This window comes from Acinetobacter genomosp. 15BJ (assembly GCF_000400715.1).
In the GTDB taxonomy this organism is placed as follows: domain Bacteria; phylum Pseudomonadota; class Gammaproteobacteria; order Pseudomonadales; family Moraxellaceae; genus Acinetobacter.
This window is the reverse complement of record NZ_KE007347.1, coordinates 1,952,337-2,145,559: the sequence shown is the minus strand read 5'-3', so window position 1 is coordinate 2,145,559 and position 193,223 is coordinate 1,952,337. Positions and strand designations below refer to the sequence as shown.

Annotated in this window: 160 protein-coding genes, 6 tRNA genes and 3 rRNA genes (1 of these 169 only partly in view); 115 read left to right on the top strand and 54 right to left on the bottom strand. The window is 41.5% G+C overall.

Annotated elements, in window-relative coordinates:
* The 11 genes from F896_RS04315 to hisG all read left to right on the top strand — a co-directional run.
* A 16S ribosomal RNA gene (locus tag F896_RS04315) occupies window positions 1-1,530 on the top strand; the annotation flags it as partial.
* A gap of 59 nt (window positions 1,531-1,589) precedes the next feature.
* Window positions 1,590-1,666 (top strand) — tRNA-Ile (locus F896_RS04320).
* A 55-nt stretch (window positions 1,667-1,721) separates the two neighbouring features.
* Window positions 1,722-1,797 (top strand) — tRNA-Ala (locus F896_RS04325).
* 400 nt (window positions 1,798-2,197) lie between these two features.
* A 23S ribosomal RNA gene (locus F896_RS04330) occupies window positions 2,198-5,089 on the top strand.
* 203 nt (window positions 5,090-5,292) lie between these two features.
* Window positions 5,293-5,407 (top strand): 5S ribosomal RNA (gene rrf, locus F896_RS04335).
* A gap of 141 nt (window positions 5,408-5,548) precedes the next feature.
* Window positions 5,549-5,884: a hypothetical protein gene (locus tag F896_RS04340; RefSeq protein WP_016164661.1), complete on the top strand. Its 336-nt coding sequence runs from the start codon at window positions 5,549-5,551 to the stop codon at window positions 5,882-5,884.
* 256 nt (window positions 5,885-6,140) lie between these two features.
* On the top strand, window positions 6,141-7,589 hold the full coding sequence (locus F896_RS04345; RefSeq protein WP_016164660.1) for an RNA polymerase factor sigma-54: 1,449 nt from the start codon (window positions 6,141-6,143) through the stop codon (window positions 7,587-7,589).
* Window positions 7,590-7,761: 172 nt separating this feature from the next.
* The gene (gene hpf / locus F896_RS04350) at window positions 7,762-8,103 is read left to right on the top strand and encodes a ribosome hibernation-promoting factor, HPF/YfiA family (RefSeq protein ID WP_004655596.1); all 342 of its coding nucleotides are present in this window, start codon (window positions 7,762-7,764) and stop codon (window positions 8,101-8,103) included.
* A 137-nt stretch (window positions 8,104-8,240) separates the two neighbouring features.
* Window positions 8,241-8,492: a BolA family iron metabolism protein IbaG gene (ibaG, locus tag F896_RS04355; RefSeq protein WP_005151378.1), complete on the top strand. Its 252-nt coding sequence runs from the start codon at window positions 8,241-8,243 to the stop codon at window positions 8,490-8,492.
* 6 nt (window positions 8,493-8,498) lie between these two features.
* Entirely contained in the window at window positions 8,499-9,758 is a 1,260-nt protein-coding gene (murA, locus tag F896_RS04360) for a UDP-N-acetylglucosamine 1-carboxyvinyltransferase (RefSeq protein ID WP_004804524.1), read from the top strand.
* Window positions 9,755-10,444 (top strand): ATP phosphoribosyltransferase, encoded by a 690-nt coding sequence (gene hisG / locus F896_RS04365; RefSeq protein WP_005151374.1) that lies wholly within the window; start codon window positions 9,755-9,757, stop codon window positions 10,442-10,444. Before murA ends, hisG begins: the two co-directional genes overlap by 4 nt.
* A 45-nt stretch (window positions 10,445-10,489) precedes the next feature.
* Here the strand turns inward: hisG and F896_RS04370 are convergent, their stop codons facing one another.
* Entirely contained in the window at window positions 10,490-11,362 is an 873-nt protein-coding gene (locus F896_RS04370) for a sigma-70 family RNA polymerase sigma factor (RefSeq protein ID WP_016164659.1), read from the bottom strand.
* 5 nt (window positions 11,363-11,367) lie between these two features.
* Window positions 11,368-11,799: a carboxymuconolactone decarboxylase family protein gene (locus F896_RS04375; protein WP_016164658.1), complete on the bottom strand. Its 432-nt coding sequence runs from the start codon at window positions 11,797-11,799 to the stop codon at window positions 11,368-11,370.
* Between the two features lie 255 nt (window positions 11,800-12,054).
* Between F896_RS04375 and hisD the strand changes: the two genes are divergently transcribed.
* Both hisD and hisC read left to right on the top strand, forming a co-directional pair.
* Window positions 12,055-13,344 (top strand): histidinol dehydrogenase, encoded by a 1,290-nt coding sequence (hisD, locus tag F896_RS04380; protein WP_016164657.1) that lies wholly within the window; start codon window positions 12,055-12,057, stop codon window positions 13,342-13,344.
* 61 nt (window positions 13,345-13,405) lie between these two features.
* Window positions 13,406-14,491: a histidinol-phosphate transaminase gene (hisC, locus tag F896_RS04385; protein WP_016164656.1), complete on the top strand. Its 1,086-nt coding sequence runs from the start codon at window positions 13,406-13,408 to the stop codon at window positions 14,489-14,491.
* Between the two features lie 14 nt (window positions 14,492-14,505).
* Here hisC and F896_RS04390 read toward each other — a convergent pair whose 3' ends face one another.
* A complete protein-coding gene (locus tag F896_RS04390; protein WP_016164655.1) occupies window positions 14,506-15,849 on the bottom strand; it encodes an anthranilate synthase component I family protein in 1,344 nt (447 codons plus the stop codon).
* Window positions 15,850-16,358: 509 nt separating this feature from the next.
* Between F896_RS04390 and F896_RS04395 the strand changes: the two genes are divergently transcribed.
* From F896_RS04395 to F896_RS04420, 6 genes are all read left to right on the top strand, one after another.
* A complete protein-coding gene (locus F896_RS04395) occupies window positions 16,359-17,318 on the top strand; it encodes a putative pilus system protein FilA (RefSeq protein ID WP_016164654.1) in 960 nt (319 codons plus the stop codon).
* Between the two features lie 423 nt (window positions 17,319-17,741).
* Window positions 17,742-18,575, top strand: coding sequence for a putative pilus system C39 family peptidase FilB (locus F896_RS04400; RefSeq protein ID WP_016164653.1), 834 nt, complete (start codon window positions 17,742-17,744; stop codon window positions 18,573-18,575).
* A gap of 45 nt (window positions 18,576-18,620) precedes the next feature.
* On the top strand, window positions 18,621-19,769 hold the full coding sequence (locus F896_RS04405; protein ID WP_016164652.1) for a putative pilus system protein FilC: 1,149 nt from the start codon (window positions 18,621-18,623) through the stop codon (window positions 19,767-19,769).
* Window positions 19,770-19,784: 15 nt separating this feature from the next.
* Complete coding sequence (locus F896_RS04410) at window positions 19,785-21,449, top strand: putative pilus system OmpP1/FadL family transporter FilD (protein ID WP_171069714.1); 1,665 nt, start codon at window positions 19,785-19,787, stop codon at window positions 21,447-21,449.
* The gene (gene filE, locus F896_RS04415) at window positions 21,449-22,711 is read left to right on the top strand and encodes a putative pilus assembly protein FilE (RefSeq protein ID WP_016164650.1); all 1,263 of its coding nucleotides are present in this window, start codon (window positions 21,449-21,451) and stop codon (window positions 22,709-22,711) included. The genes F896_RS04410 and filE overlap by 1 nt, the downstream gene beginning before the upstream one ends.
* Before the next feature lie 19 nt (window positions 22,712-22,730).
* Entirely contained in the window at window positions 22,731-24,749 is a 2,019-nt protein-coding gene (locus F896_RS04420) for a putative pilus system protein FilF (protein ID WP_016164649.1), read from the top strand.
* A gap of 43 nt (window positions 24,750-24,792) precedes the next feature.
* On the opposite strand, the gene F896_RS04425 is transcribed toward F896_RS04420, so the two are convergent.
* A complete protein-coding gene (locus F896_RS04425) occupies window positions 24,793-25,341 on the bottom strand; it encodes an NUDIX hydrolase (RefSeq protein ID WP_016164648.1) in 549 nt (182 codons plus the stop codon).
* A 121-nt stretch (window positions 25,342-25,462) separates the two neighbouring features.
* On the opposite strand from F896_RS04425, the gene F896_RS04430 reads away from it, so the two are divergent.
* The 7 genes from F896_RS04430 to fghA all read left to right on the top strand — a co-directional run bounded on the left by F896_RS04430 (window position 25,463) and on the right by fghA (window position 31,554).
* Entirely contained in the window at window positions 25,463-26,077 is a 615-nt protein-coding gene (locus F896_RS04430) for a CoA pyrophosphatase (RefSeq protein ID WP_171066435.1), read from the top strand.
* A gap of 23 nt (window positions 26,078-26,100) precedes the next feature.
* Window positions 26,101-26,628 (top strand): gamma carbonic anhydrase family protein, encoded by a 528-nt coding sequence (locus tag F896_RS04435; RefSeq protein WP_171069713.1) that lies wholly within the window; start codon window positions 26,101-26,103, stop codon window positions 26,626-26,628.
* Window positions 26,629-26,759: 131 nt separating this feature from the next.
* Entirely contained in the window at window positions 26,760-27,458 is a 699-nt protein-coding gene (gene tsaB, locus F896_RS04440) for a tRNA (adenosine(37)-N6)-threonylcarbamoyltransferase complex dimerization subunit type 1 TsaB (protein WP_016164645.1), read from the top strand.
* A gap of 8 nt (window positions 27,459-27,466) precedes the next feature.
* Window positions 27,467-28,288: an undecaprenyl-diphosphate phosphatase gene (locus tag F896_RS04445; RefSeq protein ID WP_004655558.1), complete on the top strand. Its 822-nt coding sequence runs from the start codon at window positions 27,467-27,469 to the stop codon at window positions 28,286-28,288.
* Window positions 28,288-29,097 (top strand): class I SAM-dependent methyltransferase, encoded by an 810-nt coding sequence (locus F896_RS04450; RefSeq protein ID WP_016164644.1) that lies wholly within the window; start codon window positions 28,288-28,290, stop codon window positions 29,095-29,097. The genes F896_RS04445 and F896_RS04450 overlap by 1 nt, the downstream gene beginning before the upstream one ends.
* Before the next feature lie 203 nt (window positions 29,098-29,300).
* The gene (locus F896_RS04455) at window positions 29,301-30,746 is read left to right on the top strand and encodes a C13 family peptidase (protein ID WP_016164643.1); all 1,446 of its coding nucleotides are present in this window, start codon (window positions 29,301-29,303) and stop codon (window positions 30,744-30,746) included.
* Window positions 30,715-31,554 carry an S-formylglutathione hydrolase gene (gene fghA / locus F896_RS04460; protein ID WP_016164642.1) on the top strand — a complete coding sequence of 280 codons (840 nt, stop codon included), beginning with the start codon at window positions 30,715-30,717 and terminating at the stop codon, window positions 31,552-31,554. The genes F896_RS04455 and fghA overlap by 32 nt, the downstream gene beginning before the upstream one ends.
* 88 nt (window positions 31,555-31,642) lie before the next feature.
* On the opposite strand, the gene F896_RS04465 is transcribed toward fghA, so the two are convergent.
* Together F896_RS04465 and F896_RS04470 are read right to left on the bottom strand one after the other, a co-directional pair.
* A complete protein-coding gene (locus F896_RS04465) occupies window positions 31,643-32,650 on the bottom strand; it encodes an OmpA family protein (RefSeq protein WP_016164641.1) in 1,008 nt (335 codons plus the stop codon).
* Between the two features lie 119 nt (window positions 32,651-32,769).
* Complete coding sequence (locus F896_RS04470) at window positions 32,770-33,045, bottom strand: DUF2218 domain-containing protein (RefSeq protein ID WP_016164640.1); 276 nt, start codon at window positions 33,043-33,045, stop codon at window positions 32,770-32,772.
* A gap of 181 nt (window positions 33,046-33,226) precedes the next feature.
* On the opposite strand from F896_RS04470, the gene rpe reads away from it, so the two are divergent.
* From rpe to F896_RS04550, 17 genes are all read left to right on the top strand, one after another.
* Complete coding sequence (rpe, locus tag F896_RS04475; protein WP_016164639.1) at window positions 33,227-33,913, top strand: ribulose-phosphate 3-epimerase; 687 nt, start codon at window positions 33,227-33,229, stop codon at window positions 33,911-33,913.
* A 369-nt stretch (window positions 33,914-34,282) separates the two neighbouring features.
* On the top strand, window positions 34,283-34,708 hold the full coding sequence (locus F896_RS04480; RefSeq protein ID WP_016164638.1) for a hypothetical protein: 426 nt from the start codon (window positions 34,283-34,285) through the stop codon (window positions 34,706-34,708).
* Between the two features lie 70 nt (window positions 34,709-34,778).
* A complete protein-coding gene (locus F896_RS04485; RefSeq protein WP_016164637.1) occupies window positions 34,779-36,629 on the top strand; it encodes a copper resistance system multicopper oxidase in 1,851 nt (616 codons plus the stop codon).
* Window positions 36,616-37,518, top strand: coding sequence for a copper resistance protein B (locus tag F896_RS04490; protein WP_016164636.1), 903 nt, complete (start codon window positions 36,616-36,618; stop codon window positions 37,516-37,518). The genes F896_RS04485 and F896_RS04490 overlap by 14 nt, the downstream gene beginning before the upstream one ends.
* Before the next feature lie 82 nt (window positions 37,519-37,600).
* Complete coding sequence (locus F896_RS04495; protein WP_016164635.1) at window positions 37,601-38,101, top strand: hypothetical protein; 501 nt, start codon at window positions 37,601-37,603, stop codon at window positions 38,099-38,101.
* Window position 38,102: 1 nt separating this feature from the next.
* Entirely contained in the window at window positions 38,103-38,648 is a 546-nt protein-coding gene (locus tag F896_RS04500) for a hypothetical protein (protein WP_016164634.1), read from the top strand.
* A gap of 168 nt (window positions 38,649-38,816) precedes the next feature.
* Complete coding sequence (locus F896_RS0120020) at window positions 38,817-39,134, top strand: DMT family transporter (RefSeq protein WP_004655532.1); 318 nt, start codon at window positions 38,817-38,819, stop codon at window positions 39,132-39,134.
* A 17-nt stretch (window positions 39,135-39,151) separates the two neighbouring features.
* Window positions 39,152-39,640: a methylated-DNA--[protein]-cysteine S-methyltransferase gene (locus F896_RS04505; protein WP_016164632.1), complete on the top strand. Its 489-nt coding sequence runs from the start codon at window positions 39,152-39,154 to the stop codon at window positions 39,638-39,640.
* Window positions 39,641-39,989: 349 nt separating this feature from the next.
* Entirely contained in the window at window positions 39,990-41,210 is a 1,221-nt protein-coding gene (argJ, locus tag F896_RS04510) for a bifunctional glutamate N-acetyltransferase/amino-acid acetyltransferase ArgJ (RefSeq protein WP_016164631.1), read from the top strand.
* A 143-nt stretch (window positions 41,211-41,353) separates the two neighbouring features.
* Window positions 41,354-42,418 carry a quinolinate synthase NadA gene (nadA, locus tag F896_RS04515; RefSeq protein WP_004655525.1) on the top strand — a complete coding sequence of 355 codons (1,065 nt, stop codon included), beginning with the start codon at window positions 41,354-41,356 and terminating at the stop codon, window positions 42,416-42,418.
* Between the two features lie 143 nt (window positions 42,419-42,561).
* Window positions 42,562-42,638, top strand: a tRNA-Pro gene (locus tag F896_RS04520).
* 68 nt (window positions 42,639-42,706) lie between these two features.
* Window positions 42,707-42,783: transfer RNA gene (locus F896_RS04525), tRNA-Arg, on the top strand.
* Window positions 42,784-42,819: 36 nt separating this feature from the next.
* Window positions 42,820-42,895, top strand: a tRNA-His gene (locus F896_RS04530).
* A gap of 4 nt (window positions 42,896-42,899) precedes the next feature.
* Window positions 42,900-42,976: transfer RNA gene (locus F896_RS04535), tRNA-Pro, on the top strand.
* Window positions 42,977-43,284: 308 nt separating this feature from the next.
* Window positions 43,285-43,752, top strand: coding sequence for a DMT family transporter (locus F896_RS04540; protein ID WP_016164630.1), 468 nt, complete (start codon window positions 43,285-43,287; stop codon window positions 43,750-43,752).
* 86 nt (window positions 43,753-43,838) lie between these two features.
* Window positions 43,839-44,474, top strand: coding sequence for a nuclease-related domain-containing protein (locus tag F896_RS04545; protein ID WP_016164629.1), 636 nt, complete (start codon window positions 43,839-43,841; stop codon window positions 44,472-44,474).
* 180 nt (window positions 44,475-44,654) lie between these two features.
* Entirely contained in the window at window positions 44,655-46,259 is a 1,605-nt protein-coding gene (locus tag F896_RS04550; RefSeq protein WP_016164628.1) for a GMC family oxidoreductase, read from the top strand.
* A gap of 36 nt (window positions 46,260-46,295) precedes the next feature.
* Here F896_RS04550 and F896_RS04555 read toward each other — a convergent pair whose 3' ends face one another.
* The 3 genes from F896_RS04555 to F896_RS04565 form a co-directional block, all read right to left on the bottom strand.
* Window positions 46,296-47,051: an ADPR responsive transcriptional repressor NtrR gene (locus F896_RS04555; RefSeq protein ID WP_016164627.1), complete on the bottom strand. Its 756-nt coding sequence runs from the start codon at window positions 47,049-47,051 to the stop codon at window positions 46,296-46,298.
* A gap of 199 nt (window positions 47,052-47,250) precedes the next feature.
* Window positions 47,251-48,738: a nicotinate phosphoribosyltransferase gene (locus tag F896_RS04560; RefSeq protein WP_016164626.1), complete on the bottom strand. Its 1,488-nt coding sequence runs from the start codon at window positions 48,736-48,738 to the stop codon at window positions 47,251-47,253.
* Window positions 48,739-48,763: 25 nt separating this feature from the next.
* On the bottom strand, window positions 48,764-49,642 hold the full coding sequence (locus tag F896_RS04565) for a phosphoribosyltransferase family protein (protein ID WP_016164625.1): 879 nt from the start codon (window positions 49,640-49,642) through the stop codon (window positions 48,764-48,766).
* 356 nt (window positions 49,643-49,998) lie between these two features.
* Here F896_RS04565 and F896_RS04570 point away from each other — a divergent pair, with 356 nt between their 5' ends.
* Window positions 49,999-51,174: a zinc-binding dehydrogenase gene (locus F896_RS04570; RefSeq protein ID WP_016164624.1), complete on the top strand. Its 1,176-nt coding sequence runs from the start codon at window positions 49,999-50,001 to the stop codon at window positions 51,172-51,174.
* Window positions 51,175-51,245: 71 nt separating this feature from the next.
* Here F896_RS04570 and F896_RS04575 read toward each other — a convergent pair whose 3' ends face one another.
* From F896_RS04575 to betI, 4 genes are all read right to left on the bottom strand, one after another.
* The gene (locus tag F896_RS04575; RefSeq protein WP_016164623.1) at window positions 51,246-52,028 is read right to left on the bottom strand and encodes a TorF family putative porin; all 783 of its coding nucleotides are present in this window, start codon (window positions 52,026-52,028) and stop codon (window positions 51,246-51,248) included.
* Between the two features lie 65 nt (window positions 52,029-52,093).
* On the bottom strand, window positions 52,094-53,788 hold the full coding sequence (gene betA / locus F896_RS04580) for a choline dehydrogenase (RefSeq protein ID WP_032882314.1): 1,695 nt from the start codon (window positions 53,786-53,788) through the stop codon (window positions 52,094-52,096).
* A gap of 91 nt (window positions 53,789-53,879) precedes the next feature.
* Window positions 53,880-55,352 (bottom strand): betaine-aldehyde dehydrogenase, encoded by a 1,473-nt coding sequence (gene betB, locus F896_RS04585; RefSeq protein ID WP_016164621.1) that lies wholly within the window; start codon window positions 55,350-55,352, stop codon window positions 53,880-53,882.
* The gene (gene betI / locus F896_RS04590; RefSeq protein ID WP_004804724.1) at window positions 55,345-55,971 is read right to left on the bottom strand and encodes a transcriptional regulator BetI; all 627 of its coding nucleotides are present in this window, start codon (window positions 55,969-55,971) and stop codon (window positions 55,345-55,347) included. Before betI ends, betB begins: the two co-directional genes overlap by 8 nt.
* 264 nt (window positions 55,972-56,235) lie before the next feature.
* Here betI and F896_RS04595 point away from each other — a divergent pair, with 264 nt between their 5' ends.
* Both F896_RS04595 and F896_RS04600 read left to right on the top strand, forming a co-directional pair.
* Window positions 56,236-57,846 (top strand): BCCT family transporter, encoded by a 1,611-nt coding sequence (locus F896_RS04595; protein WP_016164620.1) that lies wholly within the window; start codon window positions 56,236-56,238, stop codon window positions 57,844-57,846.
* A 117-nt stretch (window positions 57,847-57,963) separates the two neighbouring features.
* Window positions 57,964-60,024, top strand: a complete 2,061-nt coding sequence (locus F896_RS04600) for a choline transporter (protein WP_016164619.1) — start codon at window positions 57,964-57,966, stop codon at window positions 60,022-60,024.
* Between the two features lie 56 nt (window positions 60,025-60,080).
* Here F896_RS04600 and F896_RS04605 read toward each other — a convergent pair whose 3' ends face one another.
* From F896_RS04605 to mqo, 3 genes are all read right to left on the bottom strand, one after another.
* Window positions 60,081-60,536: a hypothetical protein gene (locus F896_RS04605; RefSeq protein ID WP_016164618.1), complete on the bottom strand. Its 456-nt coding sequence runs from the start codon at window positions 60,534-60,536 to the stop codon at window positions 60,081-60,083.
* Window positions 60,537-60,578: 42 nt separating this feature from the next.
* Entirely contained in the window at window positions 60,579-61,820 is a 1,242-nt protein-coding gene (locus tag F896_RS04610; RefSeq protein WP_016164617.1) for an MFS transporter, read from the bottom strand.
* A gap of 79 nt (window positions 61,821-61,899) precedes the next feature.
* Entirely contained in the window at window positions 61,900-63,540 is a 1,641-nt protein-coding gene (gene mqo, locus F896_RS04615; RefSeq protein WP_016164616.1) for a malate dehydrogenase (quinone), read from the bottom strand.
* A 618-nt stretch (window positions 63,541-64,158) separates the two neighbouring features.
* On the opposite strand from mqo, the gene F896_RS04620 reads away from it, so the two are divergent.
* The 6 genes from F896_RS04620 to F896_RS21395 all read left to right on the top strand — a co-directional run bounded on the left by F896_RS04620 (window position 64,159) and on the right by F896_RS21395 (window position 73,556).
* Window positions 64,159-65,172, top strand: coding sequence for a DUF1852 domain-containing protein (locus F896_RS04620; RefSeq protein ID WP_016164615.1), 1,014 nt, complete (start codon window positions 64,159-64,161; stop codon window positions 65,170-65,172).
* Window positions 65,173-65,199: 27 nt separating this feature from the next.
* A complete protein-coding gene (locus F896_RS04625; RefSeq protein ID WP_032812745.1) occupies window positions 65,200-66,228 on the top strand; it encodes a methionine synthase in 1,029 nt (342 codons plus the stop codon).
* 87 nt (window positions 66,229-66,315) lie between these two features.
* Complete coding sequence (locus F896_RS04630) at window positions 66,316-66,807, top strand: flavin reductase (protein ID WP_005205662.1); 492 nt, start codon at window positions 66,316-66,318, stop codon at window positions 66,805-66,807.
* 608 nt (window positions 66,808-67,415) lie between these two features.
* Window positions 67,416-67,973, top strand: coding sequence for a TetR/AcrR family transcriptional regulator (locus F896_RS04635; protein WP_016164614.1), 558 nt, complete (start codon window positions 67,416-67,418; stop codon window positions 67,971-67,973).
* Window positions 67,974-68,299: 326 nt separating this feature from the next.
* On the top strand, window positions 68,300-68,881 hold the full coding sequence (locus F896_RS04640) for a hypothetical protein (protein WP_016164613.1): 582 nt from the start codon (window positions 68,300-68,302) through the stop codon (window positions 68,879-68,881).
* Window positions 68,882-68,900: 19 nt separating this feature from the next.
* Window positions 68,901-73,556, top strand: coding sequence for a calcium-binding protein (locus F896_RS21395; RefSeq protein WP_016164612.1), 4,656 nt, complete (start codon window positions 68,901-68,903; stop codon window positions 73,554-73,556).
* 120 nt (window positions 73,557-73,676) lie between these two features.
* On the opposite strand, the gene F896_RS04650 is transcribed toward F896_RS21395, so the two are convergent.
* The 3 genes from F896_RS04650 to F896_RS04655 all read right to left on the bottom strand — a co-directional run bounded on the left by F896_RS04650 (window position 73,677) and on the right by F896_RS04655 (window position 78,163).
* Window positions 73,677-74,960 carry a ribonucleotide-diphosphate reductase subunit beta gene (locus F896_RS04650; protein WP_016164611.1) on the bottom strand — a complete coding sequence of 428 codons (1,284 nt, stop codon included), beginning with the start codon at window positions 74,958-74,960 and terminating at the stop codon, window positions 73,677-73,679.
* 143 nt (window positions 74,961-75,103) lie between these two features.
* Window positions 75,104-75,235: a hypothetical protein gene (locus F896_RS20525; protein ID WP_004804753.1), complete on the bottom strand. Its 132-nt coding sequence runs from the start codon at window positions 75,233-75,235 to the stop codon at window positions 75,104-75,106.
* A gap of 93 nt (window positions 75,236-75,328) precedes the next feature.
* The gene (locus F896_RS04655) at window positions 75,329-78,163 is read right to left on the bottom strand and encodes a ribonucleoside-diphosphate reductase subunit alpha (RefSeq protein WP_016164610.1); all 2,835 of its coding nucleotides are present in this window, start codon (window positions 78,161-78,163) and stop codon (window positions 75,329-75,331) included.
* 544 nt (window positions 78,164-78,707) lie between these two features.
* Here F896_RS04655 and bfmR point away from each other — a divergent pair.
* Together bfmR and bfmS are read left to right on the top strand one after the other, a co-directional pair.
* The gene (bfmR, locus tag F896_RS04660) at window positions 78,708-79,424 is read left to right on the top strand and encodes a response regulator transcription factor BfmR (RefSeq protein ID WP_004655457.1); all 717 of its coding nucleotides are present in this window, start codon (window positions 78,708-78,710) and stop codon (window positions 79,422-79,424) included.
* 108 nt (window positions 79,425-79,532) lie between these two features.
* Complete coding sequence (bfmS, locus tag F896_RS04665) at window positions 79,533-81,173, top strand: sensor histidine kinase BfmS (RefSeq protein ID WP_016164609.1); 1,641 nt, start codon at window positions 79,533-79,535, stop codon at window positions 81,171-81,173.
* 114 nt (window positions 81,174-81,287) lie between these two features.
* On the opposite strand, the gene F896_RS04670 is transcribed toward bfmS, so the two are convergent.
* Together F896_RS04670 and F896_RS04675 are read right to left on the bottom strand one after the other, a co-directional pair.
* Window positions 81,288-81,644, bottom strand: a complete 357-nt coding sequence (locus F896_RS04670) for a hypothetical protein (RefSeq protein WP_016164608.1) — start codon at window positions 81,642-81,644, stop codon at window positions 81,288-81,290.
* 92 nt (window positions 81,645-81,736) lie between these two features.
* Window positions 81,737-83,155 (bottom strand): GGDEF domain-containing protein, encoded by a 1,419-nt coding sequence (locus F896_RS04675; protein ID WP_016164607.1) that lies wholly within the window; start codon window positions 83,153-83,155, stop codon window positions 81,737-81,739.
* A 696-nt stretch (window positions 83,156-83,851) separates the two neighbouring features.
* Between F896_RS04675 and ndhC the strand changes: the two genes are divergently transcribed.
* The 16 genes from ndhC (at window position 83,852) to F896_RS04755 (ending at window position 102,563) form a co-directional block, all read left to right on the top strand.
* Window positions 83,852-84,403: an NADH-quinone oxidoreductase subunit A gene (gene ndhC / locus F896_RS04680; RefSeq protein WP_004804766.1), complete on the top strand. Its 552-nt coding sequence runs from the start codon at window positions 83,852-83,854 to the stop codon at window positions 84,401-84,403.
* A gap of 6 nt (window positions 84,404-84,409) precedes the next feature.
* Window positions 84,410-85,087 carry a NuoB/complex I 20 kDa subunit family protein gene (locus F896_RS04685; RefSeq protein WP_004655450.1) on the top strand — a complete coding sequence of 226 codons (678 nt, stop codon included), beginning with the start codon at window positions 84,410-84,412 and terminating at the stop codon, window positions 85,085-85,087.
* Between the two features lie 88 nt (window positions 85,088-85,175).
* Window positions 85,176-86,963: an NADH-quinone oxidoreductase subunit C/D gene (gene nuoC / locus F896_RS04690; protein ID WP_004804769.1), complete on the top strand. Its 1,788-nt coding sequence runs from the start codon at window positions 85,176-85,178 to the stop codon at window positions 86,961-86,963.
* A 12-nt stretch (window positions 86,964-86,975) separates the two neighbouring features.
* A complete protein-coding gene (gene nuoE, locus F896_RS04695) occupies window positions 86,976-87,485 on the top strand; it encodes an NADH-quinone oxidoreductase subunit NuoE (protein ID WP_005151248.1) in 510 nt (169 codons plus the stop codon).
* Window positions 87,482-88,807: an NADH-quinone oxidoreductase subunit NuoF gene (gene nuoF / locus F896_RS04700; protein WP_016164606.1), complete on the top strand. Its 1,326-nt coding sequence runs from the start codon at window positions 87,482-87,484 to the stop codon at window positions 88,805-88,807. The genes nuoE and nuoF overlap by 4 nt, the downstream gene beginning before the upstream one ends.
* Window positions 88,808-88,818: 11 nt before the next feature.
* Window positions 88,819-91,503, top strand: coding sequence for an NADH-quinone oxidoreductase subunit NuoG (nuoG, locus tag F896_RS04705; RefSeq protein WP_016164605.1), 2,685 nt, complete (start codon window positions 88,819-88,821; stop codon window positions 91,501-91,503).
* Window positions 91,504-91,506: 3 nt separating this feature from the next.
* A complete protein-coding gene (nuoH, locus tag F896_RS04710) occupies window positions 91,507-92,523 on the top strand; it encodes an NADH-quinone oxidoreductase subunit NuoH (protein ID WP_004804775.1) in 1,017 nt (338 codons plus the stop codon).
* A gap of 18 nt (window positions 92,524-92,541) precedes the next feature.
* Window positions 92,542-93,084: an NADH-quinone oxidoreductase subunit NuoI gene (nuoI, locus tag F896_RS04715; RefSeq protein ID WP_004655439.1), complete on the top strand. Its 543-nt coding sequence runs from the start codon at window positions 92,542-92,544 to the stop codon at window positions 93,082-93,084.
* On the top strand, window positions 93,084-93,602 hold the full coding sequence (gene nuoJ / locus F896_RS04720) for an NADH-quinone oxidoreductase subunit J (RefSeq protein WP_171061079.1): 519 nt from the start codon (window positions 93,084-93,086) through the stop codon (window positions 93,600-93,602). The genes nuoI and nuoJ overlap by 1 nt, the downstream gene beginning before the upstream one ends.
* Window positions 93,602-93,910, top strand: a complete 309-nt coding sequence (nuoK, locus tag F896_RS04725) for an NADH-quinone oxidoreductase subunit NuoK (protein WP_004655436.1) — start codon at window positions 93,602-93,604, stop codon at window positions 93,908-93,910. The genes nuoJ and nuoK overlap by 1 nt, the downstream gene beginning before the upstream one ends.
* A complete protein-coding gene (nuoL, locus tag F896_RS04730; protein ID WP_005312459.1) occupies window positions 93,907-95,802 on the top strand; it encodes an NADH-quinone oxidoreductase subunit L in 1,896 nt (631 codons plus the stop codon). The genes nuoK and nuoL overlap by 4 nt, the downstream gene beginning before the upstream one ends.
* Window position 95,803: 1 nt before the next feature.
* Window positions 95,804-97,402 carry an NADH-quinone oxidoreductase subunit M gene (gene nuoM / locus F896_RS04735; RefSeq protein ID WP_016164604.1) on the top strand — a complete coding sequence of 533 codons (1,599 nt, stop codon included), beginning with the start codon at window positions 95,804-95,806 and terminating at the stop codon, window positions 97,400-97,402.
* A gap of 3 nt (window positions 97,403-97,405) precedes the next feature.
* Complete coding sequence (nuoN, locus tag F896_RS04740) at window positions 97,406-98,902, top strand: NADH-quinone oxidoreductase subunit NuoN (RefSeq protein WP_005191265.1); 1,497 nt, start codon at window positions 97,406-97,408, stop codon at window positions 98,900-98,902.
* A 106-nt stretch (window positions 98,903-99,008) separates the two neighbouring features.
* On the top strand, window positions 99,009-99,644 hold the full coding sequence (upp, locus tag F896_RS04745) for a uracil phosphoribosyltransferase (RefSeq protein WP_017402053.1): 636 nt from the start codon (window positions 99,009-99,011) through the stop codon (window positions 99,642-99,644).
* A gap of 124 nt (window positions 99,645-99,768) precedes the next feature.
* The gene (locus F896_RS04750; protein ID WP_004804787.1) at window positions 99,769-100,059 is read left to right on the top strand and encodes a cold shock domain-containing protein; all 291 of its coding nucleotides are present in this window, start codon (window positions 99,769-99,771) and stop codon (window positions 100,057-100,059) included.
* Between the two features lie 239 nt (window positions 100,060-100,298).
* Entirely contained in the window at window positions 100,299-102,563 is a 2,265-nt protein-coding gene (locus tag F896_RS04755; protein WP_032882438.1) for a TonB-dependent receptor, read from the top strand.
* Window positions 102,564-102,617: 54 nt separating this feature from the next.
* Here the strand turns inward: F896_RS04755 and gigC are convergent, their stop codons facing one another.
* On the bottom strand, window positions 102,618-103,502 hold the full coding sequence (gene gigC / locus F896_RS04760; RefSeq protein WP_016164601.1) for a LysR family transcriptional regulator GigC: 885 nt from the start codon (window positions 103,500-103,502) through the stop codon (window positions 102,618-102,620).
* 84 nt (window positions 103,503-103,586) lie between these two features.
* On the opposite strand from gigC, the gene F896_RS04765 reads away from it, so the two are divergent.
* Window positions 103,587-104,348: a ferredoxin--NADP reductase gene (locus F896_RS04765; protein WP_016164600.1), complete on the top strand. Its 762-nt coding sequence runs from the start codon at window positions 103,587-103,589 to the stop codon at window positions 104,346-104,348.
* 22 nt (window positions 104,349-104,370) lie between these two features.
* On the opposite strand, the gene F896_RS04770 is transcribed toward F896_RS04765, so the two are convergent.
* On the bottom strand, window positions 104,371-104,793 hold the full coding sequence (locus tag F896_RS04770) for a hypothetical protein (RefSeq protein WP_004804795.1): 423 nt from the start codon (window positions 104,791-104,793) through the stop codon (window positions 104,371-104,373).
* A gap of 203 nt (window positions 104,794-104,996) precedes the next feature.
* Here F896_RS04770 and F896_RS04775 point away from each other — a divergent pair, with 203 nt between their 5' ends.
* The 3 genes from F896_RS04775 to F896_RS04785 all read left to right on the top strand — a co-directional run bounded on the left by F896_RS04775 (window position 104,997) and on the right by F896_RS04785 (window position 107,406).
* On the top strand, window positions 104,997-105,197 hold the full coding sequence (locus F896_RS04775; protein WP_004804796.1) for a hypothetical protein: 201 nt from the start codon (window positions 104,997-104,999) through the stop codon (window positions 105,195-105,197).
* Between the two features lie 229 nt (window positions 105,198-105,426).
* Window positions 105,427-107,013 (top strand): mechanosensitive ion channel, encoded by a 1,587-nt coding sequence (locus F896_RS04780; RefSeq protein WP_016164599.1) that lies wholly within the window; start codon window positions 105,427-105,429, stop codon window positions 107,011-107,013.
* 213 nt (window positions 107,014-107,226) lie between these two features.
* Window positions 107,227-107,406 (top strand): hypothetical protein, encoded by a 180-nt coding sequence (locus F896_RS04785; protein ID WP_004804800.1) that lies wholly within the window; start codon window positions 107,227-107,229, stop codon window positions 107,404-107,406.
* A gap of 50 nt (window positions 107,407-107,456) precedes the next feature.
* On the opposite strand, the gene F896_RS04790 is transcribed toward F896_RS04785, so the two are convergent.
* Window positions 107,457-108,653, bottom strand: a complete 1,197-nt coding sequence (locus F896_RS04790) for a BaiN/RdsA family NAD(P)/FAD-dependent oxidoreductase (protein ID WP_016164598.1) — start codon at window positions 108,651-108,653, stop codon at window positions 107,457-107,459.
* Between the two features lie 141 nt (window positions 108,654-108,794).
* On the opposite strand from F896_RS04790, the gene F896_RS04795 reads away from it, so the two are divergent.
* Complete coding sequence (locus F896_RS04795; protein ID WP_016164597.1) at window positions 108,795-109,160, top strand: DUF4870 family protein; 366 nt, start codon at window positions 108,795-108,797, stop codon at window positions 109,158-109,160.
* Between the two features lie 45 nt (window positions 109,161-109,205).
* On the opposite strand, the gene F896_RS04800 is transcribed toward F896_RS04795, so the two are convergent.
* The 4 genes from F896_RS04800 to F896_RS04815 all read right to left on the bottom strand — a co-directional run bounded on the left by F896_RS04800 (window position 109,206) and on the right by F896_RS04815 (window position 113,534).
* Window positions 109,206-110,072: a 1-aminocyclopropane-1-carboxylate deaminase/D-cysteine desulfhydrase gene (locus tag F896_RS04800; RefSeq protein ID WP_016164596.1), complete on the bottom strand. Its 867-nt coding sequence runs from the start codon at window positions 110,070-110,072 to the stop codon at window positions 109,206-109,208.
* A 66-nt stretch (window positions 110,073-110,138) separates the two neighbouring features.
* Window positions 110,139-111,302 carry an HlyD family secretion protein gene (locus F896_RS04805; protein ID WP_016164595.1) on the bottom strand — a complete coding sequence of 388 codons (1,164 nt, stop codon included), beginning with the start codon at window positions 111,300-111,302 and terminating at the stop codon, window positions 110,139-110,141.
* Between the two features lie 23 nt (window positions 111,303-111,325).
* The gene (locus F896_RS04810) at window positions 111,326-112,972 is read right to left on the bottom strand and encodes an MFS transporter (protein WP_016164594.1); all 1,647 of its coding nucleotides are present in this window, start codon (window positions 112,970-112,972) and stop codon (window positions 111,326-111,328) included.
* 13 nt (window positions 112,973-112,985) lie between these two features.
* Window positions 112,986-113,534, bottom strand: coding sequence for a TetR/AcrR family transcriptional regulator (locus F896_RS04815; protein WP_005205624.1), 549 nt, complete (start codon window positions 113,532-113,534; stop codon window positions 112,986-112,988).
* A 185-nt stretch (window positions 113,535-113,719) separates the two neighbouring features.
* On the opposite strand from F896_RS04815, the gene F896_RS04820 reads away from it, so the two are divergent.
* Together F896_RS04820 and F896_RS04825 are read left to right on the top strand one after the other, a co-directional pair.
* Complete coding sequence (locus F896_RS04820) at window positions 113,720-114,397, top strand: DUF1345 domain-containing protein (protein WP_016164592.1); 678 nt, start codon at window positions 113,720-113,722, stop codon at window positions 114,395-114,397.
* Window positions 114,398-114,497: 100 nt separating this feature from the next.
* On the top strand, window positions 114,498-115,256 hold the full coding sequence (locus F896_RS04825; protein WP_016164591.1) for a class I SAM-dependent methyltransferase: 759 nt from the start codon (window positions 114,498-114,500) through the stop codon (window positions 115,254-115,256).
* 54 nt (window positions 115,257-115,310) lie between these two features.
* On the opposite strand, the gene F896_RS04830 is transcribed toward F896_RS04825, so the two are convergent.
* On the bottom strand, window positions 115,311-116,933 hold the full coding sequence (locus F896_RS04830) for an oleate hydratase (protein WP_016164590.1): 1,623 nt from the start codon (window positions 116,931-116,933) through the stop codon (window positions 115,311-115,313).
* Window positions 116,934-117,292: 359 nt separating this feature from the next.
* On the opposite strand from F896_RS04830, the gene F896_RS04835 reads away from it, so the two are divergent.
* Window positions 117,293-117,916, top strand: coding sequence for a LysE family translocator (locus tag F896_RS04835; protein WP_016164589.1), 624 nt, complete (start codon window positions 117,293-117,295; stop codon window positions 117,914-117,916).
* 62 nt (window positions 117,917-117,978) lie between these two features.
* On the opposite strand, the gene F896_RS04840 is transcribed toward F896_RS04835, so the two are convergent.
* On the bottom strand, window positions 117,979-118,950 hold the full coding sequence (locus F896_RS04840) for an MBL fold metallo-hydrolase (protein WP_016164588.1): 972 nt from the start codon (window positions 118,948-118,950) through the stop codon (window positions 117,979-117,981).
* Between the two features lie 425 nt (window positions 118,951-119,375).
* Between F896_RS04840 and F896_RS04845 the strand changes: the two genes are divergently transcribed.
* Window positions 119,376-120,251 carry a hypothetical protein gene (locus F896_RS04845; protein WP_171069669.1) on the top strand — a complete coding sequence of 292 codons (876 nt, stop codon included), beginning with the start codon at window positions 119,376-119,378 and terminating at the stop codon, window positions 120,249-120,251.
* A gap of 48 nt (window positions 120,252-120,299) precedes the next feature.
* On the opposite strand, the gene metG is transcribed toward F896_RS04845, so the two are convergent.
* Entirely contained in the window at window positions 120,300-122,357 is a 2,058-nt protein-coding gene (gene metG / locus F896_RS04850) for a methionine--tRNA ligase (RefSeq protein WP_016164586.1), read from the bottom strand.
* 202 nt (window positions 122,358-122,559) lie between these two features.
* Between metG and F896_RS04855 the strand changes: the two genes are divergently transcribed.
* Window positions 122,560-123,027: a hypothetical protein gene (locus F896_RS04855; RefSeq protein WP_016164585.1), complete on the top strand. Its 468-nt coding sequence runs from the start codon at window positions 122,560-122,562 to the stop codon at window positions 123,025-123,027.
* 27 nt (window positions 123,028-123,054) lie between these two features.
* Here the strand turns inward: F896_RS04855 and F896_RS04860 are convergent, their stop codons facing one another.
* The gene (locus tag F896_RS04860) at window positions 123,055-123,552 is read right to left on the bottom strand and encodes a hypothetical protein (RefSeq protein ID WP_016164584.1); all 498 of its coding nucleotides are present in this window, start codon (window positions 123,550-123,552) and stop codon (window positions 123,055-123,057) included.
* Window positions 123,553-123,661: 109 nt separating this feature from the next.
* Here F896_RS04860 and F896_RS04865 point away from each other — a divergent pair, with 109 nt between their 5' ends.
* The 4 genes from F896_RS04865 (at window position 123,662) to F896_RS04880 (ending at window position 127,247) form a co-directional block, all read left to right on the top strand.
* Window positions 123,662-124,198, top strand: coding sequence for a GNAT family N-acetyltransferase (locus F896_RS04865; protein WP_016164583.1), 537 nt, complete (start codon window positions 123,662-123,664; stop codon window positions 124,196-124,198).
* A gap of 186 nt (window positions 124,199-124,384) precedes the next feature.
* Entirely contained in the window at window positions 124,385-124,834 is a 450-nt protein-coding gene (locus F896_RS04870; RefSeq protein WP_016164582.1) for a hypothetical protein, read from the top strand.
* A gap of 158 nt (window positions 124,835-124,992) precedes the next feature.
* Window positions 124,993-126,222: an iron-sulfur cluster carrier protein ApbC gene (gene apbC / locus F896_RS04875; RefSeq protein ID WP_016164581.1), complete on the top strand. Its 1,230-nt coding sequence runs from the start codon at window positions 124,993-124,995 to the stop codon at window positions 126,220-126,222.
* Between the two features lie 146 nt (window positions 126,223-126,368).
* Window positions 126,369-127,247 carry a 5'-methylthioadenosine/S-adenosylhomocysteine nucleosidase gene (locus F896_RS04880; RefSeq protein ID WP_016164580.1) on the top strand — a complete coding sequence of 293 codons (879 nt, stop codon included), beginning with the start codon at window positions 126,369-126,371 and terminating at the stop codon, window positions 127,245-127,247.
* 24 nt (window positions 127,248-127,271) lie between these two features.
* Here F896_RS04880 and F896_RS04885 read toward each other — a convergent pair whose 3' ends face one another.
* Complete coding sequence (locus F896_RS04885; protein ID WP_032858878.1) at window positions 127,272-127,829, bottom strand: DUF2062 domain-containing protein; 558 nt, start codon at window positions 127,827-127,829, stop codon at window positions 127,272-127,274.
* Window positions 127,830-128,145: 316 nt separating this feature from the next.
* On the opposite strand from F896_RS04885, the gene F896_RS04890 reads away from it, so the two are divergent.
* The 3 genes from F896_RS04890 to F896_RS04900 all read left to right on the top strand — a co-directional run bounded on the left by F896_RS04890 (window position 128,146) and on the right by F896_RS04900 (window position 132,761).
* Window positions 128,146-128,739, top strand: coding sequence for a LysE family translocator (locus tag F896_RS04890; RefSeq protein ID WP_016164579.1), 594 nt, complete (start codon window positions 128,146-128,148; stop codon window positions 128,737-128,739).
* A gap of 106 nt (window positions 128,740-128,845) precedes the next feature.
* A complete protein-coding gene (gene dcd, locus F896_RS04895) occupies window positions 128,846-129,415 on the top strand; it encodes a dCTP deaminase (RefSeq protein ID WP_003653416.1) in 570 nt (189 codons plus the stop codon).
* Between the two features lie 358 nt (window positions 129,416-129,773).
* Entirely contained in the window at window positions 129,774-132,761 is a 2,988-nt protein-coding gene (locus F896_RS04900; protein ID WP_016164578.1) for a two-partner secretion domain-containing protein, read from the top strand.
* A gap of 83 nt (window positions 132,762-132,844) precedes the next feature.
* Here F896_RS04900 and F896_RS04905 read toward each other — a convergent pair.
* A protein-coding gene (locus tag F896_RS04905) for an IS3-like element ISAba21 family transposase (RefSeq protein WP_085940850.1) occupies window positions 132,845-134,010 on the bottom strand; the annotation gives its coding sequence in 2 pieces (ribosomal slippage) (window positions 132,845-133,752 and window positions 133,752-134,010; 1,167 coding nt in all).
* Window positions 134,011-134,129: 119 nt separating this feature from the next.
* Here F896_RS04905 and F896_RS04915 point away from each other — a divergent pair.
* The 7 genes from F896_RS04915 to F896_RS04945 all read left to right on the top strand — a co-directional run bounded on the left by F896_RS04915 (window position 134,130) and on the right by F896_RS04945 (window position 145,816).
* Window positions 134,130-135,833, top strand: a complete 1,704-nt coding sequence (locus F896_RS04915; protein ID WP_016164577.1) for a ShlB/FhaC/HecB family hemolysin secretion/activation protein — start codon at window positions 134,130-134,132, stop codon at window positions 135,831-135,833.
* A 419-nt stretch (window positions 135,834-136,252) separates the two neighbouring features.
* Window positions 136,253-138,301 (top strand): hypothetical protein, encoded by a 2,049-nt coding sequence (locus F896_RS04920; RefSeq protein WP_016164576.1) that lies wholly within the window; start codon window positions 136,253-136,255, stop codon window positions 138,299-138,301.
* Between the two features lie 16 nt (window positions 138,302-138,317).
* Entirely contained in the window at window positions 138,318-139,022 is a 705-nt protein-coding gene (locus tag F896_RS04925) for a hypothetical protein (RefSeq protein ID WP_016164575.1), read from the top strand.
* A gap of 29 nt (window positions 139,023-139,051) precedes the next feature.
* Window positions 139,052-141,703, top strand: a complete 2,652-nt coding sequence (locus F896_RS04930) for a DUF6160 family protein (protein WP_016164574.1) — start codon at window positions 139,052-139,054, stop codon at window positions 141,701-141,703.
* A gap of 19 nt (window positions 141,704-141,722) precedes the next feature.
* Window positions 141,723-143,165: a hypothetical protein gene (locus F896_RS04935; RefSeq protein ID WP_016164573.1), complete on the top strand. Its 1,443-nt coding sequence runs from the start codon at window positions 141,723-141,725 to the stop codon at window positions 143,163-143,165.
* Between the two features lie 63 nt (window positions 143,166-143,228).
* Window positions 143,229-144,713, top strand: a complete 1,485-nt coding sequence (locus F896_RS04940) for a tryptophan 7-halogenase (protein WP_016164572.1) — start codon at window positions 143,229-143,231, stop codon at window positions 144,711-144,713.
* Between the two features lie 83 nt (window positions 144,714-144,796).
* Window positions 144,797-145,816 (top strand): DUF6160 family protein, encoded by a 1,020-nt coding sequence (locus tag F896_RS04945; RefSeq protein ID WP_016164571.1) that lies wholly within the window; start codon window positions 144,797-144,799, stop codon window positions 145,814-145,816.
* A gap of 75 nt (window positions 145,817-145,891) precedes the next feature.
* Here F896_RS04945 and F896_RS04950 read toward each other — a convergent pair whose 3' ends face one another.
* Both F896_RS04950 and F896_RS04955 read right to left on the bottom strand, forming a co-directional pair.
* Window positions 145,892-146,821: a tRNA dihydrouridine synthase gene (locus tag F896_RS04950; RefSeq protein ID WP_016164570.1), complete on the bottom strand. Its 930-nt coding sequence runs from the start codon at window positions 146,819-146,821 to the stop codon at window positions 145,892-145,894.
* A gap of 81 nt (window positions 146,822-146,902) precedes the next feature.
* A complete protein-coding gene (locus F896_RS04955) occupies window positions 146,903-147,712 on the bottom strand; it encodes a cytochrome C assembly family protein (RefSeq protein WP_016164569.1) in 810 nt (269 codons plus the stop codon).
* A 147-nt stretch (window positions 147,713-147,859) separates the two neighbouring features.
* On the opposite strand from F896_RS04955, the gene ffh reads away from it, so the two are divergent.
* Entirely contained in the window at window positions 147,860-149,272 is a 1,413-nt protein-coding gene (gene ffh, locus F896_RS04960; RefSeq protein WP_016164568.1) for a signal recognition particle protein, read from the top strand.
* Between the two features lie 163 nt (window positions 149,273-149,435).
* Window positions 149,436-150,023 (top strand): RBBP9/YdeN family alpha/beta hydrolase, encoded by a 588-nt coding sequence (locus F896_RS04965; protein WP_016164567.1) that lies wholly within the window; start codon window positions 149,436-149,438, stop codon window positions 150,021-150,023.
* On the opposite strand, the gene F896_RS04970 is transcribed toward F896_RS04965, so the two are convergent.
* Together F896_RS04970 and F896_RS04975 are read right to left on the bottom strand one after the other, a co-directional pair.
* Window positions 149,993-150,736: a pantothenate kinase gene (locus F896_RS04970; RefSeq protein WP_016164566.1), complete on the bottom strand. Its 744-nt coding sequence runs from the start codon at window positions 150,734-150,736 to the stop codon at window positions 149,993-149,995. The genes F896_RS04965 and F896_RS04970 overlap by 31 nt on opposite strands.
* A gap of 15 nt (window positions 150,737-150,751) precedes the next feature.
* Window positions 150,752-151,528 (bottom strand): biotin--[acetyl-CoA-carboxylase] ligase, encoded by a 777-nt coding sequence (locus F896_RS04975; protein ID WP_016164565.1) that lies wholly within the window; start codon window positions 151,526-151,528, stop codon window positions 150,752-150,754.
* 6 nt (window positions 151,529-151,534) lie between these two features.
* Here F896_RS04975 and F896_RS04980 point away from each other — a divergent pair, with 6 nt between their 5' ends.
* Window positions 151,535-152,335 (top strand): sulfite exporter TauE/SafE family protein, encoded by an 801-nt coding sequence (locus tag F896_RS04980; protein WP_016164564.1) that lies wholly within the window; start codon window positions 151,535-151,537, stop codon window positions 152,333-152,335.
* Between the two features lie 6 nt (window positions 152,336-152,341).
* Here the strand turns inward: F896_RS04980 and F896_RS04985 are convergent, their stop codons facing one another.
* A complete protein-coding gene (locus F896_RS04985; protein ID WP_016164563.1) occupies window positions 152,342-152,884 on the bottom strand; it encodes a GTP-binding protein in 543 nt (180 codons plus the stop codon).
* Window positions 152,885-152,898: 14 nt separating this feature from the next.
* Window positions 152,899-153,864, bottom strand: coding sequence for a hypothetical protein (locus F896_RS04990; RefSeq protein WP_016164562.1), 966 nt, complete (start codon window positions 153,862-153,864; stop codon window positions 152,899-152,901).
* Window positions 153,865-154,216: 352 nt separating this feature from the next.
* On the opposite strand from F896_RS04990, the gene F896_RS04995 reads away from it, so the two are divergent.
* The 4 genes from F896_RS04995 to ligA all read left to right on the top strand — a co-directional run bounded on the left by F896_RS04995 (window position 154,217) and on the right by ligA (window position 161,477).
* A complete protein-coding gene (locus tag F896_RS04995) occupies window positions 154,217-154,912 on the top strand; it encodes a GntR family transcriptional regulator (protein WP_016164561.1) in 696 nt (231 codons plus the stop codon).
* Between the two features lie 10 nt (window positions 154,913-154,922).
* Complete coding sequence (gene smc / locus F896_RS05000; protein WP_016164560.1) at window positions 154,923-158,372, top strand: chromosome segregation protein SMC; 3,450 nt, start codon at window positions 154,923-154,925, stop codon at window positions 158,370-158,372.
* Window position 158,373: 1 nt separating this feature from the next.
* Entirely contained in the window at window positions 158,374-159,378 is a 1,005-nt protein-coding gene (locus tag F896_RS05005) for a cell division protein ZipA C-terminal FtsZ-binding domain-containing protein (protein WP_016164559.1), read from the top strand.
* A gap of 71 nt (window positions 159,379-159,449) precedes the next feature.
* Window positions 159,450-161,477: an NAD-dependent DNA ligase LigA gene (ligA, locus tag F896_RS05010; protein WP_016164558.1), complete on the top strand. Its 2,028-nt coding sequence runs from the start codon at window positions 159,450-159,452 to the stop codon at window positions 161,475-161,477.
* 53 nt (window positions 161,478-161,530) lie between these two features.
* Here the strand turns inward: ligA and F896_RS05015 are convergent, their stop codons facing one another.
* Window positions 161,531-162,586, bottom strand: a complete 1,056-nt coding sequence (locus F896_RS05015; protein WP_016164557.1) for an SDR family oxidoreductase — start codon at window positions 162,584-162,586, stop codon at window positions 161,531-161,533.
* 353 nt (window positions 162,587-162,939) lie between these two features.
* On the opposite strand from F896_RS05015, the gene ftn reads away from it, so the two are divergent.
* Window positions 162,940-163,404, top strand: a complete 465-nt coding sequence (ftn, locus tag F896_RS05020) for a heteropolymeric bacterioferritin subunit Ftn (protein WP_016164556.1) — start codon at window positions 162,940-162,942, stop codon at window positions 163,402-163,404.
* Window positions 163,405-163,524: 120 nt separating this feature from the next.
* Here ftn and F896_RS05025 read toward each other — a convergent pair whose 3' ends face one another.
* The 7 genes from F896_RS05025 to benA form a co-directional block, all read right to left on the bottom strand.
* Window positions 163,525-164,790 carry an OprD family outer membrane porin gene (locus F896_RS05025; protein ID WP_016164555.1) on the bottom strand — a complete coding sequence of 422 codons (1,266 nt, stop codon included), beginning with the start codon at window positions 164,788-164,790 and terminating at the stop codon, window positions 163,525-163,527.
* 45 nt (window positions 164,791-164,835) lie between these two features.
* Entirely contained in the window at window positions 164,836-166,194 is a 1,359-nt protein-coding gene (locus tag F896_RS05030; protein ID WP_016164554.1) for an aromatic acid/H+ symport family MFS transporter, read from the bottom strand.
* 477 nt (window positions 166,195-166,671) lie between these two features.
* A complete protein-coding gene (benE, locus tag F896_RS05035; protein WP_016164553.1) occupies window positions 166,672-167,865 on the bottom strand; it encodes a benzoate/H(+) symporter BenE in 1,194 nt (397 codons plus the stop codon).
* A 56-nt stretch (window positions 167,866-167,921) separates the two neighbouring features.
* Entirely contained in the window at window positions 167,922-168,707 is a 786-nt protein-coding gene (gene benD, locus F896_RS05040; protein WP_016164552.1) for a benzoate diol dehydrogenase BenD, read from the bottom strand.
* A gap of 20 nt (window positions 168,708-168,727) precedes the next feature.
* A complete protein-coding gene (benC, locus tag F896_RS05045; RefSeq protein WP_016164551.1) occupies window positions 168,728-169,744 on the bottom strand; it encodes a benzoate 1,2-dioxygenase electron transfer component BenC in 1,017 nt (338 codons plus the stop codon).
* Window positions 169,745-169,817: 73 nt separating this feature from the next.
* The gene (gene benB, locus F896_RS05050) at window positions 169,818-170,318 is read right to left on the bottom strand and encodes a benzoate 1,2-dioxygenase small subunit (RefSeq protein ID WP_016164550.1); all 501 of its coding nucleotides are present in this window, start codon (window positions 170,316-170,318) and stop codon (window positions 169,818-169,820) included.
* Complete coding sequence (benA, locus tag F896_RS05055) at window positions 170,315-171,697, bottom strand: benzoate 1,2-dioxygenase large subunit (RefSeq protein ID WP_016164549.1); 1,383 nt, start codon at window positions 171,695-171,697, stop codon at window positions 170,315-170,317. The genes benB and benA overlap by 4 nt, the downstream gene beginning before the upstream one ends.
* A gap of 249 nt (window positions 171,698-171,946) precedes the next feature.
* On the opposite strand from benA, the gene F896_RS05060 reads away from it, so the two are divergent.
* Window positions 171,947-172,906: a LysR family transcriptional regulator gene (locus tag F896_RS05060; protein ID WP_004655319.1), complete on the top strand. Its 960-nt coding sequence runs from the start codon at window positions 171,947-171,949 to the stop codon at window positions 172,904-172,906.
* Between the two features lie 79 nt (window positions 172,907-172,985).
* Here the strand turns inward: F896_RS05060 and F896_RS05065 are convergent, their stop codons facing one another.
* Window positions 172,986-173,561 carry a peroxiredoxin gene (locus F896_RS05065; RefSeq protein ID WP_004804900.1) on the bottom strand — a complete coding sequence of 192 codons (576 nt, stop codon included), beginning with the start codon at window positions 173,559-173,561 and terminating at the stop codon, window positions 172,986-172,988.
* A 132-nt stretch (window positions 173,562-173,693) separates the two neighbouring features.
* Here F896_RS05065 and F896_RS05070 point away from each other — a divergent pair, with 132 nt between their 5' ends.
* The 7 genes from F896_RS05070 (at window position 173,694) to F896_RS05100 (ending at window position 179,925) form a co-directional block, all read left to right on the top strand.
* Complete coding sequence (locus tag F896_RS05070; RefSeq protein ID WP_016164548.1) at window positions 173,694-174,023, top strand: DUF6176 family protein; 330 nt, start codon at window positions 173,694-173,696, stop codon at window positions 174,021-174,023.
* A gap of 42 nt (window positions 174,024-174,065) precedes the next feature.
* On the top strand, window positions 174,066-174,779 hold the full coding sequence (locus tag F896_RS05075) for an alpha/beta fold hydrolase (protein WP_032882432.1): 714 nt from the start codon (window positions 174,066-174,068) through the stop codon (window positions 174,777-174,779).
* Window positions 174,780-175,155: 376 nt separating this feature from the next.
* Complete coding sequence (bioA, locus tag F896_RS05080; RefSeq protein ID WP_016164546.1) at window positions 175,156-176,451, top strand: adenosylmethionine--8-amino-7-oxononanoate transaminase; 1,296 nt, start codon at window positions 175,156-175,158, stop codon at window positions 176,449-176,451.
* A complete protein-coding gene (locus F896_RS05085; RefSeq protein WP_016164545.1) occupies window positions 176,438-177,592 on the top strand; it encodes an 8-amino-7-oxononanoate synthase in 1,155 nt (384 codons plus the stop codon). The genes bioA and F896_RS05085 overlap by 14 nt, the downstream gene beginning before the upstream one ends.
* Complete coding sequence (gene bioC, locus F896_RS05090) at window positions 177,589-178,341, top strand: malonyl-ACP O-methyltransferase BioC (protein ID WP_016164544.1); 753 nt, start codon at window positions 177,589-177,591, stop codon at window positions 178,339-178,341. Before F896_RS05085 ends, bioC begins: the two co-directional genes overlap by 4 nt.
* Window positions 178,338-178,982: a dethiobiotin synthase gene (gene bioD / locus F896_RS05095; RefSeq protein ID WP_016164543.1), complete on the top strand. Its 645-nt coding sequence runs from the start codon at window positions 178,338-178,340 to the stop codon at window positions 178,980-178,982. Before bioC ends, bioD begins: the two co-directional genes overlap by 4 nt.
* A 271-nt stretch (window positions 178,983-179,253) precedes the next feature.
* A complete protein-coding gene (locus F896_RS05100; RefSeq protein ID WP_016164542.1) occupies window positions 179,254-179,925 on the top strand; it encodes a hypothetical protein in 672 nt (223 codons plus the stop codon).
* Window positions 179,926-179,998: 73 nt separating this feature from the next.
* Here the strand turns inward: F896_RS05100 and F896_RS05105 are convergent, their stop codons facing one another.
* The 5 genes from F896_RS05105 to F896_RS05125 all read right to left on the bottom strand — a co-directional run bounded on the left by F896_RS05105 (window position 179,999) and on the right by F896_RS05125 (window position 185,332).
* On the bottom strand, window positions 179,999-180,418 hold the full coding sequence (locus F896_RS05105; RefSeq protein WP_004804909.1) for an ExbD/TolR family protein: 420 nt from the start codon (window positions 180,416-180,418) through the stop codon (window positions 179,999-180,001).
* 14 nt (window positions 180,419-180,432) lie between these two features.
* Complete coding sequence (locus F896_RS05110; RefSeq protein ID WP_004804911.1) at window positions 180,433-180,861, bottom strand: ExbD/TolR family protein; 429 nt, start codon at window positions 180,859-180,861, stop codon at window positions 180,433-180,435.
* A gap of 11 nt (window positions 180,862-180,872) precedes the next feature.
* On the bottom strand, window positions 180,873-181,748 hold the full coding sequence (locus F896_RS05115) for a MotA/TolQ/ExbB proton channel family protein (RefSeq protein WP_016164541.1): 876 nt from the start codon (window positions 181,746-181,748) through the stop codon (window positions 180,873-180,875).
* A gap of 40 nt (window positions 181,749-181,788) precedes the next feature.
* Window positions 181,789-182,493, bottom strand: a complete 705-nt coding sequence (locus F896_RS05120; RefSeq protein ID WP_016164540.1) for a TonB family protein — start codon at window positions 182,491-182,493, stop codon at window positions 181,789-181,791.
* 154 nt (window positions 182,494-182,647) lie between these two features.
* Window positions 182,648-185,332: a TonB-dependent receptor gene (locus tag F896_RS05125; RefSeq protein WP_016164539.1), complete on the bottom strand. Its 2,685-nt coding sequence runs from the start codon at window positions 185,330-185,332 to the stop codon at window positions 182,648-182,650.
* A gap of 659 nt (window positions 185,333-185,991) precedes the next feature.
* Here F896_RS05125 and F896_RS05130 point away from each other — a divergent pair.
* The 5 genes in view from F896_RS05130 to F896_RS05150 are tightly spaced (at most 26 nt apart) and all read left to right on the top strand, a layout consistent with a single transcriptional unit that may run on beyond the window.
* Entirely contained in the window at window positions 185,992-187,776 is a 1,785-nt protein-coding gene (locus F896_RS05130) for an ABC transporter substrate-binding protein (RefSeq protein WP_016164538.1), read from the top strand.
* Window positions 187,777-187,787: 11 nt separating this feature from the next.
* The gene (locus F896_RS05135) at window positions 187,788-189,605 is read left to right on the top strand and encodes an ABC transporter substrate-binding protein (RefSeq protein ID WP_016164537.1); all 1,818 of its coding nucleotides are present in this window, start codon (window positions 187,788-187,790) and stop codon (window positions 189,603-189,605) included.
* 26 nt (window positions 189,606-189,631) lie between these two features.
* Entirely contained in the window at window positions 189,632-191,650 is a 2,019-nt protein-coding gene (locus tag F896_RS05140; RefSeq protein ID WP_016164536.1) for a M3 family metallopeptidase, read from the top strand.
* Between the two features lie 12 nt (window positions 191,651-191,662).
* The gene (locus tag F896_RS05145) at window positions 191,663-192,601 is read left to right on the top strand and encodes an ABC transporter permease (protein ID WP_004655290.1); all 939 of its coding nucleotides are present in this window, start codon (window positions 191,663-191,665) and stop codon (window positions 192,599-192,601) included.
* 10 nt (window positions 192,602-192,611) lie between these two features.
* Window positions 192,612-193,223, top strand: the 5' portion of a protein-coding gene (locus tag F896_RS05150; protein WP_016164535.1) for an ABC transporter permease. Its footprint extends 531 nt past the window's final position; only the first 612 of its 1,143 coding nucleotides appear in the window; its start codon is at window positions 192,612-192,614; its stop codon lies off the right edge, out of view.

Sequence of the window (193,223 nt, the reverse complement as noted above, 5' to 3'; positions counted from 1 at the left end):
GAGTTTGATCATGGCTCAGATTGAACGCTGGCGGCAGGCTTAACACATGCAAGTCGAGCGGAGTTATGGTGCTTGCACTATGACTTAGCGGCGGACGGGTGAGTAATGCTTAGGAATCTGCCATTTAGTGGGGGGCAACATTCCGAAAGGAATGCTAATACCGCATACGTCCTACGGGAGAAAGCAGGGGATCTTCGGACCTTGCGCTAAATGATGAGCCTAAGTCGGATTAGCTAGTTGGTGGGGTAAAGGCCTACCAAGGCGACGATCTGTAGCGGGTCTGAGAGGATGATCCGCCACACTGGGACTGAGACACGGCCCAGACTCCTACGGGAGGCAGCAGTGGGGAATATTGGACAATGGGCGGAAGCCTGATCCAGCCATGCCGCGTGTGTGAAGAAGGCCTTTTGGTTGTAAAGCACTTTAAGCGAGGAGGAGGCTCTCTTAGTTAATACCTAAGATGAGTGGACGTTACTCGCAGAATAAGCACCGGCTAACTCTGTGCCAGCAGCCGCGGTAATACAGAGGGTGCGAGCGTTAATCGGATTTACTGGGCGTAAAGCGTGCGTAGGCGGCTGATTAAGTCGGATGTGAAATCCCTGAGCTTAACTTAGGAATTGCATTCGATACTGGTCAGCTAGAGTATGGGAGAGGATGGTAGAATTCCAGGTGTAGCGGTGAAATGCGTAGAGATCTGGAGGAATACCGATGGCGAAGGCAGCCATCTGGCCTAATACTGACGCTGAGGTACGAAAGCATGGGGAGCAAACAGGATTAGATACCCTGGTAGTCCATGCCGTAAACGATGTCTACTAGCCGTTGGGGCCTTTGAGGCTTTAGTGGCGCAGCTAACGCGATAAGTAGACCGCCTGGGGAGTACGGTCGCAAGACTAAAACTCAAATGAATTGACGGGGGCCCGCACAAGCGGTGGAGCATGTGGTTTAATTCGATGCAACGCGAAGAACCTTACCTGGTCTTGACATAGTAAGAACTTTCCAGAGATGGATTGGTGCCTTCGGGAACTTACATACAGGTGCTGCATGGCTGTCGTCAGCTCGTGTCGTGAGATGTTGGGTTAAGTCCCGCAACGAGCGCAACCCTTTTCCTTATTTGCCAGCGGGTTAAGCCGGGAACTTTAAGGATACTGCCAGTGACAAACTGGAGGAAGGCGGGGACGACGTCAAGTCATCATGGCCCTTACGACCAGGGCTACACACGTGCTACAATGGTCGGTACAAAGGGTTGCTACCTAGCGATAGGATGCTAATCTCAAAAAGCCGATCGTAGTCCGGATTGGAGTCTGCAACTCGACTCCATGAAGTCGGAATCGCTAGTAATCGCGGATCAGAATGCCGCGGTGAATACGTTCCCGGGCCTTGTACACACCGCCCGTCACACCATGGGAGTTTGTTGCACCAGAAGTAGGTAGTCTAACCGTAAGGAGGACGCTTACCACGGTGTGGCCGATGACTGGGGTGAAGTCGTAACAAGGTAGCCGTAGGGGAACCTGCGGCTGGATCACCTCCTTAACGAAAGATTGGTGACCGGTAAGAATCCACAACAAGTTGTTCTTCGAAGATGTATCTGAGGGTCTGTAGCTCAGTTGGTTAGAGCACACGCTTGATAAGCGTGGGGTCACAAGTTCAAGTCTTGTCAGACCCACCAAATCTGATTGCAGTAGCTTAGATTGAAAGATATGTCGTTCATTAAGTGATAAGCTGGGGACTTAGCTTAGTTGGTAGAGCGCCTGCTTTGCACGCAGGAGGTCAGGAGTTCGACTCTCCTAGTCTCCACCATACATTACGAAGTAATGTAGAAAACGAAAGTTAAATTCCAAAGATAGCTTATAGAAATTAATAAATAAGAAGATCGAATGATCTTGGTTTATTAACTTCTGTGATTTATCACAGTTTACTACTCACCGACGAGGTGGTAGTTAATCATTAACAGATTAGAAAATTGAGTCTGAAATAAATTGTTCAAACTCGATTAATTTGACACTAACGGTAATACGTAAGTATTTCAGTTAGATGAAGAATTAATCTGAGAACTAGCAAAAACACTGAATCAAGCGTTTTGGTATATGAATTAGATTGAAGCTGTATAGTGATTAAATTCACAGACAACAGATAGTAGCAATTAAGTTTGCAACGATAACACTCACTTGTATGTGTTAACGACTGTTTGGGGTTGTATAGTCAAGTAATTAAGTGCATGTGGTGGATGCCTTGGCAGTCAGAGGCGATGAAAGACGTAATAGCCTGCGATAAGCTCCGGGGAGGCGGCAAATATCCTTTGATCCGGAGATTTCTGAATGGGGGAACCCACCCGCTATAAGGCGGGTATCATAAGCTGAATACATAGGCTTATGAAGCGAACGAGGGGAAGTGAAACATCTCAGTACCCTTAGGAAAAGAAATCAATTGAGATTCCCTTAGTAGCGGCGAGCGAACGGGGAGCAGCCCATTAAGTTGTGTGTGTTCTAGTGGAACGCTCTGGGAAGTGCGAACGTAGAGGGTGATATTCCCGTACACGAAAGGGCACACACAATGATGACGAGTAGGGCGAGGCACGTGAAACCTTGTCTGAATATGGGGGGACCATCCTCCAAGGCTAAATACTCCTGACTGACCGATAGTGAACCAGTACCGTGAGGGAAAGGCGAAAAGAACCCCTGTGAGGGGAGTGAAATAGATCCTGAAACCGCATGCATACAAGCAGTGGGAGCCGACTTGTTCGGTGACTGCGTACCTTTTGTATAATGGGTCAGCGACTTATATTCAGTAGCAAGGTTAACCGAATAGGGGAGCCGTAGAGAAATCGAGTCTTAATAGGGCGTTTAGTTGCTGGGTATAGACCCGAAACCAGGCGATCTATCCATGAGCAGGTTGAAGGTTGGGTAACACTAACTGGAGGACCGAACCCACTGTCGTTGAAAAGCCAGGGGATGACTTGTGGATAGGGGTGAAAGGCTAATCAAGCCTGGTGATAGCTGGTTCTCCCCGAAAGCTATTTAGGTAGCGCCTCGGACGAATACCATTGGGGGTAGAGCACTGTTTCGGCTAGGGGGTCATCCCGACTTACCAAACCGATGCAAACTCCGAATACCAATGAGTACTATCCGGGAGACAGACTGCGGGTGCTAACGTCCGTAGTCAAGAGGAAAACAATCCAGACCGCCAGCTAAGGCCCCAAAATCATAGTTAAGTGGGAAACGATGTGGGAAGGCATAGACAGCTAGGAGGTTGGCTTAGAAGCAGCCACCCTTTAAAGAAAGCGTAATAGCTCACTAGTCGAGTCGGCCTGCGCGGAAGATGTAACGGGGCTAAAACTATGTGCCGAAGCTGCGGATTTGACTTTAAGTCAAGTGGTAGGGGAGCGTTCTGTAAGCCGATGAAGGTGTATTGAGAAGTATGCTGGAGGTATCAGAAGTGCGAATGCTGACGTGAGTAACGACAAAACGGGTGAAAAACCCGTTCGCTGAAAGACCAAGGGTTCCAGTCCAACGTTAATCGGGGCTGGGTGAGTCGACCCCTAAGGCGAGGCCGAGAGGCGTAGTCGATGGGAAATTGGTTAATATTCCAATACTTCTGTGTAATGCGATGAGAGGACGGAGAAGGTTAAGTCAGCCTGGCGTTGGTTGTCCAGGTGGAAGGTTGTAGGCATGTATCTTAGGCAAATCCGGGGTACTCTATGCTGAGAACTGATAGCAAGCTGTACTTGTACAGTGAAGTGGCTGATACCATGCTTCCAGGAAAAGTCTCTAAGCTTCAGTTACACAGGAATCGTACCCGAAACCGACACAGGTGGTCAGGTCGAGTAGACCAAAGCGCTTGAGAGAACTCTGCTGAAGGAACTAGGCAAAATGGTACCGTAACTTCGGGAGAAGGTACGCTGCTGACGGTGATGGGACTTGCTCCCTGAGCTATTGGCAGCCACAGAAACCAGGCCGCTGCAACTGTTTATTAAAAACATAGCACTCTGCAAACACGAAAGTGGACGTATAGGGTGTGATGCCTGCCCGGTGCTGGAAGGTTAATTGATGGGGTTAGCGTAAGCGAAGCTCTTGATCGAAGCCCCAGTAAACGGCGGCCGTAACTATAACGGTCCTAAGGTAGCGAAATTCCTTGTCGGGTAAGTTCCGACCTGCACGAATGGCATAATGATGGCGGCGCTGTCTCCAGCAGAGGCTCAGTGAAATCGAAATCGCTGTGAAGATGCAGTGTACCCGCGGCTAGACGGAAAGACCCCGTGAACCTTTACTGCAGCTTGACATTGAACTTTGACCTTACTTGTGTAGGATAGGTGGGAGGCTTTGAAGTTAGAACGCTAGTTCTAATGGAGCCGTCCTTGAAATACCACCCTGGTAATGTTGAGGTTCTAACTCTGCCCCGTAATCCGGGGCGAGGACCATGTCTGGTGGGTAGTTTGACTGGGGCGGTCTCCTCCTAAAGAGTAACGGAGGAGTACGAAGGTGCGCTCAGCGTGGTCGGAAATCACGCGTAGAGTATAAAGGCAAAAGCGCGCTTAACTGCGAGACCCACAAGTCGAGCAGGTACGAAAGTAGGTCTTAGTGATCCGGTGGTTCTGTATGGAAGGGCCATCGCTCAACGGATAAAAGGTACTCTGGGGATAACAGGCTGATACCGCCCAAGAGTTCATATCGACGGCGGTGTTTGGCACCTCGATGTCGGCTCATCTCATCCTGGGGCTGAAGCAGGTCCCAAGGGTATGGCTGTTCGCCATTTAAAGAGGTACGCGAGCTGGGTTTAGAACGTCGTGAGACAGTTCGGTCCCTATCTACCGTGGGCGCTGGAAATTTGAGAGGATCTGCTCCTAGTACGAGAGGACCAGAGTGGACGAACCTCTGGTGTACCGGTTGTGACGCCAGTCGCATCGCCGGGTAGCTATGTTCGGAAGGGATAACCGCTGAAAGCATCTAAGCGGGAAGCCTACCTCAAGATAAGATTTCCCTAGGAATTTATTCCTCTAAAGAGCCGTTCGAGACTAGGACGTTGATAGGTTGGGTGTGGAAGCACGGTGACGTGTGAAGCTGACCAATACTAATTGCTCGTGAGGCTTGACTATACAACACCCAAGCAGTTGTATATAAAGCTCAATTCGATTCAAAACCAAACAGTCAGAAGTGAAAACAACTGATTGAACTTGATTTAGTGAATAAACTAGTTACAATACAGACCAATTATCTAATCCGTTAATAACTCTTTGGACCGTAAGTAAGGCATACGACAATACATCGTGATTAAGACCCGAAAGCACCACAACAGTTTGCTGGCGACAATAGCAAGAGTGAACCACCTGATCCCTTCCCGAACTCAGAAGTGAAACCTCTTAGCGCTGATGGTAGTGTGGCACTTGCCATGTGAGAGTAAGTCATCGCCAGCTTTTAAATACTAAACACCCCCAACCTAACGGTTGGGGGTGTTTTTTATTGGACGGAAGAAAAGAAAATCTAAGTCAATATTTAAAGAGTTGTGCTATTTTTATCCTGATTAAATGTAAATAAGAAATGATATTAGGACTGATATGATTCTCTATGAACTTTTATCTGCTATTGGAGTTGTCTATTTAGGTTTTTTAGTATGGAAGTGGTTGGAAAAACCTAAGCAACAATATCAAGCACCTAGCGTTATTCGCGAATGGATATTGGATGATCCTGAAGGGGAGCTGTATGTAGCTTCTATTACATCAGATCAAAAAGTCTGGTCCGGTTGTGGACGTTATGCGCATTCTTCTGGTTCAACGAGTACGACTTGGTCTGGTTTTTTAGTAGGGGATTTAAATGAGCTTGTTTTAAAAACTATAGGGCAAAAAGTATTGGATGAAATGATCGAATGCCTAAAGCAGCAGAATATAAAGTAGTCGACTGTATTGCTGTTATAAAAAAGATGCGACCCGAGTGGATAGATTTTATTTGATTTGAGCTAACATTTATAATGTTATGAGAAGGGCTGAAGTCGGGGTAGATTCAGTATTGCAATAAATATTTAACTTCTTGCTAGTTTTTTGAACAGATAAGTCAGTTGAAAAGGTTTTTCCTTGTATGCGGAAACATTGCTTTATGTTATAAATATTTTTATAGGCATGTTTTTTGCTTATTTTAATAAAAGGAAAGACTATGAAATTATCTGTTGGATTGAAAGTTGCGAACAGCTTATCGTTAACTCCTCAATTGCAGCAGGCAATACGTCTTTTACAGTTATCAAGTTTAGAGCTTGAACAAGAAATTCAAATCCAGTTAGACAGTAATCCATTGCTTGAAAAAATAGAAGATATGGGTACAACGGAAAGTCTTTCTTCTCTAGAAGAAAAAGAGAATGGAGACTTAACCACTGAACTGAATGCGGATCATCTTCCAAATGATTTACCTGTTGATACTGAATGGGATGATATTTACACCCATCAATCGACTGCTTTGGCCTCACCAGAATATGAAGAAAGAGAAGACAATCGTCAGGTACAGCTGAGCCTCAAAGAGCACATTTTAGATCAAGTCAATCTTTTGCATTTTTCGACTGTAGATAAACTGATTGCATATTGCATTGTAGACTCTCTTGATGATAAAGGTTTCCTCGATGCCGAGTTGGATGACATTTTGCTTGCAGTTTCTCGACTTTTACAGGAAATGGAGAGTGAGGAAGAGGTTGAGCAAGATGAAATTATTGTTGTTTTAAAACATATTCAACGTCTTGATCCTATTGGTGTCGGTTCCAGAAATTTAGCAGAATGCTTGAAAATCCAACTTGAAATTTTTAATGATAAAGTTCCCTATCTAGCTGAAGCTAGAAATTTATTGAAATATTATGAGTTACTGATTTCGAATGACCTGAATAAGCTGTTAAAGCAAACGGGGCTATCTAAAGAGCAATTAAAAAGTGCCGTTGATTTGTTGAAGACTTTGAAGCCTTATCCTGGGCTAGAGTTCAACCAACAAGAATCAGAATACCAAGTTCCTGATGTAGTAGTTTCGAAGAAAGATCAACATTGGCAAGTTCAACTAAACCCTGATGTATTGCCTAAGTTACGGATCAATTCTTTTTATTCAGGCATGATTCGTCGAGCTGATCAAAGTGACGATAATGTCTATCTGCGCAATCAAATGCTGGAAGCGAAGAATTTTATCAAGAGTATTGATGAGCGCCATAAGACTTTGTTGAAGGTAGCAACCTGTATTGTTGAGCATCAGAGAGCTTTTTTGGAGCAAGGTCCAGAAGCGATGAAGCCTTTAGTGCTTCGTGATGTGGCAGAAGAAGTTGAATTGCATGAGTCGACCGTATCTCGTGTAACAACCAATAAATATATGCTGACACCACGTGGTTTATTCGAATTGAAATACTTCTTTTCTAGTCATGTTGGAACAACAACTGGTGGTGAGGCTTCATCGACGGCAATTCGTGCCATGATAAAAAAACTCGTTTCAAGTGAGAATCCACGTAAGCCTTTGTCGGATAATGCAATTGCTGAAATGTTGAAGAATGAAGGGATTGAGGTGGCTCGACGCACGGTGGCAAAATATCGTGAATCGTTACATATTGCCTCATCTTCTGAAAGAAAAGTCTTGATCTAAATTTCAAGGTGTGACTATTCTAGGGGTTCATTATTACGGAATAATGAATTTTTTTAATGATCACTAGAGGAATCGCTGAAATGATTTAATGGATATTGAACCACTGATAATGTGCATTAAATTTGCTGAAGCGATTTTCTTGTATCCTGAGAAAAAGGTGAGGGATAGAATTATGCAAATAACGATTCGTGGGCACCATTTAACCATTACACCAGCCATTGAAGAAAATATAAAAGAAAAGTTTAGTCAAATGACCAAACATCTAGATCAGGTCAATAGTATGCAAATCAAGCTGGCTAAAGATCATCAAATTGACAAACGTTCACACAAAGGTAGTGCAAATCATATCGCTGAAGCGATTATACGTTTGCCGGGGGTAGAACTGTTTGCACAGGCGACAGCCGATGATATGTATACTTCAATTCGAAAACTGACAGATAAATTAAAACGCCAGCTAGCAAAACATCGAAAAATTCAATGTTCGTATCAACATGAACTGGCACTTTTGAGTTAATTTTTTATTTTGTATAAGAGGCTTTTTGTGAAGCCTCTTTTTTTATTGATAAAAAAAGAAACTGCTTACTGAATTATGTGAAAAAGTTATAGTAAAATAGCTGGTTTTACACCAATGGTTGTATAAGAGGCCTTGTAATGAATAGTGAGCAGCTCACGCAAATTTTAAAAGAAGCTTTCCCTGAAGCAGAAGTAGCAGTGAGCGGTCAAGCTGGGAAATTTGACCTTCGTATTGTGGATGATCAGTTTGAAGGTAAGCGTACCGTTGCTCGTCAACAAGCCGTTTATGCACCTCTAAATTCTTATATTGCGAGTGGTGCAGTTCACGCTGTTACGATTCGCGCAATGACAAAAGACGAATGGCGCAAAGCAAGCCTTTTCGGAGCTTAAATATTAATGGATAAATTTTTAATTACGGGCGGTGTTAAGCTCGAAGGTGAAGTACGCATTTCTGGTGCTAAAAATGCAGCTTTACCTTTACTTGCAGCAATGATCCTTGCTGACTCTCCGATTAAGCTAACCAATGTACCTAATCTAAAAGATGTAAACACATTGGTTAAGTTGATTGCTGGTCTTGGTGTGACCATGAGCTATGAAGGTGAAACGGTTTGTGCTGATGCATCAACATTAGATAACCAGTTTGCACCATATGAACTTGTACGAACCATGCGTGCATCTATTTTAGTGCTTGGTCCTTTATTAGCGCGCTATGGTAATGCAAAAGTATCATTACCAGGCGGCTGTGCGATTGGCTCACGTCCAGTCGATCAACACTTAAAAGCTTTAGAAGCTTTAGGTGCGCAGATTGAGGTTGAAAATGGTTATGTCCATGCTTCAGTTGATGGTCGTTTGAAAGGTGGTGAAGTTGTCTTTGATATGGTGACCGTTGGTGGTACTGAGAATATCTTGATGGCTGCTGCACTCGCTGAAGGTGTAACCACGATTCGTAATGCTGCTCGTGAACCAGAAATCACCGATCTTGCGCAAATGTTGATTAAGATGGGCGCTAAAATTGAAGGTTTAGATACCGATACTTTAGTCGTTACTGGTGTTGAAAGCTTACATGGTTGTGAATATGCAGTTGTTGCAGACCGTATTGAAACAGGTTCATATTTAGCTGCCGCTGCCATTACTGGTGGACGAGTGAAAACCACTCATACTGATCCTTCATTATTAGAAGCAGTATTGGATAAGTTCGAAGAAATGGGTGCCGAAGTCACTCGTGGTGATGATTGGATTGAGCTGGATATGCAGGGCAAACGCCCTAAAGCTGTGAGCTTTAGAACACTGCCGCATCCAGAATTTCCAACAGACATGCAAGCGCAAATTATGGCGGTCAATGTGATTGGTCGTGGTTTTGCGACGATTTCTGAAACCATTTTCGAAAACCGTTTTATGCATGTACCAGAACTTTCACGTATGGGTGCTAACATCCAAGTTGAAGGACATGATGCGGTCGTAACAGGTGTGGAAACACTTCAGGCTGCACCTGTAATGGCAACTGATTTACGTGCTTCATTCTCACTTGTTTTAGCTGCTTTGGTTGCTGAAGGTGAAACACTGGTTGATCGTATCTACCATATCGATCGTGGCTACGAACATGTGGAAGAAAAATTGCAAAGTTTAGGTGCTCAGATTAAGCGAGTAAAAGGATGAATGACTTAAGAAACGATGATCCAAATTTTGACGTAATGGGCAATTTTGATCATGGTTTAACTTTAGCACTCAGTAAAGGTCGTATCTTAAAGGAAACATTACCGTTGCTTGAAAAGGCGGGTATTAATTTACTTGAAGATCCAGATAAATCACGCAAATTGATTTTTCCAACCACGCACAAAAAAGTTCGTATTTTGATTCTACGTGCTTCTGATGTTCCGACTTATGTTGAGAATGGTGCAGCAGACTTTGGTGTAGCGGGTAAAGATGTATTGATGGAACATGGTGCGCAACATGTTTATGAGTTGCTTGATCTAAAAATTGCCAATTGTAAGTTGATGACGGCGGGTAAAGTCGGCATGGAACGACCAAAAGGCCGTTTAAAAATCGCGACCAAATACGTTAACTTGACTCGTCAATACTATGCAAGCCTTGGTGAGCAGGTTGATGTAATTAAGCTGTACGGATCAATGGAACTTGCACCTTTGGTTGGGTTAGGTGATTACATTGTCGACGTGGTTGATACAGGTAATACTTTACGTGCCAATGGCTTAGAGCCATTAGAAGAAATTTGCAAAGTTTCTTCACGCTTAATCGTCAATAAGGCGAGCTTTAAGCGTAAGCAAGCGGTGTTAAATCCGATTTTGACACAACTTGAACAAGCTATAAAAGCACGTCAAAACTAGGTTTTAGATTGAATTGAATAAAAAGGTCAGCTTCGGTTGGCCTTTTTATTTGAGTTTATCTGGATTACGTAAAGAATAAATACTTTGCAGCTGTTGCTGATCATTGAAAGCAAAAGTAAGTACCATGACACAACAATGGTCTGAGTCATAGAGTTTAAAACCGACACTGCCATTGATATGGCACATTTCCCAAGAGAGCTCTATCCACGCCTGAAAAAGCAAGCGTTCAAAGAAACGTAATATAGGCGGTTGGCCAATGAAAGGCTGTCGAATAGCGGAGACTTTACCACCGCCATCTGCTGCAAATTGGATATCGTCACTAAGTAATTGTGTGAGTTGATTCAGGTCATGTGAATGAATGGCGATCTTGAATGCATTGAGTAAGTTGATTTGCTGCTGAGTCGGATGATTCGCGAGAACATTCGGTTCATCTGCAATACGTTTTCTGCTGCGGGCCACCAATTGTCGACAATTACTTTGTTGTTCCCGAAGAATTTCTGAAATTTCAACATAGTCAAGATTAAAGATGTCATGTAGTAAATATGCCGCACGTTCTTTAACTGAAAGTTTTTCAAGAACTAAAAGGAAAGCGGTGGAGAGGGTATAGTCGGATTCGACCGAGAATGTTTCTGTATGATGATAGGGTTCAGGTAACCATGTTCCCGTATATTCAGTTCTAGATCTGTGGTGAGCACGGAGTAGATCAATGCAATGGCGTGTGCATACAGAGGTCAGCCAAGCTTGAGGGTTGAGAATATCTTGCTTAGGTTGCTGCTGCCATTTTATAAAAATATCCTGTAAAACATCTTCCGCATCACTTGTTGTTCCTAATAGTCGATAAGCAAGACCGAACAGAAATGTTCGGCTTGTCTCAAAAATCGTTAAATCATGTTGGCTAATCATGCCTGATGCTTTCATAGATGTTAATGCTGTGAAATTGCAACTCGATTCCACAAATTAATCATGCCAATCAGTAAAGTTAAAGCTGAAATTTGTGGCTCACTGAAATATTTCAAAAGCGTTATGCGTAACGGTTCATAATCAGTGAGCGGGTGTAAAGTCGTGAGTGCTTCAACCCAAGCAAAGGCGGCTTTTTCCTGATCCGTATAATCATTGCAATGTCGCCATACCACCAAACGGTCCAAACGTGATTGTATTTCACCATCTGCCAAAGCTTCTGTGATATGCATCTTCACACAAAAAGCACAACCATTGATTTGTGAGGCACGTAATAGAACAAGATGATAAAGCGAGCGATCTATCAGAGCTGAATCGAGAATATTTTGATGGACTTGATAGAGGTGATGAATTGACTCGGGCAAATGTTTTTTCGGATGAATATTGAGTGTCGTCATTATAGTGTTCCTGATTAAAATCAACGGGGGTATTCATTTGACGATTCAGCCTTTTGTTTTGTGACAAATGGAATAAAAAAATTTAACTTTTGTTTTTGATAGCTAAATGTTTTGATTAAAAAGATAAAAGTAGAAATTATGGATTGATCGAAGAACCCTCTCTTTCTGATTGATTTTTTTAGCCTATATTGTACCCACAAGTACACTGAAAAAGAGTAAACTTAGCGCTCTCTTATTCGCCTTGTGGGTAAATTGATGCGACGTTTATCGACTCAGGATCAAAATTTTAAACAGACATTTGCTGAACTTTTAGCATTTGAAACGGTTAATGATCCTCAATTAATACAAACTGTAGATCAAATTATTGCTGATGTTCGTCAGCATGGTGATGATCATGTGCTTAAATTAACGCAACAGTTCGATCGACATCCAGCGCATCAATTCTCTGACTTAGAACTGACTCAAACACAACTTAAAACCGCATTTGATGGCTTAAGTGTTGAAATCCGTGAAGCATTAGAACTTGCTGCAAAACGCATTCGTTCTTTCCATCAAGCACAAAAGCAGGAAGGTTGGACGTATATTGATGAGTTAGGCAATACCTTAGGCCAAAAAGTCACACCGCTGGATCGTGTTGGAATATATGTGCCTGGCGGATTAGCCTCTTATCCATCATCGGTACTCATGAATGCTTTGCCTGCACATGTAGCCGGTGTACCTGAAATTATCATGGTCGTTCCTGCGCCAAATGGTGAGTTGAATCCATTGGTATTGGCAGCTGCTTATTTGGCAGGTGTAAGCCGAGTATTTACTATTGGTGGTGCACAGGCTGTTGCTGCATTGGCTTATGGAACACAAACCATTCCTGCGGTAGACAAAATTACGGGGCCAGGCAATCGATTTGTAGCAGCCGCAAAACGTGCTGTCTTTGGTCAGGTTGGTATCGATATGATCGCTGGACCTTCGGAAATTTTGGTCTATGCCGAAGGTGACAATAATGCTGAATGGCTAGCCATGGACGTATTGTCTCAAGCTGAGCATGATACGGTTGCACAAGCGATTTTCATTACTCCAGATGAAGCGTTGCTAAATGCAGTTGAAGCCGCGATTCAAAAGCACTTAACTGAATTACCAAAAGCCGAAATTGCCAAAACTTCGATTCAAAATCGTGGTGCATTGGTGTTGGTAAAAGATCGTGCAGAAGCAATTGAACTGATTAATCAGGTCGCACCAGAGCATTTAGAACTCTGTCTTGATGAGGCTGAATTAATGAGTCAGGAGATTCGTCATGCGGGTGCAATCTTTATGGGACGTTATACCCCAGAAGCGATTGGTGACTATTGTGCCGGTCCAAACCATGTCTTGCCGACATCGGGGACAGCGCGTTTTTCTTCACCACTCGGTGTTTATGATTTCCAGAAACGTTCTAGCTTGATTATGTGCTCTCAAGAGGGTGTCAAGCACTTGGCAAAAGCAGCGGATGTGCTGGCAGTGCAAGAAAATCTTGATGCCCATGCGCGCTCAGCCCGTTATCGTTACCAATAACCGATTCAAAGATTGATAGGGGCTAGTTAGCCCCTTTTTTAGGATACATGAGAGTAGAACAATGACGTTTACAGCAGAACAAATGCGTTTTTGGAGCCCCGAAGTTCGTGAATTAGAGCCTTATGTACCAGGTGAGCAACCTAAAATTCAGAACTTACTCAAATTGAATACCAATGAAAACCCATATCCGCCATCACCAAAAGTGGTAGAAGCAGTCCAAGCTGTTTTAGCAGATCATGCTGATGCATTACGTCTGTATCCTGATCCAGACGCGACGACTTTAAAGCAGGCGATTGCCAAACAACAGCATGTTGATGTGGCTCAAGTCTTTGTCGGTAATGGGTCGGATGAGGTATTGGCACATATCTTCAAAGCTTTTTTTATCCAGAAACAACCGATTCTTTATCCAGATATTACTTATAGTTTTTATCCTGTGTATAGCCAGTTTTTTGCAACTCAAACTAAGCAGATTCCTTTGAATGAAAAATTCGAAATTGATGTATCGGATTACGAGCAGGAAAATGGCGGTATTATTATCACCAATCCAAATGCACCAACCAGTATTGCGCTCGGTTTAGATGACATTGAACAGGTGCTTAAGGCAAATCCAGATCGTGTGGTTGTGATTGATGAAGCCTATGTCGATTTCGGTGCTGAGTCAGCGGTGCAATTGGTCAACCGCTATGAAAATTTAGTGGTTTGCCAAACGACATCTAAGTCACGTTCATTGGCGGGCTTACGCGTTGGTTTTGCCATTGCACAAGCGCATTTGATTGCGGCACTTGAAGCAGTCAAAAATAGTTTTAACTCCTATCCAATCGATCGTTTTGCGATAGCAGCAGCCGTGGCTTCATTCGAAGATCAAGCTTATTTTGAAGCGCAATGTGCCAAAGTGATTGAGAGCCGAGAAAAATTAGTGAGTGATCTCATAGCTTTAGGCTTTGAGCTATTGCCTTCGAAAGCCAATTTTATCTTTGCTACACATCCGCAACATGATGCTGCTCAGCTGGCTCAACAATTGCGTGAACAGGGGATTATTGTGCGTTATTTCAATAAGCCGCGCATTAATCAATTCTTGCGTATCACGATTGGTACAGATGAACAAAACCAGCGTTTAGTCGATACGCTTAAAACGCAAATTTTATAAATCTGTATTGACGCTTATTGTTCAGATGTCTGCCATGTATTGAGTAAATCAAGCATGGCAGAAATTTTATCAAAGCATTCTTGATATTCTGCTTCTGCATTAGAAGCAATGGTGATGCCACCACCCGCCCACATTGATAATTGATCCTGATATTTTTGAATACTGCGAATCAAGATATTCCAACAACCTGTACCGTCGAAATTAAAATAACCTAAGCTGCCACAATAAGCACCGCGCGGCGCACCTTCTAATTCTTCAATGATTTGCATGGCACGAATCTTCGGCGCACCTGTGATTGAACCACCTGGTAGGGCAGACAATAACATTTGCATTGGATTGATTTCTGCTTTTAAGGTTGCCATAATCTCGCTGACCATATGATGGACTTGATTAAAACTTTCAATTTCAAATAATTTGGTTGTTTCAACAGAGCCTGTTTCAGCATAGACACTCAAGTCATTGCGGAGCAAATCGACAATCATGACATTCTCAGCCTGATCTTTTTCAGAGTGGCTGAGTTTATCTTTTGAGATCTGATCTTGTTGTGGATCGTCAAAACGTGGCATGGTACCTTTGATTGGACGTGTTTTAATTTCTCGGTTGTCCTTGAATTCAATAAACAGTTCAGGAGAGCAACTGAGCAATTCAAAATCATTGATTTTGAGATAACCAGCATAGGGTGCTTGGGTGAGTTCCCATAAATCATGGGCACTGCTTAATAATGAGCCTTGTACATTTGCTGTAAATTCTTGAGTCAGATTAATTTGATAACAATCGCCAGCTTTGATGTATTCCTGTACTTGATCGAATGCAGTAAAGTATTGTTGTTTAGACCAGCGTGGCTGACATTTTTCATTTAATGCTATTGTTTCAAGTATGTTAGATGTATTGACCAACGTTGAAATTTGTTGATAAATGCTTTCAGCATGGTCCTCATCACTATAAAACTGCCAAACACCGTTCTCATGTTTTAAAAAACTAGAATATTGGCCCAAGAAAAAACTTGGCTGTGGGTGTGAATCAATTGTTGTAAATTGATCTGCACTATAGTCATAACTAAAGAAGCCAATGTAACCCCCTTTAAAATTATTAGCACTATTAGAGGTTGTTGAATGGCGAAATTTAGAAAATTCTATCAGCGAAAGTGCTTCAGATTTTAATTGATATTGATTGAATTGTATTTGTTGAAATTGTTGAAGTTTAGATTGCTGAAAAATTAAAAACTCTTTGGGTAAAAATGCAATAACAGGTGCACCTTGGTCATGCAAATAAACCAACCCAGTTAAATCAAACAGTCGGGACAGAAGCTCAAATGCAGATGTGGGTTGCGTGTTAAGCTTTTGCTGAAAATAAGACATAAAACGGAAAAACTTGTATCTACATTTGAAGAGAGAAATTGTACTACATCCAAAAATATCAAACTGGTGTTTATCCTACTGTTTGATGAAAAAATGGATGCTTTTGAGCGAAGATTGCTTAGATCAAATAAATGATGTATTTATCAAATTAGAATAGATAAAGCACTTTTGTTAACACTTTTTATCTGATTTTTGATGATGATAAATGGTAAATAGTTTTAACTTTGGATTTGATGTTCAAAAAATATGATAAAAATCATGAATAATTACATGTTGTTGTCACAATTTTTTTAAAAAAATGATGTTGATTGTTTTATATGCCGTTTGTCGGTTTGTGGATAAAAAGCAGTTAACAGGAGTTGAACATAAAATAACAAACAGGTAATTTAGTAATTGCTAAGCGAACTACTCAAGGATTGGAAGTTCAAGTTGTCATTTAAGAATAAAACGACCGTGGACAGTTTAGAGTAGTGTAAGTCAAAAAATAAATGCTCTTGGGAGAGTGCTCAATGAAAATGTTTACTAAACTAGCTTTAGTTTCTTCAATGGCGATTAGCGCAAATGCAATGGCTATGCAGTCAATGGATGATGCTGCACTAAGCGCTGCAACAGGTCAAGATGGGATTAATATTGGTCTTGGTATTAGCTCTGTTACGATCGATAAATTATTAATTCATGATAATGACGGTTATGCTAACAACGGTGGCGCAGCAGGTACAATTGGTTCTGGTGGTACAGGTGTTGCTGGTGCAATTGTTGTAAACAACGTTTCAGTTACACCAAATATGGCTGCATTGTTGCCTTCTCATAACTTGGCTGATTTGAAAATTGATACGGATGCTGGTACTACAGCAACGGGCGGTGCGTTCCTTAATGTTGCAGCTAAAGTATCTGGTTTGAATATTAGTCTTGGTAAAATCGAAGTTGCTGCTTCTGGAACTCAAGGTACAACAAATATCCAACGTGGCACTACTGGTGCAGCAAATGAAATCTTATCTGGCTTAACATTAAAAACAGGTACGATGGATGCGAATATTCAATTAGGTGCTGCTCCTCAAGGTGCAATGATCATGTTGAATACTACAATGACTGGTGGTTTGGAAATTACCAATCTAGGTATTAAAGATAAATCAACAATTGGTCAACAAACTTCAACAGCTGTTGCAAGTACATTGGCGGGTGAAATTCGTCTAGATAGCATTAAAGTTGCTGATAATGGCAGTAATGACATGACTGTTAAGGCAAATGTAAGTGTAGTTGGTGAAAGTGTTGCAGGTGCTAATGACGGGTTCTTAAGAATTGTGAGTCAATCTCCAGCAAACGGTACAGATATTTACATTAAAGGTGTTCATTTAGGTAGTGCGACTGCAGGTTCAATCGGTGACGTAGAAATCCAAGGTTTAAAAACTACCTATGGTTCTGGCCCTACAGCAGCTTCTGGTGCAGTAATTACGATTTCTGGTCACTAATCAGTTATCAAACAAAAAAAAGCGCATTTTGCGCTTTTTTTGTTTTTAAGTAGAGTTTTCATAATGTAAATAATAATACTGAAGGGAGTAATAACATGAGTTGTTGATTGTTTTAAATTATGGTGCTGATGTGTTGTTATTTTATGCCTATCGTTTATAGACTTTAAGTGAATTATTCGGTTTTATTTTTAAAAATAAAAAGTTAAAATTATAAATAATTGTTATAAAAATGTTTGCTTAAAGGCAATATTTGTCAAATTGTAGGTGTAATAATAAAAAAAATAACATTCTGTCAAAAAAAACCAAAAAAAAGATGTATTTTTTTATAAAAGAAGGTATCTTCATCTTGCAGGGATGTAGTGTCATAGACACTAAAAATAAGATGAATAAGGCAAGTGCTGCCATTGTTAGAAAAAGAGACTTATGTTAGAGATCGCTTTAGGCTCGGCATTGATGTATTACTTTACAACGCAAGCCTTTGAAATAGAAAAAAAACCAGAAGGATCTGTATATTATACAGAAACCTTGGATTCTCGTTATCCTTCCTTTACTCGCAACCACCGTGAAGCAGTAGTTATTAAACCTGCTACAGAGGATCAGTTTCGGGGGATCGTTCGTCAGGCTTATGATTATAGTTGTGGTTCAGCTGCCTTAACAACTTTATTAAATGGTTATGGGGGATTACGTTTAACTGAACAGCAAACAATGAGCGGTCTACTCCAGTATGGTGAGTACCAGCGTATTATTGAGCGTCGTAGTTTCTCTTTATTAGATATGAAACGTTTTGTTTCCGCTTTAGGGATTAATAGTGGAGGCTATCGTGGGGAATTTTCAGATCTTATCTCGTTAAAGCAACCAGCGATTGTTCCTATTACTTATGCTGGCTTTAAGCATTTTGTTGTATATAAAGCATATAAAGATGGGCGAGTTTACGTCGCAGATCCTGCGTTAGGCAATATTAGCTTTGATGAATCTCGTTTTAAAGAAATCTGGGATAACAATACATTATTTATTGTTGATATTCCTCAACAATATCAAAAGAGCTTATTAGCGTTGCAAGATGCGGATATGCGTCATGTTGAGGATGCAACTGTAAATCGGTACGCCCTTGCTGAAATCCAATTTCCAACGCAAAAATTTGAGCATCTTGCGGACAAAGCTTCGACAATGCGTCGAGTATTGGATGCAGATCCTAATTCAGAAACGTATAACCAACCGATAACGACTTATATGCGCTTATATTACAAGCGGAAGTAAATTTAGAAAAATCAGTAAAATTAATGTAATAGGATGCAAAGTAAAATGAATCGTACATGGATGAATATGAGTGTGTTAGCCTTGAGTTTAAGCGCAATCACATCAACACTTTACGCAGCAGAACAACCATCACCTGTTGAGCCTGTAGCATCTGGAACAGATCAGGCATCAGTAGCTGAAGTCCCAGTGAATACAGTTGCTGAAAGTCCAGCAAATCCTGTTGTAGATACCAGTGCGGTCACTGAGGGGAATCAGGCAGACCAAGCTGCGAGTGCTTTACAAAAAAAAGAAACTGATGCAACACAGGAAACTAATTTACAAGAAGTATTCACATCAAATGAGCGCCAGTATTCATTAATTAAGAAAGGTATTTTTTCATCTTATTATGATTTGGACTATACATATTATCGTGATAGTCGCCTTGATTTGGCTCTGAATGATAGTAATAGCTCATTATCTAGATTACGTGTAGAAGAAGATGCTAACCATACTTTAACCAATACGTTTACGGTTCAGTATGGTTTATTAGACAATGTAACGTTATCTGCTTCGTTACCTTTTGTGGCGAAAAAAGAATTATTGAAAGACCAAACAGCTGCAGGTTTAGGTGATATTAATTTTGGTGCGCGTTGGGAACCTTTTCCGTTAAAACAGGGCCGTTTGCCTTTGGTTCTATTTGGTAGCTTATCAACTAAAACAGGTGACAGCCCATATGAAGTAGGGGTAGATGAGCTATCAACAGGTAAAGGTTATTATTCAGTTGGTGCTGGAGCAAGTACACGTAAATATATTGACCCTGTCGTATTGTTTGCATCAGTTTCAACTAGTTATGGTCTAAAGGAGTCTGGACTCAATCAATTGCGCGGAAGCCGTGTTTTAGAAAGTTTTGATCCAGGTCTCAGCGGTGGATTCTCTTTTGGTTTTGCCTATTCATTTAACTATGACGTGTCATTGACCATGTCATATCAGCAAAGCTTTAATACCGGGGCTAAATTCTATTTCGAGAATGATGAAAGCTATAAATCTGCTGACCAGAGTAGTGCTATGTTGTCATTTGCTTTAGGGGTGCGGGTATCACCTGAAACAATTGTCAATGGTACTGTCGGGATCGGTTTAACGGAAGATGCGCCAGATGTATCACTAGGCTTATCTTTCCCGCTTGATATCATAGGTTTTGGTAAAAAAGCTCGTTAAGGAGATGTAATAATGGTGAAACACCTTAAATTATGTCCATTAACGATAGCGATTTTTTTTGCTGGGCTATCGAGTGCTACCCATGCACAACTCGGACAAGACCTATCTGTAGATTTACGTTCTTTATCACTAGGGAATGCAGTCACCGCAGATCCCCCTGGAATTAGTGCAGTTCACTTCAACCCTGCAGCACTTGCTAAACTGGATGGTTTGCAGACTGATGTGCAAGGGATTCTAGCTAACTTTGCTATTAAACGAGATTATGCTGCGCCAGCTGGCTACAATGTTTTTGGCTATTCGGATGATCCGATTGTTTGTAATGATGGGCCTGAAGTAGACTCGAATATTTGTACTGACTTTAAAGGAACGGTAAGTGGTGATGTTGAATATGCCAGTATTTATGTACCTGTTTTAAAGAAAATTGTAGATTTAGGACCGAACTCCCCATTAGTTGCACCGACGGCTGGTATTTCTTATAAACCACCTGGTTCAAAAGTAACTTACGCAACTGCAATTTATGCACCACTTGTAGCTGGTTTCGGTGCAGAAGATGGTAATCCAAGTAACTATATGGGGCAGCAAGTTGCTCTAGAGCGAATTACCTATTTGTCGCCTTCATTTGGTTATCAGGTCAATGATAATTTATATCTTGGCGCTTCAATCGGGATGTCCTATCAAGCCATTGCCATGAAAACGGATTTACGTTTCCCAAACGAGCTGATTGGGGTATTACGTATGGTCGATGAAGTCGTTTGTGGGCCGTTTAAGCAAAATGGCGACATTATTACAGACCTCTTACTGTTTGGTATCTGTAATGCTCAACAAGGGATGGATCCTTTTAGTAAGGTCGGATCTCTGGATGTTTCACTGGAACAGTCCTTAAGTCCAAGTTATAACTTGGGTTTATTGTGGGAACCTACGGATGATTTTAGCTTCGGGATGGTGTACCAAAGCGAAGCGAAGATGCGGTTAAAAGGTAAATATTTAATTAATGTTGCGGAAGCGCCACAACAATTAATTGCCGGGTTGAACTCATCTGCGACAGGTCAGATTCTTGCTGCAATTTTAGGATTCCCAAGTTATGCACCCCCAATAGAATCTGGGTTGTTAGCAATGGATTTTAAATATCCACAGCATTTTAAAGCTGGGATTAAATATAAAATATTCCCTGATTTACAAATGAACTTTGATTTAGGTTGGACGGATTTCTCTGCTTGGGACAAGTTTAAATTTGAATTTGATCGCCAAATTTCTTTGTTAAAAGTTGCTAAGCTTTTATCTAACGATGTAACCGACCGATCATTATCTTTACCATTAAAGTTTCAGTCTTCTTGGCGTTGGGGGATTGGCTTTGAGTATTCCGCAACAGATCGCTTGAAATTACGTATGGGCTATGAGCCTCGTACTAGTTCAATTCCTGATGATAAACGAAATACCATGGTGCCGATTAACAATGCACAATTGTTCGGTTTAGGGATCGGTTATCGTTTTGATCAGGACACAGATTTAGATTTATCACTTGGCTTTTTACGTAGCCGTGATGATATTCCTGCAAATACCAGTAGTCTTTCAAACCAAACAGGGGTGAATAACCTGTTATTAAACCCTTATGCTGGTTTGAACGTCAAAACAAATACAAAAGTAACTTTACTCGGGATTAACTACAGAACAAGATGGTAATGCAAAAGAAAAGGACTCAGCAATCGGCACTTGCTATTTCATTATTACTTTTAATGGTATCAAGTGTTTCGACTGTTTATGCGGATGGTTTCTATACGATTATTGGTCCAGATGGTCGTCCAATGGTTGTGCCTATGAAAATTGGAAAAAAAGAAGCAGAGCCTCGTAAGCAGCAACAGGAACCTCCTCATGCTGAAAAAGCATCACAACCAACTATTACTAAGAACAATCCAGTCGAGAGTGTAATTGTACCGCTTGAACAGAAAAGGGCGGTAGAATCCCCTAAATCATTTGAAACCAAGCAAAGCCAACAAAATACAGCGAAAAAGATTTTAATTGAGTCAAAAGTCCCAGAGCCTAAAGTTATTGAACGAGCAGTCGATTCATCTAAAACGACGAAGATAGTCAATAATGAATCTGGAAAAGAATCTTCAGTACCAACTAAAAAATTAACAGAGACACAAGTATCTTCCAACTCTTTGACGATAGAGAAGCCAACAGTCGAAAAAATACCAACGGTTGTAGAAAAAACACCATTAACTAAAAGTGTTTCTAATTCTTCAAATGGAACGACCTCAATAGTTGGATTTAATAAGGTTGATGGTGTTGATTATGTCAATAATGAATATTTAGAAAATCAAGAATTTAATTTGGATGGAAAAAAACGCTTTTATACGATACCTGACGGCACTGGGCGTACTGAAACGATAGAACGAAAAAAAGGAGTAAGCCGGTCAGTTCTTGATAAACTTTTAAATCGATCACAGCAGTCAGCAGCTCCAATTGCGTTATCTGGCACTTATATCCGTTTATCGAGTGATGATCTAAAATCAGCTTTTGAAAATGATCGTTGTTTTTTAGAGAGTTATAAGAAATCAATCAAAACGCTGACACCTAAAAAAGATATAGGATTGTGGCCGAGAAAGCCGCTTAAGGAAAAATTTGAATATGAGCTAGTGAAACTAGACTCTTCTATTCAGTATATGCAAATTGATTCATATTCTTCCAATAATGAAAAACCTGTTTATTACTGGCCTTTAGTTGTATTTTTGGATGAAAAAGGGTGTATTGAAGAGGGTGTAAGTGGATTTAAAAATAGTAAAACTGCTGCGACAGTGTTACAACATTCGGGTATCCAAGGTGTGATAAAAGTACCAGTAGGTGCTCATTACATGATGATGACGCCATTAGCATCGGCGGTCGATGTTTCTGAACAAGAACTTTCTAATCAAGGACAGATAAAAATTTCTGTTTTACAGTAATCATGGATAGGATTAACCAATGATGAACAAAAAAAAATTATTGCCATTTGCGCTTTCAACGTTGGCTATTTTTTTACATGGTTGTGGTGGTGAAAGTGCCAAAATCAATGAAGACCCTAATAAAGGTGTAACAGGGGTAACTTCAAATAGCAGTTGTGATATTACTTCGACGGATTGTTTACAGTTTGTTCTAGATTACCCAGTAGCGGGTTTAAATTTTGATTGTAGCAGTGATAAGGTCAATCACTTTGCTACAAAACTAGACGGCAATATCGTTACAGGTGCGTGTAAGCTCGGTGATACGGTAACTTTTTATCTTCAAGGTGCTGAAAGCCCAAGAAAAATTAGTTTAGGTACAGTTCAATTAGATAAAATTACAAAAACAAAAGTAGCAGCAGTACCTGCGCGAATCAGAATTCTTGATTTAGCAACAGGTTTAACGGGACAGACACCTGCTAGCTTAAGTATCAGTGATGACACGATCAGAGTTGCCATGGCTTTGGCTAAAATTTTTCAGAGTCAGAGTGTTGCAAATGATATGAATGTCATTGGTGATGTACAACCAATTGAGTTCACCACGGAAAAGAAAAATACGCTTGCTGCTATCAGTCGTGATATTGGGAGCACTGAATTAAGCAGTGGCGCATATGTTGAAATTTTAAAGCCATGGTTAGATGTAAGCAAAATTAATGATGAGCAGGCTTTTGCCGTTGTCACACAATTACTCAATTTAAGTAATGTGGGGATATTGTATGCAGAGTTACCTCTTTTTAAAGCCGGTAGCAATGGTACAGTTGTGGAAGTTCCTAATGAAGGAAGTGGTATATTTCCTGATGGTCTTTTTGGATGTAATAGAGAGGTTTATAAGGACTGTCTCAATATCGGTGGGGACAACGGGGCTAGTTTACGGCACTCGATGGGGCGGTTTGAATTATTAACAGACCGTCAAGGCTATACGATTGGTTATGGTCAGCAGTGGCGAGGAAGCCCGATTATTACCAATGGTGTTGTATCTCCGCCTATCGTATTGCTTGGAACAACGAAACCAGAAAAGCTGCAAATTAAAGCACAAAAAGAATGGTTTAACTTGGTTAATCAAGAGATTAACTCGAATCAGCCACTACGTTTTACATTAAACAATAATACAACTGAAGATGTGTTAATGACACAAGGTAAGTTAATTAATGGAACCAATATCGCCAGTACTGAAGCTGTCTATAGACAGTTGATGAAACTTAAATCGACGGACCCATTTAACAATGCAAAAGATTTGGGTTTATGGCAGCAAAGTGTCGCTGGCATTAACTATAAAGGGGTAACCGATGTATTTAAGGTCAACCCAGCTAGTTATTTACCAAAAGATGTCTTTACTACAGAAGCGAATGTTAGATCGGGGCAGCGTTATGCATTCCCATTATACGCAACTCTGACTTTTAAATTTCAAGAGACCACCCTTCCATCAGTTGATTTAGGGATTGTAATTGATGAACACGGTGATATTCGCACTGATATTAAAAAGGATGCAACCGCAACAGATATGTCAGGGAGCTGCGCCAAAGCAGAACCACAAGCAGATGGTACATTTATTGATGAGTATGGTGTAACACAATATCGAGTGGGTACGACAGGTGGGGCACTTTATTCAGCGAATGATAAATCAATTACTGTGCGTATGATTTTAGCAAATCCAAAATTTGGTGCTATTGAAGGTGTATTACTAGGGTTAAACTTTACCTCCTTAAATGGTCAAAATAATATTAGTGGTGCGAAAATCAATGTGCATAACTTATTAAATGGCCAAGCCACAGGAATTAACTTAACCAACTTCTCAAATAATACGGTTTCTTGGTTGAATAATTCTGCTTTATATCTGACCGCTTATATCAATGCTTATGATAAAGAAGGAACAGATAAGAGCAAGTTTGTTGAACCAACGGCTCAAGAGCGTGCTTTTGCAAAAGGTTATCAAGGAACTGCGAGTATTCGTATCGCAGATCAAAATCGTCCTGCATGTAATGCCATTAAAATAAAGTCTTAAGTGAATGCTTGAAAAAAAGACCGCAATTGCGGTCTTTTATATTTTAACCCGTATGGTCGAGTCGGGTTCCCAGTGTTTCCAGATGGGGAGGGAACTGTCCGGTTTTACGATCATTAAAATAATGTCGGAGTGTTTGTTCTACACTTGGAAAAGCCAGTTCAGTCCAAGGAATTTCATGTTCTTCAAATAGACGACATTCAATACTTTCTTCACCAGCACCAAATAAGCCTTGTTTTAATTGTGCTTTGAATAAAACATAAATTTGCCCGATACGTGGGATATTGTACATACAATACAGTTGTTCGATTTCTACTTCGGCCTCAGCTTCTTCACGGGTTTCTCTTGCAGCACCTTGCTCCATGGTCTCAAATAATTCCATATAACCAGCAGGTAAGGTCCACAGACCATAGCGAGGCTCAATTGCGCGGCGACATAACAGCACTTTGTCATCCCAAAGGGCCAATGCACCGCAAATCACTTTGGGATTTTCGTAGTGAATATTGCCACAATGAGTGCAGACAAGTCGTGTTTTATGATCACCGAGTGGAATTTTTGCTTCAGTTTGATGTCCACACGCAACGCAAAAGCTCATAATTATCATCAGCCGTAGAGATAGCTCAGCATAACTGAATTTTGATGACTTCGCATCATGATCTATGATTGCAGTTAAAATTTCAGCTATGATGCTGGATAAGGAAAAAGAGAAAAAAGAGATGAGTCATATGGAAGAACCATCGTTAATACAGCTTTTACAACAACGGTTGCGTTTTTCCAAGCGAATCCAGCAGGCGGATGCTGCTGTTTTGATTGCCATTACCCAAGAACCGCAACCGAAAGTTCTACTGACACGCCGTTCAATGCAACTGTCTCAACATGCAGGGGAAGTATCTTTCCCTGGTGGCAAACGTGATCCGAGTGATACCAGTAATATCGTGGTAGCTTTACGTGAGGCTCAGGAAGAAACAGCTTTAAATCCATTTGATGTGAAGCTGCTGGGTGATTTACCGATTCAGCGTGCGCGGAGTGGTCTGTCTGTCAAACCCATTGTGGGATTAATACCCGCTCAAGTCGATTTAATAGCTCAACCTACAGAAATTGATCGAATTTTCTTTGCACCATTACAAGAATTGATGGATGCCCCCCCTTTGCCTTATGAAGTCCGTCTAGCACGACAGTCGCTTTATTTTCCAAGTATGCAGGTGGAAAGTGAAATTGTGTGGGGACTTACGGCTCGCATGTTAATTTCTTTATTTCAATATGGATTGGGTTATCAAAAGAATTGGCCATTCTTGGTGAATCCGCCTCATTTTGGTTTATCTAAATTCTAATTTTTTAAGAGTTATTTATCATGATGTATACCTATCAAGGATTGAGTCCAAAAGCTTTACATGAACCTTGGGATGGTTGGGTTGCACCCACGGCGACCGTGATTGGTCAGGCTGAATTAGGACGTCAGGTCAGCATTTGGTTTGGTGCCGTGGTTCGTGCTGATAATTGCGTGATTCGGATTGGTAACTTCTCTAATATTCAGGAAAATGCAGTACTGCATACCGATGCAGGCATTGAGCTGAATGTAGGCGAATATGTCACGATTGGGCATAAGGTGATGCTGCATGGTTGTACGATTGGCGATAATTCCTTAATCGGTATGAATGCAGTGATTTTGAATAATGCTGTGATTGGCAAGAATTGTATTATTGGAGCCAATGCACTGATTCCTGAAGGGAAAGTGATTCCAGACAATTCAGTGGTGATGGGATCACCGGGTAAAGTGGTGAAAACGCTGGATGAGCAGGGGGTTGCCCGATTGCGTTTAAGTGCATTGCATTATGCAGAACATTATAAAAATTTCTTAGATTTAGAACCGTTCCAGTTCTAATTATTTCAGTTTAAGAAGCCAAGTTTATGCTTGGCTTTTTTATGGTGATAAAAACACAATAACTCGCCTATCGCGTTTGAGTGGAGTATGATACTCGACGTTTTTTATCTCTTTTTCTCTAAGGTTTTTGCATGAAGTTGCTTGCATTGGAAACTGCAAATGAGCAGTGTTCTGTTTCATTAATTGATGATACTCAAGAACTCTATTTTCAATTGGATGAGCGAACCAAGGCACAAACTCAAACCATTTTACCTTTAACTGAACAAGCCTTGTTGCAAACCAATACGCAATTGGCCGACTTAACTGCAATTGCATTTAGTCGTGGTCCAGGTTCATTCAGTGGTGTGCGTATCAATGCGGCTGTAGCACAGGCACTCGCGTGGTCGCAAGATTTACCTGTGATTCCTGTTTCAAGTTTACAAGCTTTGGCGCAGGCGGCTTATCGTCTCAATGGCTTAGAGCAGGTGACGGCCGTTCTCGATGCGCGTATGCAAGAAGTCTATATTGCCAATTTTAGTCTAGATGAGCAGGGCATGATGCAGGCCATTGATGATGAGAAATTGTTAAGTTATGAGCAGGCCACGGCGTATTGTCAATTTACAGCGATTGGTTCAGGTTCAGAATTAATTAAGCCAACTGACTTAGACTCAGAAGCGGCTTCCATTCAGCACACGTCAAATGTCAACATCAAGGCAACGGCACAGGACATTGCAACGATTGCACGCATGTATGCGGCACAACAAAAATGGGTTGATGCTGAATATGCGCTGCCTGTGTATTTACGTGATGATGCTTGGAAAAAAATTCCCGAACAAGGTAAAGCGAACTAAGGTTAATTATGGATCTTTTATTGCTATTTAAAGCAGCAATTATGGGATTGGTGGAAGGGATTACTGAATTTCTACCAATTTCAAGTACAGGGCATTTGATTTTAACTGGTCAACTGTTGGATTTCTGGACGGTTGAAAAACGAGATATGTTCGCGGTGGCTGTACAGATTGGTGCAATTGCAGCCGTGATCTATGAATATTGGGGTAAATTGTGGGGTGCACTGATTGGTGCATTAACAGGGCAAGAGCAAGGTCGTCGTTTAAGCCTGAATCTGATTATTGCCTCGATTCCAATTGTGATTATTGGTTTGACCTTCGGCGATGTGGTCAAAGCCTATTTATTTAATGCGATTACCGTTGCAATTGCCTTGATTGTCGGTGGTTTTATTATTTTATGGGCGGAACGTCGTCCACATCAGATTGTCACTCAAGAAGTGGATGATCTGAGTTTTAAACAAGCGACTTTAATTGGTTTGATTCAGTGTCTGGCTTTGATTCCCGGAACGTCTCGTTCAGGCTCGACCATTATTGGCTCATTATTCTTAGGCGTATCACGTAAAGCTGCGGCAGAGTTTTCCTTCTTTTTAGGGATCCCAGTGCTGATGGGCGCAGGCTTATTGGATATGTACAAGATGCGTCATGAGTTGCATAGCAATGATATGGCTGTATTAGGCGTAGGAATCATTGTTGCCTTTGTTTCTGCTTTGGTGGTGATTCGCGCTTTGATTCGTTATGTGTCTAAACATGATTTCACCGCATTTGCGTATTATCGCATTATCTTTGGTTTGTTTATTCTTGCAACATGGTGGACAGGTTGGGTGCATTGGTAATGCAAATGCTATGTTGGTATCCAGCGGAATATGCACAGCCGTTTCAACAACTGCAAACCCGTTTGGCTGAACTGAATGTGCAGCTCAACGGGCAAGTAGTTGAAAAGATCAATGCACGGTTTTTACGTTTGAATCCTGACATGGCATTGGTTTTGGATGAGGATGGGCTCAGTCTCGCTGCCAATGGCATGAAAATGCAGCCCGATTGGCGTGCTGAAATTCCTCGCCTAAAAAGAGCCAGCCTAAAATCTGAAATGATTGCCAGAGCCTGCCAGTTGGGTGAAAAGCCAACCTTAATTGATGCCACCGCAGGTTTAGGGCATGACAGTTTATTGATGGCCCATCTGGGGGCGAATGTTCGTTTAGTTGAGCGCCATCCGATTCTGTTTATGCTATTGGAATATAGCAAAGCCAAAGCTGAGCAAGATCCATTTTTGCAAAGCTCTATGCAGCGGATTCAGTTGATTTATGCAGATTCTAATACCTATTTACAGCAATTGGCTCAGCAAGGCGAGCAGGTGGATGTGGTGTATTTAGATCCAATGTTCCCACAGCGCGATCAGAATCAACAGGCAGTCAAAAAACAGGCACAAGTCAAAAAACAAATGCAATTGCTGCATATGTTGTTACCTGAAGATGGCGAGATGGATTTAGGTGATCAGCTGCTACATTTGGCTCAACAGATTGCTAAACGTGTTATTGTGAAGCGTCCACGTCATGCAGTTTATCTGGCAGATCAAGCCCCTGATCATCAATGGTTAGGTGATGCCTGCCGTTTTGATGCATATTTTCCAAAAGGTCAAATTTGAATCAGAATTGAATGATTGTTTGGCTTGCGTCAATGCTCGGTAAAGATTTGTGATATAGTGCAAAAGCATGATTGCTAAAAAATTCTTGTCGAGCTTACACTACAGTCGCGCATCGCGTTTTTTAGGAAAAGTACTGTCCATTCAATGATTAGAATGGCATATTTTCAGTTTAGGCTTGAAAAGAGAAACTCCCGAAGAATTTTATGATAGACCTTAAACCCTCTATTAATATCTGGCATGATTTTAAAAGTAACCAAATTGCTGGAATGTGGTTGTTCCTCGGGTCTCGTCGTTCCTTACAGATCGTTCATCCCTCGATTACCCAACTGATTATTTGGGGAATTCTAGGAGGATGTACCAACTCTTTGTATAGCTGGTTAGTCGCAGGCCAAGTTGGAGAGTTTAACTCCCAAGGTCTGATTGGTTATGCACTTTGGCCTTTCATCGCTCTCATTGTCGGTATTTTTCTTTCGCAACGCATGAACCAGCCACGTCTGATGTTGGTGCCTGCCTTGTTATGGTTGGTGCTGGATACCAATATTCTACTGTTGCAATGCATCATTCAGTATTTGGGCTCAAACGGCTATCTCAATTTCATTCCTGACAGTATTTATAACGGCTTCCTGCCACCACTATTTGTTGGGTTGTTTGTTTGGCAAAGTTTGGCTGTGATTTGGGTTTTTTCACGCGCCTTAAACTGGCCGTGGTGGGAACGAGCCTTAGTTTTTGTGGCAACCATTGCGACCATGGTGGTTTGGCAACTTTCAGTGAAAGATCAGCCGATTTGGAAAGTCGAAGAAACCCCACCAAGTTTTGCAGAAGATGCTTTTTATGCACAAAGCCATTTACTGGATAAAGCGCTGGATCAAATTCAATATGGTGATATCGCCAAAAGCCATTGGTATTTTATGGGTGTGGCGGGTGATAGCTATGTGGATGTGTTTAAATCTGAGATCGAACGAATAAGAGAACAGTTTGATACGCGTTTTGGAACTTTCGGCCGTTCCATTATGCTGATTAATAATCCTGCAACACGCTTAGACGTCCCAATTGCCTCTAAAACCAGTATGGAATTGGCTTTACGTCGTATTGGTCAACAAATGAATCGGGATAGTGATGTCTTGTTTCTGTATATGACCTCGCATGGTGAGCGTAATCATTTTGAAATTGAAAATGCACCTTTGGATTTAGATCAGGTTGATCCAAAATGGTTAAGAGAAACCTTGGATAAATCTGGGATTCGTTGGCGTGTGATCGTGATTTCAGCGTGTTATTCAGGTAGTTTTATTCCTGCATTACAGTCACCCGATACTTTAATTATTACCGCATCTGCCGCAGATAAAACCTCATTTGGCTGTAATAACGAAGCAGATTATACTTATTTTGGTCGAGCGTTCTTTGATTTGGCGATGCGCGAACAATATTCAATGAAAACTGCATTTGAGCAAGCCAAGCAAACCGTGACTAAATGGGAAGTAGCACAGGGTGTAGAGCCTTCTGAGCCACAGTGGGCGATCGGGCGAAATATGGAACTGATGCTGCCACAGCTTGAGCCCTATTTATTTCCAACTCAGAATATCGCTTCAACAGATATAACCAAAACACAGGATGATGAACATGCAGCTACTGCAAAAAAACCGCTGTTTTGAGGGTGAGCAACGGATTTATCAGCTGGAATCTCAACATTTAAGGGGAAGTACTAAGGTGGGCGTTTATATGCCTCCTGCTGCTTTAGCGGGGAAGCCTTGTTCAGCTTTGTTTTATCTTGCAGGACTGACTTGTAGCGAAGAAACCTTTGCCATCAAAGCACATGCGCAACGAATGGCTGCTCGATTAAGTCTGATTTTGATTACGCCCGATACTTCTCCACGTGGAGATGATGTCGCTCAAGGTGATCATTGGGATATTGGTCAGGGGGCTGGCTTTTATCTCAATGCAACGCAACAGCCTTGGGCAGAACATTATCAAATGGAGTCCTATCTGGTTGATGAACTATATGCGCATGTCTTGCAAGAATTACCCGTGATCGAAAACCAAATGGGTATTTTGGGGCACTCGATGGGTGGACATGGTGCTTTGACCTTGGCTTTTAAATACCCAGAGCAATTTAAATCGGTTTCGGCTTTTGCACCGATTTGTGCGCCGAGTATTTGTCCTTGGGGTGAAAAGGCATTCACTCAATATTTGGGGTCTGATCAACAACAATGGCTCGCGCATGACGCCACGGCTTTGGTTCAGCAAAAGGGCAGTGTATTTGATGAAATTCTAATTGATCAAGGTTTAGATGATCAGTTCTATGCGCAATTGAACCCTGAAAAGTTTAAGCAAGCTTGTCTGGATGCAGGGCAACACCTGACTTTACGCCAACACAAGGGCTATGATCACGGCTATTACTTCATTCAAAGTTTTATCGATGATCATTTACAGTTTCATGCGATTCAATTAGAAAAAAATTAATAACCGAAAGATTCTTCTTAGGGGCTGTTGTTTGAGCCTATAACATAAGGCGTAGCTGAAATGCCAACAGCCCCTAATTTTTAGAGCATTATAATTTTACTAATTCGACTCTTCTGTTTTTTGCTTTACCTTCGTCACTCTCGTTACTGGAAACTGGTTTGGTATCGCCAAAGCCTTGCGCTTTTAAACGGGATGGATCTATGCCTGCATCGGTCAATGTTTTGACGACAGTTTGAGCTCTTGCCTGAGAGAGTTTCAAATTATGCGCTGGCTCACCCGAGTTATCAGTATAGCCATTAATTTCAAGTTTTAGAGCATCATCACTTTTTAATAAGTTCAGTATTTGGGTAATTTGTTCATGAGAATCTGCTAACAGAGTTGCTTTATCTGTTTCAAAGTTAATGCGTATATCAACTTTATTATTTTGATCCAAAGCTGTTTTTAACTGATTTGCAGACAGGGCTTTGGCAGTTATTTCTACTGGTCGAGTTTCTAAGACCAATAAACCCGCTGAGCGCCCACTTTGAGTGATTTGAAACCAGATATCTCGATGATTCTGATGAATCACATAGCTTTGTGTCGGATTGTTATAAATATCTCCTAATCCATCGACATAAGCGACGCCATATTTTTCTGAAAGTTGGGTGCTGAGTTCTGTCGGGATTTTACTGTCTGTAATTTTTTTCCCACCTAAGCTGATAATCACCGCATCCAAATTACGCTGTAAATCCAAGAAAGAGGCTTCTTGGTTATTCTCTTCCGCATCGATTCGTCCATTAAAAAGCTGACCTTCAACTTTCTCTAATCGATCTCCGACCCAAAACTCCATTTGAGCGAACTTTTCAGTGGATTGATGAGCAAAATGATAGCCTTTAGGACGTTGAATAAATGGAAAATCTCCAAGTTCAATATTTGAAATCGGAATTTGATCGATACTGAAGCTATCTGTTTTTGTTTGTGCTTCTGCTGATTGATGTTCTGTTGTCGGCGCACTTGTTTCAGCAGCCTCATGCTTTTCTTGTTTTTTGCTACAGCCGATGGTTGTTAGGCTAATGATTGCCGTCATTAACATGACGGATGAAAGTTTCTTATTCATATGCTTTCCCTAGTTAAGGCATACATGATATCCAAAACAAAATACTATTTTTAATTTTAAGCGGACAGATCGAATTGAAATACGGATCTACCCGCTGATTTAACACTTTTTCTAGTTTTTTAACTATGCTGCCATTCAGCTACAAATTCCTGTTGCGCCATACGGTTTAAATGATCCAGTACCACCTGTTCTAGGCGCGCTACATCTTCCTGTTGGTTTTCAATCAGTACAGCCAAATATTGTTCCTGTGGTGTGAGGGTCACAGTGGCAGTCGGCATAAAAATTTTTGAATGAGTTTCGGTTTCCAAGACTTCAAACTTATGTTTCCAATGGTTGAGCAAACGCTTACTGATTCGTTTCCCTTCAGTGGTTGTGATTTGAGTCGTACTGTTCATGTTCTCGATATCCTGTTATTTCACTCCATACCATAGCAAAGCTAAGAAAAGATAAAAATAGTGCAGATGCAACGTGGTGTTGCAAGTTTGCAATGCCCTAATAATGACTTTGTAACAGACTTAAGTCCGCTAAATTTGCTATAATGCATGCATCATTTTCTTAGAGTTTGCCAGGTCATCCATGTCCAAGCCTTATTTAATTGCACCTTCGATTTTATCTGCTGATTTTGCACGTTTAGGTGAGGACGTAGAAAAAGTTTTAGCTGCAGGTGCAGACGTTGTACATTTTGATGTGATGGATAACCACTATGTACCGAACCTGACCTTTGGCGCTGGTATCTGTAAGGCACTGAAAAATTATGGCATCAAAGCGCCGATTGATGTGCATCTGATGGTTTCACCTGTTGATCGTATGATCGGTGATTTCTTGGAAGCCGGTGCAGACATTATTACCTTCCATCCAGAAGCAACGGATCATATTGACCGTTCGTTACAGTTGATTAAGGCTGGTGGCGCCAAAGCAGGCCTAGTGTTTAATCCAGCAACGCCGTTGCACTATCTTGATTATGTATTGGATAAAGTCGATCAAATTTTATTGATGAGCGTCAACCCAGGTTTTGGTGGGCAAAAATTCATTCCAATGACGTTGGAAAAATTACGCCAAGCTCGTCAAATTATTGATGCCAGTGGCCGTGATATTCGTTTGGAAGTCGATGGTGGTGTAGGGCCGGCCAATATTCGTGAAATTGCAGAAGCGGGTGCAGATATGTTTGTTGCAGGCTCAGCGATTTTTGGTCAGCCGGACTATAAAATCGTGATTGATCAAATGCGTGCAGAGTTGGCACAAGTTGGTGCAAAAGAAGTTTAGTATTTTCATTCTATTATTCACATAAGCTTGTGGATAACTTTGTTTATAACTCGGTGGATAACCGTGTTGATAAGCAGGTGGATAAGATGTTGTTAAAATAAACAAAATGATTTCAGTTGTTTATATTCACAACAAAATGACGAAAAAAGGACAGTTTTTTGTCCTTTTTTTGTGCATTAACTTATTCATTTTGCTTTATTTTTGCTCACGCTTGTTGATGTGCCGTTTAGCTTGATAAAACAGCAGTTTGCAGCGAGGTTTTAGTAGAATTATCGAAATTCAAACATAAAGATGATTGTGCATAACTGCAAAAGAAATTATCCTAGGCACATTAAGTTATTTTTTTGATGATTGGAATAAGGAACATAAGTGCAACTTCTTAAGCGATACAAACGCCTGTGGTTTGTATTCCTGATGATATTTTTCATCGGGGGAAGTGGCGTGGCTGTTGCTGCTGTTCAAGCGATTCAATCCGATCAAAATACTTCAACTACAATTGCAGCTATGGCATGTCACGATCAGCAAATGATGGATCAACATCATCATATGCCAAGTTCGAAAAGTGACTCACTGAGTTCAGCACAGTGCCATGATGGGAAAATGCATAGCGATCAACATTGTCTGGACTGCAATAGTATCTCACATTGTCAAAGCATTAATCTGGGCTTAGATCAACATAGTCCAAGTTTAGCATCTTCGCCATTTTTAGAGCTCAGTACCCGTACCAATACGGATTATCAGGCTCGTCACCTTGCTGGTTATTGGCAAGAGATTTTACGCCCTCCTAAAGCCTGATCTGTCTTTACTCGGCTCTTTCTATCCATGAAAAGAGCAATTTGAAAAGTTAACAGATTAGGAAATTATCATGTCTTCAAAACTATATGCTGGTGTTGTTGCTAGCTTAAGCCTATTGTTTGCGCCTTATACTTTGGCTGCAATTAAAGAATACCATCTGAACATTAATGAAGGGATGGTGAATGTCACTGGCAAGCCCGTCAAACGTATTACCGTAAACGGTAAATTTATCGCCCCGCTCTTAGAGTTTGAAGAGGGCGATGAAGCGGTCATTCATGTGCATAACCAACTCAAAGATCAAGATACCTCTTTACATTGGCATGGCTTGCTTTTACCCGGGCTAATGGATGGTGTACCTGGTTTTAATGGTTTCAAAGGGATCAAGCCGAATGGCAGTTTTGAATACCGTTTCAAAGTACGTCAAAACGGCACCTATTGGTATCATGCACATAGTAAAGGGCAGGAACAAGATGGTTTGTATGGCGCTTTGGTGATTTATCCAAAAGGCAAGCAACCTGTTGCTGCACATGAAAAAGCTGAACGTGATTATGTGGTGATGTTGTCGGATTTCCATGAAACGGAAAGTGACAAGATCATGGCGAATTTGAAAAAGTCTGCTGAATACTACCAAAACCATCGTGAAACACTGGGCGATGTCTGGAAGCAAGTTAAAACGCAGGGTTTAAAAGCCACATGGCAAGATCGTTCCGCATGGAATCAGATGCGTATGGCCAAAACCGACATGGGCGATGTAGATGGCTATACCTTCTTGGTCAATGGTCAAACACCACAGCAAAACTGGAGCGGTGCTTTTAACGCGGGTGAAAAATTACGTTTACGTTTTATCAATGCTTCAGCAATGTCTTTCTTTGATGTACGTATTCCCAATTTAAAAATGACCGTGGTCAGTGCCGATGGCCAGCCCGTGAAACCTGTTCCTGTGGATGAATTCCGTATTGGAACAGCCGAAACTTATGATGTATTGGTTGAACCAAAACAGGCCCATTATCAAATTGAAGCAGAGTCGATTGACCGTACTGGCTTTGCCATTGGCTCCTTGCACAATAGCATGACTCCCAATATGCAAAAGGTTCAGATCCCTAAAGCGCGTCCACGTGCCTTATTAACCATGGAAGATATGGGCATGGATCATGGTGCACATGGTCAGATGGATATGGGCAAAATGGATACTGGATCAGACCAGCAGATGAATATGGCGAATATGGATCATAGCCAGCACCAGATGCCGCAAGACAAGGCAAAGACGGCAACAACCTCAGAGCCAGCTATGGATCATAGTGCACATGCTCAAATGAATATGAGCAATATGGACCATAGCCAGCATCAATCAACTGCCACTACGAACACCTCAAACACGGATACCGTGCAGGGTTGGGCTAATGCGGCAACGCCAGCAGGTCATAAAGCTTTAAGTTATGCAGATTTGCAATCATTAAAGCCACAGCCTGAGAGCTATAGTCGCCCAGCAGAACGTGAAGTGGTGATTCGTTTGGGGGGAACTATGGAGCGTTATATCTGGACCATTGATGGCAAGAAATTTAGCGATCCTGACTTTAAGCCTTTAACCGTGCGCTATGGCGAGCGTATCCGACTCAAATTTGTCAATGACAGTATGATGGCGCATCCGATGCATTTACATGGCATGTTTATGCAGCTGGAAAATGGTCAGGCACCTCAAGATATGCCAAATAAACATACTCTGGTTGTACCACCAGGTAAGACTGTTACGGCTTTATTGACTGCGGATGAAATCGGTGAATGGGCGATCCATTGTCATCTGTTGTATCACATGAGTGCGGGCATGATGAGTAAGTTAATTGTCGCCAATGTGGATGACAGCAAAGCAGCACCAACAACACCAGTTCAATCATCTGAAGGAGCGAGCCATGCACATCACTAAGCAATCTTCTAAGATGAAACGTTATACACAATTATTGGCGATTGGTGGCATTGTCTCTTCTTTCAGCGCATTGACCTATGCACATGAAGGACATGATCACTCGATGCAAATGGATATGTCGGCACGGCAGAACACGACAATGAATGCATCCATGCCGATGGACCATTCACAGCATCAAAGCCCAAGCATTTCCCCGCAGATGCAAAATAAAGATGAACATGCGGGCCATTATAAGGAGCATGGTGGGCAAATCTATCAGGCGACACAGTTAGATACGCAATGGATGTTGGATGAAGATGGGCAGGGCACGCTCAAGTCCAAGTTAAAAACTTGGGTGGGAACCGATGAAAATAAATTATTCATCATTGCTGATTATGCCAAGGCTGAGTCAGAAAAGTCGGAGCAAAGTCTGGCTGCGTTATACAGTCGGAATATTGCAGATTTTTGGGATATACAAGCTGGGGTAAATTATCGCTATAACCCTGATCGTGAGGTGGATAAGGAACAATTTGAGGGTGTCGTCGGTTTTCACGGCATGGCGCAGTATTTCTTCGAAACCGATGCACATCTGTATGTCGGACAAGACCAACAATGGCGCTTTGTGTTGGAAACAGAACGAGATTTGTTACTGACTCAAAAGTTGATTCTACAGCCATATCTGGAAATGGAATGGGTACTGCGAGATGAATCCAAGTATGCCGCTAAAACAGGCCTTGCCGATGCAGAAGTGGGGATCAAAACTCGCTATGAAATCGTCAAGAATCGAGTGATGCCTTTTATCGATGTCGGTTATGGCTATAGCAACGGGCGTAAAGAAACCAATTGGCAAACCGCCAGTGACTCCAAAACGGGTTGGGTCTATGGTGCAGGTCTGTCGCTAAAGTTCTGATATTTTACTTAAAATGTCATTTTTTCGAGATACTGTTGGTTTATACTGACAGTATCTTTTTTGAGTCATTCATGGTGCATAAATGGCTTTAGAACAACAAGACAATCCAATAATAGATAAACTAAACGCTGACAGCAATCTGAGAGCAAAATCTCAGCGTGTGACAGCTTCTCAACTTGAGCTGATTCCTGCTGATGGCAGTATGCATGTGAGTTTTTATTATATTCCCCATATGAGTAGCCCTGTAGAAGCACAGCGGGTGAGGAAAGCATTACTGCCTTTTTCAGATCAACTCATTGAACACTGTATTGATTTAGAAGCACGCCATTTAGCCCTCTATCATCAGGACCCGATTGCTGAGGTGACTGCCGCATTACAGCGCTTGAATCTCGGTGCGGAATTACAGCAAACCATGCCGCATTATGAACCGATGGAACTGGCTACTTCAAAACAACATGTGGCTCAGAATAAATATCAGCAGCAAGATGAGCATGTCTTAAGTCTGATTCAGCAATTTTTTACAGCTGCTTTAGCGCGATTTAAGCAATGGGTAAAAGCCTTAAGAAATAAACAGGATCAATAACATGCCGAGATGGATGTATGGCTTGCTGGTGATTGCACTCGGCTGGATGCTGTGGACAAAATGGATTAAGCCTACACCTGATATCAGTCAGATTACGACTCAGCAAGGTGTGCAGGTTGTGGCACTGGAAAATTATGAGGGTTCATTTCGCGTGCTTTCAAGAGAAGACTATCACTTGGGGCGTGAAGCTGAGTTTTCTCCTATGGATATTGCGGTAGGTTGGGGTGAAATGGCCAATCCTCAGGTTTACAAACAGATTGATATTTCCCAAAGTAACCGTTGGTATCGTTGGTCTGTCGATCACGAGCCACCCATTCCACTGCGGCAGATTGCAACACATAGTGCCAATATGCATCTGGTTCCCGCCAATGCCACAATTGCAGCACAAATGAAAAAAATTAAACAAGATGATTTGGTGTATTTAAAGGGTTCTCTGATTGAGATTCAGAGCCAAGATGGCTGGCGCTGGAAGAGTTCTTTATCTCGAGAGGATACAGGTAATGGCGCATGTGAGCTGATGCGGGTCGATCAGATTATCTGGCAGTAATGTATTTTAATAGAAGACTAAATTTTTCAATGTTTTAGTGATTTTAGATACAGAACAAATCACATGATTTGTATGTTTTACAGTACACTGCTGCACCTAGGAGGACGACCTCCCTCGAAAGAATCACGTTGGGACGACCCGACACTCGATAAAGTTGAGCGTAATAAAATGGCATGGGCAATTCTAATTTTGGCAGGTATTTTTGAAGTTATTTGGGCATATTCCATGAAGATGTCTGAAGGATTTACCAAGTTAACGCCAAGTATCGTGACCATTGTTTTCATGATTTTAAGTGTGGTATTACTTTCCATGTCGATGCGGACACTTCCACTTGGAACGGCCTATACCATCTGGACGGGAATTGGAGCAATTGGATCATTTGTTGTTGGCATTTTGATCTTGAATGAACCCATGACGGCTATGCGTATGATCGCAGCGGTATTAATCGTTTCAGGTCTTGTATTAATGAAGTTATCATCAAATTAATGGTTGAGGAGAGTGTGATGCAACTGGTGTATATGTACATGGATTCTCCTGTGGGTGCATTAAAACTGGTTGCTCATGATCAGGCACTTGTCGCCGTGATGTGGGGCAATGAAGATCATAAACGGGTGCGACTTTCTGAATTGGTTGAAGATCGCCAGCATCCGATGCTGCATCGCGTCAAACAACAATTAGAACAGTATTTTGCTGGGCAACGTCAGCAGTTTGATTTACCTTTGGATTTTCAAGGCACTGCATTTCAGCAACAAGTCTGGCAGGCTTTATTGAGTATTCCTTATGGGGAAACACGCAGTTATAAAGACATTGCCGTTCAGTTGGGTAATGAAAAAGCTGTGCGTGCGGTTGGGGCAGCCAATGGTAAGAATCCGATTTCGATTATTGCACCGTGTCATCGGGTGATTGGGTCGAGTGGAGCTTTGGTGGGTTTTGCAGGTGGTCTGGATAAGAAGCAGATTTTACTGAGTTTAGAGCAAAGCCAAATTCCATAATCTGTAGTGTTAATACTCGATTTTCATTTCTTTTTGGAATAAGCTACTTAACAGATATGAATCGACATATTTTATGACTTGAACCGTAACTCAGTTATTAGCGAGGCGGTGTCTTGCTTAGTGTAATTCAATATTAGGAATAACCTTCGGTTCGAGCTACTTTGGTTTCGCCCAAAGTAACCAAAGGCATTGTCATCTACAAAACCTGTTCACTTGTTGCATTTGTTTTATCTATCGCAGAAACGGGATATTACAAATACCACGCAGGTTGTAGATGACCTTTCCGAGTCTCATATATAGGGTATGTATTCATTTTCTTTTTCATAACAAATTGAATGGAAGTTTAAAAATGGCTGTTGGTGACGTAACAATGCCACTTATGCATGTGGTGCAGGGTGTAAAAATTGGCTCAACTGAGGCGTATGTACGTTATCCAAATCGACGAGATTTAGTCATTTTTGAATTTGCCGAAGGCTCAACGGTTGCAGGGGTATTTACCCAAAGCGCTTTTGCGGCTGCGCCTGTTCAATTAAGTAAAAAGCATTTAACAGAAAATACCCCACGTTACCTGATTATCAATACGGGTAATGCCAATGCTGCAACAGGAACAGTTGGTTATAAAAATGCAGAGGCGACTTGTGCAAAGTTGGCTGAGTTAACTGGTGTTCAATCCAATCAGGTTTTACCGTTTTCAACTGGTGTGATTGGTGAGCAACTTCCAATTGAACGTTTAGTACAAGGCATTCAACCTGCATTAAATGATTTAAATGCGGATCGTTGGGCGGACGCTGCATCGGGCATTATGACCACAGACACTACACCAAAAGGTGCATCTGAGCAGTTTGAGCTAGATGGTGTGAGCTATACCATGACGGGAATTAGCAAAGGCGCAGGCATGATTCGTCCGAATATGGCGACTATGTTGAGCTTCGTTGCAACCGATGCCCCGATTAGTGCTGAATTGGTGCAGCGGTTATTGCAAACTACGGTTGAGCATTCTTTTAACCGCATTACCATTGATGGTGATACCTCGACCAATGACTCTTGTATCTTTGTGGCGACAGGTTTAGCTGGTGGTGCTGAAATCCAGAGTCAAGACGATGCACGTTATCAACAAGTGCTCGATGTGCTTGCACGTATCATGAATCGTTTGGCGCAATTGATTGTGCGTGATGGTGAGGGTGCGACCAAGTTCATTACGGTTCAGGTGGAAGGCGGAGCCAATACCCAAGAATGTTGTGATGTTGCTTATAGTGTTGCTGAGTCACCGCTAATTAAAACGGCTTTATTTGCCTCAGATCCAAACTGGGGTCGTATTGTGATGGCGATTGGTAAGGCGGGTGTACCAAACCTAGATAGCAGTAAAGTTCAAGTCTGGCTGGGTGATGTCCAGATTTGCCTAGATGGTGGGGCAAACCCAGACTATACCGAAGAAGCGGGCGCAGCCGTCATGGCTGAGAAAGAAATTAGCATTCGTATAGACCTTGGTCGTGGCACAGCAAAAGATACGGTCTATACCTGTGACTTTTCTTACGACTATGTCAAAATTAATGCCGATTATCGCTCATAAATTTGCGTTATAATAAAGCCTCCACAGTGGGGCTTTTTTTATAAGCTAGTTTGTGGATGAGGTGATTTTTCCCAAATGATCACGCCATTACCCACGTTAAAAGTTTGCAGTGATGCAAGCACGCAGGATAGAGAAGACGTTTTATGAATGATGCGAATTTAATTGCGAACGAAGCCAAAAATATTGTGCAGGCGCATTTAGATCGTTTGGGCGAGCCAAAGGACAATAGCCTTAGCCCAGAAGTGAAACAAGAAAAGTTTGCCCAAATTGCAGCTGAGTTGAAAAAGCGCAATGCAGTCCTTGTGGCTCACTATTACTGTGATCCTGAAGTGCAAGAGCTTGCCGAACTGACAGGTGGCTGTGTTTCTGATTCATTGGAAATGGCGCGTTTTGGTCGTGATCATCCTGCAACAACGCTTGTGGTGGCAGGCGTGAAGTTTATGGGCGAAACCTCAAAAATCTTATCCCCTGAAAAAACAGTTTTGATGCCAACATTGGAAGCAACCTGTTCACTTGATTTGGGCTGTCCTGTAGATGAGTTCACTGCATTCTGTGATCAACATCCAGATCATACCGTAGTGGTCTATGCCAATACTTCTGCAGCAGTCAAAGCACGTGCCGATTGGGTGGTGACTTCTAGCTGTGCTGTAGAGATTATTGAACACTTAGATAGTTTGGGTGAAAAAATTATTTGGGCACCAGATCAGCATTTAGGTCGCTATATTCAAAAGAAAACAGGCGCGGAAATGTTGTTGTGGGATGGCGCATGTATCGTACATGAAGAATTCCGCGCGCGTGGGATTGCGCAAATGAAAGCACTTTACCCAGATGCTGCGGTATTGGTTCACCCTGAGTCACCTGAATCGGTGGTGGATATTGCAGACGCGGTGGGCAGCACCTCGCAACTGATTAAAGCAGCACAGACCTTACCGCATAAACAAATGATCGTGGCAACAGATCGCGGCATTTTCTATAAAATGCAGCAAGCAGCGCCTGATAAAGAATTATTTGAAGCACCAACTGCAGGTGAGGGGGCAACTTGTCGTTCATGTGCACATTGTCCGTGGATGGCAATGAACGAACTGGATGGTATTTTGCATGTATTACAGCATGCCGATCAAGAAATACACGTTGATCCAGCCTTAGCTGAACGGGCGAAATTACCCTTAGATCGAATGTTGAACTTTAGTGCTTCTTTGAAACGCTAAAACGTCTGAAAATGCTTGTTAAATATACATTTGATAAGGATTTATTAGTTTTTTGGAAAATAGGTGTTGACGTTCTAAGGCGTCGCGCCTAGAATGCACACCGTACCGCACGATGTGCGATACAATAAAAGCTGAAAAGAAATCGGAGCATAGCACAGCCTGGTAGTGCACCTGGTTTGGGACCAGGGGGTCGTAGGTTCGAATCCTACTGCTCCGACCATTTAAAATATGTTGAAAAACATAGTTTTAAATATCGGCGAAGTATCGTGATAGTATTATCATCGTTATGCGCCTGTAGCTCAGTTGGATAGAGCATCCGCCTTCTAAGCGGATGGTCACAGGTTCGAATCCTGTCAGGCGCGCCATTTGGCAGCTTGGTATATAGAATCAAAGTTTTGATGGTGGATGTAGCTCAGTTGGTAGAGCCCCGGATTGTGATTCCGGTTGTCGCGGGTTCGAATCCCGTCATTCACCCCAATTTCGGAGCATAGCACAGCCTGGTAGTGCACCTGGTTTGGGACCAGGGGGTCGTAGGTTCGAATCCTACTGCTCCGACCATCATCTTAAAAGATGAGATAAGAAACCGCTAAGTTAGCGGTTTTTTTACGTCTGGTTTTTTTAAATTTAATAACTTAAATTGAGTCCGTAGCTATAATCTGTTCCGTATCAGATAATGATTAAATAAATTGTTAAATAGAAGAAAATAAAGGAATAAATAATTTTAAATTGTGTGTTTGCTGACTTTCCACGGTCAAAGTAAAGCGAAATATATATTGTCCTAATCTGTTAAAAGTAAATGACTAAGATGCTGAGTTAAGCTGGGTATTTACGATATGATTAAATCAAAATAAAAAGAGAAAATGACCATGCATAATATTAGCTATATCATGATTAGCATATTGGGAGGTGTGATCGTTCCATTACAGCTCGCAATGGTAAATGCTTTTCGAAATACAAGTGGTGCTTCTCAAATTCAATCAACTTTTGTGCTTTATATTGGTGGAGCAATTGCATCACTGATGATTGCATTAATCGTTGATGGTACGATTAAACCTCCATTATACCAACAAGCTTCATGGTGGATGTGGTTTCCAGGTTTTCTTGGCTCTCTTTATATTCTTTGTATGTTTCTTGCAGCTCCTCAAATAGGAGCAACAAATACATTGTTATGGGTTTTCTTGGGACAAATGCTCTTTGCAACGGTTATTGATAGCACAGGATTTCTAGGAATGCAGGTTAGAAAAATAGATGGATTAAAATTGTTAGGTCTGTTTTTTATTTTTATGGGTGGTTTGATTTTAATTTATAATGAATATAGAAATATAAATAATTAAGTGTGCATTGATAAAATATATTTTAAAATTTTTAGATCTTGTTTTTGTTTTTAATAAATTTAATTTAAAATTACTGGGGAATGAATATGCTTTTATACTTTATATTTTTCATTATTATTCTTGCTATTCTCACTTATTTGAAATCACCATATTTTAAAGGAAAAATGGGTGAGCTGATGGTTTCAGTTCACGTAGATAAGGGGTTAGGGGAAGAGTATATGTTATTAAACAACGTGACGATCCCTGATGGTGCGCAAGGTACAACTCAAATTGACCATATTTTAATAAGTCCTTATGGGGTTTTTATTGTAGAAACCAAAAATTATACAGGATGGATTTTTGGGAGTGCTCGTCAAAAGCAATGGACGCAAAAAATTTACAAGAAAAGCTATAAATTTCAAAACCCTTTACATCAAAACTATAAACATAGCAAAGTACTAGAGATGGTGCTAAATGACGTGTTAGATCCACAATATTTACATTCGGTTATTGTTTTTACACCTCGTAGTGAATTTAAAACAGAAATGCCTGAAAATGTGTTTCGAGGTAAGGCTTGGCTGAAATATGTGAAAAGTTTCAATGAAGAGGTGATCAGCCCCATGAAACAGAAAAGAATTCGCTATCGTATTGAGAAAGAAGTATTGGAACCATCGTGGAAAACAGATCGTCAACATGTTGAGTATCTGAAACAGAAAAAATTAGAGAAAGAATCCATCCAGTAGTTTTGCAACAGATTCTCTTTTTACAACAACGAGGCTGCTGGATTTGGCTATTGCGCTTTGATGATGATCCAGTTAAGTTGCTTATATTGATATGAATTGGTTAGACAACTACAACAGTATTTAAATGCCGTGTTCGGCATAATGCTTCCACTTTTTAAAAAGAAAAAACAGAGTATAGCGATGACAGAAACAGCTTTTGATTTTGTAATTATAGGTGGTGGTTCAGCAGGATCGGTACTGGCTGGACGATTATCGGAAAATCCAAATATTTCGGTATGTTTATTAGAAGCTGGTGGTGATGGCAACAGTTGGTTGGTGAATACACCTTCAGCAGCAGTGATTAGTATCCCGACTAAAATTAATAACTGGGCTTTAGAAACCATTCCACAAAAAGGGTTGAATGGCCGAAAAGGCTATCAACCGCGAGGTAAGTGTTTAGGCGGTAGTTCTGCCATCAATGCCATGGTTTATGTTCGAGGACATCGTAGTGACTATGATCATTGGGCTGCTTTGGGTAATGCAGGATGGTCTTATGAAGATGTTTTGCCATATTTTATAAAATCAGAGCACAACGAACGCATTCGTAATGAATATCATGGACAACATGGTCCACTTAATGTCAGTGAACTACGTTCGGATAACCCTTATCAAAAAAGCTTTGTTGAAGCTGCGAAGCAGGTGAATTATCCGCTGAATGATGACTTCAATGGTGCAGAACAAGAAGGACTTGGGGTTTATCAAGTTACGCAAAAAAATGGCGAACGTTGGAGTGCTGCACGCGGTTATTTGTTCCCTTATTTAGGTACTCGTCCGAATCTACAGGTGATTACGCAAGCCAGTGTTTCACGAATTGTGATTGAAAATGGTCGTGCTGTCGGGGTTGAATATAAACATAAAGGCCAAACCACGATTGTCCAAGCCAATAAAGAAGTGCTCTTATCAGCAGGTGCGTTCCAATCGCCACAAGTGTTGATGTTGTCTGGTATTGGTCCTCGTCAAGAGCTTGAAAAGCACGGCATTCCCGTTGTTAAAGATTTAGCGGGTGTTGGTGAAAACCTGCATGACCATCCTGACTTTATTTTTGCTTATAAAACAAAGCAAATGGAGGGAACCTTCGGGGTCTCGGTTGGTGGTAGCATCGATTTAGTGAAACAAATTGGACGCTATCGTAAAGAGCGTCGTGGTTTGATCACCACCAATTTTGCTGAGTGTGGTGGTTTCTTAAAAACTCGTCCTGAGTTGGATAAGCCAAACTTACAGCTGCATTTTGTGATTGCCGTGGTCGATAACCATGCTCGAACCATGCATATGGGACATGGAATTTCATGCCATGTGTGTTTGTTGAATCCGCGTGCGCGTGGTTCGGTCAAACTCAGTGGTAAACATGTGGATGATCCATTGCTGATTGACTTTAAATTCCTTGAGGATGAGCAAGATCTTCAAGATATGATCGATGGTTATAAAGTCACGCAAAAGTTAATGAATGCTCCTGCTTTAAGTGAAAAAATTAAAGAGGACATGTTTACCGCCAATGTTCAGTCTGATGATGAAATTCGTGAAATTTTACGCCAACGTGTTGATACGGTCTATCACCCAGTCGGCAGTTGTAAAATGGGTGTAGATGAAATGGCCGTGGTTGATCCTGAACTGAAAGTGTATGGTGTCGAAGGTTTGCGCGTGGTTGATGCCTCAATTATGCCAACTGTAGTGAATGGCAATACCAATGCACCGACCATTATGATTGCTGAAAAAGCAGTGGACTTGATTCGCCAAGCTTGGAAGTAAACTTAAACTATTAGTAATTAGAGCTAAGGTTATACCTTAGCTCTTTTCATTTTCAGCAGAGTTGCGTGGCGTTTCCAGCATGCGCGGAAAGGTGAAGTTATAACTTTCCAATGCATAGCGAAACAATTGGGCTGGGCGCTTGCCGACAATTTTTTGCTGTCCTGTTTCTTCAACTGCACCTGCTTCCTGCATACGCCGTCTAAATGATTTTTTTTCTAATGTATGACCTAAAATAATTTCATAAATGGTTTGTAATTCGGTCAGGGTAAAAAGCTCAGGCATGAGACTGGCTGGTAGAGCGGTGTAACGGGTTTTATTACCAAGCCGATCATAAGCGAGTTGGAGTAGCTGTTGATGATCAAAAGCTAAATCCAGCTGTAGTGCCTGATCGATTGCAAGCCATTGACTATACTCGGTGGTGTGACTTGCTTGAATTTCAAATTTGTCAAAATCAATTAAGGCAAAATATAAAGCGGTAATGGACCAGCCACGTGGATCACGATGTTGATTACCAATGGTTTCGACTTGTTCTAGGTAAGGGGAGTGAATCCCTGTTTTTTCAAGCAGTTTACGGTGGGCTGTTGCCATTAAATCTGGATCGGTTTTTAAATCGACAAAGCCACCCGGTAGCGCCCATTTGCCTTTTTCGGGAAAGTTGGAGCGTTGAATTATTAAGACTTGTAATTGACCTTTTGCTACAGAAAAAATTGCCATATCGACCGTAAACAGAGGCGTGTCATAGTCTGTTTTTTGATAGTGAGCAAGGTATTCCTGTTCGGTGGTATAGGTCATTTGGCGTTGTCTCATGGATGAGTGAATCAAGTATAAAGGTTTTTTATAGATTTGAATGAGCTGATGGTACATCCTGAGCGAAGTTCAAAATAGCATTCTGAACTTCGTGCAAGATCGTTAAATGGGCGGCATCCATGCCGACTGTCATGATGTAGCGTAGATAAACTTCAAATGTGAAATGAGTGATATTGATATCGTTTTAGACTAATCTCGCCCGGATTTGATCAAGCGAGCATTCTCTTAACAATTGACCATTTTCAAATACTGTTTGCAGTGCACCCATCTTCTCCTGTTCAAAGCTTTGTTGATCAAATAACTCAAAACCATTCTCAGTCTGTTCAACCCGTAATAAGCCCTTGGCTGATTTTTTAACACCTGAGTCGGTCACTGGGTCTTTAAACAGTTCACGACCGACGCCGTTGACCTGACCCCAAGTGGCTTTTACGGCAAAACCAAAGCTATCACGAGTCAAATAATTATAGGTATAGCTGCCAATTCCAAAAACCAGATTATTTGAAGCAAAGCCTTTGGCTTCCAAACCTTTTAAGATATTTTGGGCACGTTCTAGGGTAATCGAGTCACCATAGATTAAGCCAACACGCTCGTTCAGTACTTTATAACCTTGTGCTGTTTCAGTACCGCCAAAAATTTCCCATAAACACTGCACTGCACCTTTATAAGCGGGACTATCTAGCTCTGCATCAGGATCACCACAGATAATTTTCACGGGATCACCTGAATCTGGACGAAACACCACTTTGGCGAGTCCGAGGGCATTCGGTTGGCGTTTTAAAATCTCTGCTTTTAATTCCACGCTAAATTCAGTAATCACACGCCAGAAGTCCCAAGTATCTGAAACGATACTGACTACACCAGCAGGATAAAGCTCACAGATCAAACGTCTAAAGGTCTCGATTTCACTTTCTTCACTGCCCATACACATCACACTATGTTCTGTTGCAGGTACTGAAACGCCCACCACACCTGTTGCATTGTAATATTCTTCAGCATAGTCAATTGAAGCAACTGAATCGGTTCCGATAAAACTGGTCAAGTGGCCCACGCCTGATTGGGCTGCATCATAGATCCCACTCATCCCTCGGCTACTAAAATCATGGCCTTGAACAGCAACAAAGTCTAAAGGTGCACCTGTTTTTTCTGCATATTGGGTCAACAAGCGTTTGTATTCATAGGCAATGCTGGCGGTGGTACAGCTTTTCCAGAGCTCAGCACTGAGTACGGTTTCAATATAGTTGGTTAACCAAAAGAAATTCGGATCAGTATTGATAATGGTCAATACAGGCACTTTGATATTGACTCGACTACCTTCTGGCAAGGCTTTAATTTTTAATGGTAAATAGCCAAGATCGTGCAAGGCTTCGATGTGCTCGACCGGCACCGCACCTTCACCTAAAGCGTTGTCCATACGGCGTTTATAGGCTGCCACCACTTTGGCTTTAGGTTGATTGAAGAAGCCCTCATTCCAAGTTTCAATCAGAAAGTGTTTGATAAAGCCTTGCAGACCAAAAAACACAATCTTGTCATCAAAGTTAGGCAGCATTTTGGCTAAACGTGATGAACGTGGGGTAAAGTTGGCATAGACGTATTCAGTTCCCACTGGATACTGACGACGGTGGTCTGCTTTATAGAAATCAATTGCATTGAGTGGGTTAATTTTAATACTCATTTTTATCGGCCTCTTGCTTTAAATCTTAATTTTGAAAATTGATGATGTTAAGTTTGTTTGCTTCTGCTTGTGGCAGGCTATTGCTGGTAAAGACCTGATCGACCAAGCCATCAAATACCGAAAGACCTTTGCTAAAGATGCCATGCGTGACATATAAAATAATGTTTTGGCAGTTTAGGCTGCGTAGTTGTTTGGCAATACCAATAAAGGTTGCACCACCATCGCAAATGTCATCGGTAATCACGGCTGTTTTTCCTGTCAAATCAGGGCTATCCACCGCCGTTGTTCTAATTTTTCCAGTGCTTGGATCACGTTTCTTTTCACAGTGAATCACTTCAATGGCTTGTTGGCGTTGCGGATCGATACCGTTTGCAATCGCTTGGGTGCGTTGTGTTGCGCCTGCATCAGGGCAGATCAATACCGTATTGTCAGCGCTTAAAATCTGCATCAATGCTGGGCTTTGCTGGATAATCTCAATCGGTTCGATATTGATCACCGTTTGGAAGCTAGTATTTTTGCGTAACAGCTCAAGGGTCACTGGGCTATGACAATCCCACACCACAATTTTCTGACGCTGTCCTGCAAATTTTTCGCTATTGCTATTCAATAGCTTGGTCATTAAATCCAGTGAGAAGGCCTGACCTTGTGCACAGATACGGTCTTGACGTGCATAGGGAAAATAAGGGATTTCCACTAAAAGGCGAGTACCTTGTTGCAGCAACACATTTTCCAGTAATAGATAATCCATCACATCTGTGCTGTTCTGTAGTGAGGCTTTGATCTGAGTGTCAGCTTGTAATTGGTTCAATAACTCAGGCTGTAGTTGAATATGACGTTCACCACCTGAAAACTGCAAAAACTCGATGGGAACATTCGCTTGAGCTGTCTTAAGTTGAATCGTCATTTTTAGCTTCTCTTTTATAGTGGCTTAAAGCCAGTAAATATATAGTGTCATAAAGACACTATTAAATGCAAGGTTTAAATTTGATCGTTTTAATAAAAATAGGGCGGTAGTCCAGAAAAAAATATTCATCTATTTGAAGTTAAAAGAGAATAATTTTTAAACTTTTTTTGAATCAATCGAGCGATTTTAAAATACATCATTTGCTGACTTTATTGCTGCGATATATTGATATTTAGGTCATAGTTTTTGACAATTATCCTTGTCAGGATTGATTCATGTATTGTTTGCTTGGTACAGCAACGGGTCAAAGTGCTGAAGGTGAACAATGGGAATAAAACAAAAAAGGAAAGCATCCTATGAAATCTCTGATTTGTCATAACGCTGAATTAAAACTGGAAGACAGCCTTCAATTGGTTCCTGCAAAGGGGCAAGTCTTACTTGAAGTGGTGCGTTGCGGTATCTGTGGTTCTGATTTACACATGCAACATCACTGCGATCATATGCATGATTTGGCAGCGCGAGTCGGCTTTAATGGGGTGGCAAAGTCCTCGGATAAACTGGTGTTTGGTCATGAGTTCTGCGGCAAAGTCTTGGATTATGGTCCAAAAACACGCCGTAAATTGAAAGCCGATACTTTGGTTTGTGCCATGCCTTTGTTAAATGTTGATCCGCAAGGTTATGTGCCGACGGGGCTGTCGCCAAGTGCTTCTGGCGGTTATGCAGAACAGGTCTTGGTACAATCGAGTTTAATGTTTGAAGTACCTAATGGCTTAGATGCGGATCGTGCCGCGCTGACTGAACCAATGGCGGTTGCCTTACATGCGGTACGTCGTAGCCGAATCAAGAAAAACGAGCCAGCGATCGTGATTGGTTGTGGTCCAGTCGGTTTGGGCGTGATTATTATGCTCAAGGCAGCAGGTGTTAAAACCGTGATTGCCAGTGATTTTTCACCGAACCGTCGTCGTTTGGCCGAGCAATGTGGTGCGGATGTCTTGATTGATCCTAAACAACAGTCTCCATTCGGTAGTTGGAAAGAGCTTGGCTTATTGGGCAATGTCTCTGAAGCAGTGAATATGGGCATGGGAATTTTTGACAAGGTTCAGACTTACTCATTACCGTGGGTGAACGCCATGCGCGTAGGGGATAAACTCGGGATATTGCCGAAACGTCCGGTGATTTTTGAGTGCGTGGGGGTAGCAGGAATCATGCAGCAGATCTTAGAGGGTGCACCGCTATTCTCACGTATCGTAGGGGTGGGGGTTTGTATGCAAAGCGATAAAATAGAGCCAGCATTAGCCATCAATAAGGAATTAGAAATCCAGTATGTGCTGGGCTATACCCCACTTGAGTTCCGTGACACGCTGCATATGATTGCAGAAGGTAAAGTGGATTGTTCACCGTTGATCACGGGTGTGGTCGGTTTGGAAGGGGTGGGCAATGCCTTTGAGGCGCTGCGTGATCCAGAGCAACATGCCAAGATTCTGATTGATCCAAAACGTGCAGGCTCAACGATTGAACTGATCAAGCCTTAATATCCAAGATTCCAAAAAGCCGCTTGCAATGAAGCGGCTTTTTTATGTCAGATCATGCGATTGAGCTTGGATTAGAAGCTTTTGGTCAGTGACAAGGTCACAGTTGAATCAATTGGATTGGAGACTTTGGCGTTGGGATTGCCATTGCTATATTGCTGATAAAAACCGTCTTTATCCCATGCTTTGCTATAGGTCAAACTGCTGGAAAGATTGTATGGCAGTTCTTTGTTGACGGCAAAACTGGCATCTTGGAAGCTAGCAGCAGAAAAGTTTTTAATGCGTTGGTTGCCATAATGCGCATCGACCGACCAACCTTGCGTAATCGGTTGATGCCAATTGACATCCAGATAACCCGAACCACGTGAATGCTTATTGTTGCCGACGCCCAAGGTATTTGAATTATTGCCGAAATAATCTTGGGTATAGGTAATCGCATATTTAACGCTGAGCGGCCCATAGCTGATTTCAGGAATAATTTCCCCATAATCAAAACGGGTATTGCCTGTATCCGCAGTGGTTTTTGCCCCAGGATAATAGTAATAGGCGACTTTAGTGCCAACGGTTAAATCACCAAAACTGCGGCTATAGCCGGTATACACATCCCATTCTACCGAGGCATCCTGAATAAAATGATCACTCACCGTCGATGCCCAAGTGCCTGCATAAAAACCACTGGCATGGTTGTAATCCAGTCCACCTTGTAAGGCAGGTTTGCCCCAAGTTTGTTGAAAACCGCGAGAAACGTATTGGCTGGCCGCAGTGATATTGGCTGAGTAGGGCGAGGTGCTTTCAGTGGCGTGCGTGCTTTGAAAATAAAAAGCCAAAGGTGCAATTAAGAATAAAGTTTTTTTCATCATTTCTCCCTGAATGAAGTGAAACCCGAAGCTGAGCTTCGGGTATCCCCTAAGGAATATCTTCCTTATAGTATTGGACGTAACGGTGCTTGACGTACAGGTGCTGTACCCGCTTTGTAATAAGCTGCTTCAGAACGAGGGAGTTTTTTGCCACGGATTTGATCGGCAATTTTTTCTGCGATCATAATGGTGGTGGCATTTAAGTTACCAGTAATGATCAACGGCATAATTGAGGCATCGACCACACGTAAGCCTTGTACGCCGTGAACGCGACCTTGACCATCTACAACCGCCATGTCATCTTCGCCCATCTTACAGCTGCATGATGGATGGAACGCCGTTTCTGCATGGCTACGTACGAACTCATCCAGTTCTGCATCGGTCTGGATATGTTTCCCTGGACTGATTTCTTCGCCACGATACGGATCAAGCGCAGGCTGAGCCATGATTTCACGGGTGATACGGATCGCATCACGGAATTCACGCCAGTCTTGTTCTGTAGACATATAGTTGAACAGAATACTTGGATGCTCAAACGGATCTTTTGATTTGAGCTGGATGCGACCACGTGACGGTGAGCGCATTGAACCGACATGGGCTTGGAAGCCATGTTCTTTCACTGCATTACTACCATTGTAGTTAATCGCAACAGGTAAGAAGTGATATTGGATATTCGGCCAGTCAAACTCTTCCGAGCTACGGATAAAGCCACCTGCTTCGAACTGGTTGCTCGCGCCAACGCCAGTGCCATTGAATAACCATTCAGCACCGATTGCAGGTTGGTTATACCATTGCAGTGCAGGGTAGAGCGACACAGGTTGCTTACATTGATATTGCAAGTACATTTCCAAGTGGTCTTGCAGGTTCTCACCCACACCCGGTAAGTCATGCACAACATCAATATCCATTGATTTTAGGAACGTGCTTTCACCCACGCCTGAGCGTTGCAAGATTTGTGGTGAGGCAATCGCACCTGCGCAAAGCAATACTTCACGTTTGGCTTGTGCCTGTTTCATATTGGCTTGGTCTGCGCCAATGATATATTCCACACCCACCGCCTGTTTTTGATTGAACAGGATTTTATTGGTGGTGGCATGCGTGACGATGGTCAAATTCGGACGACCTTTGGCCAGATCTAAATAACCACGGGCGGTACTTGAACGACGGCCTTTCGGCGTCACGGTACGATCCATTGGACCGAAACCTTCTTGTTGATAACCGTTTAGGTCATCGGTACGTGGATAACCCGCTTGTACGCCTGCTTCAACCATCGCGTGGAACAAAACATTGTTGCCATTTTTAGGGGTTGCGACTGATACAGGACCTTGGTCACCATGGTAGTCATTGCCACCGATATCACGAGTTTCAGCTTTTTTATAGTAGGGTAAGCAATCGGCATAGGTCCAGTCTTCCAGGCCTTTCATGGTTGCCCACTGCTCCAAATCCATGGCATTACCACGGATATAGCACATGCCATTAATCAATGAAGAACCACCGAGACCCTTACCACGACCACATTCCATACGGCGATTGTTCATGTGGGGTTCAGGATCGGTTTCATAGGCCCAGTTATAGCGACGACCTTGTAAAGGAAAAGCCAAAGCGGCTGGCATTTGAGTACGGAAATCTAAACGGTAGTCTGGACCACCGGCTTCCAAGAGTAAAACAGTCACATCTTTGTCTTCAGTCAGACGTGTTGCGAGCACATTTCCGGCAGATCCTGCGCCAATGATAATGTAGTCATATGCTTGAGTATTCATCGTTATCCCTTTTTCTATTCTTGAGGATGCCGATGCAATCATGGGATTGCTCGGCATTGAGGATTAATTTTGAGGGTGAAAGCTGAGGGCATTAGAAAATGCTGTGATACTCACCCAACTCAACTTGAACGGATTTGATACGGGTGTAATGACCCAAGGTGGTTAAGCCATTTTCACGGCCCACACCTGATTGCTTGTAGCCACCCACTGGCATTTCCGCAGGTGATTCGCCCCAGGTATTGATCCAGCAGATACCTGCTTCAAGTTGATGAATCATGCGATGCGCTTTGGTGATGTCTTGGGTCACCACACCTGCGGCTAAGCCAAAAGTGGTGTCATTGGCACGACGGATCACTTCTTCCTCAGTTTCATAGCTGAGAATGCTCATCACTGGGCCAAAGATTTCTTCTTGCACAATTGCCATATCATCTTGGCAGTTGCTGAATACAGTCGGTAGTACATAAGTACCTTTGGCTAAGTCACCTTCAGTGGCACGGCCACCACCGATCAAGAGTTTTGCACCTTGCTGTTTGCCTGACTCAATGAAAGACAACACTTTTTCCATATGCGGGAAACTGGTGAGAGGTCCGAAATTGGTTTGCTCAGCCATCGGATCACCGATACGAATCCGTTTTACCCGTTCCACAACGGCTGCTTCAAAGTCAGCAAGCAAGGCTTTTGGTACAAACACACGGGTACCATTGGTGCAGACTTGACCTGAGCTAAAGAAGTTTGCCATCACTGCAATATCCGCAGCGCGGTCGAGGTTGGCATCATCACAAATAATCAGGGGTGATTTACCGCCAAGCTCCATGGTGACTTCTTTCAAAGTCGAACCCGCAGCGCTGGCCATGACTTTCTTGCCTGTTTCGACACCACCCGTGAACGAGATTTTTTCAATCACAGGATGTTCAGTTAACCATTGACCGATATCACGACCCGCACCTTGAACCACGTTAAATACGCCGTCTGGTACGCCCGCTTCGGTATAGATTTCAGCCAGTTTAAATGCAGTCAGTGGGGTGGTTTCGCTTGGTTTGAAAATCATGGCATTACCCGCTGCTAGGGCAGGTGCAGATTTCCACATTGCGATTTGAATTGGATAGTTCCAAGCACCGATACCAGCCACCACACCAAGTGGTTCACGACGGGTATAAAAGAAGCTTGATTCACGCAGTGGTACTTGCTCACCTTGAATCGCGGTTGCAAGACCTGCGTAATATTCGAGTACATCTGCGCCTGTCACGATATCCACGGTCGAAGTTTCGCTATAGGCTTTACCGGTATCGAGTGTTTCGAGCTGGGCAAGTTCATCATTACGTTCACGTAAGATATCAACTGCACGACGTAAGATGCGTGAACGCTCCATCGCGGTCATGGCTGCCCAGATTTTTTGGCCTTGTTGTGCGCTTTGAACAGCCGCTTCAATGTCTTGTTGTGAGGCTTGTTGAAGTGTTGCGATCACTTCACCGTTGGCAGGGTTAATGCTGTTAAATGTTTTGCCACTGGTCGCTGCGACATAACGTCCGTGGATATATAACTGGTGAACTTGTGCATCACTCATTCTGTTTCTCCTGCAAAGGCTTGTTTGCAAATTGAATTTGCGTTTTTACATAATCGTAAGCAATGGAACGTGCCAGTTGGCTGTCAAACTCATCGTGACTACTTAAACTGCCGCGTAACCATAATCCGTCAATCAAAGCTGCTAATCCGCGAGCAGCGATGCTTGCCTGTTGTTTATCATCGACCAACATAAGAAAATAATGTTTCAAGTTGGAATACAGGCGTTGATCATTAATTCGTTGTAAACGTCCAAGTTCGGGAAGGTGCATACTGGCAGACCAGAAGTCTAACCAGACCCGCATGGCTTGTTTGTTGACCTGACTGATATCGAAGTTGGAATCAATAATGGCCTTAATCTGGCTTTCTGGATGCGTATCTGCTTCGGCTTTGTATTGGTCAGTCTTTTGACGCAAAACGTTGAGCATTTCTTGCATACAGGTATTGATTAATCCCTGTTTGTCACCGAAATAGTGACTCACAATGCCAGTCGATAGTTCGGCCTTTTTTGCAATCTGTGCAATGGTGGTATTGGATAACCCCACTTCAGAAATTACATAAAATGCGGCGCTAATAATCTCTTCACGTCGCACATGCTCTGGTTTTACTCTACGCTTTGTCATGCTTATCCATTTAAAGCCCTGCCAAGGTGCTTTTTATTCAACATTTCTCGATGTAGAGCATCATAACATTTTTTTATCATACTTTTTATTGATTGAACGTTCAATCAATAAAAAGTATAATCTGTAAAAATCAATGAATTTTTGATTGGCAAGAAGAGAAGTAGCGTAATAAATCAAAGATTCTTATGGATAAGGCGATAAGCAGAATTGAACACTTATCACATTATTTTTTAAGAAAAAACACCAATTGCAAGGAGCAAGAACATGGTGTCAGAAAGTAATGAAGGGTCCCCATCTGAACCTATACGTTTAAATTTGTTTGTTTTTTGGAGCTCCGCAATCAGTATCGGCATTTTTGGCCTATTGTTTGTGTTGTTTCCACAGCGCAGTCAGTTCTGGTTAACCTATATACAAGGGCAGGCCAATCAATTGTTTGGTTGGTACTACATGCTGGTGATTGTGGTTTGTTTAGGTTTTGTTGCTTGGCTGGCTTTTTCACGGGTTGGGCAGATTCCTTTAGGCAAAGATGACGATAAACCTGAGTTTGGCTATCTGGCTTGGGTGTCGATGCTGTTTTCAGCAGGAATCGGGATTGCGCTGCTGTATTACGGTGTAGCTGAACCCGTTGACCATTTTATTCGACCGCCAGAGGGTCAGGGTGGAACTATTCAAGCCGCACGTGATGCCATGATGTATAGCTTTTTACATTGGGGCATTCATGGTTGGGTATTGTATGCCTTATTGGGTGTGACACTCGGTTATTTTGCTTTTCGTCAGAACTTGCCATTGGCATTACGTTCCGCGCTGTATCCAATCTTTGGTGAACGTATTCATGGTTTGATCGGTGATTTTGTTGATGGCTTCGGGATTTTAGCCACGGTCATTTCTTTGGTGACCAACCTCGGGATCGGTGCTTTGGTATTGGTTTCGGGCGTGCATTATCTCTTGCCCGAGATTCCAAATAATCAAACCACACTGATTACGGTGGTGTTGCTGATGATGTCAGTCGCAACCATTACTACCGTGGTCGGGATTGAAAAGGGCTTGGCGTGGTTATCTCGTATCAATTTGCGTTTGCTCTACGCGCTCTTGCTGTTTGTATTCCTCACAGGGCCAACCAACCATTTGCTCAATGGATTAGTACAGAACGTGGGTGATTATCTCGATCATTTTCTGGCGAAAAGCTTTGATATGTACCTCTACAATGCCAAAGCAGGTGAGTGGTTAGGTTCATGGACAGTGTTCTATTGGGCATGGTGGATTGCATGGGCACCATTCGTCGGCATGTTTATTGCGCGTATTTCCAAAGGTCGCACCATTCGTGAAGTTGTGCTCGGTGTCTGTCTGATTCCATTGGGGTTTACGCTGGCTTGGATCTCGATTTTTGGCAATACCGCAATCTATTTTATTTTGGAACAAAAGCAAAAAATCTTAGGTGATTTGGTATTAACCGATCCTGCTTTGTCCTTATTTAAGCTTCTCGAATTTCTACCGTTCAATCCTTATGTTGCTGGGATTGTTGTTGTGATTTGTTTCGTATTGTTTTTGACCCCTGTGGGTTCTGGTACACTCATGATCGCAAATCTGTCCTCGAAAGGGGGTAGCAATGAAAGTGACTCACCGATTTGGTTGCGAATTTTCTGGTCTGTGGTGATAACCATTGTCAGTATCGGGCTGCTGTTGGCAGGGAGTTTTCACTCTATGCAAAGCGCTGTAGTGCTGTGTGGTTTGCCATTCTCCGTTATTATTTTGCTGTATATGTTTGGCTTAGCCAAAGCACTGAAACAGGATCAATTGAGTCCTACACCACCGCAAGTGATAACGCAGGTTACTCAGTCATCACATCACACAACTGAAAAATCAGAAACACAGTAATTCGGGTAAGTAACTTTTGTTTTTCATTTTTTATTCAGACATGTCTTTTCATTGATTCAACGGTGGAAAGACGTCGATGAATATTTTCTTTTTGTTCTCTAACTCCCTGAGGATTGTATGGCAACAGATAATCCAAGTGCGGTTGATGATTCTACATTAGCGAATAAAGACCATTTAAATCGTGTGGTCTTCTATGTTTCAGCTCTACTTATTTTAACATTTGCACTGGTTACGATTTTTTTTAATGACTTTTCCAACCACTTACTCAATGTGGTGCTGGCATGGGTCAGTGATAAATTTAGCTGGTATTATTTGCTGGCAGCAACGCTGTATCTGATCTTCGTGATCTTTATTGCTTGCTCACGTTATGGTGATATCAAATTAGGTCCTAAGCATTCCAAGCCTGAGTTCAGTTTACTGAGCTGGTCGGCCATGCTGTTTGCTGCGGGGATCGGGACGGACTTGATGTTCTTCTCGGTTGCAGAACCTTTATCGCATTATATGAATCCACCTGTGGGTGAGGGGCAGACTTATGAAGCTGCCCGTCAGGGCATGGTCTGGACGCTATTTCACTATGGCTTAACTGGTTGGGGCATGTATGCCTTGGTCGGGATGGCATTGGGCTATTTTAGTTATCGTTATAACTTACCTCTGACCATTCGTTCAGCACTCTATCCGATCTTTGGTAATAAAATTGATGGGCCGATTGGGCATACCGTTGATACAGCCGCCGTCATTGGGACGATTTTTGGTATTGCCACCACCTGTGGTATCGCAGTGGTGCAGATCAATTATGGTCTGCATGTGCTGTTTGGCGTACCTGAGAACCTGTGGATTCAGATCGCCCTGATTGGTCTTGCTGTGATTGTGACTATTATTTCGGTGACGGCTGGGGTCAATAAGGGTATTAAGGTGCTGTCGGAAATCAACATTTATGCCGCGATTGGCTTGATGTTGTTCGTGCTGTTCCTCGGTAATACCGAATTCCTGCTCAATGCCTTGGTACAAAACTTTGGTGACTATATCAGTCGTTTCCCGAGTTTGGCCTTGGAAAGCTTTGCTTTTGACCGACCAAAAGACTGGATGAACAGTTGGACCTTGTTCTTCTGGGCATGGTGGGTGGCATGGTCACCATTTGTGGGGCTGTTCTTGGCACGTATTTCGCGTGGTCGTACCATTCGTGAATTCGTCTGCGGCACCTTGATCATTCCTTTATTGTTCACGATTACGTGGTTGTCTATTTTCGGGAATAGCGCCTTATATAACGTGATTTTTGAAGGCAATACTGCACTGGCACAAACCGTATTGACTGATCCTGCACATGGTTTTTATGACCTGTTGGCGCAATATCCGGGTTTTGCCTTTATTGCGGGTATCGCAACCATTACGGGTCTATTGTTCTATGTGACGTCTGCCGATTCGGGCGCGTTGGTACTGGGTAACTTTACCACCAAGTTCTCCAATGTCGATAACGATGCACCGCGTTGGCTGAGAATTTTCTGGGCAACTGCAATTGGCCTGCTCACCGTGGCGATGTTGATGGCAAACGGGATTACCGCACTGCAAAGTGCCACCGTGATCATGGGTTTACCGTTTAGCTTTGTCATGCTGTTGGTGATGGCTGGGCTGTATAAATCCTTACGTTTAGAGGATTATCGTAAAGCCAGCCGGAGTCTGAATGCTGCACCTGTGGTCGGAAACGTGGATATCTTGAATTGGAAACAGCGTTTGTCCCGTGTGATGCATCATCCGGGTAGCAGCGAAACGCAACGCATGCTCGATAGCGTGTGTAAACCTGCGGTACAAACTGTGGCGGATGAGTTGGTGAAGCGTGGCATGAATGTCGAAGTGACGCAGGGCGAAGTCGAAGAAAGCGAAAGCCTGTATCATCTTGATCTCACCATTTACATCGAAGAAGAACATAACTTCGTGTATCAGATCTGGCCGGTACGCTATATTGCGCCGACCTTTAGTGAGCGCGGTAAACGTGGTAAGCAGTTCTACTACCGTCTGGAAACCTTCTTGTATGAGGGTTCACAGGACAATGATCTAGTTGGATACACCAAAGAACAGGTGATTAATGACATCTTGGATAAGTACGAACGTCATATGACTTTCTTGCATATCAATCGCATTAGTCCCGGAAATCGTCCTTTGTATCCAGACTCTCAAGATTAGTCTATTGAACAATAAAAAAAACCTCACTTTATGTGAGGTTTTTTTTATGGGCTAACTTATAAAGCGCCGTATTTTTGCCAAGTTTCACCTGTTTCATAAGTGGCATAGTGGCTTTTCAGTTCGTGCAAGGATTGGGTTTGGTAGATCGCAAAGATGATCATAATCAAAAACAGGCCGATCAGTTTAATGGCACGTTTATTTTTATATTCGCCTGAATAGAGATAGAAAATACAATAAAAAGCGATCATTAAATAAGTACAGAACAAGGAGTGGAATAGCAGGTAGATCAGCAAGGCCACCGTAATGACCAAAGCGATACGATTTTTTAATATATTGGGGCGTAGGCTGAGAAGATTAAGTATCAAAAGACCGAATGAGGTCCAGAATAGATAGGCATCACCACCAATCACGACGATATAGGTCGATTGCAGCCACAACAGCACCAGCCATACAAAAACGGAAAAAATAATAAATTTAGAGAGGCCTGAAGACGCGGGCAAAGTATGTTTCATATCACATTGGATTTTAAAATAGCTGTTTGTTTAATAAGGGAATTAAAAACGAAAATTAAATAAATCTTTGGTCTTGATCTTTGTTAAAACAACGCAGAGCAAAGACAGTGAACCACCAATCAACATCGCAGGAATCACGCTGAAAAAGCGCGTCATCACACTGGACTGCAACGCCCCCAGTTCATTACTCGAGGTGACAAAAATGCCATTGATGGCTGCCACACGCCCAAGCATGTCCTTGGGTGGAATAAGTTGCAGAATTGTTTGACGAATGACAATGTTGATGCTGTCACATGCTCCCATAATAATGAGAACTGCGACAGAAAAATAGAGTTGTCTGGTAACAGCAAATAACAAAGTACAGAGGCCAAAGCCTGTCACTGCTATCAGCATCATCTGCCACGGTCTAGATTTTGGTGGATAGCGAATCAAAATGATCATCATTACCAAGCCGCCAAAAGCAGGTGCAGCGCGTAATAGACCAAAACCATCTGCACCGATCTGTAAAACATCTTGGGCGAAAATTGGCAATAGCGCGATGATGCCACCAAAAAAAACTGAGCTCAGATCGAGAAACATGGCCCAAAAAATAATTTTGGTTTTAAAAATAAAATGCAGTGCTTCTTTTAGACTTTGAGTCACCGACGCCGTTTGGATTTGCGGGAAATCTCGTTTTTGCAAACACCAGAGGGCAATACTGCCACCTAGAAAAAGTGTCACAATGACGCTAAAAGTAATATCTAGATCGAGATGAGCAAGCAGGAAGCCACCAATGACGGGGGCAACAATGCCACTGGCTTGCCAGCACATGCTGGTCCATGTTGCTGCATTGGTATACAAATGCTCAGGTACGACAAAAGGACGTAAAGAATTAAAACAGGGACTGTATATGCCGCGAATACAGCCAAATAAAAAGAGAATACTCAAGGAGAAGATTAATAATAAATTTGCACTGATGGTTTGGGTGTGGAAAAGATCAAAACTTATCCACAAAGCAATCGATAAGGGGATGGCAAAGCTAAAGCTGATCTGCAAAATACGTTGACGATTAAAACGGTCAGCAATATAACCGCCCCATAAAGAGAGGATGAGAAAGGGTAAAAAATCCATGATCCCGACCAAGCCGAGGATAAGTGGATTCTTGGTAATTTGATACAGATAAAACGCGATCAGTACTTCTTGAATCAGCACCGCAAAGGTCAGGCAGCATTGATTGACGGTCAATAACGTGAAGTCACGACTGGAAAATGCAGCAAAAGCAGAATGAGGTACAGCAGAAGACATAAGGCGTAGATTTAAAACATACAAATAAAGAAAAAGGGAAGAGCTGAAACTCCTCCCTTTTTGACGTGCTTAGCGTTGCTTATTGAGCAACAGCTTCAGCTTTAACAACTTTCTTAGCAGGAACTAAGTTTGCTGGAGTCGTATAGTTCAAGCCCAAAGTTGAACTTGAGTACTGACGGATTTGATCTAACAACGCTGGATCGGTTGAAAGGTCTTTGCCATAAGAACGTACGATCTCATGCAACTTAGCATTCCATTCACCTTTGGTTTGCTCAGGGAATGCTTTTTCAAGCAAGTTGAGCATGATGTAAGGTGATGTAGATGCACCCGGAGAAGCGCCTAACAATGCAGTTACAGACTTATCTTTAGAGGTAAAGATTTCTGTACCGAATTGCAATTTAGCAGGTTTGCCCGGCTCTTTTTTGATGATCTGAACACGTTGACCACCTTGTTGTAAATGCCAGTCTTTTGGATCAGCTTCAGGGTAGTATTTTTTCAACTCATTGAAACGATCTGCATCAGACATCAACACTTGGCTTACGAGGTACTGAACAAGATCAGCATTTTGTAGACCAATTGCTGCCATCGGCAATACGTTGTTTTTGTTGGTCGATGCAAGCAAATCAAGCTGTGAACCATTTTTTAGGAACTTGTTTGAATAGGTTGCGAATGGGCCAAACAACACATATTTTTTACCGTCGATATAACGGGTATCGATATGTGGAACAGACATTGGAGGCGCACCAAGATCAGCACGACCATACACTTTAGCAGTGTGTTTTGCTGTTACTGCTGGGTTGTCCGTTACAAGGAACTCACCACCAACAGGGAAGCCAGCATATTGTTGCGCTTCTGGTAAGCCAGTCATTTGCAATAATTTAATTGCAGCACCGCCTGCACCAATAAACACAAAACGTGTTTTCACATGATCAACTTTGCCAGATTTCAAATCTTTGAAAGCCACAGACCAAGTGTTGTCATCGTTTTTGCTGATACCCGTCACTTCAGTTGAAGTGCTGAGTTTGAAGTTTGGACTCTTTTCAAGATTGCCAATCAACTGCTTGGTGATTGCACCGTAGTTCACGTCAGAACCAACGTCCATACGGGTTGCAGCCACTTTTTGTTGAGGATCACGACCGTCCATCACCAATGGTGCCCATTGTTGAATTTCAGCTTTGTCTTCACTCAATTTCATGCCAGCGAATAATGGGTTTTGAACCATGGCAGCATAACGCTTTTCCATGAAATTCACGTTATCGCCCCATACGAAAGCAATGTGTGGTACTGGGTTAATGAAGGTATTTGGTGTTCCGAGTACACCTTGCTTCACTTGGTATGCCCAGAACTGTTTGGCAATTTCAAACTGACCCGCCACGTTTACAGCTTTAGAAATGTCCATTTTACCGTCTTTTTCTTCGGTATAGTTCATTTCCATAAAGCCAGAGTGGCCTGTACCCGCGTTGTTAAAACCGTTTGAACTTTCTTGTGCCACAGCATCAAGACGTTCATACATGCGGATATTCCAGTCGGGTTGTAATTCGTTGAGGTAAGTACCTAAAGTGGCACTCATGATCCCGCCACCGATGAGTACGACATCGACAGTTGGTTCGTTACTGGTGGTTTTAATTGCCTTAGACGCAACTGGTCTAAAAAGAAAGGCAATTGCAATAATAATTAATACTACGAGTAGTACTAATAAATATTTCCAAAATTTTTTCATTCAATTTACCTTAAAAATTAAATGACGCTCTATATGACAAGCGATATAGAGAGAAAGAATTTAAATGATGATACAGGCGCAATAAAGGCACATCAGTACGGCAAGGGATCGCCTTAACACTGATGTTGAAGAAGTTAGTTCATGAATTTTACTTTAATTTAGACGGTATTTTAGTTGAACTAATGTTTCAAAATGTACAAATCAAGCCAACTTTGATGATTTATTGTGTGAAAGTTGTAGAAAGTTCTAGTAAATCTTAGACTTATGGTTTAGAGAGATCAGTCACATTTTGACCAAATAGGATGATTTAAATAATAAAAAAATGCACAGTTAAGCATCATTGAATGATGTATCGATGAGAGAACAATACGGCCTTGTATGATTTATATGCAGCCTATGCTTTATCCAGATCAGCCTTAAACTTCTTGAGCTGAACCGATCTGAAAATACATCTTGAACTGATGATGTTGAGTTATTTTCATCTCAGCAAATTTCTAAACATGAATTTCATTCATTTTGGACTTAGATTAAATCATTTTTATTCATCTCTTGATTACGGTATAAATCACTCTATACAGAAATTCAGATTTATCTCAGAAATTAGGGTGGCGGATTAAAATGAGTAGCGCATTTAATTTTACGATCAAGAGTATTCGTTTTGATGAGAACTATTACCCATCAGAAAATACCCGTATTACAACCAACTTTGCCAATTTGGCTCGTGGTCAAAGCCGCCAAGAGAATCTGCGTAATACCCTAAAAATGATCGACAATCGTTTCAATACCTTGGCGCATTGGGATAATCCAGAAGGAGATCGTTATGCGGTCGAGCTTGAGATTATTTCTGTTGAGATGAAGGTTGAAGCGGGCGCTGATAGCAATGCATTGCCTTTGATTGAAATTTTAAAAACCAATATTGTCGATCAAAAAACCAATGAACGGATTGAAGGTATTGTTGGCAATAACTTCTCTTCTTATGTGCGTGATTATGATTTCAGTGTGCTATTGCTTGAGCATAATAAAAATCAGTCTGGATTTAGCACACCAGAGAACTTCGGCGACTTACATGGCAACTTGTTTAAGAGCTTTATTGAGTCAGAGACTTACAAGGCAAACTTTAAAAAACCACCTGTGATCTGCCTCAGTGTTTCCAGCAGCAAGGTCTATCAACGTACTGAAAACCAACATCCAGTATTGGGTACGGAATATCTGCAAGATGAATATTCATTAACGGATGAGTATTTCCAGAAAATGGGCTTAAAAGTGCGTTATTTCATGCCGCCAAATAGTGTTGCGCCGTTGGCCTTCTATTTCTCTGGGGATTTGTTGGCGGATTACAGCAATCTGGAATTGATCAGCACCATCAGCACCATGGAAAGCTTCCAGAAGATTTACCGTCCTGAAATTTACAATGCCAATTCAGTGGCAGGCAAATCCTATCAACCAAGTTTGAGCAACCAAGATTATTCACTAACTCGCATTGTATATGACCGAGAAGAACGTAGTCGTTTAGCGATTGAACAAGGGAAATTTGTTGAAGAACAATTTATCAAACCTTATCAAAACATTCTGGAACAGTGGTCTGCCAGTTATGCAGCACAAAGCAACTCGCAAAAAAGTTACGCGCACTAATTTATTGAAAATATAAGGTTATTGATGATGAAAAGATTATTACCAACGTCGACTGCGGGTAGCTTACCGAAACCGTCTTGGCTGGCAGAGCCTGAAAAGCTTTGGTCACCTTGGAAATTGCAAGAGCAGGGTCTGATTGAAGGTAAACAGGATGCTTTACGTTTGTCTTTGCATGAACAGCAAGTGGCGGGCATTGATATTGTCAGTGATGGCGAGCAAACCCGTCAGCATTTTGTGACGACATTTATTGAGCATCTTACGGGTGTTGATTTTGAGAAACGTGAGACGGTGCGTATCCGTAATCGTTATGATGCCAGTGTTCCGACTGTAGTCGGTGCGGTATCGCGTCAAAAGCCTGTTTTTGTTGAAGATGCCAAGTTTTTACGTCAGCAAACCAATCAACCGATTAAATGGGCGTTGCCAGGTCCAATGACCATGATTGATACGCTGTATGATGCACATTATAAAAGTCGTGAAAAGCTGGCATGGGAATTCGCCAAAATCCTGAATGAAGAAGCCAAAGAATTAGAAGCGGCGGGCGTAGATATTATTCAATTCGATGAACCTGCTTTTAATGTGTTCTTTGATGAAGTAAATGACTGGGGTGTGGCGACTTTAGAACGTGCGCTTGAAGGTTTGAAGTGTGAAACTGCGGTGCACATTTGTTATGGTTATGGCATTAAAGCCAATACCGACTGGAAAAAGACCCTTGGTTCAGAATGGCGCCAATATGAAGAGGCTTTTCCAAAGCTACAACAGTCAAAACTTGATATCATCTCACTGGAATGTCACAACTCGCGTGTGCCGATGGATCTGATTGAATTGATTCGCGGTAAAAAGGTGATGGTTGGTGCGATTGACGTGGCGAGCAACACGGTTGAAACGCCAGAAGAAGTTGCCGATACCTTACGTAAAGCACTTCAGTTTGTGGACGCTGATAAGCTGTATCCATCTACCAACTGTGGTATGGCACCTTTGGCGCGTGATGTTGCACGTGGCAAGCTGAATGCATTAAGTGCAGGTGCAGAAATTATTCGTCAAGAACTGCAAGGCTAAAATGCACTGATGTTGTGAGGTAGAAAGGGCGAGTATGTGCGCCCTTGATACCACCGCAAAGCTCGGGTTTAATTGAGGTATAAAGTGATGGTTGAAGCAACAGATTTTAGAGATGCAATGTCTTTACTCACCAGTGCGGTCAGTGTGATTACCACCACTGGCATGTCTGGTCGTTATGGCTTTACTGCATCTGCTGTATGTAGCGTCACCGATACGCCTCCGACTTTATTGGTGTGTATGAATCGGGCATCGAGTTCGCATGTGCATTTCGTTGACAATAAAATCTTAAGCGTGAATGTGTTAAGCGCAGATCATCAACATATTTCTAAAGCCTTTTCGTCTAAATTGAGTCCAGAAGAACGTTTTAAACACGGTGCTTGGTCAGAGTTGGAAACAGGTGCGCCTGTTTTGGATGATGCCTTGGTGAATTTCGATTGTGAGATTGATCAAATTCAGGAAGTTGGAACGCATACGATTTTTATTTGTCGTATTGTGGCAGTTCAACAAAGTGGGCATGATCAAAGTTTGGTATATTTTAATCGTGCCTATCACCAAGTTGGGCAAACTGAAGTCGCTTAAAGCAGGATGCTTTAAGCCAATCGGCTCATTATTAAAATACGTTTACATCATAATTTAAAAATAATAAACAATATAATCTATTGAAAAATAATAATAAAACTGCTTTGGCCCAAAGTGTAACATTGACACCCTTAAACTCACCGCTTATTCTTTAAGCGCTGGCCTACATCGCCAGTCGGTTTTGACAGACCGTTTCCTAAGTGCATTGAAAAACCTTGTTTTTTTGATGTAGACTCGTTCGTCCCCCTTTTGTAGCGGTAGGGCGAAAGGGGGACGCCTTCGGGCGTGCTGATTCTTAGGTTCAGTCTGTCAACCCTCTTTCTCCCTGCCACCATAATCTTTATGTCTTGGCAGTATTCCGAATTTTGTAGGAGTTGGCCATGCATCATCTTTTTATTCTTCTTCATTAGTCTTTGACGCCGTTTGATTGCCTTTAGGCTTTTCAAGCGCCGCTTTGCCGCGACTAAAAAATCATATCAACAATAAAACTTGAGATGCGCTCAGGCCATCTTATCGGGTCTTTGCATGCCTTTTTTGCTTATTGCAGCATAAATGGCCGCTTGATCTGGTTGAGCAACAACAAAAAATTATTGAATCATGGAAATGATATGCCACCTTTTGCTTTGACTTATCGTGCTTTAAGAGTCTTGGATACCTCACAAGCACTGTTTAACCAAGATGGCTTTCATCATGTTGGGGTCGACCTAATTATTGATGAGTCTAAAATTGCCAAAGGCACGTTTTATAAATACTTTCACTCCAAAGAGCATTTGGTTGAAATGACGTTGAGCTTACAGAGAGCGGCACTGAAGAAAGAAGTCCGTTCAATTCTGTATGCCAATAAAAACTTATCGGGGCGTGAAAGGCTGAAACGAATTTTCTTTCTACATGCCGATTTAGAAGGAATGTACCATTTATTATTTAGAGCAGTTTTTGAAATTAAAGCACGTTATCCAAAGGCGTATGAGATGGTGGTGGAGTACCGAAACTGGTTGATTCGTGAAATTTATATGTTGTTGGCAAGGACGGATATCCATGCCGCCAAAGCGGATGCACAGATGTTTTTGTTTGTGGTGGACGGGGCAATGGTGCAGTTGTTGAGTGGGGATAAGGTGGATAAAGGGAAGTTGTTGGAAGGGTGGTTGGTGGGGGTGAAAGCTATCTAAGGGGATAATATTCAATATAATAAAGCACTAATTTTATTAAAAAATTCATAAAAGGTACTATTTTTATGACTTGTTTAATCTTAGTATATCATTCTTCAAAAATTAAAATAGTGAATAATACAAGTGCATAAGGTGGATGATAGTGTTTTTAAGCGAAAAGACATAATTAGTATTTTTAGATTGGGGTATTTAAAGAAAAATATTTGAGTTTTTAACTTGGATTAGCTTTACTCTTAATCTAGATCTTAAATAATAATTATTTAACCCATGCAATTTTAATAGTGATTGTATGGTTTAGCTAATAAATGTGTGAAAGAGTAAAATTTATGACTTTTGAAAGAACAAGAATCACCAATGAAAAATTGGAACAACTGGTAATACAAGTTGAACCATTAATACAGGATTTGGACCTAGACTTTCCTATTCGGATTGATGAAAGCTTGCTAGTAGATGAAGAGCGAAATATTTATTATTTATCATTTTTTGGGGGCGGTGGTGGGGCTTCTCAAGAAAAAAAAATTATTCTTGAGAAAGAAGGCCCTTATTATTTTGATGGCTATGAAAATAATCCTGTAACACATTATCATTGGCCAACTGTGGAAGCAATTATTACTACAAAGTTTATAATTTATTTAACCCATTTTGGGTTTACTCTGGCAGAAAATTCGAAAAAAAAAGCAGATAATGAATTTTATATCTCATCTCTCAGTATTCAGTATTCACATACTTCCGACATCATAAGAATTAATGATGAAAGTGAAATTCAGGAGGAAGTCAGACAATTAATTGCTGAGGCATTAGTAACTTATGAGGAGACAAGAAAAATAAAGGACTGGGCTATAACAACACAGGTTTATTACAACCTGAAGATTGATATGCTCAAAGGCTTACGAAAAAATAACGATTAATTTAGGGGGAAATAAAGAGATGGTAAGATCAGCAGAAACCCAAAATATTATTAATCAACTTGCTGCGATAAAGCAGGTGAATGGACAAGTCACCATTCAGGATTTACGTCAAGCCTTTACGGATCTAGTCCCCACTGTATCAACGGATTTACAACATAAAAATACACTGTTCTATGCAGGTCAAAATCCAACAGACCATCTCTATATCGTAGCAAAAGAAATCTCAAAAAATGCCAGTAATCCTTTAACCATCTTGGGCAGTACCAAGTTTTCAGAGTTAATGTATTCAAGGGAGATCGATAGCTATTTAATGGAAATTGCTGGAAAAAATAATATCTCTGACTATAGAAGCATTATGAACAATGAGACTATAATTGATGGAGTCAAAAGCCCTGCATTATGGGATAAGGCCTCAGAAGCCTTGGCTCAGGCTGCTTCAGGGGATGTTCGTACCCTGACACCATTTGGTACTGATGATAAAGTGTTTGCCCGTGTGGAACTGCCAGCACTTCTCGAGAACCCACATGTAAAAACCATTGATGGTATTCCGCGTGAAACACTGAAAGCCATGTACGATGCTGATATTGCCAATGGGCTCACGCATGTGCAAGCAATTGATAATGCACGTGCAGCCGTACAGGCAAAATCACTGATTTATTCTTCGCTCATTGATGAAATCATCAATGCAAATGGCAAGGTGACTGGTTATGATGTCAGCCGCTTTCTGGATGGACCGAATAATCTTTTTGACCATACAAAGATTGCGTCCGTTACAGCCAATGCAGATACATCCGTCATTCATTCGACATTACTTGGTGATACACCAAGTACAAGTTTATTAAATCCATCACAAATGGATTTTTTAAATCGTGGAATTTCTCAACTGGAACGAGCGGAGTCGATTACTCAACAATTGGCTCAAAATCTGCCTCCTCTGGAAAGCTCTCACTTTTTAAATTTAGCAAAAGGCGTTGGTTATGCAGGCACTGCAATTGGGATACTTGTACTCAGTTCACAAGTAAATGCTGCTGAAACACAACAACAAAAACAACAAATTATTGATGATTGGGTTGCACATACCACTGCTGATGCAATTGCAGGTTCAATTGGCAGCGCTTTACTGGTTGGAGGTGTTGCTGCTATAGGGACTGTCTCTGCACCGATAACCATTGGACTTGCTATTGTTGGTGGAATTGCTGGATCAATTATAGGGGGAGATACGGTTTATAACTATATTAAAGAAGGTGTAAATAATGTATTCCATAACATTAAAACTTGGCTGTTTGGTGAACAGGTCATTCATAGTAATGGTCTAAGTAATTTTGATGAAAGTGCACACTTATTTAACCTTGCACAAAAAACTTTTCGAGCAGACCCACTGACATTAGATTTAGATCATGATGGGCTTGAAACTCGAGCACCATCTAGTACCAATCCTGTCATGTTTGACCATACGGCCAATGGTATAAAAACCAATACGGGCTGGGTACTCCCTGATGATGGTTTTTTAGTATTAGATCGAAATGGCAATGGAAAAATTGACAATGGAACTGAACTATTTGGAGATTCAACCCCATTATCAACAGGCGGTACGGCTAAAAATGGTTTTGAGGCACTTGCTGATCAGGACACCAATCGAGATGGCACTGTTGACTCAGCAGATGCACATTGGAACCAACTCAAAGTATGGCGTGATCTAAATCAGGATGGAATATCACAAGCAAACGAACTGTTTGGTTTGGGGGAACTGGGTATTACAGGCTTTAATGTTAAAAAAGTAGCCAATAATCAAATACTCGAAAATGGCAATGAAATTGCAGATTTAGGAACATATTATAAAAATGGTGTGCAAGAAACACTAGGTGAAGTCAGTCATATGGCAGATATTAATCTGGTCAATGATACCTTTCACCGAACTTTTAGTGATTCAATTGCAGTGAGCCAAGATGTTGCAATGCTACCGAATATCATTGGCTCGGGTAAATTACGAGATTTACATGAAGCGATGATGCAATCGAGTGTACTAAAAAATCTTGTTGCACAACTTGTTCAAACTACAGATTATTTAGAACAGCGTACTTTAGTAGCTCAAGTTATAAAAGAATGGGTTGCAACAGACGCAAGTTATCAAACAATAGAACAACGTGCTAATCAATTGAATAGCTCTATTTTTTGGAAGCAGTTAGGCTTAGAAAAAGAATATTCACATGTAGAAAATTATGATGGACAAGGTCAGGCCATCTATGATCAAGTGTGGAAAAATACGGTATTTGAATGGGAATATAAGCTCAAAGTTTTAGAAGTTTTTAATGGACGTTATTATTTTAAATTACCAGAGGAATCAAGTACTAACTTATCGGCAGTCGATGGCGTAGAAAAAATAACATATATAGAAAATCAGCAAGAATATACACGTTATGAGCTTAGTATAGCTAACAATATTAGTCCGCTATTGAGTCAGGCATATACACAGATTATAGATGGGATACAGCAAAGTTTATTACTACAAACTCGTTTTAAACCACTTATTGATATGATTGATTTTTCCTTGGGTGATGAAAATAGTTTAGAACATAACTATCAATTGCTTAATCAATATTTTGAGCAAAATATTCAACAAAATTTTGAATCAGGTATCACTGAATTATACGATTTCAACCTTGCTACTCAAAACGTACTTACAGCGTATAACTGGCAAGGCTGGAATATTATTAACATGGCTATAAAGCAACAAGGTTTAGATGTTCCAACAAAAATATGGTTAAAAGAGCTTGGTATTTACACTGATGTCGAGCAATTCAATGAAGCATCTAGCTACAAAGATTTTGTTATTGGTGTTTTCGACAGAGATGATGATTTTATCTATTTCTCAGATACTAAAGGCATTATTTTTGCTGGTGAAGGAAATGATAGAATTTTTACTGGAAATCAAGCTGCTCAGCTCTATGGAGAGGCAGGTGATGATGAGTTGAGTGGTGGTGCTGGCAATGATTTACTTGATGGAGGGATAGGAAATGATGTTCTACGTGGTGGATTAGGTATAAATACTTATGTATTCAATCACGGGTATGGGCAAGATACAATTTATTTAGAAGCATTGACTGAAGATGAACTCAAGACTGAGGCTCATATTCAATTAGGTGTACTTTCGAGTGAAATTGAGCTCGATAGTTTATGGGGAACAGATTTAATTATAAAAATTAAGCATTCGGCGGATCAGCTGCAAATAAATGATGTATTTCAAATAAATTCTTCTTTTAAATCCATTAGTTTTCAGGACGGAACTGTATGGGATATTGAGGATATTAAGAAGCAACGAATGATTGGCAACGAACAAGATAATCATCTAATCGGTTATGAAGATCGAAACAATGTTATATACGGACATGCTGGTAATGATAGCCTTACAGGTCAGTCAGGCGATGATCAGCTTTATGGTGGTGATGGAGATGATTTTCTAATTGGTAACGATGGGAATGATTTGCTTGATGGTGGATCAGGTAATGATATTCTTGATGGTGGAACTGGGAAGAATACTTACATTTTTAATCGTGGATATGGTCGGGATGAGATTTATTCAATTTACATGGATGAAACGACACTGTTAACCGAAACACATATCAAATTAGATGTATTAGCAAGTGATATTGATTTTTCAACCTACTGGGGGAGTGGTTTGCTTCTAAAAATAAGGAACACTGATGATCAACTTGATATTCAAGGAGCCTTTAATAAATATAGTGCTTTTAGAACTATAACATTTGTAGATCAAGTAGTTTGGACTTTAGATGATATAAAAAATCAGTTATTAATAGGAGATGAACAAGATAATTCAATTATAGGCTTTGAAAATAGAGACAATGTTTTATATGGGTTTGCTGGTAATGATTTCCTTATGGGGAAAAATGGAAATGATCAACTGTATGGTGGAGATGGAGATGACTCACTATATGGGGAGGAGGGGAACGATCAGCTTTATGGAGGGAGTGGTAATAACACCCTTATAGGAGGGGGGGGTAATGATACTTTTATCATTGAAAGTTCAACAGATACGATTACTGAAAATGCTAACGAGGGTATAGACACAGTACAGAGTTCTATTACTTTTACTTTGGGGAGTAATATAGAAAACCTCACACTTACAGGAACATCGACAATTAATGGTACTGGTAATTCACTTGCCAATATTTTAGTAGGTAATAGTGCTAATAATACGTTGAATGGTGGTGCTGGAAATGACTCTCTAATGGGAGGAGCTGGAAATGACAAATTACTTGGCGGTAATGGTCATGACGTACTGAATGGAGGTGCTGGAAGTGATCAATACACAGGTGGAGCAGGCGCCGATACTGTAATTTATCAATTATTAGTTATCACTGATGCTTTAGGTGGTAATGGCAGTGATAGTTGGTCAGATTTTACTATTGGTAATACTGCAACAAATGCAAATGCGGACAAAATTGATATTGGTGATTTGCTAGTTGATTATACTGGTAATTATACTTCTGCTAATTTAGATTCATTCCTAAAGACTGTCGTTAATGGTTCAAATACACAGTTATATATTGATCGAGATGGTAGTGGTTCAACCTTTAGCAGTTCATTGTTATTGACTTTAAATAATACGAATACAAGTTTGGTTGATCTAATCAATAATCAACAAATAGTGATCTAAAATTCTTCATGGTTAAAATCCAATTAAACTGGATGAATTTGCAAAAATAGAAATTTACAAGCTCTGATTTTCATAAAAAAACCGCCATCTCGGCGGTTTTTTATTAGCTGTTAATTCAACTTACCAGCTTAACGCACCACCAGTTTGGTAATCTGTTACACGCGTTTCAAAGAAGTTCTTCTCTTTACGCAAGTCCATCATCTCCGACATCCACGCAAACGGGTTAGTTACACCAGCAAACTGCTCAGGTAAACCAAGTTGCGCTAAACGACGGTTACAGATGAACTTCAAGTATTCTTCCATCATGCTTGCATTCATACCCAATACACCACGTGGCATGGTGTCACGCGCATATTCGATTTCAAGCATCGTACCTTCAAGAATCATTTGAATCACTTCTTCTTGGAACTCAGCCGTCCACAAGTGTGGGTTCTCGATCTTGATCTGGTTGATCATGTCGATACCGAAGTTCAAGTGCATAGACTCATCACGCAAGATGTACTGGAACTGCTCAGCAACACCGTTCATCTTGTTACGACGACCCATACTCAAGATTTGAGTAAAACCACAGTAGAAGAAGATCCCTTCAAGTACGCAGTAGAACGCGATCAAGTTACGCAATAAACGTTGGTCGTTTTCAGGCGTACCTGTATTGAAAGTAGGATCACTTAAAGATTGAGTGTACTTCAAGCCCCACGATGCTTTACGTGCAACACTTGGAATCTCGCGGTACATGTTGAAGACTTCGCCTTCGTCCATACCCAAAGATTCGATACAGTATTGGTAAGCATGCGTGTGAATCGCTTCTTCAAATGCTTGACGCAAGATGTACTGACGGCATTCAGGGTTGGTAATGTGACGGTAGATCGCCAATACCAAGTTGTTTGCAACCAATGAGTCCGCAGTCGAGAAGAAACCCAAAGAACGCATGATGATGGTACGCTCATCTTCAGTTAAGCCATTTTCAGACTTCCAAAGCGCGATATCATGGTTCATGTTCACTTCTTGCGGCATCCAGTGGTTTGCACACCCGTCAAGATACTTCTGCCAAGCCCACTCGTATTTAAAAGGAACAAGCTGGTTTAAGTCTGCGCGACAGTTGATCATCGCTTTATCATCAACCTGTACACGCTGTGCACCCATCTCAAGCTCTTCCAAGCCTGGTGCAGCATCTAAGTGCTCTAAGGCAGCAGATGCTCGTGCCAACGAATCGGTGGGATCTGTTGATCGCACGGTACTGGTTCTAGCGGGTTGTGCAGCTGCCACGCGCGGCGATGATTGCTCTGAATCAGATACCACTTGCGTATTAACCGTTTTTTGCGTGTCGATGGGCGCAGACTTGTGTTCAGGTGCAGTCGGTTTTTGCGAATCATCTTCAAAATCGTCCCAACTAAGGATAGACATATTCATTCTCTCTTCGTTGCTTTATATCTTTTATTTAGACATCTCAAGCAAGGAGATGTCCTACTATACGCTCAATTTGTGTAAGCAAAATTAAGTTTTATTGACTGAAATTTTAAAAAGTGACTAATGGACACTGACAATCCCTAAAACTTATTTTGCTTACGCTGTTGTTTACGTATTTTAAAAAATGCGTAAACCATTGGAATATAAAACACTAGAAAGGCACAGATCAGGACTATCACACCAAATTGATAATTATGACTGAGATGGAACATGATCTATGCCTCAATAGAAACCTCTCTTGCGGAGCTTTAGTCGCTCATCACCTCTCCTAAAAGGAGAGGGAATTTATGCAGAGAGGAATAAAATTACTGACAAGCTTCGCAGTCTGGGTTGTCAATTGAACACGCCAATGGCACAGGCGCTGCTGTTGAGAAACCATCATCTTCAGTTTGAACTTCAGCTTTTTCTGCTACAACCGCTGCTGCCGCAACCACAGGCGCTTCAACCGATGCAGGTTTAACTGCATTCAGTGCACCCGTATTAATGGTTGATTTCTCAGCCGATGTTGCACCTAAAGCTCGGAGGTAATATGTGGTTTTAAGACCACGTAACCATGCCATCTTATACGTGATGTCAAGTTTCTTACCGTTCGCGCCAGCGATGTAAAGGTTCAATGACTGGGCTTGGTCGATCCATTTTTGACGACGTGACGCAGCATCTACGATCCAGCGAGTATCTACTTCAAACGCAGTCGCGAAGATTGCTTTTAATTCTTCAGGAATACGTGCAATCTTTTGAACTGAACCTTCGAAGTGTTTTAGATCATTGACCATTACGGTATCCCAAAGACCACGTTCTTTTAATGCACGAACAAGGTAAGGGTTGATCACGGTGAACTCACCAGAAAGGTTCGATTTCACATACAAGTTCTGGAAAGTTGGCTCAATGGATTGAGACACGCCACAAATGTTAGAGATAGTTGCAGTTGGTGCAATCGCCATCACATTTGAGTTACGCATACCGTCTTTTTGAACTTTAGTACGTAGGGTATCCCAGTCTAAACGTTGAGTACGATCCACTTCGAACATACGCTCTGGACGAGATTTCGCAACGATTTCTAAAGAGTCGATTGGCAGAATCCCTTGATCCCACAATGAACCTTTGAATGTTGAGTAAGCACCACGTTCAAGCGCAAGGTTGCTTGATGTTTCGATTGCGTAGTAGCTGATCACTTCCATCGATTCGTCAGCGAAATCAACTGCTTCATCTGAGCCATAAGCAAGATTCATTTCATACAATGCATCTTGGAAGCCCATGATACCCATACCCACAGGGCGGTGTTTCAAGTTCGACGTTTTCGCTTGTGGTACAGCATAGTAGTTAATGTCGATTACGTTATCGAGCATACGCACTGCAGTTTTCACTGTACGCGCAAGCTTTTCACGATCTAGTACGCCACCTTGAACGTGTTGTACAAGGTTGATCGAACCTAAGTTACAGACCGCGATTTCATCTTGGTTTGTGTTTAAAGTGATTTCTGTACACAAGTTAGATGAGTGAACCACGCCCACATGTTGTTGTGGTGAACGTAAGTTACAAACGTCTTTGAATGTGATCCATGGGTGACCAGTTTCGAACAACATCGAAAGCATTTTGCGCCATAAATCTTTCGCACGTACTTTCTTGTGTAGCATGTTTTCTTGTTTTGCTACAGCTTCGTAGTGTGCATAACGCTCAGCAAATTCAGCACCTGTTAAATCATGCAAGTCTGGTGTTTCAGACGGTGTGAACAATGTCCATTCAGCATCTTCAAATACACGTTGCATGAACAAGTCAGGAACCCAGTTCGCTGTGTTCATGTCGTGGGTACGACGACGGTCATCACCTGTGTTTTTACGTAGCTCTAGGAATTCTTCAACATCCAAGTGCCAAGTTTCGAGGTATGCACACACTGCACCTTTACGCTTACCACCTTGGTTCACTGCAACGGCTGTATCGTTCGCAACTTTAAGGAACGGTACAACACCTTGAGATTTACCGTTAGTGCCTTTGATATAAGAGTTCAATGCACGTACAGGTGTCCAGTCATTACCTAAACCACCCGCCCATTTTGACAGCATTGCGTTGTCACGCATTGCACCATAAATGTCATACAGGTCATCACCGATGGTGGTTAAGTAACAGCTTGATAATTGCGGACGCAATGTACCTGAGTTAAATAGCGTCGGTGTAGAAGCCATGTAGTCGAAGCTAGACAATAAGTCATAGAACTCGATTGCACGGTCTTCTCTATTTTCTTCATTGAGCGAAAGACCCATTGATACACGCATAAAGAATAATTGTGGTAATTCAAAACGCACGCCATTTGAATGGATGAAGTAACGGTCAAATAAAGTTTGTAGACCTAAATAAGTGAATTGGTTTGAGCGTTCTGGTTTGATCGCAGCAGCCAATTTTGCAAGGTCAAATTCAAGCAAGTCTTTAGAAAGAAGATCAAGCTCAATACCTTTCTTCAAGAAGGTTTCTAAAGCATCACCTTCTAGGGTGTCTGTCGGTAGACCGAGGAACTCTAAACCTGTGCTGACCAATTCGCTACTGAGTAAACGCGCAGTCACATAAGTATAGTTTGGCTCTTGTTCGATACGGGTACGCGTTGCCATCATCATGGTGGTCGCGATATCGCTTTCTTTTACGCCGTTATATAAATTCTTAACCGTTTCATCAAGAATGGCTTGAACATCAATCCCTTCTAGGCCTTCACTTGCAGTTTGGATGGTTGCGGTAAGCGCGTCCAAATCCAATGGTTGGAGCTGACCATTAGCATCTGTAATTTGCAGGGTAGGGTGATGGTTCGCACCAGTTTGCTGACGAGCACTTGCGCGTTGGTCACGATAAATGACGTAGGCACGTGCAACTTTTTGCTCGCCTGTACGCATCAATGCCAATTCAACTTGGTCTTGAATTTCTTCAATATGGATCGTACCGCCAGAAGGCAAACGACGATTAAATGTGTTCATTACCATTTCAGTCAGTTGAGTGATACGGTCATGGATACGACTTGAGTCAGTACCTTGTTGACCTTCAACAGCTAAAAATGCTTTCCCAATCGCAACAGAAATTTTCTCGGCATTAAATGTCGCAATCTCACCGGTGCGCTTAATGACCTGAAGTTGGCCAGGAGTAGAAGTGATGATGCTCATGTCAGCATAGCTCCATTATCATCTATTTTTATGTTCATGGACCGTTTGAATCGAGCAAAAAGTATGCCACGATGTTTGAGGGATAAACACAATACTTAGTGGTTAAAGTTTATTTTCAACACAAGATACGGGATTTTTTGCAGTAGATCAATCCTTGACTTTTTACTAATTTTTTTTTCATGTGTTAACTGCTGAAATCACAGTCACATAGCATATCAAAGCCGTTAAAAAAGGCTTATAGATAACTCTGTGGATAACTCAAAAAACAGACACTTAAATTGTTTTGGGTGAATAAAGAAACAAATTGTTTAACATTGGCACAAAATCTATACTAAATATTCATCCTGTCGGAAAAAGCATAGAGAGCTGAAAAATATATTAAAATTCATAATTTTAATAAAAATATAACAAAAGGGGTTAGGCGTGTATCAGTTTGGTGAACGCCTACTTGTTTACAATGTAAACGTGTGTATATTGCAAAACATAAACCAATGTATCTGTCAGATTTCATAGATAGATTCACTCAGATTTTAGGGGCAAACAAATGAGCCAAGAAGAAAAGTTACCGAAGATTTTGATCGTAGAAGATGACGAACGCTTAGCACGTTTAACACAAGAGTATTTGATTCGTAACGGTTTAGAAGTTGGAGTCGAAACTGATGGTAATCGTGCAATTCGTCGCATTATCAGCGAGCAACCAGATCTTGTTGTACTCGATGTGATGTTACCGGGTGCAGACGGTCTAACCGTTTGTCGTGAAGTACGTCCGCATTACCATCAACCAATTTTGATGTTAACTGCACGTACTGAAGATATGGATCAGGTTCTTGGCTTGGAAATGGGTGCAGACGATTATGTTGCTAAGCCTGTTCAACCACGTGTGTTATTAGCACGTATCCGTGCTTTATTACGTCGTACTGATAAGACAGTTGAAGACGAAGTTGCACAACGTATCGAATTTGATGACCTTGTGATTGATAACGGTGGTCGTTCAGTGACTTTAAATGGTGAGTTGGTTGACTTCACCAGCGCTGAATATGACCTGTTATGGTTATTGGCGTCGAATGCGGGTCGTATCCTGTCTCGTGAAGATATCTTTGAGCGTCTTCGTGGTATTGAATACGATGGTCAGGATCGTTCGATCGATGTGCGTATTTCACGTATCCGTCCAAAAATCGGTGATGACCCAGAAAATCCAAAACGTATTAAAACAGTACGTAGTAAGGGTTATTTATTCGTTAAAGAAACCAACGGAATCTAAATTCTCTAAAGCCTCCTGATCACAGGGGGCTTTTCCCTTGATAGAGGGGGGCCTTAGGTAGTATGACTGTTCAGGGGAGATATTAACTAGATTGGAATTATTTACCCTATGGTAAGTCGAGTACTGAAAAACAGCATATTCTTGCGTATCTATGCTGGTTTGGTGGTTTTGGTTGTTGTGGTTGCCGCATTTTGTTATTTGCTGGTGCAGATCATTAACTATCAACGCGCGCAAGAATATCGTGAATCTCTTACTGATGGTATTTCCTATGTCATTAGTGAAGGGGTGTCTCGTCAGCCAGAAAAGCAACAAAAGTTAGATTGGATTTCAGATGCATCTGATTTGCTGGAATTACCGATCTACTATGTAGATGCAGAACGGGTAGAACTATCGCGTACCGAGAAAAAGCGTATTGCTGAGCAAAAGTCAGTGGTGCGTTACGATGCCAATAATGGCGTTGGCTATATCATTATCGGTCTAAAAGACGATCCTAAGCATTACCTCTATATTAAAGTCGACAAAATTGGCGAACGCCAAATGAGAGCGCTACCGATTTTTGTACTGGATTATTTGATTTTTTATCCGGGGCAGGAGCGTGAGTATTTAGAGAAAATTAAAAAGCATTTTTATTATCCAATTGGAATTGCAGATATTAAAGATATAAATCTGGATTCAGAGCAGATTGGTCGGTTGCGCCAAGATCAAAGCGTGTTGCTGTATAAAGACAGTGCAACTGTACGTGGCACCACCATTTCGATTGTTTCTCCAATGCCAAACCATCCTGCACAAGTGCTGATTTTAGGGCCTGTTCCAATGTTTAATTGGATGCCGTTCCAGCTTTCAGCAGGGATCACCTTATTCAGCTTGTTCTTATTAAGTTTGGGTGTTTATGGCCTGATTTTACCGCTTGAGCGTAAAATTCGTCAGGTACGTTATGCCTTGAATAAGATGAAGTCGGGTGATTTGTCATTACGTGTACCAATTGAAGGTACTGACGAAATGGCAAATTTGGCATCAAGTTATAACAATATGTCAGATCATATTCAGCGTTTGATTGAAGCGCAGCGTGAATTGATGCGTGCGGTATCGCATGAACTCAGGACACCTGTGGCGCGGATTCGTTTTGGTATGGAGATGCTGGCTGAAGAAGATGATTATAATTATCGTATTCAGCAAGTGGACATGATTGATAAGGATATTGAAGCACTCAATACCTTGATTGATGAGATCATGACCTATGCTAAATTGGAGCAGGGCACGCCATCTTTAGATTTCGAAGACATTGTACTGGTTGAGGTGCTTGACCAAGTGGCAATGGAAACGGAAGCTTTGAAGACGCAAAAAGAAATTGAACTGATTGCACCGCCTTTGGCATTAAAAGTCGATGCAGAACGTCGTTATCTACATCGAGTGGTGCAAAATCTGGTCGGTAATGCGGTACGTTATTGTGATAATAAAGTACGCATCAGTGGTGGTATCCGTGCCGATGGTAATGCCTATGTCTGCGTCGAAGATGATGGGCCGGGGATTCCTGAACAAGAGCGCAGTCGTATTTTTGAGGCCTTCGCCCGTTTAGATGACAGTCGTACCCGTGCTTCAGGTGGTTATGGTCTAGGTTTGTCAATTGTCAGCCGTATTGCCTACTGGTTTGGTGGTACGATCCAAGTCGATCAAAGTCCAAACTTGGGTGGTGCGCGTTTTACTATGACGTGGCCTGCCAAGCGTTATAAGCAAGTGATTAAAAAATAAGTAGTGAAAAAGGAATGATCTATGTCATTCCTTTTTTTATTCATATAAATAAAAAAGCCAAAGCAAGATACTTTGGCTAAGTCAGGTCTTTCGGCGACCTTGAATTATTACCATTTATTCATGGATAGATGGATCGGGTTCAATCAACGGTTTTCCTGAACGAAGGTTTTGCAATGCATCTGCATTGAAGTCAATCAGTAGCGCATTGTTCTTAATATCGATTTTATAACCTTTGATCAGGGTTTGATCTCCATTTAAGGTTTCGACTTTATAGCCATCTGCAATATTGAGAATACTTTCTAAATTGGTTGTTGTGGCGGCAAAATCCTCTCTAAATACTTCGTAAATGTCTCTTAAATCAAAAATCGCATTATCAGCATCTGGATGTTTTCGAACATAACTTTCTATATGGCGCATCAGAAGTTGTGAAAAAAAGAAATAATCCGAAGCGTGAGTGTATTCTAGATGCATATTTTTCTCCTTTTGTTCTCATTCTAGAATACTCATCTATTCGCGCTGCTGTGTATAAAGATAATTAAAGTATTTAGCTGAATTGCAACATATTATGTCGAAATGACAACTTGGTTTCGGCCCTGTCGTTTGGCTTGGTAGAGCGCATCATCAGCCTGCTTAAATAATTGCTCAATGGCGTGTTGATTTTCAGGCGTGCAGATACAAATTCCAATGCTGATTTGAATGAAGAAACTTTGCTGTTGTCCATGTTCAATTGGTGTTTGACTGATCTGTAGGCGGATTTTTTCGGCGCAGAGATAAGCCGCATCAGCATCGGTGTCGGTCATAAAGATAGCGAACTCTTCACCACCTAAACGACCGAGCAGGTCTTGAGGGCTGAGTAGGCGCTGAATGGTTTGCACGCAGCTTTGCAAGGCACGATCACCCATCTGGTGCCCATAGCTGTCATTCACTTGTTTAAAGTGATCAATGTCGAGCATGAGAAAAGCAGTACTTTGACCAGCCTGTGTTGCTTGCTGCTGGAACAGTTGCACCGATTGCAGAAATTGGCGGCGGGTTAGGCTAGAGGTGAGTTCATCATGGGCAATGGTATGTTGTAATTCTTGGATTAGCTTGGATCTCACCATATTGATGCTGGACACGGTGAGTGGGGCAATAGTCATCATAATCAGCCCAAGGCGGATTGAGATGGCATTATTTAAAAATTGCTGGGGGTAAAGTAGTAAGTAGTTCTGCGAAACGTGATAGATCACAAAGGCGCAGCTGATCGAAGTAATAATTGCCACTGAAAAATGGCGATAACTCAACGCACACCAGATCAGTGCTGCAATTGGATAAAGTAGGGAGCCTGGACCTGCATCATAGTAGCCAATTGCAATCGAAAAAATAACCGCAAATAGCGGTAAGCTTTCTTGTACCGTTTGCGTCTTAAACTCTTTGAGTTGTTGTTTAAATTCACTCCAAAGAGGAGCACTAATGATTGCAGGGAGCAGTAATAATGCGTTTTGAATTTCCGCAGTAAACCAATAACCAAAATCAATCCAAAATGAACCTAAAGCAAATTTGGTGTTAAATAAAGGTAGGGTGATGGCTGCAAATAATGAGCTAGCCAAACCACCGATACAGCAAAAACTAAATAAAAATAGATAAAAATAACCATGATGCATTGAACGGATGAATGCATTAAATTTGATATATAGGGCCAATGTCGTGATGACATACAACAGGTTGGCTGAGGTTAGACAAATATTAAGTAAAAAAGGCGTATCTTGTGAGGTATCGGCAAGGAGATAGCCGACAATTGCTCCAATAAAACTGATTGGATGCCGAGTTTGCGGAAAACGAATCAGTAAACCGAGCAGAACCGAGTTAGCAGGCCAAAAAGAGGCAAGAAAGGTGAGGTGTCTGGTTGCAATACCGAGTAGGCAGCACAATAGAATTATCCCACTAAAAAGTAGAAATAATTGTAAAAGTGAGCGTGGTTTTAATGCTGCATAGGCTTGGGGCATGCTGACGCGGTTCTATGGGGAGACAAGGTCGCGCTATTATATAGGGTCTGTTGAGATTTCACAGGTGCTTGCGACAGAGGACGTTTTTTCGGCGGTACAAGGCAGGTTTTGCGAAACCTAGTTATTCTAAGTGAGTAAGACCTAACACCGTAACGGCAAAAAATGTCCCTGTCCTTACGCTGCAATCAAAGCAATGCTTTGCTCTTGCTCAGGTTATGGCTAAAACCTCCATAAACTGCGTTATGAAACTTGACAAGGGGATCACCATTGCCTGCATTTCATGCCTTATTTCTGTCGTTTAGCCGATAACGCAATGCATGGCTGAAATGTCAACAGACCCTAACTTTTGTTTAAATTTTCATCATAAATTTGTATCAATGCAATGATTTAGTTCGTGCTGCAATATATTGGGGCGAACCACTCAAAATTTAGTTTTTTTCTCGACGTAGAAAAAGAAAAAAATGATCAATATAGTCTTCTTGATTAGATAATTCGATTTTTAGGGGTGAATTAACCATGATCTTGGATATATCGGTAAATTTAAGGACAAAATCATCCGAAAGACTAAAGCGCTTCAACTAGCATGAGAAATTAGAAATCAGGTACAATTGGCGGGATTAATTTTGTGTTTGGTGTATTTGAAGGCCAATACATACATTCTTTGTTAAAAATAGGCCTGCCAGGAGTTATCCCCGCATGAGTGCCATTACTCCATACGAATGGGCAATAATTGCCTTCGTGATCGGCGTTACATTTCTTTGCGTTTTTATGCTCACTGTTCCCTTACTCCTAGGGGGTAAAGCATGGGGACGTGCAAAGCAAGAGCAGTTTGAATCAGGTGTAGTTGGTGCGGGCGGTGCTCGTATCCGCTTGTCAGCCAAGTTCTATTTAGTTGCAATTTTCTTTGTGGTTTTCGATCTAGAAGCCCTCTATCTCTACGCTTGGGCAACTTCAGTTCGTGAAGTCGGTTGGGTTGGTTTTGCAACTGCTGCTGTCTTTATTTTGGTTTTATTAATCGGTTTGATTTATGAGCTTTCTACAGGCGCACTTAACTGGGCACCTTCAGATCGTCGCAAAGCAGCTGGGATTAAAACCAAAATAGGTTCGCCAAATATGAACATTGCTGACATTACGCGATTCAATAATATTGAAGAGTTAGTTGTCGATCCTACTGGTCATATTCCAGCACAGTCTTCAGGTCGTGTTAAATCTAAAACACCGACTACATCATTACTTAAAAAGGAGTAAGTCGGGATGAAATATACTTTAACCCGTGCGAATCCAGATGCCGATCAATATCCATTACAAGATCGTCAAATCGTAACTGATCCACTTGAGGAAGAAGTTAATAAAAGCGTGATGATGACGCGTCTTGAAGATGTGTTGCATACAGCGGTGAACTGGGGGCGTAAAAACTCTTTGTGGCCTTTTAACTTCGGTACTTCATGCTGCTACGTTGAATATGCAACGACTTTAACGGGTGTACATGACTTGTCCCGTTTTGGTGCTGAGGTTATTCGTGCTTCACCACGTCAAGCAGATTTGATGATTGTTGCAGGGACCTGCTTTGTCAAAATGGCACCTGTAATTCAACGTTTGTATGAACAAATGCTTGAGCCTAAATGGGTCATCTCAATGGGTGCCTGTGCGAACTCTGGCGGTATGTATGACATCTACTCTGTGGTTCAAGGTGTCGATAAAATTATTCCTGTTGATGTGTACATCCCAGGTTGCCCGCCTCGTCCAGAAGCATTGATTCAAGCATTGATGTTACTTCAAGACCAAATTCAACTAGAGCGCCGTCCACTTTCAGCGGTTATTGGTGATGATCTTCAGCCTGTGTATAAGCCAAAGATGATGCCAGAACGTGACCGTAAAAATGCTGAACGTATTGCGGTGAAAAACTTACGCTCTATGGATGATATTAAATAATTTTCTCGATGAGTTTTTGACATGTCCCGTGATGGGTATGGTCATCGGAAAAATTGCCAGAATTTGTATTAAATAGGAAGCCAAGCCAATGGCTGAAACTGACATTGCTATGCCAGAATCAACACCAGTTGATTCCCGCCCTGCATTTGCAATCGTAGAAGAGCTCAAAACCAAATTTGGTGAGAACTTCTATGTGCAGACGACTTTTGAAGAGTTTCCAACAGTCTGGGTTGAGCGCGCACGCGTGCAAGAAGTCCTTATGTTCCTCCGTAAAGTGGAACGTCCTTATGTGATGTTGTTTGACTTGTCAGCGGTAGATGAGCGTTTACGTGTTCACCGTGATGGTTTACCGGCATCTGACTTTACTGTGTTCTATCACTTGTTATCGCTTGAGCGTAATAGTGATATTCGTATTAAAGTTGCGTTGAATGAAAATGATCTAAGCATTCCAACTGCAACCAACATTTGGCCAAATGCCAACTGGTACGAGCGTGAAGCTTACGATATGTTTGGTATCGATTTCGCAGGGCATCCAATGCTCCGTCGTATCTTGTTGCCAACCTATTGGGAAGGTCACCCATTACGTAAAGAATATTCAGCGCGTGCGACAGAATATACGCCGTATATGCAAGACCAAGCAAAGCAAGATTTCGAACAAGAACACTTACGCTTTGTACCAGAAGACTGGGGTCTAAAGCGCGGTAATGACGACGAAGACTTCATGTTCCTGAACTTGGGTCCTAACCATCCATCTGCGCACGGTGCTTTCCGTGTGGTGTTACAGTTGGATGGTGAAGAAGTGAAAGACTGTGTACCTGATATCGGTTATCACCACCGTGGTGTGGAAAAGATGGCTGAACGTCAAACATGGCATTCATTCATTCCTTATACCGATCGTGTTGACTACTTAGGTGGTTGTGCGCAAAACATGCCATACGTGATGGCAGTTGAGCAGCTTGCTGGTATTAAAGTACCTGAGCGTGCACAAGTCATTCGTGTGATGCTGAACGAATTATTCCGTATCAATAACCACTTATTGTTCTGTGGTACAGCGATTCAGGATGCGGGCGGTATGACCCCTGTATTCTATATGTTCGCAGACCGTCAAAAAGTCTATGACATCGTTGAAGCGATTACGGGTTACCGTATGCACCCAGCATGGTTCCGTATCGGCGGTACGGCACATGACCTTCCAAATAACTGGCAAAAGCTGGTGAAAGAATTATTGGAATGGATGCCGAAACGTTTGAACGAGTACTACACTGCGGCGCTTAAAAACTCAGTATTTATTGGTCGTACCCGCAATGTTGCGCAATACGATGCTAAATCTGCGTTGGCTTGGGGTGTAACAGGTACTGGTTTACGTGCGACGGGGATTGACTTTGACGTTCGTAAATATCGTCCATACAGTGGTTATGAAAACTTCGACTTTGATATTCCAGTGGAATATGAAGGCGATGCATATGCACGTGTCTTGGTTCACTTCCGTGAAATTACTGAGTCGTTGAAAATTATTCAACAGTGCTTGGACAACATGCCGTCTGGTCCATATAAAGCGGATCATCCATTGGCTGTTCCACCACCGAAAGATAAGACATTACAAGATATTGAAACCTTGATTACGCACTTCTTGAGCGTATCTTGGGGTCCAGTAATGCCTGCTGGTGAGTCATCATTTATGACGGAAGTCGTGAAAGGTGCGAGTACTTATTATTTGACTTCAGACAAGTCAACCATGAGTTACCGTACCCGTATTCGTACACCGACATTCACTCACTTACAGCAAATGCCTTCAGTGATTAACGGCAGTTTGGTTTCTGACTTGATCATTTATTTGGCGACCATTGACGTGGTTATGGCTGACGTGGATCGCTAGGGGTAAACGATTATGATGATTTTGACTGATAAAAAACCTCGTGTGAATGTTGAAGGGATTTTGACTGCTGAAGAAATCCATGAAATTGAACATCACATTGGTCACTATCCGTACCCACGTGCAGCATCGCTTGATGCGTTGAAGTGTGTACAAGGCCGTAATGGCTGGGTAGATGATGCGCAAATGAATGCAATTGCACAATTGCTGACGATTAGTGTGGCTGATTTAGAAGGCGTAGCGACGTTCTATAACCGAATCTATCGCCAACCTGTTGGTCGTCACGTGATTTTATTATGTGACTCAATTGCGTGCTTCTTGATGGGTTCAGAAACTTTAGCTGAAGCATTTCAGCGTGAGTTGGGTATCCAGTACGGACAAACCACAGCAGATGGTCGTTTTACCTTGCTCCCAATTTGCTGCTTAGGCAACTGTGATAAAGGTCCAACTTTAATGATTGATGAAGATACCCACGGTTTAGTGGAAGTGTCATCAGTCAAACAGTTATTGGAGAAGTATGTATGAATACTGAACCAAAACCAATTTATGGCGACGGTAACCCAGAAACGCATCCATTAACTTGGCGTTTGAGCAAGCAAGAGCACGTCCGTGTTGCTGACGATTACGAAGCACTTGAAGGTTATGCTGGCTTTAAAAAAGCACTTGGTATGCCGCCAAAAGATGTGCTTGAAGTGATTAAAGCTGCGACGGTTAAAGGTCGTGGTGGTGCGGGTTTCCCAGCAGGGATCAAATGGTCATTGATGGCACCCAATGATGGTGGTCCACGCTATTTGATCTGTAATGCCGATGAAATGGAACCAGGAACCTTTAAAGACCGTTTGTTGATGGAAAAACTTCCACATCAATTGATCGAAGGGATGCTGATTGCAGGTTATACCCTTGAAGCGACTCATGGTTATATCTTCATCCGTGGCGAATATATCGAAGCGGCTCAATACTTAAATGAAGCATTAGAGCAAGTTCGTGCCAAAGGTTACTTGGGTGACAATATCCTTGGAACAGGTTGGAACTTTGAGTTATACGTGCATACCGGTGCAGGTCGTTATATTTGTGGTGAAGAAACTGCATTAATTAACTCGCTTGAAGGTCGTCGTGCCAATCCGCGTACTAAGCCACCATTCCCGCAAGTTGCAGGGGCATGGGGCCGTCCAACGATTGTCAACAACGTTGAGACCTATAACAACTTGCCAGCGATTATGCTGCGTGGTCCTGAGTGGTACATCAATCTTTCTGCTGGTAAGTCGAAAGATCCGGGTACCAAAATCTATGGTGCATCAGGCAAAGTTAAATTCCCTGGTCTTTGGGAACTTCCATTCGGTACAACAGCGCGTGAAGTGATTGAAGAACATGCCGGTGGTATGCGTGATGGTCTCACTTTGAAAGCATGGTTACCGGGTGGCGCTTCGACTGACTTTTTAGCAGCCGAGCACATTGATCTTCCAATGGATTCTGAAACAATCATGAAAGCGGGTTCACGTTTAGGAACTTGTTTGTTGATGGTTGTGGATGAAACTCAATGTATGGTTTCTGCAACACGTAATTTAGAAGAATTCTTTGCACGTGAATCATGTGGTTTCTGTACACCATGCCGTGATGGTTTACCTTGGGCAGTTAAAGCGCTTAAAGCACTCGAAGCAGGCGAAGGTAAGAAAGAAGATATCGATCACTTACAAGAACTTACTCGTAAATTGTGGATTGGTAAAACTTTCTGTGCTCACGCACCAGGTGCGATGGAGCCGCTTATGGGCGCACTTAAATATTTCCGTGGCGAGTTTGAAGCAAAGGTTAAAACCCATGCTCCTGCTCTAGACGTAGAACAAGCTTAAGGAATTCGACTATGGCTACAATTCATGTCGATGGAAAATCGTATGAAGTCAACGGCACTGAAAACTTGCTACAAGCATGTTTAAGCCTTGGCATCGACATCCCGTATTTTTGTTGGCACCCATCCTTAGGTTCTGTTGGTTCTTGTCGTCAATGTGCGGTAACTCAGTATGCAAATCCTGAGGACACACGTGGACGCTTGGTGATGTCATGTATGACACCTGCTGCCGACAATACCTATATTTCGATTGAAGACAAAGAAGCAACGGATTTCCGTGCGTCGATTGTTGAATTCTTAATGACTAACCACCCACACGACTGTCCAGTCTGTGAAGAAGGTGGTCACTGTCATTTACAAGATATGACAGTCATGACGCAACATGACCGTCGTCGCTATCGCTTTACGAAACGTACGCATCACAACCAAGAGTTGGGTTCGTTTATTGCACATGAGATGAACCGTTGTATCGCGTGCTATCGTTGTGTGCGTTACTACAAAGATTATGCGGGTGGTACGGACTTTGGTGTATATGCCAATGCTTCACGTGTTTATTTCGGGCGTCCAGAATCAGGAACTTTAGAGTCTGAATTCTCTGGTAACTTGACTGAAGTCTGCCCAACAGGTGTATTCACGGACAAGACACATTCAGCACGCTATAACCGTAAGTGGGACATGCAGTATGCGCCAAGCGTATGTCATGGCTGTTCTTCAGGTTGTAACATTTCTCCGGGTGAACGCTATGGCGAAATCCGTCGTGTTGAAAACCGTTTCAATGGTTCAGTCAACCAATACTTCCTTTGTGACAAAGGTCGTTTCGGTACGGGTTATGTGAATCGTGAAGATCGTCCACGTCAACCGCAGTTCCGTAATGGTGAAACTGTTGTGACCGTGAGTGTTGATCAGGCACTTGATCAAGTGATTACTCAACTTCAAGGCAAGAAAGTGTTAGGTATTGGTTCACCACGCGCAAGCTTGGAATCAAACTACGCACTGCGTGAATTGGTTGGACAAGACAATTACTCAACAGGTATGTCTCAAAAAGATCAAAACTTGGTTGAGTTAGCTGCATCAATCATGCAAACACAGGGTATCTATAACCCGAACATGCGTGAAATTGAAAGCTATGATGCGGTGTTGATCTTAGGTGAAGACTTAACTCAAACTGCACCACGTATGGCATTGTCTGTTCGCCAAGCTGCGAAAAATAAAGCTAAAGAAATGGCTGCTGCGACACGTACACCAGACTGGTTAGCTGAACCTGTACAACGTATCGGTCAAGATGCAAAATCACCAATTTATATCCTTGCTGCAACACAAACGCGTTTAGCGGATGTTGCAACAGGTGAAGTGGTTGCATCTCCAAATGATATCGCACGTTTAGGTTTCGCGGTTGCTGCTGCTGTTAAAGGCGAAGTATTGACGGGTCTGGCTGATGATGCCAAAGCATTTGCACAAACCATTGCAGATACTTTGAAGGCGGCGAAAAAGCCATTGATTATCTCTGGTACGAGCTTACAAGACCCTGCAATCATGGAAGCTGCAGCTCAAGTTGCACAAAACTTAGGTGAGCATGCGGGCTTGTCATTGACTGTTCCTGAAGTGAACTCAATGGGCTTGGCTCTATTTGGTGGCTTAAGCTTAGAACAAGCATTTGCACAAGATTATGATGCAGTGGTTGTGATTGAAAATGACTTAACTCGTCGTTTACCTGTTGCTCAAGTGAAGGCTGCATTTGACAAGGCTGAGACTGTGGTCGTACTCGATCATAGCGAAACTGAAACCTTGAAACTTGCGGATATCGTACTTTCAGCAGCAAGTTTCGCTGAAGGTGATGGTACTGTGGTGAGCCAAGAAGGCCGTGCACAACGTTTCTATCAAGTGTATGACCCAAGCTATTACAAACCTGAATATGCGATCAAAGAATCTTGGCGCTGGTTACATGCCATTGAGACGGGTCTCAAAGGCAAAGCAGTGGACTGGACATTGCTGGATGATGTGATTGATGACATCGTGAAGAATGTTCCTGTGCTTGCTGCAATTGAAGACGTTGCGCCAGATGCTGGCTATCGTATCCACGGTTTGAAAATTGCACGTGAACCACGTCGTTACTCAGGTCGTACCGCAATGCGTGCGCCGTTATCGATTCACGAGCCAAAACAGCCGACTGATCCTGATTCAGCATTAACATTCTCGATGGAAGGTTATGTCGGGAATCAGACTGCATCTTCATTGGTACCTTTCGCATGGTCTGCGGGTTGGAACTCACCACAAGCTTGGAACAAATACCAAGATGAAGTGGGTGGTCACTTAAAAGGTGGTGATTCAGGTGTACGTTTATTCGATCGTTTAGCTAAACGTCCTGCACGTAGCTATGTTGCACCAACTGCTGTTGTTGTGAATCCTGAAAGCTTCCGCCTTGTGCCAATGCACCATATTTTTGGTTCTGGCGAATTCACCATTAAAACACCTGCGATGGAATCTCGTATTCCTGAAGCAATGTTTGCTGTGGGTGAGCAAGATGCGACACGTTTAAATGTTCAAGATGGTCAACGTATTACTGTGAAAGCGGGTGAAACAAGCATTAGCTTGCCAGTACAAGTGATCGAATATTTACCAACAGGTTATATTGGTTACCCAATTGGTTTAGCACCAACTGTTTCATTGGCAGAGCATGTTTCTGTGGCGGTAGGAGTGTAATTCATGAATCAAGAAATTATACGTCAAACGCCACTTTGGGCTGAGAACTGGCCAATCGCTTATTCTGTGATTCAGGCGATTGTGATCTTGCTGGTGGTGGTTTTGGTTGCTGCTTTGATGTCATTTATTGAGCGTCGTCTCTTGGCATTATGGCAAGACCGTTACGGTCCAAACCGTGTTGGTCCGGGTGGTATGTTCCAGATCGTTGCCGACATGCTCAAGATCATGTTCAAAGAAGACTGGACACCAAAGTTTGCTGATAAGCTGACTTTCCGTTTAGCACCAGCAGTTGCGATGGCAACTGCGGTACTTTCATTTATGGTGATTCCGGTAAGTCCTACACTGGGCGTTGCGGATATGAGTATCGGCCTATTGTTCTTTATGGCAATGGCGGGTATTGCAGTTTATGCAGTGTTATTTGGTGGTTGGGCGTCTAACAACAAATACTCATTACTCGGTGGTCTTCGTTCTGCTGCTCAAACCATTTCTTATGAAGTGTTCTTGGGTATCTCGTTGATGGGTGTGGTTGCGATTGCAGGTTCATTCAACCTTCGTGAGATTGTTGAAGCACAACGTGATATGTGGTTCATCATTCCTCAGTTCTTAGGTTTCTTGATCTTTGTGGTTGCGGGTGTTGCGGTCACGCACCGTCACCCATTTGACCAACCAGAAGCTGAACAAGAATTGGCTGAAGGTTACCATGTCGAATATGGTGGTATGAAGTGGGGGATGTTCTTCGTTGCGGAATACGTCAACGTTGTTTTGATCTCTGCTTTGATCGTGACTTTATTCTTCGGCGGATGGCTTGCACCATTTAACTTAGAAATTCCATTTGTTCCACCATTATTCTGGTTCGTGATTAAAACAGCATTTTTTGTAATGATGTTTGTCTTGGCTCGTGGTTCGTTAATGCGTCCACGTTATGACCAAGTGATGAACTTTGGTTGGAAAGTTTGTTTGCCATTGGCGTTGGTCAACTTGTTAGTGACTGGTGCTGTGATTCTGATGAATCAGGCCTAGGACAGCAGGGAGTACAAAATGTATAAAATTCTAGCTGGCTTTGGATCGATTGTACGTTCGTTATGGATGGTGTTCAGCCATGTAACACGTAAACGTGACACGATCTTATATCCAGAAGTACCAGGTGAACAAATTGCGCCTCCACGCTATCGCGGTCGTATCGTATTAACGCGTGATCCAGATGGTGAAGAGCGTTGTGTGGCATGTAACCTTTGTGCGGTTGCATGTCCAGTGGGCTGTATTTCATTGCAAAAAGCGGAAAAAGAAGATGGACGTTGGTATCCAGAATTTTTCCGTATTAACTTCTCACGCTGCATTTTCTGCGGTATGTGTGAAGAAGCATGTCCAACCACAGCGATTCAGATGACACCAGATTTCGAACTGGGTGAATATGTACGTCAAGACTTGGTGTATGAGAAAGAAAACTTACTCATTTCTGGACCGGGTAAATATCCTGACTACAACTTCTATCGTGTCACCGGTATGGCTGTGAGCGGTAAAGAAAAAGGTCAAGCACAAAAAGAAAGTGCACCAGTAGATGTACGGAGCTTATTACCATGATGTGGCCATTTTATTTGATGGCACTTGTGGCCATTGTTTCGACAGTACGTGTTGTGACCAACACCAATCCTGTGCATGCATTACTTAGCTTGATCGTTTCTCTTCTTGCTGTTGCTGGAATTTTCATGATCGTGGGGGCGCCGTTTGCGGCTGCCCTTGAGATCATCGTTTATGCAGGTGCGATCATGGTCTTGTTCGTCTTCGTTGTCATGATGTTGAACCTTGGACAAGATACCATTGAACAAGAAAGCAAATGGTTGACTTCAGATGCTTGGGCTTTTCCTGCACTGATGAGCTTTTTATTGGGCTTAATCTTGGTGTGGATGCTCGGTGGTGAATACACCACGATTTCTGCGCCAATGGGTACAGAAGTTGTTGGACCTAAAGCAGTCGGTCAAGCACTATTTACTCACTATCTATTATTGGTAGAAGTTGCCGCGATGTTATTGCTTGCAGCACTTGTTGCAGCATTCCACTTAGGCAAACGTGAACCAGGTGCAGAAGAGGATAAAGAATAATGGGACACATCCCTTTAGAACATGGTTTGATCGTTGCAACCATCCTTTTTGCACTGGGTTTTTACGGTGTAATGGTGCGACGCAACCTTTTATTTATGCTAATGAGCCTTGAGGTAATGATGAATGCTGCTGCGTTGGCATTCGTTTTGGCAGGTAGTGTTTGGGCTCAACCAGATGGACAGATTATGTTCATTTTGATCCTGACGCTTGCTGCAGCAGAGGCATGTATTGGTCTTGCGATCGTCCTTCAGTTTTATCATCGCTTCCATCACTTGGATGTGGATGCTGCTAGTGAGATGCGCGGATGAGTACATTATATTTAACCGTTTTATTTCCGCTCATTGGTTTTATCCTTTTAGCGGCAGGGCGTGACAAACTTTCTGAAAATGTAGCTGCCATTATTGGCGTCGGTTCAGTGGGTTTATCTGCGTTATTTGCTTTAATTGCCGGTCTTGCATTTACCAGCAGTGGTCAAACCGTTTTTGTTCAACACTTATGGACTTGGTTCAGTGTTGGCGGTTTTGAGCCAGGCATTAGCCTACATTTAGACGGCTTGTCTTTATTGATGACAGGTATGGTCACAGGTGTTGGCTTCCTGATTCATATCTTCGCATCATGGTATATGCGTGGTGAAGAAGGTTATGCGCGTTTCTTCTCTTATTTCAACCTATTCGTTGCCAGCATGTTGTTGTTGGTATTGGGCGATAACTTGGCGTTATTGTTCTTAGGTTGGGAAGGCGTAGGTCTGTGCTCTTACTTATTGATTGGTTTCTACTACTCAAACCCTGCAAATGGTTGGGCAGCAATCAAGGCATTCACCGTAACACGTGTGGGTGACGTATTCTTACTCATCGCGTTGTTCTTGCTCTATCAACAATTTGGTACGTTGAATATTCAGTACATTGTTGAAAATGCAGCGACTGTCATGACGCAAAGCTCATCATTGTCGATCTGGACAGCATTGATGTTGTTCTTGGGTGCGGCGGGTAAATCAGCACAAATTCCATTACAAACTTGGTTAGCTGATGCGATGGCTGGTCCTACACCAGTATCTGCATTGATCCACGCTGCAACAATGGTTACAGCGGGTGTGTACTTATGCTGCCGTATGTTCTCTGTGATGGAAATGGCACCAGAAGTCATGCAGTTCATCTCGATTACAGGTGCTGTGACTTTGCTGGTTGCTGGCTTTGCCGCATTGGTGCAAACCGATATCAAGCGTATCTTGGCTTACTCAACCATGAGTCAGTTGGGTTATATGTTTATGGCGGTGGGTGCTGAAGCATACCAAGCTGGTTTATTCCACATGTTGGCTCACGCATTCTTCAAAGCGTTATTGTTCCTTTCTTCAGGTGCCGTAATTCTTGCATGTCATCACGAACAAAACATTTTCAAAATGGGTGGGTTACGTCACAAGATTCCATTCGTATTCTGGTGTTTCGTAATTGGTGGTGGCGCATTGGCAGCACTTCCAATCGTGACTGTTGGCTTCTTCTCTAAAGATGCGATCTTGGGTGCAGTCTATGCACAGTCTACAATTGCAAATCTTCCGCTTTACAATACTTTGTACTGGGTTGGTGTTGCGGGTGCATTCTTAACGTCTATCTATACTTTCCGTTTAATCTGGGTGGTATTCTTCGGCGAAGAGAAAACCCATGCACATGCAATTCATGGCGTAACTTACTGGGGTCCACTTGCGATTCTTGCTGCGTTATCAACAGGTATCGGCTACTTCCTACAAGCACCAGTTGCAAAATTATTGACTGCTGCAAGTATTCCAAGTTTTGTTGTTCCTGAGAGCTTGGAAGCTGCAGTTTCTCATGCTGAACATTTAGCAAGTGGTGTTGCCCTCGCTGGTTTAGCTGTGGGTATCTTCTTGTTTGCTTTTGCATACGGTGCAGTAAAAGCTTTTGCTCAAACATCTTTGGGTTCAGGTTTAGCGCACATTTGCCGTACAGCATTTGGTTTCGATGCTTTGTATGACATCGTATTTGTAAAACCTTATTTATTGATTGCGAAAATTTTAGGTCGTGATCCAGTTGACGGTTTATGGTTAGTGCTCCCTGCAATTGTGAAGGGTGGTAATAGCTTTACAAGTTCGCGTCAAACAGGTTCATTACGTGAATACGCTTCAAGCATGTCACTCGGTGTAGTGGTGTTATTGATGATCTTGATCGTGATTCAGGTTGTGGGGAAATAAAATGGAAAACAATTTAATTTTACCCGCACTGATTTTAGTTCCTTTCATTGCTGGTTTTATTTGTTGGTTAGTCGATAAATACGACCAACATTTGCCGCGCTGGATTGCCCTGATTGGTATGCTGATTACCTTCGGTTTGGGCATTGCACTGTGGCAAAGTGGTACATTTAGCTACGAGTTGGGCGGTAAAGTCCCGACTTGGGCGGCTGAATTCCATCTTCCTTGGATTCAGACTTTAGGCATTAGCATTCACTTAGCGGTGGATGGTTTATCTTTACTCATGGTGTTGTTGACTGCTTTACTGGGTGTACTCGCAGTTGGCTGTTCATGGGGTGAGATTCAAAAGAACGTTGGTTTCTTCCATTTAAACTTACTTTGGAGTTTAGGTGGGGTCATCGGTGTATTCTTGGCGATTGACTTATTCTTGTTCTTCTTCTTCTGGGAGATGATGCTCGTACCAATCTACTTCTTGATTGCGTTATGGGGACACTCTGGGTCGAATGGTCGTTCGCGTGTTTATGCTGCAACCAAATTCTTCTTATATACTCAAATCGCTGGTTTGATCATGTTGATCGGTATCTTAGGCCTTGTGGTCTATGGATACATGATGACAGGTATGATCGGTTTCGATTACAACTATCTATTGGCTGTTGCGAACCACTTACCACCTGAAGTTGCTTATGCATTCATGCTGTGTTTCTTCATTGGTTTTGCAGTGAAGTTACCAGTATTCCCATTACACGGTTGGTTACCTGATGCGCATGCACAAGCACCAACAGCGGGTTCTGTGGATTTAGCGGGTATCTTGATTAAAACAGCTGCGTACGGTCTGCTTCGTTTCGTAATTCCATTCTTCCCAGCTGCATCAGCACAATTTGCTGATATCGCCATTATTTTGGGTCTGATTGGTATTTTCTACGGTGCATTCTTAGCGTACCAACAAACAGATATGAAACGCTTACTTGCGTACACGTCTATTTCGCACATGGGTTTCATCTTACTTGCAATTTATGCAGGTAATATCCTGACTTTCCAAGGCCTCATGATCATGATGTTGGCACATGGCTTGTCATCTGCTGCATTGTTCATAATGTCGGGTCAAGTGTACGAGCGTTTACATACACGTGATTTACGCTTGATGGGTGGTCTTCGTGGCCAACTGCAATACTTGCCATTCTTCTTGATGTTCTTTGTTGCAGCATTGGTTGGTGTACCAGGTCTAGGTAACTTTATTGGTGAATTCCTGATCTTGATGGGTTCATTCAAAGCTTATCCAGCGTTCACGATTATTGCAGCAGTAAGCTTGGTATTTGCAGGTCTTTATGGTCTGATTCTGATTCACAAAGCATTGTTTGGTGAACCAAATCCAGAGCAAAAGCAGCACTATACCAGCCCACTTAAAGATCTATCAGCTCGTGAAGTGAGCATTTTGATGATCTGTGCGATCGGTTTGCTTTGGTTAGGTATGTACCCGCAAACATTCTTGGATATGTCTCATTCAAGCATGCAATGGTTAGTAAATAGTTATATGCCAGTACAAGACGTTGTCGAGACTGTTCAACAGGCAGCAACTCAACTTGAACATGTGGAGATGCAATAAATTATGAACTTCACAATTTCTTTTTCTGAGCTAATGCCACTTGCTCCCGTGATGATTGTGGCTTTGACCGCAATCGTCGTGATGTTATTAACTGCGATTAAGCGTAATCACAATTTGATTGCAACAACTTCGGTTGTGGGTTTAAACCTTGCTGCAATTTATATTGGATACACCATGTTTAGTGGGCACTTTGCACCAGTAAACGTGATGGGCATGTTCATGGTTGATCCATTTACCATGCTCTATCAATTCCTGATTTTGATTGCTGCTTTAGCGTGCTGTACTTTATCTCATGCTTATATTGAGACCTATAAGGACAACCGCGAAGAGTTGTATATCTTGTTACTGTGTTCAGTGACAGGCGCAATGTTGTTGGTTTCAAGCTCACACTATGCAGCGTTCTTCATCAGCCTAGAGTTGATGTCGATTCCTGTATACGGCATGTTGGCGTATACCTATCAACGTAGTCAGTCTTTGGAAGCGGGGATTAAATACCTTGTACTTTCAGCGACTGCTTCTGCAATGTTGCTCATGGGTATGGCGTATATCTATGCATACACAGGTTCATTGTCATTCTATGACTCTGTTCAGGCATTATTTGCTGCGATCAAACAACCAATGGTGTTATTGGGCTTAGGCTTAATTACCTTTGCTGTTGCATTCAAACTTTCACTTGCGCCATTCCATAAATGGACGCCAGATGTGTATGCAGGTGCACCAGCGCCTATGGCAACCTTCTTGGCAACGGCTGCGAAAGTTGCAACGATTGGTCTATTTGTACGTTACTTACTGACTTCTGGTGCAATCTTGGTTGAATCATTAGTGACAGTAATTACAATCATTGCGGTATTGTCGATCGTGGTGGGTAACTTACTTGCAGTTCGTCAAGTCAACTTGAAACGTATCTTGGGTTATTCATCGATTGCACACTTCGGTTACTTGTTGATTGCTTTAATCAGCATGACTTACGCAAGTTTGGGTAGTGTGACTGTTTATGTAATTACCTATGTATTGACCACAATCGGTGCATTTGGTGCAGTTGCATTAATGTCGAGCCCGTATAACAACGTCGATGAAGCACAAAGCCTTGCTGACTACCGTGGTTTGTTCTGGCGCCGTCCGATCTTGACTGCAACATTAACTGTGATGATGTTGTCTTTAGCAGGGATTCCATTAACAGCGGGCTTCATTGGTAAGTTCCTAGTTGTGATGGCTGCGGTGACAACGCAACACTGGTTCTTGGCGGCAATGATCGTGGTGGGTAGTGGTATCGGTTTGTACTACTATTTACGTGTGATGGTGGTGATGTATATGACTCCACCAGATGTACCTCGTATTGATGCGGATGCCCATTGGGGAAGTAAAGTCGGTGGTCTTATGGTCCTTGCTGCTGCGTTATTAGTATTGGTGATGGGTGTTTATCCAGATCCAATGATTAACTTGGCATTGAAGGCAGAGATCCTTTCTCCATTGCACTTTATGTTGTCTCAACAACAGTAATCGTCGGATTTGTACAAAAAAGCCTCCAAAGTTGGAGGCTTTTTTATTGATGAGTAAAAAAACACTTTATAATAGAGTGAGATTAATATTACCTAGGTACTCATTCGTGTCGATTCAAGAAATCCGTCATCCGCTTATTCGCCATAAACTTGGTTTATTACGTCGTTCAGATATTAGTACCAAGAACTTTCGTGAATTAGCGCAAGAAGTCACGATGTTACTGACTTATGAAGCAACAAAGGATCTTCCTGTTGTTGATCATGAAATTGATGGGTGGGCAGGGAAAGTCTCAACTCAGCGTATCGCAGGGAAGAAAATCACAATTGTTCCTATCTTGCGTGCTGGTATTGGTATGCTTGAGGGCGTTCTTAGTCTGATTCCAAGCGCGAAAGTGAGTGTCTTAGGTTTAGAGCGTGATGAAGCAACTTTAGAAGTGCGCACTTACTATAAAAAGTTGGTGCCTGATGTTGCCAATCGCTTAGCGATGATTATTGATCCAATGCTTGCGACAGGTAATTCTTTAATTGCTGCAATTGATGTATTGAAAGCAAGTGGCTGTAAAGATATTCGTGTCATGGTCTTGGTTGCTGCGCCAGAAGGTGTTGCGAAAGTAGAAGCTGCACATCCTGATGTGTTGATTTATACCGCATCGATTGACCAAGGTCTGAATGAAGAAGGCTATATTGTTCCTGGTCTGGGTGATGCTGGTGACAAGATTTTTGGTAGTGTTCAAAAAGACTGATTTTTGAAACATTCATAAAAAGAGACTTGATCTCATCCTGAAGCTGTTTTGGGGGATAGATTGAAAGTCTCTTTTTTATTTTTATATACTGTGATTATCAGATTTGCAAAGTAGGATAAATGTCATGAAGCAAGAGTTCTATCAGGGAAAAATTAAACAATATAATCCAGACAAAGGCTTTGGCTTTATTGGGACCTCTGAAGGGGATGTGTTTTTTCATATTTCAGAGTATCCAGCGGGTGGTGAGCCGAAAAGAAATGAAAAAGTGAAATTTGTGGTCGTCGAAAATGACGGGAAGTACAAAGCCACAAAAATTGAGCTTGTTGATCCAAATCCAGCGAAAACTAGAAAAACTAAAATAGCGACGCACAATAATTCGATCACATCAGAACTATTATCAAATTTCAGACGCTAATTTTTCTGGTTTGATTGGAACGTGCTTTTAAAGTTCAAGAGAGAAGAGGCTTCTAGCCTCTTTTTCTTTCTATAAGATCTAATACTATTGCTTCTCGATTGGCCTATTGTAGCTAATCAGCTGTTGCACTGAGCCTGAGAGACCAACGCATTTCATCGGTTATTAAGTTAAAAATAAATTATGTGAATTCTCATGATGAGATTTTTATATTCACCAAATAAATGGGTATTATTTTATTAATGATTTTTATTATCATTTGTAAATTTATCTTATATACTGTGGTCAAATTTTTATCGGGGTTTGATCACTTGAAAAAGAATATATTATTTTTATCTCTCATTGCTTTGCCTATGTTTGCTGTTGCTGAAGACAATACCGTTTTACCAACGATTACGGTAAAAGCCGATTCACAGGCAACGGATGCGACAGGAAAACTAAAAAAAGATGCCAGCTTAGGTATTCTAGGCGAGAAAGCGGTATTAGATACACCATTTAGTATCCAGTCTTACACAGAACAGGCGATTAAAGATAAGCAAGCTGATTCGATCGCAGGCATTCTTAAAAATGATCCAAGTATCCGTACGACTACGAATAGCGGTCATTTAAACGAAAACTTTATGATTCGTGGTTTTGCCGTGACGTGGGAAGATGCCAATATTAATGGTTCTTATGGTATGTCACCAAGTGGTCGAACCCCAACTGATATTTTGAGCTCTGCTAGCGTACTAAAAGGACCGAATGCATTGATTGCTGGGATGGCTCCAGGGGGAAGTATTGGTGGTGTAGTGATGGCCACGACCAAACGTGCTGATCGAGATTTGACCCAAGTATCAGCCATGTACGAAGATGGTGGCTATTACAAATCAGGTTTTGATGTGGCACGCCGTTTTGGTGAAAACAAGGAGTTCGGTGCACGTGTCAGTGCGACTTACGGACAAGGTGAACATATTGTTGATGGCCTAGAAGATAAAAATACCGCAGCAGTTTTGGCACTCGACTATACCACTGATCAAGCTAAAATTAATTTTGATGCCTACACCACACGCGATAGTCGTGAGGGTGGTTCACCAGCTATGATTTCTTTTTCAACTCTGAAACGTATATTAGCCGCACCTGATGGCAAGCTGAATTATTTTCCACATTTAGAGGGTATGCAAAGTGCTAACTATGTGGGGCTGTCAGGTGAATATAAGCTTTTACCAAATCTAAAAGCATTTGCTGGTGTTGGATTTAACGAGCGTGAATATCGCGGGCATTTATTTGGTACGCGTATGGTTGTGCGAGATTTGCCTGCCAATTATTGTGTGAGTGCTATTCAATGTGTAGGCAATACCAAGCCTTTGGTTGGTGCGAATGGTGATGCGTTGGCACAATATTACCGAGTTGGTTCAAAAGAGCATAACACCACATTTAATGCGGGTTTAGAAGGTCAAATTTTCACGGGTGATATTTCTCATACGCTGGCATTCCGTGCTGATTATCTAAAACGTAAATACAGCCAACATAAAGGGCGAGGGGCAACAGAGGTTTATTTCCCAACCAATATTTACAATCCAAGCAATGAAGGCCATATGCCAGATACATGGCCAGAGATTGTTCCTACTGCGGATGATGTATATGTTAGCTATAGTCTGAGTGACCAGATTTCCATGCTGGACGATAAGCTGCAATTTATTTTAGGTGTACGCTATCAGGACATGAATTTAAAGGCACTCACGACGAATGCACCACCATTGAAAGATGATAAGTTATCTCCAAGTGCAGCGATTGTTGTGAAACCTTTTGGTGAGGAAACCTCGTTCTATGCCAGCTATGTTGAAGGTCTGGTGAGAGGTGCGACAGTGAGCGTTGCGACCGATGCGAACTATAATAAAACTTTTGCACCATTTGAAAGTAAGCAGTATGAAATTGGCGCTAAATACCAAGGCGAGCGTTGGTTACACACTCTAGCACTCTATCAAATTAAAAAACCAAGCACGCTGACGGATACAACCTATCGTGATCCAAATGATAAAGCCATTACCCAAATCACAACGGATGGCGCAAAGACCGAATCAAAAGGGGTTGAATATGGTTTTTCAGGTAAAGTCACGGATGATCTGATTGTTTACGGTAATCTGGCTTATATTGATACTGAATATAAAAAAGCGATTTCAAGTGGTGTGAATCTTTCAGGGAAAACCATTGAAGGTACACCTGAGTTTACTGCAGGTGTTGGTGTGGATTATCAGATCCCCTTTGTTGAAGGGTTAAGCGTGAATGCGTTTGCTACCTATGTCGATGACCAATATTTAACGGCTGATAACACACTCAAGTTACCTGATTATACCTTGGTTGATTTGGGGGCGAAGTATGCGACTAAACTTGGTGGCGTCAACACAACTTTCCGTGCCAATGTCGATAATGTCGCAGACAAGAAATATTGGGATGGTGTGTTCACTAGTGGCTTTACCACGGTCGGTGCAGGTCGTACTTATAAACTCGGTGTGAGCTTCGATTTCTAAATCGAGCAGCAATAAAAAACGCTTCCTATTAGAAGCGTTTTTTATTGGGGCGAATTAAACCTGATTTTCACAAAATTGTAAAAAGGCTTTGAGTCCAGGTCCTTGGTACTTTTGACGATGCACGAGCATATAGAGCGGGCGGGTTAATTGCCAAAATGGGGTATCTAAGATCACCAACTGACCTTTCTCTTGTAGTGGTTCAATTGCTAGGCGTGACACGCATGACATGCCTAAACCACCCGCCACAATTTTTAAGATCGCTTCATTATGACCTAGTGTTAAACGGATATTGGCATCGGGTAAATCTTGCAAAATGGCATTATCAAACACTTCACGAGTGCCTGAGCCTTCCTCACGTAGAATCCACTCCACATCTAGGAAATCAGTTGGACTCACGGGGCGATTCAGTTGTGCTAAAGGATGATCAGGTGCACAACATACGGCGAGTTCATCATCACGCCAATGGATACATTGCAGTTGAGGTAAGTGGCAAGACCCTTCGATCAGGGCCAGATCCAATTGGAATTGATTGACTGCTTCAATCATTTGACGGGTATTGCCCACTTGCAGTTGCAGATGTGCTTGTGGATGACGTTGTAAAAATTCAGCCATCAAATCTGGCATTAAATAATCACTAATTGTAAGCGTTGCGCCTAAACGTAGATCAATGCTTTGTAATTCACCCTTAGCCGCTTGTTCAAAAGAATCACAGCGACCTAAAATTTCTAAAGCTTGCGGGAGTAAAAATCTCCCCAAATCATTGAGCTGCAATCGTTTACCCAAACGATCAAAGAGTGGTGCACCTAGACCATCTTCTAAATCTGCTAAAGCCATACTTGCCGCACTTTGTGTAAGTCGGACAGCATCACTCGCTTTGGTTACCGTTCCCTCTTGAGCGACCGCCACGAAAACAGCCAACTGGCGTAATGTCATGCGCATGTTAAATAGCCTTAATGTTTTGAGTATCCATCAATTATTCGATCATGCTAACATGAGCGCACTGTTTCGTGCCACGTTCTCATCATGTCAATTGAAAAATTTAGCGTAGAAAAGGTTTTATCTGTACACCGTTGGACTCATAATCTTTTTAGCTTCACCATGACCCGTCCAGCACATTTCAAATTCACCGCAGGGCAATTTGCCCGTATTGGTTTAATGGTTGAGGGAGAATTGGTTGTACGTGCCTATTCTGTTGTTTCCTCGCCTTTTGATGAAACTTTAGAATTCTTTTCAATTGTTGTGCCCGATGGTGCTTTTACCTCGAATCTGCAACATCTTAAAGTTGGTGATGAGTTGTATCTGGAAAAAATTTCCTATGGCTATTTAACACTGGCACGTTATCAACAACCTTTACCGCAGGATTTATGGTTATTGGGAACAGGCACGGGGCTTGCGCCGTTTTTATCGATGTTACAAGACTTTGAAACATGGAATAAATATCAGCAGATCAATCTGGTGTATAGCGTCCGTACTGAATCTGAGTTGGCTTATGTCGAGCGTATCCAAGAGATTGCAGCCTTATTTGGCGAAGGGCATACCGGCTTTAAGTTCATTCCAATCATTACCCGTGATCCGAATGCAGCCCTGCACGACCGTTTGCCTGTTTTAATTGGCAATGGTGAATTAGAAAAAGCAGCAGGACTCTGTTTTAACCGAGACAGTAGTCATGTGATGTTATGTGGTAATCCACAAATGGTGGAGGACACCAAAGAAGCGCTGAAGCAACGTGGCCTCATTATGAATCGTCGTGGTGAAGGGAATATTGCTGTAGAGAATTATTGGTAGAAGAGTGGTGAATGGATATGTCTTAATGTACAAACATATCCATAAATTCACGAATTTCTTGAATAGCTGTATCGACATCGGTGGTTAACCAAGTCGGTTCAAACAAGCCGATATAATGTTCCAGGCGATCTTGTGGGACGACTAGGCGTACTGGGCAATCTTCTTCAAGTAGACGCCAAGGCAGAATCGGGACTTCATTATCCAAAAAAGGCTGTACATTGCGAATATCGACAATCATCGCATTGATACAATCTGGCAATGGCATCACCGAAAACTCTTCGGTACGACGACGAAAGTATTCTAAATCGCCCCATTTTAGAATATAGCTCGGCTTATTGAACTCAATAATTCCAATCAAATGTTCATCGCGTGTGTGATGTAAAAAACATTGATGGGTCACATCAGTGTCTAATTCAAGTGAAACGCTTTGTTGGCTATAGGACATAAAGCAGAACGGCTGAGAAAGGAGGCGCGTATTATAGCTTATTTTAACGCATTCTAAAACCGACTATATTTTAAACAAAAAATAAATAAAAGAAAGTAGAGTTCTGAAACCAGTGCAACGATAGTCCGAAGCTTTTTCACACAATGCAACACTGAGTGTTGCTAATATAAAACTTGAAAAGTAAAAGGATGAGGGCTGCTATCATGCATGATTTTAGTAAGCCACAGCCTCATGTGGCCAGCAAAGAAGAAATTACCAAAAAGAGAAGATTACCCGTTTATATTTTGATTATGGTCGGAATCTTCCTGATTGCATTACTTGTTTATATGGTTGCTGATCATTCAGCTAACCCAACTGCTCAAGTGATCATGTCACATATGCAGTCGGCCATTCTGAATGCTTAAGCAAGCATATCTTTAGACCAAAACCAATTCATAATAAAGCTCATTGGTGTGAATCAATGAGCTTTTTTGCAATATTGTGAGACTTTTTTGTTGTATTAGTGATGCCATTGATTGATTGGAAAATAGACAAAAACTAAGGTGGAAGCATCCATAAATCATGTTCTTAATTGCAGAACGTTCTTAGGTGGATGTGTATCAAGATTTAAAAACACAATATAAGGATAACAACATGAATGATTTTTTTAGTGACCCCTCCAATCGTGGAGGATTTGATGCAATGTATTATTGGGATCAGTTTCATCCTATTTTTGCTGCAGTTGTCATCCTACTTGTAGGGTGGATTGTTGCTTTAGTGATTGCAGCAGGTGTTAAAAAATTACTGCAAAAGCTTGATACCAATCATAAATTGTCTTCTGCAACAGGCCGTACTCCAAATATTGAAAATCTGGTCTCCAAACTGGTGTTCTGGTTTGTGATGATTCTCGCTGTCGTTGGTGCACTCAATGTCCTAAATATCAGTGGGGTCAGTGATCCATTTAGTAATATGGTTGGTCGTGTGTTGGCTTATATACCTAACTTGCTGGCAGCAGTTGCTGTTGGATTTGTTGGCTGGATTATCGCGCGTCTGGTACGTGCGGGGCTGACCAATGTACTTTCTAAAACTGAACTCGACGAGAAGCTGAGTGGCGAAGTTGGTGTCAGTTCACTCAGTAGCAATATTGGTGAAATTTTCTATTGGTTAGTGTTATTACTGTTCTTGCCTATTGTCTTATCAATTCTAGGTTTAACAGGGCTTTTAATTCCCGTACAAAACATGGTCAATGAAGCGATTGCTTATCTGCCGAACCTGTTTATTACGGCTGTGATCATTTTCGTGGGCTATGTTTTAGCGAAAATTGTAAGAGGTATTGTTGAAGGCTTAAGTAATAGTCTGGGTTTACAGGCGCAAGCTGAAAAGGTTGGCTTATTTAAGAACTCAAATGTTTCTAAATTCTTAGGTTCATTTGTCTTTGCCATCATTATTATTACAACTTTAATTGTGGCCTTTGAAGCCTTGGGTATTCAGGCGATTTCTCAACCTGCAACCGCAATGCTCAATCAGATCATGTATGCAATTCCACAAATCATTGCAGCAGGTTTGATCTTAATTGTGGCATATATCGTCTCGCGTTTTGTGGGACGTTTAGTGGCTGAACTGATCTCTGGCGCAGGCGTTGATGAAATCCCGATGAAGCTTGATTTACAACGCTTCTTGGGACAAACCCGTGTTTCTGATGTGATCGGTTGTTTAATTGTTTTCTTCACCATGTTATTTGCGGTTTCAGAGGCGGCCAATCGACTTGGATTAGAACAGGTCAGTGTACTGATCGCGATGTTTATCCAGTTTGGTGCCAGTATCCTACTTGGTGCTGTGATCCTAGTGATCGGCTTCTGGTTAGCTAATGTGGTTGCTAATATTGTACAACGTGGTGAATACAACAGTTCACGCTGGTTAGGCAATTTAGTCCGTATTTTAATTATGGGCTTGGTGATTGCAATGGGCTTGAAAGCCATGGGTATTGCTGACTCGATTGTGAATTTGGCTTTTGGCTTAACACTTGGCTCAGTCGCTGTGGCTTTTGCCTTGGCCTTTGGCTTAGGTGGACGTCAACCTGCAGAACGTTTGCTCAGCGATTTGTTGGATAAGGCAAAAACTGAAGCAAAACAACCGAATCCTTTACATAAGGAATCCGTTGAATCTGCGAATCCAACAGCACCAACCTCAACCAATACGGTGAATCCAACGCCACCTACACCGCCTTATTCGGATGAATAGAAAAAATAATCTTTGATTTTTTTAATCAATTCGACCACTCTAAGCAGGGTGGTCGTTTTGTTTGTATCGGCGCTATTGGCTTTTGTTTTGGATTGCGATTGGATATTTTGAGTAAAGTTAGAGAGTTTAAATAACAAATTTGACCTCAAAAGCAATTCATTTATAGCTAAAGTATCAATAGTCTCTAAATAAAAAGTCTATAGGAGAATGAAAATGAAGAGGCCAAATCGAGTATTCGCACCGATTATTATTGCAGGCATTACTGTTGGATTCTTGGCGAGTGCTTATAAATTTGTTGTTGCTAAATCAAACTCTTCTAAAGAGAGACCCATTGAAAATACACAACAAATCGCAACTTCAGAAGCGGCAAACTCTTCAGACCACCAAAACTGAAACAGATTTTATTGAATGTAGCCTGAAGTGCTGTAATTCATATGGTCATATCAGACAAATTGAGCCGCTGCCTGTGCAGAAGACCATGCCCATTGGAAGTTATAGCCACCTAAGTGTCCTGTAACATCCAGCACTTCACCAATAAAATATAAACCTTTCTGTTTTTTACTTTCCATGGTTTTCGAGGATACTTCACTGGTATCGACCCCACCAAGTGTGACTTCGGCAGTACGGTAACCTTCAGTACCTGATGGTTTCACCGTAAATGCATGCAATTGCGCTGCAATATGTTCGAGCTGTGCATCACTGAGGTTACCAATAGGCGTTTCACTTTGTTCTGCCCAAATCAATTGCTGTAATTCAAGTACGATACTTTTGGCGGTAAATTCACTGATTAAGGTACGCAGTAGAACTTTAGGCTGTGATTTTTTCTTGTCTTTAAAGAATTGTGCAAAGTCTTGGCTTGGAAAGAAATCAATTTTAAAGCTTTCCCCAACATGCCAGTAGTTCGAAAGTTGTAATGAGCTTGGGCCACTGAGACCACGATGGGTAAACAACAAAGCTTCGGTAAATTGATGACGATCATTGACCAAAGTGGCATCTAATGCATTGCCACTTAAGCGTGTTGTGACTTCTTTAAACTGATCTGAGAAGGTGAAAGGAACCAGACCTGCACGGGTTGGGTAAACATGATGACCAAACTGTTGTGCAAGTTCGTAGCCAAAGCCCGAGCCACCGAGGGTTGGAATGGATAATCCACCCGTTGCCACGACTAAGGATTCGCAGTGATAAGTCCCTTGACTGGTTTCAATAATAAAACTGGAATCTGCCTGAGTCTTCACTTGCTGTACTTCACAGTGGGTTTGAATCTGAACACGTTTGGCTTTGTCACATTCTGAAAGTAAAAGTTCCAGAATTTCTTTCGACCCTTTGAGAGTGAATAATTGCCCGTGTTTGCGTTCTTCGTACTCGATGCCGTATTCGCAGACCAAAGCAATAAAGTCCCAATTGGTATATCGCGTTAAGGCTGAGATGACGAAATGTGGGTTTTCAGACAGATAATTGGCAGGTTCGACCTCCAGATTGGTAAAGTTACATTTACCACCACCTGACATCAAAATCTTTTTGCCGACTTTATTGGCCTTTTCCAATACCACAACCGAGCGCCCACGTTTGCCTGCTTCTGCAGCCAACATCAAGCCCGATGCACCTGCACCTAAAACAACAACATCAACTTGATGAACCATGGGGAAAATACTCAAGGGAGGAAAAGCGGGCAATTATAAAAGATTTAAAGCCTTTTGAGTATGCTGATTGTTTGATTAAAAAACATACTTTTAAAATCAAAGCATGTTATAAAATTGGTCTCAATAAAGGGGATAACAATAATGAATGATAAGACTTTTTTAGAAGGCACGCCGCCGAATCAGCAAGATCAGCTCAGACAATATACCTTAATTGCGTATGGGCTTTATGCGGCCAGTATTTTTGTAGGATTGACCAGTATTGCTGCGATTATTATGAACTATATGAAGCGTGACGAGGTAAAAGGAACATGGTTGGCCAGTCATTTTGAGTGGCAAATCAAAACCTTTTGGATCACTCTGATTGCTGCAATCATTGGGTTTATTTTGTCTTTTGTGCTTATTGGCATTCCGATTCTATTCGCAGCATCAATCTGGTTCATTTATCGCATTGTCAAAGGCTTAGTGGTGTTTATGGATAATAAGCCGATTGGCGATGGTTGGTTTTAAGCACTTGATTTGATCAGATGAAAAGTCACTTGCGAGTGGCTTTTTTTATTTTAAGCGACCTTGTAATCCACCCGTATGAATCGCCAAAATACGGCTATTTTCAGGGAAATACTGCTGCTGGATTAAATCAAATAGCCCCATCATCATCTTTGCGGTATAGACCTGTTCCAATGGAATTGCATATTGCTGTTCAAAATACTGCATAAATTGCAGTAGTTCTGGATTGGTTTTAGCGTAACCACCGTAGCAGTAGGCATCGGTTAAAGACCAATTACTTTTATTGGTCCATTGTTGAATATCCTGTTTTAGGAAGTCGCCCTTCAGTGCAGAAAAGCCTAGAACCAGTTGTTGTGCTGAGCTGCTTTCAATCAGTCCTGCAATGGTGCCACCTGTTCCAACTGCACAACAAATCACATCATAATTTTCCTGATCATCTTTGCTCAAAATTTCTTGTGTTCCTTTCAGCGCAAGTGCATTGCTACCCCCCTCTGGAACAATAAAGGCTTGCGGATATTGCTGTTGTAGTTGTTGTAAATATTCCGCTTCATGCCGCAGTCGATACTCAGCTCGGCTGACAAAATGCAATTGCATGCCAAAATCTTGCGCTGTCTGTAGGGTAGGGTTTAAGTCTTGAGTTGCAAGTTCTTCACCACGAATTATGCCAATGCTTTGAAAGCCAAAGTGCTGTGCTGCGTAGGCGGTTGCGGCAATATGATTTGAGAATGCGCCACCAAAAGTCAGGATTTGAGTCAAACCTTGTTGTTGAGCTGCAAGGAGGTTGTATTTCAGCTTATAAAATTTATTGCCTGAAATATGAGGATGAATCAGGTCCAGACGCTTAATGGTCAGTTGAACCGAACTGGGAAGTGCTAATGTTTGATAAGGTGTGGGTAAAGCAATGTGATCAAACATTTTCGAACAAGAGAAATAGATTTGATCACATTGTAAATGGATTTGATTGAGAATGTCAGTGTTGCATTAGGAGTTGGTATCCACAGAGGTAATTACCGACATCCCAGGACGCAAGTTTTCGATGCCTTTTTGATTTGGATCTATGGCGATACGAACTGAAATACGTTGTACCACCTTGGTAAAGTTACCTGTGGCATTGTCGGGTTTGAGCACGCTAAATTCTGAACCTGCGGCAGGGGAAATCTGTTCAACATGTCCTGTAAATTTCTGATGATTCATCGCATCGACAGTGAAATACGCTTTTTGCCCAATTTTCATATTGGCAATTTGGGTTTCTTTAAAGTTGGCAATCACCCACGTTTGTGTCGGAATCAGATAAAGCAATTGTGTTCCCGCTGCGACATATTGACCGACTCGTGGATTGACTTCACCTAATTGTCCATCCAATGGTGCAACAATGGTGCTGTAGTCTTTGGTGGTATTGGCTTGGTCGAGTTGCGCCTGCGCGCTATTGACTTGTGCTTTTAAACCAGACTGCGCTACTTGCGCTGTTTTTAAAGCTTCTTGCGCCACTAAGATATTGGCTTCAGCCTGTTTCAGTAAGGCGTGATTATTCTGCGCATCTGCCGCGGCTTTATCTTGTTCAGATTTAGACGCCGCACCGCTATCTCCCAATTGCTGGTAGCGTTTTAGCTGAGCCACAGATAAATCATACTGTGCCTTGACTTGATCCAATTTGGCTTGGGCTGCCACAACATCGGCCTGACGTTGTGCAATAGCTTGAGTTTGATTGGCAAGGCTATTTTCTGCTTGCTCTACGCCAGATGCAGCCTGTGTGACTTTTTGATCATAGGTGGTAGCATCAATATGCATTAACACTTGACCTTGTTTGACTTGATCAAAATCTTTGACCAAGACATCTTTAATATAGCCATTGATCTGCGAAGACAGGATGGTCGTTTTACCTTTCACATAGCTATTGTCGGTTTGTTCAACCGCCGTGTGGAAGGGGCCAATGCGCCAGGCCCATAAAATAATGGTGATCCCGACCAATAACACCAACAGCATCCACCACAGGGTAGAGCGTTTGGTTTTAATAAGTTTACTGGTCGGCGGTGGAGGTGGAGGCGGCATTTGGACGACAGCCTCAGGCACCTTTGCTGCTTGAGTTGTCTCATTTTGCTCAGTGGTTTGAGCATTATTATTTTCAGGTTTCTCTTGTTCGGACATAAGCTTTTCTCAATCAAAAAGGACTAACTGGCTGCTTGCAGATTTTTTCGGGTTTTGTATTTATCCCGTGCATATTTAAATAGACCCCACAGCAATAACACCACCGCAAAAATACCGTTTAATACGATTACATCGTTATAGGCACGTACCTGAGCCTCACGGGTGACCACTTTATTTAGGTTCTGCAACGCTTGGTTATTTTGCAAAACAGGATCATTGCTACTGACCATGGCACTATGCTGATAGGCCTGTAAACGCTGTGCCACAATCGGATTTGTTGGATCAAGATTGCTATTGATCTCGACTTTATAATCATAGGTATGGCGTTGCTGATAGGTGTTGAAAAAGGAGGAGCCGACCAAACCACCAAAATTCTGTGTTGCTGAAAACAGCACAATGAAGGTCACCACATATTGCGGGCCGCGTTGTAGGGTACGCATAAAGCCCATCAGCAGCAGTGGGCCGATAAACACACCACCTGCAAAGCTGACTAGAAATTGACTATGATAAAAGTTGGCAGGACGCACATCACTGGTCAAGTGATAATCCAGCGCACAAGCAATCAAAATCAGGATTTCGGCAAGGAATAAATTCAGAATCAGCCGTTCACGATGAAAGGTCAGCGCACTAAATACAGAACCTGCAATGGTGCCGCAGAAGATTACCACATACAGTGGTACAAACTGGTCGGGCCCCATGCCCATGGTCTTAAGGAAATTGACCGCGGCATAGCTTTGTTCTGACATGAGTAAGCGTAGGGCGAAGGCACTGACCACAAAGCTAAGTAGATCACCTGCGGCTAACCAACGGGTCATAATCAGTGGATTGCTGCGAAAGTGTTCGTAAGTGAGTCCCAACACAATTAAACAAAAACCCACAATTAAGGTATAGGCTAACCAAGGGCTATTGAACCACCATAAAATCGGGCCTTGGGTGAGTACGATACACAGGCAGGCAAAACCGGGTGCAAGCAAGGCAAAGGTAAAGAAGTCCTGCTTCTCGAATACCTCCAAGCGTAGGCTGCGTGGCAGTTTTAAAGCCACTACCATGGCAAAACAACAAATTGCCAAACCCAATTCAAAGGTATAGATCACATCCCACTGATTGGCACTGAGCAGAAAAGGTGAGATGATCCATGCCAAGGGTAGACCAAGTTGCTGAAAGCCAAAGGCCAGATAAATCCCTTTGGCCATATCCGCCTTACCAAAAGCTTGCATGGTGTAATACATACCTAGCGAGCTTAAAGGTGCGGCTGCCAAACCTGCAATAAACCGCACAAATAAGGCAACTTCATAGGTTTGAACAAAAATATGTAAAACCAATACACCGATAAAAGCCAACAGACCAATTTCTGAAAATAAGCGCAAACCATATTGTTGGCGAGCTTTAAACAGAATCAGGTTAGAGCTGACATTGGCCATCACATAGGCTGCAGGCAGCCATGCTGCTTGTGATGGGGTTAGGCCATATTCACCTTGGAAAATCGGTAAATTGGCAACGATAAAACCATTACTTAAACTGGCTGCAATACATATAAACAGTCCAATAAAAAAATAAGCAAAGCGTTTTGGTCGGGCATGTGCGATTGCAGCAGGCGAGCCCGGTAAGGTTGGGCGCTCATCTGCAGACCAATCTGGAGGAGTCTCTAGATAGCGAGGGCTTTTATCCATATTATTCCTCGAACTAAACTTTAATGCCGTTTAATAATAATTCTATTGCTCGTTTGGCTAAGCGCACTTGATCAGAGGCATGATGTCCTTGAAATGAGGAGCCCAAAATCGCTGTGATCATGGCAAAATCGTGTGGCGTTAAATCTGGACGACACAATTTGTGTTTTATAGCGCGATCAATCAAAGGTTGCAGTGCTTTATCACGCCGTTCATAAATGTTTAGCATGATTGGGTCTTGCCGATCAATAATGCGCCAGTAATCAATAAGAACCACCAGATGGGGCAGTTGTTCGATATGACCTTCAATGAGACGAATAAAGCCATCATCAAAGTCTTGTAAGGCAAGCGTACGTTGTTCCAAACGTTCAATGGCACGTTCCAGTAATGCCGTCATCAAGGCTTTACGATCTGCAAAATTACGATAAAAGGTTGCACGTCCCACGCCAGCATGATCAATAATGGCTTGTAAAGGCACATGAACCCCTTGCTTGCGGAAGATTTCTTCAGCAGCATTCAGAAGTTCATCACGATTATGCGCTGCCAATTGCTGACGTTTTGCCATGATAAAAATTTCTTGGGAGATAAGATGAATTAAACGGACATTTTTGTCCGAAGTAAATATGCTGAGAAACTTTATTTTGTTTAATTTCGGTAAAATCGCCGTTCCGAGTGATTTTTCTAAGGCCATACAGTGTTAAAAAATAAGGGTAAATTACTCATGCATAAAAAATACAAACAGGTGAAAAAATGCAAGGATTCATCCCGCGGTTGCTAAAAGGAATAAAGTATCGGCCATATTTGTCTGCGACTTTTTCTTTAGGGCTTTTGATTTTTGCGGCTTTACATTTTTTTACCCAATGGCATTGGGCAACCTGCTTACAGCTCGGTTGGAATATTGCCATTTGGCTGTATTTATTTCTGACCTTGAAAATGATGTGGCATTTGGACGCCACCCATATTTTACAACGTGCTAAGCAACAGGATGAAGGCAAGTGGATGATCTTGACCGTCGTTCTCGTTGCCATTGTGATCTGCTTTATTTCGATTGTGGTGCAATTGGGACATGTGCCTAAAGATCAGCCTATTTTAAAAAGTGCCCTGATTTTACTGACCATCGGCACGATTTTTTCAACTTGGTTATTACTGCATACTTTATTTGCGATTCATTATGCCCATGATTACTACCTTGCCAAAAGTCGTCATCATGAAGCAGGTTTAGATTTTCCTAAAACAGATCAGCCCGATTATCTCGATTTTATCTACTTTAGCTATATCATTGGGACATCTGCACAAACGGCCGATGTCTCGATTACCAGCTCAGAACTCAGGCATCTGAATATTTTTCATTGTGTGTTGGCCTTTATTTTTAATACCGTAATTTTGGCGGTTGCGATCAATGTTGCTGCCAGTTTGATTGGCTTATAATTAATAACTTATTTTTATTAATTTATTTAAAAATGATCATTTTTATTTTTGATCGGTGTTGGCTATTTTAAATATAGACCGACACCGCAAGGATAAGAATATGAATACCCAGCATCAAGTTAATCAACAGCAATATCAAGATAAATCCCAAGCCTATTTAAACAGTGCGGTGCATGCGCAAGGTGTTGAGTTTGCAAAAATGCAGCACTTGATCCAGTCCCATCAATTTAAAACCGTGTTGGACCTAGGTTGTGGTGGTGGCCATGTCAGCTATCAAATCGCACCATTTACCGATGAAGTCACCGCATATGATTTAACGCCGTCGATGGTGGAATTGGTGACACAACAGGCCAAGCAAAAGGGCTTGAATAATGTGATTGCTCAGCAAGGTGCTGCCGAGAGTTTACCCTTTGCAGATCAAAGCTTTGATTGTGTGATTACGCGCTATTCAGCACATCATTGGCACAACGTCGCGCAGGCGATTGCGGAAATTCGCCGTGTATTGGCGCCGCAAGGCAAGGTGATTATTGTCGATATTTTAGGGCACTCAAATCCAGTGATGGATACCTTCTTTCAGACTATTGAAACCATTCGAGATCTAAGTCATGTACGCAATTATAGTTTACAAGAATGGACGCGCTTTGCTGAATGTGCAGGTTTTAGGATCGAGAGCGTTGAAAAGCAATATTTAGATTTAGAGTTCAAGAGTTGGACAGAGCGGATGCAAACCCCTGAATATGCAGTTCAGACCATTCGTGATTTACAGAAAAAGGCATCTGATCAAACCCAGCAATATTATCGCATTCAAGCAGATGGTTCGTTCAGCAGTGAAGTGTTGTATTTGGTTCTTGCCCGATGAGGGCAGTTGAAGTAGATCATCAAGATCTACTTCATTTTAATAATTCAGACGGATTTAGTGAAACACGGTTTCTAAGGCTTTTAAACCGACTTTAGGGTCGAGCAGACCGTTGTAGATTTCAGGAACTTCACGGTCTACGCCTAAAAGCTGATAAATGGCGAGCATGGCACCACGGATGGAATATTCCACGGTAAACACCACATCATCTTCTAATTCCACAAATTGACCCAAGAAAGCAAAATTAACGGCATTTTCTGGAATCAGTAAGGGACGGTCGCCCGCTTTACGACAAGCAAACAGGGCAGAAGCATAGGGCATCATCACGGTAGTAATGTCACTATGTGCCAGTACATGATCCAGAATATCGTCGAACCCGAGTTGATGAATTAACTCAATCACAATTTCTTGCCCAGTGGCTTCACTCATTGGTTTTTTGATGTAGTCACCGATATGGTCAATTTCAAAACCATAGCCCCATAGGGTAAATTTGCCTTCAGGTAAATCAGCAAAATGTGGCTGTGCAGGCACGACGATGGATAAATGCCAGCCTGATTCAAACCAAGTCATCAGTGCACCCGTTCCCGGTTCATTGCCAGTGTAATCAATGATGCGTTTAAGCAGGACATCATCATGCAGAGTCAGGGTAAAGGATTTCCATTTATGTTCGTCGATATTGCCATTAAAGGTCATTGGGCGACCAAAATCAGGTGCTTTTTGTGCAAGGGTTTCCCATAAGCGCCAGCCATGATCCTGTCGATCACGAATTAAGGCAGGCACATCATTTTGACCGCCATAACGTGAATCGGCTGTAATCGAACCTAAGGTAAATAATGCGAGATCATGTTCACCTAATGCAATCTGTTCAGTCCCTTCTGGGAGATTCAGATAAAGCTTGCTTGCCTTACGTTGTTTGCTTTGCTCATCTTCAATAAAATCAGCATCGGTGACATAAGTACCAAATCGCACATCCACACCTTGCTCGACTAACCAACGTTGTAATGGATAAATCATCGAATCATATTGATTGTATTTGGTGCGCTTAACCCCAGCCAAGGTATGAATGCGGGGTAATTCCTGAATAAAACGTAAGAAATAGCGGCGTAATTCCGCTGCACTATGCCATTTCTGAAAGGCAAAGGTGGTGCGCCACATCCGCCAAAAATTGCTCTGGAAAAATGCATCATCAAAAAATTCATCAATACGACGGCTGCCAATCCGTTCTTCTTTGAGTGCCAATAGGCGTAGCATCTGCGCACGATTTAAGGTGGATAAGCCAAGCTTTTCGGCTTCTGCAATGACATGGTTCGCATCGATTAAACGGGCTTGGGCATGGGTTTTAATCTTGTCATTAAATTCACGGCATTCTTCACGGACAGAAATGTTTGGATCTTCCAGTGAGGGGATGCTGGAGAACAGATCCCATGTGCAGAGGTAGGTTTCATCGGTCAACATTCTTCCACCACGAGTCACCCAAGCATGATTGGGATTGAGTGGGTTATGGCCACCATCCATTGAACCACCTGAGACCTCAAGTTCTTCTAAAATATGAATGTGTTGGGCAGGGACTTTGGCATCACGAATGGCAAAGGCTGCCGCCGCCATACCAGCAATACCGCCGCCAATAATCCACAGATGTGATTGTGAAGGGTCTAAATTTTTCAATTTTTTAGTTTGCATCTAATGTGCCTCGGTTATCGTTATTGATGAAAATGAATTTAATTCCATAAATTTATTATGGGATTTAAATAGCTAAAAATAAATGAAAGTTACACTAAAATGGATGACAAATTTTGATCATAAAATTAGTTTTATAGAAAAATCGGATACTCGATCCATGACGGAGATGAATATGCTATTTTTAAGTGTTTGATATTCATTGTAAATTGAGTCTTTGCTCTAGCTTATAGCTTTCTAATCAACTTCTGTTGATTAAAGCTCACAAAAATTGCTGAGATTAGTCAAAATTTTTATATCTTCTGGCGATGCTTTTTCAGTAAAATTAATATTTGAAAATTATTCTAATCTAGAGGTTTCACTTGGCATCGTTATTGATTTTAGGCTCAATTGCTTTGGCTTTAATGTTGGGTGCAATCAGCCCGGGTCCTACATTTATTTATGTGGCTAAAAACTCAATTGCGATTTCTCGTAAGCATGGACTTTTCACAGCTTTGGGAACAGGGACGGGTGCAGCTTTATTTGGCTTGCTTGCTGTTATGGGTTTACAGGCAATTTTATTAGCCGTACCTTCTGCTTATATCGCACTTAAAATATTTGGTGGTCTTTACTTGCTTTGGCTGGCGTATAAAATTATCAAACATGCCAAAGAACCGATGGAAACAGTCAATGGCACTGTGAATCGCATGAGCTATGCACAAGCCTTTCGTTTAGGGTTAATTACCCAGTTAAGTAACCCGAAAATTGCGATTATCCTTGCCAGTATTTTTACCGCCTTATTACCGAAAGACATTCCAAGTTATTACTATGTGGTGTTGCCAATGCTGTGTTTCTTTATTGATGCAGGTTGGTATTCGCTAGTTGCAGTGGCACTGTCAGCAGAAGGCCCACGTAAAGTTTATTTAAAGTCTAAATCGATATTTGATCGCATCGCGGGTGGGGTGATGACCTTGCTCGGATTAAAGCTGATCTTTGGCATGAAATGATGCCGTAGAAAAAAGCGACCGAGAAGGTCGCTTTTTTATTGCCTAGAATTAGCGCACGCAGCTTAATCTTTAAAATGCACTGGAATCCATTGATAGCTTTTTCCATCAGCAGAATAAATATGCCCAATGCCCGGGAAAGGCAAATGGGGAGCAGCAATGGTTTGTCCGTTTTTAGCGAAATCAGCAAACTGTTTTAAACGGGTTGCAACTGCTTTTTTCGGGTCAATATCATATTCAATCGCAGTTTCGGGCTTATCAAATTGCACGGTGTGTGAATGCACGATATCTCCAATAAACACCACGCTTTCACCTTTGGTTTTTAACTCATAGCTAAAGTGACCGGGCGTATGTCCCGCGGTGTTAATCACTTTAAAACCCTGAATTTCATCACCGAGTTTATAGGTCTTAAAGCGTTGTTTGGCTTGGTACGGTGCAATGGCCTGTTTAATGTGCTTCACGGTTCCTTCATAACCCGCTTGTTTATCTTTTGGAAGCTTAGCCGCCTGTTTTGGATCTAGCCAATAATTGGCTTCATCACTGGAAACGTACACAGTTGCATTGGGGAAGTTAGCAACACCATCTTTACTGATGCCACACACATGGTCTGGATGCAAATGCGTGAGTAAAATGGTATCGACCTGTTCAGGTTTGTAGCCTGAAGCCTCTAGGTTTTTTAGAATCGAGCCTAAATGCGCACCAAAACAACTGGCTGCACCGCTATCGACTAAAACCAGTGATTTTCCAGTATTGACAAGGAAAGCATTGACTGAGGTCTGTACGCCTTTGTCTTGATCAGCGTAGTACTTTTTCAAGATTTGTTGGACTTGTTGCTGCGAAATATCTTTAAACAAGTTTGGTGACATAAAGTTAGTGCCATCAAGCAGGGCTGTAATTTGTACATCACCGACTTGGTGTTGGTAGTAGCCCTCAACCTGTTTTTGTTGTTCAATGACTGGCAGAGTTTTACTTGTTTCTGCATGAGTAAGTAGGGGGAAGTATGAACCCAATAGAGCCAAAGCCAGCATTTTTTTCATTTATAAATATTCTCAAAATTAGTTGAATTGTCTATTTTTTAGCACATGAGATGGATTTTTTCATCTGTTTTTTTCGATAGAATATTGTGGTTATAGATGCCACAGACATTCCATTTCAAACGTCTGAAAACAGAAGAAAGGCTCGGGTGATAAGAAAAATATGTATAAGATTAAATACAGGCTTCGATTGGCTACAAAATTAAAAAAATCTAAGTTTATGTGCCGGTCGGGATTCAATACAAAATTTTGAGCTATTTAGAAAAAAGTTAAATCAAATTCCTATAGGGACTTTATTTTTGCAGATAAAGATTATCTGGAGATTTATGCATTTGATGAGAATAGCTTACCTTCATCTAATTCTACAAGAAAATCTAAATTAGAAATAACTTATGACTAAGGTTTAATGATCAATAAAATATTAGAAAATGGAGAATTTTGTGCTTTGTAAAATATTAAATTATCATGGAAATATATTTATCATTTTCATCATAATTTTTTTAAGTAAATCTGTTTTTGCTGAACGAGTAGCTGATCCAGATACATTTTTAAAAATGCTCATTTCTCAACAATTACTTTTTGTAGATTGCCGAGAAAAATATCCTCAACAAATGCAGGAAATTTATGGGGCTGAAACCAATGTGTTTGAAGCTTTAGATAAAGATGGTCGATATGATAAAAATTTTAAGGCAAATGTGGATAAGATATTTATTCATTTAGACCCTGAAAAAAAGCAAAGTTTGACACAGGACGTAACGAGTGAATTTAAGCTAGTAAAAAATAAAGAGGGCGTGCTTTGTACAAATTTTTTAACCCAAAAGAAACACATAAATCTTAAGTTGAATAAAATTGTATATGATCCAAAGACCATGCTTTTTTATTTAAATATTCAAAATTATTGGTTACAAGCTAAGATAACAAGTGATGCTTTACCATGTGATTGTGAGGAAAAAAAGACAAATTTAGAAGAAGTCCGCCAATTCACTCTAAAAAACCGGAATAAAATTTTAAAAACTGATCTTCTATATATGCAGCAACGAGAAGATGGTGTTAATGAAGCATCCATGATGATTATGTGGAGAAATGATCATCAAGAATTAAGTCAAAGTGAAACTCAAGCATTTAGTGAAAATAATCGTATTATTGATGATTTTGGTTTTGAATCTATTGTACCTATAGAGCAGGAAACTCTACCAACTGATCTAACAAGCTTTTTGGAAGGGGAATATGCTTTAACTTATGAGTGTAAAATTGATTATATTCATGCAAAAAATACAACATGCATAAAAACATTTATTAAATGATTGTGACAATATGACAAGGCTTCCGAAGAAGCCTAGTCATATATTCGATTAAGACACTTTATCACCCGGTTTAGCGCCAGATTCAGGTGAAATCACCCAAACACCTTCGCCATTACCCGCGGCAAGTACCATACCGTTAGAAATACCAAAGCGCATCTTACGTGGCGCAAGGTTTGCCACCATCACCACCAACTTGTCTTTTAGGTCTTCTGGCTGATAAAACTCACGAATACCACTAAACACATTACGTGGTTCAGCTTCACCGACATCTAAAGTCAATTGCAGCAATTTATCAGAACCTTCTACAGTGGCAGCTTCCAATACTTTTGCTACACGAAGATCAACCTTCATGAAATCTTCGATACCGATAATTTCAGCTTCACCTACTTTTGGCTCAGGCTTCTTCTCGGTTTTCTTTTCTTTTTTCTTCTCTACTTTTGGCGCTTCTGCCGCAGCAGCTAAAGAGTCTTTAGAGGCATCCACCATTGCCGCAACAGCTTTAGCATCAACACGTTGCATCAATGGTTGGAATTGAGAAATTTCATGTCCAACCAAGATATGCTGACGTGATGCAAAGTCAAAGCTTTCAAGCTGTAAGAAGGCTTGAACCTGTGCAGCAAGCGTTGGTAGGACTGGAGCCAAGTAAATCGCAAGTTGACGGAATAAGTTAATACCCACCGAACACACATCATGAACTTGTTGTTCCTGACCTTCTTGCTTCGCAAGTGCCCACGGTTTTTTCTCATCAATATATTGATTCGCGCGGTCAGCCAAAGCCATGATTTCACGGATTGCAGCAGAGAATTCACGTGCTTCATAAGCTTGTGCGATTGAATCACCTGCATCAATAAAGCTTTGTACCAGTTCAGACTCTGCACATGTATTTGACAAAGTATTATTGAAGTTGGTGTTAATGAATTTTGCACAACGGCTAGCAATATTCACCACTTTACCCACAAGGTCAGAATTCACTTTTTGAACGAAGTCGTCTAGGTTCAAATCTGAATCTTCAACTTTGTCAGAAAGCTTAGATGCAAAGTAGTAACGTAAATATTCAGGATTCAAATGCTCTAAATAGGTTTCAGCTTTAATGAAAGTCCCGCGAGACTTCGACATCTTCTGACCATTCACCGTCAAGAAACCATTCACGAATAAACCTGATGGGGTACGGTAGTTAGCACCTTCAAGCATTGCAGGCCAGAACAGCGCATGGAAGTAAACGATATCTTTACCGATGAAGTGATAGACTTCTTTATTGCTGTCTTTTTTCCAAAAATCATCAAAGCTTAGATCAGGGCGTTTAGTTTTGATGTAGTTTTCAAAACTCGACATATAACCAATCGGTGCATCGACCCAAACATAGAAATATTTGTTTGGTGCATCTGGAATTTCAAAACCGAAATAAGGCGCATCGCGTGAAATATCCCAATCAGATAAGCCTGCTTCAAACCATTCGTCTAGTTTGTTGGCAATCGAAACAGGCAGGCGGCCTTGGTCACGGGTCCATTTCTGTAAGTATTCTGAGAAATTCGGCAATTTAAAGAAGTAGTGATCTGATGATTTCTCAACAGGGGTCGCACCACTTAATGTTGAGCGCGGGTTTTCTAATTCAGTGGCATTGTAGGTTGTACCGCACACTTCACAAGCGTCGCCGTATTGATCTTCCGCTTTACATTTCGGGCATGTGCCTTTAATGAAACGGTCAGACAGGAACATGCCTTTTTCAGGATCGAATAACTGAGTAACAGGACGAATTGCAATATTGCCTGCTTCACGGTTTTTAATATAGATTTCTTCAGAACGTGCTTTGTTCTCGTTACTATTGGTTGAATCATAGTGATCGAAATGTACGCCAAAACCATCAAAGTCACGGATATGTTCTTTCTGAACATTGGCAATTTGTTGTTCTGGGCTAATCCCATTGGCTTCGGCACGTAGCATGATTGCTGTACCGTGAGCATCATCCGCACATACATAAGTCACATCATGGCCCATTGCACGCATCGCACGAACCCAAATATCTGCTTGGATATAACCGAGTAAGTGACCCATATGGATAGGACCATTGGCATAAGGTAGGGCATTGGTGACTAAAATTTTACGCACGGATATTGTTCTCTCATTCGTATTTGCAAGGCAGATGATTTTACATGACTTGAAGCTGACTTGCACAAGGGATTCAGTGAAATCTTTTCAAGCTCTATTTTTAGTTATTCTAGAACTTCATTAAAGCTTCACTTGTACTTCAATCAAAACACATTTCCTTTACAGATAATGGCTGCATGCTCAATAAAGAAAGGAAATAACAATGAGGTCTTGGCATTTGCTTTGTGCATCTTTTTGCGCAAGTGTGGCATCGGTTTTTAGTTTTGTGATTCCGTATTGTTTGTTCTTAAATTTTCAACAGAACCATTTATTGCATGTGGTCAGCAACGCGATGCAAGTGATGCTGTATCTCACACCATTTCTGATTGTTCTTGCTTTTATCTTCTACGTCATTGTTTTATCAATATTGAAGTTACCCAGCAAAATTTTTGATTTTGTGCAGTTTTTTAAAGTTAGTCTGGTCTTTTTTACAGGGTGGATGTGCTTAGTGCTGATGATTTTGTTTGAAGATCAGGTTAATGGCTTCGATTTAGAAACCTTGGCCGTGAGTCTTTTCATTTTTGTTGCAGTTTTGCCTGTACTTGCAGTGGGCTGTATCAGTGCCAATAGTTGTTATGTTTTGATGTGCAAAAAGAAGTATCGCGACTTAAATCAACTTGAGAGGATTTAGGGGGAAAAAAGTATGCACCCCGAAGGATTACATACTCTGCATTTGTTTAACAGTAACGCTGTGCTTTGAATTCTTTCTTAAAGAGATAATCTTTCCTTTGGATAGGAAATGGATGTGGTAGCTCTTTAAACGATCTGTTTTAGGATCAAGGGTAATTTCAGCAAACATCGGCGTTTGCCAAAGTTCATCACTACCCAAAATACCTAACCAAGCCTGTGCTTTTAAGGCAACACTAAATTCATCTTTGATTTCAAGTTCAGTAATGCTGAGTTCACTACACCAATGTTCAGTTTTAGGAAACTCGGCTTTAGAAAATTTCCAGCAAATGGTTAGCGCCAGACTACTTTCAATCGGTGCATTATCATCACTATTTTGATGAATCGCTGGAATTAATTGTTCAGCCAAATCTGCTTCAAAAGAAAGAAGCATTTTCTGGATTCGTCTTTTACTGGAAAGAATGTACTTCAAACGTTTTTCTTGAGCCTGAAGTTCATGCTGAATTTCTAAAAGTTCATTTTCATTCATATTAGGTAATTCTGACAACGAGGTCTATGATTGAGATATTGCGGAAGTATATCCGAACTATCTCCTTATATTGTTAATAGTTTTTAATACAAATTTATTGGTTGTAAAAATGATCGAAACAGCTCGACTGCGTTTAAGACAGTGGCAAGCAAAGGACTATGCACTCTTTGCTGCAATGAGCACCAATCCACAAGTCATGGCGTATTTTCCTAAACTCCTGATTCGAGCAGAAAGTGATGCCATGATCGATAAAATGAAATCAATTATCGACACACAAGGCTGGGGTTTTTGGGCGGTTGAATTAAAACACAACCAGCAATTTATTGGTTTTACAGGTTTACATGATCAACCGACACAATTTTCATTTTCACCTTGTGTGGAAATCGGATGGCGACTCGATCAAGCCTATTGGGGGCAGGGTTATGCACCAGAAGCTGCTCAAGCTGCGCTCGCATTTGCTTTTGATCAATTGAAACTGGATAAAGTGGTTGCCTTCACCACTTTGGAAAATACCAAATCACAAACAGTGATGCGAAAATTACAGATGAAAAAAGTGTCTGAGTTTCAGCATCCCGCTTTAGCCTCAGAGCATCCTTTAAGCTGGCATGTACTGTATGAGATTCTAAAATCTGATTTTGTTGAATAAATGGGATGTTATTCATTTATATGATTTTTATATCTGAAAATTAAAAGCTTTATCAATCCGCAATTATTTGAATCTTCCTGTATTTCATTTGTTTCAATTTGCAGCAATGGACAAAAAAATCTTCCAAACACGGTATAACTAAGACTGATCCAAACAATACGTTTTTACCTATAGTGAGGAAATACCATGACAAATGAAAAACTTGATGAATTAAAAGACCAAGCCGCAGAATTGGGTAATGACTTAAAATACAAAGCGAAAGAAGCTCAGCTACAAGGTGAAAAAGCAGTGGATGACTTAAAACATTCCGCAGAGGAATTAAAGTTAAAAGGCGAAAAAGACCTTGATGATTTAAAGAAAGATATCTCTGAGCAAAATGCAGAAGGTAAAGAGGCAGTTTCATCTAAAGTGGATGATCTTAAAGCCAAACTTGAAGATACCCAACATACAGTTCAAGATAAGTTTGATCACTTTAAAGAAGAAGCTGGCCATAAATTGGATGATGCCAAAGCCAAAGCCTCTGAGTTGAAAGATGAAGCTGCTGCAAAGTTTGATGATTTAAAAGCTCAAGCAAGCCATAAGCTGGATGATTTAAAGAAAGCTGCAACAGATACGATCAATAAGTTTAAAGGTTAAATGTTGTATAAACGCTAAATAAGTGATGCTCATATCTTGAGAAGAAAAGTTGCTATAAAAAATGAGCAATTATCTACTTTGATATGAGCGTCGATTCTTCAATACTGCTAAACTAACCAAACTCAGTGAAATGTTGATCTGTTTTTGGAGTAAACAAAATGTCGTGGCTTTCTTCCTTAAAATCTGTTTTTTCACCAGCGCAAGAAGTGAAGGAAGACGAGATTCAAACAGTTCTACAAAATTATGTACTGCCACATTCAGACAATGCGCTAAAAGAACGCATTAGCCAAGTGAATGTACAAGGCCGTATTTTACAACTCACGATTAATACTTTCCCGCAAGAAAAAGATCACTTACAGCAGATTCATGATGAGTTGGCTGAAGCTTTGGAAAAATGCGGTATCCAAGAGCTAAACTTACATATTATCCAACAAAAACATGCCGCGCATGGTGAAGCAGGTCATAGCTGTTCATCGAAGCCAAAAGCAGAAAATAGCAATTTACCGCCAGTCATGGATGCTTCACCTAAAGCGGAAGCCGATCAGAATAATCCGCCAATTCAAAAAGCTGCACCACAACAACGTGATGTGGCTGCGCATCCACGCATTCAAAATGTGATTCTGGTTTCCTCGGGTAAAGGTGGGGTGGGTAAATCAACGACCACGGTCAACCTTGCACTCGCGCTACAGCAATTGGGTCTAAAAGTCGGTGTGTTGGACGCCGATATCTATGGACCAAGTATCCCAACTATGTTGGGTAATGCAGGCAGAACGCCGCAGATTGAAAATGAACACTTCGTACCCTTAGATGCTTATGGTATGGCGGTATTGTCGATTGGGCATTTAATTGGTGCGCATAATACGCCTGTGGCTTGGCGCGGGCCAAAGGCAACAGGTGCATTGATGCAGCTATTTAATCAGACTTTATGGCCTGATCTAGATGTACTGGTGATAGATATGCCACCTGGTACAGGCGATATTCAACTGACTCTGGCACAACGTATTCCTGTAACAGGTGCAGTGATTGTCACCACGCCGCAAAATGTTGCGTTGATGGATGCAACCAAGGGTATTGAATTATTTAATAAAGTGAATATTCCAGTACTCGGTGTCATTGAGAATATGTCCACGCATATCTGTTCAAATTGCGGTCATGAAGAGCAAATTTTTGGTACAGGTGGTGGTGATCAGCTATCTGAGCAATATCATATTCCTTTGCTCGGTCATTTACCTTTAGATGCTAAAATTCGTGAACATGCAGATAAAGGCACACCAAGTGTGATCGCAAAAGATGCAGCCGCAGACAGCTATCTCAATATTGCACAAGCAGTGTTGCAACAAATGGAGAAGTTACCAAAACGCCAGAAAGACGATAAGCGTATCTTCTAAAATGCTTAAAAACCCAGCATAGCATGCTGGGTTTTTACTGTTTGATTAAAATAAGTTTTTATTTTTACGCTTTAAAAATAAATTAAAAAAATAAAAAATGGTATGTTGCTTGCTTATCACTTGTTTTGATTTTTGAGTATAGATCAATGATGCAATTTAAAAGCCTGATGAGTATTGTCAGTGTTTGCGCAGCTTTAGTTTTAAGTGGCTGTAATGGAGATAATTCTTCAAATAGTAATAACCAAGTACAGGAAAAGCCAAAATTACAGCCGATTGTGATCCAAGGCGCATTGCCGGTTGAATCAGAGCGAATGGCATCAAAACTAGAAAATGTCAGTGTAGAAACCATCGGCGGCTGGAAATTCTGGAAAGGCACCTATAAAGGTTATCCAATGGTGATCTCTAAAACCCGGATGGGGATGAGCAACTCGGCCGCAGCGACAGCCATTGCAATTCAGCATTATCAACCGATTGCAATTATCAATCAGGGAACCTCGGGTGGACACGATCCAGACCTAAAGGTGTTTGATATTGTATTAGGCAAATACACCACCAATATCGGTGCATTTAAAACCCCAAAAAAGCCAATTGGCGGTGGTTCTAATTCACTGGAGTGGAATGAAGCATTTGATGTATTACCAGAGGATGAATCTGATCCAGAACCGATTGCGATTCGTAAATTCGAAGGGGATAAGGAATTACTGGTCGCCGCTTATAAAGCTAAAGTGCATTACAGCAAAGGACAAGTGGTCGAAGGCACCATCGGTTCAGCAGATACCTGGAATAATGAACTTGATCGTATCAACTTTTTCCATACCAAATACGGAACCTCTGTAGAGGAAATGGAAGCTGCTTCAGTGGCGCAGATTGCGCAACAGTTCAAAGTACCATTCCTTGGGGTGCGTATCTTATCGAATAATATTACCAATAATGGTGCTTATGACCCTGCAACAGGCGAAGCGTGTCAGGACTATGCACTTGAGGTCGCTGAGCAATATATGAAGGCGAAAGCAGAGGCTAAATAATTAATGTGATCGAGAAGAAATCATTTAAATGGTTTCTTCTCGCTGTTGTTTTTCTCGTTTGCGCCAGCTGCGAATCACGATCCAGCGCCACATCAGGTGAGTCGCTAGATAAAATAAAATGGCAAATAAAACAGCTTCAATGATTAGACCTGAAACTAAAATTTTAGCCAAACTAAAATCTATATGACCATGCCCAAAGTTCTTAATCCAGTTTAAAATTTGATGTAGAACTCCAAGCAACATCTCTTTATTTATCATATTGACGTGATAAATTTTTGTCCCAAACCAAAAGCCTAAATACAGAATTGGCACCACGGTAAAAGGATTGGTGAGCCACGCCATACAGAGGCCAATCGGTAAATTTACTTCAAAAAATAATACCGTTAGAATAATAAACAGACTATGGAATGGAACAGGCAGAATGCCCCAGAAGGTACCAATGAACATGGCTTTTGCAATCGAGCGACGATTCACATACCAAAGCAATGGATTTAAGGCGCGATCGCCAAAAATTTTCATCAGCTTTAAGCTCGCGACTTTCTCTGATGAAGGCAGCCACTTGTGAAAGAATTGCTTAGGCATAAACGCGGAAATAGACCCAATAAGATAGATAAACAGGAAATTGTATAGAAAATAACACGATTTACTTAGTGAAAACTTAAAATCGCGTCAGACATTATTGCACTAAAAATAAGCCCAAGATGAATAGCTTACATTTATTGTATTTTAAATAGACGCTTTTTATGCAGTGACTATTGAGTAGAGTAGGCTTGAAATCCATAAAATAAATATAAAACAGATGTTTAACTTGCATTTGGTCATAACTGTTTACAGTTAATTTTTTGCTATGGCTTCTGAATTGGATTAATCTGAAACTATCTCCTAGTGAGGTCATTCAATGATTTCATGGCTCTTTATTGGTTTAGTCATTACCATTCTGTTGACTCCTGGTCCCACCAATACTTTATTGGCATCTTCGGGTATTCAAGTTGGATTACGCAAATCTTTACTATTGATTCCAGCAGAAGCAATTGGCTATATCATCGCAATTAGTGCATGGGGCATGCTGATTGGTAAAGTCTCTATAACTTTGCCTGCATTGCCTATCTTTTTGAAATTATTAAGTGCGGGTTATATCGTCTTTCTTGCAATTAAATTATGGCGCACTGCGAACCAAGAAGTAGCTTTAAATCAACCGACCATTCGACCTAGAGAGTTGTTATGCGCGACTTTGCTTAATCCTAAAGCATTGTTATTTGCTTCAGCGATATTTCCTGTTGCAGCATGGAAAAGCCAAGAGATTTATATTGCACATATGAGCAGTTTTGTCGGCTTGATTTTGCCAATTGCATTATTCTGGATTTCAGTTGGTGCAATGTTAGCAAAGAATAAAGTTGTATGGTTGTCTCAATCAAAATTACAGCGCACTGCATCTGTCGTACTTATGGCTTTTGCGATCCCAATTAGCTATTCAGCATTGATCAATTTATAACTTTGACAGCGTTATCCACATAACAGGATAGTGCTGTTGTTTTCATTGATACCATTTTACGTTAAAGTACTCGCCAATTATTAACTTCGTCTATGGATAAAAAGTCATGGCAATAAAATCTGATCGTTGGATTCGTGAAATGAGCGAAAAACACGGCATGATTGAACCTTATGCAGAGAATCAAGTTCGTTTTGATGAAAACGGAGAAAAGTTGATTTCTTATGGGGTATCGAGCTATGGCTACGATGTCCGTTGTGCACGTGAGTTTAAGGTATTCACCAACGTTCATTCAGCGATTGTTGACCCAAAGAACTTCGATGATAAAAGCTTTATCGATATCGAATCTGATGTGTGTATTATTCCGCCAAACTCATTTGCTTTAGCGCGTACGATTGAATACTTCCGTATTCCACGTAATGTACTCACGGTTTGCTTGGGTAAATCAACTTACGCGCGTTGCGGTATCATTGTAAACGTTACGCCGTTGGAACCTGAGTGGGAAGGTCACGTTACCCTTGAATTCTCAAATACAACTAATTTACCAGCGCGTATTTATGCGGGTGAAGGTGTTGCACAAATGTTGTTCTTTGAAAGCGATGAAGTGTGTGAAACATCATATAAAGATCGTGGTGGTAAATACCAAGGTCAAACGGGTGTGACCTTACCGAAGACTTAATTTTTAATCGTTTTAAAAATTTAACCATTGATCATCGGGTCAATGGTTAATACCCTCTCAGTAAAAGCGAAATATAATTCTTATCGCATCATCATAAATCGTATCGTTTTAACGAATAATAATCCTTAAATTTTTAGTATTCCCTTATTTTTAATCAATTAGATTTATCCATCTAAATAAAACGCTCTACTTCTTGTTCTCCTTAAATTCAAGATAAGTACTCACCTGTGATTTATGCGATCGCTTGATGATGTTTTAACCATTGGTCAGGAAAATATATAAATTAATCAAATAATAAAAAAGATATGCTAAAAATAAATCGCAATTTTTTAAAATATTAAGAACAGGTGGGATAATTGTGAATAAGATCTATCAAGTGGTATGGAATACGACGCATCTTTGCTGGCAAGCAGTGAGTGAGAAGGCCAAAGGTGGCGTTGTTGCAACGCAATCAACAACAAAAATCAAATCTAAAAGCTCTGTTGCTCATACAGCAAAACTAGCAGCGTTGTTTGCGGTAAATGTACTGAGTGCAAGTATTGTTTTTGCGGGACCAACTGGTGGGGTGGTGAGTTCAGGCACAGCGAGCATTTCAACCGCAGGAACCACCACCACGATTAACCAGTCCACTGCAAAAGCTGCAATTGACTGGAGTAGCTTTTCCACCAATAGCAATGAAATTGTGAATTTCGTGCAACCGAATAGTAGCTCGATTACCTTAAACCGCGTCACGGGTACAAGTGCTTCAAACTTAAACGGTCAGTTAAATGCCAATGGGCAAGTGTTTATTATTAACCCGAATGGGGTGCTATTTGGCAGCACATCACAGGTGAATACAGCGGGTTTGGTGGCATCGACCTTAAACCTAAGTAATGCTGATTTTAATAACAATCTATTTAATTTTAACAATACTAGCAATAACAAAGGCGTTGAGAACCGCGGCAAAATCACCGTGCCTACAGGTGGTACGGTTGCCTTAATTGCCCCGACAGTAAAACAGACAGGTACGATCAAAGCACCGCAGGGCAATGTATTATTGGCAGCAGGTGGTGATATTACCCTGAATCTAAATAATGGTAGTTTGTTGGGTTACACCATTAATCAAGGTAAAGCACAGGCCTTGATTAACTCAGGCGGAATGATTCAAGCGGATGGCGGTAAAGTGATTCTTACAGCTAAAGGCATTGATGATTTAAGTAATGCGGTGGTGAATAGTGTTGGGATGATCCAAGCGCAAACGGTGAATAATGTCCGTGGCGTGATTGAACTTGGCAGTGATTTAAGCAGTGGTACCGTGAATGTCAGCGGGACATTGGATGCATCAGCGCCAATTGGTGGCAATGGTGGGCAGATTAAAACTTCTGCAGCAGAGGTAAACATCAATTCAGGCACCAACATTACGACACAGCGAAATAGCACGAGCAGCTTACCGCCGACCACCAGTGGCTGGGAGCTGAAAGCTAAAAATGTCGATGTCGATTTCTTTGGTGGCAGTGTGAGCAGTACCACCTTGGGTGATGCTTTAAATAAAGGCAATGTCACTTTGAATGCGATGGGTACAGCAGAAGGCCAAGGCAATATTAATATCAATGATGCAAGCAGTTGGAATGCTAATACCGCACTGACATTAACAGCAAACAAAGATATTAATTTTAATGGTGATTTGGATTTAAGTGGAGATAAAGCCAAGCTTGCCATGAACTATGGAGTAGGATCGGATTACAACTTAAATAATGGTGCCAAGATTAATATTAGTGGTTCATCACCGACGTTGTTGATCAATGGTACCTCTTATATTGTGATCAATGACCTAGGTGAGGAAGGAGATGCCAATATCAATACCTTGCAAGGGATGAATAATAACCTGAAAGGGAATTATGCCTTGGGCAGCAATATTGATGCCTCTGATACGGTGAGTTGGAATAATGGGAAAGGTTTTGATGCGATTGGTCAGTTACCTGTAAAAGTCGATGGAGATATTCTACAACAAGCTGAAGGTGGCTTACCTCCAGAAACTCCAATTTTCCAAGGAAACTTTCATGGCCTAGGGCACAAAATTGATGCTTTAACCATTAATCAACCACAACTACATGGGGGACCAATCAATGATCAGGTTGCGACTCCTCAAGGATTATTTAGCATTACCTATGGCAGTGAATTAAGGGATGTAGGTCTTACCAATGTGTCAATAAAAGGCCATGCTTATATGGGAGCTCTCACTGGCCTACATTTTGGTGGCAATATTAAAAATGCCTATAGTACAGGCCAAGTCCATGGTTTATATTATGTTGGAGGTTTAGTCGGTGTAGCTGGTGGGCAAAATATTAATGCCAGCTTGGGTAAAATAAGCCAAAGCCATTCAGAAGCACAGGTTAAAGGAATATTAAATGTGGGAGGGTTGGCTGGGGTAAGTCTCCTTCCCGTTTACGATAGTTATGCTACAGGCAATATTTCTTTAGCAGATTTATCTATGACGCTAGAGGAAGAACAAAACCTTGATCCCAATGGTACAGGTGGTTTCGGGGTAGGGGGCTTAGTCGGTACTGGACAAGGTGTTTATAACAGTTATGCAACAGGGAATATATTAACTGGTACCTATGTAAATGGGAATTGGCATCCAGAGTTAGGGTTCTTCGGTGCAGGTGGTTTAGTGGGGTTTTTGATGGCTCAGGAAAATAGTCTGCATCATATCGATCGTAGTTATGCCACAGGCAACGTGAGTGGTTTAACGGGCTTAGGTGGATTAGTTGGAGCCACTGTTGTCCGTAATAGTGGTTATTCTACTAGAACCCCTAGATTATATATTAATAATAGCTACGCAACAGGTGATGTGATTGCAAGTGATGCCATTCAAAGCCAGCATATAGGTGGCCTTGTTGGAGGGAATGCACCAGATAATATTATCAATGCCAGTTATGCGACTGGCCGAGTCAAAGGCAATAGCAATGTAGGTGGTTTAGTAGGAAATAATAATGGCGGTATTGTAACGAATTCATATTCAACCAGTACGGTGGAAGGTGAAACTTCAGTTGGAGGGCTCATTGGATATAATATTGGAACAGTTGAGAATAGTTATTCAAATGGCATGATAACTGGCGTAAATCATATCGGGGGACTCATTGGGGAACATAGCCTCTATGGGGGGGGAGTTACGAATAGCTATTGGAATACTGAAACATCAGGACAATCTAGCAGCGCAGGTGGTATTGGAAAGACCACAGCAGAACTGCAAAAAATCCTGACCTTTGCAGGATGGGATATTGCCGATGTTTCCGATCCAAACTCAAGCTCGATGTGGGTGATTGATGAGGATAATACGACCCCATGGCTTCGCTATAATCATTAAGACGAAAAGACATTATTAGAATATAAGACCAGAGGCTGAAGTGATATGTGCTGAATTAGCAGGAGACTTTCACTTGGGATATGCTAGGCAGCTAACCGATAAAAGTTCTCTGCTATTTGATTTGGCGTTTTAAAATCCAAACTCTTTTGAATTCTTCGCTGATTATAAAATAACACAATGTATTTTGTAATATCTGCTTTAGCTTCATCTCTGGTTTTATAGTTGCAATGATGCACTAATTCATTCTTGAGTATGCCCCAGAAACTTTCAATCGGTGCATTATCGTAACAGTCCCCACGTTTGCTCATTGAACCTTGAAAATCACATTTTTCCAGTATCTTTCGATATTCATGGCTGCAATATTGGCTGCCTCTGTCCGAATGAACAATTAAGCCTTTCGTTGGTTTTTGATTACGAATCGCCATAGTCAGTGCATTGCAAACAAGTTGTGCGGTCATACGCTCATTTAAGCTATAGCCAACCACTTGTTTCGTGTACAGGTCTTTTACTGCTGCCAAGTATAACCAACCTTCAGCAGTCCAAATGTATGTAATATCGCTTGACCATGCAAGATTGGGCTTAGTCATTGAAAACTGTTGCTCTAGTAAATTTGCGTAGATCGCTCGATTATGATCACTCTTCGTAGTTCTTTTGAAACGCTTATGACGCTTACAATACAGCTGGTTGAGCTTTTTTATTTGACGTACAGCATACGTACTGATTTTGATACCTTGCGCTTGTAAATGCTTAGTTAATCGAATATAGCCATAGCTTTGTTTAGTTTCCTCATGAGCTATTTTGACCAAAATTGTCTGTTGATTTCGCTGAACCAATCTTTTATTCATGCCTCGTTTTAGCCAATCATAAAATCGTGACACTGAAACGTGAAGTAATCTAGCCATAAAGCTAATCGGGAATAAATGTCTTTGCTGTTTCATATAGGCGTACCTTACTGACTTTCTTTCGCAAAGTACGCTGCTGCCTTTTTTAGAAATTCACGTTCCATTTCAGCTGTTTTGAGCTGTTGTTTGAGCTTTTTATTTTCTTCGAGTAAGGCATTTAGATCAGGTGAATATTGTTTAGTGCCTGCTAAGGTGCCAGTCTTTGCTTTATTATTCCAATTTGAAAGAGTTTGCATTGAAATGCCAAGTTGTCTGGCTGTTTCCGATACATTGCCTTGATTGGCTTCAATCAATTTTATTGCTTCAACTTTAAATTCTGCGGTGTAAGTCTTCTGTTTCTTGCTCATGGTAAACTCCTGATGAGTGTCTATAGTTTACCAAGTTAAAACCTCCTGTTTTCTCAGCACACATCAGGCTGAAGCTTCTGGTCTTAAACAATAAGATATTGATTAAATTTAGAGAAATAATGAAATTTTATTTAAGTAACCAAGCAGGGATGCACAATAGAATACTTCTTCAAATAATGAGAGGAGCTAGTATTCTAGTCGTTGCTTCTACTGTTGTTCATGCAGAAGTCGTTATACCTAATAGTGGTACTATTACTAAACAATTAAGTCCTGAACAATTCAAAGAAACACCAAAAACAGACCAACAGTACTTTGGCGCTGATTTATCGCAGCAAAATTACAGTCAGGATCAAACCCCTATTTGGATCACAAAAGTCCAGATAGAAGGGAATCAACAAATTGCCACTGGGGTTTTACATGATTTAGTCAAACCATTGGAAAATAAAAACAATGTATTAGCTGATTTACAGCTTGGTGCAGAAAAAATTACTGAATATTATAGAAAGCAGGGTTACTTTCTGGCGAAAGCCTATCTCCCCAAACAAAAATTAGAAAATGGAATATTGGTGATCCGAGTACTCGAAGGACAACTCGGTCAAGTTCTTTTAAATAACCAGTCTAAAATCAAAGATACAACCATTAAGCGCTTTACCGATCAAATTCCTCATCATCAGGCGTTGCAACAACAGCAAAGTAATAAGACCTTGCTACTTATTTCAGACCTAGCAGGTGTCGGGCAAATTCAGGCAAACCTACAGGCTGGTGAACAGACTGGGCAAACTGATCTTGTTTTGGATATTCTAGGACAGCCAACTTGGCTCGGACGAATTAGTATTGATAACTCTGGAAGTAGTTATACAGGTAGATATCGACTTTCAAGCTATCTCGAAAGTAATAGTTTATTGGGATATGGAGAGAAGCTATCTGCTCAATTACTCGGAAGCAATCAAGACTTGCTTTCAGGTAGTTTAAATGCTCGGTTTCCTGTAACAGGAACGGGTCTATGGCTGGGCGGTGGTTATAGTAGAACTGAATATGAACTGGGTGAACAATTTAAGCAATTAGATGCGACAGGAACTTCTGAAAACTATAATGTAAACCTCATTTATCCATTGATCCGAAGTCAAAAGACTAATTTGAATTTGAAGCTGTTGGCTGAAAAAAGAAAGTTATTTGATAAAATTGCGGCCACGAATACAGAGACATCCAAACAGATAGAGGCGAGTCGGATCTCACTCAGTTTTAGCCGAATGGATGATTGGGGAATTGGAGATGTCAAAGGTGGTATTAATCAATTTGAGTTGATCACGACGATTGGCAATCTGAACGCACAAAGCCCATCAGCCTTAAATATAGATCGCTTATCTGCAAAGACCCAAGGCAGTTTCAATAAATATGAACTTAAGCTTTCCAGACAGCAAAGATTAACAGCATCTTCATGGTTGACCAGTGAGTTATATGGACAACTTGCATCTAAGAACCTCGATTCCGCCGAGAAATTTTCCTTGAACCAAATGCGTGCTTATCCAGCAGCAGAAGGACTTGGAGATCAAGGTTGGGGGGCATCAATTAATTTTTATTATCAACTAACACCATGGCTAAATACTTATTTATTCCAAGATGTTGGACGAATACAGCAAAATAAAAATCCATATCTTAGTGATAAAAATATCCGCGCTTTGGCAAGCACAGGGATTGGTTTTGGCGGTGGCTATCAAGATTTCGACTATAATGCGACACTTGCATGGCGGAATACTTCAGCAGCGAAAAGCGACAAGGATCAGCAACCAAGATTGCAGTTTGGCATTGGATGGCGGTTTTAGTTGTGAATTTAGCGCCTGATTTTATCTGAGAAGCGTCGAGAAGGGTTTTGCACACAGTAGTGGCAATCATAGCTTAACTATAGTTTAATTCGGCAATTACATTTTGCAACAATGATCTGAATTTGACAGATGCTGAAATTTTACTTTATGGAAAATTAATAAGCAGATAAAAATCATTACTATAGAAAAGTTAAAAAGCATCCTCTTTTCTTTCACTCATCGGAAAATACACCATTTACCTAAATTATTTTGCTTTTGTGTAAATTATCAGCATAATGAAGAGTGAGATTATGTAGGCAGATTGTCTGCATTTGAGTGAAGCGTAAATACGGTTTTCCTATAGTTTGTAGGGCATCACTCAAAAAAGGATGTTAGAAAAAGAATGATGATGCGGAGCATCAGGTAATAGGAAGGTCAAGATGACTAGATTAACTTCTACGGTTTTGTTCAAAAGAACTGTTTTAGCAAGTTTCATTAGCTTATGCGTAAGTCAATCTATTTTCGCACTACAAGAAATTTCCGATGATGTTTTAAGTGAAACCACTGGTGAAGGGATTGCTTTTTTACCTCGGGATTTTTCTTTTCGTTTTAATGGAGCAGAGAATCCATTAGCGAATGGAAGTACTCCTTTAAATTTTACTGATACCGGGTACATTCGATATATTCCTGTAGGGCCTTTGACTCAAAAATCACTTGATACAAATAAAGATGGTATTGTTAGTTCGCTAGATAGAGCTGTAGGCAAGGCGGACTTGTTTTTATATGGTTTGGCTTTATCTAAAGCTAATGGGAATGCTAATAACCGTTTTAATAACACTTCTGGGATTACAAGTTGGGGAACGGCAACTAACCCTTGGATATTAAAAGTAGCTACGGAAAGCGGAGTGCCAACTTTTACACCAGATGATGTATCTGGAACAACACCTGTTAGAAATACGGATACAGGGGCAGTAACGTATTTGGCTCTGGAAGCACCTCTTTTCAATAAAGTGCTACCAACTAATGCTATAGATGGAGCAGATGCATATAACTTAAAATTAGGGTTATGGGCTGATGCTTTTGTTCGTAACCCAAATGTTGCAGAAAATATGGCAGCAACAGGTAATCAATTTAACCTTGGCGAGTTGAATGGTACAACGGATAGTACAAATACACGAGCAAATCGACTTCGATTGAATGCTGTATGGGATGGTTTCGGAATTAATGGTAGCCGCATCCAAATATTTCAAACGTTAGGTGGTTCAAATAACACAGGTGGAATGAGTAAGTTCTACAATGAAACCTTAGGTTTAAATGGAATACTACGATTAAATAGCGGACCAAGTGATACATTACGTGCAACAGCAACAGCAAATGCTGTATGGGTGGAAGCAAGTCCTGTTGCTACAAATACTTATACAGTTCCAACTGCATTAGCTACAATTGGTGCTGCCCCTGCTTTTGCATCTTCAGGTGGGTGCGGTGTTAGTGGTACAAGTCCTGATGCAAGAAATTTATCAACTTTTTCACGTGGTGATTGTATTCAAAATGAACGAATATTAACCCGAACAAGTCGCACGACTACAACATGGGGAGCTCCGACGACGGGTAAAATATTACGTATAGGCACGCAAGAAACAACAGATAGTAATATCTTGACAACACCAGCTATCAATGGCGGAACAGCTCCTGTATTTAGAGAGCCATCTGTGAATGATGGTGCTATTTATATCTATAATCTTAACACCAACCTTGTATTGGGATCTTTGTATCAACCTCTTGTTTTAGGAGTAGCTGACGATGGTCGCAATGTATCATTAGAAATTGCACGTATTCCAAATAAAGAGAGTATTTATAAAAAAATCTACACAAATTACTCACGACCTGTAACGGCTTCTGATCCTTCGGCTTGGCAATTTAATGGTGGTTATTATGGTTCTACATGTAATGTTCATTATTGTGGAGAACACCCTTCAGGAACAGTAACTTCACTTTCAAATAATTATCAAGGATCAAGTGCAACGCATAGTAGTATTACAATTGGTTCAACAGTTTATAACTCAGCAAAAAATGAGCTAACGGCTTACAGTGGTGCAGAAGCAGTTGGTATTTCTTTTGGTGCTTTGCAGTCAGGAACGGTAGTTAATGATCAACAGTATAAACAAGTTCAACAACAGAATCGTAATTGGACAACAGGATATGAACGTTATTGCAGTGGCGGAACAAACTGGTTAGGTTCTTGTCAAGGCTATAGTTGGAGATATTTTAATCAAAATTGGCAGGCATTTGATGCTTGGAAAAATGTAGACAGAACAACATATTCTAATAATATTAATATTACGAGCCCTAGAGACCCAATACTTAATCCTAATGGTGGAATTCCAACAGTAGCTCCTGTAAAAGCAACAGCTCCGTCAAATAATTTTGGCTCAGCTGCAATAGATGGGTTGTTAATTCAGCATCTCAAAATGACAACAACAGGCTTATAGTAAAGAGGCAGAAGTAATGAAAAAAACATTTTTATTCGGTTTGTCTTTGTTATCAAGTCTAATGACTCATGCGGGTTTACAAGTGCTAGATAGTCAAGCTTTGGCAGAGGTTCGGGGACAAGCTGGAGCAGACCTGTCATTAAATTTGCAACTCAATCAGACAGGTATGAATGGTGATTTTGATACAGCATTATGTACGGATTTACGTTTTTGTCGTTTAGGTTTATCGTTAAATAAACGTTATTTGAAGGAAACCACAACAGGTTCGGGTGTTTGGAGAGCTGATGATATTAGTGGAAACAAACTATGGTTAGTATTTAAAGGAATCCAAGGAACTGTAAATATTCAGAAACTAGGTTTGGATGGAGTTGATCTAGTTTATAATAATGATGCGGGACAAGTACAAATAAAGCCAGCAATTCAACTTAGTTATAGTAGCAATTACCCAATACTTATCCGTAATTTTGGTTACCAGTCACTTGCGATTGAAAAAGATAGTGTAGCAGATGAAGGTACAAATAATATTCCAGGTTATTTAGTTTCAACAGCGGCTGGGGTAGGTAGTTATACATATACAGGTAACACATTCGATGGTACACACCCAACGAATGCTGGTCTTGGTCGTGAAACAGGATTCACTGGATTAATGATGAATGGCAATCTTGCAATACAAGGAAATATCGTTATGTTTGCATGTGATGGAAGCCACCCACGTTGTTAAGTTGGAATGAATTTCAAAGGACTGAAGTGATGAAAAAAAATAATCAAAATCACAATTTGGTATTGTTTGTACTAAATACTCTTACCGCAAGCATATTTTTGATTAATTCTGCTCATGCTCTACAGAGTTTAGATGATAATGCTCTACGGAGTGTAAATGGTCAGGATGGTGTTCATATTGCAACCTCTTATGATGAAATTAATGTGGATAAATTTTACTGGGAGGATGATGCAGGAAGAGGGAGTACAGATAAGGCATATACAAAAACATTAAGAGCAACTGCCGAAGGTTTTAAAATTAAAGCGACTAATGCTAATGTTTCTAATTTGGCAATAGCAAATAGAACCCCTGGTTCGGATTATAAAATTAATGTTGGTAGCGGTATCGGGGCTGATACAGGTAAAACTGGTTTAGATTTAATGTTATCAACAAACCCTTCATTGATTACTATAGATAATTTTAATATTTGTGATACAGAAAGCAGTCCGCGTTGTGGTGTGCCTATTGGAAGTGTAGCAATGCAGACAAGTTCTGTGATTGATATTGCTTTTAAAACACGTGATGGGCTTTTTAGTAAAGATAAACAGGCGGTTCTTGATTTAGGCTTAAAAAATGCCAATATATATTTAGGGCAAAAAGATGTAAGTGGTGAGTTGAATCAGTTAATTTTAAAAAACTTTAACTTTAACTTTTTAGGCAAAGGTGTGATGTTTATTGATGCATCGGGTGGCTTTAAATTACAAACAAATGCAGACGGTGTAAGTAACGCAACAATAAATATGGCTCCAGATTCAACACATGGATATGTAGATTTTAGACGTACACCTGATTCCGCTTCAGCAAACTTAAAAAATAATGGAAGTTATGGAGATGCAACTTCCACAGCTCCTAATGGAACAATAACAACTAATGCTGGCCTAAATCTTGAATTTATGCTTAATAAAAATGTGGATAAAAATTCACCATACACACTAAATACGACAAATAGTCCAACAAATGCTACTGGTTTGATTCGAGTGGGTGCAAGTGGCCGAATGGTCAATGGATATTTGCAATTACGTGGTCTAAATGCCGATGGTATGAATAATCCTGATTACAGTGGGGTAAATTATGGTAATACAGATAATAGTAATATTGTCGGGAAAGTTAATAACTCAAGTACAAATTTAAGTTTAGCTGCTAACAACCCTATTACATCAGCCGCTGGAGAAAATATTATGGGGAAGACGGGCATAGCTTTCCGTATGGCGGCTGAGTTTACCCAAGATAATGACTTAATGTTAGGTTCTGATGGTAAGGCAACAACTTTAGAAATTGGTAATGCTGGTTTAAATACGTATGGTTTTGAGTTTGGTAATTTAACTGGTCTTGTAGCTACAAATAGAGGTTCATTTGATAGCGGTAATGTTTATATTAATCTTGCTGATACTAAAACGCTTTTACTCCCAGCAAATAAGTTATTTCAAACTAGTCGCTTTGGTAATGGAAATTTTTTAACTAATAATAATGACTACATTCAATATATTTATACGAATACACCTGATGGTATTCAGATAAATCAAAATCCCTATAGCCTCTTAGTCGCAATTCGTGGTTCAGAGTTTCAGGCGATTTCAAGACGAGGTCGTTTCACTAATAGCGCCAGAACAAATGATGCTTTTGGCAATAGTGTTCCAAATATTGTTGAGCATGATGGGCAAAATGGTACGACATTAAATGAATGGGGCTTAGCATTACCTATTTACAATCTTAATGCAAATATTGCGCTCTTTGGTACAAATGTTGATGCATCTACGGCATACGCTTATACGACTGATTATAAAGGATATAATAAGTCATCTTCAAATAAGGTTGTTATTGGGGCAGTTGGACAAAAAACACCGCGTTTAGGTTTTTCTTTGGCAATGAGTACTCAAGGGGTGAGTGACGATGGAGCGAAAACAACTTCAATCATGGTAATCGATGGGAAAAAGGTGAACGGTCAACCTACTGATTACTACATGGGATTGCGTAATATTGATATGCTGATTAAGGGAACTGGGAGTATTGGTGTTGAAAAGGGTAGTTTGAATGTTAGCCTTAAAGATATGCTAATTGTGGCGGCAGCTCAAGTTGCGGCAGGTTATTTACCAGGAACGACATATAGCCGTTGTGTACAAAGTGTTTCAAATTCTGGTTGTAGCGCTGTAGCTGCAAATAACAAAGTGCCACTTAATAATTTTTCACTTTCAAATGATGTTCTACTAGGAGTAAAGCTCCGTATTGGCGGTAGTATGGATTTTTCATTGATTCCAAATGGCGAATATAGAGCAGATGGTACTGGAAGTAGTTTGAATATTGTAGGTGATTTATCTTTAGATAAGAATCAAAATAATACAATCCAAATTAGTGATCCTGTTGATGGTTCAACGATTGGGCTGGATAATTTAATGGGTAAAATGGCATTTAATAACTCAATTGTTATTGGTCGTCATAGTTCTGGGGAGGGTGTTGTGAGCTTTAATACGGCAATTAACTTTAACCCTGATAAAAATGCAGCAGATGTGTTTAGAGCCAGAGATATAAACTTTTATCCTCCTTCTTCAGGTTCAAGTAAACGTTTAGGTGAACTCGCGATTACAGGTGGAAGACTAAACAGTAGTCTAAGTATTGTGCCTCGAAATGGTAATTTTACTAACTAACTTAGGGATGAGGTGTGAAATGTTTCATTTAAAATTTTTAACAGGCGCCTTATTGATGTTGGGGAGCTTAAATGTTCATGCTATTGACTCTAAGTTACGGCTTCTAAATGACGAAGAATTGGCAGCGACACAAGGCCAAGCTCTGATGAGTTTATCCTATATTGCTCCAGCTGACGCAGCAAATGCTGAAAGATTAAGAAGTGGAGGGGCATCTAATATTGGTTTTTATCGTTTAGGAATGGAAGCAACGCTGGAATTAAATGCAAATATTAAGCGCTTACAATTGGGTTGTGGCGGTACGAATGGAGCAGATGGATGTGATATTGATTTACAGGATGTTGGTTTAAGCGGCGTGAAGTTAGATAGTAATGGAGCTTTACTGCCCATGACTCGAGAAGAACGAGCAAGTTCATCCGCGAAATTAACGAACCCATTCATTGAGTTTGCGATTAAAAACCCAGGACAAGCGTCTACAAGAGAGGTGGTTGGTTTACGTTTGAGTGCAGAAGATGCATTGGGCTTATTAACGATTGGTGATAACGATCTCGTTGATAGCAGTGGTAATAAAATTCCTAATGGTATTAACTCATTAAGTGGCTATGTTAAAACAAAGGCAACTTCAGGTGAAGTAATGACTACACCAACAATATTTGGTAAAGCGGGTGATCAAGTATTAAGAGGAATGGTTTACGCTGATATTCTAGGAGCTCTTTGTACTGGAGGTTGTGGTGAAGAGCCTTATAACGGTTTTACAAGCTTACCAGGTAATGCGAATACAACAGGCCTAAGTATTCCATCATTAAAAGCGAAATTTAATGTGCCAGATGCAATAATTACAGGTCAACGTATGAAATCTGCGACAATTCGGAACGTAAACACAACAAGTATTGATGATATTGTTATAAATAAAGATTCTGGTAAAATTCAATTAAAGTTGGATCGACCAGTATCTGTATTAGGCATTATTAATGTCTCTGAAATTTATATTCAAATGGAAACAAAAATTAAAAATTTAAGTGCAAATATTAATTTTGAAGAAAACTTAGGATATCTACATAATCTCCCAATTAATGGAGGGGGATTTTATTTAGGTTTGCAGAGACAAGTACTTAAGTGGCCTGGTGCTGAGGAGCAGGATATTGCTCAACCAGGATGGTGGATGTCATTTCAAAATCCCCTCGATCTAGGGTATTTGCAAGCTCCGGCAGGAAAAACAGTTGATATCAGTTCAGTTTATCCTCAAATTGCAAACTCAATTAGTGCATGGTTAAGCCGGGAGGAAAATAAAACGAGTGTGAATAGCCGGGAAGGGATTGAAGCGCTAGTCAATGGAGGATTACAGAAAACGATTCCTGATATTAACTTGGCTGGTAGAACTGCTTATGCAAATTTACAAGATGTCCCATTAGGAACTGTCCAAAATGTAGTAGCGAATTGCTACGGTACATTAAAAATGTGTTGATTTTAATAGAATCAAAAAAGGCGGTTTAATCCGCCTTTTTTATTTCAGAGGAATTAAATTAAAATGTTAAATTTACGTGGCATACAACGAGTTTGTATTGTTGGTGGGGGAACAACTGGTTGGTTTTCAGCTTTAAGATTACGTCAAATTTTTAATCAATCTGTAGAGGTTGTAGTAATTTCAGCACCAGAGATTCCTATTGTTGGAGTTGGGGAGGGGGGAGTTGTTAATCTTCTAGATATTTTAGCTAAACTTGAAATAAACATTAAAGATTTTATTGATAATACGGGTTCAACTTTAAAGCTTGGATTTCGATATGAACAATGGAATACTGGAAAGAAAGAAGACTACTATTATCATCTTTTTCCAAATATTGATACACCAGAAATGTGGGATGAAAATGGGTATTATCCCTTTTTATCTCTATTATTAAATAATGGCTTAAATATTAATAGCTATATGGAAGCATTGGAATTATGTGAGAATAAAGTACCTTTTAACAAAGTCATTGATTTATTAATTTCGGGGAATCATAATTTCACAGCTTCTTTACATTTTGATACTTTTAAAGTGGGGCAATATCTTAAAGAAATTGCATTACAAAGAAGTATTATTCATGTTGAAGATAAGGTAGAGGATTTTTGTTTAGATGCTGAAAAGGGTTCTGTAACTTCAATTCAGTGTCAAAATAGAAAAATTGATTGCGATTTTGTAATAGATGCTTCAGGATTTTCTAGACTTTTAATTGGGGGGAAGTTTAAGACTGATTGGATATCCTTTGCAGATACATTAATTATGAATAGAGCACTGCCTTTTCATTTATCACATAAAAAAGAAATAGAGTTAGTAACACGAGCAACTGCTTTAAGTTCTGGCTGGGTTTGGCAAATTCCATTACAGGAAAGAATAGGAGCTGGCTATGTATTTAATGACCAATTTTTGTCAGATGATCAAGCTCATGATGAAGTTGAAAAATGGCTAGGGGAAAAAATTGATCCAATACGTGTAATTAAATTTGAGGCAGGATATTTTCAAAAGGTATGGGTCAAAAATGTTGTGGCTCTTGACCTAGCTTCTGGTTTTGTAGAGCCTCTAGAGGCGACCTCTATTGGACAAATGGTCACACAGTTAGAAACATTATCAAATTTTATCCTACACAATCATGGGGTTATTTCTGAACAAAATATAAATTATTTTAATAAGCAGAATGGACAATATTGGCGTGGGATTGGGGATTTCATTCGTATGCATTATGATACCCCAAGAGAGGATACACCTTTTTGGAAAGAGATGAAAAATGTGCCAATCTCACCTGAATATAAGGAATTAAAAGAGTGTTGGAAACATCGAACACCTCGATTGATAGATTTTGCTGAATATAGTTTAAGTGGAACACTTATGTTTGGTGTACCAAATTGGTTTGCTGTTGGAGTTGGAACAGGAGTTATAAAACCTGAATCAACGGCAGCTGAGTTGTATGCTTTATCTATAGATCAAAAGAGAAAATTAGCCCAACATTTACATAAGATGAAGCAAAAGTTAAGTTAGCATGATTTAATATTGTGATTTATAGAATTTATGTTAGACTAAGTTTTGTATATATTTTAAACATTTGTCTATGGATGAAGACAATGAATAAAAACAAAAAATTAGGATGTTTGTCGTTATTGTTATTAAGTCCATTGACTATGGCAATGCAACCGATGGATGACCAAAGTCTTTCTGCCATGACTGGACAGAATGGCTTAACCATTGGTGTTCAGGCGAATGTTCAATTCAATCAATTGGCGATCATTGATAATGATGGCTTATCATATGGCGGTTATACTTCACCATCTTATACCAATCGAGCAGGTTTGGTCATTGCAGGTGTGGCGGGACAAGCGACAGCAATCCCTGTTAAGGTAACTGCTTTAAATGGTACCACTGAAACGACATTAGGCTTTAAGGCACTTGTTGATACTGATGCAGGAACCGCTGCCACAGGTGGCGCTTTTGCCAATATTGCATTGGGTTTGAATAACAATGTAACAGGGATTCGAATTTCTCCCTTTTCTATTTATACCGCTGGATCAGGTTCGCTTTCTAATTCGAGTGGAAGTACCTATACGCGCAATTCTATTTTTAGTTCAGGTACACTACTTAAAAGTGATGTAAAAGAATTACTTCGTGTTGGCGGCATTGATATTGTTTTTGCATCGAATAAGCCAAGTATAAATATTCAAATGGGTGCGGCTCCACAAGGCCATATGGTGATGTTTGATGGCGCAATCGAGTCAATTTGTGGCACAGGGACTGGCTGTAATATTATGCTAGTCTCGGACTATGCAACGTCTGGAAATTCCACTACGGCACCTATTGGTGCGAGCTTTAACTTTAAATTGACTGGAAATAATGGTAATCCCTTTGGTTTAAAAGGATTCTATGCTGGAATTTATGGTCCAACAGGGACAACGGATAAAGGTGGCGTGATTTTTGGAAATACAGGAACAAGTAATAAGTTCGACTTGCAGTTAAATAATGTTCTTCTAGGTACAAGTGGTGCTCAACAAGCAGGTACTTTTAACAATTTACCCAATGCTTCCATTGGTAATATTGGTGTAACAGGTGCTTCTGTAACAAATCTACAAATGAAAGTGAGCGGGATGTAATTACATCGCTTAGATCATAAAATCAATTTTAAAGCGGCTTAGGCCGCTTTTTTATTATATGGGATAATTCTAAATTTAGCTTTGTTTTAAATATTGAGTGATTTCATCGAGCTGTTTGATTTTCTTCACCTGTCCCCACAGCGCTTGTGCTTCAGGATAGGCTTTGGTCATCATCCCTAGCCACTGCTTATAGCGTCCTACCATGCCAATTTCAGTCTTATATTGACCGCTTAAGAAGCGAAGTTGTAATTCCACCAAATCATGCCAAGACAACAATGCCTGATCCATATTTTGACGGACACACAAGGTTAAATCAGGGGTGGTGACGGCACCACGTCCAATCATGAGATCTTGGCAATGCGATTGTGTTAAACAAGCTTTTGCATCGGCATTGTTCCAGATCTCGCCGTTGGCAATCACATTGATGTTTAATGCTTCTGTAATGGGTTGAATTTTTTCCCAGTAGGCCGGTGGGGTATAGCCATTAGCCTTAGTCCGTGCATGAACCGTGAGCCAACTTGCACCTGCATCTTCAATCGCATGGGCATTATCTAAGGTATGATTTTCATCAAGGTAGCCCAAACGCATTTTGGCTGAAACAGGAATATGTGCAGGCACTGCATCACGAACAGCTTTGACCAATTGATGTACGGTTTCAGGCTCATCCAGTAGAACAGAACCACCACGATGACGGTTCACCGTTTTTGCAGGACAACCAAAATTTAAATCGATCGCAGGTGCACCCAGTTGCACGACTTTTGCTGCATTGGCTGCTAGCATCTCTGGGTTGTTGCCAAGGAATTGCACATGTACAGGCGTACCTGCTGCGGTTTTACCGTCGTTTTTGAGTTCAGGACAAAAACTATCGTAGATATGATCTGGCAGGATGCTATCGGTAATACGGATAAACTCAGTCACGCACCAGTCAAAACTGCCAACATGGGTGAGCACGTCACGCATGATCGGATCAGTCAGACCTTCCATTGGGGCGAGTACAAGTTTCACGATTTATTACCTAGCGAAGCGAAAACAGCGTTATACGCATTTTCAGATAGGCTGTCTAGTTTTTATTAAAATGCGAAAAATCTAGCGTCCTAAAATCATTTCTAATACAAATTTACTGCCCATAAAGCCAATCGCGAGCAGGACAAAACCAGTAATGGTAAAGCGAATGGCTTTACGACCACGCCAGCCAAATTTGTAATGTCCAATCAAGAGTGCGCCATATAAGAACCATGAAATAATACTAAAGGCGGTTTTGTGTGCTAAGTGTTGTGCGAAGAAGTTATCAATGGTAAAGAAACCAAATAACAATGCCGCAGTTAATAAACTAAATCCTGTGATAATTAAGTCAAATAACAGTGACTCCATCACTTGGAACGGTGGCAGCAAATTCACCCAGATGCGTCGTTTTTGTTTCTTTTTTAGTTCTCGATCTTGGAACCACAATAATACCGCATGAATGGTGGCCATCAGCAGTACCGCATAAGCAGATAGAGAGAGGATGATATGTAAATCTAAGCCTAAGCTATGTTGTTCAATAATCTGATTGGGTTGGCTAAAGGCAAAACCTAGGATTAAACCAAAAGCGGCGACAGGCGTACCGATCAGGTTTAATGGCAGGATCGGGCGGATCAGGCTCAAAATCAAACTCAGCGCCAACATCAGCCCTGAAGTAAATGACATCAGGTTAAAGACATCATAATTCACCCCAATCGGTGTCATCATGTCTTGGTAGAGCACAGTACTATGCAGTACTAGCCCTAGTCCAACCATAAGACCATAACACCAAAGATTTGGAGTACGTTTTGACATCAATCGAATAAACAAATACCAAAATGAACTGGTATAGGCGATGAGTGCCAAAATTGTGTAAACCAAGGGGAGACTGATCATGTCAAACCTTTTGCAGGAGGATGAATAATATTCACCATATAAGATATAAATTCGCTTCGAACTACAGTATCCTATAGCATCTTACGCATAAATTTTCTATTTTAAGAAAGATTTTTTTGCAACTAGCCATTTTAAGCGGATTTCGCAATGTTTGATACCTTAACAGAACGACTCACACAGAGTTTAAGAAATGTTACTGGCTCAGGGCAGCTGACCGAAGACAATATTAAAGATACCCTACGTGAAGTACGTATGGCACTTCTTGAAGCCGATGTGGCGTTACCTGTAACTCGTGAGTTTATCGCGAAGGTTAAGGAAGAAGCGCTCGGTCAAGAGGTGATGACTCAGCTTTCTCCTGGTCAGGCATTTGTAAAGATTGTCTATGATGAACTCACCAAGATGATGGGTGAGGCCAACGAAACACTAGATTTAAGTGCAAAACCACCTGTTGTTGTCCTGCTTGCAGGTTTGCAAGGTGCAGGTAAAACCACAACTGCGGCAAAATTAGCGCGTTTCTTAAAAGAACGCCAAAAGAAAAAAGTCATGACTGTTTCTGCCGACGTATACCGTCCAGCAGCGATCAAGCAGTTAGAAACCGTATCCAATGAAGTGGGTGTTGGTTTCATCCCTTCAGAAGCATCTGAAAAGCCAATTGATATTGTCAATCGTGCCATTGAACAAGCGAAAATCCAATTCGCTGATGTTTTGATTGTCGATACAGCGGGTCGTCTACATGTCGATGAAGACATGATGGACGAGATTATAGAATTACATGCCGCGGTTAAGCCAACCGAGACTTTATTCGTTGTTGATGCAATGACCGGTCAGGATGCTGCCAATACAGCAAAAGCCTTTAACGATGCTTTGGCTTTAACCGGTGTGATCCTGACTAAAACGGATGGTGATGCGCGCGGTGGTGCAGCACTTTCTGTTCGTGCCATCACAGGCAAGCCAATCAAGTTTTTGGGGATTGGTGAAAAACTGGATGCACTTGAGCCATTCCATCCTGATCGTGTTGCACAACGTATCTTGGGTATGGGTGACGTCCTTTCTTTGGTCGAAGAAGTTGAACGCAAAATCGACAAAGAAAAAGCCGAAAAAATGGCGAAAAAATTGCAAAAAGGCGGTACCTTCAACTTTGAAGATATGCTGATGCAATTTGAGCAAATGAGTAAAATGGGCGGCATGATGGGCTTCTTGGACAAGTTGCCTGGTATGAGTAATGCGGGCATTCAGGATGCAATTGAAAAAGCCAACCCTGAAAAGCAAGTTAAGCGTATGGAAGCCATCATTCAGTCGATGACGATCAAAGAACGTCGTAATCCTGACTTGATGAATCCAAGCCGTAAAAAACGTATTGCAGCTGGTTGTGGTATGGATGTGGCTGAGGTCAATAAATTGATTAAGCAACAGGCGCAAATGGCGAAGATGATGAAGAAATTTGCTAATCCATCTGGAATGAGCAAAATGCTGAAATCACTAGGCAATATGCAAAAGCAATTTGGTGGTGGCGGTGGTAATATGGGCCCTTTATTTGGCAGCAATGACCAGAAAAAGTAAGCTCGATACTCCCTAAAAAGGCGCTTGATGCGCCTTTTTTTTTATTCTTTATAGCACATAAAATCTTGTATAAATTTAATACAAAATTTCAACATTCAACTGGATTTAAAAAGCAGAAAATTAAAAATAAGTCTATGTTTTACATTAAAAAGTAGTGTTGAATATGTCACATAATTCAAAAAATAAGGTGTTTATTGTACATTGTGAGCATGCAGATCCAGAGCAACATTGGTATCACTGGCTAGAACAACAATTGAAAAGCGAAGAGATTACGGTTGAGCGTGTTTTTCTGGCTGATGCGAGTCACCCTGAAGCGGAGATTTGGCAAACCTGTTTGGATGCACAGTTAAAAGCGCTCAATGAGCAGAGTATTGTGGTGGCACATGGTTTGTCCTGTGTTGCGGTGGCTCGATTTCTTGCTAAGAAATTGAAGTATACCACTTTGAAAGCAGGGGTGTTTCTCGCTGGTTTTAATGATCCGATCTCACCAGATTCTGAGTTCAATACCTTTATTGAACATTCAGCTTTTGAGAGTGGTCTATTGCGTGCCAATATTCAAAGGCGTTTGGTTTTCTTTTCCAGTAATGATCCCGTTGTACCTGTACCACTCACTTTTAAATTTTCTAATTTACTCAATGCCCAATTGATTGAGGTGGTTCAAGCTGGGCATTTTCGGACAGAAGATGGTTTTAATGAGTTTCCACAATTATTGCAGGTACTTCAAACTTTGCTCAAAGCTGAGTTCAGTTGAACATAGTGACGTAAGCCCTTGAGCAATAAATCGGGTTCAACTTGGGGTTGATAATGGCTGAGGAATTTGGCAAATAAAGTGGCATCACCACCAGTTAAAATCAGCTTTTTAGGGGATTGCTGCATAATTTGATCAATGGTACTGATCAGACCAAGCAAAATACCATGATGTACTGCATCCACCGTATTATGCCCAGGTTTTAAATTATCAAAAGCAGAATCTGGAATCTTAATGCCTTTGGTGTTTTGAATCAGTGAGTCTCGTTGCAGGTACAAGTTGGGCAGAATATAACCGCCTAAATGTTGCAAGCCTTCGACCAGATCAATGGTCAATGCTGTACCGCAGCCAATCACACAAAAATTTGCATCGGGCTTTGCCATGGCTAAGACTTGTAACCAACGGTCAATCCCCAGTTGGCTTGGAACATCATAGCCACAGTGCAGACCTGCATATTCAGCATGGACTTTGGCAAAAATAATAGGGATATCCAAAATATCGAGAATCATATGAATACGTTGATTATTTTCCGAATCCAGAACAGAAGAAATCCCGACACGACTTAAATTTTGATGACGAAAGTGCTGAATCAAACCGAGCAATAAATCGGCAGGTGACTGTAGATGTAACTCGGCAGCATGTTCAATCACCTGATCATGTGCTGTGATCCAGTATTTTAAGCGGGTATTACCAATATCCAGCCATAAACTTTTCATAGAATCACCACTTCCTCAAATCGATGCGAGGCGTAAACGGCCTTGATAGAACTGTTGAGTCTGGTCGGTTTTGATCAGCACCGCACCGTCATTGGAAATCCCTTGAAATAGCCCCTGAATTTTACCTTGGGTATGTTCAAATTCAACCTGTTGATTCAGCCAGATCGCATGATGATTAAAGCGTTCTGCTAAGTTGTAACTACCATGTTCAAACCACTGTGCTGCCTGCTGGATTGCGGTGTACAGTTCAGCAATCAGAGTTAAACGATCGATATGGGCTAAACCGAGCATCTCTAAAGAGCTAATCGGCTGATCTGAATTTTCTACAGGGGGCGTGTTTAGGTTAATGCCTACGCCGACAATCGCTTGATGAGGGGAAAGTGGTTCAACCAAAATTCCACCCCATTTCCCTTGTGGGCTATATAAATCATTTGGCCATTTGACCTGTAATGTTAAGCCGTGCAAGCTCGGCATTTGTAGAATATTCAGTGCAACTTCAAGAGCAAGGCGACCGTCCAGTGCTGTATTGCTTTGAATCAGTGTGCTTAAATAAATGTTGCCTTCAGGCGAGGCCCATTGTCGTTGGTGTTGACCTCGACCTTGTGTTTGTAGTGCACTGCATACTAATCCTGTCGTAATGCCTTTTTGCGCAATTTCACGCATATCATCATTGGTCGAGGTTGTGGTTGTTTTAAGGAGCACCACTTCTGGATATTGATTTTTTGCGTTCAATAATTGCTGAAGCTGGCGGGTTGCGAAATCATCCATCATTTTTACAAGTAGAGTGGTCATGTGTTTATGGAGTTAATCATATATTTGCTGATTGGCGCAATTGCTGGATTTGCTGCGGGGCTATTCGGTGTGGGTGGTGGTTTAATTATTGTGCCAATTTTATATATTGTGTTCACCCAAATGAATTATGACCCGAATGTGATTATGCATATTGCTGTAGGTACTTCATTGGCAACCATTATTGTGACTTCAATCAGTTCAGTGATGGCACATCATAAAAAAGGGGCAGTGTTATGGTCCGTGTTTCGCAATTTAGCGCCTGGTTTAGTGCTCGGTTCGTTTCTGGGGGCGGGTGTGGCCGATCTGATGTCAGGGCAACATTTACAGTTGGTGATTGGGGTATTTGCGGTCTGGATGGCTTACAAGATGTTTAGAGGGGCAAATGCGGTGGTTGATCCAAATCGTCATCTCCCCTCAGCAGGGTTACAACTTGCTGCGGGTGGTGGCATTGGTGTGGCATCAGCAATTTTTGGTATTGGTGGCGGCAGTCTCACCGTACCTTATCTCAATCGACATGGTGTGGTCATGCAAAAGGCGGTTGCGACCTCCGCGGCATGTGGTTTACCGATTGCAGTTGCAGGGGCAATCGGTTTTATGTGGTTTGGCGCTAAAGAGCAGATTGAAGTGCCGAACACGATTGGCTATGTGCATATTTATGCTTTCTTGGGTATCAGTGTGATGAGTTTTATCACCGCAAAATTTGGTGCCAAAGCTGCACATCGTTTATCACCGGCTATGCTGAAAAAATGCTTTGCAGGCCTGTTGGTGGTCGTCGGCAGCTATTTTATTTATAAAGGATTGATCTGATTTGTTTTAGTTAGTAAGACCATAATGTACTTCAATGCTGGCAATCAAGGTTTCAACTAGAAGAAGTACATCATCTTGCTGACGTGCGTCGATAAAGAACAACGGGTAATTCAGCTCTTTGGCTGCCAGCCAGTCACGATACATAGATAAGGTTCGTTCTGGCATACGATCAATATGGGTAATTGCAATCACAATATTATGACCAAAGGGCTGAAACGCCTGAAGATATTGCTCTAAATCCAGTAAAGGATTTTCAGCAGCATGGTCAATCATCACAATGGTGCCGATTGCGCCTTTACAGATCACCGCCCAAATAAAATCAAAGCGGTCCTGCCCAGGCGTACCATATAAACCAACTTTAACACCATCGTCCAAGGTTAGCTCACCATAATCAATGCCAACAGTGGTGAGTAATTTTTCATGTGATTCGGTATCGGTATTGAGTGCTTCAGTACTCAGCACTTCAACTTCAGACAGCGCTTTGATCGCCGTGGATTTACCCGAGCCCATGGTGCCGCCAAAGACAATTTTATATTGATGTAAAATCATAGTAATGCCCTTGCTTAAAAGCCTAAACGGTGACGTAAGCGACCAAATAGTTTTTTCATAAAATGCTGCTCAGCTTCGTTTTGAGATCCTTTAGCTTGATATTTTGCCTGTTGATCTTTAATCAGCGTTCCACACTGTGCACCCAAGCATGCTGCAACAAAGTATCTAACTTTCTGTTCGGGGAGGTTAAGTTGTTGGGCAACAAGGCTGATCTGTGCGCCTTGGGCAAAACAGGCTGACATCCGCAAGATATCCTGGCGGTCAAGCTTGTTTTTGGGTTGTGGCCAGACTTGCAGATAAAAACTCGATGCAGAAGCTGGACAGAGTTCTTCAAAATCCATAGAGGTCCAAAGTAAATGCCAAAGCCATTGTTTTAAGTCCTGCTGAGCTGCATCTGCAATCCAATGCAAATCATTCTGTGTGGCATAGGTATAGTTCAGGCTTGGGTCGGTTTGAAAAGAATGAAATTCAGGATGTTGCCACAGCCATTGATTGCGTGGGTCGGCAATGGCGAGTAGTCCTTGGTTGTCAAACAGCTGAATCTTGCCATTCTTCGGGTTCTGGATTTCTTGCAGCACCTCTTTAATCTGTTTGCGATGAAAGATTGGCGTATCTTCAGTTTCGATATTTTCTGATGCTTGATTTAAGCGTTCATCCAGATGAAGGCTCAGCCAGTGATGCAAGGAATGGAGATGGTTCAAGGGCAGAAATAAGGTGTCATCTTCAATGGCGCTATTTTTATCAGCGTCATTGGCAATTTTCAGCACATTGATTTTATTGTTTTGCAGTAGGCTCTTGATATTGGGTGAATCAAAAAATACTTGGTTAATCATGAGAATATCAAGTTGTGGTTCGGCAATATTGCTCCAATTGATTTGGACATGCTGTGGCACAGCCGTTTGAACCTGCTGTTTTAACTCATTCAAGGTTCTGAGACTGAGTCCAAAAATGGCAATATTGACGGCTTGATGAACACCCATGTTATGACTCATCTATGTATGTACTGAGTAATTCAGTAGGAGATTTAAAATGCGATACTATTAATGAAAATATTATTTTTTGTGACATACATCAATTAAAAAGCGATAAGAGAATGTCTTTTCAGATGTGTGGTTAAATATCAGTACCAAGCATAAATATTTGATATTCAATATAGAAAAACTGAGTGTTTAGTACATATTGAGAATCATATTGCGATTTTTTAGCGTAATTGGCTTAAAAAGCAATAAAATTGTCAGACAATGATATAGAATTTATAGGGCGAGATCAGTTAAAACAAAAAAGCGCAAACAGCATTGAATCAATGCGTATAACAAAGATAGCGAGGGACTCATGAATCTCGAAGAGGCTGATAGTCTTTCTGAACAGATTGCAAAGTATATTAGTGAACAAATTATTAGTGGTGAGCTGGTTGAAGGCGAACGCATTCAAGAGTTGCGCATTGCGAAAGAATTAGATGTCAGTCGTGGCTCGGTTCGTGAGGCACTGTTGTTACTGGAACGGACTTATTTAATTGAAATTTTTCCGCGTCGTGGTGCGATTGTCTCTGAAATGTCAGCGCAACAAGTCAAAGCCTTATTCGATACCAATGTGATGGTGCTTGGACATATTGTGCAACGGATTAGTGAAACGTGGCGAGTCAATGAAGCAGAGCAACTGCAAACTTTATTGGATCAACTGGTCGAGTTTGTTCGTGCGGGCGATATCGAAAAATTTTACGATGCAATCTTTAAATATCTGGCAGAACAGCATGAAATGGTAGCAAATCCCTATTTGATGCAATTCTATAAAGAATTGCTGCCATCGTTACGCCGTAGCTATTTTTTGACCTTGAACACTTCCCGTCGAGAGCTACAAGAATCGTTTACCCTGTTTAAGTTGGTGATTGATGCTATTTTGATCCGAAAATCACAACAAGCTGCTTTATTTATGGAAGATTTTTGTCGACACTTGCGCAACCTTGTGTTGGAATCTCTGACACGTATGAAACAGATTGAATTGGCTTGGGCTAGACGCTCACGCCGCTAGTTAGGGCAGTATGCGTTTAAGCAGTTTAAAACTTTCAGGCTTTAAATCTTTTGCCGATAGTACAACATTACATTTTAAGGCCAACCGTACTGCAGTGATTGGGCCGAACGGTTGTGGTAAATCGAATGTCATTGATGCGATTCGCTGGGTTATGGGCGAGTCCAACGCACGTCAGTTGCGTGGCGGCAGTATGCAGGATGTCATTTTTACTGGGACAGCCAAACGCAAACCTGTCGGGGTTGCCAGTGTCGAACTTCGTTTTGACAATACCTATGGCAAATTAGGCGGCGCTTATAACGCCTATAGTGAGCTAGCGGTGCGTCGCCAAGTCACGCGTGAAGGTAAATCTGAATATTTCCTGAATGGTACGCGTTGCCGTCGCCGTGATATCACTGATATTTTCTTGGGTACAGGTTTAGGACCACGTTCTTATGCGGTGATTGAACAGGGCATGATTAACCGTCTGGTCGATGCTAAGCCTGAAGAAATGCGCGTGTTTATTGAAGAAGCGGCAGGGGTGTCCCGTTATCAGGCACGCCGTCGTGAAACCTTACAGCACTTAGAGCATACTGAACAGAATTTGGCGCGTTTAGACGATATCGCCGCTGAACTAAAATCTCAACTTAGAAGCTTGAAGCGTCAGTCTGAAGCCGCAATCCAATACAAGACCTTAGAAGGGCAGATCCGAACTTTAAAAATTGAAATCCTTTCGTTCCAAGCCAATCAAAGTCAAAAGCTACAACAAGAATATACGGTTGAAATGACCGCACTGGGTGAAAATTTTAAGTTGGTCCGTTCAGAGTCGCAGACCATTGAACATGATCTTGAAGCCACCAGTGCCTTATTCCAGCGTTTAATTCAACAGTCTTCGCCTTTACAGCATGAGTGGCAACAGGCCGAGAAAAAGCTGTCTGAATTAAAAATGACTTTGGAACAAAAACAGAGTTTATTCCAGCAAAATAGCAGTAGCTTGCTACAACTTGAGCAGCAGAAAGTACAAACCAAAGAGCGTTTGCAACTCTCTGAATTACAAGTTGAAACTCTAAGCACCCAATTCGATGAGCAAAATGAAAGCTTGCTTGCCTTAGAGCAACAGACGCAAACGGCTGAGCAAAATTTTACCGATGTCCAAGCACAACATAAGCAAGCACAACAGCAATTTGATCAACTGAAAACCCAAGTCGATCAGCAACAACAAAAAAAGTTGCAGATGGCCGCGCAAATTGAGCAGTTGGGTAAGAATGTGCTACGGATTGAGCAGCAAAAACAGACCTTGCAAACGCAAACCACTCAGATTCGTGCTCAGGTTCAGGATGATGAACAAGCGCAGTTAGAACAACTGCAGCAGCAACTGCAACAGGAAATTATTGCGTTAGAAACTGTAATTGAGCAATTACAGCAGGATGTTCAGACACAGCAAGATCAACAACAGTTGCTGAAGGCTGATGTGCAGAGCCTTAAAACCGAGATTCAGGTCTTATTGGCTGAACAAAAGAACTTAACTCAGCTCGTCGCAAAACAAAGCCTGAAGCATGATCAAAATGCAGTTCGATTGATGCAAAGCCTACGTTTAAGCACTCATGCTAAAGTGCATGCAAGCATTATTGAGAAGTTCTTGGCCAAGTGGCTACAAGCCCAGTTGATTGAGAATGGGCAAGCCTTCCGAGAGGGTATTGCACGACAGTTAAAGTCATCACAACAGCAGCCTGTTCAAATTGCAGAGCTGACTTGTTTAAGTGATTGGATCGAAGCACCCCAATCTTCTTTATGGACCAATGTAGCCGTTGCAGAAGATTTAGCCACAGCTTTGTCATATCAAGCGGATCTACAGCAAGCACAATCCATTTTAACGCTCGATGGTTATCATGTCGGCGCAGACTGGGTCATTGCTTTGCATTACGATGAAGACAGTCAAACTGCGCAGGGCATGCTCAGTCATCAAGTCCGTTTAGAAGAAATTGAACAGCAACTGGCACTGCAACAACCACTGTTGCTCGATCTTGAACATCAGTTTTCTCAAAAGCATGAAACGTTGCAACAGCAGCAACAGCACTTGCAGCAGCAACAACAAAACCTGAAACAAAAGCAAAAAGAGTTACAACAGCTGGATGTGCAAATTGCCAAACTGCAAAGTACGGCACAAGCCTTTGTGTTGCAGCAACAGCAATTGGCAGATCAACTGAAACAGCTTGATCTACAGCTTGAAGAAGATGCCATGCAGCGTGATGATCTGGAAATTGATCTGCATGCATTAGCAATCAAATTAGAAGCTGTATTGCCGAATTATAAGACTTTGCAATTTCAGGTGGAAAACTTGAATGAGCAGTTGGATGAGCAGCAACAACAGTTGACTCAACAGCAGCAACAGCGTGAAGCTTTACGTCGCCAGACCTCGCAGGCCAATCAGCAAATTGAGTTATTGGAAAAAGATATCTCCTTCCTGAAAACACAATATCGTCAAATCATCGAACAAATCGAGCAGGCCAAGAAGTTTGTTGATCCGATTCAGCTTGAGCTGCCGAACTTGGAGTCACAATTCCACGAGCAATTTCAGCAAACTGAAAAGCTGCAAAAAACCTGGAATGAATGGCAGCTTGAACTCAATCAAGTGCAAGAGAAGCAGCAGCAACTGACTGAACAACGCCATCTAGCCCAACAAAAAGATGAGCAGGTGCGTGAGCAGTTGGAACAAAAGCGCTTGGCTTGGCAGGCAGCGAAATCAGATCGTGAACATTATCTGGAACAGTTGAAAGAACTCAATGCGGAAGCTTTATCTGATTTGTCGATTGAAATTAAAGATCATCAGCAGAAACTGGAAAAAGCCCAGCAGCAATTTGAGAAAATTGGTGCAGTGAATTTGGCGGCGTCACTAGAGTATGAGGAAGTGTCGCAACGTTTTGATGAGTTGAGTCACCAGATGCAAGATCTGCAAAATACGGTTGATCAGCTCAAAGATGCGATGAAAAGTATTGATCAGGAAACCCGAAAATTGTTTATGACAACTTTTGATCAGGTCAATCAAGAGTTGCAACTGCTGTTTCCAAAGGTATTTGGTGGTGGTGAAGCGACTTTAAGCCTCGAAGATGATTGGCAGTCTGGCGTGAAACTGATGGCACGTCCACCCGGCAAGCGTAACAGTTCCTTGGCTTTGCTTTCAGGCGGTGAAAAGACCCTAACGGCTTTGGCCTTGGTGTTTGCCATCTTTAGATTGAACCCTGCACCGTTCTGTGTACTGGACGAAGTTGATGCACCACTTGATGATGCCAATGTACAACGGTATTGTAATTTGGTAAAAGAGCTTTCTGAACAAGTGCAATTCATTTACATTACACATAATAAATTGGCGATGACAATGGCAACTGATTTACTTGGAGTCACCATGCCAGAGCCAGGTACATCAAAATTAGTGACTGTCGATTTAGAACAGGCAAAAGAATACGGGTTAGTTGCGGAGTCTTAGTATGGAAATGAATACAATAATAGGCATTGTTGCCGCCGTTGCGATTATGCTCGTTGGTTTAATCATGATTTTAAGAAAACCAAAACCAGTTGAGCCGTCATTAGAAGCGGATTTATATATTAATCCTGAAAGTCAGCAACCTGTGATTCCACGTCATGTACGTGACCAGCTTTTACAAAAAGAAGTGGTGACTACAACTGAACGTGTTGAGCCAAGTTTAAATACTGAGGCAATTGTAGCGGAGCCTGTGGCAGAGCAAACAGTTGAAACGGTTAGTGTTGAAACAAAAACGACGGAAATCGAACAAACTACTAAAGCAGATGAGGTTGTTGAAGCTGTAGCAGAGCTGGAAGCGGTTCAAAAAGATGAGACAGTCGCAGCTGAGGCAGAAACAACAGTGGTTTCTGACAATGCAGAAGCTAAAGAGAAAGCAGAGGAAAGCAAAGCGGAAACTGAGCTTAGCTTAAATCCAAATATTGAAACGGTTGCCATTGAAGAGTTTGATGGCGAAAGTAATATTCTGGATGTGCATTTGCATGAACAGCAACGCTATGATGATGAAAGTGCTTTAGCAACTGCAGAACAGATTATTGCTTTGAATGTTTATCCGAATCCGCGTCGTGCCTTGTCAGGTGATAAAGCACTGAAAGTGTTATTGAAATATGGCTTACGTTTCGGTGAAATGTCGTGTTTCCATCGTTATGAAAATACCGATGAGCCAAGTGCCTTGATGTTCTCAGTATTGCGTATGACGGATAATGGTCCTGCTGGTTTTGATTTGGAAACTTTATCGGGCGAACAAGTGCAAGGTCTTGCATTCTTCTTGGCTTTACCAAACAGCAAAGCGGTTACAGGTTATGACATGATGACCAGTATTGCGGGGTTAATTGCGCGTGAAGTCGATGGTAAGGTCTATGATGAAAACAATTTAGAGTTTACGCCGCAGTTGAAAGAGCATTGGCGTCATCATGTGATTGATTATCGTCCAAATCAAGCAACCGTCTAATGAATCTTTTATAATAAATTTAGTAAAAATTATAGGGCGGTTTTTCCGCCCTTTTATATGGTGAAATTTAAATGGAACACAACTCAGTTATTGAGCAAATGCGTCAGTTGATTCAACTGATTGCAAAACACAATCATGCTTACTATGTGATGGATCAACCCTCCATTTCTGATAGTGAATATGACCATTTATTTCATCAGCTCAAAGCTTTAGAACAACAATATCCAGAATGTATTCAGGCGGATACACCGACCAATAAAGTCGGTGGTCAAGCGCTGTCAAAATTTGAAAGTGTGACACATGCAGTACCGATGCTGTCATTAGGTAATGTCTTTAATCAGGAAGACCTGTTTGCCTTTGCGCGTCGTATTGATGAGCGTTTACCGAATCAAAAAGTCCAGTATGACGTTGAACTTAAACTTGATGGTTTAGCGATTTCACTGTGGTATGAAAATGGTGTATTGGTTCGTGGCGTGACCCGTGGTGATGGCGAGACAGGTGAAGACATTACCCAGAATGTTAAAACCATTCGAAATCTGCCGAAAGTCCTATCAAGTCAGCATCAAGCGATTCCAGAGTTTCTTGAGGTTCGGGGGGAAGTGTTGATGCCAAAGCAAGGCTTTGAAAAGCTCAATGCCGATCAGGAAGCCAAAGGTGATAAGACCTTTGCCAATCCGCGTAATGCCGCAGCAGGAAGCCTTCGTCAGCTTGATCCAAATATCGCAGCTTCACGTCCATTGGCGTTCTATGCTTATGGAATTGCACAGTGTGTACCGAATCATGGCCTTGAAACCATGCATGACAGCCTGCACTGGTTAACTCGATTTGGTTTTGAAATTGCTGAGCGTCAATTCCTGTGTGCTTCGATTGAAGAAGTGCAACAACGTTATGAACAGATTCAACAAGAACGTCCAGATCTTAAAGTTGAAATTGATGGCATGGTGATCAAGGTAGATAGCCTTAAACAGCAACAACAATTAGGTTTCTTGAGTCGTGAACCACGTTGGGCAACAGCTTATAAATTCCCTGCACAGGCAGCACTGACCAAAGTTGAAAATATTGACTGGCAAGTGGGGCGTACTGGAACACTCACCCCAGTTGCGCGTTTAACACCTGTGTTTGTTGGTGGGGTGACGGTGTCTAATGTCACCTTGCATAATATTGGTGAAATCCATCGTTTAGATGTGCGTGTTGGTGATACTGTCAGTGTCTATCGTACTGGTGATGTGATTCCAAAAGTTGAGAAAGTTTGGGCTGAGTTCCGACCTGCCGATGCGGAGATGGTGCATCTTCCGACCAATTGTCCAGTCTGTGATTCACCTGTGGTGATGCCAGAAGGTGAGGCCTTGGCACGTTGCTCAGGTGGTCTATATTGTGCGGCACAACGTATTGAGGCCATTCGTCACTTTGTTTCACGTAAAGCGCTAGATATCGAGGGTTTGGGCGATCGTTGGGTGGAATCACTGTTACATCTCGACCTACTCAAAGATGTGGCGGATATTTATCATTTGCATGAGCATCGTGACACCTTATTGACCATCGAAAAAATGGGTGAGAAATCTGTTCAGAACTTGATTGATGCGATTGAGGCAAGTAAGAAAACCACTTTGGCGCGTTTTATCTATGCATTGGGTATACGTGGTGTTGGTGAAACCACAGCACGCATGTTGGCCAATACCTTCCAGACGCTTGAGGCATTGAAAGCTGCGGATATTGAAGCACTGAAAAAAACTCCTGATGTAGGTGATATTACAGCAGAATGGATTGCCGACTTTTTCCAAGCACCGCATAACATCGAAGTGTTGGATCGTTTAATGGCAGCAGGCATTCATTGGGATGCACCAACCGCACCGACACGCCAGCCCTTAAATGGCGAAAGTTGGGTGGTCACAGGTACATTGGAAACCATGGGACGTGATGAAGCGACGCAGAAACTTCAAGCCTTGGGTGCTCGTGTTAGTGGTAGTGTGTCCAGTAAAACCAAATGTGTGGTTGCAGGTGAGAAAGCGGGTAGTAAGTTGGATAAAGCACAGAAGTTAGATATTCGAGTATTGAATGAGCAAGAGTTCTTAGAATTTTTGAAGCAGTATGAAGCCTGATTCTTTATTTAAATGATAAAAAAGGCGGCATAAATGCCGCCTTTTTTCTGATATTAAATATATTTTTTTACAATACCATCATCCAGCAATTGCTGGAAATGTTCACAGACACTCTCACGCACATCGCGATATTTAATGCCCAGCTCTTTCACACTGCGTTGCGCATTAAAATAAATTGGATAGCCCATATTCAATTTTACAAACTCACGTGAATGTCCGAGAACAGGCGCAACAAATGAAAAGGCTGTTTTTGGCACTGTAAAGTGCGGGAATGGAAACTTATAGCCAAACTTCTGAGTAAGTGCCTTACCCATGTCCAATAAGCTGAGTGTGCCACCACAAATGATATAGCGGCCCTGTGCTTGTGGATTCAATGCCGCAGCCACATGTGCATCGGCAACATCACGGACATCGACAATACCATTCCACATCGGTGGAACACCAAATAAGGTGGTGCCATTACCGAACTGTTGTAATACTTCAATACTACCTGACTGGCTCGCATCGGTGAGGGATGGTCCCATCACTAAGGCGGGATTAATACAGACTAAATCCCAACGCTTTTGTTGTTCCGCCATTTCCCATGCTTTGCGCTCAGCAGCAACTTTTGAGTATGGGTAAGGCTGATGGGTTTCGCTACTGGTATTGTTCCAATGGCTTTCATCAAACTCATTGTTTGCGGTATTTTGAATCTCAACTGCATCACCATAGGTCGAGGCAATGCTTGAAGTCAGCACCACACGTTTGACCGACTCGGTGCGATTGACGCTGTCTAATACGTTTTCTGTGCCTTTCACCGCAGGTTCAATAATGTCTTTGACTGCATCTTTATAATTGGTCACCACAAATGGAGATGCGGTATGAATCACGATTTCACAATCTTTCATGGCATCATCAAATGAACGCGGTTCAAGCAAATCTGCTTTAAAAAATTCAATCTTGCCAGAAGATTGATCTGCCAGATCGTACAAATGCTGAATCTTATTTTTCTTTGATGGATCACGCACTGTGGCATGAACCGTATAACCTTGCTTGAGCAGACGTTCGATAATCCAGCCTGCAATATAACCCGTCGCGCCAGTGACCAAAATTGGTTTGCTTTTATCCATTGTGGTTTCCACATTATGTTTTTGTGATTGCTGTTATTTACCGAATTTTGCTCAAACAAACAACAGCTGAGCAGTCATTTTTTATGATTTTTTGATCAAAACATCAGCGGAATAAGAAGCATTGCTAATGGTTACAAAAAATCAAACAAATGATTTTCAATAGGATTATCTCTTTTTAAAGTGATAAATGATATGCAAAGGCTTATTTTATTTAGATAAATTGAGCTAATTAGAACTGTAAATGCGTATGTTTCTCATTTTAATTTTATAAAAATCATAAACTTACACACTTTTGTTTTTGCAATTCTATTGTAACTTGGCCATAATATTGTCATTCGATAGGAGTAAGTATTATGCGTGGCAATCCAGAAGTCATCGACTATTTAAATATGCTCATTGGCGGTGAATTGGCTGCTCGTGATCAATATTTAATTCATTCAAGAATGTACGAAGATTGGGGCTTGAGCAAGATCTACGAGCGTATTGACCATGAAATGCAAGAAGAAGCATCTCATGCGGATTCAATCATTCGTCGTGTGCTGTTCTTAGGTGCTCAACCAAACATGAACCGTGAAGACATCAATGTCGGTAGCGATGTTGTCAGTTGTTTAAAGGCTGATTTAGCACTTGAATATCATGTGCGTGAAAAATTGGCAGTGGGTATCAAGCTGTGTGAAGAAAAAGGCGATTATATTAGCCGTGATATGTTGCGTCAGCAGCTTTCTGATACAGAAGAAGATCATACTTACTGGTTAGAAAAGCAATTGCGTTTAATTGAATTGATTGGTTTGCAGAATTATATTCAATCACAAATTTAATCGATCAGATTGAACTTGTGAGGCATAAAAAGAGAACTTCAAATGAAGTTCTCTTTTTATTTTTAGGGGGATAAATTATTTACGCTACTGTAAGACTAAGACTAAGACTAAGACTAAGACTTAGAACTTTTTACTATAATTCACGAATAAACGATCTTCGCCAAAGTCATTGCCATGTTTCACATCATAGTCAATGCGGATGTATTGCAGTGCAAAGCCTTTGAGATAAGGCTGCTGAAAAGCATAGTTCAGAATAATATTGGACTCAGTTTCGTGGTTTTTATCACCATTGGCTGCCTTAAAGTCATGACCATAAACATATTTCACCATCGCATTTAGCCCAGGCACGTAGTCCTTAAAATCATAGCCATACATCAAGTGATAAGACTTTTCATTCTTTTTGAAGAAGCCTGTGGCATTCCAGTTGATAAAATAAGTTTCAGGCAGAAAACCATCAGGCAAAGGATAGGCAGACTCCCCGATAATCTGTTGATAGCCCAAACCAAAAGACTGATTATTCACTTTTAACATTTCCAGTATTCCAATATTTTGGGCATCAATATCAAAGTTACTACTGTCATTTTTGGCATTGAAATATTTAAACTTGGAATTTAGTGAGAAGTTGGATTGTTTCCATGTATGGTCTAACCCAAGATAGTGTTTATTGTAGAGGTCTTCTAAATTGCCAAAGTAGTATTCGGCCTTCAATGATGGCGTGAGCTGATAGCGCAGATCTAGATAATTTAAGCCATCCGAGTAAACGGTTTTGCCATTCGCAGTAAAAGAAAATTTCTTAAAATCTTCTTCATTACGCGGTGATACTTTGGTGACTCGGCCTATTTCGGCATAGAGCTGATCAGAAAGTTGTGACTTTAAATTGGTCCCCCAGTATGATGCCAACAACTGGCGACTGGCATCTACCGCCGTCACAGGAAGATCCAGCCAGAGTTCACCGACACTGAGCAGTGTTTTGTCATAGCCCAGTTTGAGGGTCGCGCCATATTTTAAATAGTCAGAGGCTTGTGATTGGGTTTGGGGATCAAAGGGCAACACGGTATCTGCGACATGCTTATCCTTGCTTAAACGCACTGCATATTGCACCGAAGCATCTGCACCAATCGTGACGGGCTTATCTGCGATTTGTAGGGGTGTATCCTGCATATTTGATTTGTAGAATAAAGACGCTGCTTGTGACCAGCTACCTGTATCTTTAAGGCTTGGATTGTCATAGTCACGATTAATATAGGCATTTTTAAGTGTGAATTTCCATTGATCTTGAGTTGGCTGAGCTGTCTCCGCAGCAAAAACCATTGGGCAAGCCAAGCCGCCCATTGCCAAGGTTACAACCGTTAAACGCGTAGGGGAAAAGCGCTGTAATAATTTCATAATCCATATCCGAAGTCAGTGCGCCAGTCCTCGGCGCACATGGTTTTATTGCTGAGTCAGTGAAGATTGTGGGTTAAAGCTTGTTGCGGGTTGAGCCGCAACCGAGACTTTCAAATTCACCAAGAAGATGGCGAACGCCGCGATAATGCCGGGAATCGCGATAGCGAGGAAATTCATTTGATGGGGCAGTTCAAAGGTCAGCAAAGCACCAGTTAGGACAGGGCCAATGATGGCACCGATTCGTCCAATACCCGAAGCCCATCCCATACCGGTTGAACGTACTGCGGTGGGGTAGAATTGCGCCACAAAGGTATAGAGTAGAATTTGAGAGCCAATCGTGGCTGCACCTGCAATCGCAATCAGGCTGTATAAAATAAATTGTGGGCTATTGAAACCAAGTAAGATTAGGGCAGCAGCACCGATCACAAACATGCTGGTAATGACGGGTTTTAAGTGAAATTTATCTGCCAAAGCGCCACCGCCAATCGCACCGACCATACCTCCAATATTGAGCGCAAACAGGAACAGCATACTGGCACCTAGAGAATAACCCGCCTGTAGCATCAGTTTTGGTAACCAACTACCCAATGCATAGACCATTAACAGACACATAAAGAACGCCACCCAAAACATAAAGGTGCTAAAACTACGACCTTGTTGGAATAGGGCGCGAACAGGTGCATCAGTCGTGGTACTTTCATTCAGAACCAGTTCTGAATGATTGCTTAATTCAGTCTCAGGTGCGATTTTACTGACAATCATTTTGGCTTGATCGTGATGATTAGACTTCACCAAGAAGGCGAGTGATTCAGGCAGAAATTTCCAGATCACTGGTAACAGTAACAGTGGGATACCTGCAATTAAAAACATGATTTGCCAACCCATGTCTTTGACCAGCCATGCACCCAGTAAGGCAGAACTCATCCCGCCTATGGCATAACCACTAAACATCAATGCAACCAAAGTACTGCGGATTTTTTTTGGCGCATATTCGGTCATGAGTGCAACCACATTTGGCATCACACCACCAATGCCAAGCCCCGCGATAAAACGTAAAATGGCAAATTCAGTGGGGCTTTTTGCAAAAGCACCTAAGAAGGTAAAGCCACTAAATAAAGTGACACAAATCAGAATGGTTTTTTTACGGCCTAGTTTGTCTGAGAGCGTGCCAAAAATCATGGCACCGAACATCATCCCGAATAATGCTGCACTGGCAAGCAATCCCGCTTGCACGGCAGTCAGTGACCATTGCTGCATCAGCAAGGGTAAGGCGACACCATAAATAACCAGATCGTAACCATCAAAAATAATAATGATGAGACACCAGATTAACACTTTCCAGTGAAATACCGTAAAACGGGCTTTATCAATAATGTCATTAATATTGACCTTATGTGTATCCATTGCTTCACCTCCAATTTGTGAAGTACCGAGTTATTTTTTATTAAGCTATTTTGTTATTGGGTGAGAGTCAAAAACCTAATTGATATATCTTTATGTCTTTAAGGTATTGTGATTATATTGAATTAAACCATTGAAATTTATAATTTTATTATTTATATTTAATTTGTTTTAAAAATATGAGTTAAATATTAAATCGTGAGAATTTTAACTATTTTATGATGTTTAAATCTTATTTTTTATAATTGAAAAATCACTAAATAAACTTATGGCGTGATTAAAAATAAGTCAGGATATTTTATTTTACCTATTGGTTAAAATAATAAGAATAATGATGAGCATCTAATTAAGTTGAGTGAGTTGAGATTTTAAAGTGAGATTTTTGAAATTGCCTTACTGAATTTTGATCGCTAAGCTTTAGGGGCAAAGCAGTCTGTTATTTGACAGCAAGGCGGAGTTCTTGGTCTTTATTGTCTGTTTCTAGATCGACTTGACTGGAGTACGCAGGGTGAGAATGAAGTGGGCAATCACTCCAATGCAAATACCCCAAAACACAGAGCTTAATCCTAAAAAATGCATGCCTGAAGCTGTCGCCAGAAAGGTAATCAGTGCGGCATCGCGCTGTTGGTCATTTTTCATGGCAACGGCAATATTGGTGGAAATTGCACCGAGCAAAGCCAAGCCTGCTAAAGCGGCAACCAATTCTTTCGGTAGTAAACTAAATAGCATCACAATACTGCCGGCAAACAGTCCACCAAGAATATAAAAAATCCCATTTGCTATCCCTGCGATATAGCGTTTTTCTTTTAGTTCATGTGCATCTTTGCCCATACATAACGCTGCTGTAATGGACGCGAGTACAATAGTAATACCGCCGACACAGGCCACAGCGAGAGAGGCAATACTGGTGACACTAATAATCGGTTTGGCGGGCGTGTCATAACCACTGAGTTTCATGATGGCCATACCCGGTAAAAATTGACCAGTCAGGCTCACCAAAATCAAGGGTAGTGCCAGATTTAAGGTGGAGTTCCATGTCCATTCAGGGCTGATCCATTGCGGAATGGCAAGGTTAAAACTGATCTCAACTGGATTCATTTTTCCCAAGAATAAACTGAGTGAAATACCCGCTGCCAATACCCAGATCATGGTGTAGCGCGGCATCAGTCGTTTCGCTATCAGAAACACAATCAGCATGCTAAACACAATCAGTGGCATGTTATCTGTGGCTGTAAATAGATTAATGCCAAATTGAAACAAGATGCCTGCCATCATGCCTGCAGCAACATCTTGCGGAATCCATCTCAGCAGTTTGTCAAAACAGCCTGTAATCCCAATGAGAAAAATCACGATGGCAGAGGTGATATAGGCAGCGACTGCTTCATTGAGCGAAATGTCGGGAAATAAGGTGACCAATAAGGCTGTTCCAGGTGCAGACCAAGCAGTAATGACGGGAGTTTTATATTTAATTGATAGATATATCCCTGCAACTGCCGCGCCAATGGAAATGCCCCAAATCCATGACACCATCATCTCTGTTGAGACATGGGCACGTTGTGCCGCCTGAAAGAAAATAATCAGTGGTCCTGAATAGGAAATCAGAACCGCAAGAAAACCAGCAACCGTGGCTGAAATGGACCAATCTTGTTTTAATGTTTTGAGTAAAGTTGTCATTGGGTGATGGCCTCCATGCACATCCGGTACTTTATCTGAAATGCAAAAGATCAGGGCTAACCCTGATCTCCACCTCCCACTGGGATGACGCTGCCCGTGATATAGGACGCATCATCGGATGCAACAAAGACAATGGCTTTGACTTGTTCCTCAATATTGCCATAGCGTCCCATAAATGTACGGTCTATGGTTTGATCGACGACCTGCTGCATCCAGTCTTTTTCATTTTGACTGAGTGGATTGTTATTGCGTGGTACTTTGCGTGGTGGGGCTTCGGTTCCACCTGTGGCAATGGCATTGACCCGAATTCCATCTTTGGCATGTTCAAAGGCCAACGATGCCGTCAGCGCATTGACGCCACCTTTGGCGGCAGAGTAGGGAATACGGTTAATCCCGCGAGTCGCAATCGATGAAACATTGACGATCACGCCTGCCTGTTGTTGAATCATTGCAGGTAAGACCGCTCGGCAGCACCATAAAGTTGGAAACAACGAGCGATTCACTTCCTTAATAATTTCCTGTTCAGAAAATTCCTGAAAAGGTTTCATCCAGATTGCGCCGCCAACATTGTTGATCAGCACATCGACTCGATCAAAATGTTCAATCGCTTTGGCAACGACACTTTGTGCACCTGCAAAGCTTTCCAAATCTGCTTGAATGGTAATGGCATCAGCACCGAGGGTTTTTACTTCAGCCAGCACATCCTGCACATAATCAGAACGATCAGCCAAGACCAGTTGCGCACCTTCAGACGCGAGTTGTAACGCAACCCCACGGCCAATACCCTGAGCACTGCCTGTGACAATTACCACTTTATGCTTAAATCTTTGAGTTTGAGACATGGCTTGATTTCCTGTAGCTATTAATTCGCAGAGAACTTTTCGAACAGGAAGCTGGCTGGTTTGATCTGTTCTGTATCTAACCAGCCACGGACGGCTTCGACCATTGGCACAGGACCACACAGATACACATCAACATCGCCACTGTTTAGCCATTCAGATTCGATATGACCTGTGACATAGCCTTTACGCGCATGCTGACTGTCAGGATGTGCAACGACAGTCCGATATTCAAACCAAGGGAATTTCGCCTGTAATTCTGCTAGTTTCTCCAAAGCCACCAGATCAAAATCGTTGGTCACGCCAAAGACTAAACGCACAGGTTGGTTAGAACCTTTTTCTTCAAGCACCTGCAGCATCGAAATGAAAGGGGCAATGCCTGTACCACCTGCCAGCATCAGCACAGGACGAGTGACATTACGCAGATAGAAGCTGCCGAATGGACCTGTGAAGCTCATCTTGTCGCCTGCCTGCGCGGCCTTGCTTAAGAAGTCGCTCATTTTGCCATTTGGGACATTACGCACCACAAAGCCAGTTAAACGGTTGCCCGGCTTTGAGCTAAATGAATATGAACGGGTTTCACCTGTTTCAGGAATAGCGACATTGACATATTGTCCTGCAAGGAAATGAATATCGGGTTGACCTTCATCGAGTTGAATATCGAAAGTAATGGTCGAGTCAGAAAGATTTTCTACCCGAGCCAATGTGCCTTGGAAAGAATGAGTTTCGGTTTTACAGACATCAGATGAAGCCTGAATTTGGAATACAGCATCTGAGCTTGGACGACATTGGCATGCCAGAATATAACCTTGCTCTGCTTCTTCAGGCGTCAAAGCATCTTCGATATACGTTTCTTCTGGCATGTCATAACTACCAGATTCACAGAAGGCACGGCAAGTACCACAGGCACCATCACGGCAGTCTAACGGGATATTAATTTTTTGGCGATAGGCTGCATCGGACAGGGTTTCACCTTGAGCAACACTGATAAAACGTGTCACACCATCTTCAAATTGAAGTGCTACATTGTGGTTTGACATGAGACGTATCCTACAAAATAATTTAAATTTGGGACCCCAACCAACAGTCCATTTGGCTGAGGCGACCTATTTTTTACAGGTGGTAGATATCAATCACTTGATTGATATAGTCATTTTTAAGCACGATATACTTGCTTAGAATTTTTGCTTCTGCACCAGAACAATCAATGACATAACGTGACATGCCAAAGTAGCTATAGGTGGTTTTGTAGCGGAAGCTCAAGGTATTCCAATTGAAGCGAACCGTGAGTTTATCTCCGTCGCGCGCTACGATTTCAACGTTGGCAATATTGTGGCAAGTACGGGTATCAGGCATGGTTGCAGAGGAGCGTTCAGTTTTGATTCGGAACACACGGTCTTCTAAACCTTGGCGATCTGGATAATAAATCAGCGATATTTCAGCTTGGGGATCTTCGGTGAGCTGATCATTGTCATCCCAAGCTGGCATCCAGAAACTGGCTTCAGGCGCATAGCAATTGAGCCAGTCGTCCCATTGTTCGTCATCTAAAAAGCGTGCTTCACGATAGAGAAACTGGGCAATATTTTCCAAGCTGCTTTTATCTTGAATACTCATGCGTTTTCTCCTTGAGCAGCAATTTGCTTCTCAGCGACAATGGCGTGTTTCATGGTATGCAACCAATATTGATGTTGCGCCAGATAGAGGCCTTCATCTTCGGTTTTAATTCCGCTTAACATCGGTTTAAGACCAATTTCATTGGCTGCATCATCAGGTCCATAAATCCAGTGTTTTGAACCACGGCACATATCATTCCATTCCAGTGAGATGCCTGCATAACCAGCCTGACAAGCACGGAATTCTTCTAGGTCATCGGGTGTGGCCATGCCTGAGGCATTAAAGAAATCTTCGTATTGACGAATACGACGCGCACGCGCCTCCGGGGCTTCACCTTTCGGCGCAATACAGTAAATCGTGACTTCAGTGCGATCGACTGAAATAGGACGTAACACCCGAATTTGTGAACCGAACTGATCCATTAAATATACGTTTGGATAGAGACAGAGATTGCGCGAGCGCTCAATCATCCATTTCGACATGGCTTCGCCATACTTCTCGGTATATTCATCTGCTTTAGGGAAGTTTGGGCGATCTTCTGGATTGGCCCATTGCGTCCATAGCAGCATATGACCATTTTCAAAGCCATAAGAACCACCGCCTTGTTTGCCCCAAGAGCCTGCACTCATGGCACGAATATTATCGGCAGCTTGGGTCTCTTTGCGGTGTTGTGTGGTTGCAGCATAGTTCCAGTGCACTGCTGAAACGTGATAACCATCAGCACCATTTTCCGCCGTCAGTTTCCAGTTTCCTTCATAAGTATAGGACGATGTGCCGCGTAGAACTTCTAAACCATGTTCGGATTGATCGACAATCATGTCGATGATTTTGCTGGTTTCACCCAAGAATTCTTCAAGTGATGGCACATCTGGATTGAGACTGCCAAACAAGAAACCTTTGTAATTTTCAAAACGTGCGACTTTTTTCAGATCATGTGAACCGTCTTGGTTAAAGCAATCTGAGTAGCCCGCCTCACTTGGATCTTTGACTTTGAGAAGTTTGCCTGAGTTGTTAAAGGTCCAACCATGGAAAGGGCAAGTGTAAGTGGCTTTGTTACCGCGTTTATGACGGCAAAGTTGCGCACCACGATGGGAACAGGCATTGATCATGGCATTCAGCTCGCCGTTACGGTTGCGGGCGATGATGACTGGCTGACGACCAATATGAGTGGTGTAGAAATCGTTGTTATTGGGGATTTGGCTTTCATGTGCAAGATAAACCCAATTGCCTTCGAAAATGTATTTCATTTCGAGATCAAATAGGGCTTGATCGGTAAATACTGAGCGATGCAGTTTAAATTCACCCGTGTCGATATTATCGACCAGTAATTCATCAATGCGGTCAAGATGGCTGGTATTGATTACAGGAATACGTGGCATGTCCGTTCTCCGACTTTCCAAAACTGTGGAAGTCATCGAGTTGCGCTTAAAGCGTCTCGATATCCTAATAAGTTGAATGTGGCGAGTGTTGTGGCTTTAACCGATAAGGATGAATGTGGGCAGCTGGAATCTAGCGGAAGCGATTCATAACTTCATCGGTTTATCTCTTGTCTATACCTTAAAAGAATGAGTAAACTCTGTCTAAGACTGAATTTATATTTTTATATATCTTAAAGGTATGGAAACCTCATGGAATTACGTCATTTACGGTATTTTGTTGCGGTTGTTGAAGAGCAGAGCTTCACCAAGGCCGCAGAAAAACTATTTATTGCTCAACCACCTTTGAGTCGACAGATTCAAAATTTGGAAAGTGAGTTGGGTATTCAGCTGTTTGAGCGGGGTAGCCGACCTCTACAAACCACACCTGCGGGACATTTCTTTTATCAGCATGCGATTAAACTTTTGTCTAATGCAGAAGAAATCAAAAGTATGGCGAAACGGATTGGACTGATCGAACGCAGTGTTACGATTGGTTTTGTCGGGTCGTTGCTTTATGGTCTATTGCCACGGATCATTTATTTGTTTAGGCAGCAGCAGCCACATCTCAATATTCAACTGGTTGAAATGAGTACCACAGAGCAGTTGCAGGCTCTAAAGGAAGGTCGAATTGATGTGGGCTTTGGACGCTTGCGGATTAGTGATCCTGCGGTCAGAAGAATTTTACTGCGGAAGGAACGTTTGGTTGTGGCGGCACATACCAGCCATCCGATTGCACAGCGGACAGAAGGGGTCTATCTGGCAGATCTGATTGATGAAAAGATGTTTATGTATCCTACTTCACCGAAACCTAATTTTTCGACTCAACTATTGAATATTTTTGCCGAGCATAGTTTAGTGCCGAAAAATATGCATGAAGTGCGGGAAATTCAACTGGCCTTAGGTCTGGTGGCGGCAGGCGAAGGCTTGTGTGTGATTCCTGCCAGTGCCGATACCATTCGTTTTCCACATCTCAATTACATTCCAATTTTGGATAATGGTGCGGTTAGCCCAATTTTTCTGACGGCACGGGCAATGGATCGTAGTGAAGACCTACAGCTGTTATTTGATTGTGTTTATCAGGTGTATGATCTGGAAGGCATTCCGTATCAGCGGACCGTATTTACACTGGATCAGAATCCGATTGATGATTCTAATGGCATTGATTTTTAAACGAGTATAAAAATGCCTAGACTTCAAACAACTAGGCATATTATCAGCTCGATAAGCTGACTCAAAATCTTCAATGCGATTATTTGCTTTGTAAGGTTTTTAAATCCTTCAATACTTGATCGGCATGAGTTTGAGTATTCACGCTGGTGTAGTGATACATCACCGCACCTTGAGGATTAATCAAAAAACTCTCACGTTTGGCAATTTTAGTAATACCCAAGTTTCGAACAATACCAAATTTAGTTGCCAGTTCGCCCTGATCATCAGCAAGAATCGGGAACGGTAGGCCGAGTTTTTCTGAGAATTTCTGATGCGATGCGACATCATCTAGACTGACACCCAGTACCACCGCATTTGATTTGGTAAATTGAGGGTAGAGTGATTTAAATTGATTGGCTTCTTGAGTACAGCCTGCCGTGTTGTCTTTAGGGTAGAAATATAGCACCACCCATTTGCCTTTATATTGATTTAAGGTGTGCCATTTGCCAGTTTGATCTTGTAGTTTAAAGTCTGGTGCGGACTGTCCAACCCATTCTTTTTGTGCAGTATCTTGCTTAGAAAATAAGGTACTTTGTGCGCTACTGAGCGTCGGTGCACTGAGTAAAAAAAGTGAGCTACATAAAACGAGAACTTTGGACTTTATCGTATTCATCATGTTGATCTCAAAGTGTAATAGCAGCTACTTTAGCAAATTTAGACATTGGATGTGTTAGAAAATTCTTTACAGGATTTTGCTCTGCTTTATATATTTAAATTGAATAGTGATAAAAAAAGAAAAGGTAAAAGCATGGATGTTGGTGCAGTTCTGATTAGATTAAAAGCTAATACACAGGCTGAGGTCGAGGCTTGGCAGCAAGAAATTCAACAACGCAAAGTAGAAGCCATTCAAACACTTCAAGCTGAAGGGGTAACCGTTGAATCTTGGTTTCAACTTGAATTGAATGGAGATCATTATTTACTCGCCTATATGCGTGCTAAAGATATTGCTTATGCACAACAGGTCGCGAGAAATAGTCGCTTTGAGATTGATCAAGTTCATCGACAGTTTAAGCAACATTGGGAACAGGTAATTCCAGCGCAGCTTTTGGTAGATTTGGAAAATAATGAGGAGTGTTAATCAGGGTATACTGCGTTGAAGTTTTTGAAAATGAGCAAGCACGTGACCTATAAGATTCTACTCATTACTGGATGGGGTGGTGGTGCCGAATTATTAAAACCTCTACATGAGGCTTTAGAACAAAAAGGACATAGCGTTGAGCGGCTTAATATTTTTAGTGCCTTGGATGCTGGCATCTTGCAACAGCAGGTTGAACGTGCAGTGAAATTTGATGTGATCATTGGATGGTCGCTTGGTGGACAACTGGCAACATTACTGGTTGATCAGATCCAACAACAATATGCTGAACAGAAAGTTTTAATCACTTTAGCATCGAATCCGTGTTTTATGGCACAAGCTGATTGGACCACAGCCATGCCTGTTGAAACCTTTATGCAGTTTAAACAGTCATTTGAACAGGATGCCATTAGTACGCTAAAACGGTTTGGCTTGTTGGTGTGTCAAGGTGCCAGTTCAGCAAAGAAAGATTTCTTGGCCATGCAAAAATTGATTCGTCCGCAAGCGATTGCATTGCTTAGGGATGGATTGCAGTTGCTGGAGCAATTAAACTTGGTTGAGTTGTATGAAAATTATCAGGGTAGGCAGTTGCATGTCTTTGCCGAGCATGATGCTTTAGTTCCTTACCAAGTTATACGAAAAACTGAAGATTTAGCTGCAAAGAATTTATCTGTAGTTTCTGTTGAAGGTGCTTCTCATGGTTTCCCTTGTTTTATGGTTGAACAGACTGTGCAAATAATTGAAGATTTTATTCAATAGACGGTTTAATCTTGCTTGAATTGAAAGTTCTCGCAATATATTTTAGATTTTGACAAGTTTAAGATAAAGTTTATTTTATAGGCCTAACGGAATCGTGCCGAGTTCTCATCCATTTTTAGGATATGCCTTCGGCGACCTACTTTTCTTTCGGGAAAAGTAGGCAAAACCTGAGGTACGAATAGCAAAGATTAAGAATCTTTGCAGTACCGCAAGGCGAAAGCTTTGCTTAATTGTGAACTATGCACATCGTTTGTCTTGCGCTATGCCAAAGCTTTAATCGCTTTGGCTTGCTCAGGTTGCAGATGACATTTCCGAGTATCTAAAAGTGTGATTAGGCTGATGGAAAATTTTGAAATAGCAGCAAATGAGGTAGAGGATGACCGATTTATTTGATTTAGAACATATATGGCATCCCTATACTTCGATGTTAAATCCACTGCCAACCTTTAAAGTGAAACGTGCCTACGGTGCAACGATTGAATTAGAAGATGGTCGAACTTTGGTTGATGGCATGTCGTCATGGTGGTGTGCGATTCATGGTTATAACCATCCTGAACTGAACCAAGCGGTTTCAGACCAATTGCAGAACATGGCGCATATCATGTTTGGCGGTCTGACCCATGAACCTGCGATTGAATTGGGCAAATTATTATTAAAAATTACACCGCCGAACTTAGATAAGATTTTCTATGCAGATTCAGGTTCGGTTGCCGTAGAAGTAGCCTTAAAAATGGCTGTGCAATATTGGGCTGCGTTGAATCAACCCGCGAAAACCAATTTTATTACCACCCGTTCTGGCTATCATGGTGATACTTGGAATGCGATGTCGGTGTGCGATCCAGTCACGGGGATGCATCAGATTTTTGGTACAAGTTTACCGAATCGAATTTTTGTACCCGCGCCACAAAGCCGCTTCGATGCAGAATGGGATCCGCAAGACATTCATGAACTCAAACAGCAGATTGAGCAGCATCATCACACTATTGCCGCCCTGATTATCGAGCCAATTGTTCAGGGTGCAGGTGGGATGCGTTTTTATCATCCTGAATATTTACGTCAGGCAAAAGCTTTATGTGAGCAATACAATTTATTGCTGATCTTTGATGAGATTGCCACGGGTTTTGGACGTACAGGCAAAATGTTTGCATGGGAACATGCCCAAGTAGAACCCGATATCATGTGTATTGGTAAGGGCTTAACAGGCGGTTATATGACACTGTCTGCGACTTTAACGACTAAGCAAGTGGCTGAAACCATTAGTCGTGGTGAAGCAGGTGTATTTATGCATGGCCCAACCTTTATGGCAAATCCATTGGCTTGTGCAGTTGCGTTAAGAAGTACTCAATTATTGGTGGAACAGGATTGGCAAGCCAATATTCAACGGATTGAAAAGATTCTGACTAAACAGTTAACGGATTTAGCACAGCTTGAACACGTTACGGATGTACGGGTTTTAGGTGCGATTGGTGTGGTTGAATTAACCACTAATGTGGATATGAAAACCTTACAACAACAGTTTGTAGAGCGTGGTATTTGGGTGCGACCATTTGGAAAATTGGTCTACGTAATGCCGCCGTATGTGATCACAGATGACGAACTCCATTATTTATTAGCCCAGATGAGTGAAGTCGTAAAAAATATGCAGGGAGTAAATGCCAATGTCCTTGCTTGATCATTATGCCGAGCAGCTTGAGCAACTCAGACAACAGGGTAATTTTCGCCAATTCACTTCAAATCAGCAATCTGGACGATGGATCACGATTCAAGATCGAACCATGTTGAATCTGGCATCTAATGATTATTTAGGCTTGGCCGCTGATTTAAATTTAAGAGAAGAGTTTCTTGATACGCTGAAAATCGAACGAGCGCTATTTAGTTCATCTTCTTCACGCTTACTCACGGGTAATTTTGCAGAATATGAACAATTTGAAAATAGCCTAAGCAAAGCATTTGGTCGTGCTGCCTTACTCTTTAATAGTGGCTACCACATGAATATCGGTATATTGCCTGCTTTAGCCGATAGTAAAACAGTGATTTTGGCCGATAAACTGGTGCATGCCAGTATGATTGATGGCATTCGACTTTCGACTACTCAATATGTACGTTATCGTCATAATGATTTGCAGCATCTGGAACAGTTATTGCAAAAGTATCACCAAGATGAACAAATTGAACGTATTATTGTGGTGACTGAAAGTATTTTTAGTATGGATGGTGACGAGACGGATTTAGCGGCATTGGCGCAGTTAAAGCAACGCTTTGCTAAAACCATGTTGTATGTCGATGAGGCACATGCGATTGGCGTCAGGGGAGAGCAAGGTCTTGGTTGTGCTGAACAATATGGCGTATTGGATCAGATTGATTTCTTGGTTGGAACCTTTGGTAAAGCAATTGCCTCGGTAGGAGGCTATATCATTTGTGATTCAATCATTCGTGATTATCTGATCAATAAAATGCGCCCATTGATTTTTAGTACAGCTTTGCCTCCAATCTCGATGGCATGGTCAGATTTTATTTTTAATAAAGTGTTGAGCATGCGGCAACAGCGTCAGCACTTGGCTGAGATCAGTCAGTATTTACAGCAAGCAGTGATTGCAAAAGGTTTCTCGAGCCCATCCAGCAGTCATATCATTCCAATTATCTTGGGCGAAAGCCAAGCTGCGATTGAAAAAGCACGCTATGTACAACAACAAGGTTTTTATGCCATGCCGGTACGCCCACCAACAGTGCCACAGAATAGTTCACGCTTGCGTATTTCTTTAACTTCTTTGGTGCAAAAAAACGAATTGGGACAATTGGTGGAGTGTTTGTGAGCATCAATAAAGCACTGGTTGCCCAACGTTTTGCCAAAGCAGGGCAAAGTTATGTCGAGCATGCTGTGGTACAGAAACAGATTAGTGCGCAGTTATTTGAATATTTTAAAACTTATTGTCCGCAAAACTTGCATTCAGTCCTAGAGATTGGCTGTGGTTCAGGCAATCTCACCCATTTGCTCGAGTCCTATTTTCAGGTTGAGCAACTGTTCCTAAATGACTTATATGCAGATGTCGATCAGCATTTTATAAATCTTAAACATGTAAATTGGCTAATCGGTGATATTGAACAGTTAACTTTACCGCAGTCCTTGGATGCAGTGATTTCCAGTTCAGCATTGCAGTGGATGCTTGACCTACCTGCTTTATTGCAGCGGGTTTATGCTGCGTTAAAGCCGAATGCGTATTTCTGTTTTTCTACTTTTGGGCCAGATAATCTAACGGAAATTAAACAGCTGACTGGACAGGGCTTAAATTATGTTGGCTTAGAATCTTTAAAGCGACAGCTTGAACAGCAAGGCTTTGAAATTCTATTGATACAGCAGGATCATAAGCAGGTATATTTTGATCATCCAAAATCGGTATTACAGCATTTAAAAGCCACAGGCGTGACCGCAACAGCTCAATCACATCGTTGGACCAAGCAATCCTTGCAGCAATTTTATTCAGATTATCAACAGTTTTATGATGAACAGGGTTTTGGCCTGACTTATCATCCGATTTATGTAATCGCACGGAGAATAGCATGAGTGCAGCAATTTATTTTGTTAGCGGTATTGATACTGAAATTGGTAAAACTTATGCCACAGGTTATCTCGCCAAACTTTGGACCGAACAGGGACAGCGTGTCATTACTCAGAAGTTGGTACAAACTGGGAATGTAGATATCTCCGAAGATATCGAAAAGCATCGTGAAATTATGGGCAGTGGCTGGTTTCAGGAAGATCATGACAAACTCACCATGCCTGAAATTTTTACTTATCCAGCCTCGCCACATTTAGCCACACGTTTGGATGGACGTGATCTGGATTTTGCCAAGATCGAAGCAGCGACCAAAGAATTGGCGCAGCGGTTTGAGGTGGTGCTATTGGAGGGTGCAGGCGGTTTGATGGTACCTTTAACAACAGAATTATTAACTATTGATTATATCGTTCAGCATCAATTCCCTGTGATTTTAGTAACTTCTGGACGTTTGGGCAGTATTAATCATACTTTATTGAGTTTGGAAGCCTTAAAGCAGCGTGGTTTGAGTTTGCATGCTTTGGTGTATAACTTAAAAGATGAGTCCAAAGATCCACTTATTTCGAAAGATACCGCAGATTATTTAAAAGCTTATTTGGCAAAGCATTTTCCTGATGCTCAATGGATTGAGTTGGAAAAGTTTAAATAACTTAAATTTTAATTAGAATCAAAAATAGTGGCTCTTCACGGAGTCTCGCTGAGTTCAAGCTAAAGTTAGGGATAAACTTGCGGTTCGCCCTACTTTGGTTTCGCCCAAAGTAGGCAAAGGCATTGTCATCCACAAAACCTGTTCTCTTTCTGTTCTTGTTTTTATTATTTCGCAGAAACAATATATTGCAAAATTCACGCAGGTTGTGGATGACGTTTCCGAGTATCATATTTCATGTGAGAGTTTCGATTTTATAAAAGTAAGGCCTAAAATGAACAAGAAAAATAAATTAGCTCTATCCATTTTATTTGGATTTTTGATTCCAGTCTCAACAACTCATGCTGCTGTACCAACAGATAAAACCATCATCAGTTGGATCACTAATTTACAAAATTCAAATGCCAATCCTCCTCAAGCCATTCAGATTGACTCTACCGAAGCCGTAAAACTGATCTCAGGAGAAGAAGCCTATTTATCTGGTGTGAGTTTTGAAAATGCAGGACGTAATTTTTGGGCTGGCTATGTGTTAACCCGTCCAAAATTAAAACAGGCTCGAATCTTAAAAGAGTTTGGTGGTCAATCGAATAGCTTTAAAGTGCATCCAACCGTTTATAAAGGCAAACCGATTCAACTGATCGAAATTGAAAGTGCAGGTTCAGGACAGGGCACAGTCGAATCGAGTAAAAGTCTGGTTTATTTCACTCAATGGACAAGTAAGCTAATTGCAGAGGTAGAAGAGTCTTCATATGACGGACGCTATGATGACAAATTAGGGGCAGAAGACTGTCATACTGGTCGAGATAATTCAGGTTATTTAAATGTGATGCCTTATTCCCCTTATGTGATTCGAACTACAGTCATAGGGGATGCTTGTAATAACAAACCACAAGGCTATAAGGTGAGTAGTAAGCTTATTCCTATTGTCATCAATGAAATAAAATAAAAAAAGCTAACAAGCGAACTTGTTAGCGCAGGAGTAATGTTTAATTATTTGATTAATTTTTTGTTTTTATTGTTTAGTTATTACTGACGATACCGATTTTGGTGACATTGCTCTGTTGAGCGAGTGCCATCACCATCGCGATATTCTTATATTCAGCCTGTGCATCAGGCTTAAACTTAATCTGATCCTGATCAGCTTTTTGAGCAACCGAATCAAACAAGGCTTTTAAGGCTGAACGATCAGCAACCGCTTGATCATTCCAAAAAATATGCCCTTGCGCATCAACCCGTAAATTAATAGTTTCTGGTGGCTTCTGATCTGTTGGCGGTGGTGGTGTGCCATTTGGCAAATTAATGTTAATGGCATTGTTTGGAATTGGGATAGTGATAATAAACATGATCAGCAACACCAACATGACATCAATTAGCGGTGTCATGTTGACGTCGAGCATTACATCTTCTTCATCATTTTTTGAACCCACATTCATACCCATGTGTGATTCTCCTATTATGGTGTAGAAGCAGGGGGAGTCGTAACAAAAGCGATTTTGCCAATCCCTGCTTGCTGTGTTGTGCTGATCACCTGATCAATTGCCTCATAGTGAGTCTGTTGATCGCCACGAATATGAACCTCAGGCTGAGGGCGTTTTTGTGCTTCGGCTTGTAAACGGGCAAGTAAGGTTTCTTTATTTGCAACGTGTTGTTCATTCCAGAAAATATCCCCCGTTTTATTGACGGAAAGCTGGATATTTTGTGGTGTGGTGGCATAAGGTGTATTTTTTTCTTCAGGTAGTTTTACCGGAACAGTGTGTGTGACCACTGGAACTGTGATTAAAAAGATAATCAGCAGCACCAACATGATGTCGACCAGCGGGGTCGTGTTAATCGTCCCAATCACATCATCATCACTTTGATCTGAATTAATCATCATGCCCATAATGGTGTTCCTTATTTAGAATCACGGTTCGGGTGATTACTGTTTAAGTCACCGCTGAGTAATACGGCATGCAGGTCTGAACCAAATGAACGGACATTGTCCATAACCGCTTTATTACGACGGGTTAACCAGTTATAACCAAGTACGGCAGGAACAGCCACAGCAAGTCCAATTGCCGTCATAATCAGTGCTTCACCTACAGGACCTGCGACTTTATCAATCGATGCTTGGCCTGAGATACCAATTGCAGTAAGGGCATGATAAATTCCCCAAACTGTTCCAAATAAGCCGACAAATGGCGCAGTTGAACCCACAGTGGCAAGGAAAGCTAGGCCATTGCTTAAGTGACTTTGTACTTTTTCGATGGCGCGTTGAATTGAAATGGTGACCCATGTGTTGAAATCAATACGTTCTAATAAGGTGCCATCGTGATGTTTGGTTGAACGAATACCTTTTTCAGCAATATAACGGTAGCTACTATCGGTATTTAAACTTTCTGCAGCGCTATTTAAAGACTCTGCTTCCCAGAAATGGCGTTCAGCCTCTGTACCATGGCGTTTGATTTTACTTTGTTGAAACACTTTAGACAGAATGATGTACCACGTGCCAATCGACATCAGCACCAAGATAAATAAAGTTGATTTTGCGACCAAGTCACCTTCGCGCCAGAGCGCTTCTAAGCCATAAGGGTTATGTACTTTTTCAGCGGTTGCAGGCAATGGTGGCGGGGTAGGTGCGGCTTGTGCTGCGGCATCAGTTGCTACAGTCGTTACTGCTGTGGTTTGCGTGGTTTCATCCGCCCACACGGTTGTAATTGGAAGTAAGGTCGTACCTGCGATGAGGCCAATTGCTGCGATTCGAGAAAGACGTTTTGCTGTATTTTTCATGGTTAAATTCTCCAAAAACTTGTTTGTTCAATGCATTTAATTAGGAAATCGTGAATGGATATTCGATCTCGTACCATTCTTGTTGTGGTACACCATCTTTCATTGCTGGTTTAAATGTGCACAAGCTATAAGCTTTGACTGCTGCTTTATCTAAGCTTTTACTACCACTCGATTTTTTAACTTTTGAGTCAATGACCTTGCCTGAACCGTCGACTAATACGCGAATACGCACCGTACCTTCTTCCTCATTCATTAAGGCTTCACGAGGGTATTCAGGTTTCTGACATCCCGCTTCTCCTTCGGAAACACCGCGTGAAACTCCTGCCGGTTTAGCTGGAGCCGCAGGTGCAGCAGGCGCTGTTGGGGCAGCAACAGGACTCGGACTCGCTGTTGGTGCTGGTGTTGGTGTAGCAACGGCTGTTTTGGTGGGTTGAGCAGGTGCTGGTTTTTGCACAGGTGTAACTTTCTCGACCTGTTTAGGTGGATCAGGCATCTTGGCCACTTTTTCGACCATTTTCGGTGGCTCGGGTGGCTTTTCTTTGGGTTTTGGTTCCTCTGGTTTTGGAGGTGGTTTGATGTCCTGAATAATCTGTAGTTCTACAGGTTTGTCGACGGGCTTGCTAAATTCTGTCGCTAAACTTGTCATCAGAATATAGGCGATAATGAGATGTAGAAATAACACCAGACCAATACCGACAAGGCGTTTGGCAGGTTGATTTTCACTCTCAGAAAAGGGGATGCCCATAAATACTCCTGAAATTGTAATCGGTAATTCATATCCATTAGGGGCGGTTGTGATCTATATTCAATTGAAGACAACCGCTTAGAATGTGATAAATCAGAGGATTACGGTGAATCACTACGACAGAACAATATTCATGCCGTAGTGACGAAACGCATTAAAATTTATAGGTGCCACGAACGAAATAGCTACGACCAATAGCATCTGCATAACGCGGGTCATAGCCCATTTGGAAGTTATCAACGACATTTGAAGCAGGTGGTTCAACATCAAACATGTTCTTAAGACCAAGCGTAAGCTCTAGGTTTTTGAAACCTTTATAAGTGCCTGAAAGGTTATACGTGGTATAGTCGCCTACAGAATGGTCTTGGCCATTAGAGTTTTGATCTTTATAACCTTTCGAGAAGTTCTGCTGTAAGTTGAGTGCCCAGTTCTCATAGCGCCAATCTAAATTCGCCGTATGTTTCCAGCGTAAAACGATTGCTTGATAGTCTAAGCCTGCATAACTTCCAGCAACGCCAACCCATGGCATGTCTTTGTTTTCTTGATATTGATAATCTGTCACATAAGTACCATCAATACTGATGCCAAATTGACCTGTGCTGGTCATTGGTGAACGCCAAGCCGCACCAACATCAAATCCTGAGGTTTTGATACCGCCTAAGTTTTGGTTGGTTGTGTTGATATAGTTCAGGGAACCATCTGCATTACGGATGAATTTATCCGCATATTTGACAGGGTCTGCAAAAATCGCAGTCTCTGAAATGGTGGTAATTTGGTTTTTCACTTTGATATCGAAATAATCGAGCGTGAAGACCAGGTTTTTGATTGGCTCAAATACCACACCAGCGGTAAACGAATCTGATTTTTCAGGTTCTAGGTTTTGGTTACCGCCATTTTGACGATCAAATTGCATGCCACAGTCACGCGCTGGTAAAGCACCTGTCGCTGGAACACCACCGGGACAAAGTACAGGATCATTGTAGGTTGCTGCGGTATTGGTGACGGATTTTGGTGAATGCATTTCTTGTAATGTCGGTGCTCTAAAACCTTTGGTATAGCTGGTTCTAAACATGACCTGTTTAATTGGTTCCCAACGAAGCGACACTTTTGGATTAAATGTATCTCCAAAATCACTATAATCATCGTATCGAGCTGCAAGTTGAGCTTCTAAAGTCTTATGCAAAGGGATATGTAGTTCTGTAAAGACAGCTTTGATATTGCGCGAGCCTTCATTTACTGGCTCATTCGGATCTACCCCAGTACTTGGTGCAACGCTGGCAATTTCAGCCAGTGTTTTTGATTGCCAATCATCACGGCGATAACTTGCACCAACAGCAAAACCGACATCACCAGCAGGTAAAGTGTAGATCGGGCGGCTTGCAGTGAAATCGACAGTGGTTGAGTCTAATTTAGCATCTAGATATTTACCTTTAACGCTTAAGCCATTCCAGACATTTGCATCTGCTGAGCTTTGTGCGCCAAAGGGATTGAGGGTGCCATCTAATAATGCTGAGGCAGTTTTATCATAATTGAGATAACCATTTATAACGTTATCTGCAGCGTTACTCCGGGCATAGGTCACACCCGTATTAATATCCCAGCCATATGCATCGCCTTCAATGCCTGCAAAGATACGGTGCGAGTCATTTACGCTATTGCTGACACGATTACCTGCTTGTGAGCGTAAGTATAATTCTAATGGACCACTGACATTATCCATCGCTGGTGTAATGCCATTCCCCGGATAATACTTGCTCGATGGATTCATTGGTAAATCAAAAAATACGTCAGGCGCAACTGAGGTGGTGACTTCGCTACGTGCGTAAACGTACTCACCAATCGCATTGAAATGATCATTAATTTTTGCGGTTACACGGCCCATGACAGAAACGTCTTCTGTTTTAGGAATAATGCCAATCACGGCTTGGCTGTTATAACGACAGGTCACACCATCATTACTAAAGAATAGCGGATTATCGCCACAGCCTGTTTTGGCATAAGGACTGCCGAATGTACCCGTCTTTGTATCGTATAAATTTGCAGGAAATGAACCACTACTGGTTCGATTGACACCTAGTTCAGGTAAGACGCCCCCACGACGGCTGACCTTACGGTCTTTGGCCATCACGTCTTCACCACGGCGATAATCAACAACCCCGAAAACATTAAAGCCATTTTCTTCTAAATCACCATAACCACCAAAAATGGAATAGTTTTGCTGTTCTCCCCCTGATTGTTCTGGTTTTTGGTAGTCCGCACTGAAATTTAAACCGCTAAATTGTTTTTTGGTAATAAAGTTAACCACGCCACCAATCGCATCGGTACCATAGATCGCTGATGCACCGTCTTTTAATACTTCAATCCGATCAAGCATGGCCAGTGGAATGATATTTAAATTGGTGACACCGCTGTCATAAGCATTGGCTGCCAAACGACGGCCATTGAGTAGAACCAAAGTCTTATTGGCGCCGATTCCCCTTAAATTTGCGGCAGAGCCTTGTGTTCTACTCGTTCCGACATTGGAAGCCGTGACAAAGTTAGATTGATTGGCTGTAATTTTTGAGAGTGCTTCTTCGGTTGTTGTGACCCCTTGTTTTAGAATTTCGTCTACTTTGACAATGGTAATCGGGGATGCACTCTGTGCTGCAACGCCTTTGATGGATGAACCTGTAACTGCAACTTTTACGACTTTGGCTGCTTTTTCCTCGGAAGGCGATTCAGCATCAGCAGCGTGAGCCATGGTTAAACACAGCATACTTAAACTGAGCGTACTGAGTTTAAGTATGTTTCTGCTCGCTTTTGGCAGAGCACTTGGTTGAGCGAAGTTGGCTTTTTTCATTGATTATTTAACCCCTAAATGGATTGCCACTCTAAAAATTCTATAAATCCGTTTTAGCAAGAGCTGTGCCAAACCCTATTTTTAGATTTCGCTTAATGTAGAATAAAATGTGTAAAAGTGTTTTAGTTTTTATATATAAGCTTTTCATATTTTTACTAAATATTAAAAATATTGAAATAATTTTAAATGTGGAATGGTTACCATAAAGTTCCAAAAAATGTATGGTTTTGTTATGCATTAAAATGAATCATAAAGTTTTATTTTTGCTTTTTTCTGGTGCGAATTGGTTTTTATTGTTATAAAACATTAGGTTTGTTGTTTTTATTTCATTGAAATTGAAAATAATATATAAAAATATGATTTGGCATAAAGTTACTTTTATTTAAGATGCGTGAAAATTAAGCCGGCTTAGAATACGTTTTGATTAAAAAATAAACATGATTTTTTTATTTGAAAAGTGGCATGAAATTAGCTAGGTAATTTGCGATCTTTAAGGGGTTTTTCTTTTGACTTAATTTTTCCAACTGGTAAAACATCATTAAATAAATGATTTTTTAATAAAAAATTGGAATAACAAAAGCTGAAAGGGAAACGGTTGTAGTGTTGAATGCTATGCGAAAGTCTAGTATTTATTAAAAAACGATGATGTGAGCACTGATTTGAAGTCAACTTTTTTTACGGTCACTGTGTTATCAACCATTATTACATGTATGCCGATGGGCTATGCGAAAACGCCTGCTCAAGCAGATAAAGTACTCCGTGTTGCTTTTGAAGCGCCAGATGATGGTTTTGACATGGTTAAAACTTTTAATTTTTATAGTGGTAGTGTTGCCGATGTAATTTTTGAAAGGCTACTTCAATATGATTATCTCGCAAGTCCAGTTAAATTAGTCCCTGCAACGGCTGAGAGTTTACCTGTGATTGAAAAAAATGGTCAGGTTTATATATTTAAAATAAAGCCAGGGATTTATTTTACCGATGATCCAGCATTTAAAGGCAAACGTAGAGAGCTGGTTGCTGAGGATTATGTTTATTCAATTAAGCGTATCTTAGATCCCAAGAATCATGCCTCGGCATTTTCTTTTATTGATAATAAAATTATTGGTGCGAATGCGCTGGTTGAGCAAGCCAAAAAAAACGGCACATTTAACTATGATGCCAAAATCGAAGGCGTAAAAGCACTGGATAAATATACGATTCAATTTACCTTGACGCAACCTGATTATAATTTTCCTTATATATTGGCTTATAGCACCTTTGGCGCGACGGCACGTGAAGTGGTTGAGTTTTATAAAGATCGTTTAGCAATGCATCCTGTTGGTACGGGACCATACATGCTCAGTAAGTATGTACCACGCAGCAAGATCGAATTAGTGGCCAATCCCGATTATCGAGGTTTTGTCTGGAATTTTAAATCGACAGGGACGGCATGGGATAACCAACTGGTTAAAGAAATGAGTGGCAAGCAAATGCCGCAAATTGGCAAGGTCAATATCAGCATTATCGAAGAAGAACAATCACGTTGGCTCGCCTTTCAATCCAAACAACTGGATTTTGATAAGGTCACTGAAAATGCAATTCCCAAAGTTCTTGATCAAAATAATCAGTTAAAAGTTGCTATGCAAAAACAGGGCATACGACTCTACGCAAACAAAGAGGCAGAGATCACCTATTCGATGTTCAATATGCGTGACCCTGTTGTTGGTGGGAATAGTCTCGATAAAATTGCGTTAAGACGAGCAATCGCGATGTCTTTTAATGTCAATGAATATATTCGTATCTTAAGAAAAGGACAGGCGGTTAAGGCTGAAATGCTTGTGCCAGCGGGTATCAGCGGTCACAACCCAAATTATCGCAGCAGTGTTGGTTATAACCCCTTGTTAGCCAATAAATTACTGGATCATTTTGGTTATAAAAAGGGAGCAGACGGCTATCGTAATCTGCCTAACGGTAAGCCATTAACGCTAAAAATAAATACAGAAACGGGATCAGCCAAGGTGATCTCCTCAGAGCTTTGGAAAAAAAGTTTGGATGCGATTGGTATTCGCTCTGATTTTAAAGTGAGTAATTTTGCCGATAACTTAAAAGCCGCAACCCAGTGTCAATATATGATGTGGAGTGGTGCGTGGCATGCGGATTATCCAGAGGGTGAAAATTTCACGCAATTGCTTTATGGTCCGAATGTTGGTCGCGGTAATCAATCCTGTTATCAGTCAGCTGCTTATGACAATTTATATAAACAGGCGATGCAGCAAGCCCCTGAAAAACGTATGCCATTCTATGAAAAAATGAGTCGCCAAATTGAAGCAGATGGAACGTGGATTTTACAAGATACACGGATTCGGAACTGGTTGATTCAACCAGAGGTGCAGGGATTTAAAGCTCATCCAATTATGAATACCAACTGGCAATACTTAGATATTGTTTCACCAAATCAAAAATAAGTGATGCGTTTATGATGAAGCAAAATTTTAAACTTTCGATGCAACGGACTACTTTGGCGCTGTTATTGGGGACAACATTAAGTCTAGGGGTAACGATTACAGAAGCGAAAAGCCCTGCCGATCCTAAAAAAGTCTTACGTTATGCCTTTCCAGTGGCGGAAACGGGATTTGATCCCGTAGCGACACAAGATCTGTATTCGGCTCATGTCTTATATTCTATTTTTGAAACGCTCTATACCTATGATTATTTAGCTTCTCCTGCCAAGTTGGTGCCAAAAACGGCAGTGGCATTACCTGAAGTGAGTGCGGATGGGTTGACCTATACCATTCGGATTCAGAAAGGGATTTATTTCACGCCGGATCCAGCATTTAAGGGCAAAGCGCGGGAGTTAACTGCGGCAGATTATGCGTATTCATTTAAACGTTTAATTGACCCAAATCTGCATTCTCCGAACAGTTGGTTATTTGAAGATAAAATTGTGGGCATTGAATCGCTTATTCAACAAGCCAGTAAAACAGGAAAGTTTAATTATGATCAGCCGATCGCGGGACTACAAACGCCTGATCGTTATACTTTGGTCATTCGTTTAAAAGAACCGAATCATAATTTTCCGATGCTGCTGGCGCATCAACCCACGGGTGCAGTCGCACGAGAAGTCATTGAAAAATATCGTGATAAGGCGGGCTATGTGATGGGACGTCCTGTGGGAACAGGTCCTTATATGCTGTCACATTGGACACCAGGTTCACGGATTATATTGAAAGCAAATCCAGATTATCGTGGTTTTACATGGGACTTTAAGGCCAGCAGTCCAGAAGATCAAAAAATAGTACAACAGATGCAAGGCAAAAAAATGCCACAAATCGGTGTGGTCGATATTCAGGTGATTGAAGAATCACAATCGGGTTGGCTGTCATTCCAAAAAGATGGTTTGGATTTATTTACACTTGATGGTGAATTACCTGCACAGGCTTTGCAATCTGATGGTTCATTAAAACCTGAACTTGCTAAGAAGGGCTTCCAACTTTCGCGTATTTCAGATCCTTCGATTGATTATTTGTATTGGAATATCCAGAACCCGATTGTAGGTGGTTTTAGTAAAGATAAGATTGCATTGCGTCGCGCGATGTCCATGGCAGTTTCTAAAGAAAAATTTATCACTGTCTTGGCCAAAGGTAATGCCAAAAAATTAGAATCACCGATTCCATATGGTGTAGCAGGGCATGATCCCAATTATAGAAGCAGTATTCCTTATTCTGTAAAGGCAGCCAACTTGCTATTGGATCGCTACAACTACAAAGTAGGCAAGGATGGTTGGCGAACTTTACCTGATGGAAAGCCTTTAGTGATTGAGTTTATGCCATCGACCAGCAGTGCACGAAGTATGCAAATGGCCGAGTTGCTGAAGAAAGATTTAACCAATATTAAAATTAATATGGTGTCGAAGCCTGTTCCTTTTGCGGAAGGTTTGAAAGCGGAGAAACAATGTAAAACCATGTTTAAGGCTTCGGCTTGGATTGCAGATTATCCTGACGCAGATAATTTTGTGCAGTTGTTTTATGGCAAAAATATTCATGCAACCAATCATACCTGTTTCAAATTACCCGAATATGACCGTCTCTATGAGCAATCATTGAGGCTTGAGGATGGCCCTGAGCGCGATATGCTGTATCGCAAAATGTCACGGTTGTTAGAGTTTTATTCACCGGTGCAATTTATGTCGACCCGTTACCGTACCGTGGTCGCTCAACCGCGTGTGATTGGTTATAAAAAACATCCTGTTCTGCCAGCAGAATGGATGTATATCGATATTCAAGACAAGAAATAACAAACAGATTAAATTGGAGAAAGCGCATGGCGAAAAGAATATTGAAGTTGTCGACACTGGGACTGTTATCGATGGCGGTCACGGGGATGAGTCAAGGCATTTGGGCTGAAAATACAAGAATCACGTTACCGATTTTAAAAACCAGTGAAAGCGCACAATGGTGTGATGCTAATTTACAGACGTTAAAGCAGCGTATTTCTCAACTGGAAAAACAAAGTATTAAACCTCAATCTGATGCCGCTCCTGTCTTGGCGGAGTGGGATCAGTTAATGGCAACTTTCGAAGACTTTGCTGGGCCGATTAGCTTATATAGTAATGTTGATCCAGATGCTAAATTACGCCAAGCGGCTGAAGATTGTGAAGTCAAACTCAATCAACTACAAACCGAAATTTATCAGAACCCGAAGTTGTATCAACGTTTTAAAAACACCAAAGCCAACGATGCAATTGATACCAAGTACCGCCAAGATATTCTCGATGCCTTTGAAGATACAGGGGTACAGCTCCCAGCTGCAAAAAGAGCACGGGTCAAAACTATTTTTGATGAGCTCACCAAGCTTTCACAAGAATTCTCTCGCAATATTCGAGATAACCCAGAAAAATTAGAATTTACGCCTGCCGAGCTAAAAGGCTTGCCTGAGAGTTATATTTCAGGTCTAAAGAAAAATGACAAAGGCAATTATTTATTAGGTTTTGAATATCCAGAGTACCAACCGTTTATGGAGTTGGCCGACAGTGATGATGCACGCAAACGTTATCAAACCGCATTTACACGTCGTGGTACAGAAAAGAATTTAGTCTTGCTTAAACAGATTATCGACTTACGCTATGAATTGGCGCAGTTGTTTGGTCAGCCAAGCTATGCTGATTGGGCGCTAAAGAAACGCATGGCGAAAACGCCAAAAACGGTTAACACCTTCTTGGCCGATGTACACAAAGTTGTTGCACCACTTGAGCAAAAAGAAGTGGAAGAACTCCGTGCTTTTAAAGCCAAAACTTTGAACACAACTTTAGAAAAAGCTGAAATTAACCGTTGGAATGTGAACTATTGGAGTGAAAAACTCCGTAAAGAAAAATACCAGATTGATCAAGAAAAACTGCGTGATTATTTCCCAACCTTAGCCGCACAAAAGTGGTTATTTTCGATTTCATCTGATCTTTATGGAATCGAGTTTAAACCTGCCAAAGTTGATGCTTGGCAAGACGAGGTGGAGTATTACGATGTCACTGACAAAAAAACAGGTGAAGTCCTTGGTGGCCTATACATGGATAAATTCCCACGTGAAGGCAAGTATGGGCATGCAGCGGTCTGGGGTGTATATGGCGGCAGTACACTGAGCAAGCGTAAACCAATTTCAGTGTTGGTCACTAACTTTAACCGCAAAGGTTTAAATAGTGATGAGCTGGAAACCTTTGTACATGAGTTTGGTCATGCCCTACATGGCATTTTATCGAAAACCCGCTATTCAGGTCAGTCGGGTACATCGGTAGAGCGCGACTTTGTCGAAGCACCATCACAAATGTATGAAGAGTGGGCGCGTCGTAAAGAAACCTTATCGAAAGTAGCCGATTATTGTGATCCTGCTTGTCCACGCGTAGACGATGCATTGATCGAGCGTCTTAAATCAGTACACAATTATGGGCGTGGTTTACGTTATGCACGTCAAACCCTATATGCACAATATGACATGGCTTTACACGGGGCAGATGCACTGAAAGTACAGCCGATGGATGTCTGGAAAAAAATGGAATCGGCAACGGCATTGGGCTATGTACCGAACACCGAGTTTCCTGGACAATTTGGCCATTTGATGGGTTATCAAGCGGGCTATTATGGCTATATGTGGTCTGAAGTCCTAGCCTTAGATATGTTGTCCGCTTTTGGCGATAACTTAAATAATCCAGAAGTGGGGCAGCGCTACCGTCAAGCGATTTTGTCACAAGGCAGTCAAAAGAATGCAGCGCAACTGGTCAAAGACTTCTTAGGCAGAGAGCCAGATAACAAAGCCTTCTTTAATGAAATTACAGGTCAACGGGTCAAATAAGGATTTGCCATTATGCTTGCTTATGTCGTGCGTAGACTATGGCAAATGATCCCGACCATGTTGGGTGTCATTTTGCTGATTTTCTTCTTGTTTAACTGGGTGGGGGGCGATCCTGCATATATTTTGGCAGGGAAAATGTCCAACCCCGAGCAAATTGAAAACATCCGTAAACAGTTGGGGGTCGATCAACCTTATTATGTGCAACTCTGGATTTTTATTAAACAGATTCTGACTTTTGATTATGGTGCCAGCTGGAGTACAGGCGAATCTGTCTCACAGATTATTCTGACCCGATTAGGCCCATCACTGACTTTATTGATTCCACTCACGATTTTACAAACTGTGATCTCAATCATCTTGGCATTGGCGGTTGCATCTGTTCGTGGTTCATTGACCGATCGTATGGTGATGATGCTGTGTACCATTGGTATGTCGATCAGTATCTTGGTGTATATCATCGTTTTTCAATATGTTTTGGCCTATCAGTTAAGTTGGTTCCCCGTACAAGGCTGGAGTGATAGTTTTAGTCAAAATTTATTCCATTATGCTTTGTTGCCAATCTTAATCATGTTGGTGGTGAGTATTGCTCCAACGCTACGTTTATATCGAAGCTTTGTCCTCGATGAAATTAACCAAGATTATGTGCGGACTGCGCGTGCCAAAGGCGTAGGTGAGTCTCGGGTACTGGGTGTGCATGTATTGCGGAATGCTTCGATTCCAATTGTCACAGAAGTGATGGCCAGCCTGCCAGCCTTACTCATTGGTGCATTTTTGATTGAACGTTTCTTTGGTATTCCGGGAATTGGTCGGGAAATTATTATTGCGGTTGAACGCAGTGATTTTCCTGTGATTAAAGCCATCACCGTATATATCGCTGCGGTCACCATGATTTTTAACTTGATCGCCGATCTGATTTATAAGCTCCTCGATCCTCGTGTACAGTTGAAATAGGAGGATGACGATGCTCAGTACAATTTTTAAAGGCAAAGCCTCCTCAAATGAATCTTCTGCGTCAACAGGATTGTGGCATTTGGCCTTGAATCGATTGAAGTCAGATCGAATCGCCGTGGTATCTTTTTTGGTCGTATTATTTTATTTCATCCTGCTCGCTTTATCGATGACAGGGGTAATTGCCTCTAGCTGGAATAAAGAAGTTGCAGTCAGTTATGCACCACCGACCTTTTTAGGCGCAGATACAGAGTCAGATCAAATTAAATCCAATAGTGAAACCACAGCCGCTTTGCCTGAAAATCCAGTCGATCCCTTGAAAGATGTGATTCAGCAGCTCAATGCCGAGATTCAGGCTGAACAGCAAGGTGGTTCAGTCATTGATAATTATGGCGTGGTTGATCCTTTGGCTGAGGATATGCAACAGATTGATCAACAACTCGATGGGCATTTACTCGATCAAAAACAAGAGCTCAAAACCACTTTGCCTTTTGGGGCGGATAAGTGGGGACAAGATGTGTTGTTAAAAACCATTAAAGGGGCTGAAACCTCAATTCTGGTCGGTTTATTGTCGGCATTATTGGCAGTGGTGATTGGTACTTTTTTGGGTGCAATTGCAGGCTAT

What these genes read in the sequence shown, in the direction of transcription:
- F896_RS04340 (WP_016164661.1), top strand. Translation starts at nt 5,549, where the DNA reads ATGATTCTCTATGAACTTTTATCTGCTATTGGAGTTGTCTATTTAGGT.
- F896_RS04345 (WP_016164660.1), top strand. Translation starts at nt 6,141, where the DNA reads ATGAAATTATCTGTTGGATTGAAAGTTGCGAACAGCTTATCGTTAACT.
- hpf (WP_004655596.1), top strand. Translation starts at nt 7,762, where the DNA reads ATGCAAATAACGATTCGTGGGCACCATTTAACCATTACACCAGCCATT.
- ibaG (WP_005151378.1), top strand. Translation starts at nt 8,241, where the DNA reads ATGAATAGTGAGCAGCTCACGCAAATTTTAAAAGAAGCTTTCCCTGAA.
- murA (WP_004804524.1), top strand. Translation starts at nt 8,499, where the DNA reads ATGGATAAATTTTTAATTACGGGCGGTGTTAAGCTCGAAGGTGAAGTA.
- hisG (WP_005151374.1), top strand. Translation starts at nt 9,755, where the DNA reads ATGAATGACTTAAGAAACGATGATCCAAATTTTGACGTAATGGGCAAT.
- F896_RS04370 (WP_016164659.1), bottom strand. Translation starts at nt 11,362, where the DNA reads ATGAAAGCATCAGGCATGATTAGCCAACATGATTTAACGATTTTTGAG.
- F896_RS04375 (WP_016164658.1), bottom strand. Translation starts at nt 11,799, where the DNA reads ATGACGACACTCAATATTCATCCGAAAAAACATTTGCCCGAGTCAATT.
- hisD (WP_016164657.1), top strand. Translation starts at nt 12,055, where the DNA reads ATGCGACGTTTATCGACTCAGGATCAAAATTTTAAACAGACATTTGCT.
- hisC (WP_016164656.1), top strand. Translation starts at nt 13,406, where the DNA reads ATGACGTTTACAGCAGAACAAATGCGTTTTTGGAGCCCCGAAGTTCGT.
- F896_RS04390 (WP_016164655.1), bottom strand. Translation starts at nt 15,849, where the DNA reads ATGTCTTATTTTCAGCAAAAGCTTAACACGCAACCCACATCTGCATTT.
- F896_RS04395 (WP_016164654.1), top strand. Translation starts at nt 16,359, where the DNA reads ATGAAAATGTTTACTAAACTAGCTTTAGTTTCTTCAATGGCGATTAGC.
- F896_RS04400 (WP_016164653.1), top strand. Translation starts at nt 17,742, where the DNA reads ATGTTAGAGATCGCTTTAGGCTCGGCATTGATGTATTACTTTACAACG.
- F896_RS04405 (WP_016164652.1), top strand. Translation starts at nt 18,621, where the DNA reads ATGAATCGTACATGGATGAATATGAGTGTGTTAGCCTTGAGTTTAAGC.
- filE (WP_016164650.1), top strand. Translation starts at nt 21,449, where the DNA reads ATGCAAAAGAAAAGGACTCAGCAATCGGCACTTGCTATTTCATTATTA.
- F896_RS04420 (WP_016164649.1), top strand. Translation starts at nt 22,731, where the DNA reads ATGATGAACAAAAAAAAATTATTGCCATTTGCGCTTTCAACGTTGGCT.
- F896_RS04425 (WP_016164648.1), bottom strand. Translation starts at nt 25,341, where the DNA reads ATGAGCTTTTGCGTTGCGTGTGGACATCAAACTGAAGCAAAAATTCCA.
- F896_RS04430 (WP_171066435.1), top strand. Translation starts at nt 25,463, where the DNA reads ATGAGTCATATGGAAGAACCATCGTTAATACAGCTTTTACAACAACGG.
- F896_RS04435 (WP_171069713.1), top strand. Translation starts at nt 26,101, where the DNA reads ATGTATACCTATCAAGGATTGAGTCCAAAAGCTTTACATGAACCTTGG.
- tsaB (WP_016164645.1), top strand. Translation starts at nt 26,760, where the DNA reads ATGAAGTTGCTTGCATTGGAAACTGCAAATGAGCAGTGTTCTGTTTCA.
- F896_RS04445 (WP_004655558.1), top strand. Translation starts at nt 27,467, where the DNA reads ATGGATCTTTTATTGCTATTTAAAGCAGCAATTATGGGATTGGTGGAA.
- F896_RS04450 (WP_016164644.1), top strand. Translation starts at nt 28,288, where the DNA reads ATGCAAATGCTATGTTGGTATCCAGCGGAATATGCACAGCCGTTTCAA.
- F896_RS04455 (WP_016164643.1), top strand. Translation starts at nt 29,301, where the DNA reads ATGATAGACCTTAAACCCTCTATTAATATCTGGCATGATTTTAAAAGT.
- fghA (WP_016164642.1), top strand. Translation starts at nt 30,715, where the DNA reads ATGCAGCTACTGCAAAAAAACCGCTGTTTTGAGGGTGAGCAACGGATT.
- F896_RS04465 (WP_016164641.1), bottom strand. Translation starts at nt 32,650, where the DNA reads ATGAATAAGAAACTTTCATCCGTCATGTTAATGACGGCAATCATTAGC.
- F896_RS04470 (WP_016164640.1), bottom strand. Translation starts at nt 33,045, where the DNA reads ATGAACAGTACGACTCAAATCACAACCACTGAAGGGAAACGAATCAGT.
- rpe (WP_016164639.1), top strand. Translation starts at nt 33,227, where the DNA reads ATGTCCAAGCCTTATTTAATTGCACCTTCGATTTTATCTGCTGATTTT.
- F896_RS04485 (WP_016164637.1), top strand. Translation starts at nt 34,779, where the DNA reads ATGTCTTCAAAACTATATGCTGGTGTTGTTGCTAGCTTAAGCCTATTG.
- F896_RS04490 (WP_016164636.1), top strand. Translation starts at nt 36,616, where the DNA reads ATGCACATCACTAAGCAATCTTCTAAGATGAAACGTTATACACAATTA.
- F896_RS04495 (WP_016164635.1), top strand. Translation starts at nt 37,601, where the DNA reads ATGGCTTTAGAACAACAAGACAATCCAATAATAGATAAACTAAACGCT.
- F896_RS04500 (WP_016164634.1), top strand. Translation starts at nt 38,103, where the DNA reads ATGCCGAGATGGATGTATGGCTTGCTGGTGATTGCACTCGGCTGGATG.
- F896_RS0120020 (WP_004655532.1), top strand. Translation starts at nt 38,817, where the DNA reads ATGGCATGGGCAATTCTAATTTTGGCAGGTATTTTTGAAGTTATTTGG.
- F896_RS04505 (WP_016164632.1), top strand. Translation starts at nt 39,152, where the DNA reads ATGCAACTGGTGTATATGTACATGGATTCTCCTGTGGGTGCATTAAAA.
- argJ (WP_016164631.1), top strand. Translation starts at nt 39,990, where the DNA reads ATGGCTGTTGGTGACGTAACAATGCCACTTATGCATGTGGTGCAGGGT.
- nadA (WP_004655525.1), top strand. Translation starts at nt 41,354, where the DNA reads ATGAATGATGCGAATTTAATTGCGAACGAAGCCAAAAATATTGTGCAG.
- F896_RS04540 (WP_016164630.1), top strand. Translation starts at nt 43,285, where the DNA reads ATGCATAATATTAGCTATATCATGATTAGCATATTGGGAGGTGTGATC.
- F896_RS04545 (WP_016164629.1), top strand. Translation starts at nt 43,839, where the DNA reads ATGCTTTTATACTTTATATTTTTCATTATTATTCTTGCTATTCTCACT.
- F896_RS04550 (WP_016164628.1), top strand. Translation starts at nt 44,655, where the DNA reads ATGACAGAAACAGCTTTTGATTTTGTAATTATAGGTGGTGGTTCAGCA.
- F896_RS04555 (WP_016164627.1), bottom strand. Translation starts at nt 47,051, where the DNA reads ATGACCTATACCACCGAACAGGAATACCTTGCTCACTATCAAAAAACA.
- F896_RS04560 (WP_016164626.1), bottom strand. Translation starts at nt 48,738, where the DNA reads ATGAGTATTAAAATTAACCCACTCAATGCAATTGATTTCTATAAAGCA.
- F896_RS04565 (WP_016164625.1), bottom strand. Translation starts at nt 49,642, where the DNA reads ATGACGATTCAACTTAAGACAGCTCAAGCGAATGTTCCCATCGAGTTT.
- F896_RS04570 (WP_016164624.1), top strand. Translation starts at nt 49,999, where the DNA reads ATGAAATCTCTGATTTGTCATAACGCTGAATTAAAACTGGAAGACAGC.
- F896_RS04575 (WP_016164623.1), bottom strand. Translation starts at nt 52,028, where the DNA reads ATGAAAAAAACTTTATTCTTAATTGCACCTTTGGCTTTTTATTTTCAA.
- betA (WP_032882314.1), bottom strand. Translation starts at nt 53,788, where the DNA reads ATGAATACTCAAGCATATGACTACATTATCATTGGCGCAGGATCTGCC.
- betB (WP_016164621.1), bottom strand. Translation starts at nt 55,352, where the DNA reads ATGAGTGATGCACAAGTTCACCAGTTATATATCCACGGACGTTATGTC.
- betI (WP_004804724.1), bottom strand. Translation starts at nt 55,971, where the DNA reads ATGACAAAGCGTAGAGTAAAACCAGAGCATGTGCGACGTGAAGAGATT.
- F896_RS04595 (WP_016164620.1), top strand. Translation starts at nt 56,236, where the DNA reads ATGGTGTCAGAAAGTAATGAAGGGTCCCCATCTGAACCTATACGTTTA.
- F896_RS04600 (WP_016164619.1), top strand. Translation starts at nt 57,964, where the DNA reads ATGGCAACAGATAATCCAAGTGCGGTTGATGATTCTACATTAGCGAAT.
- F896_RS04605 (WP_016164618.1), bottom strand. Translation starts at nt 60,536, where the DNA reads ATGAAACATACTTTGCCCGCGTCTTCAGGCCTCTCTAAATTTATTATT.
- F896_RS04610 (WP_016164617.1), bottom strand. Translation starts at nt 61,820, where the DNA reads ATGTCTTCTGCTGTACCTCATTCTGCTTTTGCTGCATTTTCCAGTCGT.
- mqo (WP_016164616.1), bottom strand. Translation starts at nt 63,540, where the DNA reads ATGAAAAAATTTTGGAAATATTTATTAGTACTACTCGTAGTATTAATT.
- F896_RS04620 (WP_016164615.1), top strand. Translation starts at nt 64,159, where the DNA reads ATGAGTAGCGCATTTAATTTTACGATCAAGAGTATTCGTTTTGATGAG.
- F896_RS04625 (WP_032812745.1), top strand. Translation starts at nt 65,200, where the DNA reads ATGAAAAGATTATTACCAACGTCGACTGCGGGTAGCTTACCGAAACCG.
- F896_RS04630 (WP_005205662.1), top strand. Translation starts at nt 66,316, where the DNA reads ATGGTTGAAGCAACAGATTTTAGAGATGCAATGTCTTTACTCACCAGT.
- F896_RS04635 (WP_016164614.1), top strand. Translation starts at nt 67,416, where the DNA reads ATGCCACCTTTTGCTTTGACTTATCGTGCTTTAAGAGTCTTGGATACC.
- F896_RS04640 (WP_016164613.1), top strand. Translation starts at nt 68,300, where the DNA reads ATGACTTTTGAAAGAACAAGAATCACCAATGAAAAATTGGAACAACTG.
- F896_RS21395 (WP_016164612.1), top strand. Translation starts at nt 68,901, where the DNA reads ATGGTAAGATCAGCAGAAACCCAAAATATTATTAATCAACTTGCTGCG.
- F896_RS04650 (WP_016164611.1), bottom strand. Translation starts at nt 74,960, where the DNA reads ATGTCTATCCTTAGTTGGGACGATTTTGAAGATGATTCGCAAAAACCG.
- F896_RS20525 (WP_004804753.1), bottom strand. Translation starts at nt 75,235, where the DNA reads ATGTTCCATCTCAGTCATAATTATCAATTTGGTGTGATAGTCCTGATC.
- F896_RS04655 (WP_016164610.1), bottom strand. Translation starts at nt 78,163, where the DNA reads ATGAGCATCATCACTTCTACTCCTGGCCAACTTCAGGTCATTAAGCGC.
- bfmR (WP_004655457.1), top strand. Translation starts at nt 78,708, where the DNA reads ATGAGCCAAGAAGAAAAGTTACCGAAGATTTTGATCGTAGAAGATGAC.
- bfmS (WP_016164609.1), top strand. Translation starts at nt 79,533, where the DNA reads ATGGTAAGTCGAGTACTGAAAAACAGCATATTCTTGCGTATCTATGCT.
- F896_RS04670 (WP_016164608.1), bottom strand. Translation starts at nt 81,644, where the DNA reads ATGCATCTAGAATACACTCACGCTTCGGATTATTTCTTTTTTTCACAA.
- F896_RS04675 (WP_016164607.1), bottom strand. Translation starts at nt 83,155, where the DNA reads ATGCCCCAAGCCTATGCAGCATTAAAACCACGCTCACTTTTACAATTA.
- ndhC (WP_004804766.1), top strand. Translation starts at nt 83,852, where the DNA reads ATGAGTGCCATTACTCCATACGAATGGGCAATAATTGCCTTCGTGATC.
- F896_RS04685 (WP_004655450.1), top strand. Translation starts at nt 84,410, where the DNA reads ATGAAATATACTTTAACCCGTGCGAATCCAGATGCCGATCAATATCCA.
- nuoC (WP_004804769.1), top strand. Translation starts at nt 85,176, where the DNA reads ATGGCTGAAACTGACATTGCTATGCCAGAATCAACACCAGTTGATTCC.
- nuoE (WP_005151248.1), top strand. Translation starts at nt 86,976, where the DNA reads ATGATGATTTTGACTGATAAAAAACCTCGTGTGAATGTTGAAGGGATT.
- nuoF (WP_016164606.1), top strand. Translation starts at nt 87,482, where the DNA reads ATGAATACTGAACCAAAACCAATTTATGGCGACGGTAACCCAGAAACG.
- nuoG (WP_016164605.1), top strand. Translation starts at nt 88,819, where the DNA reads ATGGCTACAATTCATGTCGATGGAAAATCGTATGAAGTCAACGGCACT.
- nuoH (WP_004804775.1), top strand. Translation starts at nt 91,507, where the DNA reads ATGAATCAAGAAATTATACGTCAAACGCCACTTTGGGCTGAGAACTGG.
- nuoI (WP_004655439.1), top strand. Translation starts at nt 92,542, where the DNA reads ATGTATAAAATTCTAGCTGGCTTTGGATCGATTGTACGTTCGTTATGG.
- nuoJ (WP_171061079.1), top strand. Translation starts at nt 93,084, where the DNA reads ATGTGGCCATTTTATTTGATGGCACTTGTGGCCATTGTTTCGACAGTA.
- nuoK (WP_004655436.1), top strand. Translation starts at nt 93,602, where the DNA reads ATGGGACACATCCCTTTAGAACATGGTTTGATCGTTGCAACCATCCTT.
- nuoL (WP_005312459.1), top strand. Translation starts at nt 93,907, where the DNA reads ATGAGTACATTATATTTAACCGTTTTATTTCCGCTCATTGGTTTTATC.
- nuoM (WP_016164604.1), top strand. Translation starts at nt 95,804, where the DNA reads ATGGAAAACAATTTAATTTTACCCGCACTGATTTTAGTTCCTTTCATT.
- nuoN (WP_005191265.1), top strand. Translation starts at nt 97,406, where the DNA reads ATGAACTTCACAATTTCTTTTTCTGAGCTAATGCCACTTGCTCCCGTG.
- F896_RS04750 (WP_004804787.1), top strand. Translation starts at nt 99,769, where the DNA reads ATGAAGCAAGAGTTCTATCAGGGAAAAATTAAACAATATAATCCAGAC.
- F896_RS04755 (WP_032882438.1), top strand. Translation starts at nt 100,299, where the DNA reads ATGATTTTTATTATCATTTGTAAATTTATCTTATATACTGTGGTCAAA.
- gigC (WP_016164601.1), bottom strand. Translation starts at nt 103,502, where the DNA reads ATGCGCATGACATTACGCCAGTTGGCTGTTTTCGTGGCGGTCGCTCAA.
- F896_RS04765 (WP_016164600.1), top strand. Translation starts at nt 103,587, where the DNA reads ATGTCAATTGAAAAATTTAGCGTAGAAAAGGTTTTATCTGTACACCGT.
- F896_RS04770 (WP_004804795.1), bottom strand. Translation starts at nt 104,793, where the DNA reads ATGTCCTATAGCCAACAAAGCGTTTCACTTGAATTAGACACTGATGTG.
- F896_RS04775 (WP_004804796.1), top strand. Translation starts at nt 104,997, where the DNA reads ATGCATGATTTTAGTAAGCCACAGCCTCATGTGGCCAGCAAAGAAGAA.
- F896_RS04780 (WP_016164599.1), top strand. Translation starts at nt 105,427, where the DNA reads ATGAATGATTTTTTTAGTGACCCCTCCAATCGTGGAGGATTTGATGCA.
- F896_RS04785 (WP_004804800.1), top strand. Translation starts at nt 107,227, where the DNA reads ATGAAGAGGCCAAATCGAGTATTCGCACCGATTATTATTGCAGGCATT.
- F896_RS04790 (WP_016164598.1), bottom strand. Translation starts at nt 108,653, where the DNA reads ATGGTTCATCAAGTTGATGTTGTTGTTTTAGGTGCAGGTGCATCGGGC.
- F896_RS04795 (WP_016164597.1), top strand. Translation starts at nt 108,795, where the DNA reads ATGAATGATAAGACTTTTTTAGAAGGCACGCCGCCGAATCAGCAAGAT.
- F896_RS04800 (WP_016164596.1), bottom strand. Translation starts at nt 110,072, where the DNA reads ATGTTTGATCACATTGCTTTACCCACACCTTATCAAACATTAGCACTT.
- F896_RS04805 (WP_016164595.1), bottom strand. Translation starts at nt 111,302, where the DNA reads ATGTCCGAACAAGAGAAACCTGAAAATAATAATGCTCAAACCACTGAG.
- F896_RS04810 (WP_016164594.1), bottom strand. Translation starts at nt 112,972, where the DNA reads ATGGATAAAAGCCCTCGCTATCTAGAGACTCCTCCAGATTGGTCTGCA.
- F896_RS04815 (WP_005205624.1), bottom strand. Translation starts at nt 113,534, where the DNA reads ATGGCAAAACGTCAGCAATTGGCAGCGCATAATCGTGATGAACTTCTG.
- F896_RS04820 (WP_016164592.1), top strand. Translation starts at nt 113,720, where the DNA reads ATGCAAGGATTCATCCCGCGGTTGCTAAAAGGAATAAAGTATCGGCCA.
- F896_RS04825 (WP_016164591.1), top strand. Translation starts at nt 114,498, where the DNA reads ATGAATACCCAGCATCAAGTTAATCAACAGCAATATCAAGATAAATCC.
- F896_RS04830 (WP_016164590.1), bottom strand. Translation starts at nt 116,933, where the DNA reads ATGCAAACTAAAAAATTGAAAAATTTAGACCCTTCACAATCACATCTG.
- F896_RS04840 (WP_016164588.1), bottom strand. Translation starts at nt 118,950, where the DNA reads ATGAAAAAAATGCTGGCTTTGGCTCTATTGGGTTCATACTTCCCCCTA.
- F896_RS04845 (WP_171069669.1), top strand. Translation starts at nt 119,376, where the DNA reads ATGGAGAATTTTGTGCTTTGTAAAATATTAAATTATCATGGAAATATA.
- F896_RS04855 (WP_016164585.1), top strand. Translation starts at nt 122,560, where the DNA reads ATGAGGTCTTGGCATTTGCTTTGTGCATCTTTTTGCGCAAGTGTGGCA.
- F896_RS04860 (WP_016164584.1), bottom strand. Translation starts at nt 123,552, where the DNA reads ATGAATGAAAATGAACTTTTAGAAATTCAGCATGAACTTCAGGCTCAA.
- F896_RS04865 (WP_016164583.1), top strand. Translation starts at nt 123,662, where the DNA reads ATGATCGAAACAGCTCGACTGCGTTTAAGACAGTGGCAAGCAAAGGAC.
- F896_RS04870 (WP_016164582.1), top strand. Translation starts at nt 124,385, where the DNA reads ATGACAAATGAAAAACTTGATGAATTAAAAGACCAAGCCGCAGAATTG.
- apbC (WP_016164581.1), top strand. Translation starts at nt 124,993, where the DNA reads ATGTCGTGGCTTTCTTCCTTAAAATCTGTTTTTTCACCAGCGCAAGAA.
- F896_RS04880 (WP_016164580.1), top strand. Translation starts at nt 126,369, where the DNA reads ATGATGCAATTTAAAAGCCTGATGAGTATTGTCAGTGTTTGCGCAGCT.
- F896_RS04885 (WP_032858878.1), bottom strand. Translation starts at nt 127,829, where the DNA reads ATGCCTAAGCAATTCTTTCACAAGTGGCTGCCTTCATCAGAGAAAGTC.
- F896_RS04890 (WP_016164579.1), top strand. Translation starts at nt 128,146, where the DNA reads ATGATTTCATGGCTCTTTATTGGTTTAGTCATTACCATTCTGTTGACT.
- dcd (WP_003653416.1), top strand. Translation starts at nt 128,846, where the DNA reads ATGGCAATAAAATCTGATCGTTGGATTCGTGAAATGAGCGAAAAACAC.
- F896_RS04915 (WP_016164577.1), top strand. Translation starts at nt 134,130, where the DNA reads ATGAAATTTTATTTAAGTAACCAAGCAGGGATGCACAATAGAATACTT.
- F896_RS04920 (WP_016164576.1), top strand. Translation starts at nt 136,253, where the DNA reads ATGACTAGATTAACTTCTACGGTTTTGTTCAAAAGAACTGTTTTAGCA.
- F896_RS04925 (WP_016164575.1), top strand. Translation starts at nt 138,318, where the DNA reads ATGAAAAAAACATTTTTATTCGGTTTGTCTTTGTTATCAAGTCTAATG.
- F896_RS04930 (WP_016164574.1), top strand. Translation starts at nt 139,052, where the DNA reads ATGAAAAAAAATAATCAAAATCACAATTTGGTATTGTTTGTACTAAAT.
- F896_RS04935 (WP_016164573.1), top strand. Translation starts at nt 141,723, where the DNA reads ATGTTTCATTTAAAATTTTTAACAGGCGCCTTATTGATGTTGGGGAGC.
- F896_RS04940 (WP_016164572.1), top strand. Translation starts at nt 143,229, where the DNA reads ATGTTAAATTTACGTGGCATACAACGAGTTTGTATTGTTGGTGGGGGA.
- F896_RS04945 (WP_016164571.1), top strand. Translation starts at nt 144,797, where the DNA reads ATGAATAAAAACAAAAAATTAGGATGTTTGTCGTTATTGTTATTAAGT.
- F896_RS04955 (WP_016164569.1), bottom strand. Translation starts at nt 147,712, where the DNA reads ATGATCAGTCTCCCCTTGGTTTACACAATTTTGGCACTCATCGCCTAT.
- ffh (WP_016164568.1), top strand. Translation starts at nt 147,860, where the DNA reads ATGTTTGATACCTTAACAGAACGACTCACACAGAGTTTAAGAAATGTT.
- F896_RS04965 (WP_016164567.1), top strand. Translation starts at nt 149,436, where the DNA reads ATGTCACATAATTCAAAAAATAAGGTGTTTATTGTACATTGTGAGCAT.
- F896_RS04970 (WP_016164566.1), bottom strand. Translation starts at nt 150,736, where the DNA reads ATGAAAAGTTTATGGCTGGATATTGGTAATACCCGCTTAAAATACTGG.
- F896_RS04975 (WP_016164565.1), bottom strand. Translation starts at nt 151,528, where the DNA reads ATGACCACTCTACTTGTAAAAATGATGGATGATTTCGCAACCCGCCAG.
- F896_RS04980 (WP_016164564.1), top strand. Translation starts at nt 151,535, where the DNA reads ATGGAGTTAATCATATATTTGCTGATTGGCGCAATTGCTGGATTTGCT.
- F896_RS04985 (WP_016164563.1), bottom strand. Translation starts at nt 152,884, where the DNA reads ATGATTTTACATCAATATAAAATTGTCTTTGGCGGCACCATGGGCTCG.
- F896_RS04990 (WP_016164562.1), bottom strand. Translation starts at nt 153,864, where the DNA reads ATGGGTGTTCATCAAGCCGTCAATATTGCCATTTTTGGACTCAGTCTC.
- F896_RS04995 (WP_016164561.1), top strand. Translation starts at nt 154,217, where the DNA reads ATGAATCTCGAAGAGGCTGATAGTCTTTCTGAACAGATTGCAAAGTAT.
- smc (WP_016164560.1), top strand. Translation starts at nt 154,923, where the DNA reads ATGCGTTTAAGCAGTTTAAAACTTTCAGGCTTTAAATCTTTTGCCGAT.
- F896_RS05005 (WP_016164559.1), top strand. Translation starts at nt 158,374, where the DNA reads ATGGAAATGAATACAATAATAGGCATTGTTGCCGCCGTTGCGATTATG.
- ligA (WP_016164558.1), top strand. Translation starts at nt 159,450, where the DNA reads ATGGAACACAACTCAGTTATTGAGCAAATGCGTCAGTTGATTCAACTG.
- F896_RS05015 (WP_016164557.1), bottom strand. Translation starts at nt 162,586, where the DNA reads ATGGATAAAAGCAAACCAATTTTGGTCACTGGCGCGACGGGTTATATT.
- ftn (WP_016164556.1), top strand. Translation starts at nt 162,940, where the DNA reads ATGCGTGGCAATCCAGAAGTCATCGACTATTTAAATATGCTCATTGGC.
- F896_RS05025 (WP_016164555.1), bottom strand. Translation starts at nt 164,790, where the DNA reads ATGAAATTATTACAGCGCTTTTCCCCTACGCGTTTAACGGTTGTAACC.
- F896_RS05030 (WP_016164554.1), bottom strand. Translation starts at nt 166,194, where the DNA reads ATGGATACACATAAGGTCAATATTAATGACATTATTGATAAAGCCCGT.
- benE (WP_016164553.1), bottom strand. Translation starts at nt 167,865, where the DNA reads ATGACAACTTTACTCAAAACATTAAAACAAGATTGGTCCATTTCAGCC.
- benD (WP_016164552.1), bottom strand. Translation starts at nt 168,707, where the DNA reads ATGTCTCAAACTCAAAGATTTAAGCATAAAGTGGTAATTGTCACAGGC.
- benC (WP_016164551.1), bottom strand. Translation starts at nt 169,744, where the DNA reads ATGTCAAACCACAATGTAGCACTTCAATTTGAAGATGGTGTGACACGT.
- benB (WP_016164550.1), bottom strand. Translation starts at nt 170,318, where the DNA reads ATGAGTATTCAAGATAAAAGCAGCTTGGAAAATATTGCCCAGTTTCTC.
- benA (WP_016164549.1), bottom strand. Translation starts at nt 171,697, where the DNA reads ATGCCACGTATTCCTGTAATCAATACCAGCCATCTTGACCGCATTGAT.
- F896_RS05060 (WP_004655319.1), top strand. Translation starts at nt 171,947, where the DNA reads ATGGAATTACGTCATTTACGGTATTTTGTTGCGGTTGTTGAAGAGCAG.
- F896_RS05065 (WP_004804900.1), bottom strand. Translation starts at nt 173,561, where the DNA reads ATGATGAATACGATAAAGTCCAAAGTTCTCGTTTTATGTAGCTCACTT.
- F896_RS05070 (WP_016164548.1), top strand. Translation starts at nt 173,694, where the DNA reads ATGGATGTTGGTGCAGTTCTGATTAGATTAAAAGCTAATACACAGGCT.
- bioA (WP_016164546.1), top strand. Translation starts at nt 175,156, where the DNA reads ATGACCGATTTATTTGATTTAGAACATATATGGCATCCCTATACTTCG.
- F896_RS05085 (WP_016164545.1), top strand. Translation starts at nt 176,438, where the DNA reads ATGTCCTTGCTTGATCATTATGCCGAGCAGCTTGAGCAACTCAGACAA.
- bioD (WP_016164543.1), top strand. Translation starts at nt 178,338, where the DNA reads ATGAGTGCAGCAATTTATTTTGTTAGCGGTATTGATACTGAAATTGGT.
- F896_RS05100 (WP_016164542.1), top strand. Translation starts at nt 179,254, where the DNA reads ATGAACAAGAAAAATAAATTAGCTCTATCCATTTTATTTGGATTTTTG.
- F896_RS05105 (WP_004804909.1), bottom strand. Translation starts at nt 180,418, where the DNA reads ATGGGTATGAATGTGGGTTCAAAAAATGATGAAGAAGATGTAATGCTC.
- F896_RS05110 (WP_004804911.1), bottom strand. Translation starts at nt 180,861, where the DNA reads ATGGGCATGATGATTAATTCAGATCAAAGTGATGATGATGTGATTGGG.
- F896_RS05115 (WP_016164541.1), bottom strand. Translation starts at nt 181,748, where the DNA reads ATGAAAAATACAGCAAAACGTCTTTCTCGAATCGCAGCAATTGGCCTC.
- F896_RS05120 (WP_016164540.1), bottom strand. Translation starts at nt 182,493, where the DNA reads ATGGGCATCCCCTTTTCTGAGAGTGAAAATCAACCTGCCAAACGCCTT.
- F896_RS05125 (WP_016164539.1), bottom strand. Translation starts at nt 185,332, where the DNA reads ATGAAAAAAGCCAACTTCGCTCAACCAAGTGCTCTGCCAAAAGCGAGC.
- F896_RS05135 (WP_016164537.1), top strand. Translation starts at nt 187,788, where the DNA reads ATGATGAAGCAAAATTTTAAACTTTCGATGCAACGGACTACTTTGGCG.
- F896_RS05140 (WP_016164536.1), top strand. Translation starts at nt 189,632, where the DNA reads ATGGCGAAAAGAATATTGAAGTTGTCGACACTGGGACTGTTATCGATG.
- F896_RS05145 (WP_004655290.1), top strand. Translation starts at nt 191,663, where the DNA reads ATGCTTGCTTATGTCGTGCGTAGACTATGGCAAATGATCCCGACCATG.